Origin of the sequence: Bacteroides sp. 90-K9/2 (genome assembly GCF_047310725.1) — a bacterium.
In the GTDB taxonomy this organism is placed as follows: Bacteria; Bacteroidota; Bacteroidia; order Bacteroidales; family Bacteroidaceae; genus Bacteroides; species Bacteroides vicugnae.
In genome coordinates this window covers 230686-461371 of the sequence record NZ_JBCGVL010000002.1, presented here as the reverse complement: position 1 = coordinate 461371, position 230686 = coordinate 230686, and the positions used below count along the sequence as shown (strand labels likewise).

Sequence of the window (230686 nt, the reverse complement as noted above, 5' to 3'; positions counted from 1 at the left end):
CAGTGGTCCATAACACAAAGCATTACCCTTCGCTTGTCTGTGTACAAAGACAATAGACCGTCCCTCATTGTACAAAGTATAATAGCCAATACTGTCAATCTGGAAAGCAGTGCCGGTTTTGATATTACGAACCACTAAACGATCAAAAGAAGGAACATGATTGATTGTATCTTTCGGAACGTTTGTTACTGAAACCGAATAAGGAGTCCCATTTACCGGTCGAAAAATTTCTTTATACGCCCATTCGGTCTTTACACCTGAAGGCAACTCCATCAAAATTGTTTTCATATTTCCCACAGAGTCCGCCTTCTGATAAGAAAGAGCCTGATCCGAATTATAAAAATCTATGTTTTCCACATCATCCAACAAAATCTCCTTACGGGTACGTGTATCAAACAAATGCAAAGTGTTTGCCTCTTTGTTTTCAGGATTATATTCCATAGGAGAAATCCGATAGGTTACCCATCGTCCTGTCGGAGAAATATCAGGTGATTCGACACGTTTCCACGACATACAGGCTTCAATATCTAGCGGTTTCTTCTGTGCATGAGCATCGACATTCGGAACAAAACCGATTAACAACCCTACCATTAATCCGATTCCCATTTTTGTCCGCTTCATTTTATCTTCTCCTTTCATCTTTTATCATATCTTTATTCAAATCAACATCACAATCCGCCGAATTGTCGTACAACAACAAACGTGCAAAATGACGCCACATTTTATGCTCAAAAAAGCTCTCGGACTCACCGAAGAATCCATGAGTACATTTCGGCAGCACAAACATATCAAAGTCCTTGTCCGCTTTAATCAATGCATCTACCAGACGTAAAGTATTGGCCGGATTCACAGTCTGGTCTATGGCACCGGTAAACAACAGCAATCCATGCTTGTAATTCTTCGCCAGTTCCTGATTCGGACGCACACGTACACTATAATCATACGTTTTGCTTTCTACTCCCAAACTGTCTTTAGTCGTTGTCACCTTCTCATCTACACCATAATGAATCTCCACGAAACCTTTATTGTAAATACGATTGTCATGGTTACCAGCCGATGAGACAGCAGCCGAATAAAAGTCCGGATAAGTGCAAATAGCAGCAGCCGACATAAATCCGCCGCCTGAGTGACCGTAAATACCTACCTTGGTAGCATCTATAAACGGATAGCGGGCAGCCAGTTGCTCAATAGCATATTTATCATCCGCCAGCGGATAATCACGCATATTGTTATATCCGTAGGCGTGATAAGCCTTTCCACGCATCGGAGTACCGCCTCTGTGCCCTACGGTAATTACAATAAATCCCAATTGAGCCAAACGGGTATTATAAACATCATTTATTGTAAAACGAGTCGGCACATACTCGAAGAACGGCCCCGGATAAACATTCGAAATGATAGGGTAAACTTTCGTCGAATCAAAATCGGCGGGCTTCCACATCACACCATAAAGGTCGGTTACTCCGTCGGCTGCTTTTACTTTAAAACGTTCCGGAGCTTTCCAGCCCATTTCATAGACAGGTTGCAAGTCTGGTTTCTCCAATGTCATGATTACCTTCCCATTCCGGTTACGAACCACATTTACCGGCTCCTGCGACACAGTAGAATATGAATCTACCAGATAGCGACAGGACGGAGAGATACTGACTTCGTGTGACGCATTCTCCGGCGTCAACAGACGGAGTGCATTCGGACGATCCAAATGAGCTTCATAAAGAATATAGTAATAAGGGTCAATTCCTTTCTCCCGTCCGTAACCATAGAAATACATCTTGCGTCCGATAGTATCAATCTGCGCAACCGGACCGGCTACCCAAGTGCCGTCTGTCAGTTGATTTTTCAGGTTTCCTGTTGCTGTATCATACAGATAATAATGCCCCCAACCGTTACGTTCGGAACGGAACAGGATTTCTTTTCCGTCATTCAGGAAAGAAACATTACGCATCTGATAATCGAGATACGGCTTATTTTCTTCATGAATCACCACACGCACTTTTCCGGTCTCTACATCCACTTCGCAAATATCCGACTGGTTCCATGTACGGTTATAACGTTGGAAGTACAAGCGTTTTCCGTCTTTTGACGCATACAATACATCAATATACTGATCCGGCCAACGATTGATATCCACCTTCTTAACTTCCCGCTTGTCTATATCTCCCAACAGTAATTCATATTGAGTCACGTTTTTATCGCCGGCCAATTCGGCTTTATAAGGAATCAATTCAGGAGAAGGCTTGGATAAAGAATTAATAACCCACAAGTCACGAACCTTTCGGTTGTCTTCACGGACAGCATAGAAACGGTGGCTTCCCGGAATCCAGTGAGCTGATTCGGCTCCGAAACGACCTTCCATCTTACCTTCGTCTTCACGATTGAATGTATAATCCGGCATACCGTCCGTCGTCAATTGAACCGGGATTGTATCCTGTCCCTTTTTCGGGTTTCCAACGAAATACAAATTATCCTTGCTGGCGTAAAGAAAATACAAGCTATCCGGAGAATATTTCATCCAATACGGGTCGCCAGTCTTATAAGTCGGCTTCTCATCAAGTTGCTTCAATTCTTTCGTATGGATATTGTATGTATAAAGTCCACTGTCAAAATCAATACGAATAGTTTCGTTGTCTTCCATAAATGTGAAAGACAAATGCGGATCTGCTGAAGAATAGGCTTTCTTAGTATATACTGCAATTTTGCTCAATAACTCATCCGTATCAAACAACAAGCATTTCTCCTTTTTCTTCGGATTAACATAATAGTATTTCTTCCCTTCACGTGTTGTAAAGGAGTAATAAAAACAATCCGTATCGTTGATAAACCTCGGCCTGACTTCTGTAGAATACTTAGCTATAGGGTTCTGCTCCAACAAACGGAACTTTTCCGCTAACTGATAATTCGCTTTTTGTTGTGCACCAGTAAGGTTGCATGATACTAAAGCAACTGCCAAGCACAAACATCTAAAGAGATAGTTTTTCATAAAATCTTATCTATTGTCTTATTTACTACGGTTAATATCTCCCCAATAGTCTGCACGGGCATCACCTAGCAAATGTTTGGCAAAGAAACGGTACATTTTCTTCTCAAAATACTTATCGGCAGAACCGTACCCATGACCGGCTCCGGGAATGACAAGCATATCAAAATCCTTACCGGCCTCAATCAAAGCCTGCGCCATACGGTATGTATGTGCAGGATTCACGTTCTTATCCATATCTCCAGTGACAAGCATCAAGTGTCCTTTCAAATTTTTGGCAATCTCAGCATTCGACTTTACGCTAAACTTGTATTCATAATCTTTAGTCTCATTGCCCAAACTGTCTTTCACCACTTTCTCTACTTCTCTTACACCGTTGTAACATTCTCCCCAACCACGATTATAGATACTGTTATCATGGTTCCCAGAGCAAGAGACAGCTGCCGTATAAAAATCAGGATAAGTACAGATAGCAGCTGCAGCCATAAATCCGCCACCGGAATGTCCGTAGATACCAACTTTCTGACCGTCAATAAACGAGTGACGTTGAGCCAACTGCTCAATAGCATATTTGTCATCTGCCAACGGATAATCACGCATATTGCCGTAACCATAACGGTGATATGTCTTTCCCCGCATCGGAGTATCTCCCCTATGTCCTACAGTGATTACAATAAAGCCAAGCTGCGCCATACGAGTACAATAGCTATCATCCAACGTAAAGTTAGTAGGTACAAACCCAAAGTATGGCCCCGGATAAACAACCGAGATAATCGGATATTTCTTTTCCGGATCAAAGTTAGACGGCTTCCACATCACTCCATACAAATCTGTAACATTATCGGCAGCTTTCACCACAAAATTTTCCGGTTTCTTCCAGCCAGCAGCATATACTTGACTTAAATCAGGTTTTGCCAGCTCCATAATCACCTTGCCGGTATTATCCTTCAATAATATCTTCGGCTCCATATCGACTCTTGAGAATGTATCAATAAAGTAGCGCTTAGACTTCAAAAAGATTACCCGATGCTGCCCGTCTTCTTTAGTGAGTAGAGTTGCTCCCTCGCGATCCATATTGGACTTATACAAACGATAGTAAAACGGATTGATCTTCGGGTCATCTCCATATCCATAAAAATAAACCGTACGTTGCAGCGTATCAATAGCGGCAATATGTCCGCTTACCCACGGTCCTGAAGATATCGCATTTTTCAGGTTCCCTTGACCGTCGTAATGATAATAGTGTCCCCATCCAGTACGTTCGGAACGAAATAGAATATCTTTTCCATCATTCAGCACTTCCACACTACGTGCATGCGGATCACGATAAGGCTTATCCACCTCATGAATCAGTTCTTTGACTTCCAAGGTAGAGGTATTGACCGAACACACATCAACCTCATCCCATGTACGTTTGGTACGTTCAAAAAAAACATACTTGCTATCCGACGTTACATTAAAAGGCATCACATACTGGTCATTCCACTTCTGTATCTTCGCTTTTCTCGCAGTCCGTTCTACAATATCAATGATTACAAGTTCATTCTGGGTTACATATTTATCTCCCGGAAATTCATACTTATATTTCTTCAACTCCGGCTTGTCCGAAATCGAGTTAATCACCCAAAAGTCACGCAATTTCCGATTATCATCAAGCACAATATATGCATGCCGGCTATCAGGACACCAACGAGCATTAGAAGGAACTTCACCATTCTCCCCCGCATCATCCTCACGAGCATACGAAAAATCAGGGACTCCGTCCGTCGTCAATTGCACTTCCGTAGTATCTACTCCCAATGCCTTGTTGCCCTTCACATACAAGTTATGGTCTTTCGCATACAGTATGTACTTCTTATCCGGAGAAAAATTCATCCATGAATATATCGGCTCGGCATCTCTGTCATCTGCCTTTTTCTCCTGCACCTCTTTCAATTTGCGGGTAATTCGATTGTAATCATACTTTTTCGACCTGTAACTGAATAGAAATGACTTTTGATCTTTTGCAAACTTTAATTCTGACAGATCCAATCTTACCGAATTCACAACCTCATGAGTTAAGCCGGAAAGCAACATAGCCATTTCTTCGTTATCGAAAAGTAACTCCTTCTTTCCCTCCTTGGGGTTGACATAATAGTAGTGTTTACCTGCCGAAGTCGTAAAATCAAACCAGAAATTATCCGTATCATTGATTTCATGCGGATAAAGGGACATACTATTATTAGACAGTTTTCCCCCTAATGTAAATTCATGAAACTTCTCCGCCAATTCATAATTAGCTTGTACTGTATCATGCCCAGTAGAAGCCTGTCCCCATCCTTGCAATGCAAGAGTAAAAGACAAGCTGCCGGCAATAAAAAGTTGTTTTAATACCATAATGGTTATTTATTATCAAAAAATCGCTTTTAAAGCTCTTCTAGAACGCAAATGACATATAATCCATACCGCGTCCCAGTTTATAAAGGACATCTACTATTTTACCAAATGTCTTGTTTTCTTCCGAAGTAGTTTCATTCGGAAATTGTTGCTTAAGAGAAACTGCCGTACACGTACCATCTTCCAATTTTGTTTCTACAACACCGAATATATAGAAACTTCCGTCTTCCAAAGCAACTCCCAATTGCCCATCATAAGGATACTTCTGCCAATATAAATTATTAGCTATATCTATTCCGGTCAAAGCCTTGACAGCAGCAGGTAACGGTCCACCCAATGGCATCAATTCACCTCTATATTCCACATCTCCATAAGCATCCCAACCATATTGACAATAATAAAGTTGATTTCCATTGGCAATGACCGCATAACGCCTGTTTCCAAAATTAGCCATACCACGATAATCATTGATAACGCCCAAAGAAGTTTCGTAATACCAACCTTCCATACAACCAACGTACCTTCTTTCAGCTTCCAGCCCGAAGTAACGTAATTCATATACTGATGTTGCCTCGTCTTTCAACAAAACTGTCCAAAAAGGTTCAGCCCCTGTTATATCATTTCCAGCATCATACGGAGATGGCAATGCATCCACAACAGTTTTCTCTATATTTGAGAAATGATCTTCGCCACTCGGATCAGTGATATTATACATATTTCCACTTGTATAACTAGAATTTTCAGTAATAACCGTACCTTCAGTAGCATATCCCATATCCAAAATACCCACCAATGAATTATCATCTTTCGTCAATGCAAGCATTACATCTGTTTTATAGGAATTAAACTTATAAGCTTGAAATAAACGACTGAACCGAGTATTATTATTCAATCCTATAGACATATAAGTACCTGCATGAAAATCTGTCACATCTGCCTTTTTTTCCCAATAAATTAATCCATTTTCATCCAATAATGCCTTCGACGAATAAGTCATAGCAGCTTCTACTGGAGAAAATCCAGTTGGAATATCTCCGTGAAATTCTTCATCCGTGTACACCTCACGTTCCAACGTATTACCATTAAGTTCAACCCAGCGGTCTTGCTTCACCACCAATTCGTCATACACGCTAATTCCATACTCACTACTATAATCCATATCACCAATATTATTCATCAACCCTTTCGGATTTGAACCAAGATTGGGAACAATATCACGTTTTACTATATGGTAGACCAATGAATCACGAGTAAACGTCTCTCCACCATACGTTGCCTGATAACGTTGTGTTGTGGGCACAATGAAATGGAGTACAGATCGTCCGCCATCATCCGACAAAATCACCCAGCCACGCTGATAGATAGATCTCACATTAATGGTTGTAGACTTCCCGAACTGAACTCCCGTTTTATTATCTGTTACCGCGAATGTCACTTGATATGTACCACTCTTTTCGGCTTTAAATGTATAAGTGGGACCAGTTTCGCCTGACTGCAACTTCTTATCCACATACCATTCATAGCTGACATCGGGTGTAATACTATCTATTGTAAACTTAAAAGTAGGTGCCAATACCAATTCTTCTCCTTCTATCACGCTATAATCCAAATTAAAGTTCTCAAAATTAAACGCACCACCTTGCATCTCATTTATCTGCTTGTAGTTATAGTTATTATCATCATCCAAGCAACTAACTACAATTCCGGCAAAAAGTACTATTACCACATATATTCCTATTCTTTTCATACTTTGCAATTTTATAATTATCCTGCCACTTCCACTGTAATCACTCTCCCCTTCTCATCTTTCACCCAATCTTCCATATTCTTTCCTTCGTTCATTTGCTTCAAAGTATTCTTCAATTTCAATGAATACTTACGCAATATTTGTTTATTCTTTCCATCAAACACCATATCATCTTTCTTCAACTCGTCCAGAAACATCTGATATTTCTTTTCTGAGTATTCACCTAAATAATACCAATCAACTGAATTCCCGGGATTTTCTGTCGTACCAGCATCGTTCACCAACCACCAATCGGGCTGAAACAAGCGGTCTGTAATAGAAATGAGAGCGCGAGAATACAAATAATCACCTTGTTTCACAGCATTTGCTTCTACGACCTGCAATGCCAATATCTTCGTTTCCGTCCTCAACATCGGATCATTCTTCAACGCTACATAAATAGTATCCGTAAGCAACCCCTTTCTAATCTTACAATCTACAGGCAATACATACAAATTAGCTGGTAAAGTAGTACGTTCGGCATCTGCAATTACATTGAAATGCAAATCTTCATCCTGCATTTGCCCGTAAACAGAAACCTCTATCGGTATTTCCGCATCCTCACCTTCATTATACATTTTAAAAGATACTGTAGTAGTATCCTTAGTCATATCGTTAACGAATTTCAAATAGGCTGTATCGTTACTGCTGACCAACAATCCCTTCTCTTCACACGAAGCGAGCATCAGACATACGCTACAAACCAACACTCCCCATATAGCATATTTTTTCTTCATTTTCTTTCCTCTTAAGTAATTATTCTGAAATAGTTCGTCACACTTAAATATTTGATTCCGAATCGGGTTTGGGTAATATCATATTTTCGTCAGTTGGTAACACGGGATTACTATAATAAGAACTGGCAGGCATCGTCCGATTTAACCGTTTATACATATAGAAAATCTGTCCTTCACCCAAAAACTCACGACGAGCATCATTAACCAGCAAGTTTATAAACTCGGTCCTATTTGTTACATTATCAAACTTCTTTGATATCCCTCTTCCTTTCTTCACCAATTCTAAATACCCCTGTGCTTCTTGGGGATTAGTATCAAAAATCGCTTCAGCGGCAATATAATACACTTCAGACATACGTATCATAGGAATCGTCCGGTTATTTATTATTCCGATAGTAGTACTTTCCGTCTGTTTGTAATATTTCAAAGTACGATAATAATATCCATAATACTTCTCTTCCAATTGATACTTAAATCGCCAGTCACTATCCTTCTCATCTCCATATAACTCTTTTGCCACCTCACTATCAAGACACAAATAACGTTCCTCGTTAGCCCCATCAGAACTATGGTTTATTTCCTGATCCCATTCCACCAATTCCTTGGGAGAATAAAGCCCAAAAATCATATTATCATACATCTTCATATTCCCATTCCTGAAACCATATGAACTAGTAGATGCTTTGAAATAACCTGTTTTATTTTCTTCATCAATAATTTTCTTGGCTTCGGCATAAGCTTCCGCATTCTTTCCTGCATACAAGTAAACACGAGCTAATTCCGCCGTTACCGCATAATAATTCAGACGATAGCCTCGAGACTCCGCAAACAGTGTTTGCGAGACCCCGGCAATGTTAAATCTGTAGTTTGTACCCATACTAGATTCTTTATCGACTTCTTCCAATATACGCTGCGCTTCCTTCAGATCGGCAATAATCTGTCCTAAGCAATAACTAACCGTCTGATGATCGTTAATATAGCTGGGATAAACATTGACATAAGGAATAAAAGTACGGTTATCTTCTCTAAAACCAACAGATGAAGGAGACGGAGCATAAATACGAAGCAAATCAAATTGTACAAATGCACGCAATCCAATAGCTTCTCCCAAAATCATCTGACGTTCACTGTCAAGCCCATAGAAAAGACTGGGGTCAGCTTGAGTCGCTTGCTGAACCAATTCATTACAATTAGCAACCACATTCCAAGCAGCCTTCCACATTGCGTCAGTAACAGGAACCAATTCAGTATTTTTAAATGCAAGGTCGGCTATTTTTTTCATGGGAGTTCCACCAGCTGTACTTGGGGCTTGATCCATATAATAAGACTGCGCCCAAGCATCCAGGATTCCCCAAGTAAGGTTACTTCCATACAAATCGAAAGTAGCCATTTTCCGATAAATACCATTCATCGCTGTACGGAAACCATCACCGGAAGAGAACAAATATTCCTCCTTTATCTCATCGGAAGGATAAAGGTTCAGCCAATCTGAACACGAAGCAAGTGTCAGGGCTGCAAACGCAAAAGAAATAAACGTATTATATATTTTTTGTATCATAATGGTATACTTAGAATTGTGCTTTAATAGAAAAATCGACTGTCCATGACTTCGGATAGCTTAAGCCTCGCTCCTGACGGATAGAATTCCAGTTAATAAAATCGCGTGTACTTGCTTCCAACCGAAGCATGTTCATCCCCAAATGTTTCTTTATCCATTCGCGATTGAAATCATAGCTCAAAGTTAATGCGCTCAAACGCAGATAAGCCTTATCCTGAACGAAGCGTGAAGTCGGCATAGTGACATAATCGGCATCTTTAATATCCTTAAACTGGGCAATATCTCCCGGTTGTTTCCATCTGTCGGTCAACACACGCAAATCTACGTTTTGATATTGTATTCTAGCGTTTTCTACTCGGTCTACCAAAGTCTGGTTATACTCCTGCCCACCCCATTCATATTGGAAAGCAGCAAACAAGCTCCATGCTTTATAGGCAACATTGAATCCGACAGAGCCGTTGAATTTAGGTTCAGTATTACCAACAACCACTTCTTGAGTGGCATTCCAAGTATCGGACACGCTGCCATCACGGTTCAGGAATATTTCTTTACCCGTAGTGGGATCAATACCCAAAGACTTCACTGCCCAAATAGAAGTCAGTGACTGCCCTTCCTCATATTGAGCTATAGGCACCCCGTATTGAGGATCATAGCTACTATACGCTTGTTCATTTATTGCTTTCTGATAAAAATCCTTCACGCGTTGATTATAGGCACGTTGCGAGTCGGAGATTTTCATAATTTTGTTTTTGTTGTGTGCCATATTTCCCCACAAAGCTACTAACCAGTCACGATTACGAAGTACTTCACCACGTACCTGTAACTCGAATCCCTGATTCAGCACTTCACCCATATTATCCTTATAACTAGAGAAACCAGACGTTTGAGACAGGCTGACATCGTTAACTACATCAATTGTTTTATCATGATAATAATCAGCATCCACTGTCAAACGCCGGTTCAGAAATTGCATTTCAATACCCACATTAAACTTATCAGTCTTTTCCCAACTTAGATTATTATTTCCTAAAGCTTTCAATACTGCGCCAAAACCTGTTGCATACCATTCATCAAAAAGCGCCTCATACATGGTTGTAGCAGCATAAGACGGAAAACTAGCTTTACCAGTCCGCCCATACGATGCACGTACCTTCAATTTATTAACTATCTCATTACCTTTCAAGAACTCATAATTATGGATGTTCACCCCCAAACCTCCGGAAAAGAACGGCGCCCAGCGTTGTTTGGAACCGAAATCAGAAGAACCGTCAAAACGAACGGAGAAGTCAGCCAGATAGATGTCGTTCCATGTATAGTTTCCGGTAGCCCACGTACTGACCATACGTGAAGTTCCTTCAGTACGTGACGGCTTTTCATATATCTCGGCCGCATAATTTGGTGAATGGAACTGTCCATTCGGGAATCCACGGTAATGAGCGTTCGTTGCATCTGAAGAACCGGAAGATGCCTCCCAAGCTACAGACAGATTCAAATTATGTTTATTGAATGAACGCGTATAATATAAAGCTGCATTTGCATTCCAACTCAAGTTGTTTCCATTGTCTACATACAGATCACCCAAGTTATGCCCACCATCATTAGGAGAAGCGGTTGTTTTTGAAGATAATGGATCTATGAACCGTTCTCCATTAGAATACTTGCGGTTCACACTGAATTGGCCTCTGACGGTCCAGTAATCAGTCAAATACCAATTCAAGCTCAAATTATTGGATACTTCATCATAAGCACTCCAAGTATAATTACCAAGAGTTGCTTCATATAATGGATTTTTAGCCGTACGTCCGCCACTAACTTGCGAAAATTTTAAATTCTCTTTTAATGTTCCATCATTATTATAGGGGGTATCATACGGCTGCAGAATGGTATAATCACTAAAAGAGCCATAAGGCGACTCTTTAGATTTGGAATGAGTAAACGATACCGTGTTTTTCACTTGCAAAGACTTCATTCGATAATCCAAAGAGAAGCCAACACTGTAACGATCACGACCGGAACCTTTCATCACACCGTTCGCTCCATTATAAGATGCATCTACACCCCAACGCAAATTCTGCGTACCTCCTTCTATAAAGAGACTGTGTTTATGATCGAATGCATTTCGTAGAGGCAATACCATCCAGTCAGTATCCACACCACGTTGAATCTCAGCAAACTTCCGGTTGTAATCATAGATCTCAGTACCAAAATCATTATTATCGAAAAGTCCGGCAAGACGTTCCATTTCCAGTTTCTCCGAAGCGTTCGCCAAACTATAGTCGCGCAAATCGGGCATTTCCAATGTACCGGTGAAATTGTAAGAAACACGAACTTCGCCCGGTTTCGGAACAACCGTAGTGATTACCACCACGCCATTAGCAGCACGCGAACCGTAAATAGCCGTAGCAGCAGCGTCTTTCAATATAGTCATACTTTCTATGCGGCTAGGATCCAAGTCATATACCTTTTCGATGCTAACCTCAAATCCATCCATAATAAATGTAGGAAGATTCGGATTATTTTCCAGATTCGATTTGGACAATTGATTCTTATCCAAATCTCTGACACCTACTCCTGAACGTCCACGAATATACATTTCAGGTAATGCGTTAGGATCGGAACCAAATTGCGTATTAGTCATCAAGCGGAAAGAAGGATCAAACGACTGCATGGCATCAAGCACATTTGTCTGTGACACCCTACGCAATTCATCACCTGTTATTTGCGTAGAACTACCCGTAAAGCTGGATTTACGGATATTACTATATCCTGTAACGACTACATCCTCCAATGTTTTCACATCGTCCATCATAGTAATCTCAATCATCTTCTTGCGTGTAGCATCTACCTGAAGAATCTGCTTTTTCATACCGATAAAAGAGACTTCCAAAGTCACTTTGTCACTTTTCACATCTAGCGTAAACTCACCTTCAATATTAGTAGAAGTACCCGTACGAGTACCTTTCACAATAATGCTGGCTCCTGGTATCGGTTCCTTATTCGAATCAATAACCGTACCATGGATGCGGTTGTCACGCTTCTCGGTCTGCAATTTACGGACAACAACAATACCGTCTTTCACCACATAATCAAATCCTTGAGGATTTAAAATTAACTTCAGAGCGACTTCCCATTTCTCATTTTTTGCATTAATTGATACCGGAGGAACACCTTTAAACATTTGTGAATTATACAACATATTCACTCCTGTTTGTTTCTTCACTGCATCCAAAACAGTCTCGATAGAGACATTATGCAGATTCAAAGTTACCGTCTTATCCTGTGACGGTAGAGCCCATGTGCTAAATGTGCAACACACTGCCACTAAAAAACATAGCAGCCATCGTTTTTCTCTCATAAATTAATGATTAAACTTTACCTAATATTCTATTTACTCTTAATCTTTCATTCTATCGTATATCAATACTTTCCGACCACTGATTTTATAGGTCAAATCACCTGTCAGTTCTAATGCATCCAGGAATGAATTGATCGCTCCGTTACGCTTCAAACTGCCACTGTAAGTTATATCCCGCAAATCCGGTGTTTCATAATAAACTTGTATATCATACCAGCGTTCGAACGTCTCCATAATCTCCCCTAAAGAACGATTTTTAAAGTTGTACACACCGTTTACCCACCCGACATATTCATCCAAGTCGACGGTACGTTTTTCTGTACCATTGGCAGAGACTGCTGCTTGTTCACCCGGCTGAAGAGTTACCGTTCCTACATTCGGTGCAGAGAATTGTACTTTTCCATGTACCAATGTAGTATAACAAACGGAAGCATCGGTATAAGCATTCACATTAAATGCCGTACCAAGCACCATCACTTCACCTAGATGAGTTTGTACCACAAACGGATGAGATTCATCCTGCACAACCTCAAAATAAGCCTCACCCTCCAGAACTACAGTCCTGCGTTTACCCGCAAAGCGTACCGGATAAGTCAGCTTGGAACCAGCATTCAAATAAACTGTCGTTCCATCGGCGAGGATTACAGTATTTTCCCCTCCACGTGGTATGACAAGTTCATTTGACTTGACTGGCTTCTCTTCGACGTTTTTCTCTTCGTGTTGTGTTGTGACGGTTGGCTCATATGACAGCACTCCTTCCTTATATTTTACCTGGACGCCATCTACTATTACGTCAAATTCTTCCTTACGCACATCAATAATGCTACCATCGGGCAAAGTCAATTGTGCCTGTTGCACTCCCGGCAGAATCAATGGTCTACTTTCTTCTTCAGTCGAAACATAATTCGACATATAAAAAGATAAACCGATTACTAAAAAGATAACAGCTGCTGCAACAGACCACCAAATCCGGAACATCCGAGGCTTCTTTACCTCCGGTTTCATTTGTCCGATTTTCTGAAGGAAAGATTCATAGGCTTTCTTTGATGAATAATTTTTATATTCTTCAAACGCAACTCTCAATGTCTCGCCCTTCTGCAATTGCTCATACACTTTTTGTAAGTCCGGGCATTTCGCCAATCGCTTTTCAAGCTCTTGCTGTTCCGATTCATTAGCTTCTCCTAAAAGAGCTTTCTGTATTAAAGCGGCATCTTGATATACATTTTCAAACTTCTTCATCTTATTTTTCCTTTTTAAATCAAACAACTGTTTAATTTGCTTTATTATAGATATACATAACTTGCGGAAAAGGGTGACAAAAAGATGATATTTTTTTGAGATAAGGAGATAAAGAAGAAGATATTAAACAGAAGAAGATAACATTATGTCACAAAACAGAAGTAATTCGTTCGCTTTTAATAAAGAAAACAAATCTTAATCAATTAATAAAAAGATAAATAAGTATCAAAATGACTTTTCTTATTTTTAGAGAAATAAACAAAGAATTATAGAATACATGGAGTCCCCCAGTCTTTCACGAAGGAATTTATAGCTACGTGTCTTTTGAGTTTTAACAGTATTGATACTTATTTCCAAACGTTCGGCTATCTCTTCCCATGTATGTCCTTCGATTCTCATTAAAATGATCCGGCGTTGTTCGGCCGGAAGTTCTTCAATATGGCAATAGAGCTGCCGGATAATTTCTTCTTTTACCGTTAACGCATAGATTACGTCTTCATCCTCCACGTCTTCTTCCTCGGCGAGAGAACTTAAAATAGTATCATGAATCTGATTATTGCGTATATATAATAAAGTATTATTATAGCAGGCGCGATAGAGATAATTTGTGAGCTCTTTGATATCGGAAAAGGTACGTTTACCTTCCCAAACAGAAATGAAAACTTCCTGAACCAGATCTTCCACTGCATCCGGAACAGGCAATATTTTGGCGACATAAGCGCATAGAGCAGCATAAAAACGATCGTAGAAATCGCCCCATATCTTTTCATCCTTCCGGTTGACTCCTGCTACTATGATGTCAATCTTATCGTCCATACTGTCACTCTACCTATCAAAAAACGAAATAGATTTCTCTGAAATCGCTATAAACACTTACTATAGCGGCATTTATAAATGCAAATATATTGTTTTTTTTTCAGAAACGCAGGCCCAACTAACCTACAAAATAGAAAATAAAAGGCTTCTCTCTTCCAATCAAAAAACACAAAGTCCTCTATCACCTATCACCGCACCTCTCCAATCGGCTTATTCATCGTACATTGAAGCATGGTGATAGGTTGAAAATAATCTTTCACCTAACCTATCACCTATCACCACCTATTTCGGTCAATATAAGACGCAGAATACGGCAGTGATCTACTAAAGGAAACGGTAAAAGAAAGCTTTTTAGTCAGTTCAAACGGCCTAAACTTTAGTCTTCTGCCTTCAAACAAGTTGTTCCCCAACCTAAAACTATTTGTTTCAAGGCTTGAAACCATAGTTTCCATGCCGTTGGAACTATGGTTTCTCGGTGTTGAAACTACAGTTTCCCAATGCCGAAACTTTAGTTTCACGATACGAAACCTTTGGTTTCAAACCATGAAACACTTTTTTTAAAGGCATGAAATCAAACTTTCCCAACATGATTGAGAGTAAAGTGGCTCAGTTGGAAATCTTGGGGGATTACCCATTCTTAATTTCTGCTATGCATATACTTTAGCTAATCTAAAGAGGAAGAATCTCATATCTGCGACTCCTCTGAAGGAGGCTCTGAAAGCTTTTATTTTCGCATTAAAAGCTTCAGCTGCCGCATTGGTACTTCTGTTGACAAAGAAGTTTAATATCCTTTCATAATGATTCTCAATAGAGTTTGCTACGGTTGCAAACGTTTCATAGCCATACTCTTCTATTTTACTATACCATAAAGCTAATTTAGCTCTTGCTACATCTTTATCATAGTTTGTGGAAAATATCTTTCCCAAGTGTAAAGAATAATAATACACCTGCTTGATATCATCAAATTGTTTGAATAATATTTCAGCTCTAATCTTCTGGCTTTTAGTCCATTTATCAGGTGCTTTAAATAGTAAATATCTACTTCTTGCTAGTAGCTGCCTAAGCGTGTCTCCATTTTTAAAAGTCTCCGGTTCATAAGCTACTCCTTGTTCCTTTGCAGCTTTTATTGCCTTGTTCTCATCTTTCATTACCTGCCACCGATAAGTAATACGCAACTCCTGTACGGCTTCGTATACGAGTTTCTGGACATGAAATCTATCGATAACCTGCATGGCGCGTGGAAAACAAGTTTTAGCAATCTTCTGCATACTTCCTGCCATATCCAGTGTGATTTCTTTGACCTGATTACGTTGTTCTTTAGGAATCTTCATTAAGATAGCTATAATATCTTCGGCCTTTGTTCCTTGGACTACGGCAATGATTGAACCTTTACGGCCTCGTTTATCCCTGTTGAGTAAGATGGTATAAAGTTCACCTTTACTTAGCGCCGTCTCATCGATACATAGATTATAACCTATATTTTTAGGGTAAAGAATATGGTCTTGGGCATGCTCTTTTTGATTCCAACTCTGATAATCACTCAAATGGTCCTTATATTGATTTTGAAGCTGTTTGCCGTCCATGCAGTAATGCTCGGCCAGACTTTGACAGCTAACGGCATGATTATCTAAGTAATTCTTTTAAAAAAGCACCGAACTCAGCTGTGATGCGAGTACCGGTGGCTACTAAATTCCAGTCACGACTATAAGTCTGACCGGTTGAAGGATCTTCCCAACGACGACGTTTGATACGCAAGTAAACGGCTTTGCCGCGAATAGGAAAATCCTGAACTTCTATCTCAGGAAAAAAGCCTTTCGAATGAAGGGATAAATGGGACAGTTCAGAAGGAATAACCGGGGTTTCTTCTAAAAAGAGAATAAAGCAGGTCTCTTGAGAAAGGCTATCAACAACGGTGAAGTACTCAAGGATACCGGAAGGCAGAAATAGGCTTAAAATATCAGCCGGAAGAAGTGGAGTTTTAGAGTTCGTTTTCATAATGCAAAAATAAGCATTTTAACCAAATCCCCCAAGAATTACAACTGAGCCAGTAAAGTGCTTACGAGATATATTTAAAAGAGGCATAAAAAAAGAGCGAATCATTCCGCTCCACCTTTAAAGAATCCCCATAAATGGGATTCTTCTTTTTTCTTCATTTTCATTTACTCGTTACCTAAAAACGTCTTTTTCCTAATACCTAATCAAAACAATCCTTTTCCTAAAAACTAATCTTAAAATCTAATACCTTAATTTTATAAACTAATACCTTTTAATTATAACCTTTTTTCTAATACCTAAAATATAAGTAGTTTCACAACTACACTGCAAAGGTATAGCTGTTTGCGAAAACAACAAAGTCCATGATACTAAAAAATACATTTGGGCTTGTTTTTTTGACTTATGTCAAGACATGAAGCAAATTTTGAGTGTAAACCTCACATTTATCTGACGATAGCCTCTATTTTGAACAAATTCTCCATTTTGCTTTCTAGTTTCATCCATTATTGAGCAAACAAGCAACTAATAAAAAGACAGCAAAACAAGGCATAAAAGAGCATAATATCACTATTTTTCACAAAAACGCACGATTACAAAATTCGAAGAATAGTCAAATCTCGAACAATCTGCATATTTCTAATCCAAAATTACGGCGTTTTTTTCAGTTAAGCCGGATTCCTCCCCGGATTTTCAGAAGCAAAAACAGCTTGAAGATACAAGTCTCACAACTTTTCTGTAACTTTGCAGCGTTTGATAATAAATAAGATAGGAATGGATTTTAAGTACGACGTAATTGTAATTGGTGCCGGACATGCTGGTTGTGAAGCAGCGGCAGCCGCTGCTAATTTAGGTTCCAAAACTTGTCTCATCACTATGGACATGAACAAGATTGGACAGATGAGTTGCAATCCGGCTGTAGGAGGAATCGCCAAAGGACAAATTGTACGTGAAATAGATGCACTGGGTGGACAGATGGGATTAGTGACAGATGAGACTGCCATTCAATTCCGAATTCTAAATCGCTCGAAAGGTCCAGCCATGTGGAGCCCCCGCGCCCAATGCGACCGGGCTAAGTTCATTTGGTCCTGGCGGGAGAAACTGGAAAATACACCCAACCTTCATATCTGGCAAGATACCGTATGTGAACTGCTCGTTGAAAACGGTGAGGTCACCGGATTAGTCACCGCATGGGGCGTCACCTTCAAAGCGAAATGCATTGTGCTCACCGCAGGGACTTTCCTCAACGGACTGATGCATGTAGGACGTCATAAATTGCCTGGAGGAAGAATGGCCGAGCCGGCTTCTTATCAGCTGACCGAATCCATCGCCCGTCACGGAATCTCTTACGGAAGAATGAAAACCGGTACTCCGGTACGAATCGACGCGCGTAGTGTTCATTTTGACCAGATGGAAACACAAGACGGCGAATCAGACTTCCACAAGTTCTCATTCATGAATACTAGCACGCACCACTTAAAGCAACTTCAATGCTGGACATGCTACACCAATGAAGAAGTACACCGGATTCTGCGCGAAGGTCTGCCGGATTCTCCCCTATTCAACGGACAGATTCAAAGTATCGGACCACGCTATTGTCCAAGCATCGAAACTAAAATTGTCACTTTCCCGGATAAAGATCAGCACCAGTTATTCCTCGAACCGGAAGGAGAAACAACACAAGAGTTATATCTTAACGGATTCTCTTCTTCGCTTCCGATGGAAATACAAATTGCAGCATTAAAACAAATCCCGGCTTTCAAAGATCTGGTTATCTACCGTCCGGGATACGCTATCGAATATGACTATTTTGATCCGACCCAATTAAAACATACGTTGGAATCGAAGATTATCAAAAACTTGTTCTTTGCCGGACAAGTAAACGGAACCACCGGATACGAGGAAGCAGGAGGACAAGGATTGATAGCCGGTATCAATGCACACATCAACTGCCACGGCGGAGAAGCATTTACTTTGGCTCGAGATGAAGCATATATTGGCGTATTAATCGACGATTTGGTTACCAAAGGTGTGGATGAACCTTACCGTATGTTTACCTCGCGTGCGGAATACCGTATTCTGCTTCGTATGGATGATGCCGATATGCGCTTAACAGAAAAAGCATTTAAGCTTGGTTTGGCAAAAGAAGACCGGTATCAGTTAGTAAGAAGCAAAAAAGAAGCCGTGGAACAAATCATTTCTTTCGCACGCAACTATTCGATGAAACCGGCACTAATCAACGATGCTCTCGAAAAGATAGGGACAACTCCCCTACGTCAAGGATGTAAGTTGATAGAGATTCTGAATCGCCCGCAAGTGACAATAGGAAATATAGCAGAATATGTTCCGGCGTTTCAACGGGAGCTGGAAAAAGCAACGGGTTCGGACCAAGACCGGAAAGAAGAAATTCTCGAAGCTGCCGAAATCTTAATCAAGTATCAAGGATACATTGACAGAGAAAGAATGATAGCAGAAAAACTAGCACGATTGGAAAGTATAAAGATTAAAGGAAAATTTGACTATTCTACTATTCAGTCTCTTTCCACCGAGGCCCGACAAAAGCTGGCAAAGATAGATCCGGAAACAATAGCACAAGCGAGCAGAATTCCGGGAGTCTCTCCAAGCGATATCAACGTGTTGCTGGTACTTTCCGGACGATAAGCGACAACGTTTCACGTGAAACAAAACATTTAAAGAAACGATATAATTCAATGATTATGAGCAAAGAAACGCTAATCAAAAGCATTCGGGAAATACCCGATTTTCCGATTCCCGGAATCCTGTTCTACGATGTCACCACTCTATTCAAGGACCCTTGGTGCTTGCAGGAATTATCAAACATTATGTTTGATATGTATAAGGATAAAGGGATTACTAAAGTAGTGGGTATAGAATCAAGAGGATTCATCATGGGACCTATTCTGGCAACCCGCCTGAACGCAGGTTTTATTCCAATCCGCAAGCCGGGCAAACTCCCTGCAGAAACGATTGAAGAAAGCTATGACAAGGAGTACGGCAAAGACACGGTGCAAATCCACAAAGATGCACTGGACGAGAATGACGTAGTTCTATTACATGATGATTTACTGGCAACAGGAGGCACCATGAAAGCAGCTTGTGAACTGGTGAAAAGACTAAGACCTAAAAAGGTATATGTAAACTTCATCATCGAATTGAAAGACCTGAATGGAAAATCATTGTTCGGAGATGACGTAGAAGTAGAATCGGTATTGAGTTTATAAAGAATTTGGTTCTATTTGCAGAAAATATGTCAAAAGTAAGCAACTAACCTTTTGAGACGTGAATGACGTGGATGACACGGACCATAAGAATAGGAATCCATATTATCCGCGTCATTCGTATTTAAATAGCCACCGACTGCGGGTATGCTTCATGTCAGGCACATACTTTTCACCTATTAGCCATCCTAAAACAATTATGAATACAGAACCAGAAAGCAGAGCCAATGAATATTTGAAAGGGATCGTAGCCAACCTTCCCGAGAAACCGGGTATTTACCAATACCTGAACACGGAGGGTACAATTATATACGTTGGAAAGGCCAAAAATCTAAAGAAAAGAGTCTACTCTTACTTCAGCAAAGAACATGAACCGGGAAAGACACGAGTACTGGTCAGCAAAATCGCCGATATTCGTTATATTGTAGTCAACACGGAAGAAGACGCGTTATTGCTGGAGAATAATCTGATAAAGAAATACAAGCCGCGCTACAACGTTCTATTAAAGGATGACAAGACCTACCCTTCTATTTGCGTACAAAACGAGTATTTTCCCAGAGTTTTCAGAACAAGGAAAATTATCAGGAACGGTTCATCTTATTATGGACCGTATAGTCACATACCATCCATGTATGCGGTACTGGATCTGATAAAGCATTTATATCCTTTGCGAACTTGCAGTTTAAACCTAACTCCAGAGAATATACGGGCAGGAAAGTTCAACGTATGCCTGGAATATCATATAAAGAACTGTGCAGGACCATGCATCGGACTGCAATCACAGGAGGATTATCTCAAAAACATCGATGAAATCAAAGAAATCCTGAAAGGAAATACGCAAGAAATCAGCCGTATGCTACTGGAAAAGATGCAGACATTAGCCGGCGAGATGAAGTTTGAAGAAGCACAGAAGGTGAAAGAAAAATTTCTTCTGATAGAAAACTACCGCTCCAAATCGGAGGTAGTAAGCGCTGTATTACACAACATAGATGTATTTTCTATTGAAGAGGACGAGTCCAATTCCGCTTTCATCAACTATCTGCATATTACAAACGGTGCCATCAACCAGGCGTTTACATTCGAATATAAAAAGAAGTTGAATGAATCAAAAGAGGAACTTTTGACACTGGGTATTATCGAAATGCGAGAACGCTATAAGAGCCAATCCAGAGAGATTATAGTGCCTTTTGAGCTTGATTTGGAGCTAAACAACATCGTATTTACCGTTCCACAGCGGGGAGACAAGAAGAAATTGCTGGATCTTTCGATTCTAAACGTAAAGCAATACAAGGCCGACCGACTAAAACAGGCGGAAAAGCTGAATCCGGAGCAAAGAAGTATGCGATTAATGAAAGAGATACAGCAAGAGTTGCATCTGGACAGACCGCCTTTGCAAATTGAATGCTTTGACAACTCAAACATACAGGGTTCTGATGCTGTGGCAGCTTGCGTTGTCTTTAAAAAGGCTAAACCATCAAAGAAAGATTATCGAAAATACAATATAAAAACTGTTGTAGGACCTGACGATTATGCATCCATGAAAGAGGTCGTCAGAAGACGTTATCAGCGCGCTATTGAAGAAAACGCCCCTCTACCCGACCTGATTATCACCGACGGCGGAAAAGGTCAAATGGAGGTCGTTAGAGAGGTGATTGAAGATGAGTTGAACCTAGCGATCCCTATCGCCGGACTGGCAAAGGACAATCGCCATCGCACATCGGAACTGCTTTTTGGATTTCCTCCGCAGACTATCGGTATCAAACAGCAAAGCCCGTTATTCCGTTTGCTGACCCAGATTCAGGATGAGGTGCACCGTTTTGCCATCAGTTTCCATCGTGATAAACGCAGCAAACGACAGGTAGCATCGGCATTAGACAATATCAAAGGGATTGGAGAAAAGACAAAAACAGCGCTTCTGAAAGAATTTAAAAGCGTAAAGCGGATAAAAGAAGCCTCTTTTGAGGAGATTTCCGCTGTGATTGGAGAAGCAAAAGCCAAGACTGTAAAAGCGGGATTGAGCGATGAATCATCAGAAAATTAATAAGAAGTTGGGGAGTAGGCCTGTTATCTTTCTATCACTTTTAGGCACGGATTACACGGATTTCACGGTTGAATTACTAAAAAACCGTGTTATCCGTGTAATCCGTGCCCCAATAATAAATCATTAACGCTTTCGGCAAAGCCTTATAATATTTTCCCACCAACACACCGTTTTCTCTTCTGAATTTTGTAAATTTGCCTTTCCTAATCATGAAATAGAATAAATAACAATGAGAATAGTCATACAACGGGTAAGCCATGCGTCAGTAACCATTGAAGGATACTGTAAGTCGTCCATTGGGAAAGGAATGCTGATATTAGTCGGCATTGAAGAAGCGGATGGACAGGAAGACATCGACTGGCTTTGCAAGAAGATTGTAAATCTACGTATCTTCGATGATGAGAATGGTGTAATGAACAAATCTATTTTAGAAGATGGAGGCGAGATTCTGGTTATCAGCCAGTTCACGTTACACGCTTCTACCAAGAAGGGAAATCGCCCCTCCTATATCAAAGCCGCCAAACCGGATGTCTCTATCCCACTCTACGAACAATTCTGCAAAGATTTAAGTGGCGCATTGGGAAAAGAAATAGGCACAGGCACCTTTGGGGCAGACATGAAAGTTGAACTTTTAAACGACGGCCCCGTTACTATATGCATGGATACAAAAAACAAAGAATAATAACCAACCATCAACAATTATGACTCTGGAAGAAGCACAGAAACAAGTGGACCAATGGGTGAAAACATACGGCGTCCGCTACTTCAGCGAGTTGACCAATATGGCAGTTCTGACGGAAGAAGTAGGAGAACTGGCGCGTGTCATGGCCCGCAAATATGGAGATCAGTCCTTTAAAGAGGGAGAGAAAGACAATATAGATGAAGAAATAGCAGACGTTTTATGGGTTCTTCTCTGCATTGCCAACCAGACAGGTGTAGACATAACCACTGCTTTCCGGAAAAGCATGGAAAAGAAAACGAAACGAGATAATAAAAGACATATCAACAACCCAAAACTGAAAGATCATGGAAGAGAATAACTCACAGCCCAACAAGTACAATGCCGCATTGGCAAAGTATAATACCAATCTGAGCGATGCAGATATTCAAGCTCGCGTAGCTGAATTGATTGAGAAAAAAGTGCCGGAAAACAACACGGAAGACGTTAAGAAGTTCCTGTTCAACTGTATTGACCTGACTACTTTGAATAGCACAGACAGTGACAAAAGTGTGATGCACTTTACCGAAAAAGTCAATCAGTTTGACGACGAATATCCTGATCTGAAAAATGTTGCAGCAATCTGTGTATACCCCAATTTCGCAGCCATCGTTAAGAATACGCTGGAGGTAGACGGAGTCAATATAGCCTGCGTATCAGGAGGTTTCCCCTCTTCACAGACATTCATTGAAGTAAAAGTGGCAGAAACAGCATTAGCAATCGCAGAAGGTGCAGATGAAATAGACATTGTCATTTCCATCGGCAAATTCCTAAGCGGAGACTACGAAGGAATGTGTGAAGAAATACAGGAATTAAAGGAAGTTTGCAAGGAACGTCATCTCAAAGTGATCCTCGAAACAGGTGCACTAAAGAGCGCTTCCAACATCAAGAAAGCTTCTATCCTATCCATGTATTCGGGCGCAGATTTCATCAAGACTTCCACCGGTAAGCAACAGCCTGCCGCTACTCCGGAAGCCGCTTACGTGATGTGTGAAGCCATCAAAGAATACCACCAGAAAACCGGAATCAAGATTGGATTCAAACCGGCAGGTGGCATCAATACCGTTAATGATGCGATTATTTACTACACAATCGTAAAAGAACTATTGGGTGAAGAATGGCTGGATAATCAACTGTTCCGTTTGGGAACCAGCCGTTTAGCCAACCTCCTTCTTTCTGACATCAAAGGAGAAGAAATCAAGTTCTTCTAAGTTAAAGGCTACATTAGCAATCAAATACGCCTTACCGCGCTGTTCCCGTACTCCGGGAACCGACGCGGTATTTTTTATTTAAGAAAATCTAAAGATAGTTACAGGAAAATTCAGAAAAATACTTATCTTTGTAAAAGGTTTAGCGATGAAAATATAGCTAATTAGTTATATTAGAGAACGTTTCATTTATTACCAATTCCTGGAATTCGGCAAAATTCAAAGTTATGAATGGTAATAAGCAAACGGGTCTCACGCACCTTCATGTATATACTTTTGTTATATATCGAATGGAGCGTGGGACTGTTGCTTGTATATTCATAACGGCTTGCCGAAGCCTCAGGAAAATACATGGCAACAGTTCTCACGCTTTTCATGAACCTTATGAAGGTATTAGGATGGACGCATATACGAAAACCTTAAGATTCAATCACAACCCTCTGAACCTCATCCTCGGAACAGAGAAAAAGAAGGGGTTACGCATCGGTTATATGGAAGCCGGACTGCAAGGCTTCTATCTCAACTCTATGGAGACCGGAATCCATCCGCTAAAGCTATCCAAACTGCTGGCAGAAGAGTTTCACTGCACCGACAATGAGTCCGTCACCGGACTATTCCAATTCCTTATCAACGAAGGCGACAGAGTCTCCTACCAGATTATGCTCCCCTATTTACTCTCTACAGAGAACATCAACGAGTTCGAAAACATCATTCAAAAGCGTTTTTTCGGGGTGGAACGTTTCATCCGTCAAGGAAAGAATCTATACAAATTCGTGAAATATACAGAGGAAAGAAGGGACCCGATTATATGGATAAATGACTTGGAAAAAGGCATTATCGGATGGGATATGGGACTGCTTGTGAACTTGGCACGCGCCTCCCAAGCATGTGGTCACATCACCAAAGAGAAAGCCTGGGACTACATAGAACAAGCCGACAAATTATGTTCTTTAGATCTTCATACAGCGGAAGAAATAGACAAGAGTTTCCTTTTAGGAAAAGCGATGAAATCGGAAAAGATAGAAGATTGGGACCGGTTGTTATTATGCTATTCACTCCTGGGAAAGTACAGGAAGTAATTATTTTTCGCGGTCTACTACATAATCCAGATAAGACCGGAGAGCTGCACAGACATCGGAATCCGGCAAAGAAGCCAATAGATTGAAAGCTTTTTGTTTATAGCCATTCATAGTCTGAACCGCATATTCAATTCCTCCGTTTTCTTTAATAAACGAAATCAAATAAGCTATTTCATCGAGAGTAGCCGTCCCCTCCTTTACTTTGATTGCAATTTCTTGCGCTTCCTCGTTTTTCGTCGTATTCAGCACATACAAAGCGGGCAATGTCAGCTTACCTTCAAGCATATCATTACCCGTAGGTTTACCAATCTCCTTATTATCAAAGTAATCGAAAATATCATCCTTTATCTGGAAACAGATACCAATATATTCGCCCAGCAAACGGGCAAGTTCAGCTTCCCCCTCACCCACACCCACCGAGAAAGCGGCAGCCTTTGTGCAGGCAGCAAAAAGAGCAGCAGTTTTCTTGCGGATTACATCAAAATAGACTTCCTCGGAGAAACTGTGATTACTTACATTTGAAAGCTGAAGCAACTCACCGTCAGCAAGATCCTGTCCAAGAGTGGACACCAGCTGAATAATACGATGGCTGTTTGTCAATTCAGCATGTACGAGGCTGGTTGCCAATAAATAGTCACCCGTCAACACGGCCACTTTATTATTAAAGATTGCATTTACCGAGAGCTGTCCACGGCGTTCGGTGCTTTCATCCACTACGTCATCATGTACCAGGCTGGCCGTATGAAGGAGTTCCAGCGAAACAGCCGCGTGAAGAGTGGAAGGACATATAGCGCCATAAAGGCGTGCCACGAGCAAAACAAGAATAGGCCGCATCATCTTACCATTCCTCTGCCGTATGTGAGATACGACGCTATCGAGCAATGCATTTGAACTGGAGAGAGAACTATCAAAAAGTTCTTTGAAGTCGCCCAGTTCCGCTTCAATCGGAGTTCTGATAAGTGAGATGCTGTCCATTTATTACACAATTTGAGCACAAAAGTAATAATAAAACGCTTAATACCGTATTTTTTTGTACTTTTACCATGAAAAATTAATTAAATCTATGGATTCAGGTAATAAATTATTTCTTTTAGACGCTTATGCATTAATATATCGGGCGTATTACGCCTTTATTAAAAACCCAAGAATCAATTCCAAAGGATTCAACACTTCAGCCATACTGGGTTTTGTGAACACCCTCGAAGAAGTGCTGAAAAAAGAGAATCCCACTCATATAGGAGTAGCCTTCGACCCCGCAGGTCCCACCTTCCGCCACGAAGCTTTTGAACAATATAAAGCACAACGCGAAGAAACTCCGGAGGCAATCCGTCTTTCCGTACCTATTATAAAGGATATTATACGCGCCTACCGCATCCCTATTCTGGAAGTGGCAGGCTACGAAGCCGATGATGTGATAGGTACGCTCGCTACCGAAGCCGGTCGTCAGGGTATCACTACCTATATGATGACTCCCGACAAAGATTACGGGCAGCTGGTAAGTGACAAAGTATTTATGTATCGCCCCAAACACACAGGAGGTTTCGAAGTGATGGGCGTTGAGGAAGTGAAAGCCAAGTTTGACATTCAGTCTCCGGCACAGGTGATCGATATGCTCGGACTAATGGGCGACTCTTCGGATAACATCCCCGGATGTCCCGGAGTAGGAGAAAAGACTGCTCAAAAACTGATCTCCGAATTCGGAAGTATCGAGAATCTATTGGAACATACCGACCAACTGAAAGGAGCATTGAAAACAAAAGTGGAAACTAACCGGGAAATGATTACGTTCTCGAAATTTCTCGCCACCATTAAAATCGATGTCCCCATCCAACTTGAGATGGATTCTCTTGTCCGTGAAGAGGCAGACGAAAATTCACTCCGTAGCATTTTCGAGGAATTAGAATTTAGAACGCTCATTGACCGGGTACTCAAAAAAGATATTTCCGGAAACGGAATAACCTCCGCCACCGGAAGCAAAGTTACCACTGGAAAAAGCGCCCCCTCTCCTCTTCCACTTTTTCCCGAAGAAGGAGGCGGAATGCAAGGCGATTTATTTGCGAATTTCACGCCCGATGAACCGGGTGAAGCAAAAAAATCGAACCTAGAGACGTTAGAATCGCTCACTCACAACTACCAACTCATTGATACAGAGGAGAAAAGACAGGAAATTATTCAAAAGTTACTTACATCAAAAATTCTCTCGTTAGATACGGAAACCACCGGAACTGAACCAATGGATGCCGAATTAGTCGGAATGAGCTTTTCGATTGCAGAAAACGAAGCTTTTTATGTTCCCGTACCATCGGACCAAGACGAAGCGTTAAAAATCGTAAATGAATTCCGTCCGGTCTTCGAAAATGAGAATTCGTTGAAAGTCGGACAAAATATCAAGTACGACATGATTGTTCTTCAAAATTATGGTGCAACAGTAAAAGGTCCGCTTTTCGATACGATGATCGCTCATTATGTTCTTCAACCGGAACTTCGTCACGGCATGGATTATCTTGCGGAAATTTACCTGCACTATCAGACTATCCACATTGACGAACTGATAGGTCCCAAAGGAAAGAATCAGAAAAACATGCGTGATCTCGATCCGAAAGATGTATATCTATACGCCTGCGAAGATGCAGACGTAACTCTGAAACTGAAAAACGTATTGGAGAAAGAGCTGAAAGAGAATGACGCAGAGCGTTTGTTCTATGATATAGAAATGCCGCTAGTTCCCGTATTGGTTCATATAGAACGGAACGGGGTATTGCTGGATACGGAGGCCCTGAAACAGTCCTCCGCCCATTTCACCGCCCAGATGGAGCAAATCGAAAAAGAGATTTACGAATTGGCCGGTGAGACTTTCAACATCGCTTCGCCCAAGCAAGTCGGTGAGGTACTGTTTGACAAACTGAAGATCATAGAGAAAGCAAAAAAGACTAAGACCGGCCAGTACGTCACCTCGGAAGAAGTACTCGAAAGCCTCCGGCACAAACATCCGGTAGTAGAAAAGATTCTGGAACATCGCGGACTGAAAAAGCTATTGGGCACGTATATCGACGCACTCCCCCAGCTTATCAATCCACGCACAGGAAGGGTGCACACCTCTTTCAACCAGACTGTAACCGCTACGGGACGTCTTAGTTCAAGCAATCCGAACCTGCAAAATATTCCTATCCGAGACGAGAATGGAAAAGAAATCCGCAAGGCTTTCATCCCCGATGAAGGCTGCCTCTTCTTCTCTGCCGACTATTCGCAAATCGAATTGCGCATCATGGCACACCTTAGCGAGGATAAGAATATGATTGATGCTTTCCTTAGCAATCACGATATTCATGCGGCCACTGCTGCCAAAATTTATAAGATCGACCTGAAAGACGTAGGCTCCGATATGCGCCGTAAAGCCAAGACTGCCAATTTCGGTATCATCTATGGCATATCCGTATTCGGTCTTGCCGAACGAATGAATGTAGACCGCAAAGAAGCCAAAGAGTTAATCGACGGTTATTTTGAAACTTATCCGGGAGTGAAAGCATATATGGATAAAAGTATTCAGGTGGCCCAGGAAAAAGGCTATGTGGAAACAATCTTCCATCGGAAGCGCTTCTTGCCGGACATTAACTCCCGGAATGCCGTTGTACGCGGATATGCGGAACGAAATGCCATCAACGCCCCTATTCAGGGAAGTGCGGCAGATATTATAAAAGTAGCAATGGCACGTATCTATCAACGGTTCCAGGCCGAAGGAATACAAGCTAAAATGATCCTGCAAGTGCATGACGAATTAAATTTCAGCGTTCCTGTCAATGAAAAAGAGCGTGTAGAAGAAATCGTCATCGAAGAAATGGAGAAAGCATACCGCATGCACGTCCCCTTGAAAGCAGATTGCGGATGGGGCAAAAATTGGCTTGAGGCACACTAAACCATCAAGTGAATAAAGGCCACCTCAATCAGGAATTGCTATCTTTTAGACATTAATTACATAGGGAGACTCCATCTTATCCAAAGCCTTCCCTTACAAAATAGAAGCAAGTATGGGTAATAACATTATTTAACTCCATATCCAGAAAGCTAGAAAAAAGATTCCTTTTTCGACGAAGTGATTCATTCTATATCCGGCAAATTGACTGCCGGATATTTTTTTGTCACCAATATTGGCAAAAAGCTAGTTATCATCCACCTCCACTCTTGACATTTTGACAATCTTTTATCTTCAAAAATGCATAAATACCAAATTAATATGTAGATTTGCAGCGTAAAACCAATGTATTTGGTAGACAAATGAAAGTATAACCCAAAAACTTAAATAGCCATGAAAGCAAAAGTATCTTTAAAAATGTTCGTTTTATCTGCAGCTCTTCTTGTTGTATCGCTTGCTACTTCTGCACGTAGCTACGATAATCAATTGATTTATAATCCAATCGAGGAGAATGGTATGACAGTGGGACAAACCGTTTACAAAATGGACGGAAATACACTTGCCAACTACATGAAGTACAACTACAAGTACGATGACAACAAACGTATGATTGAAAGCGAAGCCTTGAAATGGAACAATAGCAAGGACGCATGGGAAAAAGACCTACGCATCAATTATACTTATGAAGGCAAGACCGTTACTACGAATTATTATAAATGGAACGCTAAAAAACAAGCCTACGTACTGGTACCCGAAATGACCGTTACGATGGATAATACAAATATGTAACATAAACTCTCTCTCATTCTAATATTCTAACAAAAGGATACGCCGCTTCTGCTGAAGAAGTGGCGTATTTCATAATATGAGGTCTACATTACAAAACGAAGAAACGCTCTTGCAGTTCTTTTAGATAACTTCGGGAAATAATCAGATCATTCTTATCGTGAAAAGGCGGATAGAGTTGACAGCATTTACCATCAATCATTGCCAGATAATTAACATTTACAATAGCAGATTGGCTAATCTGTACGAAAGCTTGTGAATAACTGATAATATCTTCTGCTTTTGTATTCCGCTTCAAGTTCAGACAAGTTTGATTAAACAAGACCACCTGCCATTGACGTTTGTCTTTCAGATATTCAAAAAAGCCGATTTCCTCCAGTCGCAAAAGCTTGAAACCTGTCACTGTGCTAATCATAAACATGCCTTGCTGGGGCATCAATGCACTAATAGAAGAAGCAAAAGAAGGCAAAAGAGGAAGCGAAGTAGAGGTCATAGCCTTCCGGTAACGGTCTATAATTACTTTCAGGTCTTCCGCTTCAAAAGGCTTCAGCAGGAAGTCGAAAGCCGACTCACGCAACGCCTGAAGCAAGTATTTGTCATAAGAGGTGTAAAATACGACCTTCATATCCCACAAAATATCCTCCCTTATTTCACTTAATAGATTGAGTCCCAACGTATCCGGAAGTTCCACATCAAGAAACAATAAGTCCGGATGCAACTCCATAATCATCTTTTTACCCTTTGCACCATTCCCTGCGATTCCTTTTACTTCAAATTCACGATAGGGCTCCAATTCCCGGCGCAAAGCATCAATCGCTGTACGTTCATCGTCAACGATAACTACCTTATACTTATCTTCTGTATCCATCATAAATCATAAGAAAAATGAAACGGGATATATACCGACACTTCCGTACCGGTTTGTCCATCGCTTCTGTTGGTTATATCAAAACGTATTTTATCACTCTTATTCTTTGTATTCAATAATTGAACGGTCTGATACAACACTTTCAATCCTGTACCAGTACCCCGTGTGGCGGAAACCACCTGCGGGAGATACCCTCGTCCGTTGTCGGTAACCGTTATGCGAATCCCATTTGTTTCACGGGAAACATATACCATTAGCTCCTTTTTTCCGTCCTTTCCCGCCAGCCCATGTTTAATTGCATTCTCCACCGGAATTTGCACAATCATAGATGGAATCATGATGCGGGCTGCCTCTAATTCGTCCTCCACCGTAATTGTTGCGACAAAATCTTCTCCAACACGCCCACGTTCCAGTTCGATATATGTACGCACGAAATCCAGTTCGTCTTGCAAAGACACGCTCAATTTCTCGGTAAGTTCGAGGCTACGACGGAGATATTTCACCAGTTCCATCAGATTATGTTTCACCTCTTCCGAGCCGTTAAACTGGTTGATTTCACGTCCCAGTACATTAAAAGTAAAATGAGGAGAAATCCGGCTTCTCAAATTCTCCATGCGGACACGGTTGATTTGCTGGAAGAAACGCTGGCGAAGAAACTCCCTTTTTTTACGCATATACCAGACAACTACCACTACCCCTGCCACAAGCAACACGCAGACAAGTACCCAGATAGATACGCTCAATTTGAGCACTCTCATCTCTGCCGCCTGCCGCTGAATCTTCATTTCCTTACGAAGCACTATCGTATCCTGCCGGTAACGCATATCCAATTCGGCAACACGCATCTGTATCCGTTCGCTCCGAATGGAATCGTCCAGATGGCGATCGCGTTTCAGGTATTCATAGGCACGACGGTAATCACCGGTATGCTCAAAATAATGTTGCAGATACTGATTGCGTATAGTCAGCATATTGGCGTCAAGATGCCCCACAGGAGCAGTCCGGGCAATCATAGTCTTCGCTTGAGCTATATTTCCTTTCTTTAATGCCAGTTCAATCATCTGGGTTTCAATGTAATGAACGGCCGAATTATGCTGTATATCGGAGAAAAAACGATAACTTTCGTCCAGGCAGATCTGTGCGGAGTCCAGTTTGTCAGTCAACAAATACAATTCTCCCAGGTTTACTTTGATAAAATTCTGTTCAAATACCATCTGCGGATAAGAAGATACGAGTGCATTGGCCTTGCGCATATATTTCAAAGCCTCCTGATAGTCTTTCCGGTAATAATAATGGTTGCCGCGATTGTTGAGATAAGTCCATTGCTCGCTCACATTCATTTCATTGAAAAACTGTCCGGCCAATTCATAGTAATGATTGGATAAATCGAAATCACGCAGTTCCATGTAAGTCTGCCCCAATCCGTAGTAAACAGGAAATTTCGTGTGCTCGGACAAGTTCAAAGAATCGCAGAGAAAGAGGGCGCGCCGGTAATACGAAGCAGTGTGCGCCAAGTCACTGCGATGCAGATAGGCATCAGCGATATTGATACAAATATCCGGAAGCAGATGCAGTTTTTTTCCTTTCAGGCGATATCCGTAGGCTTTCTTATAGTCGATAATTGCAGAATCGGGACGGTTCAGCTGCATCCACACATTGCCTTCGATATTATAGACATCGGACAATACATCATTCCATCGTGGAGATTGGAGAGATTCAGAAGATTGGGAAGCATTGCGGGAAAATTCTTTTACCCGGCGGTTGTAATAGAGTATAGAATCAAAATCGGAAGAGACAAAAAATGTTTTCCCGTAAAGGGCGAGCAGACGATAATAAACCAAGGAATCTTGCGTCTGCGTCAGTGCCTCAAGCAGTTGTGAGCGGGAATAATGCACATTGGAAAACAACGAATCCTGCACACGAACTTCCAAAGAATCAACCAAAACCTGTTCGCACGAAGAGCTATTGTGATGTCTATCAGCGTATCCGCAACTTAACAACACCAACAGTCCCAACAGCGCAAATAGTCTCATAGCAGTCCTCTGATTCATCAGTCCCCTTTATATATGTCATGTTTTGAATGTGACAAAAATACATTATTTATCCTGAATCCCAGCGAATTTTATTATTTTTTTTAATACCTTTGTCCCCATATAAATATGAGCAACTGACCTAATGAGTCCACTGAACTTCACCCACATTTTGACACAGGCAGTCGATGAGCTATCGGAAAGCGAATCTTATAAAGGACTGTTTCATCAGCACAAAGATGGCGAACCACTGCCCTCTGCAAAAGTCTTGTATGAAATTATTGAGCTTTCACGCTCCATTCTTTTCCCCGGATATTACGGAAATTCTACGATTAACAGCCGGACTATCAATTATCACATCGGTGTAAACATTGAAAAATTGTTTGATTTACTTTGTGAGCAAATCCTGGCCGGATTATGTTTTAGTACTTCCATAGAGGGGAAATGTAACGTCTGCTCCGACTCGAAACGGGAAGAAGCTGCGCGTCTTGCCGCTAAATTCATCAGTAAGTTACCTGCCATGAGAAGGATACTGGCAACAGATGTGGAAGCCGCCTACAACGGTGACCCGGCTGCCGAAAGCTACGGAGAGGTCATATTCTGTTATCCGGCCATTAAAGCGATCAGCAATTACCGTATCGCGCATGAATTGCTGGAACTGGGTGTTCCTCTGATTCCCCGTATCATCACGGAGATGGCACATAGCGAAACGGGAATCGATATCCACCCGGCCGCCAAGATTGGCACTCACTTCACCATCGACCATGGAACGGGTGTCGTAATCGGTGCCACGAGTATCATCGGAAATAACGTCAAACTATATCAGGGTGTCACACTGGGAGCCAAGAGTTTCCCGCTGGATGCCGACGGAAAACCAATCAAGGGAATCCCCCGCCATCCGATCTTGGAAGACAATGTGATTGTTTATTCCAATGCCACTATCCTGGGAAGAATCACCATCGGGCGTGATGCAACCGTAGGCGGTAATATCTGGGTAACGGAAAACGTGCCCGCAGGAGCAAGAATCGTACAAACTAAAGCAAAAAAATAAAATCAAAAAAATCTATATGAGCGAACAATTCGAGATGATAGCCAAGACTTTCCAGGGACTGGAAGAGATACTTGCAGAAGAACTGACAGCATTAGGAGCCAACGACATTCAAATAGGACGTCGTATGGTTTCATTCACAGGAGATAAACGTATGATGTACAAGGCAAATTTCTGCCTACGCACCGCCATCCGTATCCTGAAACCCATCAAGAACTTTACGGCCAAAGATGCTGACGAGGTTTACAATCAAATACAGGCTATTCCATGGGAAGAATATCTCGATGTGAACAAGACATTTGCTATCGACGCAGTAGTATTCAGTGAGGAGTTCCGCCATTCGAAATTCGTTTCGTACAAGGTGAAAGATGCGATTGTGGACTACTTCCGCGAGAAAACGGGTAAACGTCCGTCGGTACGCATCAACAATCCGGATGTACTTCTGAACATTCATATTGCACAGACTACCTGTACTTTGTCTTTGGACTCGTCCGGAGAATCACTTCACCGTCGCGGTTATCGCCAAGAAGCGGTAGAAGCTCCGTTGAATGAGGTATTGGCTGCCGGCATGATTTTAATGACCGGATGGCGTGGAGAATGTGATCTGATCGATCCGATGTGTGGTTCGGGCACGATCCCTATAGAAGCCGCACTGATCGCTAAGAATATCGCTCCGGGAGTATTCCGCAAAGGATTTGCTTTCGAAAAATGGGTGGATTTCGATGCGGATATGTTCGATGAGATTTACAATGACGACAGTCAGGAGCGTGAATTTACTCATAAGATTTATGGGTATGACAACAATCCGAAAGCGAATGAAATTGCTACTCACAATATAAAAGCTGCCGGTGTATCGAAAGATATCGTGCTGAAACTGCAACCGTTCCAGCAGTTCGAACAGCCGCAGGAGAAGTCGATTATCATCACCAATCCTCCTTATGGGGAACGTATCTCTACGAATGATTTGCTCGGTCTTTACCAGATGATCGGCGAACGCCTGAAACACGCATTTGTAGGAAACGAAGCATGGGTGCTTTCTTATCGGGAAGAGTGTTTCGACCAGATTGGCTTGAAGGCAAGCCAGAAGGTTCCTTTGTTCAATGGACCGTTAGAGTGTGAATTCCGCAAATATGAGATTTTTGACGGAAAATATAAAGAGTTCAAGAGCCAGGAAGAGGGCGAAGAGAAGAAAGAGGGTGAAGGTGAACAGGCTCCAAGATTCAGAGAAAAAAAAGAGTTTAAGCCACGTCGCGAAGGTGAATTCAAACCACGCCGGGATGGTGAGTCCAGACCTCGCAGAGAGGGAGAATACAAGCCACGCAGAGAAGGTAGCGACTTCAAAGGCGGCGACAGAGATAGAAAGCCACGGGGAGAATTCCGCGGAGGAAGAGATTCGAGAGGGCCAAGAGAATTTAGGGGGAACCGGGAGCCGAGGATTCCGAAGAAGGAAGAGGAATAATTGATTCATAATTAAGAACAATCCACAACACCATATATCTACTAACGCACTGATACTCAATATGATGTTGCAAATTACGACCTCAAGTTTGAACAACAATAATGTTAAGTAATAGGCGTAGATAGTAAACCAAAAAGTTAGACTAGAAAATGAATGAATTAGTCATTATAGAAAATAAGATATATGAAATCAGGGGACAAAAGGTTATGCTTGACTTTGATTTGGCAGAAATGTATGAGATTGAAACAAAGAACCTGAAACGAACAGTAAAAAGGAATATAAATCGTTTTCCTGCGGATTTTATGTTTCAGCTTACAAAATCAGAAGCTAACTTACTGATAAACAATATAAGGTGCCAAAATGGCACCTTAGAAATAAACTGGTTTAGATATCAGCCCTATGCCTTTACCGAACAAGGAGTCGCAATGCTATCAGGTCTTTTAAATAGTGAAAAAGCCATCGAAGTCAACATCAACATCATGCGAGCCTTCGTCCACATGCGCCAATACCTGCTCTCCCATGCACCCAAACAGGAATTGGAAGAATTGAGAAAAAGGATTGAATACTTGGAAGAGGACATATCCTCCGACAGAGAAAGCTACGAGAAGCAATTTGACGACCTATTCACCGCTTTTGCCAAATTGAGTGCTGCCATTCAAATAAAGCAGACTCCTTTGGACAGAGTAAAAATAGAAGGATTTAAAAACAAATAATAAAGAAAAGAGCAATGAGTAAAATTGGAAAAAGAGCCATTCTGTTATTATTGGCACTACCAATCGGATTCAATGTTATGGCACAAGAAACCAAAAAACCGACGCTGGAAGAACTGATTCCGGGCGGCGAGAGTTACCGCTATGCAGAAAACCTGTACGGGTTGCAATGGTGGGGCGACGAATGTATCAAGCCAGGAGTAGATACCCTTTATTCAATTCAACCCAAAACCGGGAAAGAAACAATGGTTATCACTCGCGAGCAAATCAACAAAGTGCTTGAAGAAAACAAGGCAGGGAAGTTATCGCATCTGTATTCCGTCCGTTTCCCATGGGCAGACAAGCCACAAATGCTATTCACGATAGCAGGAAAGTTCATTGTATATGATTTCAAGAGCAATCAGGTTGTCAGCACTTTCAAACCAAAGGACGGGGCGAATAATGAGGACTATTGCGCAGCCAGTGGAAATGTGGCTTACACGATAGATAATAATCTATATGTGAATGAGAAAGCAGTAACCAATGAACCCGAAGGCATCGTTTGCGGACAAACAGTGCACCGCAATGAATTCGGTATCAACAAAGGAACTTTCTGGAGTCCGAAAGGTAACCTGCTCGCTTTCTACCGTATGGATGAAAGCATGGTGACACAATACCCGCTTGTAGACATCACTGCGCGCGTAGGCGAAGTGAACAATGTACGCTATCCGATGGCAGGAATGACGAGCCATCAGGTAAAAGTAGGGATTTACAACCCCGCTACCGGCAAAAGCATTTATCTGAATGCAGGCGATCCGACAGACCGTTATTTCACCAATATCAGCTGGGCACCGGATGAAAAGAGCCTCTACCTGATCGAAGTAAACCGCGATCAGAATCATGCCAAACTCTGCCAGTACAATGCAGAAACAGGAGAACCCATGGGAGTTCTCTATGAAGAAATGCACCCTAAATACGTTGAGCCGCAAAACCCCATCGTATTTCTGCCGTGGGACCCTACCAAGTTCATCTATCAAAGTCAGCGTGACGGCTACAATCATCTTTATCTCTTTGAGGCAGATGCAGCAAACAAGAAAGGTGAAACCTATAATAGCGCCAACGGTGGCAGTTATTTCCAAGCCGGTAAAGTGAAACAGTTGACCAAAGGTAACTGGCTGGTCAGCGAAATCCTGGGATTCAACACAAAGCGTAAAGAGATCATTTTCACTGCCATAGAAGGTTTGAGAAGTGGACATTTTGCAGTAAACGTAAGTAATGGAAAGATAAGCCATCCGTTCGAAAATTGCAAGGAGAGCGAACATAGCGGAGCACTTAGTGCTTCCGGTACATACCTTATCGACCGTTATTCCACCAAAGACCAACCCCGCATCATCAATCTGGTAGACACCAAAAACTTCAAAGAAACAGTCAACCTGCTGACAGCTGAAAATCCTTACGACGGATACCAGATGCCAAGCATCGAAACCGGAACAATCAAAGCCGCAGACGGCACTACCGACCTGCATTACCGCCTGATGAAGCCGGCAAACTTCGATCCGGCTAAGAAATATCCCGTCATCGTATACGTCTACGGAGGTCCTCACGCGCAATGCGTCACCGGAGGATGGCAGAACGGCGCACGCGGATGGGACACCTACATGGCAGGCAAAGGCTATATCATGTTCACCATCGACAATCGCGGTAGCAGCAACCGCGGACTAACATTTGAAAATGCCACCTTCCGCCGTCTCGGTATCGAAGAAGGCAAAGACCAAGTGAAAGGCGTTGAATTCCTGAAATCCCTCCCCTATGTAGACAGCGAACGCATCGGCGTACACGGATGGAGTTTCGGAGGCCACATGACTACCGCCCTGATGCTCCGTTACCCGGAGATATTCAAAGTAGGCGTTGCCGGAGGTCCGGTAATCGACTGGGGGTACTATGAAATAATGTACGGCGAACGCTATATGGACACACCGGAAAGCAATCCGGAAGGCTACAAAGAATGTAACCTGAAGAATCTTGCCGGCCAACTGAAAGGTCACCTGCTGATTATTCACGACGATCATGACGATACCTGCGTGCCACAGCACACCCTGTCGTTTATGAAAGCCTGTGTAGATGCCCGCACTTATCCCGACCTGTTTATCTACCCGTGCCACAAGCACAACGTAGCAGGCCGCGACCGTGTACATCTGCACGAGAAAATCACCCGGTACTTTGAGCAGAATTTATAAAACCTGCAAAGTCCACCGCATCCATACGAATCATATATAACAGTATAACTTATAATAGCACAAAGATGAAGATATTATTACTAGGCTCGGGCGGCCGCGAACATGCACTGGCATGGAAAATTGCCCAAAGTCCGAAAGTTGAAAAACTGTACATTGCTCCGGGAAATGCCGGAACAACTGCCGTAGGCGAGAATGTCAACATCAAAGCAACTGATTTTGAAGCCATCAGCGCTTTCGCTCTGAAAGAGAACATTCAAATGGTAGTAGTAGGCCCCGAAGATCCGTTGGTAAAAGGAATCTACGACTACTTCCAGAACCGTCCGGAGCTAAAGCATATCGCCGTTATCGGCCCTTCGGCTCAAGGAGCAGAACTGGAAGGAAGCAAGGAGTTTGCCAAAGGCTTCATGATGCGCCACGACATCCCGACAGCCCGCTACAAAAGCATCACTTCCGCAAACCTCGAAGAAGGTCTTGCTTTCCTCGAAACGCTGGAAGCTCCCTATGTATTGAAGGCTGATGGTCTTTGTGCCGGAAAAGGAGTTCTCATCCTCCCTACGCTAGACGAAGCGAAGAAGGAATTGAAAGAAATGCTGGGTGGCATGTTCGGCTCTGCATCGGCAACCGTTGTAATCGAAGAGTTCCTAAGCGGTATCGAATGTTCTGTATTCGTACTGACAGACGGAGAACACTATAAAGTCCTCCCCGTAGCCAAAGATTACAAACGCATCGGTGAAGGCGATAAAGGACTGAATACAGGCGGTATGGGTAGCGTAACCCCCGTCCCGTTTGCCGATGAAGTGTATATGGAGAAAGTTCGCACCCGCATCATTGAGCCGACCATCAACGGCCTGAAAGAAGAAAATATCACCTACAAAGGCTTCATCTTCCTCGGTCTCATCAAGGTGAAAGGTGAACCGATGGTGATCGAATACAACGTCCGCATGGGCGACCCGGAAACAGAAAGCGTGATGCTTCGCATTCAAAGCGACTTCGTAGAACTGCTTGAAGGCACTGCCGCAGGCAACCTGAACGAAAAAACACTGGTGATGGACCCGCGTTCGGCAGGCTGTGTCATCCTTGTCAGCGGAGGTTATCCCGAAGCCTACGAAAAAGGATTCCCTATCAGCGGACTGGAACAGGCTGCCGCTACCGACAGCATCATTTTCCATGCCGGAACAGCAATGAAAGACGGACAAGTAGTGACGAACGGAGGACGTGTGATTGCCGTTTGCTCTTACGGTGCAACGAAAGAAGAGGCACTGGCACAGAGCTACAAAGTGGCAGACATGATCGACTTCGACAAGAAGTATTTCCGCCGCGATATCGGATTCGATTTGTAATTCAAGTTTCGCACGCAAGTAGCCTTATTCCGCATAGCGCTGAACATCATTGACTTGTCAAGCATTAATAGTTGAGTTATCAAGTATTAATAGTTTAGACGACAATTGTTAATACTTGAGGAATCAAGTATTAACAGCTGACAGGATGGTTGTCAACATCGAGCATGCAGGATATTAATATCCAGAATATCAACCGAATGTACCTATAGAATCAAGAGATAACAAGTAATAAACTCATGAGAAATAAAAGACTACAAAGTCAAGTGACGGCAGGACGGTGGACCCTGCCTGCCGTTATCTTTATCTGCGCCCTGTGCTGGGTGTTGACTTACTTTTTATTTCCCAATTCCATAGCCTCAACCGTACTCGAAGGCAGCCCTTCTGCCTGGCAACCCACCCGTGATTTTCTGCTTCCGGGATGGGCAGACCGGATTGTCAGCTTCCTGATTTATGCAACCATCGGCTACTTTCTGATAGAGTTGAACAATCAGTTCAGCATTATCCGTATGAGGGCATCCATGCAGACGGCTATCTATTTCCTGCTGGTCACCGTCTGCCCGAAAATGCATTTCCTATATACAGGAGATATTGTTGCCCTGGGCTTTCTCATTTCCATTTATTTTCTGTTTAAAAGCTACCAGCAAACTCAAGCTGCGGGTTATTTATTCTATTCCTTCTTCTTTATCGGAGCAGGAAGTATTCTGTTCCCACAGTTCACCATCCTCTCGGTGCTTTGGTTGCTCGAAGCCTACCGTTTCCAGTCGCTCACTCCGCGTAGTTTCTGCGGTGCGCTGCTCGGATGGATGCTGCCATACTGGATGTTGTTCGGACACGCCTTCTTCTACAACGAGATGGAGTTGTTCTACCACCCTTTCAATCAGCTACTAACTTTCGGGGAATTCTTCAACCTGCAAATCCTCCAGCCTTGGGAACTGGCAATACTCGGCTATCTGTTGGTGATGTTCATCGTCAGTGCCGTCCACTGCATCGCTGCCGGATTTGAGGATAAGATACGTACACGCGCCTATCTCCAATTCTTGATAGACCTGACGATTTTCCTGTTCCTGCTGATTGCCCTGCAACCGATATATTGCAGTGCCCTATTGCCTTTGCTTATCATAAGCAACAGCATCCTGATCGGACATTTCTTTGTACTGACCAATAGTAAAAGTTCGAATGTGTTTTTCATCCTTTCATTGGTCGGTCTCATCCTCTTATTCGCTTTTAATATATGGACGCTTTTATAGATTCAACGATACAACTCCTCATAGAATGGGGACTCCCGGGATTATTCATCTCGGCTTTACTGGCTGGGAGCATCGTGCCTTTCAGTTCCGAACTGGTACTGGTGGCACTGGTGAAACTCGGTCTGCCCCCGATAGCCTGTCTGATCTCCGCCACTTTGGGCAACACAGTAGGCGGAATGACCTGCTACTACATGGGGCGTCTGGGCAAAATCAGCTGGATTGAGAAATATTTCAAGGTAAAGAAAGAGAAAGTAGACAAAATGGTGAAATTCCTGCAAGGAAAAGGAGCATTGATGGCCTTCTTCACCTTTCTTCCCGCCATTGGGGAAGTGATAGCCATTGCACTGGGATTTATGCGAAGCAACACATGGCTCACCATCGTTTCCATGTTTGTCGGCAAACTGATACGCTATATCCTCCTCCTGTATGTGCTCGAAAGTGCCTGGGATGCTATGGCAGGATAAGAAATAAGTATTAGGTAGTAAGTATAAAGTATTAGACGTTAGGCAGTAAGTATTAGAGATTGTATGATGAAAAGGATTATTGAGAAAACCGATGACGGGAGTGCTACCCTGTTTGTTCCGGAATTGAATGAACATTATCATTCAACGAAAGGGGCACGCACGGAGTCTCAACATATTTTCATCGATATGGGACTTAAAGCCTCTTCCGCCACTACTCCGCGTATTCTTGAAATCGGCTTCGGGACAGGACTAAACGCCTGGCTCACCCTGGAAGAAGCAGAAAGAAGCAGACGGAATATACACTATACAGGATTGGAACTCTATCCGCTGGAATGGCAGACGATAGAGCAACTAGGATATATCTCCAATGATGAACAATTAACAACGACCGACCGGCAACAACCGGCCATCGAATTGTTTAAGCAACTTCATACATCACCTTGGGAGAAAGATGTGCAACTCACTCCACACTTCACCCTACGGAAAGTAGAGACAGACGTTAATAAATGGGTTGAAAACAGAGAACAGACAATAAGCAATGTCAATGATAGCGTAACCAACGCTGAATCACCTGCCCTGAATCCTTCATTTAACCTCATTTACTTCGATGCCTTTGCACCGGAAAAGCAGCCGGAAATGTGGTCGCAAGAACTATTCAACCGCCTCTACGTTTTATTAGATAGAGACGGCATCCTGACCACTTACTGCGCCAAAGGTGTCGTCCGCCGGATGTTACAGACAGCCGGATTCACAGTAGAACGCCTGCCCGGACCTCCGGGTGGTAAACGGGAAATATTACGGGCCCGGAAATAAGAATAGGAACAAGATAAGAAAGAAACCCCGAAATAGAAGAAGTCATGAAAAAACAACTAAAAGATATGAGAACCCTTTTCCTCCTTAGTGCCTGCCTCCTAATGGCAGCCTGCACAGGACGCTCTTCCCAAGCAGGCAACGATGACGAAGCAAAACCGGTGATTACCGTCACCCTGGAACCGCAACGTTATTTCACGGAAGCTATTGCCGGAGATAAATTTAAAGTAGTCAGCATGGTCCCCAAAGGTTCCAGCCCGGAAACTTATGATCCTGTCCCCCAACAACTTGTTTCTCTGGGAGACAGCAAAGCTTATTTCCGCATCGGATACATCGGCTTCGAACAGACCTGGATGGATCGTTTAATGAACAATACCCCCCATATCCAAGTGTTCGACACCTCCAAAGGGATCGACCTCATACTCAACAATGATGATCACGACCACACCCACGGACATAACAGCCACGACGGACATATCCACGCCGTAGAGCCGCACGTATGGAATTCCACCGGTAATGCTTTAATCATTGCAGGAAACACTTACAAAGCCCTTAGCCAACTGGATAAGGCAAATGAAGTATACTACAGAAACCGTTACGATTCGCTCTGCCAGCGCATCCAGCACACCGACAGCCTGATTCGCCGTCAACTCTCCGTTCCCGAAGCAGCCAAAGCCTTCATGATTTATCATCCGGCCCTCTCCTACTTCGCCCGCGACTACGGATTGCATCAGATTTCCATCGAAGAAGGAGGCAAAGAACCTTCTCCCGCCCATCTGAAAGCCTTGATAGACCTGTGTCAGGCAGAAGATGTACGCGTTATCTTTGTGCAACCGGAATTTGACAAACGCAATGCGGAAACCATCGCACAGCAAACCGGAACGAAAGTGATCCCTATCAATCCGCTAAGTTACGACTGGGAAGAAGAAATGCTGAATGTAGCCAAAGCCCTTGCGCCACAGGCTGCAACAAAATAAACGTATAAAGAAAGAACCCATCAAGCCATTTCCAACGATGAAACCAATAATCGAAATAAAGAATCTTTCTGCCGGATATGACGGCCGCACTGTTCTTCACGATGTTAATCTAAGCATCTACGAACGGGATTTTCTAGGTATTATAGGTCCGAACGGAGGCGGCAAAACAACGCTTATAAAGTGCATCCTCGGTCTGTTGAAGCCAACGGGAGGGGAAATTATATTCCATACACCTGAAGAGACCCCTGAAGAGACTTCTGCAAAACCATCTGCCAAAAGTTCCCGGCAAAGTTCTTCCGCAAAATCCTCTCCCCTCCTCGGTTATCTGCCTCAATACAGCACCATAGACCGGAAGTTTCCTATTTCCGTGGAAGAAGTGATTCTATCCGGATTGAGCATACAAAAATCGCTCACTTCGCGATTCACTCCCGAACAGAAAGAGAAAGGCAAACAGATTATTTCCCGCATGGGGCTCGAAGGCCTCGAACACCGTTCTATCGGCCAATTAAGCGGCGGACAACTGCAACGTGCCCTGTTGGGACGCGCCATCATCTCCGACCCTGCGGTATTGATTCTCGATGAGCCCAGCACGTATATCGACAAGCGTTTCGAAGCGCGTCTTTATGAGTTATTGGCTGAGATCAATAAAGAGTGTGCCATCATCCTTGTCAGCCATGATATCGGCACTGTGTTGCAGCAGGTGAAATCCATCGCTTGTGTCAACGAAACGCTGGATTACCATCCGGATACAGGCGTCACTACCGAATGGCTGGAAAGGAACTTCAACTGCCCTATCGAGCTATTGGGACACGGTACATTGCCTCACCGGGTTTTAGGAGAGCATCATCACCATCATTAAACATAGACTTTATATAGATATCCGGCTATCTTGTTTTAAAATGTATCTTCCCTCTCTGCTGCCTCCCGGAAGAGTGAAAGAGATAGTAAATCACCCCTTTGTTACTTAATATTTCTTACTTTCTTCCTCATTATCCTTACAAATCACTATCTTTGCGACCTCATAATTTGTTTTTAACGAATAAACTACGATAGTGCTAATGAAACAGTACAGAACCGTAAACAACCTTATGGGTTGGCTTACATTCATCATTGCGGCAACCGTCTACTGCCTGACAATAGAACCAACCGCAAGTTTCTGGGATTGCCCGGAGTTCATAACCACCGGCTATAAACTGGAAGTCGGACACCCGCCCGGCGCACCTTTCTTCATGCTGATGGCGAACCTGTTTACTCAATTTGCTTCCGACGTGACTACCGTTGCTAAAATGGTGAACTACATGAGCGCCCTGATGAGCGGTGCCTGTATCTTGTTCCTTTTCTGGAGCATCACCCATCTGGTACGCAAATTGATTATCACTGACGAAAACAATATCACCAAAGGACAGCTTATCACGATTATGGGTAGCGGACTGGTGGGTGCACTGGTCTATACGTTCAGTGACACATTCTGGTTCTCCGCTGTAGAAGGTGAAGTATATGCCTTCTCCTCCCTGTTTACCGCTGTCGTTTTCTGGTTGATTCTGAAATGGGAAGACGTGGCCGACCAGCCTCATAGCGACCGCTGGATTATCCTCATCGCCTATCTGACGGGATTAAGTATCGGTGTCCACCTGCTGAACCTGCTTTGTCTGCCCGCCATCGTATTGGTATACTACTACAAGAAAACTCCAAACGCTACTGCTAAAGGTTCGTTAATCGCTCTCTGCGGTTCAATGGTGCTCGTTGCAGCTGTGCTATACGGCATCGTACCGGGTATTGTGAAAGTAGGCGGCTGGTTTGAGCTGTTGTTTGTCAACGGACTCGGAATGTCGTTCAATTCAGGTGTAGTGGTTTACATCATCCTGCTTGCAGCCGCTCTAATCTGGGGCGTATACGAAAGCTATACCGAAAAGAGCAAAACACGCATGGCTATCTCCTTTATCCTGACGATTGCTCTACTGGGTATCCCGTTCTACGGACACGGAGCCAGCAGTATCATCATCGGTATTTTGGTGATCGCCGCACTGGGACTTTACCTCGCTCCGGGTGTACAGGCCAAGATCAAAGAGAGATGGCGTATCACCGCCCGCACCATGAACACGGCTTTGCTGTGCACCATGATGATCGTAATCGGATATTCTTCTTATGCACTGATCGTTATCCGTTCTACTGCCAACACTCCGATGGACCAGAACTCACCGGAAGATATATTCACACTGGGCGAATACCTCGGTCGTGAACAATACGGAACCCGCCCGCTTTTCTACGGTCCTGCCTTCTCTTCGAAAGTGGCACTCGATGTAAAAGACGGATATTGCATCCCGCGCCAGTCGGAAGCAGGAAGCAAGTTTGTCCGCAAGGAAAAGACTTCGCCCGACGAAAAAGACTCTTATATCGAACTTCCCGGACGTGTGGAATACGAATATGCACAGAATATGCTTTTCCCGCGTATGTACAGTTCGTCACACGCACCGCTCTACAAACAATGGGTGGACATCAAGGGATATGACGTTCCTTATGACCAGTGTGGAGAAATGGTGATGGTAAACATGCCTACCCAATGGGAAAATATCAAATTCTTCTTCTCCTACCAGTTGAACTTCATGTACTGGCGTTACTTCATGTGGAACTTTGCCGGACGGCAGAATGACATACAGGGTAGCGGAGAAATCGAGCACGGCAACTGGATCACCGGTATTCCGTTTATCGACAACCTGCTGGTAGGTAACCAGGAATTGCTTCCGCAAGATCTCAAAAACAATAAAGGTCATAATGTATTCTACTGTCTGCCGCTGATTCTCGGTTTGATCGGACTCTTCTGGCAGGCTTACCATAGCCAGCGAGGCATCCAGCAGTTCTGGGTGGTATTCTTCCTGTTCTTTATGACAGGTATCGCTATCGTACTCTACCTCAACCAAACTCCTGCGCAACCCCGTGAACGAGACTATGCGTATGCCGGTTCGTTCTACGCCTTTGCTATCTGGGTAGGTATGGGAGTGGCAGGCATCATCCGTATGTTGCGGGATTATGCCAAGATGCAGGAACTTCCGGCAGCCGTTCTGGCTTCTGTGCTCTGTTTGTTCGTCCCCATCCAGATGGCGGGACAGACATGGGATGACCACGACCGCAGCGGACGCTTCGTTGCCCGCGACTTCGGACAGAACTACCTGATGACTTTGCAGGAAGAAGGCAACCCGATTATCTACACCAATGGTGATAACGATACCTTCCCATTGTGGTACAATCAGGAAACGGAAGGTTTCCGCACGGATGCCCGTACCTGTAACTTAAGTTACCTGCAAACCGACTGGTATATCGACCAGATGAAACGTCCGGCCTACGATTCTCCGTCACTCCCTATCACTTGGGACCGTGTGGAATACGTGGAAGGACAAAACGAATATATCTCTATCCGTCCGGAAATGAAGGCTCTCATCGACAGCTATTTCAAACAGGCAAACGAACTGGCTGCACAGGGAGACACTACCATATTGTCACTCGTTCACTCCATCTTCGGTGAGAATCCTTATGAACTGAAGGAAATCATCAACCGCTGGATGCTTGGCAAGAACGACCAATTGAAAGAACTTCTCAAAAAGACAGGAAAAGAAATACAGCTCCCGCTCATCCCTACGGACAGCATCGTCATGAAGATAGATAAGGAAGCCGTACGCCGCTCCGGCATGAAGATTCCGGAAGCTCTGGGCGACTCTATCCCCGAATACATGACAATCACCCTTAGAGACGCCAACGGCAACCCGAAACGCGCCCTCTACAAGAGTGAACTGATGATGCTCGAGATGCTTGCCAATGCCAACTGGGAACGACCTATCTATATGGCAATCACCGTAGGAAGCGAAAACCATCTGGGCATGGGCAACCACTTCACACAGGAGGGTCTCGCCTACCGCTTCACTCCGTTCGATACGGACAAGCTGGACAGCAAGATCGACAGTGAAAAGATGTACGACAACCTGATGAACAAGTTCAAGTTCGGCGGTATCGACAAACCGGGTATCTACATTGACGAGAACGTGATGCGCATGTGCTACACGCACCGCCGTATCTTCACGCAACTTGTAGGTCAGCTCATCAAAGAAGGCAAAAAGGACAAAGCACTCGCCGCGCTCGATTACACTGAAAAGATGATTCCGGCATACAACGTACCGTATGACTGGGCAAACGGCGCCTTCCAAATGGCAGAGTCTTATTATCAACTGGGACAGAACGAGAAAGCCAACAAGATCATCGACGAACTTGCCAACAAGTCGCTCGAATACATGATCTGGTATCTTAGCCTGAACGATAACCAGCTTGCCATCGCCAGCGAAAACTTCGTGTACAACGCCAGCTTGCTTGACGCCGAAGTCCGCTTAATGGAAAAATACAAATCAGAAGAACTCGCAAAACATTACTCAACGCAACTCGATCAACTATACAACGAATACGTAACGAGAATGAAAGGGAAATAAATATCAAGTATTAAGTAATAAGTATTAAAGCTTCCGACATATCTTCCGCACGATATAATACCTAATACTTATTACTTAATACTTATTACTTAATACTTGTTTAACGCAGATTTTCATGTTTATAGAACAACCACCTTGGCTTTTCCGGGCGTTGTATCCACAGGCTATCTTCCGGATGGACCCGAATGAACGGGCAGTCTATCTGACTTTCGATGACGGCCCCATCCCCGAAGTGACTCCCTGGGTACTGGAAATACTGGAAAAGCATCATATTAAAGCTACCTTTTTCATGGTAGGCGACAATATACGCAAACACCCGGATGAATACCGGATGGTGGTAGAGCACGGACACCGCATCGGCAACCATACTTTCAACCACATCCGTGGATTTGAATATTCCAATCCGGATTACTTGGCAAATGCCAGAAAGGTAGATGATATGATTCATTCCGATCTCTTCCGTCCGCCACACGGACACATGGGATTCAGGCAGTATTATACGTTGCGCTATCATTACCGCATTATTATGTGGGATCTCGTGACCCGTGATTACAGTAAACGGATGAGTCCGGAACAAGTGCTGAACAACGTGAAACGCTATGCGCGAAACGGTTCCATCATCACTTTCCACGATTCGCTGAAGTCATGGAACAACGGCAACCTGCAATACGCACTTCCACGCGCTATCGAATTCCTGAAAGAGGAAGGCTATGAATTCAAGGTGTTATAATCTTTGAGAAAACAGAAACTTCGAAAAGAACAGAGCTTCCTGATAAGAAAGGAAGGTTTCTGATGAATAAAAAAAGCTCCCTGACAAGAAGAAAAAATATAAGCCGAGGTATTATACCCCGGCTTTTGTAGTTTAAAGCCCGTTTCGTGCCCAAAATTGAAAGATTCCTCCTCTTTCTTATAAGATGTCAGCGCAACCGCATTTCGCCCGGTAAAGGGCAAAAAGAGGGCAAAACAACCTGCATTCAAAAAGTTTCTGATTCACATTACCCTTTCCAACCGTATTTTTTTATACATTTGCAACGTTCTCTTCCGCAGAAAGCCTTCGGGTGACGGGAGAGAGATGTTTATATTGAGAAGACGTTTACAAGCGTTTGTCATTTGTGTTCAAAACTTCGCAAACTTTGACCTATCGGAATGACGGACAGCAACTAAGACGTCCTCCTGATGTGTATTTATATACATCCGTGCCTCACTTTGACAAACAAAGGGAGGTTACGGGTGTTGTACATATCGGCGTGGGCTTTCTACGTTGTTCGTTCCCGGTAGTTGGCATTGCGAAGGCCTTGAACACGGAACGGACGAAGATGAGATTCCCACGCCTTTTCTATATATTCCTGTCAACATTAGATGAATTTGTCCGCCCAACGGGAGTCTGGGGGGACACACATAAGCAGAATAGGCACATGATTCATGCGGGACAACTTATTGAACGCACGCTTCACGAACAGGGACGCACCGTCACCTGGTTCGCTACCCAACTATGCTGCACACGCCCCAATGTTTACAAGATATTCCGGAAAGAGAATATCGACATCCACCTGCTCTGGCGCATCTCCTGCATCCTCGGACACGATTTCTTCCGCGATTTTTCCGACAGCATCAACACCGGAAACTTCCCGAGTGTATCCAAATAGGATACAATTCCGTTTCTTTCTTGGAACTATGCTTTCTCCCAGTGGTATACTCCTTTCGCATACCTTTGCAGACATATTAACATCTAATCACAAAAGGACATGAAAACGAAAAAACTATTTCTGATTATTGCTCTGGTTGTCGGTTGTGCCGTCGGAGCCCATGCGCAAAAGACGGTCTTCAAGTTTCGTGATGCACAGGCACGTGCAGGCGATGCAGTTACTGAAGTTTGTGTCAAACCCACAGTTGTCGAGGTGAAAATACTGGAAGATAAGGAACGGATCAAGGATGAATGGACACTAAGCAAAGAGGAAGTGGAGATCGCCATGAAAGGAGAACTTGACAACATCCGTGCATGGGGGACGTATCTGTCCACCATCAAATACAACTGCGATGTCATCATGGGAGCCACTTTCAAAGTGGAAGATAATGAAAAAACAGGGGGATACACGGTTACAGTAGTAGGTTATCCCGGCATCTTCGCCAACTGGCATCCTGCCACCCAGGACGATTATGAATGGATACGTCTGCAGAAGCTATCACCCACGGATGGAAGAAGCCAGATAGCACCTGTCGTTAAGAATAAGAATTAATCACTAAAACATAAATAACAATGAAAAAAGTACTATCAATGGTTGCCGCACTCTTATTGTGCGTAGGAACTCAAGCGCAAATCGTATCATCCAGAAGCGCAATCGTCAAAACAGAGAAGCAAGCCAGCAGCACACAATGGTTCTTGCGTGCAGGTTTGAATATCATGAACTTCTCCGGTGACGGAGCCGAAGGAGCTGACTCAAACATCGGATATAACGCAACATTTGGCTACCAGAAGCCTTTAGGCAGCACAGGAGGATACTGGGGAATGGAATTTGGACTCGGCTCCCGTGGTTTCAAAGTGGAAGACACGAAATGCATAGCTCATAATATACAATACTCTCCGTTCACATTCGGATGGAAATTTGCAGCGGCGGACAATGTTCATATCGACCCACATGTAGGAGTCTTTGCCAGCTACGATTACACAAGTAAAATGAAAACAGACGGGGAGAGCATCAGTTGGGGAGATTACGCAGATTACATGGAAGTTGACTACAATCATTTCGATGCCGGTATGAATATCGGTGTAGGAGTCTGGTACAACCGTTTCAACCTGGATCTCACCTATCAACGCGGATTCATAGATACATTCAGCGATGCCGACGGATTCAAGACCAGTAACTTTATGATTCGTCTGGGTATTGCCTTCTAAGGACAACCAAACCTCAATAAACCATATTATTTATTCAGCGTCCACGATCTTTTCTCTTCGCAAAAAGGGCCGTGGATGCTGTTTTCTTAAAAATAACGGAATATGATGACCAAACGACAATTTCTGGCAATCATGTATCTGCTGACGGGAGTTATCCCGCTGATAGCACAGACTTTCACCGAACAGAAAAAGAGCTATCCTGTCAGTGCAGACGGCAATAAATATGTGGTCAGCGGATTTACCCCTTTCAGCAGCATGCAAGACGAGAACATCTACGCTAATGCACTGTTATGGACCGTCAAAAATGTCTGTCCGCAGCTACAGGAAGGGATCACAGAGGTAAACGTACCGGCTAAAAACTTCAGTTGCGATCTGATACTTGCCTCGCAAGCAGATTCAAATCAGAAGAATACTTACTATTGCAAAGCCCTGTTTCAAGTAAAAGACGGCAAGTTGGTCTACTATCTTTCCAATATACGGATAGAATCATCAGCAGTGATAATGAAGAAAATCACTCCCATGGAGAAGTTGCAACCGGACAAGAAAGCATCTCACAAAGAAATCATGGATGACTTCGTACAGGTGGAATCGCAAGTATTAAATAAAATGTTCGACTTCATCGTAATGAAGCAACTTTCACCAATCACTCACTGGAATGAAATCAGCATCAACAAGCCGGTGAAAGGCATGACGGAAGATGAATGTCTGCTGGCTTTCGGCAAACCGCAGACTATTCAAGAATCAAATGGAGAAGTGCAATGGATGTATTCCAGCTCGTTCTACCTGTTCTTCAAGAATGGACATGTGGAAACGATTATCAAATAAACCCATAAAACAAATCATCTCAAAATCAAACAATTAAAACAATTTATTATGAAAACAATCTGGAAAGCAACTGTTTGCATAGTTGCAGTATTACTGTCATTCAGCATTTATTCCTGTGGCGATGACGACGATGACACTGTCGGTTCACGCGATTTACTGTTAGGAACATGGAATGGAGTGTACTATCTTTCACAAGAATGGGAAGATGGTGAAAAAGTAAGTGACTCTAAAGAAGATTTTGTAAATGGAACCAATCGTTACTCCATAGAGTTCAAGGAAGATGGTACTTATGTCGAGAAAGACGTTTATAACTCTTCCGGAAGTACTAATTATTATCATGGTACATGGAGTTACTCCGGCAATAAGCTGACTCTCATCGACACTGAAGAAGATAATTACACAGAAGTGTGGACAGTGACCACAATGACAGAGAATGAATTAGTCTATGAACTTCGTGAAAAAGAGAAAGAAGACGGAACGACATACGAATATTACGAACAACACGCTTTTAAGAGATAGCTCAAAAACATTGTAACACAAAAATTTCTTTCTTCTTTAGAAAGACAAGATTAGGCAAAAGTTTCTTTTTATCAAAGAAACTTTTGCCTAATCTATTGAAAAAGACGCATGATATTCAATAACAAATCACTCACTCCGTGACTAAAAAGAAATTAAAGAAGGTATTTCGACATACCCCGACAATCCTCTTTTTGTGATCGTATAAGCAATTTAGCGCATTAATATGCCACCGCCAGCGGAGTACGCAATTTCTGCGCATATTCAGCCATGTATTTATTCCAGGCATCCGGAGTCTTGATAGCCGCCTTATCCCAGGCAGATCCCCAGTAATAAGTATATTCAGCACCCGGCTCATATTCGCTGATAGCCAGCACATGACCGTCGGCTCCGCCACGATCTTTCTTTTCCTTTTCGGAAAGAAGAACCACTTTCGCCTCTTTTACCTGTGCAGGGAACGCAGCACCGACAAATATCTTACCGTTTGCACCGCTACGGTCAGTTGTAGGATCTACGTAAGTGATATAGCCATTTGCAGCGTCTGCCACCACCGCACCGTCCGGTTCACGCAACACAAGTCCCGTAGTTACCGGCATTGCTTCTTTCAAATTGATATATGAAACAACTGTTTTATTGAGATAAGAACCTGCATCCAAGGAGATGACGCGTGTTTCCACCACGTTAGAATCTCCACGGACCACCAGCGGATTAAACTCCAGCTTCACCGTGAAACGCAGCGGACCATTATCAAGGATTTCCTGTGTGCGATAGCAGTAAGGATAGATAATAGTGTCACCTGCCATCAAAGCGGCAACGCCGGCACCCAATGTGGGTCCTACGGCATAACAATCCATACCGTATCCATGGTCGATATGGTAAGAGATAGCATTCTGCAATTCGGAAGCGGCTTTCGGGTCTGTCTTTTTCAGTTCGGCTATCTTGGCACGCTTTTCAGGATTGAGCTCTTCAGCATACAGAGACTCCAAAATCGGCTCCGTAGTGTTATACTTCGTAAAAAGATCGTAGCCGAAACCACGTTCTCCACGAGCCTGCAAAGCAGGACCATAAGCACGGAATCCGCCAAGATCATTCTCCCAGGCAACGTCGTCCAGACGTTCGGGGTAGTATTTACCGCAAGCAATGACATCAAAAGGTGCAGGTGTGCCCGGTTGAATGGTATAAGTAACCGCACTGTTTGCCCCTACCGTAACGGGGAAGACCACCTTCTCATCATACGTCACCTGATAAGGCACTTGCTGACCGTCGACGTCAAGCACCACAATCTGTGCCGTATCCGCCAGTTTCAATTTAGCGACCACATCGCTCATCGGCACTTCAACCATCTCCCCTGCCCGTTCAAGAGCCAAAGGATTGGTCACTGTGACTGTCATTGACTGCTTGCTGTCGGCACAGGAAGCAAAACCGATCAAGGCTACAGCAAACAGAATTAATATCTTTCTCATAATTAGTCTACATTGAATAAATAACATATACTTTGTAAATTAGAGGCTATTATATCCTGCAAAGGGAATAATAAAAAATAAGGTGACAGATGAAAAGAGGATGCTCTTTGCCATTCTATCACCTTACCGGAATCTCTGCTATTGTCTATTATTTCGGTTGTTTTCCGATATAAGCAAGAATACCACCATCTACGTAGAGAATGTGACCGTTAACAGCGTTAGAAGCTTCAGAAGCAAGGAACACGGCAGGACCTGTCAGTTCTTCCGCTTCCAACCAACGACCGGCAGGAGTCTTAGCGCAGATGAATGAATCGAATGGGTGACGGCTTCCGTCTGCCTGCGGCTCACGAAGAGGAGCAGTTTGCGGAGTAGCGATGTAACCCGGGCCGATACCATTACACTGGATGTTGTATTCACCATATTCAGAACAGATATTGCGAGTCAGCATCTTCAAACCACCCTTAGCGGCAGCGTAAGCAGATACAGTTTCACGACCCAGTTCGGACATCATAGAACAGATGTTGATGATCTTACCTGCACGTTTTTCCATCATAGCCGGCAAAACAGCCTTAGCAACGATGAACGGAGCATTCAAGTCGATGTCGATTACACGACGGAAATCAGCAGCATCCATCTCGTGCATAGGAACACGACGGATAATACCTGCGTTATTTACAAGGATATCAATTGTACCTACTTCTTTCGCAATCGTAGCAACCATCGCCTGAACAGCCGGTTCGTCTGTCACGTCGCATACGTAACCGTGAGCTTTGATACCTTTTTCAGCATAAGCAGCCATACCTTTGTCTACCAACTCTTGATTGATGTCGTTAAAACAAATTTTAGCGCCTTGTTCTGCAAATGCAGAAGCAATAGCAAATCCGATACCATAAGAAGCACCTGTAACGAGAGCTACTTTACCTTCCAAAGAAAAATTCAAAAACTGATTCATAATTCTTTTTGTTATTAAATTAGGAAAATTATTGTAGTTGTTATTTCAAATCCGTAATCAACGAGAAGTCCTGATCGCCGTAGTCGAGGTTCTCGCCACCCATTCCCCAGATAAAGGTATAGTTGTGGGTAGCAGCAGCCGAGTGGATTGACCATTCGGGCGAAAGAACGGCCTGATCGCCTTTCATCCATACGTGACGCGTCTCGCCTACCTCACCCATGAAGTGGCAGATAGCATGATCTTCGGGGATCTCGAAATAGAAGTAGGCTTCCATACGACGGCTGTGTACGTGTGCCGGCATTGTGTTCCACACACTTCCCGGAGCGAGTTCCGTCATACCCATCTGCAACTGGCAGGTAGGCAACACCTGATTCACCAACATCTTATTGATGTTGCGGTGATTGGAACCTTCCAAAGAGCCCATTTCAGCTACCACGGCATCGGCTTTCGTCACCTTACGGTCGGGATAGTTGCGGTGTGCAGTCAGTGAGTTGAAGTAGAATTTAGCAGGATGGGCAGCGTCTTTGCTTTCGAAAGTCACTTCGCGATCGCCCGAACCCAGATAAAGAGCTTCTTTATAGTCCAGTTCGAACTCTGCGTCACCAGCTTTCACAATACCGGGACCGCCGACATTGTAGATACCCATTTCGCGACGGGTGAGGAAGAACGGAGCTTTCAGCGGATCAATCGCTTCGAGCGTCAGCACCTCTCCTACCGGAAGCGCACCACCTACCACCATACGGTCGTACATGGAATATACCATATTTACTTCATTGGGGACAAATATGTTTTCGATTAAGAAATCTCTGCGGATTCTTGTTGTATCATAACTTTTTGCATCTTCCGGATGCGCAGCATAGCGAATTTCATAGTTCGTTTTCATACCTTATTTATTTATAGTTATTGAATAAGTTCTCTTTCTACGTGCACTTCGTTTACGTACACGATGCAAAAATAGCAAAAGAAAACGGGTTTACCTTGCAATTTTGTTCCAATTATCCACCAAAAATGTCCAGAATCTGTGCAATGTACACTTTTTTAACGAACTATAATACGTTTTGGGAGAGATTTCTACTTAATGCAGCCAAAAGCTTCCATTAAAATAAGATCAGCTATTGACTTTCCTCTTTTTATTTTGTATCTTTGAGGAACAGAAAAAGAAAAAGCAATATGAGTTATATAAAAATCAAGACATAATAACACATTATCAAAACATATATTTCCATATATGGAAGAACCGAATGGGAGAAAATCAGCACTGATCTTCTCCCATTTTGTATATATAAATCCCAAACATTCCAATAATTTCCTGAAAATAGTTTTTAATAAACCCAGATACCGTTCTTAATAAACTCCCCCACTATTTATTAAAAACGGTATTCGGATTTATTATAGAACTGTAAATATATTATCGCTAACAATATAGAAGTCTATTCAAATATGAGTAAGGCGAACATCGAAACAGTCAATATTACGTACAAATAAGCTATAATAAATTTCTTACATCCTAATAAAGAGATACTTCTTCAAGGCATTTTTCTCGACTTCGGCAACCAAAATATAGAAATCATCGTGTTGTTGTTCCGTATGTGAACGTTCTAATGACTCAAGAAGTGACTTTGCATCCACAAAAAAAGAAAAAGCCCCGAAAGATATTCTCTTTCAAGGCTTTTCTTCGTTGGACTACCAAGATTCGAACTTGGACAAACAGAACCAAAACCTGTTGTGCTACCATTACACCATAGTCCAAACTTATGTGCTTTCTGTTAAAAAGCGGTGCAAAGATAGAGGTTTGCAAGCAAACCTCCAAATATTTCGTTCACTTTTTTATATTCTATCGAGTGAATCGTGCATTATTACTTTGCAATCAGCAGATAATAGTTCTTTTTACCGCGCTGAACAAGCAGATATTTCTCATCGAGCAGGTCAGCAGTCGTAATTACCTGATCAAAGGCCGCCAGCTTCTCCTTATTCAACGAAACGCCACCGCCCTGAACCAACTTACGCATTTCACCTTTCGACGCAAATACGGCCGCATTATCAACGAATAGATCAACAGCCTTTACTCCTTCTGCCAATGCATCACGGGAAATCTCAAATTGAGGCACTCCTTCGAATACAGCAAGCAACGTATCTTCATCCAGTTTGCGCAAAGCTTCCGAAGTCGCATTACCGAACAAAATGTTCGATGCGTCTACTGCTGCGTTATAGTCATCTTCAGAATGAACCATCACAGTCACTTCCTTAGCCAGACGTTTCTGGAGGAGACGCAAATGCGGAGCTTCCTGATGTTCGGCAATCAATGCTTCAATTTCTTCTTTCTCGATAGAAGTGAAGATTTTAATATAACGTTCGGCATCGGAGTCGCTTACATTCAACCAGAACTGATAGAACTTGTAAGGTGAAGTATAGCGAGGGTCCAGCCAGATATTTCCGGATTCTGTTTTACCAAACTTACCACCATCAGCCTTTGTAATCAGCGGGCAAGTCAACGCGAACACCTCTCCCCCATTGGTACGGCGGATCAATTCGGCACCGGTAGTAATGTTTCCCCACTGGTCGGAACCACCCATCTGGAGCTTACAGCCTTTCGTTTCATACAAATGAAGAAAGTCATATCCTTGAAGCAACTGATAAGTGAACTCGGTAAATGACAATCCATCACGCGCTTCACCATTCAGACGACGTTTCACAGAGTCTTTCGCCATCATATAGTTTACAGTGATGTGCTTTCCTACTTCGCGAACAAAATCAAGGAAAGTGAAGTCTTTCATCCAGTCGTAATTGTTCACCAGCTCGGCACGGTTAGGTACATCCGACTCGAAGTCGAGGAATTTGGCAAGCTGATTCTTGATACATGCCTGATTGTGACGCAATGTCTCTTCGTCCAGCAGGTTACGTTCTGCCGATTTACCGGAAGGGTCACCAATCATACCTGTAGCGCCGCCGATCAGTGCCAACGGCTTATGACCGCAGCGTTGGAAATGACGAAGGATCATCACTCCACAAAGGTGACCAATGTGTAGCGAATCGGCAGTCGGGTCGATACCCAAGTAGGCAGTCACCTGCTCTTTGCTTAACAACTCTTCTGTTCCCGGCATGATGTCCTGCAACATGCCACGCCATCTCAATTCTTCTACAAAATTCATCGTATTACTCTTTAATTATTTGGTTTTTATTGTATTTCAATTCCATGTGCGACAAAAGTACGACTCTTTCTCGGAAGATACAACTCTTACGCCTTAAAAAAGACATTTTGGATATTCCGGCGAATCACCTCACGCAACGCTTCCACTTCTACCCCACGCACCCTGGCTGCCCGACACAGGATATCTTCAATATCAAGCAAACTGTCATCCGTTTCCAAAAACAGGCGTTCATCGGGGACTATCGGCATCGTTTCATCGGGATAATATTCTCCAAAAGAAAGATAAAACCCTTTCTTCAACAACTGTACTGCCTGCTCCGGTTTTCCACGAAAGCCATGCCATATCCAAGGTTGTTGGGGACGAGATTCTTTTTTCACGGCCAGCAGTTCTTCCATTGCTTTCACGCAGTGGATAATCAACGGCAAACCGAGCTTTTCCGACAACTTTACCTGTTCCTTAAACACCGCTAACTGAAGCTCCATCGAAGCTTCCGCCAATTTATCCAGCCCCGCCTCTCCTACAGCTACAAACTGTTTTCCCTGCAACTGCTGTTGAAGAAAGCTCAATTGCTGACTGACATTACTCTCTCTCACCTCCCAAGGATGAATACCGACAGAATAATAAGATCCTCTACCCACAGTCACTTCCACATTCTCTGCCAGAGGCATATACGATGGAGAGTCCGCCAATAACGGATAATTGATGATAGATTTCCCTAGAGAATCAACTTCCTGTTTATGAGTATGGATATCTAAAATATCAGTCACATTCTTTTTCATTTCCTATTTCTCATTTCAGTTGTTTCAAGGCACGGGATCATAACCGGAACCACCCCAGGGATGGCATCGCAGAATACGCCGCACAGCAAGATAAAGCCCCTTTATAGGACCGTGTTTCTTAATTGCCTCGAGCGCATACGCTGAGCAAGTAGGCGTGAACCGACAAGAGGGAGGAGTAAGGGGTGAAATACAAATCCGGTAAAAATAGATGGGAACAAGCAGGAAGAAGGAAAATACCTTTCTCAAAATTCCCGTAACGAATACCCATGCGGTAGATATCCGGGAGTTATGAGGTTTCATGAGAATAGTTTTTCAGAGATGCGCGCAAGCGCTATTTTCATTTTCTCTTCCAGCTCGGCAGTAGCAACAAGCTCGTCCGACAGATAGATAAAGGCAACGGCCAACCGTTGCTCCCGGCGTTGCAGTTCGTCCACCAGAAGAGACTTGTTCTTCCGGTAGGCTTCACGTATCTGGCGTTTCACCCGGTTACGTTTCACCGCCCGTTTAAAACGGCGTTTCGATACACTGATTAATATAGAAGCAGGAGCCTCTCCCTGCTCGACAGGCATATATACAACGCGTATCGGAAAGATGGAAAACGATTTAGAAGCACCGCCTTCAAACATCTTTCCGATCAAAATTTTACTATTCAGCCTTTCGGCTTTACACAAAGTATATATACCCACTCTGTTTATTTATTGTTTTCCTTGATAAACATGTCAAGTGCGGCAGTCATTGACGGAGCCTGCACCGTAGGAGCCTCAAGATCCAGACGGAGACCTGCGTCACGTACAGCCTGTGCGGTAGTAGATCCGAACGTTCCGATCTTAATCTCTTTCTGATTAAAATCCGGGAAGTTTTTCTTCAAAGAAGTCACTCCGGCAGGGCTGAAGAACACTAACATATCGTAATCAAACTCCTCGTCCGGTGTAAAGTCGTTGCTCACCGTGCGATACATCACAGCTTCCGTATGCTGAATGCCGTTCTTGTCGAGCAGGTTTTTCACATCGTCATTATGTACGTCTGACATCGGAACGAGATACTTCTCCGTTTTATGCTTCACGATGGAAGGAATCAGGTCTTCAATCTTTCCGGTAGCCCCAAAGAAGATCTTACGCTTACGATATTGCACATATTTCTGAATATACAATGCAACAGCTTCCGTCACACAGAAATACTTCATTGTCTCGGGAATTGTCACACGCAATTCAGTACACAAAGTGAAAAAATGGTCAATAGCATGGCGCGAAGTGAATATTACGGCAGTGTGGTCGAGAATCGAAATTTTCTGTTGCCGAAATTCTTTCGCCGAAAGACTTTCAACCTTAATGAAGGGTCGGAAATCTATTTTAACGCCATACTTCTCAGCTATGTCGTAATAGGGAGATTTCTCTGACGCAGGCTTAGGCTGCGACACTAGTACTTTTTTAATTTTCAACGTCCTAAAATTTTATTAGCAAAATATTGTTCATTTGAATCATACCCTGATACAGTAAAAGACAAGGTACTATTTCAAGAGCGCAAAAGTACAAAATTAATAGGAAAAGCCCGCTAAATTGATGAAAAAAAAGCTTTATCCACTTATAAAACATCAATATTTTAGTGAAAATTAAAATAATAGACCCGATTATAACCAAATTCGTTAGACTCAAATCAAAATAAACCAAGAAAAGAACGAACGGAAAAAGGGCAAATCCGACATAATATATGAGCGCAGAATACGATTCCAGCCATATATTTGTCTTATTTTTATCAAAAAAAGTCCACCCCAGAAACATATAAAGCAACCATTTCAGTAAGAAATAAGCGAGGCAAAAACCAACGTAAATACCCAGCAAAAGGAGGGAGGATACATGATCCATCAGAGCGGGAGATGTATCATGAAAATAATTAAAAAATGTGATGCCCGACAAGACACAGGTCTGCAATACAAGCACAAGGAGATAACGCACATCGGCCGCCGTAGAGCTATCAAAAATGCTCGTCCGTTCGCGATGCAACACAAAGTCTTTTACCTGTTGGGAGAGAAATTTCTTTCCGCGTGCCAAGGCAATGGAGGAAAGAAAGAAGCAAGCCAGTAATGTCAGTGCAATAGCATCGTCCGTACGGGGAGAGTAGGAGATAGGGGTTCCTTCAAAGCCGAAGTCAACCTCTTGTACAGCATGAAGATCGGCCAACTGCAGGCTATCACTGTCTGCCTTTGCCGGACTAATCTGTTTCTGCTGGAGAAGAGACAAGGTATCCGCGTTCTGGGAACTTAGTGTGTCGCCTATCATATCGCTGCAAATTTACGAATGGAAATATCCCATACAGGAGTCTCATAAAGGAGCTGAACCGCTTCTTCCGGCGTCTGTGCCACTTTCCATATATCACCGTGTTGGCGTCGCATAAAGTTCTCATCGATTGCCTTTTCAAGCATTTCGAGCAATGGATCGAAGAATCCGTTTGTATTGAGGATTATAATCGGATTGAGATACAACCCCAACTGTTTCCAAGTGATAATTTCCAGCAATTCTTCAAGGGTACCGCATCCACCCGGCAAAGCGATGATACCATCACTCAAATTGGCCATCTTCTGTTTGCGTTCGTGCATGGATTCTACCTCGATCAGCTCTGTCAGTCCAGTATGATGCCAGTTTTGTTCCACCATGAAACGGGGAATCACTCCGGTCACTTCACCGCCATTTTTCAACACAGCATCTGCCACAGAACACATCAGACCAATACTCCCGGCTCCGTTTATCAAACGGATACGGTGTTCGGCAAGCAGACGGCCGAGAGTCTCGGCTGCTTGAAAGTAAACAGCATCTATCTTGGTACTGGAAGCGCTATATACGCATACGGAATTTATCTGATTCATCTTCATCACTATCCTTTATTATATCAAGGAGGCAAAATTACGAAAAAATTCCGTTATTCATATTCAACTTAATCAGAGATCATTGTTATCTCCACATTTATATCTTCATAAAAAATCTTGGACTTCTTATTTATAGAAGTCCAAGAGCTTTTCTCACAGAGAATACATCTATCACAGATTTCTCATCTACTAACAGGTGTATCACATTGTTGCTGAATAAACTTTATTATCTGAACTATAAAATCGTTCAAATACCCTACCAGTAGAATCCAGCACACAATTAAAAAGTGATTTTAATTTTACGTTTCAATATACCTTTATGAGCCTTTCACAAGGCTTATTAAGCCCACGAATAAAAGTGAACCGATTCTTTCCCCTTTCGGTCATCTAAATCGTCATTTCAGCAATGCGCCATATATTTCAACAGCGGGGCTTCAACAGTTAATGATTTAGGTATATCATCTTATGTTAGTTGCAAATAATATATATCCAAAGATTTAATCTAATTCAAAATCTCCGATAAAGGCTTCCTTCGGAAGTTGTATCTCCAAAGTATATTTACCTTTTTCCTCACCTGCAAGATCAATATAAACCTTATCTACATTTATATCAGTAGATGTATAAACTACTTCTCCTGTTTCTGCATCTTTGATGGTAACGGTTACAGTAGGAACAGTAGAAAGAAGGTCAATAGACAACAATGAGTTTTCAATACAAGCAGCAGGAATAACAGGAATAGACCGATGTTGTACCTCAGTTTTATTCTTTAATCTGATTATACGTGCAGTTGTCATTTCATTAGCAAAAGAAAACATACTTACTTGGAGTAAGACAGTCAATAGCAAAAGAGGTAAAAATTTAGTCTTCATAATAAATGGGTTTAAAATTTCGCCTCAAAAATACACAGATGAAGCAAAAGAAACGATTTTTATGCGGTAACAATGGTAACAGCCTTTTATTTAGAAGCAAAATTAACCTAAGAAGATCGACATATTTCATTAAATATCAATGCCAAATACACGATCAAAAATTTGAGCATCTATTTTGTTCTTTATACGATTTTTGCGTGTTTTAAGAGCATCTGATGTAGCATCCATCAACTCCATTATGACAGTTTTTGAACAACAAAGCAATGAAAGAACACAATAAAATATATCATCACCAGTTAAAGCCGGATAACGTTCCTTCAAATTCATCATCACATCAACAAACGCACTGGAAATTTCAGAACGTATTTCTTTCCTCAAACTACGCATCACCAATAGTTGTTTATGAGTTGCCCTCTCCAATGCTTCCAATTGGTCGTAGCAATCAGTAGTTTTAAGAACAGATATACATAATTGAATCTGCCGTTCTGTCAACTCCGATCTCTTCTTATTCAAATCTTCTTTATTAGATTCAGAAACCTCTTCTTCTTTTAGCAACATAGTATCTACTCGCTTTTGAGTCAACTCGTGTTGCAAAGCAATATAATGATTCTTTCTCTTTCTGTCATTCCACATAAAATAGAAAACACATACAACCATCAATAAGAAGAATGCAGTAACCAAGCTAAAAATTAATGTTTTAGTATGTTCTGATAATAATCTCTTATGTTCCTCCAGTTGGTGCTTATCCATAAGTCTATTAAGCTCCTCATTATCAGTCATAAATTGAATAGAATCATAAAGAACGTTATATGCATCTATATTCTCTGTTGCGGTTTTCCATTCACCCCTTTTCTTTGCTATTTGATACATTCCATCATAGCAAACAGCCCTTCCATAAATATCAAGTTGATCTATATTCTTCTTAAAAAAATAACTGGCAGAATCAAGCTTATTCAAATTCAACATAATTTGAGCTTTTGATAAACAGACATTAACAGCATCTTGCCCTTGTACCATAATTGCCTTTGACACATATTTATCTGCTTGCATATAATCCTTCTTTTCATTATAAGCCATAGCAAGATCATGATAAAGAGCCCCTATCAAACTAGAGTCTTGCTCTGCCAATGCACAATCAAGAGCTTGATGATAATAAAGCAATGCACTATCCTTCTTGTTTTGCAATAAACACATACGTGCAATACCTCTCAATGGATATGTCTGTTGGCTTCCTCCTTTCAATATCTGATAAGCCTCACGATAGGCGTCAATTGCTATATCAAACAATTCATCTTTTTCATAACATTCTGCAAGATTATCATAAATCATTGCCAAGAATTCATCCCTAACAGGCATCAGTCGAATTGCCGTTAAATACTCGTCTACAGCAAAAGAAGTATATCCTTTCTCTCGATAGGTAGCTCCCCAATAATAATGAGCTTTTGCAGCACGTACACTTTTCTTCTTATCACCATAGTATTCAACAGCTGTTTTTATCAGCGAATCATCCTCTAAAGCAATATAATTTTTATGCCTTGCTTGCGTAAGCAATAACGCATAAAGTGCTCTGTCGGCACGTGGCAATTTCTGTGGGGAGGAAATTGATTCCAAAATAGATAATGCACTATCAGGATATATTTCCATCAATGAGTCAGCAGATAGTAGCAATGGACTCTTCACCGAAGAAGAGCAGGAAGATAGAAAGACAGACATCAGAATGCTACCTACGCTGACAAGTAAACTAAAAAACACCAATAAATAGCGTTTAGAACAACAACATCTTGTTTTCATTAGGCAGTCGTTTATTTATGGGCCAAAAGTAACAAATTCCGGCAAAAGAAGATTAATATCCAAAAGACATTTATTTAAATATAACTTATTTAAAATCAAGAGCCACAACCTCTATTTCCTACCAAAAGGAGTTGAGGTTGTGGCTCTTACTGAACGAGCTAAGCTCGCTTTCAGACTATTTTACAGACCAAAAGCAGCTTTAATTTTATCTACGTAGTCAAGTTTCTCCCATGTAAAGAGTTCTACTTCCACAGTTTTGTCCCCTTCGTAGCGAGAGAAGAATTTCTTCGTTACCACTTGCGGTTCACGTCCCATATGGCCGTAAGCGGCTGTTTCCTGATAAATAGGATTACGAAGTTTCAGACGTTCTTCGATTGCTTTCGGGCGAAGATCGAACAACTGGTCGATAACGCGGGCAATCTCACCATCCGTCATATTGACGTGGGAACGACCATAAGTATCTACAAAGATATTGATCGGACGAGCCACACCGATAGCATAGCTCACCTGTACAAGCATTTCATCTGCTACGCCTGCCGCTACCATATTCTTAGCGATATGGCGTGCTGCATAAGCTGCGCTACGGTCTACCTTGCTAGGATCTTTTCCGGAGAAAGCACCACCACCGTGAGCACCTTTGCCACCATAAGTATCAACGATAATCTTACGACCTGTCAAACCGGTATCTCCGTGAGGACCACCAATTACGAACTTGCCCGTAGGATTCACATGATAAATGATTTTATCATTAAACAGCGCCAACACTTTATCGTGATGGATAGAAGCAATGACACGAGGCATCAGAATCTCGATCACATCACGACGGATGATAGACAGCATTTCCTCGTCAGCTTTCAGCTGGGCAGCTTGAGAATCATCTTCCGGTTGGATAAAGTCATCATGTTGCGTAGAAACAACGATTGTATCAATGCGAACAGGAGTTCCGTTGTCATCATATTCAATAGTAACCTGGCTTTTGGCATCGGGGCGGAGGTAAGTCATCACCTTTCCTTCACGACGAATGTCGGCCAGCACTTGCAGAATGCGGTGTGCCAGATCAAGAGAAAGCGGCATGTAGTTTTCCGTTTCATTGGTAGCGTAACCAAACATCATACCCTGGTCGCCTGCACCCTGTTCCATCGGGTCCTGACGCTCTACACCACGGTTGATATCGGGGCTTTGCTCATGAATAGCGGAAAGTACGCCACAAGAGTTACTTTCGAACATGTACTCTCCTTTGGTATAACCGATTTTCTTAATCACTTCGCGTGCGATGAGCTGGAGGTCAACGTACGCTTTAGTTTTCACTTCACCCGCTAGTACCACTTGTCCGGTAGTCACTAGTGTTTCGCAAGCTACTTTCGAACTGGGGTCGTAAGCCAACAGTTTGTCAAGCACGGCATCCGATATTTGATCGGCTACCTTGTCGGGGTGTCCTTCTGACACCGATTCGGATGTAAATAAGTATCCCATCTTTTTAAATTAAGAATTAAAAATTGAAAATTAAAAAATGAGAGAGAGTAGGAGAGGCGAGTGCTGCAAAGGATAAGCCGAAAGGCGTCAATCAGACGTGTTTTAGCATTTTTTTCCGTGGTTGCAAGCTACTCAAATCTGTCCACACTTTCATTTCGGGTACAAAGATAAAGAGATTTCGGAGATTATGAGTATCTTTGCCCTGTATTTAACACATAAATAGATTTATAATGATTCTAAATAAGAAATTTAAAACGCTTTTGGTGTTGGCACTTTATATAGGCTTCACGATTGCTATCTATGCCATTGTCTGCCATTTCATCGACAAGCCGTTTCAGGAGATTCATTTGCTGTATGCAGCATTGATAGGATGCATTGCCTATTTGCCGGTGTTTATTGCGGAGAAAAAGAAGAAGTAAGTTCCTTCATCGTTTTTCCAAGTACCGGATGCACTAATCCGGGAGCAATTTCTGCCAGCGGCTTCATAACGAAGTCACGTTCTGCCATCAACGGATGGGGGAGGATCAACTTCGCTCCGGAGGGAGAAGTGGTGGAAAGTATCAAATCATCATAAAGCAACAGGTCAATATCAATCAGGCGGTCGCTATATATACCGTTGACGGATTTCTTCGTACGTCCCAATTCCTGTTCAATCGCCTGCGTTCTCTGTAAAACGTCTATGGGAGTCAATCCGGTATCTACACAAACTGCTGCATTCAGGAAACTGTTATCGGAAGAAAATCCCCAAGGGGCAGTTATGTAAAAAGCAGACAGGGAAACTATTTTCCCCACCTGCTCTTCTATTTTTTGCACGGCATCCCGAAGATTTTGTTCTTTATCTCCGAGGTTAGTGCCGAGTCCCAGATAAACTTTTGCCATTATTTGTCCAAAATCAGCATTGCATCTCCATACGTGCCGAAACGGTAACCTTCTTTCAATGCTACATGATAAGCATCCATCACTTGATCATAACCACCGAAAGCAGCTACAATCATCAGTAAGGTAGAAAGCGGCATGTGGAAATTGGAAATCATTGAATTGGCTACGGTAAATTCATATGGAGGGAAGATAAACTTGTTAGTCCATCCTTCAAATTCCTTGAGATGCCCGTCGGTGCTGACTGCGCTTTCAATAGCACGCATCACTGTCGTACCTACCGCACATACATTTCTACCGTTATCTTTGGCACGATTCACAGTTTTCACCGCCATTTCGTTTACAAACATTTGTTCTGAATCCATCTTATGCTTAGTCAAGTCCTCTACGTCGATGTCGCGGAAGTTACCCAGACCGGCGTGCAGAGTGATATATGCAAAGTCCACACCTTTGATTTCCAGACGTTTCATCAACTCACGGCTGAAGTGCAAACTAGCAGTCGGGGCAGTCACCGCACCTTCGTTCTTTGCGAAAATTGACTGGAAGCGTTCAGCATCTTCCGGTTCTACAGGACGGTTGATAATAGAGTGGGGGAGTGGAGTTTCACCCAAAGAATACAGTGCCTTTTTGAACTCGTCATGAGGTCCGTCGTAAAGGAAACGGAGCGTACGCCCGCGAGAAGTGGTGTTATCAATCACTTCAGCCACCATTGAATCGTCCGGACCGAAATACAGCTTGTTACCGATACGTATCTTACGTGCCGGATCAACCAATACGTCCCATAAACGAAGTTCTTCATTCAACTCACGCAACAAGAATACCTCGATACGAGCACCTGTCTTCTCCTTGTTACCATACAAGCGGGCAGGAAACACCTTCGTATCATTGAATATAAACACATCTTTATCATCAAAGTAGTCCAACACATCTTTGAACATCTTGTGCTCAATCTTACCTGTATTACGATGCAATACCATCAAACGCGACTCATCCCTATATTTCATAGGATGTAGAGCGATCTTATCCTCGGGTAACTTAAATTTGAATTGTGATAATTTCATATCTATTCCTTATTACGTTAATTATTTTCTTCCTCATTTTCTATCTCCTGTCCGTCGATCCACTCTTTAAAGTGTTCGGGGTTCAGGCAGTCTTCCAACCGGACATCACCTACGCGGGTGCGGATCAATCCTGTCAGGTGAGCTCCGCTATGGAGTGCTTCACCGATGTCGCGGGCCAGGGCACGGATATAAGTCCCTTTGCTGCATACGACACGGATTTGAATCATCGGTTCCGGATCATCCAGACGACATTCCAGCAATTCAATCTCGTCGATAACAAGCTGTTTTGCTTTTAGTTCGACTTCTTCTCCTTTCCGGGCCAGTTCGTAAGCACGCTTACCGTCTACCATACAGGCAGAGAAAGCAGGAGGTACCTGATCGATGGCACCGATAAAATGCGTCAGCACTTCTTCCACCAGTTCCCTCGTGATATGTTCGGTAGGGTAGATGGCATCTATTTCATGTTCCAAATCGTATGACGGAGTAGTGGCACCCAAACGCAACGTTGCAACATACTCCTTCGTATGATATTGAAACTCTTCTATTCGTTTGGTTGCCTTGCCTGTACATACAATCATCACCCCTGTTGCAAGCGGGTCCAGTGTTCCGGCATGGCCGACTTTTAGTTTTTTCACTCCTATCCGGCGGCAAATATGATAGCGGGCATGCCCTACTACTTTAAATGAAGTCCATCCGAAAGGTTTATTGAAAAACAGTACTTCTCCTTTTTTAAAATTCATCAGCCAATTTCTAAGTTATATCCAAGCAACAGCATTACCAGAATGATTCCGCCAACTATAATTCTGTACCAGCCAAATGCTTTAAAGCCATATTTCGTAACAAAGCTAATAAAGAACTTGATAGCCAGCAAAGCAACGACAAAAGCCACCACATTACCGATAATAAGTGCCGGCATGTTGTTGACAAGAATCTCGGTTCCACCATCCAGGAAGAGTTTCAAGACCTTGTAGCCAGTTGCCGCAAACATAGTTGGCACGGCAAGAAAGAATGAAAACTCAGCAGCATCCTTACGAGTCAGTTTCTGGGCCATACCTCCGACGATGGTAGCCATCGAACGGGATACACCCGGTATCATTGCAATACATTGAAACAAACCGATATTGAATGCCTTTTTTTCTGTCAGCACGGTATCTTTACTTCCCTTCGAAAAAATCTTATCGCAGAACAGCATGAATATACCACCGATTACCAGCATCACTGCTACTATCGCTACACTTTCGAGCATCTCGTCTATCTTATCGCTAAACAGGAAACCCAAAATTGCTGCAGGAATAAAAGCCACCAGCAGCTTCCAGTAAAAATCGAATTTATGCAGAAAACACTTCAAAGCGGAAGCGCCTGCAGGAGCCGGTGTATGGTTCAACCGGAAAAAACGTTTCCAGTAAAGGCAGACTACTGAAAGAATTGCGCCAAACTGAATAATTACAGTAAACGCTTTTACAAATTCCGTACTTTCTACCCCTAGTATGTTTTGTGTAATAATCATGTGTCCTGTAGAAGAAACCGGTAAAAACTCTGTCAACCCTTCTACAATAGCAATAATAATCGTCTCAAATGTTGTTAAATCCCCCATTTTTATTCTTCTGTTTTTTGTGTTTTAGGTTTGCGCAATACTGCATAAATCATAGATATAAAGCCAAACAGGCAAACGACCGGCGCTACCTTGATTCTGCGTACACTGAAAATATCGGGTTCAAAAAGCGTTTCGGACGATGTAGGTCCCGTCATCAATAGAAAGCCGATAATAACAATCGCCATCCCTATTGCGAGCAAGATAAAGTTCACTTTATCAAAGGCAAATTTCTGCTTGTCAGACATAGTTTATTTTTTTTAAATATAGTACAGGCTGTTCGCTTTCATTCTCAAGTATTTATTCATGGAGAAATAGGCGCATAGCCACGTTATTACAATTCCAAACGCCAATACGCTTGCACAGACTATCAACATGACTTCAGGCGTGATGACCTGAAGCAATTCCTGTTCGTATGTCACAGCCCAATAGGCGGTTCCCATCAATATGGAATCGGCAACGATGGCTGCCAATATCCCGCTCCATACATTCTTTCGAAGGAATGGCCCCCGGATAAATCCCCAACTCGCCCCTACCAGTTTCATGGTGTGAATAAGGAAGCGTTTGGAGTAAATAGCCAGTCTTATGGTATTGTTTATCAGGGCAAAAGAAATAAAAGTAAGCACGACCGCCAAGGCAAGCAGTACCAGACTGATATTTCGTATGTTATCATTCACGGCGTCAATCAACTCCTTTCGATAGAGCACATCTTGTATGTTGGTATTCTTTTTAATCATTTTCTCTATCTTCGCAATGCTGTCCGAGTTGGCATAGTCAGAATGGAGTTTGATTTCGATGGAAGCGGTAAAAGGGTTATAGCCCAGAAATTCTTCCGGATCGGTTCCCATTGCTTCCGTCTGTTCTTTCAGTGCTTGTTTTTTAGAGATATATTCGGATTGTTTCACGAAAGGTTCCTGATTCAGCTTCTTCTGAAGTTTCAGTATATCCGCTTCCTTCATGTCGTCGCTGATAAGAACGGAGAAACTGATATTCTCGCGGACATATACGGAAAGATTGTGCGCTGTCAATACAAAAAAGACAACCAGTCCGAGCAACAGCAATACCAGTGTCGTACTGATACTCGACGTGATGAACTGCATGTCGAAAATCGAACCTGACTTATATTTGTTTTGATTTCCCATGCGTTATCTCTTTTTTCGGAATACATAAATCATTGAACTGCTGCGTTCTTTCCTTCCCAAAGCATTGAACCAGGCCAACGTCCCGGCAAACATCCCTTTCAGGAAACTGCATGAACTGCCACGATGTTTCTCGCTCAACATAGATACGTAAAACGCATCGAACGGCATCGGATGACGTGCCGCCATAATAAAACCATGGCGGGAAGCCAACTGTTGTATAGTGCCCGGAGTGAAATGCCAAAGATGGCGGGGAACGTCATAAGCCGCCCAATACTCACCGTAGCGCTTGGCATCATAAGAAGAGCAGTTGGGTACTGCCACAATCAATACTCCTTTTTCTGTCAGCAGTTCGCGAAGCGTCTCCCAAGTCTCATTCAAAGATTCGAGATGCTCCATCACATGCCAGAGAGTGATGACATCAAAACTAGCAGGAGCAAACTCTTTCAGAGCCGATTCGGGCTTTACATCCAGTTCGAAATGTGTTTTTGCAAACTCACGTGCCTGCGGACTTTTCTCCACTGCCTCTACCTTCCATCCCCGACGAACCATTGTATCGGAAAAATAACCGGTTCCCGTACCTATATCGAGCAAACGCCCCGTCTTGCGATGCGCTTCCTTGGCTACCAGACGCGCTTTGCGGCCCAGCATATAAGAACGTACGTAATGGTAGATATTATTCATCGCTCCCTTGCGCGTATCAGTGTGGGAGATGTAGTCGGGAGTCTCATAATACTTGCCTATCTCTGCTTCCACGGGAACTCCTTGTGTGAATGTAAATCCACAGTCTTCACACGAATACAGTTCAAACTGTTCGCCCGAAGCATAAAAATCCGTACAAGTCATGACGCGTTTCAAGTGCGTACCGCCACACACCGGACAAGCATTTATACTGAGTTTCTCCATTAATTTCTAAGCAAAATTAAGAGCCGCCTCGAATGACAAGACAACACTATACCCGAATTTGGTGCAAAGAAACAAATAAAAAGTGATGGATTGGGCTTTCGTTAAGGACTTTTAATAGAAGAGTTGCTCCCGATACAAGATGAGAGTAGTTTTGACAGCTCATATCGGGACAAGATATCTTTTTGAAGAAAGATTAAAAAGTCAGATTAACGGAAAAGCCCATGTTTCTGTAGCTGGGTTGACGGAAGTTGTCTATGCCCTGCCCCCAGGTTCCGGTGCTTGCCGTAGATTCCGGATCAAACGGAGCTTTATTATACAACATAAGCAAGTTACGTCCCACTAATGCCACCCGTACATCCTGTATCCACTTCACCCATCGGTTGACGGGAATATGATAAGCAATCGACATTTCTGCAAGACGAATATTAGTGGCATCGTATGTATACACCGTTCCTGTACGTGCCCAGCCTACCAGCCTATAGTAGTTCTCTGCCGGAATCTTTTCACCACTCACCCAAACACCACCATTGTCACGGGCTATGGCTGTGGCCTGTGATACACCAAATTGATCCATAACTGCTTGAGTCATTGATAGGCCTACGCCGCCGAAGCGGGCGTGAATCACAAAATCAAGTTCAAAACCTTTCCAGGAAAAGCTATTTGCCAGCCCCATCGTATATTTAGGGTCAGCATTACCCGCATATATATATTCGTTTACAGGAACGACATTTTGTGAAGTTTTATCAATAACAACATTTCCCTGCTCATCCCTCTGCAAATCTGTAACATATATATCACCTATCGAGCCACCTTTCTTCAATGGAGTATACCAACCGCTACCTTTGGCCATCTGAATTTCTTCTAAATTAAAATCGGTATCTGTTATAGGATTTTTCTGTGGTTCTAAAAGCTGCTTTACTTCATTCTTATTGATAGAATAAGTGAAACGTCCATCCCACTTAACCTGCCCGATATTCATATTTGCACTCAAGGTTAGCTCGAAACCTTTATTATCAATCCTACACCCATTATACATGAAATAAATATCCCCCTGAGAAGGAATAGGAAGATATCCTCCAAACGGTAAATCGGAAGTAGATGTCTTATACATCGTAAACGCCAAATTGATTTTATCATTAAGAAAACCTGCATTGAGCCCTATTTCGTGAGACTTGGTATGCTCGGGATCCAACATATTATCCTCCGATCTAGGTTTCAAACCTACCCTTTTTTTATTCAAAAAGATATAATCGGTAAAACTATTGCCGGTTTCACTGTAGGTATAATTGAGTCTTAGAAACGAAAGGAATCGGTTGGGATTATCAGGCAACCATCCGGTTGGTACTACAGATGCTCCTATCGAAGGATAGATAACGTCTGTTGAATAACTTGAATTATCATCCCTAAATTTAAGCCATTCCATTCGTCCGCCCAAATCGAGAAATAATCGGTTCTTATAACCCAATTGTGCAAGTATAAACAATGATGTAGCTCGGTCATGATAATTGAAGTCTTGATTTATATAGTGATAGTCCCCATGTTTATCCAGTCCTGATAAATTAAACTGGTTCAGTGCTCCCAGCATACCATCAGCGCAAGAGCTATCAAACTTCGTATCACAAATAGAAGAACCCAAAGTGGCATCAATTGAAAAATCCCCTAGCCTTTTATTGACATTGAACAGGAGATCGGAATAAACCTGCGTATTCTTATCTTCAGACTCATAATACGAGCCCAAAGGACCGGCTTGAAGAGAAGACGCATAAAGTTTTTTGGTTGCGGTTTCTTTATCACGATCGTAATGAATACGCCCCGCCACATTGAGCCAAGAGGTCAAGTCGAATTTCATTCCTATTCCGCCCAGCAAACGCTTCTTTTTTTGATTGTAAAGATTACGGTTAATTATCCAATAAGGATTTTGCATACCCATCCCCATATCTCCTAAAGGCCAATATTGCGCATTAGCTCCAAGCCTCGGATCGTAAACTTCAAAATGATTCTTGTAGTTATAATCGGGATTGATATTAATACGTTCTCGCAATACATCAGGTACCAAATAGACAGGAACCAGCGGATTACCATACATACCTTGCGATAACATATTCTGCTCTGCGGTATGAATATATCTCAAAGTGAAGTCAAGCTTTAGCCTATGATGTAATAAAGAAGATGTATTCCGGAAAGAAAAATTGTAACGATCCACATTGTTTTTGGGAATGATGCCGGTACCATTCATCGTTACAGCCGAAACCCGGGTTTGATTATACTCATTTCCCATAGAAAGGCTAAGGGAGTTATTGATAGTATGTCCGGTACGGAAAAAATCCGTCGGGTCCCACGACTGGGGATGGTTTATCTTGTCTCCCCATTGCGCCCCGTAAGTCTGTTGGAATTCAGGCATAACAAGTGGCGAACTGAAAGTAGTACTATTCCCCAACTCTACTCTTAGTTTTCCGGAATTTGCTTTCTTAGTATTAATCATCACCACACCGCTAGCGGAACGACTACCATACAAAGTAGAAGCTGCTGCGGTACTCAAAACAGAAATACTCTCTATATCGTCAGGAGAGAAAGCTGCTATACCGTCACCAGTCTGCCAGTTAGAGGTGTATGAATTAGAAGGTTGCTCTGACTCCAGTCGTGGCAAAGGTACACCGTCCAAAGTAAAAAGCACATTGTTGGATTTTAATATGGAACGGTAACCACGTAGCACCATCCTTACTGAACCACCCACACCGGAAGCACTGGGATTAATAGTAGCGCCCGCCACTCTTCCTATCAGGGAGTTTACGAAATTGGCGTCTTTCACCTTCATCAGATCGGCCCCATCAATCTGTTGTGAACTGTATGGCAATTTCATCGTATCCTTTAAAACAGTTCCATTATCCGCATAAGTCACAGAAATGGGTAATAAGGCCAAAAAGAAAGCGATACCACTTTTTTTCATCAAAGAAATACAGAAAGATTGTGAGAAACCACAATTAAGCAATGTTTTGAGAGTAAATGCTTTCATAGGCATGAAATATTTAGATTTTGGTTATTGTATATCAAAGTATATAGGAAAACTATATATAATATAAATACAACCATAAGAGGCTTTCTACTAAAAGAGAAATGAAACTTTTTAAGAAAAATCTTAGCTTACATTTTAGATAGTTGTTATTTTCTTTACTAACAAACTTCAAATTACATGTCCTCGCACATTACCACCCAACAATATTATGTAACCCTAAAAGTATTCAATTTAGAGAATACCAAATACCCTGATACAAAAACGCAAACATATTTCAGTTCTTTATTTAGGAGCTTCGCCATAACAATTATTCCCTTTATCTCCTTTAGCGAACAACATCCACAATTCATAAAATGGAATTATTTGATACCAACCTGTGTGTACCTCTATCATGGCACCGCTTTGCTCCTTGTGCCAACATAAACCAAACCGCAGGCAAACCATAACAATAAAAAAAGTGATGTGACTAGGCAAATTTAAGATATTATATTGAGAAAACAACTTTTCATTTCCGCATTTATGTAAAAAATACCCTGACACAGAATAATTTCTAATTCCATATCAGGGTAGCAACCAAATGAGATTACAAAATAGTCAACCTATATCAGGGTAATACAATTTAAAATGTTCGATATTTAACTATCAATCTATTTCTCTACAAATTACCACTTAAAAAATCTACGTATTCTTTCTTCTTTATCATCAACGCCTTCATTATAAATATATCTATTTCTTAATGACAATGAATCCCTTAAATAACTAAAATAATTTCCACCATGAATTATTCTAAAACTTTGTGGTGCTCCATTGATATTTAAGAAACAAAAAGTTGAATCACTGAACAGCTTATACATCGACATCCAAACATTTCGATCAGGCAACTTTCCAAGAAATGAATAAGGTATCTCACTATCATACCGTAAAGAACGATAGCCATGAGGTCCAATCATAACAGGCAATGAATCCCTTAATATTAATTTTAATGTATCCTCTCCATTTACTACTGCATAACACATATTCCTCGTTGGATTATTCATTAATAATATAGAATCTGTTAAATTTCTCACACTAATCTTCCCACTAAATCTTCTTATATAGTATCTCATACTATCCAGTTCTAAATCAAAAAGAGTAGAAATACACGAATCCGGAACAATAATATCATGTGTAAACAAAGCCATTAATGCAGGTTTCCCTTGAGGTGTTTCTCCCGAAAAATAGGACCAAAGTTGCGGATATTCAAAAAGAAAAGCCGATGATAATACCTTTTTTACCAAAGTTGACCCATTTTCATATTTCCGAAGAGCCAATACCCACCCATCGTCCAAATGGAGATTCTCATGAAAATTAGAATCCGCCACAATTCCTTTTTCAAACAATTCAGTTCGCGACATTTCCTGCTCATCTAATTCTATAAAACAAAGATATTTCCCTTTATAGGTCATCACTTTAGAAGGTAACTCTGCACCATCCGAACCTGGAGAATCCGACCCTTTAATACTATAAATAATGCTGGAATCATTTGATAATACTTCATTTATTTCAATATATGGCGTTTGTAGATATCCACTATCTATCAATACTTTAACTTGTTCTGCCACTCGTTGATGTATCTCCACTGGCGAAAAAGAGGGGGAAACACATCCTCCCAATAAAATAAATAAGATAACATAAACCAAGTTCTTCATAAGTATATTGTTAATATTTTACATATCGTACTAAATCTGTATTACCCAATATTCGAATAGATTTTACCCGACTTTGATTTTTAGTACATTCGTACAACATTCCTTTTCTATCTTTCTTTAGTCCATTATCTTTTAGATAAACTGCATTTCTGCGCTGGGATTTAGCCAAATTAAAATCATTACCAGCTCCTCCCTTAGTTCCTCCAATCAAATGAGAATGAATATCTATAATTTTATCTCCTTGTACAGAGAGTTCATTTTTAGCGTTCTCGCCATTAACTCCATATGAATTTCGATCTGTCGTGACAACCGCAGTTCTCGTACCATCATCGTCATACACATCCAATTTCCATTCCACAGATGTATAATCTGCCCCAAATTTAAAAACAGCTACAGCCGTCTCCAAGTCTTGTGTACTTCCATAATAAGAAAACGAATTATTATTTTCTCCTTGCACCTTATACATTTCGCCAAGCAATCCACTGTTAACTGTTACCATTATCGAACGATCTGTAGAAAGAAATAAATTATCTGTTGGGCTTTTACCTCTCATCTTCACAGGAGTAGTATTAAATAATTTTCCCGATTCGTTTATAACATAATCATCCTTTCCATCAACATCAACTCTCAATATTGGACTACTTTTACAAAATGTATATGAGTTCCAGTTATAATACTTCTCGCTTGATATATCAGGTACATGCCATCTTCCTATCATCGCATCATAATACCTCGCCCCATAATCATACCAATCCAATCCACCTTTCCGATCCAACTCTTTGCCATTATACTTATATGGCTGAACGTTATTACATCCATTAGACATTAAACCACCAAAAGGATAATAATCATTCACTTCATCAACATTACCTGCCTCGTCAGTAACAACCCTTACATTACCCTGATGATCTTTCAGATAGAAATGAAACTTATTATCTTGGAAACTATAATATCCCGCCTCATTCAAGAGCATCTTCAACTTCCCGTTCTCATAGATCACATTGCCACAATAAACAGTTATTGTTGTATCATTATTCATAATATGCGTGGTACGGACTTTCCTACCGTCTGCAGCATATTCATATACAATATTTGATTCTCCTGTTTTTCAAAATATCTACCTGTAGAATCAAAGGACTCCGTTAAAAACTACCTGCTTAATAAACAGTAAAGTCTATCAATCAGGTAGTTTTATCTTATTCTAAGAAATTTAGTCTAGTTCTCTTTAAAATAAGACTGCGGAAAAACGGTTGCAATTTGAATCGTTTGAGCATTTCTTTTTAGTAAGAATGTATCCAAGAAACAACCTAATTCACTCATATGATCATTCTGTTCTATTTTATAATTTAGTGGACAATACACCTGATATCTAACATTTCTTTCATATCTTAAAAGACATAATTGAGCATCATCATCCACCAACATAGAATCAGGTAAGTGTTTTTGACATATAGCCTTCATTCCAGAATAAAGGCTATCCACAAAAACGTCATCTATTGGTATTTCATGTCCCACAGAATCATATATATACGTTAAGTAACGTCCATTTTTTAGCATCTCGCACACATCCAGTTCTATTTTTATCCATTTCTTACCACCTAAAAGTACATACAATCCATTTGTCGCCCGCTTAAATGAAATATAATCAGTATTAGATAACAAACACCGCAACAAATCATCATGTCCTGCCGCTATTGCCGTCAAAGAACTCTCATATTCATCAAACGAAGTAAAAGCATTATCATTGATTTCGTTGATCATTTCCCAACAAAAATGCTGTAATTCAACAACAGTAGGATATCGCAAATAAACACGATAAAACAATTTAATGTGATGATATAAATCATACTTAAAATTGTAATCAGATGACACATTGTTCAATTTAACACTCCTACAACTACATAAGACAAACATAAAGCCACACAATATGTATAATATTATCTTTCTCATAACTATTTATTATAAAATAATCGTCTATGTTTATTTATCAACGAACCTGCGCCCATCGCTGAATATTTCAAGCTAACAACATCATGTCCTTTTTATTTACAAACCTTATTAAATAAGCCTTTTCTCCAGATTGCCATCCTCCAAAATCTTTAGGCATATCCCTATTTCCAACCCAATCCTCTAGTTGTGCCTTCATATCTCCACCTAAGACATAATAGATACCACTATCACTTCCTTCATATTCTATACTATATTCATTTCTATGGGTATCTATACCAACAAAACGAGATGATTTAAAATTCATGCCCTCAATAGAGAAATCAGTCATGGGACTTCCTATAGACTCTGTGTCATATTTGCTGCTTCTAGTATTTCTGGGAATAGTTTCAGAAATTATTGCTTCATCTATTTTTTTATATATGATACCAGCCAAAGTTTTTGCATCTTTTTTACTACCAAATAAAGAATAATAAATATTATCTTTTTGATAAGTTTTTCCCAAATATCTTGCTCCTCTGATCGCTTTATCCAATTGTTCTTGAGAATGTATATCCTCATTATAGTAATATTCCCATTCATCATCTTCTTCATCTGTCCCATTATTTTCTCTTTTCCTCTTATACCAGTCCATCCCATCAGGATCTATATATCTTATAGAATTATTACCACAATAATTGTAGGGAGTTAATCCATAATATTTCTCCGCCATCGGATCCACCACGTGCCATCTACCTATTGCCGCATCATAATGTCTAGCTCCATAATCATACCAATCCAATCCGCCTTTCCGATCCAACTCTTTACCATTATACTTATAAGACTGAACGTTATTGCCTGCATTAGACATCAAACCACCAAAAGGATGATAATCATTCACTTCATCGACTTTACCAGCTTCATCAGCAACTACACGAATATTTCCCTGATGATCTTTAATGTAAAAGTGGTACTTATTATCTTGGAAACTATAGTAACCCGCTTCATTCAGCAGCATCTTCAAAGTACCGTTCTCATAGATCGCATTGCCACAATAAACAGTGGACGTAACGTTATTGTTTATTGTATGCGTGGTACGGACTTTCCTACCGTCTGCAGCATATTCATACTCAATACTACTTCCGTCAGCAAAGCTAATGTGACTAGGCAAATTTAAGATATTATATTGAATTCCAGTTATATTTTTGTTTAAATCTTTAGTCAGGTTACCATTCTTGTCATAGGTGTATTCATTGTCCTGCTTCACGGTATCCTTGAATTCGAACCCGTTGTTGTAAGCCGACGCTGTGGCGGCATCATCCACACGTGTCAGCCAGTTGCCATCCAGTGTGAGCGTCAGGTCGTCAATCAGGCCGTAGGAGGAAGCACCTGTGCGTCCGTTACGACGGAGTGAAGTGAGGTTACTCTGCCTGTTATACGTGTAGGAGGTGCTATAGTTGGACGGGGAGTTCCGTTCCACAAGTAACTGGCAGCGGTCAACCGTGACATTCCGCCGTAGCTGAAGCGATATCCATGCATTCCTGTGTCGCCTGCGGCTTTCCAACTCATGGCAGATACGTTTCCTGTACTTCCGCCGTATGAGACGTTGTAATACAGTTTTTGGTTGAAAAAAGAACCATCAACAGCCGTCAGTTGAGAACGGGCATTATAATCGTACCACGATTCAAGGTTACCGCTTTTCCTGCAAAGGCGACTGTTCAAACACCCCAATCCATCGTATACACCATCTCGTACCTTCCATTCAAGCTATGCTTCGTATGGATTGACCTGCCTGTATGGCCATACCTATAGCTGTACTCTTCTGTACAAGGAGATTGTCAGGGAAAAGCATGAAGACATGCTGCGTTTCAAAGAATGGTCAATGGAATCATAAGTAACAATCCTTTTTCATATCAAGAAAGACTAATGGATGTGTAATAAAAAAAGATAAAACTGCCCTGATATAGAAAAATACATTCATGTCAGAGCAGTTGTTAAATATTGGTTACTCTTAACCTACAGATATTGGATTTATATCAGAGGATATCAATCTTCAACTATCAAGTTAGTTGCTGGTGTAAATTCCCATCCGGTTAAACCTGCTGTTTCGATTGCGTTTTTCAATCGTTCACTTACATAAGTGTTGGCGTCAAGTATACTAATGACAAAGAAATCCAGTTCATGATCAAAATCTTTGTTCATAACAATTCTATCGCCCCATATACCCCAAGAAATACCTTTTTCAGTCTCTATCTTTTCTCTTTTCTCCCAAAATTCTGTTTTTGAGTGAATAAAAAAAGAATCAGACTTATATCCGCTAGTTATGTCATATTCCTGAAACGAAGTTCTTTCATAATTGACAAAATCGGAATAATCAGAAACAATATGGAAAAGAAAATAATCTTGTTTAATCTTCCTTTTATATAATCCAAGTGGGTAGAACCGATGAGAACATAAATTATACTGCCCAAGAATTGCTTTGGCTCTAGGACTCATAATACGCAAGCGATTACTAAATCCATTGCTGATGAAATCTGTTAGTTTAGCATAGCCAGCCAACATTACTCCGTCAAGATTAGGAATATAATCGGGAAAAGTAGCTTTGTATTTGTATAAGCTGAATAAAGCATCTGGCGCATCTTCGTCATATCCTTTAATAAATTTATATACTTGCGGAAAATCATTACCTATAATCTTTTCATTTAAAGATTCGTCCATTATAAAATATTTCATAACACTATAAATTAAAATTAAGCATCCCAAGGGTTGATTGCTTTAACTGGTCTTATTAGTTCCACTGGTTTAATGACTTTTATTCCATCCGTTGGCAAAGTTAAACTTTTTAATTCCAAATCATTTACTTTTGTATTAGGATTGTTCTCTATTGCATTTTTTGCATTAGAAACTTGTCCTCTCACAAAATTAGCACTTTGTTCAGGTGAGGCGTTTGGATTCTTTTCTGCAAATTTTTCAAACTCTTTACGTAACTGTTCCGTATATTTAGGATGTTTTCCATGCTGTCCTTCTCCAGTAGCTTTACTGAATTTATCTACAGTCATTTTATTCTCTTTCCCTTCAAGTTTAAACCCGCCTTCTCTTGCAGCTTTTACAACATCATGTTTACCTAGCGATCTTAGAATAATATGGTGTTCCTCTTTAGGCAATGCTTTAACAACCTTATCCGCTGTACCTAACATTGTCATACGGCTACCCGTTGTTACCAAAGGATTAGCAGTCCCTAAAAAGAAAGGAGGGATTTGAACAGCTTTTCCATCCGGATCAATCAGACTTATCGGATTATTCACACAATACGCATATGGACTAATACCATAATACTTCTCCGCCAGCGGATCCACTGCATGCCAACGCCCAATCGCCGCATCATAATACCTTGCCCCATAATCATACCAATCTAATCCGCCTTTCCGATCCAACTCTTTGCCATTGTACTTATAAGACTGCACGTTATTACATACATTAGACATCAAACCACCAAAAGGATAATAATCATTCACTTCATCGACTTTACCGGCTTCATCAGCAACTACACGGATATTTCCCTGATGATCTTTAATGTAGAAATGGAATTTATTATCTTGGAAACTATAGTAACCAGACTCATTCAGCAACATCTTCAAAATCCCGTTCTCATAGATCGCATTGCCACAATAAACGGTGGACGTAACGTTATTGTTTATTGTATGCGTGGTACGGACTTTCCTACCGTCTGCAGCATATTCATATACAATATGACTTCCGTCAGCAAAGCTAATGTGACTAGGCAAATTTAAGATATTATATTGAATTCCAGTTATATTTTTGTTTAAATCTTTAGTCAGATTACCGTTTTTATCATATTCATATTCAACTGATTCATTGGCATTATCCTTAAACTCCATACCGTTACCAAATACAGAGTTGGTGGCATTGTCATAAACGGACTGCAATTGGTTTCCATTGTAGGTCAGATTCAGGTTGTCAATCAGACCGTAAGAATCCACATCGGTTTGACCGTATCTAAGCAGACCCAAGATATTACCCATTTTATCATAGCCGGTTATTTGCTCATTGAAGCGGTTACGGTTTTGTTTTAAGTGAGTACCTTCTCCATAAATAGCATCTTTCAAGCGGGAGAGACCGTCATAAGTGAAACTGTAACCCTTACCTTGCGAATCAGCAACTATGCCACCCTCGCCACTCTGCCAACACATGCGGCTGATATTGCCATTATAACAGGGAGTAGTTCCCTCTAGTGTTTCCTGGTAGTTAAGCGTCTGGTTAAACAATGGACCATTAATGCCTTTTAGCCATGAACGAAGATTATATGTATAGTCAGTTCGTAACTCATATACACCATTACGTTTATCAGTTTTCAAACGACCTATCTCATCTTACTCATTGTCTAATAAAACAATCGTAGTATTATCAGTCAGCTGATAGCTGGTATTCTATAGACGGTTGGCATGGTCATACGTATATCGGTGCAATTCTACGATTGGTTCAGTACCCGGAACTGTATGTATACGTTTTTCTTCCAAGGGATTTCCCGAGAAATTATAAGCCGTATGGACAATCTCCGTACCGCCCAGCTCATTATTACCCCTTTGCTGGATTATCCGGTAACGGTCGTCATAATACATCACTGAATACGTAAAAGTACCCGGGCGGGAAGAGAGGAGGGATGTACAAATTCCTGTCAGCTGTCCCTTACAGCCACCTGCATTACGCTTGCCATAGCCTGTTTCCTCAACGTAAACAGTGGCCATGTCATTGGGGATGCCGTTCTTACCCAAAAACTCATAGTGGTCGTAATAGCTGGCAGACTGAATGATCGGAGAATTTAAGGTTACACCTTCCAATTGGTAGCCTTTCAACTCATTCTCCGCATTTGCCCAATCGGCATACACGACGATAGTATCCAAAGGATTGGAAGCATAATCCAACACATTCGTACAAACTCCGGTCAATACCGCCCGACCGAAAGCATCGGGAATACTGAAACTCCATTCGTTCCGCTCACGCTGTTCCCCGTCTTGAGTAAAGACAGGATGATCGGCAGCGTCATAAACGGTATAAGCAGGATCGCATCCCGGAAGTTTCTTGTAGATACAGCGACCAACAGCATCATAATGATAGATATAGGCATATTGCTGAAGAACGGGAGCCGTTTCAGACCATTCTCCTTCATCGAAAAAACAATCGGCTGCCATCGGAGGCAACACCATGCGCAGGTTGCCATAGTTATCATAAACATGGTACGTATCATAAGATAGTTGATTATCATCAGACTGACGAACGAGAACTATGCGACCGGCCTTGTCTTTAAATTCATAACTCACATGATTGTCTTCATCTATCGTGCGAACCACTTCCAATGCGCCGACATCATACTTACCGGCACAAACCAAACTGTCATTCTTTATGCTATAGCGACACACGATAAAGCAGCTGTCGACCCGATCAACAGCATCTTTACTTCCGATGTTGGTCAACACGTCTGTTTTGACCGGATGGTTTTTCCAGGCGGATCCGGGACTATACTTCTTGACAATCCGGTTCAACGAAGAGCTGTCGTATTCAGGATAGCTGAAGGGAGAGCTGTCTGCCTCATAATAACTTGCCTTGCAAACGGCCTCGCTGACTTCCGCAGATGGAAGAAAGGCGCCGCCGGCAGTCGATTCTGCTACCGGAAGCCAAAGTTTGGACTCGCGGTTGATCCCGTCATACTCCTGCAATGTGAGCAGGTCGGTCCTATAAGGAGTGGCACCGTGAGAAATATGCAGGGAAGGATTGCCGAAATGGTCAAAATATTGTATCTCGCGAAGATAATCACGGGTCTGCAGTCGGGAGAGATCATCTGTGGCGACAGTGGGAGTCAGGGTAATCACACAGGGCTGGCCCTCGGTCGTACACAATGCGTCACTAAAGTTCGGTGCCTCTATTGTCGTAGTGATCCGTCCATTACCGACACTGCCTTCCGAAACAACATAATAGGTGCCTGAAGGAAGTTTCCTGACCTCGATGTAGGCATGTTTCTCATTCTCACACTGCCCTTCTCCCGCATAATTGTCATTGCTATAAAGGAGCTCACCGGATTCATTCAAGATGCTCATATAGGTATCTTCCAGTTCCGAACCGCAATGACTGAACACCACATCCATCTCCTTTTGCAATACCAACTTATAAAATACGTCATTCGTAGGTCTTGCCGGATAAGCATCCGTATAGTCTATAGAGGTATCTCGGGTATCGGAAAAGAAGAGCCCTGCCTTATATGTTCCGGCATTGATAGCAAATGCTTTTGTGTCTCCCGTTTGTGCAAGAAGCCGCCCGTTCACGGATAGGGAAATGTTCCCATTCTCTTCTGTGTCGGTCACAATATAGTAGACGCCCGGAAGCAACACGGGTATATGGATGCGGGCACTTTTGGCATTTGCACAAGTTCCGTTACCATCCGAATCATCATTGGAATACAGTAACTCCTGCGTTTGAGAAAACAATTGCAAATAGGTGTCCGCAACTTCCGAACCGCAATTATCGACGGTTAGTTCCATCGGGTTTTCAATCTCCAACCGATAGAAAACTTCATTGCCGGCTTTCTCCGGAAAGTTGCCGGACATGAGTTCCGAGTTCTGAACATCCGTATATTGAAAGCTGTCCGCTCGGCTGCCTATATCAATAGGACGGGAGAAACTAATACCGGGAGCGTATGTCCGCCCGCTCAGATGCATCTTATAATTCACTCCCCAAATAGGTGCATCAACATAAATATAAATATAATAGGTGCCCGCGCCCAAGTCATACACATTCAGCTCGTAGTCTGTACCAAGCTTTTGCGTGCGGATGGGAACAACAGGATCATGCAAAGCGGAAAGAAGGTGAACACTGTAAGAATCCCCTTCCCTAGGACATTCAGTTCCATTATCATCCAGACAAACTTCCATCGGTTCTGTCAGAGTGAAGCGATAAATTAAATCATGCCGAAAATAATTGTCCCAATAGTTGTCACTGGCATTATAATCACATTGATACGGATCCGTATTTATAAATTCGGTCAACGCGAAATTCTCACCAAATGTCCCTAGCTCAAACGGATTGTAAAAATCCTCGCCTGTCTCACGAGGCGTTGTCTTTACATAAATAGTAACATCTTCCGCATCCACCGGTTTATGACCTTCATAGATGTTAGGTTTAGCAACCAGATAGTACACGCCAGGCAGCAGACCATATCCATAATCTCCCCATGCTTCCTCTACATAAATCGCACGACTTAGAAGAATACCCGAAGAATTGAGCAGGAAAACAGTACCATCATAAGTGATACTGGGTTTTGCACTGGCTCTAATCTTCATAGGCTGCGTCACTGTCAATTTGTAAAAAACATCCTTGGATATCAACACTCCCGTATTATCCATATCAGTCGGAGGTGTGAATCCACAGTTAAAATGGGCTGTATTTTGAGTATCTTCATAAGTAAACGGTTCCGAATACGTACCCATATCGATGGCCGTTGCCATTCGTTCTTCCAAAGACTGCCCCCACGAACCGACAGAGCAGAACAACAAGAAAAATAAACAGATATAAGTTTTCATAAAAAATCAAATTCATTATCAAATTAAACCATTCATTGAATTACTGGTCATTTACCAAAATGATAAATATACTGTTGAAGCATTACCTTACGGGTGTCCGCATCCAGATAATAACGATCTGTCAGCCGGCTATAATTATCATATTCAAATTTCGTTATGACATTATTGGGATCGGTAATGGAAACAACTCCCTGCAAAGGGGCATATTCATAGGTGGTAACCCGCGTATTACCGGGAAGTCTCTCACGAAGAGAGTTTATCTTATCCCATATCTCTTCAGTAGGTACGGCAAGTGAAGCCCAATCACCGAAAACGTCTTCGATATTTCCATCATAACCAAGCGCCACAGCCACTTGTTGCCGGGTGGCATTTTCGATCTTGGCTATGGGATAGCGGTTGCGATACCCCCAAATAAAGAGAACAGGCGTCCCGTCCTTTGCTGCAATTTCGCACACATTGCTATTACTGTCATACGATTTGTATACGACCTCGTCACGAAAGTCCGCCATTCGGTCGGTTTTAAACTGTACCCTCTCCGGAAGGCATGTACCGGACTTGAACAAGGCTCTCTTTTCCGTGCTTTGCTCGTCTTCGACGTGTTTGTGCAAAGAAAGTATGGCAGGATAACCATCCAGATAGGTATAGTGATCCGAAAACTGTATACCGTCACTGTTTGTAAAATCCACCCTACATGGCTTAAGCGAGGAGCCGGGTTTGTAAAGATGCCCGTCGTCATACGTATATTGCTTTTCTGTCGACATCATCTGTCGTCTCCCATTCACCTTGCAGTAGTATTGTGTCGTTTCTTTATCGAGGGCCCAATACGTTTCACAATCCAAATAATAAGTGGTCCTCATATTCGTAGCGGAATGGGTATTGTCATTGTCAACCACAAATACCGGCTTGTCAAGCAGTCCATTCGGTTTTTTCATGTACAAATCAACATCCACCATCAGCTTCCGGACAGGAAGGTCCACAGGAATGTTATACGGACCCGCAATTACTTTCTTATATTTGTATCGGACAGATGACACTAGCTCTTGCCCGTCGAAACGGTCTATGCGCATAAGTGACCCATTTCTCTGGTTGGTCGCAGAATAGCTTGTAACAAAATCATCAGAAGGTTCATAAGGATGTCCGGGAAGCATCCGTCCAAGTCGATTCAAAACGTTTTCCGGTTGATTCAACATAAACTTCCGGACAGAAGCGGATGTATTCTCTCCATCTTCCCAATGCAGAACGTCCTCAAAAGCATGCGCATCCACATGATAGTAATAGACGGTCTTTTGTGAAATGCCTCCTCCCAATATCTCTTCACTGACAACATTGTACATCACCGGACTTCCATTACGAAATGTGATATTAGATACGGGCATTGAATGATAGACAGTCAAGTATTCGTTCCATAAAAATTGTCCGTTGTCCAATACTTGTGTCACTGTGGAGCAATAATCGCGCTCTGTAACTATGTGCTTGACAGCCCCGCCACCCCAAATGGGTTCATACTTTTCATCATTGACAACCGTCAGACCATATCTATAATTCTTACAGATTCTTTTCCTTGTTTCCGGATCGTAGGTTTCTATGCTCTTCACCCGCAAGCCGCCAACCGGATAGAGATAGTCTCTATACTCCGCCCGTTGGTTATTGTCACGAAATGCGCCGTAATTGCCTTCGTAAGAGAAAGAGGTTTCAACACCTTGCGGATCTGTTATCCGGTCAAGAATACCCACAATGTTGCCAGACGCTTCACGGTCTATCCCGACTGTATTCTCAAACAATACAGTGTCTTTTCTTCCCGTGTTATTGGTATCCGGTAAAGGTATTCTTTTTGAAAAGTTCGGCACTGTCAACTTACTACCATTAGCACTCGCTTCCGAACCGTTCATAAACCCCCAATGGTCTACAGCCTTCGTATAGATGGAAGGAACGCTGTTTACACCCACATACCTGAATGAATAAGTTTGCGATTCTGCACCGGGAGCGGAGATACGCACAGAATCAAGTTTGGTCAAAGAGGTTTTTCCATTATAGGGAGTTACATAAAAGGTAATGGTACGCACCACTTCTCCATTCTCATCCGTCACTTGCATTTTATCTAGCACACTTGTATTGTTAGGCACTTCACCTACTGCTTTATAACTGACAGACAACCTGTTTCCCATAAAATTCACCTGTGCCAATCGGGTAGTACTCATTCTACCCTCCGCACAGTAACTACCTGATGGGTAACTCATATTCGCTACATAGCTCGAAACGCTCTCTTTATTGGCATTGGGTAAGGAGGAGGAGGAACCTGACGATCTGCCTGCAGTGATTTGATAATAGTTATTGCCACCGCTTTTTTGTTCCATCAGATACAATTTGGGACTCCCGTCTTTATCCCTTTCATCAAAGACCAGCCTGTCATTCAAATTATAATATGAACCAGGTTCCAATTGATTCTGAAGCGTTTGATACTGAAAACTAACCAATGTAGGGTGCGGATAACGGGCTGAACAAATAGAGGTACACATCCAGCGGGTAATAATATCATTCATCTTCTCGTGTACACCGTTGAACAAATATTTGACGCCATTTCCATCTGTTATATTCATATCACTTTCAGCATACCTTACAACATCGCTGTTATGAGGCACAGTAATAAGGGGGGAAGACCTGTCTGAAAAATATCCGCTTCCACCACCGACCGGCAATTTATAAGTGAACTTATCAGGACGTGTATCCCGTTTATTATCCACCATCTCCCCATAATAAATCAATCTGTCTCTTTCATCACCGGGGACTGTATTTTGAGAGAAATATCGATCAAACCACCCATAATAGTCATTGTCCGCCACCCCAACCACCTGCCGGGCTATAGACGGTTCGAGATTCAATGTCCAGCCTGTTCCCGCATATCCGCTCCCTTCTTTGGGTTTAAGCCCCGAAGCATGATAGGACAAAGTAACAGGTATGGTAACCTCTCCTGCCACAATATCATACAAGGGAATCGTTATGTCAGGTACTCCCGTACAATGATCTACAGGATAAGACTGGTATTTCACCATAGCCGTAGCCGATGGAGAAAGTGGAACAAATCTTGGAACATCCAGATTAATTCCATCTTCACTCTGCCCATTGGCAGACAAAGCCGCAAAAAAGGCTGACAATATAAGGAATAGCCTCTTTAGCATTATTTTTTTATTCGTATATAGATAATTCATAACTCGTTTTTTCAATTATTCATCAATAAAATAGTTCAGTCAATACAAAGTGAATTAGCAGAGTCCTTCCATTTCACAAGATCATGATTCATGGAAGAACTACTACTTAACTCTATGCTTTTACAAATTCATCGCATTAGCGCCCAAAACGCCGGCCAAAGCCGAAGCCACTGCGATAACCACCTTCAGGATCATGTCCCAAACTGATTTCTTCATTGCCATCATTTACCTCCTTTCTGTTCTTTAATGTGTTGTGTTACTCTGTGTTCTTCCGTTTTTTCTGTTTTGATAGCAAACTCCTCAAGTTCCTTGAATTCCTTTGCCACCTCAAAACACGGACACGATTTAATCCACTCTTCCGGTTCTATCTCACCATTCCCATTGAGATCGGGCGAAAGATCCCGGTGTCCGCATACCCGGCAGCCGGGGAATTTCCTTTGCAACTGCTCAACAAGTTGCCGGAGAGTAGCCCGTTGTGCCGGAGTCCGGGTATCTGCCGGGCGTCCCCGGCAGTCCAGACCACCTTCATAGCAGATACCTATTGAATGAGTATTGAAACCTTTTGCGTGTGCTCCGACACGTTCGATTGCTCGGGTGAGATGCGCTGTTCCATCCTTGCGGATATAATAGTGATAGCCTGTTCCGTTGAATCCGCGACGTCGGTGCAACCGGTCCAAATCTTCCGGAGAAAGTGTACAATCCTCCCTCGTGGCGCTGCAATGCACCACAATCAAGTTGATAATCCTCATGTTAGTGGATGATTTCTAGTTTAGTTAAAAGTCAAATGTTTAGTTAAGCCTACGAAGTTTGTCGTTTACATTTTGTGTACTATTCACTGCTGTGACACCATTTATGCAGCCGGATCGGGTGCTTCTCCACCTCCTTCATTACCGCCTCCACCGGGCTTGTCGCTTCCACCGGAGTTACCGCCTTCCGCACTACCCGCATCGGAAACAAGTTTATCATAACGAGCACACTTCGCACCGGTCACCATCGAACGGGTAGCGGTAGTGCGGTCAAGGTTCCTGGTAGTCGCCGGTTGGAATCGGACGGTAAGCGTAGCCTGTGCAGCCGACACTTCGTCAGAGGTTTCCACACCTTTGCCGCGAGCCACCATCACCATACGGAAGGTACCAAGACCGTCCACGCTTACGCTTTCCGAAGATTGTAAGTGTTGCCCCATCACCGTCACAAGGTTGTCGAGTGTGTTTTTTACGTCACCCGGAGAGAGGGAAGAGTAGGCTGCTATTTCTTTCGAAAGTTGTGCGGAATCTACGTTTCCCGAACGTACAACTCGGGGATAGAAGAGTTTTTTACCGCTTTTTTTGTCTTCCAGAGTTGACTGGAAGGGTTTGTACAATACTGGCATAATTGTAATAGTTTTTAGTCGTTAATAATTCTAGTTAGTCTGTGTCTTTAAGCTTATCGACAATGCAAATATAAGACCTTATTTCTGTCTGTGCAAGAGATTTTAAAAGTGTGCGTTAATAAATTCGTTAATATAGAAACCTGTTATTATATTACTAATTTACAACATATTACATAACAAAACAGCATCACAACCCTTATTAATTCAGTCATTCAGGACACTCAACAAATAATGACCGGGCAGTTTGATCTTTCCGGCACTTGCCCGAATGACGCCGAACCCCTTCCAAACCTTACCACCGATTTCTCCGTAATTACTTTTCAGCACGATTGCATACTGTTCGGAGGGAGGAATATGATAAAGACGAAGGTTATCCAACAGTCCGGAAAGGTTGCGCGGGTGTCCGTCAGCAGGAGCTTGCATCCGGTCAATATCCGACTGTGTCAGTTCGTGTTTCTTCTTCGCCGGTTTTCTGTTAGAAAAATCTCCTCCCTCTTCTTCCTCATCCCCTCCTTTGGGCAAAGGAGGGTTAGGGAGGATGTTTTCTTTCCTTTCTTTTTCTTTTCTTTTTATGAGGGTGCTTTTTGTTGCAGTACCCGGGGATTCTGTTACAGTATCGAGGGTTTGCGTTACAATATCCGGGGTTTCTGCAACAGCATCCGGAAGGGTGGAGTGTACGGTTTCCTCATCCGGCAGCAGACAATAGTCCGGAGAAATATGACGGCGGCTGCGACGTTTAGTGATAAAAAGGAACTGCCGCTGAATGTCGGCGGAAGTCAGGATGCCGTAACGTTCGTAGAGAGAGGAATCGAAGAAACCGTACTCCACAAACAGATGAAGCACCCGCCGGACACTATCGTTATCCGTGCTGAAGAGCTGGTCGGAGAGTTCATCATAGAAGTCATCGTCGACATGAATATAATAACCCTCGCCCGAATATAGATAAGACAGGGTATAGAGCAGGATTGTGAAGGCAGAATCGCCTTCACGCTTCATCACACGGCGTACGACACGGTCGTGCATAAAATCGGTATTCAAAGGGAAATAGTCAAGCCCTTGTTTTATTCGTCCCATGATATAAATTGTTTTTATAAATCAGTCTGCCAATTCTTATTTTAATCCTGATTTTGATTCTAATTCCAATTCAAAGACTGATCCGGATTGGGATTCAGAACCTGATTCGGGTTCAAACTCCGATTCACGGACTTTCCGCCTTTTCCGTTCAATGCTGGCAGCTACGGTTTCAAGGGCATGCAGAATAAGTTCCCGTCGCAACGCGGGATCTTCCGTAGAGGTAATTACCGGATAACTGCTTTCCCTGTTGCATGCCAGGGAGCATTTCTCGTTCTTCCGGTGGTTCCGGCTGACAGTTTTACGACATTCTTTACAGTAGTTGCCGGGAAGACCGGTTTTCTTATTGATATAAAAGGCACTTGCCGGAAGAGAGCGTTTGCAACATCCGCAAACGCACAGTGTTTGTACTTTTGAGCTTTTCATTTTGTTATCCAATTATAAATTATAAATACTAGTTTCTATCAGTCAGGTCTGTAATCATTCAAATACGAAGTATTCGTATACAATATGTTATCCTTTTGTTATCCTATTGCCAGGTATTAACATCTGGCGTCTCAGATATTAATGGTTAGAGAAATAGCTATTAACACTTGAGGAAATAGCTGTTAACAGGTATCAGCAAGCTTTCCGCAGGCGGCGGATGAGAAATTTTCAAGGTTTCGGTGTTTTTCTTGAAGTTTTGCATGGCATATCCGTTTTTAATTTATATTTTTGAAACGTTTTCTATTAATCAATGGGACAAAGATAGAATATTTTTTCATAAATAAAACAGCGATTTTCATTTTTAATCTTAACTATTTTACAAGTCATTGATTATAAACATATAGTAAACACATTTTTTTAGTCAGCCATTTTATAGCTGCCATTTATAAATCCGGGATTAGTCTTTTAAATAAAAAAACAGAATGGATACAAATTTGGATGTATTAGGTATCATCAAGCGTGCCAAACAGGCATTGAACTTAAAGAGAGACAGTGAACTAGCTGAATATCTGAAAGTTTCGAGAGCAACAGTAACCAATTGGGGTGCACGGAACAGCATTGATTTCCGTCTGCTGCTCGATAAATTCGGGGACAAGGTGGACTACAATTGGTTATTATTGGGAAAAGGGAATCCGAAACACCAACCGAGATTTTGTGAAAGCGAACTGGTGCAGGGAGAAGTCGAAATCATACACAATCCGAAAACACCAGAACCGATAGACGACCGTAGCGTGACATTATACGACATTACGGCAGCTGCGAACCTGAAAACATTGTTCACCAACAAAAAGCAGTATGCACTGGGAAAGATATTGATTCCGAATATTTCCGTCTGCGACGGAGCAGTCTACGTCAACGGAGACAGCATGTATCCTATATTGAAATCGGGAGATATTATCGGATACAAGGAAATTAGCAGTTTCGACAACGTGATTTACGGGGAAATATACCTGGTGTCGTTTATGATTGACGGAGACGAGTATCTGGCGGTGAAGTACGTGAATCGTTCGGAAAAAGAAGGGTATTTAAAGCTCGTGAGCTATAATACTCATCATGAGCCGATGGATATTCCATTCGTGTCCATCAATGCGATGGCAATTGTGAAGTTCTCCATCAGGAGACACATGATGATGTAAGGTCCACCACAGAGGACACGGAGGACACAGAGGTCTTTTTCTTCCTTGAAACTCTGTGTCCTCCGTGTCCTCTGTGGTAAAATCAGATTTCTTCCCCCTTCAGCGTAGCCGAACTGGCTTCCGTGACACGCACGTTGACGAAATCACCGACACGGTGCGTACCTCTGTCGAACACCACCACACGGTTCTGCTCCGTACGGCCGAACAGCTGGTCGCGCGAACGCTTGGAAACTCCTTCTACAAGCACTTCATACGTTTTACCGATGCAACGCTGGTTGGATTCGGCAGACAGACGGTTCTGCAAAGCGATAATTTCGTTCAGGCGGCGCACTTTCACCTCTTCGGACACATTATCTTCGAGATGCTTCGATGCATACGTTCCCGGACGTTCGGAGTATTTAAACATGAAAGCAGCATCGTATCCACATTCTTCCATCAGCGAAAGTGACAAGGCATGATCCTCTTCCGTTTCAGAATGAAAACCGGAGAAAATATCGGTAGTCAATCCGCAATCGGGAATGATACGTTTGATAGCTGCCACCCGGTCCAGATACCACTCACGGGTATATTTACGGTTCATCAGTTTCAGAATACGCGAACTGCCGCTCTGCACAGGCAGATGGATGTGTTTACACACATTGGGGACTTGCGCAATTACTTCCAGCGTCTCATCGCTCATGTCTTTCGGATGGGAAGTTGTGAAACGAATGCGCACTCCCGGAGCAGCTTCAGCCACCGTTCGGAGCAACATCGGGAAAGTAACCACTTCGCCTGTCGGTCTTTCAAAACGGTAAGAGTTGACATTCTGCCCCAACAGGGTGACTTCCTTATAGCCTTTCGCCACGAGGTCTGCCACTTCATTCAGGATGCTTTCTACGTCACGGCTACGCTCGCGTCCACGAGTATAGGGCACGATGCAATAGGTGCAGAAGTTATTGCAGCCACGCATGATGGATACAAAACCCGAAATATGATTGCCGCAGATACGCGACGGAATCACATCCCGATAAGTCTCGGTAGTAGAAAGTTCCACATTGATTGCTTTTTCACCGGTTTCTACGGCGGCAATCAGGTCGGGCAACGTCAGGTAAGCATCCGGCCCCACAACGAGGTCGACATGATGATTCGTTATCAGATCATCCTTTACCCGTTCGGCCATACAACCCAATACACCTACAATCAGGTGCTTTTTCTTTTTCTTCAGCGAGTGGAAAAACTCCAGGCGATTCAGAATCTTCTGCTCCGCATTGTCGCGGATGGAACAGGTATTCATAAACACGGCATCGGCTTCCTCCAGCGTTTCGGCTACGGAATAACCCGCCATTTGCATCACCGAGGCAATCACCTCACTGTCGGCTACGTTCATCTGGCAGCCATAGGTTTCGATAAACAACTTTTTGTTGTCATCATTCATTTCAGTTGCGGATTTAAAGTCCGCTCCCGTTAATTCATTCATACTCAAATCTTAGTTTAAAAATTCGGATGCAAAGATACGGCTTCGCTTTCAATAAGTAGTGAATTGATATCAAAATAACGCAAAAACTTATGATTTGGCAAGCAAATTTGTAATTAATGTTAAGGGAATAAACATTTTTAGGCGATATGCTTGGCAAATTTAAATTTATTTTTCACATTTGTGCAATGAAAGAAACATTAGATTTTTTCATAGTTAAGGTTTAGGTTAAAAAAATTAAGGGGAGCTGTGAAGCTGCCCTTTTTTCATACTAAAAAGTTAGCCTGAACCAGATAAAATACGTAACTTTGGCAGATAACTAATTAGCAGTGAAACACAATGGAAGATTTTTTGAAATTTCTCTTGATAGCAGGTGTCATTCTTGTGGGAATATTCAAAGAGGTGAATAAGAATAGTAAATCGAAAAAAGCTAAGAATAAACGCCCCGTTTCCCCGATGCCATCCCCCGTTGAAGTAGCTCCGGATGCAGTTCCTATGCCCGAGGCATGGGGCGGCCCCAAGTCGCTGGAAGAATTGTTCCAGCCTAAACCTATCGAACCGCCAACCCGGAAAAAGCATTCACAACAGACGCCACCCGGAAAAGTTCCGAAGCAGAAAAAGAAAAGAGAAGAAGTTTCCGTTGCCGCATCCCTGGCAAACAGTGCCGCGCAAGATCAATTGAACAACAGGCAAGGTTCTCATTACGACGCTCTCAACAAATCATCCGATAACAACGAAGACTTCACAATTCATTCGGCAGAAGAAGCCCGCCGAGCCATTATCTGGGGGGAGATACTTCAACGGAAATACTGACGGAAATTATAAAGACATATATTTCAGGCACGGATTACACGGATTACGCTATTGCTTTATGCAATCCCTAACTTTCCGAAAACCGTGAAATCCGTGTAATCCGTGCCTGAAATTTTAATAAGAAATCGAATTATTAACCGATAAAATATCAACTGTATTTTAACACGAAATTTACTATTTATGTCATTCAATCGTATTTCGGCAGCGGAAGCTGCAAGCCTGATCAAACATGGCTATAACATCGGCCTAAGCGGATTTACTCCCGCCGGAACGGCCAAGGCTGTAACAGCCGAACTCGCAAAAATTGCTGAAGCAGAACATGCGAAAGGAAACCCGTTTCAAGTAGGAATTTTCACAGGCGCATCAACAGGGGAATCCTGTGACGGTGTACTGTCACGCGCCAAAGCCATCCGCTACCGCGCTCCTTATACTACCAACGCCGACTTCCGCAAAGCTGTGAACAACGGAGAGATTGCCTACAACGACATACATCTCTCACAAATGGCACAGGAAGTGCGCTACGGGTTCATGGGTAAAGTGAACGTAGCCATTATCGAAGCCTGCGAAGTGACTCCCGACGGAAAGATTTATCTGACTGCCGCCGGTGGTATTTCGCCGACTATCTGCCGTCTTGCCGACCAGATTATCGTGGAGTTGAACAGCGCACACAGCAAATCCGGTATGGGTATGCACGACGTATACGAACCGCTCGACCCGCCTTACCGCCGCGAAATACCGATCTACAAACCGAGTGACCGTATCGGACTGCCTTACGTTCAGGTAGACCCGAAAAAGATTATAGGCGTAGTAGAAACCAACTGGCCGGACGAAGCGCGTTCTTTCGCTGCTGCTGATCCGTTGACCGACAAAATCGGACAGAATGTTGCCGACTTCCTTGCTGCCGACATGAAACGCGGTATTATCCCGCCTAGTTTCTTGCCTTTGCAATCGGGTGTAGGAAACATCGCCAACGCCGTACTCGGTGCATTGGGACGTGACAAAACGATTCCTGCATTTGAGATGTACACAGAGGTAATCCAGAATTCCGTGATCGGATTGATTCGCGAAGGACGTATCAAATTCGGTAGTGCCTGCTCACTGACTGTTACAAACGACTGTCTGGAAGGTATTTACAACGATATGGATTTCTTCCGCGATAAATTGGTTCTCCGTCCGTCGGAAATCTCAAACAGCCCGGAAATAGTACGCCGTCTCGGTGTCATTTCCATCAATACAGCCATCGAAGTTGACCTGTACGGCAATGTAAACTCTACCCATATCGGCGGAACAAAAATGATGAACGGCATCGGTGGTTCGGGAGACTTTACCCGCAACGCTTACATTTCTATCTTCACTTGTCCGTCTGTGGCCAAAGAAGGTAAAATCAGTGCGATCGTACCGATGGTATCCCACCACGACCACACAGAGCACGATGTCAACATCGTTATCACCGAGCAAGGTGTTGCCGATCTTCGTGGCAAGAGCCCGAAAGAACGCGCACAAGCCATCATCGAAAACTGTGCACATCCTGACTATAAAGAGCTTCTTTGGGATTACCTCAAGCTGGCCGGTAACAGAGCACAGACTCCGCACGCTATTCAGGCTGCACTGGGCATGCACGCAGAGTTGGCTAAAAGTGGCGATATGAAGAATACCAATTGGACTGAATACGCAAAGTAAATAGAATATAGAATTTACAGTATTCGATTCAAAACAAGTATAATTGTATTCTCTGGTAAACAAAATCCAACTATTTTTGTTTATTAGAGAATACAATTATATCTTTGTAGAAGAATCAATAAGTTACTCCTATGAAACAGTTATTCACCACATTCTATCAACTTAAAGAACGGGTCTCTCTGGATTTCATCAGATACCTGTATCATGAAATTCGTTGGAACAATCGACTGATAGCTATAACAGGTGCACGCGGAACAGGAAAAACTACCCTGATGCTTCAATACATAAAAGAGCATTACCCCGGCTATGGCAATGAAGCACTCTACGTTTCATTAGACAATATATGGTTCACCACTCATTCATTATTTGAACTGGCTGACGAGTTTCAGAAAATGGGAGGAAAAGCTTTGTTTTTGGACGAAGTACACAAATACCCCACCTGGTCAAGAGAAATAAAAAACATCTATGACAGTTATCCGGACATAAAAATAGTATTCACAGGATCTTCTTTATTGGAAATACACAAAGGCGAAGCAGACCTCTCAAGAAGGGCTGTTACCTATCATCTTCATGGCCTTTCTTTCCGTGAATTCTTACTATTCGAATATGGATATAAAATGGAAGCACTTACACTTTCTGATATTCTGAACCGACATATCGAAATGGCCATGAACGTAAACAAACAGTTGAAGCCGCTTGTAGCGTTCAACGAATACTTAGCTTACGGCTATTTCCCTTTTTATAAAGAAGATAAAATATTGTATCATGAGAAACTATTAGCCACCCTGAATACAATTCTGGATGTAGATCTACCTTCTACTGAAAAAATAGATTATTACTCCATTGGTAAAATAAAAAAACTATTTGCCATACTCGCCGGACTTGTACCCTATATTCCCAATATATCAATGCTTAGTAAGGAGATAGAAGTCAGTCGTATCAGTCTGTTGAATTATCTATCCTATCTCCAAAAAGCCCAAGCCATCCTACTACTTGACAAAGAAGCTTCCGGCATCAAACAACTGGCAAAACCGGAAAAAATTTATTTAGGTAATACAAATTATGCATACGCATTGGGAGGAGAAAAAACAGATATAGGAAATGTCCGGGAAACATTCTTCTTTAATCAAACAGTCGTAAAACATAAGGTTACCTATTCCTCCCAAATAGATTTCACATTGAATGAAACATATAATTTCGAAATAGGTGGTAAAAACAAAACTCAAAAACAATTAGCGGGAGTGGAGAATGGATACCTAGCCCTTGATAACATAGAAATCGGATTCAACAACGAGATTCCACTTTGGTTGTTCGGGCTAATGTATTAACATAGCCTATTTCCCGATAATCACCTCACACACCTTATCCTGAAACGCTCTCGCTTTAGCAGCCGAAAGCACATTCTGGTTCATAATGGCAAATGCCACTTCATGCCCGTTCTTCATCTTCAGATAGCCTGCAAGCGCATTTATTGCCGTAAACGAGCCTGTTTTGGCATGAACATTCCGGAAAGCAGGAGTACCTTTCATCCGGAATTTTAAAGTTCCGTCCACCCCGCCAACGGGAAGTGATTTATACAACATCTGAAACACTTCTGTTTGCGAGTACGCATATTTTAGAAAGTCGACCAGCAGAGCAGGGGAGAGGTAATTATAATTAGACAATCCGCAACCGTCGGCAATCTTATAGTCTTTCGGATCATGCCCCAGGCGGCGGATCAGCTTCATTATTTCGACAATGCCATCTTCGGCAGCTACTTGCTTCTTTCCCGTAGCCTGCGCTCCCAGGCGACAGAGAAATGCTTCCGCATTGAGGTTATCACTCTCTTTCATCAACTGGTTCAGCACTTTCTGCACGGAAGTGTTCCAGCAAGCCATACGCTCTACTCTCACACTGTCGCGAGGCAATTCGGCAAAGCCATACGATTGGGGAGTGGTGATTCCTTTCCCACGAAGGCGTTCCAGAAAAGTGTGCATAAAGAAACGGGGGGAATCGTAGATGTTGACATCATCTTTCCGGATCGAAGTGACATTGCCCGAAACAAGGAGATTGTTTCCATTCGTCAGCCAATCTCTCGTGAAAGAGAATTTCCCGGCAGAAGAAGTGCGTGTCTTTGTCTGATTCGTCACTGTATAATAAGAAGATACAGGTTGGCAGGAAACACTTGCCGCATCGCCCTGCACGGTGGAGGGAACTACGGAGACCTGTACAGTCCCTTTGCAAAACATCAATGGAGAGAGATAAGGCTGATAACCCGCAGGCGTATCGTCCCAGGCCCATCCGCTGCCCCAATAAAGGGAGTCTTTCATTGAGACGTCACCATATACCTGACCGTTAATGACCGAAAAAGGAAAAGTGATTACCTCTTCTATCAATGAATCCATCGACTGGCTGTCAAATTCCGGATCAAATCCGCCTACCACATACAGGTTGCCTTGCAAGGTGTCATGTTCTATCACGCCATCATGCCATACTTCCGTGCGGAAAGGCTCGTTGGCTTCGGGGCGGGAGAGTGCGGTAATGGCCGTCAGCAGCTTCATGGTAGAGGCAGGACGGGAAAGTTTCTCCGCACGATAGTTATAAAGCGATTTCTTAGCCGTCAGGTCGTAGACGGATATGCCGACTTCGGATGCTTCGGGGAGCATCTTCTTGATAAGCGAATCTATCCGGGAGAAGTTCTGTTGCCCCCAAAGTGGCAACAAACAAACAGAAAGGGCGACTAACAAAAAACTTTTTTTCATACAACACTGTTTATGACATCAACAAATGATAGTATCTTACATCTATCTATTTCAAGTTTTTCTCTACCTGTCCAAGAAGCGAACCGGAGCCATAGCCGGACCATACATCCTGGATTTTTCCATCAGGGGCAATCAATACATAATGAGGGATTCCCCGTACCTGATAGTTCAGGGCAAGACCGGTACGTCCTTTACGAAGTTCGTTCCACTGGTTACCGCCCATTCCTTTCGTCTTGATATACTCTTTCCAACGTGCTTTCGGGTCCTCACTAATACTAATCACAGTCATTTTATCCTTATACAGATCCATCACCTTCTCCATTTCGGGTATCGACTCCACACAAGGACTACACCCGCTACTCCAGAAGTCGAGCAAGATGAACTTCCCCTTGAACTCTGAAATATGACGGAGAGAACCATTCACATCATACAAGTCCCCATCCACCATCATATCTCCAATTCCCACCGTAGAGGGAGGAAAAACATAGGCTGTAATCTCCTGTCCGTCATCCGTTTGCTTATCGGCTTCCGACATCCGGGCATAGAGTTTTTTCACCTCTTCTTTATAAGGCATGATGGTTTCATATTTCATCATGGAAGCAAATAGCAATAACCTGTCCATCCATACCGGGGAGACGGGCGCTTCTTCCATGTATTCCATTTCCTTTTTCCAGATTTCCTGCTGCAACGGCATTGACAGTTTCCGGATAGAATCTATCTTGGCCCAGGCCTGACTTTCAAACTCCCGGTCGCCCGGATGATCTATGAACATCATCCGTTGCCAGTCATATTCTGCCGCCATGTGCTGCATCAGTTCTTTCTGTTGGGCCATCGCGCAAGCCGTAAAGCGGTTTTCTTCCTGCTGTTCCGGCACATCGCTTACTACTTCCCATGTTTTCACTAGTTTGTCCTGCCCTTTGATTTCGATGTATTCTCCCGGTGCGATCCACACTTCCAGCCATGTACCCGGGAAGCCCCGGTTATCAGACATAATCAGCATTTTCCGCGTGGTAGAAACCGTGTCGCGGAAAGAGAACTGCCCATTCATAAGCGTATCTCTCCATACACAGTTGAGAATACTTCCGTCTTCCTCATACAGACCAATCACAATGCTGTCGGGAAGATTAGCCAGTTCGCCCTGAATCAAATATTCATTTGCAGCAACTGACGCTTTACGGTTGAATGTACAATGACACATCACCATACAAGCTATTGTCAATAAGACCGGAGTGATTATATATTTTTTCATCATCTATTCGATTTTATAAGTGAGATATCCTAGTCCATGAATCAGATAAGTATCTTAATCAATGCACAATGTCAGATATCAGAATCCGTTTATAAAGCCTCGCGGAAGATTTCTCCTACCGTGGGATGCGGGAAAACAATCTTTTTCCATTGCGCTGCTGTCAGTCCGAGTTCAATGGCAGTCCCCGCAAGAGTGATAATCTCCGAAGCGGGATTTCCCAATACATGAGCGCCAATCACCCGTTGCTGTTCATCCAGCAGTACTTTGCAAACTCCGTTCACACCTTCATTCTCCGCCACAAAACGGCCGGAGTAAGCCATCGGAAGTTTGATAACCTGATAATTGATTCCTTTCGTTGAGGCCGATTCCTCCGTTTCACCCACTCCGGCAATCTCCGGATTGGTATAGACTACGCCCGGAATAGCCCGGTAGCTCATGGTGTCTTCTTTCCCCAAAATGGAATGTACGGCAACTTCTGCCTCACGAACGGCCGTATGGGCGAGCAAAGAGAATCCCGTCAGGTCACCACACACATACACACCCGATACAGAAGTCTGCATCTTTTCATTGACTCTGATAGTGCCACGCTCTGTTTTCTCCAGATTCAGGTTTTCGAGTCCGAAACCTTTCGTCACAGGACGGCGACCGACGCTCATCAACAGCTTTTCTGCAACGACACTACCGTTTCCCTCTGCATTTTCATAGGAGACAACAGCTCCTTCTTCCGTTTGCGACAAGCCGACAATTTTCGTACCAAGCAGGAATTTAATACCTCGTTTGGCATATTCCGCACGGAGCAAGACGGAAAGCTCTTTATCCATTCCACCCAGAATTTCGTCCATCATCTCAACCACCGTCACCTGTACTCCCAAACTGTTGAAGAACGATGCAAACTCCATCCCGATCACTCCGCCACCGACAATGGCGAGAGAAGCCGGCAATTCCTTACTATCCAAAGCATCCCTGTGCGTCCAGTAGTTCACTGCATCCACTCCGGGAATAGGGGGAATAAAGGTTTCCGAGCCTGTACAAAGTATCAGGTTCTCCCCTTCGTAAGTCTCTTCTCCGCAACGAACTGTATTTTTATCAATGATCTGTGCTTCTCCCGATACGATCGTCACATTGTTGGCAGTCAGCTTTGCTTTCACTCCCAGCACCAGTTTACGCACTACCTTACTTTTACGTGCTATAATCTTAGGCAAATCGAAAGAGACTTCCGGGATATTGACTGCATACTTTGACGCATGTTTTGCACTGTCATAAGTCTTTGCCGAATACAGCAACGTTTTCGTAGGAATACAGCCTTCATTCAGACAGACACCTCCCAGACTATTCTTTTCGATAAGCAATACGCTCAAACCGCCTTTACCGGCAGCTTCGGCAGCCGTATATCCCGCAGGACCGCCACCGATGATAATTACTTGATATTTCATAGTATATAATCAGTTAATCTTTTCATTATTATCAAAACACGCTATGGTTCATCCTCTTGAGAATCTACAGAGTCTATTGTCTCCAGCCCTTTTATCTTCTTTGCGAACATTCTCTTTTCGAGCAGTTCCGCAAATTCCCGTTCCTTGACAGGCATCACCGAAACAAACTTCCCTTTTCCATATTCTATCAAGATATAATCCGTCACCGAAAAACTACCGAACTTCATGGAATGGTATTTCCTTACTGTGGTGATTTCGGAAAGCGGAATTACCTTCTTACGAATAAAACGGCCGCGTGAAACCTCCAGATTACCGTCTGTAGTCAATGTATAAGCAGTGTGTATAATCTGCTCGATTACTACAATCAGCATAAGCATGAACAGTACGGCTACCAAGATATATTTACACCACAATGCGCCGACGGCATTCACAGTAAGCACTACCAACAGGAAATATTGGTACCAGGCGATGCGGGCATGGAAAATTCGATTCATTTTGTCAGATTTTTGCCTGCAAGGTAGCAATTTTATGAATTAGTGACAACGAAAAGTACAACGAAGTAACTTATTTTGTAGCTTTGCGGTGAGAAATAACAAGATTATGGTAAGAAAATTCGATTTCCTCGTTATCGGTTCCGGAATTGCCGGTATGAGTTTTGCGCTGAAAGTGGCGCACAAAGGTAAAGTTGCTCTTATCTGTAAAAGCGGGCTGGAGGAGGCCAACACGTACTTCGCCCAAGGAGGGGTAGCCTCCGTCACCAACCTTCTGGTGGATAATTTCGACAAGCACATCGAAGATACGATGATTGCAGGCGACTGGATCAGCAACCGTGCCGCAGTAGAAAAGGTAGTGCGCGAAGCTCCCGCACAAATTGAAGAACTGATTAAATGGGGAGTGGACTTTGACAAAAACGAGAAAGGCGAATTTGACTTGCACCGCGAAGGAGGACACTCGGAGTTCCGTATTCTTCACCATAAAGACAATACAGGAGCAGAGATTCAGGACAGTCTGATTAAAGCCGTGCAACGGCATCCGAATATCACGGTCATCGAAAACCAGTTTGCCATTGAAATCCTGACACAGCATCATCTGGGGGTTACCGTAACCCGTCAGACACCGGATATTAAATGCTACGGCGCTTATATCCTCGATCCGAAAACGGGAAAAGTAGATACGTATCTTGCGAAAGTGACATTGATGGCTACCGGTGGAGTAGGAGCCGTTTATAAAACGACCACTAACCCGCTAGTCGCTACCGGAGACGGTATCGCTATGGTGTATCGTGCCAAAGGTACGGTGAAGGATATGGAGTTTGTACAGTTCCATCCTACCGCCCTGTATCACCCGGGAGATCGCCCTTCTTTCCTGATAACGGAAGCGATGCGCGGCTACGGAGGCGTACTGCGCACCATGGATGGCAAAGAGTTCATGCAGAAATACGACCCCCGTCTTTCCCTGGCTCCCCGTGACATCGTGGCACGTGCCATCGACAACGAGATGAAGAATCGTGGAGACGACCATGTATATCTGGATGTTACCCACAAAGATCCCGAAGAAACAAAGAAACATTTCCCTAATATTTACGAGAAATGTCTTAGCCTGGGCATCGACATCACTAAAGATTATATTCCGGTAGCCCCGGCCGCTCACTATCTCTGCGGAGGTATCCTTGTCGACCTGGACGGACAATCTTCCATCGAACGTCTTTATGCCGTGGGAGAATGTTCCTGCACGGGATTACACGGAGGTAACCGCCTGGCTTCAAACTCATTGATTGAAGCAGTGGTATATGCCGACGCTGCTGCCAAACACAGTCTGCAAGCGGTCGATCAATATTCTTATAATGAAGATATTCCCGAATGGAATGATGAGGGAACCCGCTCACCGGAAGAAATGGTGCTCATTACGCAGAGCATGAAGGAAGTGAACCAGATTATGAGTACTTATGTAGGTATTGTCCGCAGCGACCTCCGTCTGAAACGGGCGTGGGACAGACTGGATATTATCTACGAGGAAACTGAAAGCTTGTTCAAGCGCAGCGTAGCGTCCAGAGAAATCTGCGAATTGCGTAATATGGTGAACGTGGGTTATCTGATTATGCGTCAGGCAATGGAGCGTAAGGAGAGTCGCGGATTGCATTATACGATTGATTATCCGCATGCAAAGAAATAGAATTTACAGTATTATTCTTATTAAAAATAAAGAAACAAGAGGCTTTCTCAAATTATATTTTTGAGTTTAGCCTCTTGTCTTTTTATCTTGATACGTTTCTTTTCACTCCTCAAAGAAACTATACTATACATTTATGAGAATATAATACACTTCAGAACGCCACTTATCAAACTGTAAAACAAGCATTTACGCAACAATAGCATGTAAGTACGAATATCTCTGTCTATTCTAAAATTGTCCCTGAATATCACTCTCTTAAAAACATGTTCTTGAGCATGTGTACACTTCTTTGAGAATATAGTAAACGCTTTCCTGTCTCTCATCCCATACTTTTGCTCACAGAAATAATCACTAATCGAAATATTATGGATATAGCTAAAAGATGTGAGCAGAACCCCCTACTGGCTCCAAAAGATTTAAAAGCGGGAATCAACGGAATGGAAATTACATGTTTGTTAAATCCCGGAGTTTTCAAATATCAAGGCAAAATTTGGTTACTTTTACGCGTCGCAGAAAGACCTATACAGAAAGAAGGAATTATCAGTTTTCCTATATATAATGAAAAAGGAAAAATAGAAGTGGTTTCGTTTTTAAAGAATGATCCCGATTTGGATGCTTCAGACCCACGCGTTATCGGTTACAAAGGAAAGAATTACCTGACCACGATGTCTTACTTACGTCTGGTTTCAAGTACCGACGGTATTCACTTCAAAGATGAACCGGAATTTCCACCTATTTTCGGAAAAGGAGAGCTGGAAGCATTCGGCATTGAGGATTGTCGTGTTGCAACAACCGAAGATGGCTTTTACCTTACTTTCACAGAAGTATCATCGGTAGCTGTAGGGGTTGGACTGATTCACACCAATGATTGGAAAAACTATACACGGCATGGGATGATATTCCCACCGCATAATAAAGATTGTGCATTGTTTGAACAGAAGATAGGTGACAAGTATTTTGCTCTTCATCGCCCCAGTAGTCCTGAACTTGGTGGCAATTACATATGGTTGGCAGAATCGCCCGACCGCTTGCACTGGGGAAACCACAAATGTGTAGCAACCACTCGTGACGGAATGTGGGATTGTGCACGTATAGGGGCAGGAGCTGCTCCAATAAAGACAGAAGAAGGCTGGCTGGAGATTTATCATGGAGCCGATTTTAATCACCGTTATTGCTTGGGAGCTTTATTACTCGATTTAAATGATCCGTCGCAAGTGATTGCAAGAAGTGAAGAACCTATCATGGAACCTATCGCAGCTTATGAGCAAACAGGTTTCTTCGGAAATGTTGTTTTCACTAATGGTCATTTCGTGGACGGCGATACGATAACCATGTATTATGGAGCAAGCGATGAAGTGATTTGCAAAGCAGAGCTTTCTATTTCAGAGATATTAAATGTATTAAAACAGACACAAGAGAAGTAATGAATAAACTGAAAAAAGAATATCTGTTCTTTAAGCAACAGGAACCTAACATGAGAACACTGTTGGTTACCAATATGCTTTATGCATTGGTACTACCGATAGTAGAAATCTTTGTGGGAGCCTATATCATGAGGAACACGAGCGATCCGGTAATGGTTGCTTTTTATCAGCTGGCAATGTATATAGGTATCATTACGACCTCTTTTGTTAATGGTTATCTACTAAAAAAATACAGTGTGAAGACGCTTTATTCTGTAGGAATCTTAGTAAGTGGCATTTCCATGTTTGGTATGATGGCTATTAATTCACTTGGTTTCATAGAACTTGGTCTGGCCGGTTTTTTAATGGGAGCAGCTTCAGGTTTCTTCTGGACCAACCGATACTTACTGGCTCTCTATAATACCAACGATAATAGCCGTAACTATTTCTTCGGACTAGAGTCTTTCTTCTTTTCTATTAGCTCCATCGGTGTTCCTTTAATTATTGGTGCATTTATCAGCCAGATAGATGGAAAAGAAGTTTTTGGATTCCTCTTCAACATCAATACTTCTTACTGTGTGGTTACTATGGCAGCAGTAGTTGTTACTGTTATCGCCTGTATGACACTGTGGAAAGGTAAATTTGAGAACCCCAAAGAAACGAACTTCCTCTATTTCCGCTTCAACATTCTTTGGAAAAAGATGCTTTGGCTAGCCGCATTGAAAGGAATGGTACAAGGTTTTTTAGTAACGGCTCCAGCTATATTAGTGTTGAAGCTGGTAGGAAATGAAGGAGCTTTGGGATTGATACAGGGAGTTAGCGGAGCATTGACTGCTGTCTTGGTGTATGTATTAGGACGTATGGCCCGCCCGGAAGACCGTTTGAAAATTTTTGTAGGAGGATTAATCATATTCTTTGTCGGTACACTATTTAACGGCGTTCTCTTCTCTGCTACAGGAGTGATCCTTTTTGTGCTTTGCAAAGTGATATTCCAACCTTTGTTCGACTTGGCTTATTTTCCCATTATGATGAGAACAATTGATGCAGTTGCAAAGATTGAGAATAGAAACGAGTATGCATATATCCTGAGTCACGAGTTCGGTCTTTTCCTTGGAAGAGCTTTCGGCTTACTACTGTTTATCTTCCTTGCTTATTGTGTATCGCAAGATTTTGCATTGAAATATGCGCTGGTGATTGTTGCCGGATTACAATTAGCGGCATATCCTTTAGCTAAGAATATTACTAATCAAACAGATATTATTGAACATGAGAAGTAAAGGTCTTTTTTTACTTATCGCCGTTTGTTTTCTGGCATCTTGCTCAAGCAACGGAAATAACTTTGGAGAAAAGGTAGAACAGGTTTCCATCCATAGGGTAGACTCTATGCCTGATATGCCTGAAACTTATAAAATGCTGGACTGGAAGCAAAAAGCAAAAATGTATGACCAGTTTATTTTTGACTGGAATAATAAAAGCGAAGTCGGACCATTAATTTGGTTAGATGATGCCCGCAGAAATATTGACCAGACTACATTTGGTTTATATACCGCCATTAAAGATATTCGTCAGGGAAAGGATGTCAATTACGGAGAGTTCCATGAAAGTCTGAATTCATTGGCGGCTATTCTTGGTGCTGGTCTTGTAGGGATTGATAAGACTAATCAAGACGGATATAACTACGTAAAAATGGTGCAGAATTATTTCAATTCTGATAACGGATGGAATATAGTAATGAACAATACGACTCCGTCAGTAGCCCTTTTAGGAGGAGGCTATGGTCGTGACTGGTGGTATGATGTATTACCCAATGCTTTATATTATGCTATATGTGATGTTTTCCCCGATGTAGACGGGGCAGAGAAGATACAAAAAAGCATTGCGGAACAATTTGTTAAAGCAGATTCGGTATTGAATGGAAATTACGATTACTCTTATTTTGATTATGCACAAATGAAGGGAATGGTCAATAATATTCCATTGCAACAAGACGCCGCCGGTGGTCATGCTTATGTATTGTTATGCGCTTATCATAAGTTTGGTGACCCACGTTATCTACAACATAGTAAGAGTGCCATCGAAGCCCTCCTTGCCCAAAAAGAAAGTCGTTTTTACGAGGCTCTTTTACCACTTGGAGTTTATACGGCAGCCTATTTGAATGCGGTAGAGGGAGCCAACTATGATGTATCCAAACTTCTTGATTGGGTATTTGACGGATGTAAAAGCCCTGCGGGAAGAACCGGTTGGGGAATTATTGTAGGAAAATGGGGTGAATATGATGTAAGTGGTCTGCAAGGAAGCATCACAGACAGCGGAGGATATGCATTCCTCATGAACAGTATCAAACCCGCCTGGCCCTTCATTCCGATGGTGAAATATCAACCTCAATATGCAAAGGCTATCGGCAAGTGGATGCTGAACAATGCAAGTGCGTGTCGTTTATTCTATCCGGGGGAAATAGATGAAAAACATCAATGGGCTCCAGAATTGAAGGACATTACGTATGACAATGTTTCTTATGAAGGTTTACGAAAGACGGATGACTATGGGAAAGAGTCATTAAAAGGGGTTAGCCCGGTTGCAATTGGCGATGGTCCCAAATGGATAAAAGGTAATCCGACGGAAAGTATGTTTAGCGTTTATAGCTCTTCTCCTGTCGGCATTTTGGGCGCAATTGTTTGTCAAACAAATGTGGAAGGTATTCTCCAGCTGGATTGCAATGTCACAGACTTCTATGTAGAGAAACCTTATCCGGTCTATCTCTATTATAATCCTCATAAAGAGGCCAAAACCATTACTTATCAGGCTACCCAGCCATGTGACTTGTTTGATATTGTTGCCAAAGAATATATAGCAAAAAATATAAAGGCAAATGGTTCTGTTGAGATTCCGGCCAATGACGCAAGAGTTATTGTGGAACTTCCCGCCGGAACAGAATTAGAACTGAAAGATGGTAAGATTATTGCGAATAAACAAAATATCATTTCATATAATTAAATCTAAGTGTATAAACTATGAGTAAGCATTTATTATTACTAATTCTTATTCTTGCTGTTTGCACAAATGTCTTTGCACAGCAAACCAAGAGTATTTCAGGTGTGGTATACGACAGTAATACCGGAGAGGCTTTAATTGGAGTTTCTGTTCTTGAAGTGGGAACGACCAATGGTACTATCACAGATTTTGACGGCAGATATACATTGAAAGTATCGTCAAATAAGGTTTCATTCTCATACGTAGGTTTTAAAACTGAAATTGTAAATGTAACAAATAGCGGAACGTACAATGTAAATCTATTGTCCGATAATAAATTGGATGAGGTTGTAGTTATTGGTTACGGTACTCAAAGAAAGAGTGACCTTACCGGTGCCTTGGCTTCTATAAGTAGTAAGGATATTAAGAACTATGCAGTATCTAATGCCTCTGAACTACTTACAGGTAAGGCAGCCGGAGTATTTGTTGCCGCCAGTTCCGGCCAACCGGGATCGGATGCAGTTATTCGCGTGAGAGGTTTAGGTACTGTAAATGATAACAATCCATTGTACGTAGTTGATGGTCAGTTCATGGATAACATTAGCAGTTTGAATCCCTCTGATATTGAACGTATGGAAGTATTAAAAGATGCTTCAGCTTGCGCTATTTACGGTTCAAGAGGCTCCAATGGGGTTATTCTCATTACTACGAAGGGAGGGGTGAAAGGTGAAACAACTGTAACATTGGATGCTTATGTAGGTGTGAAAAACAGTTATAAAGCATTGAACATGATGAACAGCGACCAATATTATAACTTCATAATGAAAGCATATGAAAAAGATGAAAGCTTTCAAAATTCAATGAAGGATAAGTTTACCAATCAGTATCAGAAGGGTTATAATACCAACTGGTGGAATGAAGTAACTCGTACAGCTTTTAACCAGAACTATAATCTGAGTATTCGTAAAGGAACAGATAATTCAAGATCTTCTTTTAGTTTAGGATATGTAGATGATCAAGGTGCGATCATTACTACTGAATTCAAGAGACTTTCACTTAAGGCGAATCTTGAATATGATATCAACAAATTTATCACGGTTGGCACCAATGTCAATCTGGCAAAGATAAGAAAGCGTGATGCAGGAGCAATTCCTTCATTCGATTTCATTCAAAAAGCCGATCCTTTTACTCCTGTTATCAGCCCGTTGGTAGATCCTTCTTCTGAAAATTACGAATATAACAAATATGCTCCTACCGAGTGGTCTTATGACCCTAATCCGGTAGCCATGCTCGAACTTCCTAACAGATACAATGACATATTCAATGTATTTGGTAATGTGTTTGCCCAAATCAAATTGTATAAAGGATTGAGCTATCGGGTACAGTATAGCTTCGAAAGATACCATGATACTTTCAAGGACTTCCGACCTGTCTATTCATCTACTTTTTCGGAGGACAATTTAGCGAATCAGGAAAGTAAATATAATACAGAAACTCAATTGAATAATAATAGCGCTGTAACTTCTAATTATCTGGTGGAACAACGCCTTAACTACAACACTACAATAGGCAGACATAAACTGGATGCAATGGTTGCCATGACCTATGAGAAGAACAGCAGCGAAGGTATTAATGCATTTAAGAGAAAGGCTTTAGGTAACGATGAAATCTATCAGATACTTGATGCACAAACTGCTGGAGATAACACCTCGGGAGGTAAAGAAACATCTTCTATGCTGTCGTACTTAGGACGTATTAATTATGTATATGATGATAGATATCTTGCTACAGTCAATTTTCGTGCCGACGGTTCTTCAAGATTTGCCAAACGTAACCGTTGGGGCTATTTCCCATCTGTTTCATTAGGTTGGAGAGTGAGCAATGAAGAATTCTTTAAGAACCTGAACATTGAAAATACAATTTCCAATTTAAAACTGCGTGTAGGTTGGGGACAAAATGGTAATCAACGAATTGACAGAGACGCACCTCTTACGTTGATTGGCACCAATAATGAAAATCAGTGGTACTTTGGAAACGGATACTCACAAGGTTACGTTCCAACCTATGTAGGAAATGCAGATATAAAATGGGAAACCAGTCAGCAAACCAATGTTGGTTTAGATATGTCCTTCTTTAGAAACAGTCTTGATGTAAGCATGGACTTTTATGTAAAGAAGACAAGTGACATGTTGCTGAATATGCCTATTCCTTCTTTTGGTGCCTTCCCTAACAGCCCCTTCTTTAATGCGGGAGACTTGAAGAATACCGGTTTTGAAATAGTAGTCAACTACCGTAACCAGATAGGAAAAGACTTTAATTACAACGTAGGACTGAACATGTCTACTTATAAAACAGAGGTAACCAAACTTACATCGGAATATTTGAGTGGGAATACTAGCCGTACTTATGTAGGAGGTCCTATCGGACGTTTCTGGGGGTACAAGCAAATAGGAATATTCCAGAATCAGGAAGAAATAGACAATTATGTGGATAAGAACGGTACCAAGATTCAACCTAATGCACAACCGGGTGATTTTAAATTTGCCAAATTAGGAGAATCAGGCGAATTGAATGATGATGATGACCGTACTTTTATCGGTGATCCTAATCCGGACCTCATTTATGGTTTCAACTTAGGATTTAGTTATAAGAACTTTGATGTAAGTATGGCATTCCAGGGAACTATTGGGAATGACATCTGGAATGTTGCTAAAGGAAGCCTTGCTTCAGCAGGACGTCAGAACGCTTTGGCTGATGCTTACACAAAAGCATGGACAAAAGACGGAGATTTGGATGCTGTATATCCACGCATAACCAACTCTGATTCTAACAATAATATGAGAGGTTCTTCTTTCTATGTGGAAAATGGTTCTTACCTACGTTTGCAAAATCTGCAAATAGGTTATACACTGCCGAGTCACATTTGCCAGAAGAGTAAACTGTTTTCAAGTTGTAGATTCTATGTGAGCGGTCAGAATATATTTACTTTAACCGGTTATTCCGGGCTTGATCCGGAACTGGGTATCAATAACCCATTGGATATGGGAGTGGATACTACACGTTATCCGTCTTCACGTACATTCACTTTTGGAGTTAATTTGCAATTTTAAATCTAGCTAAAAAGACATTACATTATGAGAAAAATATTATATATAATATGCTGGGCTCTTGCCGGAGTGGGGTTATATAGCTGCTCTCTCGACGAACCAAGTTATGGTAAAACCACAAGCGATAATTATTATCAGAAGGAAAGCGATATTGAACAAGCCTTGACAGGAGCTTATCTTCAATTACGTACAACTTGGAATGAATATGCATTAAATCATTATTTTGTAGGTGATTGTAGCACTGATGATGCCCTAAAAGGAGGAGGTAATGACGGTGACCGTGCCGAAGTACGCGACTTGTCCGACTTTACTGTCTACACAACTAATGGCGAAGTAGGGCGTCGTTGGGAGATACTGTACAGATTGATTAATCGCTGTAACGATGTGATTTATTATGCCCCTAATGCAATAGGAAATGAAGAACTATTGACGCGTTATGCAAACGAGGCAAAAGCATTGAGAGCATTCGGTTATTATTGCCTGGTCAGTACATTCGGAGAAGTTCCTTTAATCACTACGCCAATGCAACCCGCTGAAATACTGCAAATACCCCGTTCCCCATTGGAGAAGGTATATGAATGTATTGTGAGTGATTTAACCGATGCCTCCGCACTTCCCGCAAAAGGAGATTACTCTGATGATGATGCTTATCGTGTAACACGTGGCTTTGCAAAAACAATGCTTGCTAAAACATATATGTTCAAAGGTGATTTTGCCTCTGCCGAAACTGTACTTCATGATATTATTGAAGTAGACAAAGACTATACATTGTTGAGCGATTACGGCATGAACTGGCGTACTGAATATGAAAACAGCTCGGAATCTGTATTTGAGATTGCCAACAAAGTATATGATAAAAACATTGCCACAGGTACCAATGTTCCCCACTTCTTTACAAGCAGACGCATCTCCGGTTATCAGGGATATGGATTTCACGTACCGACTCAAGATCTCTATAATGCCTTTGACGCAGATGACCCACGTATTACCTACGTATTCACACAAACTGGTGACAGATATAAAGGTGATACTGAAGCGCAAGACAACGCTGAATCTCCAAGCGGTTATCATGATTACAAAATGACTGTACCAGCAATAGAAAAAACAGGTTTCGACGTCTGGATGATTAGTTACAACATTCGTTTGATCCGTTACTCCGATGTCCTCTTAATGTATGCCGAAGTATTAAACGAAAATGGAAAACCAGGGCTTGCACTTCCTTTCCTGAATGATGTAAGAGAAAGAGCCCGCAAAACTAATCCGATAGATCCGAGAAGAGATCAACAGACGTATGTTCCTGCTACAACAACTAATACACTGCCCGACATAACAGAAACCGATCAAGAGCGTCTAAAAGAAATCATCTGGAAGGAACGCCGCTGTGAATTAGCAATGGAAGGCTGGAGACGGGATGACCTAATGAGACAAAAACGTTTCGGAACCGTTATGCGTGCTTATGCAACAAAATATAATACATCGAAAGGTGCCAATTTTAGGGACGACAGAGATTATCTGTTTCCTATACCACAAGGTGAAAGGGATAAGAGTAACAATATTCTTTCCCAAAATCCGGGTTATTAATATGAATAAAATGAGGGGGCGGGTTATAAAATCCGCCCTCTTTTAACAACCAACTGACCATGAAAAAGACATTATTATTTCTCATAACAGGTTTTTTCTTTCTCAACAACCTGTCAGCACAAAAGCCGATAGAGCAAAAAGATATCCATTTAGTACAGTATATGCCTAACATACCTTTCCCTTATAAAATGAAAAATTGGAAAGATATAACAACGAAGCAGGATAAACTATTTTACGATTTCAACGCCAAAGGACAGAACTTACCTCTTATCTGGTGGGACGACTCTCAAATAAACTTTCCATTCCGCACTTTCGGACTTCCAAGCTACGTAGATAAAAGACGTTTGGGAGGAAACTCTTATGAGTCTCTTCCCACTATGGGATCACTCATTAGTGCAAGTCTGATAGGAGTAGACAAAAGCAATGATGACGGAAAAGATTATGTATCGATGATACGCCAATTCTTCAACAAAAAGAATGGAACAAATCTTATATTGAACGGACTCGACAGAAAAGCCGGAGAAAGTTTCTGGTATGAGATATGGCCGGCAATGGCTTATTCTATGCTGGTAGATTTATATCCTCAAAAAACAGAGATGCAGGAGCCGATGAAGATCACTGTTGACAACTGGTATTCTGCTATCCAAGACTTGAGTGAAGGCAGGGAATATCCGGACTTCAACTTCACCGCCTTCAACTTTAAGAACCGCAAAGGGTATCATAATAAAGTATGGCGCGAACCAGATGCAGCCGCAGGACTTGCTTGGTTGCAATACATCTCCTGGATTAAATACGGAGATAAAAAATATCTGAATGCTACACGTCAATGCATGGCATTCTTGCAGAACCGTCCCTCAAAAGAAGGCACTTTCTATGAGATAATGATGCCCTACGGAGCTTACCTGGCAGTACGTATGAATGCGGAACTTGGAACCACTTATGATGAACTGAAAATGCTTAACTGGTGCTTTGACGGTAATAACTCTGACCGTGACGGATGGGGAGTGATGTGCGAGCGTTGGAACAAATACGACGTACACGGATTGGTAGGACAAAAAAAGGATGAACAATATGCTTTTGCCATGAACACCTTTTCACAAGCTGCCGCACTTGTTCCAATTGTAAAATACAACCCAGCTTATGCTTCCACAATAGGTAAATGGATGCTGAACCTGGCAAACGCCTGTCGCTTATTTTATGCAGACGAGCACCCCCGCAACCGCCAGTCAAGTTCCATTTGGGAAGGCGATCCTCAACATGTCATTTGCTATGAAGGATTGAGGAAGGACTTGTATCATGGCAACCATTTTGAACCGTTCCAGGGATTATTGTCCGATGAGGGCCCCTATGCTATTGGGGATCAAGTAAAAACCATGTCTTCGGCTACGGATATTTGCTTGTATGGTTCGGCTTGGGTAGGCATGTTAGCTTCTATTGTAGATACTACTAATGTAAAATGTATTCTCCAACTGGATTGCAATGTCACAGACTTTTATTCCACAAGAAAATATCCTACTTATCTTTTATTCAATCCTTATTTTGAGGCCAAAGAAGTAACCTTGAATCAACACTTTACTGAACCTACGGACTTATATGATCTGGTATCCAAGCAATACATAAAGAAGAATTGTATGGGTGAAACAAGCATTATCCTAGACCCTGATAATGCCGTCACTATTGTTTGTATTCCTTCTTCGGCAAAGAAAATAAAGAAGCATGGAAAATTGGTTGTTGACGGTGAAATCATAGATTATCGTTTGTAGTTCAGGTGGATTATTCCATAATTTTATAAATCCTCTGTTACCGATAAAAATATGCGTGGAATAAAATAAATTCCTTATATTTGCTATCATCCTAACCGTATAAATAACATTCATTTACATGAGAAACATCTTATACGTACAAATAATTTTTATTCTGATTATTGCATTTGTTACTCCCATAAAGTCTTATGCATTTAATGTAGCAAAACACATATCAAATGTTAACGGACTGACAAATAACTCGGTAAACTGTATTTTGGAAGATGAGGAACACACGATCTGGATTGGGACATGGGATGGACTAAATGCGTATAATGGAAGAGAAATTACAACATTCAGATATAGCAAAAACAATCCGAATTCTATAAGTAATAACGTTATCCGACAGATTATTGAATGTAAGGGTAGTTTATGGATAGCAACAGATAATGGAGTTAATCGGTTAGATAAACGAACTCGTCAGATAACAAGGTATTATTTGAGAACAGACAATAAAGTACCTAATCAGGAAAAGTCTTTTATTTTAGGAAAGAGTGCGGCAGGAGATATCATCTGTCTTATAAAAGGGCTTGGTTTCTTTGTTTATAATGATTCTGAAGATGAGTTTAATCCGATTAACACAGACTTTGCAAGTCATGTAAAGGATTATTCTGTGAGTGATTCTGATCATGTGCTTTTTCTTTTAAATAATGGAAGCTCTGTATATTTGAGTTATAATCTACTTGTGAACGGAGGAAAGCAGGATGATTTACGCACAGTCGGCATACATACTCCTGTGGATAAAATATTTCTGTCGAAAGGCAGATTTATCTTGAATAAAGACAACAGGATTTTCCTTTTGAATCCCGACTTTACAGTTTCCCAAGACATTGAACTGGATAGTAACAAACCTGTATCGCAAGCTATTTTAGCAGAGGATAATATGTTCGTCAGCTTTATAGAAGGTGGCTGTATTAATTATGATTTAAGAAAGAATACTTTTACCTATCTGAACGAACTTTCCAACCAGTTGTCAGTTTTCACTCTTTATTCCGGCAGCCAGAATATATTGTGGATAGGTACGGACGGACAAGGACTAATTCAGCTTTATCATTATGATTCTTTGTTTGAAACCATTCACACTAACCACCCTGTGAGATGTTTTTGTGAGGATGAAGATGGTAATATTCTGATAGGCACAAAAGGAAGCGGAATAAAGCTGTTGAATCCTGAAACTAAAGAGTTGGCAGATTATCTGAATGAGAGTAAAGGATTGATATCCAATTCCGTCTATGCATTGAAAAGAAATAAAGCCAATGATATTTTTATCGGAACGGAAGGAACCGGAATTAATATATTGAATGCAGCTACAGGACGATTGGAAAAACTAGAGATACCTGATAAATACCCGCCCTTCAAGGCTGTATACAACATTTATTTTACGAATAATGATTCTCTTTTATGGATCGGTACATCAGGGTATGGCTTAATCAAAATAAATATTTCCAGAGAACAAGGTCGCTACCACGTTAAAGGATTCCGGCAATATAACTCGTCAGATAAGAATATCTCATTGAATAACGATGTTGTTTATGCCATTACATCCGACCCGAAAGACAATATGTTATGGTTTGGCACACGTGGCGGAGGCTTAAACTGTATTAATATCAAAAATAACGGCATAAAATCATTGGAGGATATAGACAGTCGGATTTTACTCACCAATAATGATGTATTGTGTTTACTGCGCGATGATACCGGTATATGGATAGGGACAAGTTATGGACTGAACGAATTGAAAAAGGAGGAGAATGATTTTCATCTGATACAATATGCCGACGAGAAATTGAATAATAAAACGATTCACGGAATATTAAAAGATCATGAAGGAAATATATGGATCAGTACCAACCAGGGGTTGTCCAGCTTGAATATAAGAAGCAATAAAATAGATAATTATACTTTGAATGATGGATTGCAGAATGATGAATTCTCTGATGGAGCTTTCTTCAAGGATAAACGTAATTTCTTATATTTTGGAGGAGTAAGCGGGTTTAGTTATTTCAATCCTCAAAATATACATTTGCGCAAGTTTAATCCTCCACTTATATTAAGTAGTTTGAAGATATATAATACGGTGCAGGATATTAATGAACGAATCAAAAAAGGAGTGTTGAAACTTAGCTACGAAGAAAGATTCATGACTTTCAATTTCATAGCCAAAGACTTTATTAACAATGAAAACTGTGAATATGCTTACCGCTTGAAGAACCATTCGGTTGATTGGGTGGAAATGGGTAATAATCCGAATATTATTTTTACCCAACTTCCTCCGGGTGAATATCAATTTGAAGTGAAGAGCACGAATGGAGACAAAGTATGGGGAGATAACATTTATCACTTAACCATAAAAGTAGGTTATCCGTGGTGGCTTAGTGTCCCGGCATTGATTATTTATACCATATTATGCGTTATTATCTTCTATATTACAAAGTCTGTTATCAAAAACCGTATACGGTTAAGCCGTCAGATTCTTATAGCCCAGATAGAGAAACGGCATGAACAGAAGATATATGAATCCCGGCTAAACTTTTTCACTAATGTGGCACATGAGTTCTTTACTCCACTGACTTTGATTTATACACCTGCACAACACTTATTGGAACAGAATGGGCTAGATAATAACACAAAGAAGTATCTTCAAATAATAAAGAATAATGCCGAAAGGATGCAGAAGCTGATTAGTGAGTTAATGGAGTTCCGTAAAACTAAATCGGGCAATATGAATTTGCATCCTGAAAGTGTGAACGTGAAAACATTAATGGAATATGCTTCCAATAATTATGTGGATATACTAAAAGAGAATAAAATAGACTTCAAGGTAGAGACGCATGATACGTCAGAGATATATTCCGACCGCAATGCTTTGGAGAAAATTATATTCAATCTGCTATCGAATGCTTTCAAATATACTCCTCGTTATGGATATATTCACGTTGAAATATCACAGAATGAACCTGATAAAACCTTATATCTGATTGTAAGAAATTCAGGTAAGGGGTTAACAGAGCAACAGATGGCAGAGATATTTGATAAGTATAAGATATTTGATACTCCTAAATTGGGTAACTCTGTAAGTAATGGCATAGGTTTAAATCTAACAAAGAGCCTGGTTGAATTATTAGGTGGGCAGATAAGCGTAAACAGTGAGCTAGGAAAAAATGTAGAATTTTCAGTTGTAATTCCTCCTTTACCATCCGATCATTCACTTGTTGTAACAGATGAAAAGGATTCGTTGCAGAAAGAAAAAAACGAGCAGGACGACTTATCTCCTCGCAAAGACACTGTCATACTGATAGTGGAAGATGAAAAGAACATCAGGGACCTACTGAAAGATGTCCTCTCCAATTATGTGATACATGAAGCAAAAGACGGGATGGAGGCTTTGAAAGAGATAGAACACAATCATCCTGATATTATTATAAGTGATATTGTCATGCCCAATATGGACGGTTTAAGTCTAATTCATAAGTTGAAATCCGATTTGAAAACAAGCTATATTCCAATTATAGGAATATCGGCAAAAGCTTCCGTAGAAGACCAAATTAATGCCTTTAATCATGGTGCAGATGCTTATATCGTCAAACCATTTCACCCAAGGCAGGTTATATCCGCAATAGAGAATTTGCTGTCGAGGCAGATGCTTTTAAAGGACTACTTCAATTCCAGCATGTCTTCTGTGAAAGTAAAAGACGGGATTGTGCTTCATCCAGAAGACGAAGAGTTAATACAGAATGTAACAGATTTCATAAAAAAGAATATAGATGATGAGTTATTAAGCCCTTCTTCTATTGCCGAGTTCGTAGGAGTGAGTAAAGCTACTTTATATCGGAAGTTCAAAGAAATAATAGATAAAACTCCGAGTGAGTTTGTACGAGGCATCAGACTGGAATATGCAGCCAAACTACTAAGGACAACTAAATTGACTGTATCCGAGATTATGTTCAGATGTGGATTCTCTAATAAATCTTATTTCTATCGAGAATTTTTAAAGCAATACGGTGTATCTCCAAAGGATTACCGGAATCAATAGATAATATAAAAAAGGCTATCCGAAAAATAAATAAATCCTATCAATCTGTCATTAACTTTGTTCAAAGCATGGTCAAAATATTGTGAAGCATCTCTTCTTTAATATAAAGCGCGAATTCTTCCACAAACAGGATGACAGAGCAAAATGATAGCAAATAGTACTTTTTTCGGAAAGCCTTTTTATTTAATCAATCCGCAGATTAATAGTTTTCCTTCTTCACCTCGAAATAAGCCTGCGGATGCAGACATGCCGGGCAAACTTCAGGAGCTTCCTTACCTACAGTAATATAACCGCAGTTACGGCATTGCCATACCACTTCGCCTTCTTTAGCGAATACAGTCATATTTTCGATGTTGTTCACGAAAGCAAGGTATCTTTCTTCGTGACCTTTTTCAGCGATGGAGATATTGCGGTACATAGCAGCAATCATCGGGAAACCTTCCTGTTCTGCCACATCAGCAAAGTGAGGATAATCCAGTGACCATTCTTCATGTTCACCCGCTGCTGCAGCGCGAAGATTCTCAAGCGTATTACCGATTACACCAGCCGGATAGCTGGCAGTGATTTCTACCATACCGCCTTCGAGGAACTTGAACATACGTTTTGCATGCTCTTTTTCCTGATCAGCTGTTTCTGTGAAAATGGCAGCGATTTGTTCGTAACCTTCTTTCTTTGCCACACTTGCAAAATAAGTGTAACGCATTCTTGCCTGTGATTCTCCAGCGAATGAAGTCAACAGATTCTTCTCTGTTTGAGTTCCTTTAATACTCTTAGCCATAATTCTAATCTATTTTAAATTGGTTGATTACCATACGTAACTTGTCGTACCATTTATAACACAAATATACGCGATTTGTTCATAACAAACCACCTTTTCTTCAATTAATAATAACTATCAGCTCATCGATAAAACCTATCAACAAATAAATAGTATGTTGAAAAACACACTTCTTTCGATTATTTTATATAATTTTGCAACCTCTACTTTACAAAAGGGCTGAATATATACATAACAACTAATAATAATGAAGCTATTTGAATTTAAACCCAAACTGGTTTCTTGTTTAAAGAATTACTCAAAAGAAACGTTCATGGCCGACTTGATGGCAGGTATCATCGTAGGGATCGTTGCGTTGCCATTAGCCATTGCCTTCGGTATTGCTTCGGGGGTATCGCCCGAAAAAGGTATTATTACCGCTATCATTGCCGGATTTATCATTTCCCTGTTGGGAGGAAGCAAAGTCCAGATCGGTGGCCCGACAGGAGCATTTATCGTCATTATCTACGGCATCATCCAGCAATACGGCGAAGCCGGACTGATTGTAGCCACACTCATGGCAGGTGTACTCCTTATTTTATTAGGAGTGTTCAAGCTCGGAGCGGTTATCAAGTTCATCCCTTATCCTATCATCGTCGGTTTTACCAGCGGTATTGCTGTCACTATTTTCACGACCCAGATCGCCGATATTTTCGGTCTGTCTTTCGGAGACGAGAAAGTGCCGGGGGACTTCGTCGGGAAGTGGATGATCTATTTCCGTCATTTCGATACTATCAACTGGTGGAATACCATCGTAAGTTTTGCCAGCATTATCATCATCGCCATCACTCCGAAATTCTCAAAGAAAATTCCCGGCTCACTGATTGCCATCATCGTTGTCACAGTAGCCGTTTATCTGATGAAAACTTTCGGTGGAATCGACTGCATCCAGACCATCGGCGACCGTTTCACCATCAAATCGGAATTGCCTGATGCCACTGTGCCTGCACTGAATTGGGAAGCTATCAGAGAATTGTTTCCGGTAGCCATCACCATCGCCGTACTGGGAGCCATCGAATCCCTGCTGTCCGCCACTGTAGCCGACGGTGTGATAGGCGACCGCCACGATTCCAATACAGAACTGATCGCCCAGGGAGCAGCCAATATCATAGCCCCCCTGTTCGGAGGTATTCCCGCTACCGGAGCCATTGCCCGTACCATGACGAATATCAACAACGGAGGTAAAACACCGATAGCCGGAATTATCCATGCAGTGATACTGCTTCTGATTCTGCTCTTCCTGATGCCCCTCGCACAATATATCCCGATGGCGTGCCTTGCCGGGGTACTGGTCATCGTATCTTATAACATGAGCGGATGGCGTGTGTTCAGAGCTTTATTGAAGAACCCGAAATCAGATGTCACCGTATTGCTGATTACTTTCTTCCTGACCGTAATCTTCGACTTGACTGTCGCTATCGAGGTAGGATTGGTGATTGCCTGCGTCCTCTTCATGAAGCGTGTCATGGAGACTACCGAAATCTCGGTGATTACCGACGAGATTGACCCTAATAAAGAATCGGATATTACCGTACACGAAGAAAACCTGATGATTCCCAAAGGCATAGAGGTATACGAAATCAATGGTCCTTACTTCTTCGGTATCGCTACCAAATTTGAAGAAACCATGGCTCAACTGGGAGACCGTCCGAAAGTACGTATTATCCGTATGCGTAAGGTTCCGTTCATCGACTCCACAGGTATTCATAATCTGACCACCCTCTGCGAGATGTCACAGAAGGAAAAAACCACCGTTATCCTTTCCGGAGTAAACGAGAACGTGCATAACGTACTGGAAAAAGCCGGATTCTACGAACTGCTTGGAAAAGAGAATATCTGTCCGAATATCAATGTAGCGTTGGAGAGGGCGAAGAGCCTTGTAAAATAAATGAGCTACTGAAAGCGTAAAAGACGTATTACACAAAAACAATTTACAACAAAACGGGCTGCTATAGAATCACTTCTCCGGCAGCCCTTCTTTCTTTAAATTAAAAACAGAAAGAGTATGATGTCATTTATTTAAGTCTCACAAGTAGTAAACAAACCTTTGCTCATGGCAAAGATACCATCGTTTATATGAAGATGAGCATTCAATAAATCGTATGCAGGAGACAGACGGAATCAATATGAAGAAACGCATATTTTATCTATTCTGTGCCTCATAATTCGAGCTCCTCTCTTCTGAATCAGAAAAAACGCCTGCAATTTAAAACAGCACAATTCACAAGCGGCACCAAACACCTATTATTGCTAGACAAATTGCAGTAAAGCAGACCTTTCAAAAGTATAAAAAGTCACTATATCGTCAGACACATATCAGATTGCTATTTACAAACCAACAGAAAAGAAAGACCAACCAGCTCTAATTCTGCTCTCCCAAAACCCAGTTTCGCTTCCTTTAAAAGGAACCGACGGTTTGTTTATACCAAAGAGAGCGTTTGTTTTAAACAAACCGAAGCTTTGATTACACCAAACCGATGGTTTAGTGACACCATATATTGCATATTTCAAGGAAATAAATGCAATATAAAAAGAAAAAGCGCATATTCTTGCAACTGAATATGCACTTTTTCTTCTATTAGGTCCTTTTATCTTATTCCGGTTTTCTTCTGAATCTTAAAAATGGAACAGAGATGGAAAACTCTATTTCCTCATACAGCCCCATAAGCCTAACGATTCTCGGTATCTTTCATACACCGTACAGAGAATGCATGAGAACGACCGGAAGAGTGAGTCCACGTCTTATCGGAAACTTTATAATACAAGGAAGTAGCTCCCTGATCCTTATCATTTCCATAACTACTTGCCGATGAGTTGGACCAATAGCAAGCAGCACCCTTGCTAGCATCCAGCCCTGTATTATTACCATTATTTCCACCATTAGATCCCCACTTACAACCTGCTAACGGCCAATAAGCATAGTTTGTACCATCATAGCAATATTTAAATACCGCAGTTGCGCTCTGTTTCACAAATTCACCTTTCTGCTCTATCTCATCCAATACACGGGGAGACACTACCCGATACCCTTTCGGACAAGGATCATAAATAGATTTATGACCGTCAGAAGGATTGAGATAAGTGCTCGATTCGTTCGGATTACCCCAGAAGTCATCCTTACGGTCGGTACGTGCACCGGTCCATGCACCCAGATACCAGTCGGATTTTGTATTCTCCACTTCATTGGTATAAAGCAATGCACGAGGATTTTCGATAGAGAAGCGGACATTGGTGGCTTGAGTAGGTATGTTAGTACCCACGGTTCCCGGCCAGCCCACCGGCGTAGGACGTCCCCACTGGAAGTAAACACCGTTTTGCTTCCAGTTGTCTCCTTCGCATGTCATGTAAGTACCCAAATTACGATCCAACACTACATATCCTGTATTACCATAAGGGTGTTCTGCCGGAGTAGGGGTCATCCAGATAATAAAACTCCAGATAACAGTAGTCTGATCCTCTCCATAGATAGCCACCTGACCGCAACCGCCGTCATAACCTCCACTTACCTTATAGGTATTGATCGTAATATTGTAATCACCGCCAACGGGAGTGATGTCCGTAGTAGAACCATTCACAGCAATCATCTTATGATTAACATTCAAATCGCACCCGAGAATAGTCTTTGCATACTTAGGTTCTTCCACTTCCATGAAGTTACCACGTGCCTTCACACTAATCGTATTGCTCACACCACTGGCCGAAATATTCGTCATCAGACAGTTGGATTCGCCATAAGCCCATCCGCCTGCCAGCAGACGTGTCTCTACAGGCTCATACCATTCACAGGAATTATCCGAAAGTTTCAAGTTATTAATAGCAATCGTATTGACTGCATTGGCTTTCAGCTGCTTTCCTTCCTTTAGAATAGGAATCGTAACCGTCTGCCGGTCATTCTCCAGAGTGACCACAATATACACCTCTTTGCCGCTTAAATCAGCAGGATACGTAGTCAGATATAGATCCTGTGCGGAAGCCAGCAACTCGGGAGTAGCCAGTGAAACAGTGGCATACGGCTTGACATCCGTACCGTATGTCAACTCGTCCGTATCCAGATTCGCGGTAAACGTACCGGAAAGAGGCGTTTTCGTCTCCTTGTCGTACAGGGAAACACTCTTTAGCCTGTACGTAGAAAGTTCCTGCGACGAGATGCTGAACTTCACATAAGCCATCGCATGACTCAACGTAAATTTGGCAAGCATATCCGGACCGCTGACTGTTGCCTTGGCAAATGCAAACCCATACTTCCCAATATGATGACTATCACCCGGACGACTTTGCTCCTGCTCTACAGACAAGGAAGAAGTAATCTTGTTCCCGTCTTCGGCCAGTTCCGTACTTGCCCGGTAAGGGTAATAGATAAGAAGTTCTGTAGCTCCTGCTTCCGCCATCTTCACATCGTCTGAAGTAAAGACACCGGAATTCTGCCCGATCGATTCATCACTTAATAAAGACTGCACATTGTGAATATCAGTCCCTGCCGTACGGGAGAAAACTCCCAAGGCATCCCCCTCACTCCAAAGCACCGGATAAACATCGCCTGTTTTATCACCGATAGAAACACGCGTCTGCGGAGACGAGAGTCCGACCAGCGTCAGACATGAACCTTCCGTTACCGGTTCCCGGCCGTTATCGGACGAAATAAGCTCGTCCTGTGTGCAACTTGTCATCATCAGAATCGTTACACCTATTGCATATAATTTATTTTTCATACCATTCATTCTTTTAGGTTACATCCTCGTTTACCATTCATTCTCTTCCAGATCACCGGCAGAACCGCCATCACTCCATGCGCCTTCTGTTCCTGCCGCTTTCCAAGTCTGAAAAGCGGAACACACAGCACGCCCCTCGGCATTATAGGCAATGATAGCACTGATATAATTCACTCCCGGACGCAATCCTTCGGTGACTTTACGGGTATAGGGCAGAGATACCGGTTCTCCGTTTTCTTCTACGAATTTCACCAGCTTCACTTCAATGTTATAGTCAAAGCCGATGTCGGCCACCGGATAGAAATCAATGACTTTCGCTCCGAATGTAGTACCTGTTTGCTGTTCGGAAGTAATCAGAGCCGTATTGTCTGCAATCTCCGAAACTGTCAGGTTCATGGTGGGGATGATACGTGGAGCCGAATCATCCTTGTCCGAACAGGAGGCAGTTATCAGCAGTAATACGAAGATAAATGCCATGCTTATATGTAAGTTCTTCATAATCATATTGTATTAGTTTTATTTTTGTAGATTCTTATACCGTAGCAATGCTTCTAAAAAGTAATAATCGGCATACGTCAGGGGGACATCTACTTCGCTTTTATCTGGAAGTGCGCCTACGCTATGCTTCAGGAGGAAGTTCCCGTTCGTATCCGGTTCGGCCAGATACTCTTTCGAGGCAAGCGTGCGGAGTTGCTTTTCCGCCATGGCAAGATAAGATTCCTTGGCTTCCGTTCCGGGGATATAGCGGCTTAGCTCGATAAAAGCAGAGGCCATGATAGCGGCAGCAGAAGCATCCCGATAGGAGTGTTCTTCCACCGGAGCGTCAAAGTCCCAGTAAGGAATACCGTCGGCAGGCAGACGGCGGAGCAGCATATCGGCAATATGTCCGGCTTGCAACAGATAATTCTGATAACCCGTCAGGCGGAACATCATCGTATAGCTATACAAGGCCCATGCCTGTCCGCGGCTCCAAGAAGAATTGTCCGAGAAACCCTGCACAGTCTGCTTGCCGCGCACTTCTCCGGTTTCAGGATCGTAATCTACCAAATGATACGTAGAGTAATCATCGCGGAAATGATTCAGGATAGTGGTGTTGGCATGTGTGCAGGCTATGTTCTGCAAAGAATCATCGGCATAGGCTTTCGACATGGATAACAGCAATTCAAGATTCATCATATTGTCAATAATCACCGGAAACTTCCAGTCACAACCTTTGCGCACAAAGTCCCAGCTACGGATTACACCGGCAGTAGGTTGGAAGCGGGTTGACAGGGATTTGGCTCCCTGATAGAGCACCTGTTTATAAGCCTCATTGCCCGTCAGCCGGAAAGCATTCCCATAACTGCAGTTCAACTGGAAACCTACATCGTGATCTCTGGTCACGTACTGTATAGAGTCGAGTTTCAGCGTATTCTTCTCGGCCAGCGCCTTCACGGCATCGTTCCGGGTATATTCATAGATATACCAGAGGGAGCCGGGATAGAACCCGCTGCACCACCAATAGATATTCGAAGGGACAAACTCACCCTCGGCAGAGAGCGTGCGGGGAAGTGTCTTTTCCGTCAGGCGGGTATCCATATTCGTGTATTGTTGCTCTGCAACGGTAAACACACGGTCAATCAGCGCCTCCATCGGCTCCTGCCTGGAGCAGGATGCCAATGTTAGAAGTCCTAGTATAGATAATAATAAGATTCTCATACGTTCAATTCATTTTATTTGGGGGACAGGGTTGTAGTAAATGTGGCAGTCTGGTTGGCTGTGACCGTTGCTTCAAAGCCGACCATATAAGTACCCGGATTAGCCTGGTCATAAGAGTTTTCACTGGTAGTACTCCATGTTTTGTAGGTAGGCTTCACGGTTCCGCTGGCTGTGAGATACATCACTTTGCTTCCGTTAGTCAACACGATGCGGTTACTTTCCACCGTCGGGACGGCAGGGGTCACCATACACCAGCGCACTTTGGCGGATTTATCCGTTCTTGCCCTTATCTCATCCATGACTACTAAATCTTTATCGTTCACGATTTTCACGGTACGGGTAGCGGATGCAGCCTGATCGGACACTACTTCTGTCAGATCGAAAGTGGCTCCCAATTCCGTAGCAGTGTTGATGGTAGTGGTCAGGGTAGCCGCACCGTCCACCCGGTGACGGGCATCATTGATTGAGATCGTGCTATGATTGAGATTATTCAGGCGGAATACATCCCAACGCATCGAATTCTGTCCCATATCCCAAAGATTACCACCCAAACCGGCCAGTACCGACTCAAGAGTTGTATAACTTTGCAGACCGAAATCCATCGACCAACGCACTCCATACGCATCGTATACAAATGAACCGGCATCCATGTGTCCATGACTAGAACCGGCCTTGCCGCCTTTGATACCGAGGTATTTATCCGTATCCGTGTATGTCCAGTCGGTATGCACCATCACGACGGGTGTTTCCCCTTTTCCACTCCATAGCTTATTGGAAGGGGCGGAGATCGCATCCAGATTCAGATTATTGGCGAAAGCCATAATCATTGGCAGTAAGCGGTTTTCGGCACAGGAAGCATATTCACCGTTCTTCAGCATTTTCAGTTCATTATAGAGCAATGACGGGTTACTGTATTTATCGGCAAACCACCACGAAGCAAGTGCTGCGGTAGAAGAGGGAGCACAGTCCGAATAATTAAAGAACTTGCTGTTCAGCCCTGTCATATACAACATATATTCTGCCGTTTTGGAGAATCCCGGTGTATCGGAAAGTCCGTTATCCGTGCCAAGCGTACTGTTGAGGGCGGCAAGCATCAACACCTGATAAAGTGTGCCATAACACCAGTAACCGCTGCCCTCCGGATAGTTGCCGTCGGGAGAGTACATCACTTCCAATGCAGGTTTATTGGATTCTAAAGCCTTTTCAATCATGTCCTTTGCTTCGGAAGGATTGTTTTCATAAGAAGCCAGTGCCGCACAGACCAGTCCGCCATTACAAACCTGGTTCCAGTTGTTGGTAGCTTCATAGAAGTTCAGGTTCCAGTTCTTGTTCTGTGCCTGTTGGAAAGCAAACTTCAGCAATGCGTTGGCTGCTTTCGTACGGGTGGAGGCGCTTAGTTCGTTATAGAGCCAGTCGTAGCCGAAAGCAACGGCCGTAGCCATTTCGCCCACATCGAGAAAATGACGTTTCGAGTTCCAGTCGGGAAAGTTGCATACAGCATTGATATCGGTTTCCGCTTTAGTCAGGTATTTGGCATCGCCAGTCATCCGGTAGGCATAAGCACAGGTGAAAATACGCAATAGAGCATCACGGGAAACGTCGAGAATACGTTTGTTGCTAGCATCCAGTTTATAAGTCAGTGCCGTTGCATTCATCCCTTTGCTGTTGCACACTCCCATAATGGTGTTATGCAGCAAGGTCAGATTGGCACTCGTATTTGCATCCACTTTGGCTTTCAATGCAGTGAAAGCCTCGGCGTTCATCAACAGACGAGGATGGTTATCCGCAGTCAGTCTGGAATAATCCAGTCCACCCTCCGGCTCCGTAGGATTCGGTTTCTCATGGGTAGATCCCGGACGGAATCTGTTCTCATCCTCATCAGAACAACTTACGGCTGTTCCTACGAAGAAAGCTATGATGATTGTTTTAAAAAGAATCGTTTTCATGGTTCAATGAATTTATTTGTATTACTTCAAAGGAATAAGTCGTACTTTCAGTTGCGAGGCACGATTGGCAGGAATCACCGTTTCAAAGCCAACGCGGATGGTTCCCGGATTGCGGAAATCATACTCATGCGGGGGCACGTTGGACCAGATTTTCATTTCTACTTCCGTACCGGTATCTGCTGTCAGGAGCATCCGTTGTCCGTCTTTAGTCAATTCTATGCGGTTCTTGCCCGTAATCTTGGCTTCTGCCGGGGTGACCATCATCCAGGATACAGTAGCTTCCTTATCGCCCGTCTCCAACCGGTCTATTACCTCCAGATGGTCTTTCCTGTCCAATATCACGGTGCGGACAGCTTTCTTCACACTGTTGGCAAACACACTCGACAGGTCTACTTCCGCCCCTTTCTGTTTCTTCGACTCGAAAGTACGGGTAATCGGGGCATTGCTCTCTACCAAATGGCGTTCTCCGTTAATCGTTAACGTATTGTGAGCGATATTGCTTAGCCGGAATACTTCCCAGCGTTGTCCGTTCTGCGACATATTCCACAGGTCCACTCCCTTACTTTCGAGTGTGATATAACTCTGCATCCCCAAGTCCATCGCCCAACGCACTCCGTCTCTCTCGAAGATAAACGACCCGGCATCCATGTGTGCATGAGAGGTAGAGGGCGAACCTCCTTTCACTCCCAGATAGGTGTCTTTCTTACTGTCCCATCCGCCACGGTAGATAAACACAGGCGTATCTCCGCGGTTAAACCAGAAGTTTTTCTTCGGCTTTCCGATCCGGTTCAGGTCGAGCTGTGAACAGAACACCATCAGGCTGGGTAGTAAACGGTCTTCGGCAAACTGCATATCCGGGCGGTCGAGATACTGACGTTCAATCCACAACAGGGAAAGGTCTTTCTCCTTGCCTGCAAACCAGAACATCATCATGTTACATTCCGCCTCCACCGGAGAATCCGAGAAACAGAAGCAGTCTCCACTCGGAGCCGTCATATACTGCATGAAACGGGCAGACTCCTTAAATCCGGGGGCTTGGGAGAGCCCATTGTCTGTGCCGAAAGCACTTTCGAGCGCAGCAATGAGCATTACCTGAAAACTCGTCCCGTACCCCCAATATCCGAATCCTTCGGGATAACCTCCATCAGGACCATAGCCTACCATCGCTTTCGGATTTGTCTCCATGCATTTCTCGATAATACCTTTCGAGATCTCCGGAATCTCTTCGAAAAGAGCCAGTGCACCATACGCCAATCCACTATTACATACGGAATTCCAGTTATTCTTGGCAGTGTAGAACCAGGCATGACGGGTATTCTTTGCCGCATCAAATCCTTTTTCGATGATTGCCTCACGCACCACCCGGCGGGTGTCGGGCTGCAAAGAATCATAGAGCCAGTCGTAACCGATAGCCAATGCCATTACCATCTCGCCTACATCCAGGAAATGAGTAGGGTTCCAGTCCGTGAAACGGCTGACAGCGAGCATCTCCTGTTCCGCACGGTGAGCGTATTTCTTATCTCCCGTCATACGGTAAGCGTATGAGAGGTAATAGATACGCTTCAATGCGATGCGCGAAATCGCCAACAGGCGTTTGCCCTCCTTGATACGTTCCACAGGTGGTTCCGTAAGTGTCCGGTCGCAAAGTTCCATAATCCGTTGGTGAACTGCTGCCAACGGGGGATACTCCGCAATAGCTTTCTTAATAGCTTCTTCTCCGCCCTCCGGCAATAACAGACGGGGATGAGGCGCTATCTTGCCATAATCAAACTGTTGTGCAAACGCACCTGTACAACCGAATACAAAAATGAGTAATAGTAAAAGTATTTTCTTCATCCTTATTCAAATCTTTATGATTAATACGCCCAACCGCTTCGTTTAGTCAGGTTCGGGTTCTTCTGCGTTTCAGAGATAGGAGCAGTCCACGGCCACATAGATTCGGTGTAATACCAGTTATACTCTACCATATCGCCCCACCAGGACTTGCCGCCATTCACGTCTTTCCCCTGGAATTTGGTTTCTTTATAGGTTCCCCAACGTACTTCGTCGAAGAAGTTGATTCCTTCCAGACAGAATTCCACGCGACGTTCATAGCGCACTCTTTCGAGCATGTCTTCTTTTCCGTTCACTGCGCACGGACCGCTTCCGCCCTCTGTCAACACAGGCATGTGGGCGCGGGTACGTACTTTATTCACCAAGCGGATGGCTTCTCCTATCTGGTCGGTCTGTGCCAATGCTTCCGCATACTGTAACAATACATCGGTATAGCGAATCAACGGCCAGTCGGTATGACAACGGCTCCGGCTAATCAAGCGGCCTTTCTCAAACTCATTGTATTTACGATAGCAGTAGAAAGCGGAAGTACGTTTATCGAGCCAGAAGTCTCCGCCATTCGTGCCTTGTTCCTTCAACGGCCAGCGGAGTTGTTTACCGATTTGGTTGGCATCTCCGGCATAGTTAGGCTTGTAGCAATCTACCGGGATATAAGGGGTAACGACTGTCTGTTGCAAACGTGGATCGCGGTTGTCATACGCCTTTTTAATGCGGGCTTCGTTACCACTGTTCAGGTAATATTTCTGATAAATATCTTCACCTACGCGTTTGATAAGGGCATTCTTTTGTGAGGACATGGATTCCAACCCGTCACGGCAGAAGAAGATTTCACGTTGTTGCGGAGTCAATAAGTCCCAATCTTCCAAACCGTCTACTTCCGAATATTTGAAGTCCGATCCGTCGGCATTCTTATAATAGTCTACAAAGTCTGCGGAAGGTTTTATTTCCGTCCATCCGTCATACGTATCACGCGCACCGGTCATTTGCTGAATGTTGTCACAGTAACCGGTTTCTTCGCTAAACTGGAGCGAGAAAATCATTTCTTTGTCTTTCTCGTTTTCATATTTGAAGAAGTCGGCATATTCGCCTGTCCACAAGCCGTAGCCGCAGGTTTCCACTTCTTTGAAATCGTTGCCTGCTTCCTTGTATTGCTTCTTCCACATATACACCATGCCACGAAGCGCATAAGCAGCTCCCTTGGAGGGGCGTCCGTAGTTTTCGTTCAGCGTGTTATGGGGGAAATCGGGATTATTGATACAATACGTCAAATCGTCCAGAATCACTTGCCAGACTTCATCTACCGAAGATTGACCACGCGTACAGTCTTCATTATTGATGGGTTCCAGATAAACGGGAACACCCTGATAAAGCATATTCAGCCGATTGTAAGCCCACGCACGGAGGAAACGGGCTTCGCATTGATAACGCGCCAGTTTGCCGGCAGCCATATCCGCTTTATGCAGATTGGCAATCGCATCGTTACACGCATGGATGATGGTGTAACAGAACTTCCATTCATACCACACCTGAAAGTCATTGGCAGGTTTGGTAGCCAGCGAAAGCAGTTCCACCGGATAGTTGTTGGAATAATAATCGGTGGCGAAGCTCATGGCTTCGATTCCCTGGCGGTTCAAACCGTCGGCACGCCGGAGCTGGGTAGACGAGAGTTGTGTGGCATAGAACGGATAGTAGAGTCCTGCCATTCCCTTGTCGGCAAGCTCCTCCGTAGTCCACATGTTTTCACTTGCGATCTGGTCTTCCGGGGCTACATCGAGAATATCCATGCAGGAGGTAGCAGCCAGAGCCATCGTTAAAATCATTAATATCTTTTTCATATCAGATTCTGTTTTTTAGTTCTACATCATTAAAAGGTAATCTGTCCGCCAAAAGAGATCTGACGCATCAATGGGTAGCCGATTTCAGTTCCTATTTCCGGATCAAGTCCCGGGTAACTGGTAATCGTCAGGATGTTATCCATCGACACGAAAGCACGGAGCTTGCTTACAAAGAACTTACTGGAAATCCTCTGCGGCAATGTATAGCCTATCTGGATATTCTTCAACTTGAAATAGTCGGCCTTATATTCATTCCAATCACTCTGGATTCTGTTATTATACGTAGTTCCATACGTCAGACGGGGGTATTTGCCCGACTGGTTGGTGCGCGAATCGTCCGGATTGGAAGGATCGAAGAAATAATGATTGTCGGCAATATGTTCGATAATGCCATATCCGTGACTCACGAGCGTGGAGTTGTAGTAATCCGTATTCCAGTTGAGGTAATGTCCGAAAGCTCCCGACCACAACATGGAGAAATCAATATTCTTGTAAGAGAAAGCACAGTTGAAGCCCAGGTTGAATTTCGGCACACTGGTATGACCGGAGAAATCCCTGTCGTTCGTATCACCATAGTTCATATCCCCATTGCTGTCGGCATAGAGAATGTCACCATACCAAAGCTGGTCTTTGGCAATCGTCTTCATTCCTCCGAATGAATAACCGGAGTCAATCATGGCCTGTACCCATACCATGTCTTCCTTTGTACGTATCATTCCGTCCTTCGGTCCGGCATGGACGTCCACCGCACCTCCGGTATAGCCTTCACCGGAACCTCTGTACACCTTATACATATAGGTTTCACCCAGTTGGCGACCTTCACAGATGTATCCTCCGAATCCGGATTCGGACACATCACTGAAGTTGTTGACATAGCTGACTTTGTTTCCCTGTGCATCATACGTCCAGTATTTCCGGAGATCGCCCTTGAATTTCATTACCTTATTGGCATTGAAAGAGAAGTTCATGCCTACCCGGTATTCAAAGTCTTTTCCGATACGGTCGTTCCAGTTCAGGGTAAATTCTACACCGCGGTTGCGCACTTCACCCAGATTTTCGGGAGCAGAGCCAACAACACCCATCGAGAGATAGAGTTCGGGATGGTAGAGAATGTCTGAAGTATATTTATTGTAGTAGTCTATTTCACCCGTCAGGCGGTTGTTGAAGAAACCGAAGTCCAGTCCGATGTCGGTTGTTGCGGTACTTTCCCAATGCAGTTTGTCGTTGCTTAGTTTTTTACGTACCAGTCCTTTGGTTCCTTCACCGTCGATTACGACATTGCCTGTGGCATAGTTTGCCTGCCAGTCGTAGTTGCCCGTAGAGTTGTTACCTGTCTTTCCCCACGAAACACGCAGTTTCAGGTTAGAGAGATAGTCGGATGCTCCCTGCATGAACGATTCTTCCGAGATACGCCATCCACCGGAGAACGAGGGGAAATATCCCCAACGCTGGTTCACACCGAAACGGGAAGAGGCATCGGCACGGAGGTTGGCTTCGAAGAGGTAGCGTCCTTTATATCCGTAGTTGACACGGCCGAAATAGGAGAGCAGTCCCCATTTGGCAGGTGCCGAGCTGGAAGAGCTGACGAGCGTTTCATAGGTGCTCAATTCGTTCAGTGTCCAGTCAGTAGCTCCTTTACGGGAAACGGCAAAGCTCTTGCTGTAATATTCCTGTGCGGAATATCCGAGTAATGCACCCAGATCGTGGTCTTTCTTGATGGTGGTATGATAGCGTACCAGTATTTCGGCACTCTGACGCCAGGTGCGCGCGCTTGTATTGGTAATGGAAGCGTTCTCCAGTGCGCTTTCGCTGACACGTTGGTCGGTCACGTAGTCCCAATAACCATTCTGGCGGCTATAGGAAGACTTGTCGGTAAATGTTGGCGAATAGTTGAATGTACCTTCGATGTTGAGGCCTTTATAAGGAGTGATAATTCCGTAGACTGAAGCGTTGAGACGCCATACGGTATTGAAACCGGTAGCTCCCGCCATCTGCCCGAAGATATTATTGGCATTGGAAGATTCTTCACTTGCCAGTGCGGGACGTCCCCAGTAGTTCGGTTCGCCCGGATATACACCCGGAGTAGTCTGGTAGAGATACTTGAATCCATTGCTGATGTTTGCCATCCCGTAATCTTGCTTTTGTCCGTAAAGGCGGGTACCAACGGTCATCCATTTCACAATCTTGGCTTCCAGATTGGTACGGAAATTGATTTTCTGCGTACTTGAATCGAGGTTCCAGCGGTTCATGACTCCCTGATTGTCGAGATAGCCCAAAGAGAGCATATACTTCACTTTCTCCGAGCTGCCGGAGACAGAGAGGTTGTGTTCCTGCGAATATCCGGTGTCGAATACTTCGTCGAACCAGTCTGTGTTCGGATAGGCCACGTAATTGGGCACTCCGTATTCGTTCAGTCCGTTCGGATCGGCAGAAGCCGCCCTCCAGCGATCAATGCTTTCCTGCGAGAAAATGCCTTTGGTATTCACATTTTCGCAAGCCTCGTTGACCAGTCCCATATAGCGGGCGTAGTCGCTTACGAAAGAGAGGTTGTTGTAAGGCATCTGCACGACTCCCGAATAAGAATAGGAGATTTGCGGTTTACCTTTTCCGCTTTTGGTGGTGATGAGGATCACTCCGTTAGCGGCACGCGTACCGTAAATAGCTGTTGAGGCAGCGTCTTTCAGTACGGAGATGCTTTCAATGTCGTTGGGGTTCACGTTGTCCATGCTCCATTCAATACCGTCTACCAGTACCAATGGGGAGTTGGTATTAAACGTACCGTTACCACGCACGCGGATGGTGGCGCCGTCCGATCCGGGTTGTCCCGAAGCCTGCGTCACGTTCATACCGGCAGCGAGTCCCGAAAGGGCAGAAGAAACGCTCATGATGGGACGTCCCTCCGTCTGGTCGGCAAAGTTGATGGAAGTCACGGAACCGGTCAGGTTCACTTTCTTCTGCACACCGTAACCCACTACCACTACTTCATCCAGTACTTTCGTTTCCACCTTCATCCGGACGTCGAGTTTCGTGCGTCCGTTCAGGGGAAGCGTGGTGGTTTGATAACCAATGTAACTGAAAGAAACAGAAGGTTTGGCAGAAGTTGTTTTTAAGGTGTAGTGCCCGTTCAAATCTGTCAAGACACCGTTCGTTGTACCTACTTCGACGACGGAAACACCCGGCAGGGTTTCTCCATTCTCATCGATCACTACTCCACTTACTGTAGCAGATGTCTGTGCCCACACCACATCTGTCAGTAAAAAGAGCGAAGCCAATAAAAATAATAGATAATGCTTCTTTTCCATTTGATTAGATTTAATGAAACAATTAGGTTGTTAAATACTCACAGTGCAAAGAAATGGGATATTTAACCAACCTAATAATACTGTTTAGGCGATTGATGCCACTAATTAAGAAAATTCGGCCGAGAATGAAAAGGAAAAACCAGCTTTTAAGATTTCGACTAGCTTTTATCAGAAAATGACCAGCTATTCTTATTCCATATTTAAAAATAGATTGTATTTTTGCCCGATACCTAATAACTATTCGTCGAATATCTAATAAAAAACAGTATGAAAAAACAATTTCTACTTCTGATTTTATCACTTTTATTCCTACCGCTTGCACAAGGCAAAGTAAAACTCCCCGCAATGATGGGAGATCACATGGTGCTTCAACAGAACAGCTCCGTTAAATTATGGGGTTGGGCAGACGGCAAAAAAGTAACCGTCACTACTTCATGGAACAACCGGACTTATCAGGCATCTACCGACAAAGACGGGGCCTGGCTGGTGAAAGTAGATACTCCCAAAGGAGGATATACACCTTATTCTATTACAATCAGCGACGGAACTCCGGTCACTCTCTCGGATATACTGATAGGGGAGGTGTGGATCTGCTCCGGACAGTCGAATATGGAAATGCGCATGATGGGAAATGCCGCACAGCCCATTGACAACTCGCTTGAAACGCTTCTGAACACAAGCAATTACCGCGACAGAATCCGTTTTATCACTGTCCCGAGAACAAAAGACGAGAAACAGCGGGCAGACTTCGAAGACAGGAAATGGGAAGTTCCCGCTCCTGAAACAACCATTGATTGCAGTGCCGCAGGTTATTTCTTCGCCCGCCAACTGACTGAAAGCCTTCATATCCCCGTAGGACTGGTTATCAACAGCTGGGGCGGTTCACGAATCGAAGCATGGATGGACGAGAAAACATTGGCTTCCGTTGAAGGTATGAACGTGAAAGCAGCCGGCAATCCTAAATTAAGTATGTCACAGCGGTTATCGGGACTGTACGACACCATGCTATGGCCTGTAAAGAACTTCACGGCACGCGGCTTCCTCTGGTATCAGGGAGAATCGAATATATCCAACTACCAGTTCTATGCCCCGATGATGACTGCTATGGTGCAGCTATGGAGAAATGTATGGGAAGCTCCTGATATGCCTTTCTATTACGTACAGATTGCCCCTCACCAATATAAAGACAGCCGTGACACAGGTGCCGCCTTATTGCGGGAGGCACAAATGGAAGCCTTGAAAACAATTCCCAACTCCGGCATCATACCGACCACCGATATCGGTGACGAATTCTGCATCCACCCATCCCAGAAAGAAGTAGTGGGCCTCCGCCTGGCTACACTTGCACTAACCAAAACTTACGGTGTGCGCAGGCTGCCATCTACCGGTCCGGTGATGACCAAAGTAGACTATTCCGGCAACAAGGCCATAGTGACATTCAATAACGCTCCTGCCGGACTGTTCCCCACTTTCTCTGAACTGGAGGGATTCGAGATAGCGGGAGCCGACAAGAAGTTCTATCCGGCAAAGGCAAAGATTATAGGACGCACCAACACGGTAGAAGTGTGGAGTGAAGAAGTTGCCCAACCGGTTGCCGTGCGCTATGCCTTCCGTAATTATGTAGGAAATATCACCCTGCGTAATACTTTCGGATTGAGTGCTTTCCCATTCCGTACAGATACGTGGGACGACGTGAAGTAGAGACCTCTACAGAGGGGATAGTTACCCTGTTTACTGGATCTATATCTCCTGTAAACAGCATATAAATGAACCGAACCTGATAACAAAGAAAGGAAATTATGAAACGGTCCGTCTTATCCATATGCATACTGCTGGCATCGGTCTCTCTGGTCTTCGCCAATATCTACAAGAAATATGACGTTAGATCGGGGCTATCGGGCAATTGTGTCCGGAGCATCCTTCAGGATAGCATCGGATATATGTGGTTTGCCACACAGGACGGACTGAATCGTTTCAACGGCATCGAGTTTACCAACTACGGACATTCGTCAGAAAACGGCGGAAACAGTTATATGAATATAGTAACCATCTGCCGACATCCGGATAACAATCTGATTTGGGTGGCAAGCACGGAAAAACTGTATTTATTCGACTCGCGGGAAGAGAAATTTTCCGTATTCGACCGCCGGACAGAAGATGGAGTGACAGTCAACAGTGTCTTCGGGATGGCTTATGACAACTCCGGACAGCTATGGATCGGAACAGCCAGCGGATTGTTTGTCTACAACGAGAAAAGGGGAACATTGAAGCAGTATCTACATTCTCTCTCCGACCCCCACTCATTGCCGGACAACCATGTGTGGGTGGTCTGCAATGATTCGTTCGGGACAATCTGGATAGGCACGCGGAATGGCCTTGCGAAATACAACCAGCGCACGGACAACTTCACAGGGTATATATCCGAAGAGACTTCTTTCGGACGTCCTGCCTGCAACGAAATTATTTCTTTGATGGAAAGTTCGCAGGGAGTGCTATGGGCGGGTACATGGTACGGAGGACTGGCACGTTTCAATAAGGAGACAGGGCAATTCCGCTATTACTTCGGAGAAGGGGACACACTCACCATCCCACGCATCCGCACCCTGTTTCAACGGACAGCCAACTCTTTCTATCTCGGCTCCGATGACGGACTTTACACATTCAACACCACCACAGGAGAGTGTCTGCCGACCGACGATGAACAAAGCAAAGAAAGTATCTATGCCTGTTATCAGGACAGGGAAGGGGGAATCTGGATCGGGACATATTTCAGTGGAGTAAGTTACCTGTCTCCCAAGCATAAGGATATCGAGTGGTATTATCCCAACGGTACGGAGAATTCTCTTTCGGGAAATGTTATCAGCCAGTTTTGCGAAGATCCCGACGGCAACATCTGGATTGCTACCGAAGACGGCGGATTGAATCTCTTTGATCCCCGCACGAAGAAGTTTAAGAATCATCTATTGAGAAGCAATAATCCCAATATCGGTTATCACAATATCCATGCGCTGCTCTACAACGAAGGAAAGCTGTGGATCGGCAGTTTCTCACGGGGGTTATATATCCTGGATATCCAAACGGGAAAAACAAAGAACTATCGCCACAACCGTACTAACCCGCATTCCATTCCTAACGATCATATCTACTCCATTTATCAAACGAAAGATGGCAGTATTTATCTGGGCACTCTGTCCGGATTCTGCCGATATGATGCGGACAGTGATTCGTTCCGGACACTGGAGCCTTTAAGTCATATCTTTATCTACGATATGGTGGAAGACCAGTATGGGGACTTATGGCTGGCAAGTAAAAGGGACGGCATCTGGCGTTATAATCGCCAGACCGGTAAGCTGCACAACTACCGTAACGATCCGGCTGACCCTGCTTCTCCCTGTAGCAACTGGGTTATCCGTGTGTATATCGACCATAAACAGAATCTATGGTTTTGTACCGAGGGAGGCGGCATCTGCCGTTATCACTATCAGGAGGACCATTTTGAAAATTTCTCTACCAAAGAGAATCTGCCGAACAATATCATTTACGGCATACTGGACGATCAATCGGGTAACTATTGGCTTTCTTCCAACAGGGGACTGATCCGTTATGAGCCGCAAAACAAGCGGGCACAACTTTATACCATTGAGGACGGATTGCAAAGCAACCAGTTCAACTTCCGTTCTTCCATGCAAGCCCGTGACGGGAAATTTTATTTCGGTGGGGTGAACGGATTCAACAGTTTCTATCCGTTCAAATTATCGATCAATAAGGTAAAGCCCACGGCATCTATTTCGGCAGTGTATATGCACAGTCCCGATGATAAGGTGAGCCTTAGCAAACGCATTCCTGCCCTTAGCGGACAGGTTACCATTCCTTATCAGGTAGTTTCGTTCGACATCACATTTGAAAGTCTAAGTTATGTGGCTCCCAGCAAGAATTTATATGCCTACAAACTGGACGGCATCCACAAGGAATGGATATACACGGATAAACATAATGTATCCTTTCTCAACCTGCCTCCGGGTGAATATACGTTCCGTGTGAAATCCAGCAACAACGATGAATATTGGAGCAATGACGACTGCTGTCTGCATATTGAAGTTCTTCCTCCACCCTGGAAGACGATCTACGCCAAGATTTTCTATTTACTAATTGCATGTGGCTTCACTTATTTTCTGGTAAGGCTTTATCTGCGTAAGCAACAAGCCGTGAAATTAAGGAAGATGAAAGAGATGGAACAAATCAAGAATCAGGAATTGTTCCAGTCAAAGATAACGTTCTTTACACAGGTTGCGCATGAAATCAAGACTCCGGTAAGCCTTATCAAAGCTCCGCTGGAAGCTATTTTGGAAACACATGAATGGAACAGTGAAGTAGAAAGTAACCTGTCGGTGATACGGAAAAACACCAACCGCCTGATGGAACTTATCAAACAATTGCTCGACTTCCGCAAAGTGGATAAGGAAGGATATGCGCTTTCATTCAATGAGGTAAATATCAACCGGATGACCGAGGAAATCATCGACCGCTTCCGGGCCATCTCGCTGACCGGAATATCCTTCAGTGTCTCTCTTCCGAAAGAACATCTGCAATATAATGTAGATCAGGAAGCACTGACGAAAGTCGTCAGTAACCTGTTGACGAATGCCATGAAATATGCCCGCAGCCGTATTATGGTGATTCTGGACGAGCATTTGTCCGCCGAAGGACGTACTCTTTCCATCTGTGTACGCGATGACGGGCCGGGAATTCCGCAAGATGAATGCAGCAAGGTGTTCGAACCCTTTTATCAGGTGGGAAATGCCGGCAATAACGGATCGGGAGTAGGTATCGGGCTAAGCCTTGTCAAACTATTAGTCGAAAAACATAACGGGAAAGTTTTTATTAACCCTAATTATGCCGAAGGTTGCGAAGTGTGTGTGGAAATCCCTTATTTAGAGAAAAGTATTCCGGCAACCCACGCCGTCACTTCTATGCCCGATGAAGGTCCCGCTCCGGAAGAAGAAGCCGAATCCGGCAGTTACTCTCTGCTCGTTGTGGAAGATACGACGGATATGCTGGAATTTCTGGCTAAGAATCTGGGAAATGCCTATACCATCCACACAGCGACCAATGGCAAGGAAGCATTGGAATGTCTGGAAACAACGACAGTAGACCTTATTATCAGTGATATCGTCATGCCGCATATGGACGGATTCGAATTATTAAAAGCCATCCGTTCCGACAATATGCTTTGCCATATCCCGTTTATCTTACTTTCGGCACTCGACAGCATCGATTCGAAAATTGCAGGTCTCGACTATGGAGCAGATGCTTACATAGAAAAACCTTTCTCCCTAAGTCATATGAAAGCCACTATCAATAATCTGCTGGAAAACAGGCGTATGCTGTTCAATCACTTCACAACCGTGCCGAATATGTCATACGACCAGACATTAATGAATAAAACGGATGTGAAATGGCTTACCACGATTAATGAAATTATTACCCGGAATTTCACCAATGAAGAATTTACCATCGACAAGATGGCGGAAGAAATGGCAATCAGCCGTTCTAATCTGCAACGCAAGTTGAAAGGATTGACCGGAATGCCACCTAATGATTATATCCGGTTGATACGGCTCAAAACGGCCGGAGAACTTCTGCGTGAAGGAGAATACCGGATTAATGAGGTTTGTTTCATTGTCGGATTCAATAATCCTTCGTATTTTGCCCGTTGCTTCCAAAAGCAATTCGGGATACTGCCGAAAGATTATGTGAAGAAAGGAGGATAAGATTCTTCTATTATACTTATATTTATGTATTTGTGCCGCCTCAACAAAAAGAGGCGGCATTTTATGAAAAAACTAATAAGAAGCTGTTGCCGAAATCCCTTCTTTCTCCAGTAAAGCTACAATACGGTCTAATTCTTCATGCGTAGCTTTCTGTAAGTCATGGTCGGGTGTTTCCCGGTCAATCGTATAAATCATCACTTGACGGGGAGCGATTTCCTTCACTGCTTCTATCCAGGGAAGCACATATTTATCAGATGTATTATCCATGTCCTTTCCCTGATAACCTCCTTTCAGAAACATCGTTTGCACAATGCAGTTTCCTTTGAACTCTTTCATCTTTCCGATGATCTTCTTAACGGAATATTTTCCATTAGGACGATCTAATAAATGAATATATTCTTCATCCACTGTATCCAGTTTCAATATATTATTATCTATCTTGTTCAGTGCTTCGAATACAGCAGAACGGTCTATAAACGTAGAGTTGCTCAATACACTTACTTTCGCTTTCGGGAAATACTGATCGCGAAGCGCAAGCGTATCTTCTATAATTTCCGGGAAATAGGGATGAGCAGTCGGTTCACCGTTTCCGGCAAACGTCAGCACATCAGGGGCAGGACCGTTCGCCTGCATATCTTTCAGTTTTTCTTCAAGAGCCGCACGGACTTCTTCACGGGTTGGGAGAGGCTTCTTTGCACGATGATCGGCATTGAAACCACATTCACAGTAGATGCAGTCGAATGAACAGACCTTACCGTCACCCGGTAATAAGTTAATTCCCAAAGAAACACCCAGACGGCGGGAATGTATAGGACCGAAGATGGGTGAAGGAAAAATAATAGTCATCTTTTTTTATCATTTACTTCATAAATCTTTGCAAAGATAACCCAAAACTTACAGGTTATCCTACCTGTACCACCATTTTTTCATCACCCCCAATAAATCATCATTATTCAATGATACTCAAGAAACCACATGGAAATATTGGCTCATTCTTTCCACAAGCAAAATATACATATCACGCACTTCCACCTGGGGATGTGTTGTACTAAGCTTCTCCAACCTACCACACAGATGATACAATTCATCCTTTAAACGTTTCGCCATACCATTATGTTTAGCGTCTTCCTGTATCATATCCAGCCATGTTTCCAGACATATCAGCTGCATATCCATCTGTTCATAAGTAACGGCAGACGACGGATCAAAACCATTGAACAACCCTTCATAAAGATCCTGGAAAAAATCAATATCATCATAGGCTTTCCTGTCACTTCGCAATGCCTGCAATCGAAGAGCCGAAATTGTCTTAACACTCAACAATTGCTTAAACAATTTCACCAATTCCGGATATAGGATATGGTTCCTCACTTCCAACAAATTCTCTTTTACATAAGCACATTCCATCTTTTTAGCAGGATGAAATAAATATGTATCCAGATCAAGCATTGCCTGATGCTGTATCTCCGCCGGCTGAGAGCTGCCTACCGCTTTCGCTATTTCCACCAGATAACTTCCATACAAACGAATAGCCTTTCTATATATATCATTGAGTGAACTTCCCCTATCTCCTTTTTTTCCTTTATATACAATCTTATCCAACCGGCTTACTACGGTCTGCAAATCCGATATTCTTATTGCATAATCCTTTGAAAACCCAGTATCAAGCTTCTCTTCTTCTGATGATCGGAACAAACGAATACGATCCGGCAAATGATGATCTATCCATTGGCGAAGCTGCTCTCGTTCATCATAGCAGTTCTCACATCCTTTGAAAGGATGATAACCAAAGTAAACGGCCAGACAATCATCATCCCCAACTTTTAAAGTCGTCCCACATGAACTTTCCGACAAACTTCCGCGCAAACCCAAAAGATGCCCGATCTCTTCCGTTATTTCATTTTGCAGTAACTCTTTTTCCACTTCTTTAGAATAACGGTCAGCCAGAATACGCGGATCCGAGGCACCGCAACTTAGCAGATAATCATCTAATCGCCCTTTCAGAAATCCATGTCCGATATTCAGACGACATGAAAGTATCTCTCCCGTACGAGGATGATGTGTAAGGTCACTTTTTATCCCCGGCATTTTCAAGTCATAAGATATAAAAGCACGTTGTTCCGCCGGAATGATCTTCTTGTTTGCATACTTCACTTGCAAGGCATCATGGATGCCTGCCTTGCGGAATGCGGTATTCCATGCCGACACCCCTTCTTTCACCGCCTGAAAATATTCCTTCGGAAAAAGAGTATCTACATAGAAAGTGAGTGTCTTTGACATATCCCAACGAAGAATCAACGAATCTTCTGCCATACAGTAAGGATCTTGGGAATAATCTTTAAAACGTAATGTTTGATAAGGTATCCTGTAATCTGCCAGACGAATTCGATCCCTTTTCCGGGGAAGTAAGCGTATTACACAGGTAACCTCCAAAGGCATACTGCCGTCAGGCAATATGACAGTAGAACTGGAAAACATATATCTTTCCGATTCAGCTCCGTGATAGCGCCTGATTGTCAACGATACGCCTTCTTCGAAGGGATGTATTTTCGTTACTTCCGACAATTCCGGAACCAGAGAACGGATAAAACCATAATTATTATAACTGAACCAATCATCACCGTCCATCAGGTGCTCTGTTATCCGGATAACAGCTCCCCGCTCTTTTGAATAGGTTACCACCGGATAACTTTTACCGGCAGGTTGCACGTTTGACAAAGAGAAAGATGACTGATATGCGCTCGTTTCATCCAGAATACGTTCTGCATAAAAAGGTTTCTGAAAACAGATTGTAGCCTTATCAGGGGATACAATACGCACTACTCCCAGTCCGTCGACCGGACGATTCAGTAAATCAAACCCTCTATCTATCTGACCATTCACTTCGATTTCCCGACCGATATATTTTTCCGGTATTTCCAGATAGACTTCTTTCTCCGCCACATATACCGGAAATACACCGTCAAACTTATTCATCCCGGTAACCCAAAACTCATCGAATGGCTTGACGGAATTCTGCGCCTGAAGCAAAGCTGCAACACACAACAATATAAAAATTACATATTTTCTCTCCTTCATGAGTTTCTTTATTTGCTTTTCATCATTAAAATTAAATACTATCTACGAGAAACATTGCCCGTTTTTTAGCAACCGGATCCGTAATTCTATGACTATAATCAAGACCTTCTTCCTTCATTCTATTCAAAGTCTGCATAATGGAAACCAATAACCTCGACGAAGTTACCTTTTCTGATCTATCCAATAATTTAGAAAGTTTATTCACATAAAGTAGCTGCACTTTATATCGGGCATCACTTACAAAAACGTTATCATCCCATTCGGTAAATAATCCGTTATGTATGCTTTCCAGAAAATCATCTACAGACAACATATCCTCGCAGGCATTCTCCGTCTCCCCCACTTTCTGAAGAGAGCGGATTATTTCTGACATAAGCTCTTCATAAAAGCGGTCGAACTCACGACTACCATCTATTTCCAGATTGGTGGTCAATGTTTTATCAAACATCCACACAGGAGGCTGTAATACATAAGTCTGTATAAAGTTCATAACCTTTTGATTGTAAGCGGCTTTTTCTGGTATGTAAATATTCTCATCCTCCGTTTCAGCAAGACGTTTCCCACCCAAATGAGACAAAACATGCCGCACCCACTGTTTATAATGATTTAATACCGCTTCATAACGTCCCTGCAATACGCGCAAAGACGTTTTATCCGTCACCTTCCAGGCATCAGGATGTTCACACAAATATTTCAGATTCTCTATCCCCTGTGCATTAACCACAACATGGTCATTACCTAAATCTTCCGCCTGCGCCCGTACATCCACTCCACCCGAGAAATGTAATGAAGAATCTTTCTGCTTTTCCTGATTCCACAAATCCCTGTTCTTCTCTCTTTCGGCAACATTCTTACCCGGGAATATGCGGTATCCCCATTCAATGGCCCATTTGTCATATTCACCGACACGTACCCACCTGTTTGTCAAATCAACCTTATCTTGAGGACGCAAAGCGTAATTACACCGCACATAGTCCATAATGGAACTTCCTATGCTATACCGGCTCAAAAAATCATTATCACGTAACTGGTCTATGGAATAATGGGAACTACCCAGAAAATTATGTTTCAACCCCAATGTGTGGCCGACTTCATGCGTCAGCACTTTTTTTATCTGTTCGTATTGCAAAGAGTCCGGCAACTCTATATTCCATGCCTGCGGATCATTCGCTCCACATTGAGCAAAATACCATTTCTGCTCCAGATTCAAGACACTGCTGAAAATTCCGATATGACACGCAATAATTTCACCGGACCGAGGTTCGCAAGGCGTTGGCCCATAGGCGTTATTTTGCCCTGATATTTTCCATGAAATAAACGGATAACTGCTATCATAAATACTAAAATCAGAATCTTCTTCAACGGTAGGAACCAGTCGCGCATCAATGGCGTTCTTAAAACCGGCTTTCTCAAAGGCCGGACGCCAGTCGCGCACTGCTTCAATGATACAGCCGATGTACTTTTCCGGTGTATTACGATCTATATAAAAGATAATAGGTTGTATGGGTTCCACCAATTCTCCCTTCATGTATTTTTCTTCATCTTCCGGCCTTATCTCCAGCCTCCATCGTTTGATAACAGCCTTCCGGTCGGCAGGCTGATCGCCCTGAAAGTAATTTTTGTCGATTACAAAATACGCTTCGGTATTAGCAAAAACGGGATCCAGCGGTTCTTTTGATAATAATTTTATGCAGATACCTGTATCCCAGTCTCCTATATAAGGAGGGGCAACAGGCTTACCGCGCATTCCCATTGATGAACTTTGATAAGTTCGTGTCGCATGTATCAACAGACGGTTATCAAATCCTTTGATTTCCTTGATACAGTCTTTTTCCCTTAAACGTGTACCTATCAACAAATCAAAAGACACAATATCAAGAGTAAACAAAGGAAAATCTTTTAATACTTCACCAATCTCTACCAGGTTACTTTCCGGATTCTTTGCTTTGACCGGCAATATTTTATAAAGTCTTTCATTTCCACGTCGGGCGGCGATCTTTGCATACACTCCTTCGGGATCTTCTATCACCCTTTCATGTTGTGGATCCAGCATCCACAATTCGTTCCCGTGTTTCCGGAAACTGAAGAATACCGGACCGATCATATCACCCGAATATCCGAATTTCTTTTCCATATCCCGATCCGGACGGGCAGGAGCAGCCAGAATAGTAGTCGTAACGACAAACTCGCGTCCAATCAATGAATCCGGAACTTCCCAATAGATACGACCGTTACTGCGATAAGTGGTAAACATACCGGGAATCACTTCTACAGATGCCTCTTCTTTAAAAAAAGCAGCAATGTCCGGCTGCTGACCGTACAGACAAGTACAGACAACAGCCAGAAATATTGCACCGATAATTCCTTTCAACATAAAAAACGATTTATACTATTCATAATTATAGGTAATATCTACAATCTTGCCAATGGGATGATCGGTGTCTTCGTACATACAAATACTATTCTCTTCACGCGAAACATCACCCGCCACCGTCAGTTGCAACTCTACAACTACACCTTTACCAGCAGTATTAATACCTAGTCCGATAGACATACCTATTTTCTCCTTATATTTGCCTGTCTCCTCATCATCATCTTCCGCTCTCACACTTTCAGGATCCTTAAATTTCAAACTGGCTATCTGTGCTGACGGATCTGCCCCGTAAGCATAAAGTTCAACCACCCTTCCACGATCAAGGTCAATGCGGTACAATCTATTACCTGACGTCATAAATATAAGATTTGCCGTATAAGCATAAGAAGCGGCGAATTTTGCTGTTTCTACATCCACTTCAGACGGCAGAGAAATTATATATCGGGCAGCACAAACAGGATCTTCATCCTGCGCACTGAATTTAAATACAGTCAATTCTTTCCCGTTTCGTGGAGCGGCAACTGCATAAGCGAAATTTCCCCAGTTTCCCCCTGTAACAATATCACGTACTTCTAAAGACGGATCAATCACATCCGGATCAAACACATTAGCTTCATCTGACATTGAATATGTGGAGACAGGTTTCTGGTCACTCCATTTAGTTCCATAATTACGTATATTTTGAGTGGCTGAATTCATCATATAATCACTGACACCTGGAATAAATGATCTAAGAAAGCAATGATTTTCAGGATCAAAAAATAGCATACCACCACTATACGAACCATAAGCGGAAATAGCAGGAAAGTCGCTCCCCTTTTTCACAGAGAATGGTACGCAAAATCCATCCATAGGAGCACAATATGCCCTTTCGCTATTTACAAACAACTCACCATAAGCAGTCATCTTATAATATTCGATATTCAACGGTTCACCTTTTTCCACCGGTTCAAAAAGTATTTTATTTGAAGGATATTTCGTCATTAGTGTACTTGGAGTCAACAATGCCAAATCCTGATCCGTCACTAACATTAACGCTGGACTTACTTTAAAACCCATAAAAGACAGCATACCACTTAAAAGCGAATTCCCATACTCTTTTCTTGCACTTACCGCCAAAGGTTTCCCATCTAACGGAAAAGATTGATTCGATTCTGACTTAAATACATCCGGATAAACATAATATCCTTCCGGAGTACCTTCTATTGCTCCTAATACACCTTTTCCTTCTTTTTCCTGCAATACAAACCAGCAAGGATTCAAAGGACGGATAATTACAACCTCACCTGTCTGATACCAAGTTGTTCCGTTTATTTTATCCGTAATGACCAACATCAAACCTATATTTTCCGACTCATAAGCCTCGATTGTTACTTTACACTCTTTACCTATGGAATAATCTTTATAATCACTAAGTCTGTCCGAACCTGCTTTCTTCCCTTTTATCGTTTTCTTCCATTGAAACACTAGATTCTCCTCATTTTGCTCCAAAGTTTGAGAAATCTCGGGTATAATTGAAATTTCCACCGCTTCCTCCTTTGGCATACGCACTTTTGTTTCAGGTATTACGATGTCCATTGTATTCACATCATGATAATCGTAATCTCCCTTATCATCATAACAGCTTGTCTGTAACAAAGCTGCTCCAATAAAACTTACTATACAGATGATATATTTTCTCATAACGTTTCCTTTAATCTTATTCATATTCAATTTCATCACCATCGTCACCCAAAATGGGAGGATTTCCAGCCTCTATATACTCTTTATAAGCCTGCTGGATTTTTACCACGTCATCATCTTCCAAATCATCCCACACACGCTGGCACACATCCATAATAAACATATATTTATTATCACTATAACTGCCGAATCCTACATAATCACTCCATTCGGCCGGTTTAAGTTCCCATCTGACATTCAGCACCACCTGATTCTTCTCCACCAGTCCTTTATCAAACTGATGAAGAGGATTATCCAGATCAAATTCCAGATAACAACCATATACGTTTCTACCTGACTCTACTTTCGGACGATTGATCTTATAATAAAATACCTGATAAACAGTGTCCAGTTTGGTGTATGTATACTTATCTTCCAATATTACATCCACCGGATTTCGATAATCACTATTTGGAGTTACTTTCACACAGAAATCGCGATTTTCTTTTAAAAGGTCTCCTTGTATACTTACCGTAAAACTATCTATAGCATAAGGTTCTGTCTTCACATAATCTGTATCAACCAAAGTACGAATATATGTACTTCCATAAAAATTAATACGGGATGTCTGGCTATATAAGTCTATCTCACTCTCACTGCATCCTGCATAGATGCCGCAAACAAGAATAGCTAAAACAAAGTATATAATACGTTTCATAAGACTTCATCATTTAGAGTTGTTACCAAAAATATACTCATCATCCGGTAATGTCATCTGATAATGAGCTTCAGTCATTGCTTCCAGCCCACAACCATAATAAGTGCTATAATTATGTGCTTTCAAAAAATAAAAAAGCTGGCCTTCCGCAAAATATTCTTTTCTATATTCTTTCATGATTTCATTGATACGCTTAGTCTGGTCTTTATTTTCTTCCGAAATAATATCAAGATCATCATATCCGGTAGTCAGAATCTCATCACTGTAAGAGATACCACGTGCAAAACGCACAGTATTTAATGCGTCGGCACTTTCCGATGCAGAAGATGCACATTCTGCTACAATGTAATACATTTCGGGCAAACGGATCAAAGGAACAGCATCAGCACCGGAATAGGTATATCCGGCATTGAGGGGTTTTTGATTATATTTTCTGCAGAAAACGTTTGTGCTGCTTGCCCCATTAATGACCTGAAACATTTCCGTATTTTTTCTCCAGTCAGTATTCCCTACATCAGCTGTTTCATAGAAGAGACTGAATTTATCTCCATCCAGATAAAAATGTTGCTGAGTATTCGTATTTTCCATATCCATATAGTTTTCAATAAGCAGATTAGAAAATTCATTTACAGTGATTCCGAATATCTGCTCTGCGTAACGTATGGAATTATAATTAGAAGCAGTTTGTGATTTGTACAACGTAAAATACTTAGAAGCAGCAATCACTTGTTTTGCATATTCTGTAGCCAATCCACGGCTTTCAACATCACCTTTGTAACAATATACACGAGCTAGCATCGCTTTTACTGCATACAGATTCATACGAAACTCACGATTAACAAGGAAATGGTTTTTCTCTCCATATTCCTCATCCGTTTGGTTTGTGAAGAAATCAAGCGGATCACTTTCCTTCAGCAATTCTTCAGCCTCATTCAAATCTTTAAGAATAGCGATAACCACTTCGCCGGCTGATAAAACAGGGGTGGCATCTTTATTAAAAGCAGTTCGATAGGGGATAGCCTTTGATGCAGGGTGTTCCTTATAAACAGGACCGAACATGCGCAACAAATCAAAATGAAGAAAAGCACGAAGCCCCAGTGCTTCTCCTTTCATTGTTCCGTAATACCGTTCGGTAACTAGAACATCTTTATTCCTGTCTACGTACTCCAGAAAATTATTAATGTTAGCAATGATATTATACATAGTCGAGTAAATTGCATTTTTCTTACTCAAGAACATATTTTCATAATCGAATACGATACTCTGTTCAAAAACAGCATTGGTATTATATCCGGGATAATCGGAGTATAATCCGGCCAATTCATCCAAGTAAGCATAAGTCAAATCTCCGGCGTATAAGGTAGTAGTTCCCAGCTTCAAATAAATACCTGTAAGAGCATCCTTGAATCCTGATTCCGATTCAAATTGTTTCTCGGTAGGGATAGAAGTCTTCGGAGATACATCCAACCAGTCGCTGCAAGACGTAAGCCCCAGCATTGTTGTTGTCAATAGTATATATATTATCTGTTTCATACAAATATGTTTTTAATTAGAAAGCAACATTCAAAGCAAATGTAAACTGACGGGAATACGGATAGTATAAACCTCTTTCGCGTTTCACTGTAGACCAATAGAAAAAGTCCTCCATATTAAACGTTACCTTAGCAGAACTCAATCCCCAATGAGTGATAAACTTCGTATTAGTACGGTCCATACGATAATAAACAGACAATGAACTTCCCTGAAATATATTTTCATCCATAATGAACCGTGAAGTAGCTTTCGTCTCCCATCCGCCAGGGTTAAGCCCACGGAATTGTGCCTTGTCACCCGGCTTCATCCAACGCAGTTGGGTCACCCGCCGGTCTACATTGTATTTCAAATTGGCATTTTCCACTTTGTCAAGCAGTGTCTGATTGTATACCTGACCACCAAATTGATACCTGAAACTGACATCTGCTCCCCATCCTCTGTACGTAAAAGAAGAATTAATATATCCCTGCCATTTAGGTTCTGTATTTCCAACAGGTACTACATCATTGGCATTCCAGTTAGTGGCATTTGTCATTTCTCCATTACTTTTCAGTAATATTTCATCTCCTGAAGCCGGGTCAATACCCAATGAACGCACTACCCAAATGCGAGAAAGAGATTCACCTTCTTCGTAGCGTGGCAGTGGTGTATCCTTTAGTTTTAATGCATTCTGATCGTTCACATATTTCATCGCTTCCGATATTTTGAGTAATTTGTCTGTATTATGAGAACCGTTTACCATAATTGTCCAATAAGCCTGTTTAGCAACGTTCTTATAAGGAATAGCAGAAAAAGAAAGTTCCCAACCCTTATTTTCAATCTTTCCCAGATTTTCCGGATAACTGCTAAAACCAAGAGAAGGAGCAAGACTTATATCTGTAATCATATTGTCTGTCACTTTCCGGTAGTATTCCACACGTGCGGTAAAACGCTGATCAAAAAGTCCTAATTCCAATGCAAGATTCGTGCTTTTTGTAGTCTGCCACTTTAAGCCTTCATTGTGCATGGCCAAAATTTCCGATCCTGTCGCATCGGATGAATAATAAGGAAGCAATAAATTGGAATAGGTGTAATAGCCATGTGCCTGATAAGGGTTGAAACCTTGTGAACCGGTCGTACCATACGTGCCTCTTAAAATCAAGTCAGAGATGAAAGAAACATCTTTCAGGAAATTCTCTTTTTTCAAATCCCAACGTAATCCCGTCGACCAGAAAGGTGCCCACCGATTGTCTTTTCCAAACTGGGAGGAACCGTCCAGACGCACATTAAAATCAAATGAATACTTATATTTATAAGAATAACCTCCGGCAACAACCCAACCAATGGAACGTGTTGTACTTTCCAACCCATCTACTTTCTCATTATACTTCTTACCAAATAACAAGTTGTCCATATTATCATTCGGAAAACCCGTCACATAGTTTCCATACGTCTCCGAATTATTTTCCAATACACTCATACGGGCATTAGCGGTCAGATAATGATCTTTCAACTGTTTGTTCCAGCTTCCTGTCAAATCTATTCCCCACTTGACAGATTCACTCTGGCTTTTGCGATAATCACCTCTTAACGTAGGATCAGTCACATTATCAAAAAAAGTATGTTGCGCAGGACGGAACATATCGCGATGTCCCACACTTTTGGACAAAGAGAATGCACCTTCAAACCGCAATTCTTCAGTAGGATTATATTCTAACTTGAAAAGTTCGCGCACTGTAAAATTCTTACTCTGGTCTTTACTGTTGAACGTTGTATTATACATGGGGTTCAAATAACTCGATTCACCACCTAGTCCTTCAAAATTATCAAGACGTTTCTGTATCTCTCCATTTTCTCCATAAGGACGCAAATAAGGATTCAAGCGGGTGTATTCGCTAAAACTTCCCCATGGAGATTCATCAGCCACTGAATTATCCAATGTAATGCTATTCTTTAACAATACTTTTTTCAGACGATACTGAAAATCAAGCGAACCAGTCAATACATCACGATTACTGCCCTTCATCACACCCGGAGAACTGTTATATCCGACATACATACGATAACGCAAAGCTTCGTCACCTCCTTCCAGTGTAACTGTATGACGTTGTTGAAAAGAAGTCTGCAAAGGTTTATCCAACCAGTAGGTATTTACTCCCGCCAAAACTTCACGCAACTTTGATTGATAAAGTCTCCATTTTTCAACTGTTTCACCACCGTATGTATAAAGCCCGCTCTGTAATTCCGCATCTATCTTTTCTCTTGAATTCATCAGGTTATATCCAGTCATATCCGGAGCTTCAATACGAAGTTCACCGCCATAAGTTACCCAGATACGCCCCGGTTTAGGCGTCTTACTTTCGATGACAATTACCCCATTTGCCGCACGCGATCCATAAATAGCTGTAGCCGCCGCATCTTTTAGCAAAACGATGGAAGAAACCCGGTCGGGGTCCATATCGGCAAGCGCCTGTATACTGATTTCAAATCCGTCCATGATAAGCAATGGTTGATTGGCATAAGTCTCATATTCCCCTTGGACCGCCAATACGTCATTACTGGCTGAATTAAAGTCTACCGTAGCTTGTGCATTCAAATCCATATTTGCACTACCACGCATACGCATATCAGGTAGATTATTCGGATTTGACCCCATATTAATATTATCTACGATACGAAGCCCGGGAGCAACAGCCGCAATTGCTTTAGCTACATTATTCGTACTATATTTTTTCAGATCTTCGCCCTTTATAGTAACAGCAGAGCCGGTAAATCCTTCTTTTTTCCTATTAAACATACCTGTTACCACCACTTCATCCAGTGCTTTTGTATCAGACTTCATCACTACTGACATAAATGTTGAAGGATTCAACAACTGAGTTTCCAAACCTACATAAGAAATCCTCACCTGACTATCTTCCGGAACATCAGAAAGCTGGAAATTACCATTATTATCTGTGATGGTACGGATATTGGCATCTTCCACTATAATAGTGGCACCGATAACCGGAAACCCGTCTTCTTCGGAAAGCACTTTTCCTTTTACTTGTGAAATATTCTTTTTAGGATTCTTTTTAGTGATATTGATAAATTGTCCGTCAATGTGATATTTCAATGGATTTTTCCCGATAATCACCTTTAAAGCTTCACCAATAGTAGCTTTCTCAACTTTCCCGGTAGAAGTATAAGAACTAATCTCATCGTAGATAAAAAGAACTTTATATCCCGATACTTTCTCCAAATGTTTAAAAATAGAAGGTAATCCTTCATTTTTAAACTCCATCGTTATTTGCTTTTCTTTACCTGTTTGTGCTTCAATGCGCCACGAATACGCAAAAAGGAAAAGCAAGAACAAAACAATGAACTTTTGTGCCTGATTTTTTTTCATAAGCCTGAATAGTTAAATAGTATTTCATTCTTTTAATTGTATACGAAGTTTAAAAAAGAATGGTTACCCTTAAAAGAATTTATTTTCAGAAATATGTATTCCTATTCAGATTTATGACGTTTTGCTCGTTTTTTATTCAATAATAAGTTTTCCTGTTTCAAAATAGGCATGAACTCTCTCCATTCGATTCAATAATTCAATCAAATTAAAAATGTCTTGATGACGATTTGCAAAGAAATGCATACGGAGATCCATAATTTTACTGTTGCGGAATTCTATATCTATATTGTACCAACGCCCTATCTCTTTCATCATGTCAGCCAGAGGGATATCATCAAAATAGAAAAATCCTTCCTTCCAATACAAAAATGATTCTATATTAACTTCACTCACAGCAAATGTTCCGTCAGTAGAAAGTTGTGCACTTTGTCCCGGCTCCATTTCAACGTTATGAGTTCCGCAGGTATCGCTGACAGCTACTTTTCCTGTAATTAATGTGATACGGACATCGGCAGGAGAGTATCCACGTACATTAAACTCTGTTCCTAAGACACGAACCTGCACATTTCCGGTTTTTACAATAAAAGGATGTTCGACATCTTTACTTACTTTAAAATAAGCTTCCCCTTCCAACGAAACGATCCTCTCTTTTCCCTTAAAAACGGTAGGATAAACCAACCGGCTGTCCGAATTCAAAAAGACTTCAGTTCCTTCGGATAAAACAACTTTGAATGTTTCTCCCCTGGGAATACTTAATCTATGTATTTGTACTTTCTGTTTTCCGACCTCTTTATTTTCTGTCTGAATAGTACGATGATAGTCAATTTTTTGATCTTTCAAAGGTCTTATTTCCTTTTCGTCATCAATTTGCAAAGTAGCTTGTGCGATGGCATGGTTTGCTTCAAAAATTTTAATACTTTCCAGTTTTGGTTCCGGTGAAATCATCATTGTACGTAAAATCAGGATTACAATGACAGTTGCCGCTACTCCTGCAATAGCAGTCCACAGAATACGCGTATTCTTCTTTTTGTTATTATTCAAACGTTTATTATGAAAGTCTACCAATTCTTTCTGAACATTAATTGCCAGTGTATTTTGCTTTTGCCGCATCTCCATCACAACCTCTGCAATATCAACACATGCCTGGAAACATTCTTCATCTTTCTCCAAGCCATGTAATTGGTCAGAAGTTATATGGGAAACATTCTCCATAATTTTCAAAGCTTCTTCTTCCGACTTATTTATATTTATATTCTTCTCATCCATAAATAATTCATTCAATATATAATATTTACGTTTTAAAGTCCATCCCGGTTACCTTTCCGGCCTAATTCTTCACGAAGAATACGCAAAGCCTTCACTATATTCTTATGGATAGCCGCAACACTCACATTTAATTCTTCAGCTACCTCCTTGTACTTTTTATTATGAATATAACAAGCTTCCAGAATATGGCAGTTGTAAGGAGTCAACTTTTCCATCGCCTTGCGTATCTGAGAAATACGTGTATCTGTCTGCTGCGAACCAGACTCTATGATTTTATTGGTTAATCGTGAAGCAAATTCCACATATTCTTCATGAATATTTTGTTTACGGAGATAGTCGATACAACGCGTGCGGATAATTGTATAAAGATAAGTTTTTGCCGTAGCTTCTTCTATTTTATCATAATTACGCCACAAATATTCAAAAGCATCACTTACAATATCTTTGCATACTTCAACATCGCTTATAAAATAGTATGCAAAATACACGAATTGTGCATACCATTCATTAAACATTCTGTCAAAAGTAGTCCGGTCTTTCATTCAATATCGTATTCTTCTGTTATTTTTTGGCAGACAAATATACATTAAAACTTGATACGCAGTTGCATTTGTACATCTGCTTTTTTATTTCCACAGATCAAATCATTGCCGGAACCGATTTCGTTACGGTCCAAATAGACAGTTTCACCGAACTTGGTTATCAACAGGAAATGTTTGTTCAGTTCATATCTTAAACGAACGGCACATCGGAAGCCACGCCCTTGAAATGACGGAGTGTAAAACGTATAAAGCAGTCCGCTTTCCGAAACATATACACGCGAATCATAATCATCTGTAAAAAAATAACTGCCTTGAACGTCAGCAAACAGCCTGGCCCAAGGCAGTTGGGAGGATATCATTTGTGTAACCTGATATCCTTTATTAGCAGCTCTGTCCTGAGAATGAAAATGATTATAATCTAAAGTTGTACGACTGCTTAACACATCTCCCAAAGAATAGTTCAAACGATAGCGAAGCTGATGATGAAAAATAGGAAGCGTTAGCGTTCCTTTACTACCTGTCCAATCACGTTCTTTTTGTTTATAGCGATACTTTAGATACATGGATAGATTACTAAGTGGAGTGAAAGTAGCTTGAACCAGACCATCTGTTCCACGGGAGGGTTTATTTATTCTGTATTTTTTCCATGGGAAGGAAAACAAATCGAATGATGCAAAGAACTTCCAATAGGCAAAAGGAGAAGTCTCCAATCCGATATAATATCCCTGTTCGTTTTGAGTCGTACTTCCCTCACCGAATGAATGGGTGAACATAGCCCAATAATTATAGGAATAGAACCGATGTATCAACATGATTTGGGTGTTTTGAACCGGTGAATACTGCAAACGGTTCAAAGAGGCCCAACCTTGTTTTCCTATCGCTGTCTCTCCCTGAAAAGAGAAACGATGCCAACGATAAGCATACTCTATTCCTAAATTGTAGAAGTTATTGCCGTGGAGATTGTATTTGGAATAGCCTGTTAATTCCGGTTCATAAGATCGGTTGAAAAGGTAGTAAATAGCGGTGATACCCAGTCTGATACGGTTGTGTTGATAACTCACATTTCCACCTGTTAATTGCATAGTGAACAGATGCTTTTTATCTGCTTCTTTCCGGCTCCGGTGTAATCCGGTTTTATAGATAGAGGTAATTTCTCCATCTGTTATCACGCCATCCAATGAACGATGCGAATAAAAACCGGAAATGTCCCAATCCTTAGATAAAGCAACTGTGGCAGCCACTCCTCTGAAATAATTGTATTCATCACTGGAAGAGTGTTTCTTTATCCTGCTGCTACGATTGTTGAAAGAAGAGGCATAGACTGTTTTTCCCATCAGATAATCAGTGCTAATCACCAATCCTTGTCCAAAACTAAGCCGATAGTTACCAACAGCTAATGCTTTTAATCGCCCACAATCTTTTAATAACAGATAAAAGGAATAATAATCGTAGCCATAGCGATTGTGTAAAGCTCCCAAAGGTTCTCCGGCATCTTTTTCTGCAACGACTCCTGCATAGAGTCGGTCACTATATCGGAAACTGTATTTCACAGAGTTATAAACAGAAGGTCCTAAATAAGTATGTTCATAACCTTTTCGTTTATAAAGTGGTATATCAAAGCGAGTTAACAGTTCATTTTTTCCATACTTCGCTGCGCTTTTCAACATAGTTTTCCACCGAAAAGAAGATTCATTGTTAATAGCTTTTATACAGACGAATGGTAGTAAATACTGGATTGTCTGCTTATCCATATCTTCCACTAGTTGAAGTTCATAGATAGTTTTCATCTGTCCGTGTATATAGATGTAAGCCAGCAGATGTTCAATCTGAATATCACTAAGGAAAGGAAACTGTTCGAGTTGTTCACGGGTAGCAACATTCAAATTAATAGGTTCTTGCAGACGATTGGAAAGTTCTTCCAATTCATTCTCCCAATTCAAGGTATTAACAGAGTTATTAATATCGTTATTAACAGATAAATCTTCAAGAACATCCTCTAAAAGACTTTCAGAAAGGTTTTGAGCACTACAAGCAGGAATTATGAACAGGCTGTTTATAATACTTATCAACCGGATTAGTTGAGTAGTTTTCATCAATAAAATGTGTATTATCTTCTCGCTTTTTTACATACAAGGGGGCAAGGATACTTTAAATAGGTTAACGTCTGAAAGATATGTCTGAATAATAAAATTTTAATTCTATTTTTGTATCGTGAAAAGAAGGCTTAACATAGTAGTAATGACACTGTTTGCCACTGTTTGCTGCTCACTACATTTGCAGGCACAGGAAAAACAAAGCATCAATGGATATTTGGTTCCGATGTGTATCTACAATGGAGATACAATCCCAAGTATCCAGCTACCGACTGTGTATATCTTCAAACCACTTAAGTTCAAAAATGAAAAGGAACGTCAGGAGTACTATCGATTGATTCGGAACGTGAAAAAGGTATATCCTATTTCCAAAGAAATTAATCAGGCTATCATCGAAACTTATGAATATCTTCAGACTCTACCCAATGAGAAAGCCCGCCAAAAACATATCAAACGGGTTGAAAAAGGATTGAAAGATCAATATACTGCCCGAATGAAGAAACTCTCTTTTGCACAGGGAAAATTGTTGATAAAGCTTGTGGACCGTCAAAGTAATCAGACTAGTTATGAACTGGTAAAAGCGTTTATGGGACCTTTCAAGGCAGGGTTCTATCAAGCATTTGCCGCACTGTTCGGGGCCAGTTTAAAGAAAGAATATGATCCGCAAGGTGAGGACAAACTAACGGAACGCGTGGTATTGATGGTGGAGAACGGACAAATCTGATACCACAAGTCCTTACCGGTGCAAAAGCAAGCTTTATCTACGTTTTTTTTGTTTATCTATATATCTTTTCAATTTGCTGGTCCAATCAGATACTCTCCCGTCGGACACATCTTTCAAAAACCATTTTTGTTGATATACCAAAGACTCTCCGGGTGACAGTTCTGTATATCTTCCGTGATTTTCAAGTTCCAGATACCGCCCCTTCGGTGCTACGAAAATCTCTGCTTCACCTTGTCCGGGAGGAACTTCACCGGGTCCAATGTCCGGGAAACATTTTATAAACAGAAGCTCCTTATAATAATGAGCGATCCAACCTTCATAAGCAGTCGAGTATAATTTCTGACCTCTCTCATTGGTACCATCCGGACATGGAACCCACATTATACCCTTATCCTCATATGCTCCCGTGACATCAGACTTATTCATCTGATCTGCCTCTCCTACAGGGAAAAAGCTCAAACCTCCATGCACTCTCACCACATCCCAGGGGGCAAATCTCTTTAGCTGGCAAGATACATTCCGAACAGAATAATTAATCAATATAGATGAATCTCTTTCTGATACAGAAAACTCCTTAATGATAGAGATACCGCTTAAAGAATCCGGCGAACTCACCAGTCGAAGAATTTGTCCGTCTATCTCTGCCTTATAAGGAAGCTCATCGACACACCGATATTGTGGCCAATAGTTTGACTGTGGAGATAACCAGAACGTTGCTCCGTAATACTTACTATGTACCAAATCAGAAGTCAGCAGTTCCTTATCTCTGCATTTAAAAGAAATAATCCGTCCCCCCTTTTTTGCCGATACGCTGAAAGAGAGGTCAGCAAAAGACAAAACATACACATCATTTTGCTTATTTATCCGGCTTTTTTGGGGCAAAGAAGACTTGCAACCAAAACACAAGCAAGATATAAACAGATATAACAGGAGCTTCAGACTTCTCATTATTCACTTAGAATTTCAGATAAAGACGGAGGTAAAACCGAATCCCCAAAGTTACCCGGAACCGAACCCATCGTAAATTCCAAGATTCCTCCATCCACTATATCGGTATGTGTAATAAAAAGCTTATTATAAACCTCACCATTAAGTTTCACCGATTGCACATATATGTTCTCATCATTCCACCCTGCTGTTTTCACTTTAAAGAGCTTGTTTCCAATGGTAATTTCAACATTTTCTACCATCGGTTTACCCAGAATATATATTCCTTCCGCGGGATTCACAGGATAGAATCCCATCGCGCTGAAGACATACCAAGCCGACATTTGCCCGCAATCCTCATTACCACATAATCCGTCCGGCCGATCAGTATACAAAGTAGACATGATTTCATGCAACCGTTGTTGAGCTTTATGAGGCTGGCCCGCATAATTATAAAGATAAGCTACATGATGGCTAGGCTCATTGCCATGTGCATACTGGCCGATAAGTCCGGTTATATCTATCGGCACATCATGGCCTGACATACCCATAGGCATGGAAAATAAGGTATCGAGAGCATTGACAAATTCCTCACTGCCCCCATATAGATTTATCAACCCTTGCACATCGTGAGGAACAAAGAAAGAGTATTGCCATGAATTTCCTTCCACCCAATCACATTCCCCATAAGATGAAAAGAAAGGATCAAACGGACGGCGGAAACTGCCTTTGCTCGAAAAACCGTTCATTAGTTTATATTCTTTGTCAAAATATGTTTTATAACCGGAAGACCGGCTTATAAAATAGTTATAATCATCCATCTTACCCAAGTCCTTGGCCATTTGAGCTATACACCAATCGTCATAGCAATATTCCAAAGCCGCAGAAACCGATTTATTGTAAATGTCATAAGGAATATAACCGTATTGTTTCAGCTCTTTCACACCAAAGTTATCCTGCATAGCCGATGTCCTCATGGCTTGATACGCCTTTTCCACATCATAATTTCTTATACCTTTGAAGTATGCGTCTACAATAACCGGAATGGCATGATAGCCAATCATACAATTTGTTTCACTCGACCATAATGGCCACACCGGCAGTAATCCATACTGATCATACTGCGCAAGCATAGATTGTACCAGATCGTTCGTTTTATCTGGAGCAATCAACGTTAATAACGGATTCTCAGCACGAAAAGTATCCCACAGCGACAACACTGTATAGTTATTGAACCCTTCGGCTGTATGTATCTGTTTATCAAGGCCCAAGTACTCTTTATTCACATCATTATACAAATAAGGGGCCAATAAAGAATGATACAGCGCTGTGTAAAAAATTATTTTATTCTTATCAGAAGCTTCTACCTTAATCTTTGATAATTCTTTTTCCCATATCGACTGTGTCTCGCTAAGCGTTTTGTTAAAATCCCAATGCGGTATCTCTTCCGAAAGATTTTGAAGTGCATTTTCTGCACTTATAGCAGATATTCCCACTTTTACTAACACCATCTCATTAGAGGAAGTTTCAAAATTAAGAATAGCTTTTATATTTTTGCCGGAAGCTTGTTTTTCCTGAATAAACAGATCATCCACAGCAACAGACAAGTCAAATGCCTTAGATACTTTCAAAGCAAAAAACAATTGTTGTTCACTCCAGTATTTTTCTCCGGGCTCACCCCAGCCTTTTGTCCTCCTTTCACCTATTATTGTACAACTGTCTATCCTATTCATGGAAGTAAAAAGAACAGAATCAGTTGCGAAATGATGAGATAAATCCAATATAATATGAGAAGATTTACTTTCAGGAAAGGTATAACGATGAAAACCGCATCGAGGAGATACGGTCAATTCAGCCATAATATCATAATCTTTCAACCTTACTTTATAATATCCCGGAGATGCAGACTCCTCATCATGTGAAAAACGGGAGCGATATCCTTCATCCGGTTTATCTTTCGATCCCGGATTCAATTTCAAATTTCCCGTCGCAGGCATCAACATCACATCCATCAGATCGGAACGTCCTGTACCCGAAAGATGCGTATGAGAAAAACCAATGATGGAACTATCGGAATAATGATAGCCGGAACACCAATCCCATCCTTCAAGTCCTGTGTCAGGACTTAATTGTACCATTCCGAAAGGGTATGCTGCCCCCGGAAACGTATGTCCATGTCCACCTGTACCTATTAATGGGTCGACAAAGTCCAACAAACTATCTGCACTGATAGTACTATTTTCGTATCTGCACCCGGACAGGGCACATAACGCCATGATGGTCCATATTATTTTTCTCATCTTTTTCTTTAGATTATTATGAAGCAAATTTATCCCAAAATCTCCATATATATGTCTACAAAAAGCTAAGAAAGAAGAGAAAAAGGAAAAACAAAACGCGAACAAAACATAAACAAAGTACGATAATGACCACGTACATAAGCGATTGCTCCCAACCTTACCTCTATTTGATTTATAGCATCCCCAAAAAGAAACAAATTTCCGGTACAGTCATCCAATAATAGAATATATTTGTCTTGAACAAAGACGAGAGAAACCCTCTATTATCCGCCAAACCCTTGGCCAAAGCACTTTTGTTTGTATTTTGTTCATGTTTTGTTTTTACTTTATTGCTTTTTTCATTCGGTCACATTGATCTAAATGCAATACTTTTACAGCAAAATTCGTTTTGTATAACTTTAAAATTTAAAACAATGAAAAAGTACTTAAAAATTAAGCTTCTGATATTGATATTCCTGACGGGAATACAATATACGAACGCACAGGGTACAGCAGTCGTCAATGGAGCTGTTATTTCCGATCAGAATGATCCTCTGATAGGTGTTACAGTGACCGAGACGGGAACTACAAACGGGGTAATAACCGATATAGATGGTAAATTCTCGATTAAGCTGAAAAATGCTACCGGGAAACTGACTTTCAGCTATGTAGGATACATTACACAAACAATCGCTGTAAACAACCAAAGTAAAAATCTGAAAGTTGTATTAACAGAAGACTCTAAGCAGCTGGAAGAAGTCATCGTCGTAGGTTATGGTGTACAAAAGAAAGCGAATGTATCCGGATCTATTACATCTTTGGGCACACGAGACCTACATACGATGGCCACCAATGATGCCTCTCAAGCCCTACAAGGAAAAGCACCCGTCTATGTATCAAGGAAAAGCGGATTACCCGGTGAGGGTTCCTCTGTATATATGCGCGGTGTAGGAACACTAAATAATGCCGCTCCACTCTGGATTATCGATGGAGTGCCTGGAATGCCACTGGATAATTTTAATGAAGTGGAGTCTATCCAATTATTAAAAGATGCCGCATCCGCCGCCATCTATGGAATTGAAGCAGCCAATGGAGTCGTATTGGTGACAACCAAGAAAGGTGCTAAAGGAAGAATAGCCGTGAACTACAACGGATACGTAAAGATAAACCATGCCCTCGGACTTCCTGAAATGCTGGGAACCCAAGGTTACATTGATATGTACAAGGCCAGATGGATGTCCAACAATCCGGATAAGGGCGAACCTACAACTAATGATATTAAATCGTTCTATTTCCTGACTCCAAATGAAGTATCGCAATTACCTAATACTGATTGGGTAGACGTTATGTTTGGCACCGGAATAGAACATTCTCATAGCATTGACATCTCCGGAGCTTCCGATAGATCATCTTATTTCCTTTCTGCCATGTACGAGAATGACGAGGGTACCTATGTGAATACAAACTACGAGAAATGGGCCATTAAAACCCGATTCGAACAAACTCCATTGAAATGGCTAAAATTCAGTCAGACAGTAAATTTCAGTCACTCAAAAAGAAAACATAATGCATTGAACTGGCAACACGTCCTTCGCGCTAATCCAGCCATGAATGTATACGATGACACCAACCCGATGGGTACAGGATATGGATACTTCACTGATGAATTTGCAGGAACAATCGACTGGCAGGGAGGAAACCCATTGGAAAGCGCTGACTTGAAAGATCATTGGGAGAAATGGAACGTTGCATGGGGAAATTTGCAAGTAATCATCACCCCGATAAAAGGACTGGTATGGACTACCAACCTGACAGGAACTCTTAGCAATCATGCGACTTCAAGCTTCTTATATAATACATTTGGAGGCATATCAACCAACTCTATTGACTTTGTGGAAGGAAAAAACATCCAAGGACACCAATTGGATTATTCTCACAATCAAAGTACTTCCTACTTGTTGAATACATACGTAAACTATAATAAATTGATTGGTAAACACGATCTTGGAGCAATGGTCGGTTTCGAAGTAAGAGAATCACGTAATGATGACGCATCAGGATATGCTGAATGGGGTATACCGGCTCAAGACTTAAGAAGTACTGCTCTTACCGATCACAGAGACGGTACCAACTCTTGGGCTACAGGAAGTAGCTACTCCATATTCGGACGTGTTACCTATGCTTATGACAACCGCTATCTGCTAACAGCGAACTTTAGAAATGATGCCACTGATATATTTGCTCCGGGCAAAAGAAGCGCTTTCTTCCCATCTGTGTCTGTTGGTTGGAACATAGCCAATGAGAAGTTCTTTAAAGTAGAAAAGATTAATGACTTGAAACTAAGGTTTGGTATCGGAGAAATTGGCAACAACAGTATAGACAAAAACTGGTGGAGACAAGAATATAAATTACAAACGAATGGTACTTGGTTGGCCCAGAAAACTCCGAATAAAGACGTAACATGGGAAAAAACAAGAATAACTAACATCGGAATAGATCTTGGAGCATGGAATAATGCTTTTACAGCTACTATCGACCTATACAACAAGAAAACACGCGATGCATTGATTGAACAAAAAATGCCTTCACATATCGGTGTTGGTAGTAGTACTTATAAGTTGAACAAAGGAGAAATCAGCAACAAAGGTATTGAAGTGGCTTTGTCATACAGAGGATCAATCAATCATTTCAACTACCTCGTAAGTGGAAATATCTCGTACAACAAAAATAAAGTACTAAACATCGGTAATGCCAGCTATTTGTCCGGAGGAAGCTTCAATCGCACACTCGTAGACGGACCGGTAGCAGCATTTTGGGGATACGTAGCAGACGGATTGTATCAAACACAGGCAGAAATAGATGCCTTGAATGCGATATCAATGGAAAAATGGGGCGTAGCATACGATGCAGGAAATATAGGCCCGGGAGATATTAAATTTAAAGACCTGAATGGAGACGGACGTATCAATGATGAAGACATGACTTCAATAGGTAACCCTTGGCCAACATATGTATATGGATTCAATGTGAACTTGGAATACAAAGGTTTTGAGTTCAACATGAACTGGCAGGGGGTAGCTGACAGAGATATATACAACAATACCAAACAATGTCTTGAAAATATGAATGCTGACTGGAACTCAACTCCGGATGTGTGGAATGCATGGACACCCAACAATACCCAAACCAGCCAACCTCGTCTGGGTAATGCTACCCACAACTATCAATTGCCTAACTCATATATGGTTGAGGATGGTTCATACTTGAGATTAAAAAACATTCAGCTAGGATATAACTTTAAGAAATCGGTAGTATCTAAAATGAAATTATCAAAACTGAAAATTTATGTAGGAGTAGAAAATGCACTGACATTCACTAAATTCAAAGGATTTGATCCTGAATTTATAGGTAATAACAATGCCGAACAGGGAGTATATAGCTTAACTCAATATCCTCAGTCCCGTTCTATTTCATTTGGTCTTAATGTTGGTTTTTAATCAGATAAAAATATAAATATGAAAATTAAATATATGTTCATAGCAGGATGTCTGCTTCTGACATCAGCATGCAGTGATTTTCTGGATCATCCTCTAACAACGTCTGTATCAGACGATAATATTGGAGAAATCATACAAAAAAACCCCGCAAAGTTAGGCGAATTTTTGGGAAGCGCTTACAGGTCTCTAGGTTCTATCATGCTTTATGGAAGACAGACGGAATATATGTCAACCATGTCGCACGAAATGGATATTGATTGGCTGGGCGAAGAACAACGTAATCAATGGGCCATCAATGGGCTCACTTCCAGCAACAAGAATGTAGAAGAGGCCTACATAAAATACTATAAAGCCTTGGCTTCTGCCAATCTCATGCTAGACTTGATCGACCATGTAGACTTGGAAGCGCTGGATGAAGAGAAAAAAACAATGGTAATGAACTTCCAGGGTGAAAGTTTATTTTTAAGAGCATTCATACATTTCGATCTATTACGCCTGTTCGGAGAACAAGGACCTTCTTTCGGGGGAATGTATCCAAACAACAAGGATGCGAAAGGAATCATTCTGATGGAAGGTATTGCAGACGCTAGTAATGCAATTACAGCCAGATCAACTATTGAAGAATGTTATCAATTGATAATCAAGGATCTGAAAAAAGCCGAAACCTGCATTGGAGACAACCAGATCCCGGTCAATACTGCAGTACCCGGTCCCGGCTATACAGACACTGATTATACAAAAGACCAGGGATGGGCCCAAAAACCGGCTGTACATGCATTACTCGGAAAAGTGTATCTGTATATGAGCGACTATGCCAATGCCAAGACAGAATTTGAGAAAGTGATAGGCGACAGCCGCTTCAAATTGGACAAACCGGTCAACTTTACAGATTACATTCAGCATACGGACAACAATCCCGAATGTATCTTCTCCCTGCAATATTACCTCTCGTCAGGAAGTGCCTATGATGATGCCCCCCAACATCACCTGGTTCGTATCTTCGGAGGAGCTCCGGGTGCCTGGAACAACTTTTTCGTCGATCAACGTACTGCTGCACGATTCGGAGACGATCCACGTCTGTATGAAGCTACATTATACGATTATACATGGCAAGCTTGGAGTACAGCCACTACCGGCATTACATTTATAAAGGCGGATACGGATGTGCCCGATTACAGATATTACGCACGTAAGTATACCGACTTCTATAACGTGTCTTCACCTGTATTCTCAACCAAGAATGTAGATATCATCCGCTTGGCGGATATTTATCTGATGTATGCCGAAGTAATGCTCAAACTGAACTCTGTAGATGTGGCCACCGAATATGTGAACAAAGTCCGTCGCCGGGCATGGGGAGAAAGTAACTACGACGTACCCGGTACAAAAGGAGAAGATTTTTCGACTGTCACCATGGAAATCCTTCAGGAAGAACGTTACAAAGAGCTATTCTTTGAAAATATCCGTTGGTATGATATTTGCCGTTGGGGAATATTGGAACAGGAATTGGCCAAATATCCTTCAACAAAGGCAGGAACTGTACATTACGATCCACAAGACTATTATCTTCCGATACCTGAAAGTGAATTGAGAACGAATCCATTAATGAAACAAAGTAAAGGATATTAAGTATGAAAAAGCTGTTGATTTTACTGGCATTTGCTTTTCTGTTTCTCTCTCTCACCTCTGCGTCTTCTTTTGACGAGCGGAAAAAATATCTCCTTGATTATTACTCCAAAGCCCGTCCAAACGACCAATATTGGGGAGATAACGACATCAAGACAGCAATGGGATTTGTTTTAGCTCGCCTGGAAACAAAGAAAGATGTCAAGTATGCTCTGGATATGCTGAACCGGATGCAGGAAGATGCACCCTTCGACATGTTCGATTGTCATCAGAATATCGACGCGTATCTACGCTTTCAGTCTGTATACCCGAAAGAGCTGAAAGAGAAGGTACGGAAACGTATGACAAGCGAGGATTATTTGGCAGATGGAAGTACCGAAAATCATAGACTGATGTTTAAAACAGCTGGATATCTTACCGCACTGGCTTTCCCCGACTGGGGGAAAGCCGACACGGTAATGGCACATTGCCGTTCAGTACTTATGGATGTAATGGATAAGACGGTACGTTATGGTATCAAAGAGTTTGATTCTCCTACGTACGGCACATTCTATATCACTTGCCTTCTTTCTTTGTATGACCACAGCAAGGATGCTGAATTTAAGAAACAGGTACAAATGACTCTTGAATGGCATTTACTCAACATGGCACCCGAATGGTTGAATGGTTATTTCATATCTTCCTCTCTACGGGAATATTATTTTGCTTGTTCTCCTCATATGATGAGTCCTTATCCACTTTTAGGCTGGTTGTTTTTTGGTGGCGGTCCCAATCCGGTATTAGAGCAAAAGTATGAAAACGGAGAGTTGATTGTGAACAATGAAGGCTTTTACTCTGTACTGGCGGCCGTTTCTTCCTATCGTGTACCAGAGATTATACAGCATATAGCATCGGATAGAAAAAATGCATACGTACATAAAGAATCGCATGATATGACTCCATTTGCACAACTCAACTATCCATGGGGATTCAAGAAATATACATATATCAACAAAACGTATGGATTAGCCAGTCAATGGGATGGAATCAGTCTGGGATGGAGCGCGCAGATGCGCCGGTGGAAACTAGTATGGGAATCGGATGCACCCGCAAGTACTTTCTTCCTGACTCATATCAGTCATTATGGTAGATCAGCCGAAAGCCTTTTCGGAGCTACTTGCCGCGAACAAGTGCTACAACATAACGGCACGTTGCTGGCCATGTATAAAATAGAATCGGAAGAACCCCATCCGTATGTGACAGGAGTAGTGCCTATTGATGCAATAAAACAAATGAAAGAAGACAAATCCGGCTGGATATTCTTTGACGGAGGAAGTGTTCTGTTTGCCGTAAAATTCTGTCATCCATACACATGGGACGAAGACCGGATGTTCCGCGGGGTAAAACATAAGATGTTACGCTGTGACCAACGTGGCACTGCCGCAGTCATAGAAACCTGTTTGCCGGATAAATATCAGCCTACAGGAACGCAAACAGCTTTGGACCTGTTTGCAGAAGATATACTAAAAACAACGAAACTGGAATACATCGTTACTAATCCGGAATACCGACAGACCATTTATCACTCACTTAACGGTGATACACTAAAAATTATCTATAACTACGGACGTTTCATCAACGGAGAAAAGGTGGATTATGAAAATTGGCCTTTGTATTCAAACCCATGGATGGAACAAGCGGTGAACGGACGTTTCCTGAATGTTTCGCATGGAAAAGAATCACGCGTGTATGACTTCAGAAATTGGAACGTGACAGATAGTAAAGAGGATTAATAATATGACGAAATCTATCTTATTCAGCCTGCCACTGGTATTCGTCACAATTGCTTGTTTTGCCCAAGACTATTATGGGAACAACCGTAAGCAGTGGCTACAAAAAGCAGAGCAATATAAACCGAAACTTATAATCACAGAGAAAAAGCCACTGAAAGTAGTGGATATTGTACCCGACGCACAATCGTTTCAGAAATACAAAGCAGTAGATGTCAGTCCTATCGACTCCTTGTACTCTATGCCTTTCAGACTGAAAAAAGAAATTACGATTGACTTCGGAGAGCATCTGACCGGATATTTTAGTTTCTCTGTAAGGAGTACCGGGCTTGCAGCCGACGGTCCGTTAAGGTTTAAATTGACTTTCGGAGAAGTTCCTTCGGAAGTAGCTGTCCCTTTTGATTCTTATAAAGAAGGCTTAAGCAGGGCATGGCTGCAGGACGAAGTTGTTTCTGTAATGTATGTGCCGCAAACAGTCAATCTTTCACGCAGGCTGGCTTTCCGCTATGTGAAAATAGAGTTGCTGGGCAGTTCCCCTTATTATGATTTCAACATACATGATATAAAATGTATGGCTCAAACTTCTGCCAGAAACATACCTGAAGAGCTTCCGCAGACAGTTGATCCCATGATAAGGAAAATAGATCGTGTCGGACTCAATACACTGAAAGAATGTATGCAAACCGTTTACGAGGATGGTCCGAAGAGAGATCAGCGTCTTTGGATCGGTGATTTATATCTGGAAGCTCTTGGCAACAATTATTCTTACAAGCAGCACGACCTTACAAAACGGTGTTTGTATTTATTGGCCGGATTGAGCGATCTGAACGGATATCTGTTGGCTACTGTAATTGAAAATCCTGTGCCAAGAGCCCAGGACAAACAGTTTCTTTATGAATATGCGCTATTATATAATGTAACATTGAAAGACTACCTGGAAGCAACAGGCGATATGGAAACTGTCAAAGACTTGTGGCCTGTGGCTAAAAAGCAGCTGGATATTGTCCGTACCAATGTCAAGACGGACGGATTGATGGATTTTGAGAAAGTAAAGAAAGACTGGTGGGTATTTTTCGATTGGAAAGAGGATTTGTATAAAGAGGTTCCCTTACAAGGAGTATCCATATTCGCACTAAAGGAATCCTACAAGCTGGCTCAACTGCTCGGAAAAGAAAAAGAAGTTGCCGACTTGCCTCAATTAACTGATAAAATGATAAAGGCTGCCCGCAAAAACTTATACAACCGGAAAACCGGCTTTTTCGTCGGAACAGGCGACAAGCAGATTTCCTATGCTTCACAAATATGGATGATCTTAAGCGGAGTTGCCAGTAAAGCTGAAGGCAAAAAAGCTTTATCAGCATTGACTACAACACAGGATGTTTGTTATCCCGGCACTCCTTATATGTATCATTATTATATTCAGTCGCTGATAGATTGCGGAATGAACCTCGAAGCAAAAGAGGCTTTAGTCAATTACTGGGGAGGAATGATTGCCAAAGGAGCCGATACATTTTGGGAGGCATACGATCCTACAAACGACTTTATTTCTCCATACGATTTTTATCCTATCAACAGCTATTGCCACGCTTGGAGCTGTACGCCTGTTTATTTTATCAGGAAATACCCTGAAATATTTCAGAAGTAAGGTGTTCAATACAAACCACTAAGAATACTTTTAATTCTGTATATCGCAAAAATTTGGAAACGCTCTTTTTATGTTGTATATTTGTAGAACAAGAATATAGATCATCAATCAAAAAAGACGAATAAAGTATGGATTTAAAAACAAATAAATTGAAACAAATAAACTAAGTAATTATATAAAAATACAGTGGACAGAAATCCTGTCAATAGCTAAGGCTGCGAAATTCTATGAATTCTGCAGCCTTTCTTGTTACATAAATTCAATATAAATGCCGATAAAATCTTCCATATAGTTTTTAATAAACTCAAACAACGTTTCTAATAAACTCTTCAAAAATCTATTAGAAACGATAAAGCTGTTTATGCATAAACAATAAAGATATTTCAATAAAATAAATATCGTAAGAAACAAACAACCGTGTACTATATATATAAACGATAAATTTATGATACATACACACTATTCCATTTATTATACAAATACACTTTCAGGACCGTGTACAGTTGGCCATTTTCATCACTGAATTCTAAATGACCAATGCTACACCTTATTCTGACGAGAGGATTGAAAGTTCCTGAAAAAAGAAATCACCTTTGCTACGATATGCTGTAGCAAAGGTGATTCATTAGATCAAGACTTTTCGGACGACCCTTTTATAAATTTAAAAGCTTACTGGACAGCCTTTTGATTAAGAACCGGATAAATACAAAAGCTAAAAGACACAGGTTCTGCAAAAAGTACATATTGTTCGAGTGGGGGAGGTCCGCAACTCCTATTACCAATCGGATATGTTTTATAATCGATATTCCACGTGACGTTGTCAGTACGCTTTAATTGGCTCTCATCTATAGCTTCAGACAGGTTTTCAAGGGAGTAATGCATTACGCTGGATTCAATAAATGGCATACCTTCAACAATAAGTCCAATTCCCTCATTGTCGGTCAATGAAACCCATGAACAATGATATTTGTTTCCATTCTCTTGAGGATACGCATGATGCGTAAACTGTTCATCTACAGTTCCTGAGAATTTACCCAAACGAGCTCCCGAATGTCTGTCGTTATATGTGTCATACGGTCCGTAGCCATACCATGAAAAAGTATCATTGCCAGACTTTACAGTCATAGTATAGCCTATACGGGGGAAGCTGATTATATTGCCAAATGGCTTCAGATCAGTATCTATCTGTACTTTTCCGGAAGAATCAACAATATATTTAGTGATATATTCCACATACGACTTATTTCCCGTTTTTTGTGCAATAAATGTTGTTGCCACACTGACTGTACCATTCTTTTCTTCAGTCAGCTTAAACGATTTCAATTTATGTTGCAAACTATCCAGTCCGGCTTCTACCCATTGACGAGAAATTTCATTCTCTGTTTTAGGACGGTAACCGCCATCATTATGGGTCGGAGCCCGCCACAGATTGATTCGAGGACCTCTCTCCAAAAATTCCTTACTACCTACGATCCAACTTTGAATGAGCCCCGTTTTCTTGTTGAACACAATATTTATACGATCATTATAAATACCTATTTCATTCGCTTTCTTCTGTACAGTCAGCTTTCCGCCATTTCCTGTGTTTCCTTCCACCGTAGGATTTACCTTTCCTTCTTGCAAGGTGAATTGCTCCCATGCGATTTCAAATCCCTTAGGTGCCCAAATAGTACCCTTCTTTAAATAAGCACTGATTTCGAGTATGACTTCCCCTTTCTGTCCGGAATCAGGATATCCGGTATCTATTTTCACTCTGGCAGAAGTGCCCGGAAAAGCCTCAATATCGGTCAATTCGCCATTTTTTATCAATTCACCGTTTAGCATTAATTTCCATGAAAAACGAAATGTGGAAAGCGGCAGATAATTATACTCGTTTCTGATGGTCAGTTCCCCGTTAGAATAATCAAAACGGATATGCTGATAGATTTTCTTACATTCATTAATAGCCGGCTTTATTTTCCGATCGGCAAAAACAAGCCCATTAGTGCCGTTAAGGGAAGAGAAATATTCTTTTCCTGTTACACTGTCTTTTCTAATTACACTCTGATCCACCCAATCCCAGATATAACCACCTATCAGACGTGGGTATTTTTTCACTGCATTCCAGTATTCCTGATGATTACCCAATGCATTACCCTTCGCGTGAGCATATTCGCACATCAATACCGGACGTGTTTCACCTTCTTGAGTAGCAAGCTTTATAATTCCTTCTACAGACGGATACATAGTACTGACAACATCTACAGCCGGAGGTTCGGGAGGATTCACTGCCGGACGGTTGGTCTTCATAAAATCAATGCCATAACCATATTGTCTTGAACCTCCATTGTGCATATAGGCCTCAAAATGTACAAGGCGGGTAGGATCGTAATCTTTAACCCATGAGGCCCGTGCAGCATTGTTTGCTCCGACACCCGATTCGTTCCCCAACGACCAGAAAATAATAGACGGGTGGTTCTTATCTCTTTTTACCATCCCGGCAACACGTTCCATTTGAGCAAAAAGCCACCACTCATTATTTGAAAGTTCAGCATCAGCTCCACAGGTTTCCACATTTGCTTCGTCCATGACATAAATGCCATATTCATCGCACAAATCATAAAATGCCGGATCTGCAGGATAATGGGAGGTCCTTACGGAATTAAAACCGAACTGCTTCATTAAAGTCACATCCTGTACCATTCTTTCATAAGGAACGGTTTTTCCTTCCCATGCGTCATGATCGTGCCTGTTTACTCCATAGATGTATTCGCGTTTTCCATTCACGCACAGTTCATGGTTGTTCTTGAATTCAACTTTGCGAAAACCGATACGGGAACTTCTTGCTTCTACTACGTTACCTTTATGATCCTTTAATGTCAGGACTATGATATACAAGTTAGGCGTTTCGGATGACCATAACAAAGGTGCCTTTACATTCGTTTCCAGATATTTTGCCAATGAAAAATTCTGTTGATACTTTTCGGTCGTAATCGTCTTGACCGGCATTGACATATCCACTCCGAGGGCAGGAGTACCCTCTTTGGTGTATAATCTGGCTTCAAGCATCCAGTCGGAAACATCTACCGTTTTCTTGCTGGATATGACAGGCCGTATACGCAGTTTTGCGTCTTTATAATCTTTGTCCAAATCTGTAATTACAGCAAAGTCCTGTATGAAAACATCAGGGCGTGATTCAATATAAACATCCCGGGTGATGCCATGAAAGCGCCAATGGTCCTGATCTTCAAGATACGAGCCATCACTCCATCTCAACACCTGGACAGCCAATTGGTTCTTTCCTTTTTTTAGAAAAGGAGTCATATCAAATACTGCAGGCAGAGTACCGCCATCTTCATTATAACCGACTTTTTTTCCGTTGACATACAAATAGAAAGCCCCTCTGACTCCGGCAAAATGAATCAATACATTCTGTCCCTCCCATGATGCAGGTACTTCAAACGTCTTCCGGTATAATGCTATATGATTATCTTTACGTGGCACAAACGGAGGATTGACAGGACGAAATTCATAACCTTGTCCACAATAAACCTGATCGCCATATCCTTTCATTTCCCAGGTAGACGGAACAGGTATATTGTCCCAGGAATCATCATTTGTCTCTACTTTCATAAAATCAGACGGAAGATTGTCCCAATCTGTAATAAACTTGAATTTCCATGTTCCATTCAATGACTGATACCGGGAGGACGAAGAGCGTTTTACTTGCAACGCTTCTGTTTCAGTAGGAAATGAAATAGATGTTGCACCGTATGGTTCCCTGTTAATACTGTTGATTAAAGGGTTTTCAAATTCACTTTGCCCGAATCCTATGGGTGGCGTAGCATAGCTATCACTGCCATCAAAAGGTATTTGTGAAATCCCTTTAGCAGCCAGACATAATAGAAATATGATTATTAGTTGTTTTTTCATTTTCATTCTATCACTTTCAATAATTATCATTCCGATATCCTTTATTTCTCTACTCCAAACTCAACCTCGTTTGCCCAATGCTCTTTCCAGTCCGGATGGAATGCTCTGGAGTTTTTCTTCGAAACACTTCGTCCGCGTGCTATTTCCATACAAGCAGCCCCGGCGCCATCATCATTGATTCGGGCAGAGAATTTAATTTTATCGCCTTTATCAATGGCTTTTTTCACATCCGGTATTTCGGACCATGGAATGGCACATTCATAATACAATGTATTACCTTCACGTGTGGTAATCAATTTTCCATCTTTTACAGCCCCGTCAAATGGAGATTTGGGTTGGCGAGGATAGAAGTGTTTTCGCGGCATACCCGGAACAAGCATTCTCCATATTTCAAAACCACCGCCATATTCGGGAGCAACAGTATTCAAGGCGTATTCATAATCTGTACATTTATAACCGATGTAACGCGGCATGGTGCCTTTCGTTTCAGCTTCCATACCATCTTCGCCGATTGGAATTACATTGAAAGCAATAAGTATATTATCCGTTGCTATCCCATTGGTGCCATCCGGTAATGTCGGTCTTTTACGGTAAGTGAAACGACGTACCTGTTCCGGCCATACCAAAGGAACCAAATCATCTTGAGAAACAACATTGCAAGTAACATCTTGAGGCAAAGAAGAATCTGCACCAATCAAATAATATCCTAATTTCCCGTATTTACCAATCCAGTTTCCGACAGTATCAAAATCACGGTTTACAAGTTTTGCTGAAGCACCGGTATTACCCGAGTTAACAACATTGTCTGATGAATCAAAAAAGATACCTGATAATTTTGTTGTGTACCACCAACCATAAGATGAACAACGTATGCGCACATTACCACATAAATCCAATGTCAGATAAGTACCATTCCATAGCTTGTCTATCTTGGTAGAAAGTAATTCTTTGCCACTTTCTTTGTCATAAACAGTAACAGATAGCCCATTCTGATTTATACTTGGGAAATAAAGAGAAGTGCGGACATATTTATCTTTTGGCAAATGAATATCCATACCCATCGACAGAGTAGTAGATGTATTTTCCATATAATTCATCATGCGCCCTTTTGCCGAAGGCAATTGCAATGCTTTTGGATCGGATTCTGCCGCAGGCTGTGTCACTATGGTAGAATGCATGGCATATATGGTCTGCATATAAGCTGTGTCAGGATAGAAATAATCATCATCATTGCGAGTCTCAAATCTCAATGTTCCCTTATTGGGAGTTTTGTCCGCAACTTTTGCTGCAAAATAAAAATAGTCATCATCGTAAGCCAGGTAGGTATGTGCCAATCCTTCCGCATTACTATCAAACTTTTGATATGGATACCATGCAGCTTCCGTCAAAGAAATGCTGGCCTTGGAAGAACCTTCTATCGTTTGTGAGATCATATTTTGCCAGTCATTCAGATTACCATCTATCTTCATTGTTTTTTTTGCAATGTAATTGACATGCATATTTTCCCAATGTACGGCGAATCCATCTTTTCCGGCATCGAAATGAACTTCAAGCGGATAGTTATTGTCTACACTGGCAGTCCCATTTGCCACTTTCACTCTGATTATTTTTGTCTCATTAGGCTTAAACGATACATTCTGCGGATAAGATATATCCAGATTACCAATAGAAACAGACAATACACCTTTCACCGGACGATTGAGGATATTGGTCAGTTGAAGTTCCATTTCCGGTTTGCTGGCAATGGGAGCTGTAAAGTCTTTCGCAATTATTTCTATAGGTTCATACCCCACGATGTCTGCCTTACTAATGGCAGAAACAAGTTTGTCAAAAGCTCCCTTCTCACCATTTACACGCATATAATATCCCTGATAATTAAGAGGGATTTCGTAGATTCCATTTTTAGGAGCAATGACATTTCCATAGAAATCATAAAGCAGGAAGGAGGGATTGGCTTTCAATATCATTTTCCCGTCAGTAATGGGATAGTAGGTATTCAGTTCATTTTCTATCTTTTTACGTTCAGCACTATTTGCAGGTAATGTTTTCAATTTATGATGCAAGTCGATTTTTTTTCTCGCTTCGCTTAGGCTACGCACATTTCTGAAAAGGATATTCTCTGCACCGAATGCTTCACCCAAATCTCCGGTAATCACAATTGTTCCGTCGTCTTTCTTATTTTCATACCCATCAAAGATCATTACCCAAGGCAACCCATTTTTAAAAAGAAGCCTGTCAAACTCTCTTTCTCCGATCATACTTTGTGCTGCTCCCACAGCAGCTGCCGCAGACCATGTATTGTGGAGTTTAGGCATTGTCTCCTTTCCTTTTTCGGTACGAACCTCCATACTACGCACTGACCGGTTCGGATCCCCGGAATACATATAACCTCCAAATATACCCATCGATCTGTCATATCCGGCGGAACGGTTGGCTGCAATAACAAGCCCCACACGGTCGTCGGTATTTCCTACCCAACTTTCGGTATCCCATATTTTCACACGCCCCTTGTTATCCTTACGCTTATTCCACTCGGGATATAATACCGGTGCCTCCATACCTTGATAGTGAATGGAGAGAAAATCAAAGATTGGCAACATATCCATTGTTCCATCAGCAAAAAACTTATCCAACGCATTCGAATTAGAGTCGCCTCCTCCCACAAGAACATCTATGTTTTTCTTCCGGGCTTCAAGCACCGCTTCAGCCATTTTCGTATATATCTCTTTATATCTTATCATATCAGCCTGCCAACCGGATATGGAAGTTCCTTCCCACGGTTCGTTCCACAAACAGACAGCCGTTACCGGTCCTTTGGGCCAGCCAAAATCAAGACATAATTCTTTTACGAATTTCTTAAAGTCTTCATCCAATTCGGGAAGCCATACCAAATCCTGCTTCGTATGAAGAAATTTTCCATTCTCATCCAAATGCGGCCTGGTAGTACCCAAAGGCATGGACTGTGCCATACGTCCCTCACCAAACATCAGCATAACAGTGATATTGTTATCCATGAAATCTTTCATCAATCTCTTCAACTCTTGTCGGAATCCTTGATAATCCGAACTATTAGTCGATACGAAAGGAATACCGTAGCGAATGGACTGAACACCTACTCTATTCAAAAAATCTACTCCCAAATAATCCAAAGATTGTTTGGGATATTGCATTTTCACTAATGACGGCTTCATGCTATAGACAAAACTTGTACCCAATCGACGCCCGTACTTTCCAAGATCAAACACAACGGCATATCCTCCAAAATCCTTAATATCGTCTACCGATACAGACGTATTGACATAGCCATTCGGCGAGATTGATAGGTGAACAGGAATCACTTTCTCATAATCAAGCTTAATCATCTGGGGCAACCAAATATCATTAGGGATTCCTTTCGTTCCATAGCGAAAGATATGTACTTTCGCATCTATATCTATTGATTGTGATGTGTTATTAATCAACTGAAACTTGAGCCGGATATCATCCTCCGGCCAAAAAACATTAGCAGGAGCAGACGATTCTATCAGATTTACATCGAAATCATAAAATCTTAGTCCATTTTTTACACCCATTATTTCTTCGTAGCCTACCCAGTCTTGGGGGTCTTTCATCTGTGCTGCCAATGTCGAGACAAGCATGAAAGACAAAGCCATTAGTACAAGTATCTTTTTCATAATATTATATTTGGATATCTATTTTTTTACATCAGTTATTTGGCGTATTCATCCATCATTCGCTGGACTTCTATACCTGCAAATATGACGGCAAACGATCCATGTGTATCATCATCGAAAAATGGACGGTTCATATAATAGTTTACATCTTCAGTACACATGGTTCCTATACAGATTTTATGTACCGTTCCATCGTCTTCGATCTCGGATGCCACTGCATCCCATCCTTTCAATGCAATTGGTATGAATTTTTTCTTATCCAGCCAGCCATACCTGATACCGCGTGCTATACCCATTGTAAATATGGCCGTACCCGAAACTTCCTTGGGAGAATCGCTACGATCGATTACATTATGCCAGAATCCGTCAGGACTCTGATATTTTATCAGAGAATAGACAAAAGTCTGATATTGCTTGAGTATTGCTTTGTATTTGGGATGACTCTTAGGCAATGCCATCAATACGTCAGACATAGCCCAAATAGCCCATCCATTGGCACGTGACCAATGAGGTAGTTTAATGCCGGGGCGTGATGTATAATTAGCATGCATATAAAGACGAGTGTCTTTGTTCCATACATGTTTCGTAAAATCTATAATCTGATTGGCTGCATCATCGAAGAATATCTTTCGCAACTCCGGTGAATTGCTATACAATCCAGCTTGTATCAAGAAAGGAATACCCATAAACATATCATCTACCCACACTGTATATTTTTCCGGTGTATCACGGGTATAATTGGTCATTCCTTCACTTCTGATTTGCCCGAAACGTGCATAGTTTGTCATTTTATCGATGTATGCCTGATAAATGTCTCTATTCTTAAAATCCTTATCTGTACGCAAACGGTATAGAATGGGAAGTGAGGGAGCTAATGTAAAATCAAGTAATGTGGAATTAATTACCATCGCATTGGCTGAATTATATGCCCGCAAATTGTTGACTTGATAGTCAACAAATGGCATGCCTTCCATTTGATAGTCGCAGAAGTCAGTTGCCCATTTGGTATATTTATCTGCTCCGGTCAGTTCACCAAGTTGCTGCATGGCCCAGGCAACACCTCCATTATGGTAATTCCATTGGTAAGTAGTTCCCCAAACTTCGGGATCTATCATCTCTCCGAGTACCTCTATTTTAGGAATTGTCCAAGTCACCGGACAATGAAGTCCTTTATACATATATCCAAACTTGAATTCCTGTTCCGGTTCATGCACTACGTCAATGCCACCCCGAAAAGGTCCGATAATGAGCCAGTTGGTAAGGTTGGATACTTGTTTATCAACATTATTCAAATTGGTTAAACCTATTTGAGGATAACTTCGGACAATGGATAAAACGGCATCATTATCACTTGGTGGTTGTAAGAACACACACCATTCTTTGCCGAAAGTGGCCGACTTTATTAACACATTGTTATTACCACTTTTCAACGGAAGCAAGAATGAAGAAGTCATCTGCATACTTCGTTCTCCGCGGTTTATCTTAATATCCCGCTTCCCTTTATTTTCATAAACCAGTTGTCCGTTACACCAGATTTTACAGGCATCGTTATGCTCTGTTTCTACACGTATGGTGGTATCTCGGGGAAACGATAGCTGTGTATAGGCATAGGCCACAGCTTCTTGTCCCAAACCGAAGGTACGCCCGAAATCCACAAAGTTTAACGTGTTGAAAGAAGTACTACGAGAAGCAAGTCCCAGCTTGTAAGCAAAGGGAGTTTCTCTAATCAATTTATCACCAATCTTCTTTACTTTTTCTACAGGTGATTCTTTGCTCTGTTGAGGAAAAGCAGTGCCTACCCCCAACAATGCAGATAATAACAAGCATATCCATTTCTTCTTTTTCATCGGATCATTTCAGATTATATAGATTTAGTTAACGCGCCCAACAGGACAATGATAACAATTGCAAATCTATCCCAAATCATCCGCAACCATGCAAACAAAAGGCTAAGAAAAGAGAGAAAAAGGTAAAACAAAACAGGAACAAAATATGAACAAAACAAGACAACCACCTATGTATAAGATGGTTGTAAGAAAAGAGAGTACTATTTTCTTTTATCTGAATCGAAGTTTTCTTCATATACAACCTTACCATCAAGATTGTAGACTTTCACATAATCTACAGCTCCGCATCCCTTAAATCTTAACGTAAGTTCATTGGCATATCCCAAAGGTTCATTATAATCCATACCTAACACTTCTTCTCCATCTACGTAGAAGGTAGTTTTCTTATTCACTACTTTAATAGTCATGACATGCCATTCGGAAGAGTTAAAATTAAACCGGCTTAAGTTGTACTCATCTCCCTTAATTGTATTTTCTCCACTGATGAATTTTATATAAGCATATCCGTTTTCATTCATAGCAAAGCCATGCATAGCTGTATCCGAATGTATATACATGATAATATCCGAGCAAGGAACAGCATTCTCCTGTTTTGAATTGCGAACGCGTGCCTCGTATATGAAATTATCTCCGTCTATCAACTTTTCTTTATAAAACACATAACTGACAAACATGTGGTTAGTATGCGCTTCTTGTGGGACATTTTCTATTGGTAAACTTACATATCCCGAATCATTGTAAGCCTGCTCCATCGGAAAAACTCGAAATATTTTCTTTCTTTCCTCACGGACGAAAACCGACCACCCCGTCTTGCGGCACTCCACCGGAATGGTCTTTATAATTCTATCTTTATACTTCAGATGACAGAATGCTTCACCTTCATATATATAGGTGGCATTTATCTTATCTATATTTTCATTTAGTTTTCTTTCGGATACATCCCCATTAGCTTCTTCATATACAACAGTGATATCTTCAAATAATGAAGCTGGTATATGATAGGAGAATGTGACTGTAAGCGGGCATATTCCTTTTACTTGTGAAGTGGTAAATTCTATTTTTGAAATCAGATATTCCACATACATATCCTTTAATTTATATGTATACAACATATATCCGACTATTGCCAATAATAGTATAGCAGTAAAATTTACATACCATTTATTTTTCTTATAGATACGATTCGATACCTCTTCCGGATCTTTTGTCACTTTATTCGACGTGTTATCCAGCTGGGAACTATTTACATTTTTTTCTGTGTCATCTGTATGCTCCTTTGTTTCTTCAACAACGTCTTCCGTCTGGATACTGATAGCCTCTTCTTTCTTCGTTTTCTTCATTACAAAGTCGGTATACCCCGAATAACCTAAGAAACGACATAAAGCATCTTTTGTCGCCAACTGTGGATTGCCTGTCTTCTGCTGAAAAAATCGTTTAAGTGTATTAGCATTTACATCGATCTTCGTTGTTTCGAAGATCATATTTTCCAGTGTTTTAAATTGATTTAAGTCCCAGGACTCCGAAGAACCCCACGACTCTAATAAAATATTATATTCTTTTATTATTTCCTTTATGTACCTTTTATCCTTATATTCGTCCATCATTTATATTAAAATTAAACACGAACTAATTATTTAGAAATAAAAATCCGCTGTGAAAATACAAATAAAATCTAGTAATTGTCAAGCATAAAGTGGTTTATTTGCGTTTTGTCTGGATTTTGTTCTCATTTTATTCTCTTTTTTATTTAACTTCACCAAGCATATCCAATACTTTTGCAGGAAAGAATTTATTTTGTACTAATTTCAAATACAATGAAAAAATACTTCTCTACATTATTAATCATACTACTTTCGAGCTTTACAACTGCTCCCCGTATAGTATGGTTAGATGAATTAGATCTCTCTAACGTCGATCAATCTGCAGGTAAAGCAATAGCCAATCAATCAATGTGGAAAACACCACTTTCTATTGCCGGAGAAAAATTTGACCGGGGTGTAGGTACACATGCCGCAAGCGTATTCCGCATAAAACTTGACGGCAAAACAATCTCCTTCAAGGCATCTGCAGGAATAGATGACTCGGCACCCGAACACGAATTAAAACAAGCCAGTGCTGAATTTATAATTTTAGGAGATGGTAAAATCATCTGGCGAAGTGGAATCATGCATGCAGGAGAAAAAGCAAAACAAATAGATATTTCTACTAAGGGTATAAAATCTCTAATCCTACATGTCGATCATGCAGGAGATGGAATAGCCGGAGATCGTACCAACTGGGTAAATGCCAGATTTGAAGTTAAAGGTGTCGATCCTGTTTCGGTAAAAAAAGAACGTGAACAGGAATACATCCTCACCCCTGCTGTTGCAAAACAACCTATGATTAATGCTCCTTATATATATGGTGCCCGCCCGGGAAATCCATTTCTGTTTACAGTACCTATTTCAGGAGAAAGGCCACTGAAAATAACTGCAACCAATTTACCCGAAGGATTATCCATCGACAGCAATACTGGCATTATTACAGGAAAAGCAATAAATCCGGGAACCTATACTGTTCATATCTCCGCTAAAAATCAATATGGAGAAACTAGTAAAGACTTGACTCTTGAAATTGGTGAAAAGATAAGTCTGACTCCTCCTATGGGCTGGAATAGCTGGAATGTTTTCGGAGCAGACATTGATGACAAGAAAATAAGAAGAATGGCCGACCGGATGGTAGAATTAGGACTCGTCAATTATGGATATGCTTATATAAATATTGATGATGGATGGCAAGGTGCACGTGGAGGAAAATACAATGCAATAATGCCGAACGATAAATTTCCGGATATGAAAGACCTTGTTGATTATGTGCATAGTAAAGGACTCAAAATAGGAATATATTCTTCTCCGTGGGTACAAACTTTTGCAGGGTACATTGGCAGCAGTGCTGATACACGTGATGGTAAAGTTATCAATTCAAGCCGCAGATATGGAGAATTTTCATTTGCCAAACAAGATGTAAAGCAGTGGGCAGAATGGGGATTCGATTATATTAAGTATGATTGGGTAACTAATGATATAGCCCATACAGCAGAACTATCATATCTTTTACGTCAATCGGGAAGAGATATTCTGTATAGCATCTCCAATGCTGCCCCATTTGAACTGGCAGAAGACTGGAGCAATTTAACAAATGCCTGGCGGACAACAGGAGATATTTATGATTCCTGGTGTAGTATGACTACCATAGGTTTCCTTCAGGATAAGTGGCAACCATTTGCCAAACCAGGCAGTTGGAATGACCCGGATATGCTCATTGTAGGAAAGGTTGGCTGGGGAAAAAATATACATCCTACACATTTATCTCCTGATGAACAATATACGCATATCACTTTATGGAGTATTCTGGCAGCGCCTTTACTGATAGGATGCGATCTGGAACAGATGGATGATTTTACAATGAATCTATTAAGTAACAGAGAAGCAATAGCCATCAACCAGGATATTGCCGGTATACAAGGTAGCAGAGTATATGCTGATAATAATAAAGAAATTGAAATATGGAGTAAACCGCTAAAAGATGGTTCCATAGCAGTCGGATTATTCAATCTATCCGATAATAAACAGAACATATCTATTTCCTGGGATCAACTGAATATTCAAGGTAAACAGAAAATACGTAATCTTTGGGAACAAAAAGACAAAGGCATTTACATCAATAAATATCAATCTGATGTACCTTCACACGGAGTACTTTTTATAAAAATAGCACCTGTAAAATGAAACGACTTGATATAATTTGCAGGTAAAGACAAACTAACAGATCTGAATTACACATTCGATACTTATCAACCGACTCTATTAACTATGGTTAATAGAGTCTGGTTATAACCTTTCTTATTCTGGACTTACCAATATTTATCTTGCTTTTACAAAACGTATATAAGCAATATGCAAGAGCTATAGATGCTACTCGCAGGAACTATATGTCCAACGTGCAGCGCATATATGTCCAATACGCAGGATATATATCCCCTGTAAACAGCATCTATATATCCTGCAAAGAGTATAATCACATCACTTGGATTCTATACTTATGAACAATCAAAGACCTATTGATTATTAGTATATTAACTATGATATAAACCAGTTATAAACTACTTATTAACAAATGAAGTTTTAAGCCATTAACGTAGCTTTTTGAACAAATCCCAAATTACAATACCGGTAGTTACAGAAACATTCAACGAGTGCTTCGTACCATATTGAGGAATCTCTATACAGCCATCTGAATGGTTAATAACCTCCTGCTGCACTCCCTTAACCTCATTTCCCATCACGATAGCATACTTCTTGGTTTTATCTAACTGAAGTTCATCCAACATGATACTTCCTTCTGCCTGCTCTACGGAATAAACGATATATCCCTCTTTTCGGAGGTTATCAACAGCTTCAACAGCGTTATTAACATACTTCCAGTCAACAGTGAACTCTGCTCCTAAAGCTGTCTTATGCATTTCAGGATGTGGAGGAGTGGCTGTTATACCACAGAGATAGATGCACTCAATGCGGAAAGCATCCGAAGTGCGGAACACAGAACCTATATTGTGCAAACTACGAATATCGTCCAGCACTACTACCAGAGGCAGTTTTTCAACCTGTTTGAACTCTTCGGCACTAATACGGTTCAGCTCTGTTATTTTCAGTTTACGCATACGTCTTTTCTTTTATTACGTTCTTGCTACAAAGGTAATTCTTTTCTGTTAACAGAGGTGTTGATAACGGTTTAAAACCTGTCAAAACTATCGGCAAAGATTTTGAAAAATAATTCTTGCATTATTCAAAAGAAGATATATGAGGTACTCGTTATGAACATTCCAAAAAATAAAATCAAAACTTTCCATGCAGACATAAACATATTTTTCAGCACTTATCTATCTGTTTATATCCATAAAGTTTTTAACTTTGCACTTTATCAACAGGGAGTTAATAGCAAACTGTCTATTGCCGGTACTCTCATTGATAATGAAGTGAATAGATAGGATATCTTCTTCTTTTTTCCCGTTCATAACGGACTCATAAAGCAGAAGCATGGACTAATAACTTATCCGGCAAGAAAAAACGGATTTATTTGCTAACACTATTAACAGGCTATCATTACTAACAAAGGATTTTTTTTAAAAGGAAAGAAATAAGAATATTATTATGAATGAACTCATAAAGACTATTAACGAGCTGAAGAAAGAAAAGAATGCAATCATTCTGGGGCATTACTACCAGAAGGGTGAGATACAGGACATCGCTGATTACGTCGGCGACAGTTTGGCATTGGCTCAATGGGCGGCCAAGACGGAAGCGGACATTATTGTGATGTGCGGTGTTCACTTTATGGGTGAAACGGCGAAAGTGCTTTGTCCGAACAAGAAAGTGCTGGTGCCTGACATGAATGCAGGTTGTTCGTTGGCGGACAGTTGTCCGGCAGATAAATTTGCGCAGTTTGTCAAAGAGCACCCCGGATACACGGTTATTTCGTACGTCAATACGACGGCTGCCGTGAAAGCGGTAACAGATGTAGTGGTGACTTCCACTAATGCAAAGCAGATTGTGGAAAGCTTCCCCAAAGATGAGAAAATAATCTTTGGCCCGGATCGGAATCTAGGGAATTATATTAACTCGGTTACGAACCGGAATATGTTGCTTTGGGACGGAGCCTGTCATGTGCACGAACAGTTCTCGGTTGAAAAGATTGTGGAACTGAAAGCACAGCATCCCGAAGCATTGGTGTTGGCACATCCCGAATGTAAGAGTACGGTCTTGAAACTGGCTGATGTAGTAGGTTCTACGGCCGCTTTATTGAAGTACGCCGTGAATCATCCTGAAAATACATATATTGTGGCTACCGAATCGGGTATCTTGCATGAGATGCAGAAGAAGTGTCCGCAGACTACGTTTATTCCTGCTCCGCCGAACGATAGTACGTGTGGATGTAACGAGTGTAGCTTCATGCGATTGAATACGCTGGAGAAGCTGTATGAGTGTCTGAAGAATGAGTCACCCGAAATCATAGTAGATCCGGAAGTGGCGAAGAAGGCTGTGAAGCCGATTCAACGGATGCTGGAGATTTCGGCTAAATTAGGATTGTAATTTGTTTTAAAACAGTTCTAGTAATTGGATTGAAAGTATTCGGTTAATAACTATATAGAGAATTGTTAATTGTATCAATATGGGTATAATAAAAATCGAGCATCTCATGTTAATTCTGAAATGCTCGATTTTTATATCTAATAAGATTCATTTATTTAGCCTCTTCCGAAGTCTGCAACATCTGAAATAACTTATCCAGCTTCGGAGCCATGATAATCTCCGTACGGCGGTTTTTGCTTCTGCCTTCTGCTGTTTCATTATCGGCAACAGGCATATATTCACCACGGCCGCTGGGTTGTATCTGCAGAGGATTCACATGATAGTTCTTAATCAGGATACGAACAACAGAAGTAGCACGAATCACACTCAAATCCCAGTTGTCTTTAAACTGCACCGTGTTGATCGGTTTGTTGTCGGTATGTCCCTCGATAAATACATCAATGTCTGTCTGCTTGTTCAACACTTCGGCTAGTTTGCCAAGAGCTTCTTCACCGCGCTTATCCAGGCGGGCACTTCCTGATTCGAACAGTAATTTATCCGACATGGCTACATACACTTTCCCATCTTTCTCACGAATGGTCAGTTCGTCGGTGCTAAAGCCCAGCAATGCATCTTTCACGCTGCTCAATAGTTTCTGCACTTTATCATTTTGAGCATTAATCATATCCTGCAGCTCGTTGATAGTGCGTTCTCTTTCGCTAAGCTCATTTTTCTTCTGGCTTAACAGGGCGTTCAGTTTTTCCTGTTCAGTCATGTTCACATTCAACATACTTTGATACTGACGGATACTGTTTCCCATTTGAGTTGTATCACGCAACAGGCTCTTGATTTGTGCTGACATCTGGTCGCCTGTGTTACGGCAGTCGGTCAATAGTCTTTGTAAACTATCTTTGCTTGTGGTAGCTGCCATTTCTGCGAGCATAAACTTCTTTTTCGTTACACATGAAGTACATAATAGTAACGTCAGTAGAGTAAATAATGTAACTTTCTTCATTGCGTTTTATTTTTCTGCAAAGTAATAATTTTCTTTGGAAGTAATCAATATTTCTTTTATGAAACTCTGTATCATATAGTTAAGAAATACACAAAACTCGAATCGACTGTTGATGGATTCAATGATGTCAGAGTAATAAATTGGACGAAACGATAGTCAGAATAATCAGCGTTGCAGAAACTCGCAAAGTTTCTCTACAGCTAATGCCCGGTGACTGATTTTATTTTTAATATCGTTTCCCAGTTCTGCGAAAGTTTTATCATAACCATTCGGTCTGAATACAGGATCGTAACCGAATCCGGAATCACCCCGTTTTTCTTTGATTATTTCGCCTTTTATCACTCCTTCGAAGAGATACTCCTTTCCATCCAGAATGAGAGAAATGGCAGTGCGGAATTGTGCTCTGCGATTCTCTTTTCCTTCCAGCTCGTGAAGCAGTTTGAGCATATTGGCTTGTGCGTCGTGTCCTTCTCCTCCTGCATAGCGGGCGGAATAGACACCGGGAGCTCCGTTCAGCGCTTCTACTTCCAGGCCGGTGTCGTCGGCAAAACAATCCAGGTGATAATTGTTATAGATAAAAGAAGATTTCAACAGGGCATTGCCCTCCAGTGTATCGGCTGTTTCGGGAATGTCGGTCTGGCAACCGATATCATTGAGACTTAGCAATTCTACTTTGTCTCCCAGTATAGCAGCAACTTCTTCCAGTTTATGAGCATTATTGGTAGCAAATACAAGTTTGCGTTTCATCATTTTATTTTTTGTTTTAACAGAGTTGTTCAATACTTATCAACCGGTTATTTTACTTTGAGTTTATCAAATCCTTCACCATACACACCGATTACGGAGCTTTGCGAAATGAATGCGTTCGGATCAATACGTTTTACCAAACGGAAGATTTCGAGTGACTGACGCTTTTTGGCAAGCACTACCAGCACCTTCACGTTGTTTTTACTGTACCATCCCGTACCGTCGAGTATGGTTACTCCGCGGTTGGTATCTCTAATAATATGGTCGGCTATTTCGTCATATTTCTTGGAGAAGATGAAAAATTGAACCGATTGACGGGCACTGTTGATAATCCAGTCGAGTACGACACCGATAATGAACAGGGTGACGAAGCCGAAGATAACCCGGCGCCAATCATGGAATATAAAATAACAGGAACCGATAATGAATACATCACAGATCATAATCATTCGTCCGAGTGATACATCTCTGTATTTATTAACAACAGCAGCGATAATATCTGTTCCACCCGTACTTCCGTTGTAGTTGAAAGTGATGCCCAAACCTACACCACACATGGCCGCACCGATAATACAAGCCATGAAGTCTTGTCCTGCACCGAGCAGCAACGGTTTGCCGTCAGGCGTCATATCCGGAGCTACAACGTAGTTATTTACTATTAACTGAAAAAGCCAAAGCAAAAAGGTCAACACAAAAATAGCATAGGTAGTCTTTATGCTGAATCGCGGGCCCAATATCCGGATGGCAAATGTCATCAGCACTGCATTTATGATGAAGTATGACCATTGGATTGGAAATCCTGTTGCATAATATATAATAGCCCCGATACCGGTAGTTCCTCCGGTAGTTATCTGATAAGGTAACAGGAATGCAGCCCATCCCAAAGAATAGCTTATCAATCCGAGAGTGATGTAGATATAATCTTTCACTTCTCTCATTACTTCCGCTTTTGTTAGTTTATGCATAGGATTTATAATTATGTTAGGCACGGATTACGCGGATAACACGGTTTAGAATTTAGAGTCAATCAGAACCGTGTATCCGTGCCTAATTTGTTTTTAAACAACAACGTTTACAATCTTTTTCGGAACGACTATGACTTTCTTCGGAGTCTTGCCATCCATCCACTTCTGTGAACGTTCATCGGCTAATACTGCCGCCTGGATAGCGTCCGAAGCTTCATCTGCTGCAAATTCCATATTGAAACGTGCCTTTCCGTTGAAAGAGATGGTATAGTTGATGGTATCTTCTTTCAGATATTCTTCGTTGTATGCAGGCCATTGGGCGTCACATACGGAAGTTTCGTGTCCCAGTACATCCCACAACTCTTCGCTAACATGCGGAGCGAAAGGTGCAAGAGTGATAATGAGCTGTTCCAGAATCTCTTTTTTGCTGCATTTCAGGTTGAAGAGTTCGTTTACACAAATCATGAATGCGCTGATAGATGTATTGTAAGAGAACTGTTCAATATCACCTGTCACCTTCTTAATCAATTTATGAAGGCTCTTCAATTCTTCTTTCGTTGCAGGTTCGTCCGTTACCAGATATTCGTCTGTACGGCTGTAGAACAGCGACCAGAATTTGCGGATAAAACGGTGTACACCGTCAATTCCGTTGGTATCCCACGGTTTGGATTGTTCTACCGGGCCGAGGAACATTTCGTACATACGAAGTGTATCTGCACCGTATTTTTCAACAATCATATCCGGATTGACAACATTGAACATGGATTTACTCATCTTTTCAACTGCCCATCCGCAAACGTATTTTCCGTCTTCGAGGATAAACTCGGCCGTTTTGTATTCAGGACGCCATGCCTTGAATGCTTCCAGATCCAAAATATCATTAGATACGATATTTACGTCTACGTGAATAGGAGTAACTTCGTACTGATCTTTCAGGTTCAGCGAAACGAAAGTATTGGTGTCTTTGATACGATATACAAAGTTACTGCGACCTTGAATCATTCCCTGGTTTACTAACTTCTGGAATGGTTCTTCCATGATAGATACACCTACATCGTGCAGGAATTTATTCCAGAAACGAGAGTAGATCAAGTGTCCGGTAGCATGTTCGGTACCACCTACATAAAGGTCTACATTCTTCCAGTACTGATCGATTTTCGGATCAACCAATGCTTTATGATTACGTGGGTCCATGTAACGGAGATAATATGCCGAAGAACCGGCGAATCCCGGCATGGTGTTCAGTTCCAGCGGGAAGACGGTTACATTGTCAATCTTCTCATTTTCTACTACACATTTGTTTACTGTGTCCCAAGCCCATTTGGTAGCGTGTCCCAATGGAGGTTCACCTGTTTCGGTAGGCAGGAATTTAGCTACTTCCGGAAGTTCCAGTGGCAGACAGCTTTCGTCGATCATGTAAGGCATTCCGTCTTTGTAGTAAACAGGGAACGGTTCGCCCCAGTAACGCTGGCGGGAGAAGATAGCGTCGCGCAGACGGTAGTTCACTTTCACACGGCCCAGATTATGTTCTTTTACATATTTCTTGGTTGTTTCTATTGCTTCTTTGATCGTCAGTCCGTTCAGCGAAAGATCGCAATAAGGAGTGACATCAGGACGCGGAGAGTTGCAAACGATCCCTTCTTTGGCATCGAAACTTTCTTCGCTTACATCACAACCTTCTACCAACGGACGGATTTCCAGCCCGAAATGTTTGGCGAATGCATAGTCGCGGCTATCATGAGCAGGTACAGCCATAATAGCACCTGTTCCGTATCCGGCCAATACGTAATCGCTGATCCAGACGGGCACTGCTTCACCTGTGAACGGGTTGATGGCATATGAGCCGCTGAATACACCGGTAACACTGCGGTCGGCGATACGTTCGCGTTCCGTACGTTTTTTGGTACGGTCGAGGTAAGCATCTACTTCTGCTTTTTGTTCAGGAGTCGTTAATTGTGCTACCAGTTCGCTTTCCGGAGCCAATACCATGAAGGTGACACCGAACATGGTATCTGCGCGAGTGGTGAAAATGGTGAATTCGAGATCACTGTCTTTTACTTTGAATTGCACTTCAGCACCTTCCGAGCGTCCAATCCAGTTTCTTTGAGTTTCTTTCAGAGAATCTGTCCAGTCGATTGTATCTAATCCGTCGAGCAGGCGTTGTGCGTAAGCAGATACACGCAGACACCATTGACGCATTTTCTTTTGTATAACGGGGTAACCACCACGTTCGCTCACTCCGTCCACTACTTCGTCGTTCGCCAATACAGTTCCTAATTCAGCACACCAGTTTACCATGGTTTCACCCAGATAAGCGATACGATAGTTCATCAGGATTTCCTGCTGTTCTTTTTCGCTTTTGGCATTCCACTCTTCGGCAGTAAAGCTGATTTCTTCACTGCAAGCAGCGTTTAATCCTTCGTTTCCGTAGATTGCAAAAGCCTTTTCCAATTCTTCGATAGGACGGGCTTCCTGTTCATCGTTGCAATAGTAGCTATTGAACATTTTTTGGAAGGCCCATTGTGTCCAGTGATAATATTCCGGGTCGCAAGTACGGATTTCACGGTTCCAGTCGAAAGAGAACCCTATCTTATCCAACTGCTCGCGGTAACGGTCGATATTTTTGACGGTAGTGATTGCAGGATGCTGTCCGGTTTGGATGGCATACTGTTCTGCAGGCAGACCGTATGCGTCATATCCCATCGGATTGAGTACATTGAAGCCTTGCAGTCGTTTGTAACGGGCATAAATATCGGAAGCAATATATCCCAGCGGGTGTCCTACGTGTAGGCCGGCTCCTGATGGATAAGGGAACATGTTTAGTACATAAAATTTTTGCTTCGAATCCTCTTCCGTAACTTGGTAGGTTTTCTCTTCCACCCACCTTTTCTGCCACTTCTTTTCAATTTCTCTGAAATTGTACTCCATAGTGATAAAGTTTTTATTTATAGTGATTTATACTGTTATTTCTAATTCGAGGCACAAATTTACGTGTTTATTTTCAGATAACCACGCTTTCCCTATTGACTTTCTTATTTTTATTTCGTATATTTGGGGAAATTAAAAATAGAAAACGAATGATGAAAGATATAAATATTGTGACATAAGTTCAATAGGTGGATGTGCGAAATGCATAACATAGGATAACGAATGGGCAAGAAACTGTGAAGGTTCTTGCCCATTTTTGTTGCAATAATTCTATTTCAGGTATTAAAAGCGTCAAAAAAGAGTTTATAATAAACTTGGATACCATTTATAATAAACCCCTTCGTTATTTATTAAAAACTTGAATAGAGTTTATTCGATTTCGAGGTTTTCGTGTAAAGAAGAAAGAATGACTGCAATGAATAACCGTCATCTTCTTTTCTTATTTGATAAATAATTGATACAATAGAACTAGCGAATGCGTTGATTATATTATTTTACAATATGTCGTTGTTTTGCCCGATAATCGATTCTCCAACGTAAAAAGCTTCAGATTGAACAGAAACCATTGTTGAGTCAAAAAAAATGTAGAAATCGTCTGTCATATCATATAATTCTGTAATTTTGTTGTGCAAGTCCCATAAAACAGCACTTCTAAGTTAATCTTTTAATACTAAAAAATACATATAAGTATGAAAATGAATTTCCATTGTTTTGCGAATCTTGTTCCGGTAATGATTTTCGCGCTTTTCTCGAATAGCGGACTGATAAACGCAACTGAAGTCGGAAAACGTACTCACGCATTGGAAGCGTCGGCCTGGAACGAATCCAAATGGATTTCAGCAGTAGACGCTCCTGTAGTGAAAGGACATAACAACGGTCGCGCAGCCGATGGTGCCAGTTGGTTCGTGTCCACCGTGAAAAATGAACAGAAAGTCATCTCTGCCAAGTGGATGACCGCCGGACTGGGAGTTTACGAGTTGTATGTGAATGGGAAACCCGTAGGCGGAGAATTCCTGAAACCGGGCTTCACACACTATGCCAAGACCAAACGTTCTTTCACCTATGATATCACAGACGTCATCCGTACCAAGCCAAACGCCGACAACATGCTCTCCGTACAGGTGACACCGGGATGGTGGGCTGACAAAATCATAACCCCCGGAGGATATGACGGCATGATAGGCAAAAAGTGTGCCTTCCGCGGTGTATTGGAACTGACTTTTTCTGACGGAACTAAGAAGTGCTACGGTACCGACCTCGAAAACTGGAAAGCCGGAATTGCCGGTCCGGTGAAACATGCCGGCATCTTTGACGGAGAAGAGTATGATGCACGCGAACCGATGGGCTACGAATGTGTGGACAAACTCTCCACACCCGAAGAGAATACCGAATTTTCTGGTGACATTCTGCCTTCGGACGGAGCGGAGGTCTATCTGCGCACCGATCTCGCCCTCGCTCCTGTCAGAGCATACATTTGGAAGAAGATAGAAAGAGCGAAAGAAAACGAGTTCGGTAAAGTGATTATCGCCCGTGAGTTCGCATCGGGCACGGAGATGACCATAAGTCCGGGAGAGACATTAGTGGTGGATTTCGGGCAAAACTGTGCCGGCATACCCTCTTTCGTATTCAAAGCCGCCGAGGGAACAGTGCTGACTTGCTTTCCCGCAGAGTTGCTCAATGACGGCAACGGTGCCAGGATTCGTGGCATGGACGGTCCGGAAGGAAGCTGCCACCGCGAAAACCTGCGTATTCCCCACACCGGCATCCGCCTGAACTACACCTTTGCTGCCGGAGATAATTATGTGGCCTACTATCCTCACTGCACCTTTTTCGGCTACCGCTACGTCTCCATAACTGCCACCGGAAATGTCGCCATCAAGTCGTTGAAATCCATTCCCGTCACTTCCATCACAAAGGAACTGGAGACCGGCACTATCACCACAGGCAACGACCTTGTGAACAAGCTCATCTCCAACACTTATTGGGGACAGCTATCCAACTACCTGTCCATACCCACCGACTGTCCGCAGCGCGACGAGCGTCTGGGCTGGACAGCAGATACACAAGTGTTTGCAGAAACCGGTACGTTCTTTGCTAACACCATGAAGTTCTTTCACAAGTGGATGCGTGACATGCGCGACACCCAGAACAGTTTGGGCGGATTCCCCGGAGTGGCTCCCTTAGCACAATACGGTGATGAGAAAATGCGTTTGGGATGGGCCGATGCCGGAATCATTGTGCCTTGGACGGTGTGGAAACAATTCGGAGATACGCAAATCATTGAGGAGAACTGGAATGCCATGGACCTGTTTATGAACCACATCAACGACACCAAGTATAACCACGAGACGCTCTGCAGCGAGAATGGCAACTACCAATGGGCTGACTGGTTGAGCTACGAACCGCTGGAAAGCTGTAGCGGACTGGCTTTCTCTCCCCAAGGTCCGCTTCCTGATGCCATTAGCTACTGGAACTATCTAAGTGCTTCCTACTGGGTGATAGATGCTTTCATGATGCGCGACATGGCTACCGCTACCGGTCGCAATTCCACCAAATACCAGCAAATGGGCGACTTGGCAAAAGCATACATCAAAGAGAACTTCCTCAACGAAGACGGCACTTTCAAAACCGCCATCCTCAACACCATGCAAACTCCTGCTCTGTTCGCCCTGAAAAACCAGCTTGTGGAAGGCGAAGCCAAAGCGAAGATGATAGACCGCCTGCGCGAAAACTTCGCACAACACGACCTTTGCTTGCAGACCGGATTCCTGGGCACATCTATCCTTATGGCCACCCTCACGGAGAATGGCATGGAAGACATTGCCTATGAACTACTCTTCCAACGTAAGAACCCAAGTTGGCTGTATTCTGTGGACAATGGAGCTACCACTATTTGGGAAAGGTGGAACAGCTATATGATAGATAAGGGAATGGGACCACGTGGTATGAACAGCTTCAATCATTATGCCTACGGATGCGTATGTGAATGGATTTGGGAAACTGTTGCCGGCATTGCAGCCGATCCTGCCACCCCAGGCTTCAAGCATATCATTATGAAACCCATTCCAGACAAGCGATTGGGACACGTAACTGCCGAATACCGTTCCGCCGCCGGACTCATCAAGAGCGCCTGGAAATACGAGGGTGACACTTGGATTTGGGAATTCACCATTCCTAAGGGTGTTACCGCTACCGTAACCCTTCCCGGAGAGATGAAGTCAAAAGACTATGGAAGTGGAACTTACAAGGTGACCAAATAGTTTTTCATGTAGGAATTTGATAGTAAGGAGGTGTATCGAAACTCTCTTTTAACGTGATTGAGGGTCATAATGAATAATAAAACGCAGATTAACGCAAATTATCGCAGAAATAATTTTATAAGTCATTGATTAATATATCAATATAATTGAAATAATCTGCGATAATTTGCGTTAATCTGCGTTTTGACACACTTTCAATTCTTTATTTAAAGGTTTTGACATACCTTCTTTTCTCTTGTTTTGGCAAAATGTATGTCATGTATTTACTATTTAAAAAGGGAGATATCTGGAAAACAAATTGTACAAGAATGGGGAACTGTAAAGGTTATCGTACTATATTTACGATATACGGTTTATATCTTTTCTTTCTCTTCTTTTTCTATCATCTCATCGTAATATACTATGCGTGCGGCACATTCCCGAATAGTCACTTCGCGCAGCACCTCTGTTCGTGCCAGCATATACTCGTATTGCTCTTTGCTAACGGTGAATAGCCGGTTGTATCGCGCTTCGATATATGCCCTGCATAATTTATCAAACGCTTTATAATCTTCGAAAGTATTGGTTGGAAACACATTTGCGAATTCTCGTGAACGGCTTCTGGCCATCGCCCCTAGCACTTTTAACTCATGAGATTTAGGGCGAATGCCGCTGTACACAAGCGTAAATGTTTTGTAGAAGCGTTCGCAGGCTTGATGTAACAAGAAAGAACCTAATTTATAGTCTCTATCTTCATAGGCTAGTTTGCCATGTCTTAAGAATCCTTCTGCTAAGGGAAAGCATTCTTCATATTCTTCTTCCGCATATTGCTTAATCTCCCGATACGGCAACTTCTCCGGTTTGCCAATCTGAAACGTACCGTCGTCATACAACAGAATGCCGTCTTTTATAATCTCATAGAAGAAATAATGCTTCCTTCTTATAGCTCGATTAATGGTCGTCGGGGTTTCTACAATAATACTAGGAGGTGCCGGATGCCGTTTCCTTTCCATTCGTGTATCATATTTGGGGACGATAACCTCGCGCGCATGTCTTTCTGCTTTAGTAGCATCTCCCGTATCACATATCACCAGAATATCCAAATCACTTTGGTAGTAAGTACCTCCTCCGCACCCGTCGTATGTTACATCCCAGATGACATATTTTCCCCGCGCATAACTTCCATACAGGATAATCATACGCACGTTCGAAAGATTCGACAATATCAGTTCTTGCAGCACCGCCAACTCTTCTTGCGTGCGTTTGGGCAAACGTTTTATTGATTTTTTCATATTGTTAGCCTATCTGTTTTTTGCATGATGCGCTTGTAATGCGAGTTCCTTTTTTGTATTAAACCTCTTCGCATATCGGCATATCCATTCCTTTGTATACAACTACGATTTTATGAAGCTGTGTTGTGCCGACTGCTCTCTTCACCGTATCGGTGTCAGCATAGCGATTGGCTTGAGCAATAGCTTCCAGTCGCAGTTCTTCTATGCGGCTTTCGGGGTCTTTATACTTGGCATATTTCAGTTCCACAATGTAACTGTGCTTCATGTCGGAATAGATATCCAGTAGCGGACAAAGGAAAATATCGACATAACCTGCCTGTGTGTCCTGTTCAGAGATGGGGCGGTAGAAACGGTTTTGTGCTGTCATGGCAAGTGTGAAGCCATGGACAAAAAATTCGCCTTTCTGCTTGTCGCGCTGGGAAGTGTAGCGTTTCAGACAGTCGGCAATATAGCCGAAGTAAGCTTTCCAAGAGCCATCGTAGGCAAGGGCACTGGCAAGTTCGTTTTTCTCGTAACTGCTGAAATTGAGCTCGGCTTCGTTGTAGGTACTTAGCAGATAGGTGTAGATTTGTTCGCGGACTACCTGATTGGGGATGGTGAGTTTGGTTTTTCCTTTATACGTGCCGCTAATGGTGAGCATACCGAAATAGTAGAGTAGACTCACAAAGTTGTCAGGGTTGGTGATATTGATGGCAGGAAAACCTTTTTTCAGTTCTCCGGTGACGTAGCCTTCGCTCACCAATGTTTGTATGATGGAGGCATCGTGTGCAAACTCTTTGTCCTTCCGGATGAGCATACGTAATTTTTCGTAGTCGATACGGATATTGTCTTCTACCATATCCCGGGGGGCTTTGCCTCGTTGAATATAATTCTTGACGAAGTAGAGTACCATGTTGGAGTTGTACATAGTGGTTTCACCGTAACATTCTTCTGCAAAGCAGTAGTTGTCATACCAGGGTTTCATTATTTCTATCAGTTCGTCTACACTGTGATTGAATGGACTGGTGGTGGAATAATAGGTAAGCATTTGGCGGACTTCTTCTTCTGTGAAACCTATCATCTCGTTAAATTCCGGTGTGAGCGAGTAGTTGGTTCCGATGTTGAAACCGCTTGTGAGGTCGTCCATTGTCACGGGACTTACGCCGGTAATGAAACAGCGTTCAATACTGGAATAGGTTCCGGCTTTAATTTTATTGAAGAAGGCACGCAGATAATCTTCGCCATGCGTTTCGTCCGTATAACGGTGCAGGCTTTCTATATCAGAGAGAATGGCGTTGGTGAAATGATCGTATTCGTCAATAAAGAGGTAAATACGTTGGTTGGTCTTATTACATTCTGTGAACAGGTATTCAAATTGTTCGACAGCCCCTTCTTTTTTGTTGAGTTCTTCTTTGATGCCTTTGGGGAGATAGTCGGCGTAAATATCGCAGAAGTAGTCGAACATTGTTTGGCAATGCGCGTCCAGTCCCTTGCGATAGTTGTGCAGTTCGCCTACTATTCCGGAGAAGTTGAGGTATAGTACCAGATAGCTGTTCCGGTCGCGCGTAGGATGCTTTCCGATGTAAAGGTCGCCAAACAGCGCTTCGAATTTATCCTTGGCAAGTATATCATAATAGTGCTGCAACATATTTACTGTGAGACTTTTGCCGAAACGGCGCGGGCGAATAAAGAAGAAAAACTTGTCCGCCTCTTCTATCATGGGTATAAACCGGGTTTTGTCTACATAATAACAGTCGTCGCGGCGGATTACTGCAAAGTTCATCATGCCATAGGGGATACGTTTTCTGTCCGGTGCTGTATATTTTTCCATAACTTATTCCTTATTTTAGGAGCTTTCTTTGAACATAAACAAAGGTACGGGCTTTTTGTTACTTCTCCAAACAAACATTCCATAACTTCTCGCTATCTTTGCACTCTATTAAAAAACATCACCATCACTATGGAATTGAAGCATGGATATTACCATCTGATTGCGATACTTGTAGTTGCTATCTGGGGACTGACCTTTATATCAACCAAAGTACTGATTAATCACGGACTGACCCCTCAAGAGATATTCTTTTATCGTTTTCTCATTGCTTATCTGGGCATTTGGGTGATTTCTCCCAAACGTCTGTTTGCGGGTAATTGGAAAGACGAACTTTGGTTGATGGCAGGAGGTCTTTTCGGTGGCTCACTCTATTTCTTTACCGAGAATACAGCTTTGGGAATCACGCAAGCATCTAATGTAGCTTTCATCATTTGCACAGCTCCTTTGCTTACCACCATTCTTTCCCTTCTCTTTTATAAGAGTGAAAAAGCCACCAAAGGTTTGGTTTATGGTTCCATATTAGCTTTAATCGGAGTGGGACTGGTGGTCTTCAACGGTAGTTTTGTACTTAAATTATCTCCGGTAGGGGATTTGCTTACTTTACTTGCTGCCCTGTCGTGGGCATTTTATAGTTTGGTGATAAAGAAAATGACGGGGCGTTACCCCACTGTATTTATCACTCGCAAGATATTCTTTTATGGAGTATTGACCATACTTCCCGCCTTTCTTCTTCATCCGCTACAACCGGATCTTGACATACTTTTAAAACCGATTGTATTATCCAATCTTTTGTTTCTGGCTGTTCTGGCTTCCTTGATATGTTATGTCCTCTGGAATGTGGTCTTAAAACAGTTGGGAACTGTTAGAGCTTCCAATTATATCTATCTCAATCCGTTGGTGACAATGGTGGCATCCGTAATCATTCTTCACGAACAAATCACGTGGATTACATTATTGGGAGCAGGTTGCATTATATTTGGAGTCTATCAGGCAGAAAGAAAGGCTCGGTAAAATAAAGAGGATTTGACTGCAATTTATGGGGAAGTGAAACGTACGGACATAAAAAAAGGAGCAACGCCTTGCTCCAACCTTTGTTAACCTTAAATCTAATACTATGAAAAACACATTGCAAAGATACGGACTATTGGGAAATTAGCAAATTATCCAAGAAAAATAGTATGTTTTATAACACGTTTTAATATTTTTCTCCTACTTGTTAAGAAATAAACCCTCTTTTTTTGATGGTATGCAACACTAATTGTGAAAATTGAATTGGAGAATGCCATTGATTCTCTGCCGAAAAACCGTTATCTTTGCAAAGATATTGCAATTGTTTACCCTAAATAAAAAAGAAAAGGAGAGAACCGTGAACGAAGAAGAAATCGTCCTCACCCCGATGATGAAACAGTTTCTGGATTTGAAGGCAAAACATCCGGATGCAGTGATGCTGTTTCGTTGCGGTGACTTTTATGAAACATATTCTACGGATGCCATCGTTGCATCGGAAATATTAGGAATCACATTGACGAAACGTGCTAACGGAAAAGGAAAGACTGTTGAGATGGCGGGATTCCCACATCACGCTCTCGATACTTATCTTCCGAAATTGGTTCGCGCCGGAAAGCGTGTCGCTATCTGTGACCAGTTGGAAGATCCGAAAATGACGAAAAAATTGGTGAAACGTGGCATTACCGAACTGGTGACTCCCGGTGTTTCTATCAATGATAATGTCTTGAATTATAAAGAAAATAACTTCCTGGCTGCCGTTCATTTCGGGAAAGCTTCCTGTGGGGTTGCCTTTCTTGATATTTCTACCGGTGAATTCCTAACTGCAGAAGGACCTTTTGATTATATTGATAAACTGTTGAACAACTTCGCCCCGAAGGAAATTCTTTTTGAACGTGGCAAACGCCTGATGTTTGAGGGGAATTTCGGCAGCAAGTTCTTTACCTTCGAGCTTGATGACTGGGTATTTACGGAGACTACTGCCCGTGAGAAGTTGCTGAAGCATTTTGAGACGAAGAACCTGAAAGGTTTCGGCGTGGAACACTTGAAGAATGGTATCATTGCTTCCGGCGCTATCCTGCAATACCTCACGATGACGCAGCATACACAGATTGGACATATCACTTCTTTGGCCCGTATTGAGGAAGACAAATACGTTCGTCTGGATAAGTTTACGGTGCGCAGCCTTGAGTTGATTGGCAATATGAATGATGGCGGAAGCAGTTTGCTGAATGTCATCGACCGGACAATCAGCCCGATGGGAGCACGTTTGCTGAAGCGCTGGATGGTCTTTCCTTTGAAGGATAAGAAGCCGATTGACGAACGGTTGAATGTGGTAGAGTATTTCTTCCGTCAACCGGACTTTAAGGAACTGATTGAAGAGCAGCTGCATCTGATAGGCGATTTGGAGCGTATCATTTCCAAAGTTGCTGTAGGGCGTGTATCACCTCGTGAGGTGGTTCAGTTGAAGGTGGCTTTGCAGGCTATCGAGCCGATAAAGTTGGCATGTATCCAGGCCGATAACGCAAGTCTGAACTGGATAGGGGAGCAGTTGAACCTTTGTGTCACTATTCGCGACCGGATTGCCAAAGAGATTAAGAATGACCCGCCGTTGGCTGTTAATAAGGGGGGAGTGATTCAAGACGGGGTGAATGCGGATTTGGACGAACTACGCCGGATTTCGTATTCAGGAAAGGATTATCTGCTTCAGATACAGCAGCGCGAAAGCGAACGGACGGGTATTCCGAGTTTGAAAGTGGCTTACAATAATGTGTTCGGTTATTATATTGAAGTCCGTAATGTACATAAGGATAAAGTTCCGCCCGAATGGATTCGTAAACAGACGTTGGTCAACGCAGAGCGTTATATCACGCAGGAATTGAAAGAATATGAAGAGAAGATTTTAGGGGCGGAAGATAAGATTCTGGTGCTGGAAACGCAGCTATATACGGATTTGGTACAGGCATTGACGGAGTTTATTCCCCAGATACAGATTAATGCGAATCAGATTGCCCGCCTGGATTGTCTGTTGTCATTCGCCAATGTGGCTCGTGAGAATCGTTATATCCGTCCGATTATTGAAGATAATGATGTATTGGATATCCGCCAGGGGCGTCACCCGGTGATTGAGAAACAGCTTCCTATCGGTGAGAAGTATATTGCCAATGATGTGATGCTGGACAATACTACGCAGCAGATTATTATTATTACAGGTCCGAACATGGCCGGTAAGTCTGCGCTTTTACGTCAGACGGCATTAATTACGTTATTGGCTCAAATCGGTTCGTTTGTTCCTGCGGAGAGTGCGCACATCGGTTTGGTAGACAAGATATTCACTCGTGTAGGAGCGAGTGATAATATATCGGTCGGAGAATCAACATTCATGGTAGAGATGAATGAAGCGGCAGATATTCTAAACAATGTTTCTTCCCGAAGTCTGGTGTTGTTTGATGAGTTGGGTCGTGGTACGTCTACTTATGACGGTATTTCCATTGCTTGGGCAATCGTAGAGCATATCCATGAGCATCCGAAAGCTAAAGCACGTACCTTATTTGCTACGCATTATCATGAGTTGAATGAGATGGAGAAATCCTTCAAACGTATCAAGAATTATAATGTATCGGTGAAAGAAGTTGATAATAAGGTAATCTTCCTTCGTAAGCTGGAGCGGGGTGGTAGTGAGCACTCTTTCGGTATTCACGTGGCAAAGATGGCCGGTATGCCGAAAAGTATTGTGAAACGTGCCAATGAGATACTGAAGCAGCTTGAATCTGACAATCGCCAACAAGGAATTTCCGGTAAACCGTTGACGGAAGTGAGCGAGAACCGTGGAGGGATGCAGTTAAGTTTCTTCCAACTGGATGATCCGATTCTCTGCCAGATTCGTGATGAGATTCTGAATTTGGATGTGAATAATCTCACTCCGATTGAAGCATTGAATAAGCTGAATGATATCAAGAAGATAGTCAGGGGGAAATAATTATTTCCCCTTAATTTAAAATCTGTAATATGAAGCAATGGGGGAGAATGCTAATCCTTGTTTGTGCTTTATTTTAGTAACTCTTCTACTTTCCTGTAAAACAATGAAAGATGGTGCCCGTCTATAAATCCATGATGAATGGTCATAGCGATAGGCATTACTAATTTGCCTTCTTTGGTGATTGCTTTTCCTGTCCGCTCCCCAAGTTTCTATATCTATGATATGTTTCATTTCTTTTCTACTTTCTTCCGATCATAGAAGAACATGAAATAAACGCCTATGATGATAAATGGAACGCTTAACCATTGGCCCATATTGAACATCATGTGGTCTTCAAATGCTTCTTGGTTCTCTTTCAGGAACTCGATGAAGAAGCGGAAGACAAAGATGTAAGTCAAACAAAGTCCGAAGAAGAAGCCGCGGTGCAGTTTCTTACTGTAATTCTTGTACAGATAAATCATGATGAAGAATAGGATAAGATAGGCGATAGCCTCGTAAAGTTGTCCCGGATGACGGGGCTGCATATCTACACGCTCGAATATAAACGCCCAGGGTACATCAGTCGGCTTGCCGATGATTTCGGAGTTCATCAGGTTGGCAAGGCGGATGAAACAGGCTGTGATTGGAGTGGCTACGGCAATCATATCCAATACATCCATATAATGGAGCTTTGTCTTGCGGCAATACAGCCAAAGTGCGACTATCAATCCTAGTGTGCCACCATGGCTGGCCAATCCCTCGTATCCGGTAAACTTCCAGTTTCCATCCGGCATAAACTTGATGGGAAGAATCATTTCCCAGAAATGTGACAGATAGTATCCCGGATCATAGAATAAACAGTGTCCCAGACGGGCGCCGATCAGAATACCAAAGAAACAGTAAAAGAAAAGCGGATCAAACTTCTTTTCTTCTATCTTTTTATCCCGGAACTGGTAGTGAACAATAACATAAGCAAAGAATATTCCTACTGCCCACAATAATCCGTAATAACGGATAGAAATACCGAACAGGTTGAATAGTTCGGGATTCGGGTTCCAGTTGATGTTGAGAAGTGAATACATAGGCTTGGTAGTATTATTTATTTAATAGGTTTCATTCTTTCTCTAGTGGCTATTCTTTGAATTTTTCTGCAACCATCCGGTAGGTCGGTATGTCAATCCCTTGTTCTTCGGCTGCTGCAATCATATCGAAAAGCAGTCCCTGTATCTCGGATTCGTGTCCGCGTGCCAGATCTTTCTGCATGGAAGCAGTGCTTTCGGGATCCAGTTTATCGATGATTTTCAGATTGTAAGTGACAGGGTCTTCCGGAAATTCCACACTTAGCTTCTTTCCTAAAGCAGCGCTCTCTGTAGTGAGTCCGATGAATGTATTCCGTATCTTTCCCGGTTTTTGAACTTCACCCATCGGAACATCGTAGTATGCCCCTGTTAAAGCCATTGCAGAAATAAACGACCATTTGATAAATGTATCCCGGTTGATATCCGGTGAAAGGTCTACTTTGATACCTGCTTCCTGCAAATCCTGTTGGATGGCTTCCAGTAATCCGGTTTTAACGATAGTGCCACGATGAGCGCCATACACTAACCGGAATATTTTCCCCATCTGGGTGATTTCTCCTGTGCCGGATACAAAACCCACAATATAGATGCAACCATCCAGAACGGTAACTCCCGGAACAAGTTTCTGTATCCGCGGTCCTGTTCCATACACATTCAGTATGGGGATGACAACCGTGTCTTTGTGAGCGGCTCTTTGAATGAGTTCTACAATAGAATCGACCGAGTAACCTTTTACGCATACAAATATCACATCCGCTTTTCCATTGAATTCTTCAGCGGTAGTTGCCGTAATCCGGAGCGTATGTTCGCCTTTTAAATCCGACTTCAGTTTTAAACCATCCGTTTGTATTGCTTGCAAATGAGCACCACGGGCAATACAGGTTACATCTTTGCCTGCCAGCGACAAAAATCCTGCGATACTGCCGCCTACACCTCCAGTTCCTGCGATGAGATACTTCATGTTATTAGCGAATTAATAATTAATGAGTCGTTGGTGATTATTGATAATCACACATTGAAACGGAAATGCATGATGTCTCCGTCCTGCACTATATATTCTTTTCCTTCCACACCCAGCTTTCCGGCTTCTTTCACAGCTGCTTCCGATCCGTATTGAATATAGTCCTCGTATTTGATAACTTCGGCACGGATAAAACCTTTTTCAAAGTCAGTATGGATAACACCAGCACATTGAGGAGCTTTCCATCCCTTTTCGTAAGTCCAGGCGCGTACTTCCTGCACGCCGGCTGTGAAATAGGTTTCAAGATTCAATAGTTTATAAGCTGATTTGATAAGGCGTGCTACACCTGATTCTTCCAAGCCTACTTCGGCAAGGAACATCTGGCGGTCTTCGTACGTTTCCAGTTCGGCAATGTCCGCTTCTGTCTTGGCTGCAACAATCAGGATTTGAGCATCCTCGTCTTTTACAGCTTCACGCACCATATCTACGTATTTGTTGCCACCCACTGCGCTTGCTTCATCAACGTTGCAAACGTACATCACCGGTTTGCTGGTCAATAAGAACAGTTCGTGAGCAATCTTTTGTTCGTCTTTCGTTTCGAAAGTCACTGTACGTGCAGATTTACCCTGTTCCAGAGCATTTTTGTATTGGACAAGTACATCATAAGCTAACTTTGCAGCTTTGTCTCCACCTGTCTGCGCCTGTTTCTGTACTTTCTGGATACGGCTTTCAATCGTTTCCAAGTCCTTCAATTGAAGTTCGTAGTCGATGATTTCTTTGTCACGGACGGGGTTTACGCTACCGTCTACATGTGTCACGTTGTCGTCATCGAAACAACGGAGCACGTGGATGATTGCATCTGTTTCACGGATATTGGCTAGGAACTTGTTTCCCAGTCCTTCACCTTTGCTTGCGCCTTTCACCAGTCCGGCGATATCTACGATTTCTACAGTTGTAGGAACAATTCGTTGGGGATGTACCAATTCAGCCAGTGCGTTCAGACGTTCGTCAGGAACGGTAATTACACCTACATTCGGTTCAATTGTACAGAAAGGGAAGTTTGCCGCTTGTGCCTTTGCGTTCGACAAACAGTTGAAAAGAGTCGACTTACCCACGTTCGGTAGTCCGACAATACCACATTGCAATGCCATTTATCTATTTCGTTTTATTTAGTTATCGATAATCTGACTGCAAAGATAGGTATTTTGATAGAGTTTTAGTATTTTGCCTGGTATTTCTTATAAAAAATCAAGAACAAAGTGAATCCGATCAAGGCAAACGGTACACCTGTCAGGGCAGGATAACGGTATCCGCCACTAACAGCCAGTCCGCCTACATAGGCACCGATGGCGTTTCCGAGATTGAACGCAACCTGTACGCAGGCTGCTCCCAACATTTCTCCTCCTTTTGCTACACGGATAATCAATATCTGTTCCGGACTGGATACAGCAAACAGTCCAGCCGTACAAAGGCACATTAACAGGGCAGCTGCCCATTTGTATGGAGAAAGGAAGAAAATAAGCAATAACATCATGCAGATGAGTGCTTGTGCGGCAGTTCCCACCTTTCCGGGAGTGTAACGGTCGGAGAGACGGCCACTAATCAGGTTTCCCATCACCATACCGAAACCGGCAAGGATCATTAAAGGCGTAATGCTTTCTGTGGAGAAGCCGGACACATGGGTAAGCAGCGGATTGATGTAGCTATACCAACAGAATACACCGCCGTTTCCTAAGGCTGTAGCACCGAGAATCAACCACGGAGCCGGAGTTTTAAGAAAACGGAACTGCCCTTTAAAGCCGGTGTCCTGCAAACCTTCTACATGGGGAACCCATCGCCAGATATAGTACATGATAACAATTCCCCAAATGCCGACTAAGAGGAAGGTGGCACGCCAGGAAAGCATGGTACTTAAAGAAGTTCCCAGAGGTACACCGAATAGGTTGGCAATGGTCATTCCCGCAATCATGATGGAGACGGCTTCCGAGCCTTTACCTTTATCGGCCAGTTTCTCGGCAACAATAGAGCCTACTCCGAAGTATGCGCCATGAGGTAAGCCGGAGATGAAACGGGCAACGAGTAGCACCCAGTAATTGGGAGCCATAGCCGCACAGATGTTACCTATCATAATCAAGGTAACTAATACCAACAGAATATGTTTTAATGGATATTTGCGGGCCAATGTCAGTACAGGGGCACCGACACAGACTCCTAATGCATAAGCAGATATGAAATGCCCTGCGGTAGGAATACTAATACCTAAATCTTTTGCCACATCGGGCAAAATTCCCATCATCACAAATTCGGCAATACCCAATCCCAGTGTACCGAACGCCAATGCAATAAGACTCTTCTTCATACCAAACTTTACCTAATACCTGTTGCTTTTTACCTTTTTACCTGCCGCTTTTTTTATTTCGGCTGCAAAGGTAAAACAAAATCTTTCAAGGTGAGTTCAGACCGGACGATTTTGATTTAAATCAATTTATACAATGCTAGTGTGTAGCAAGATGATTGCCGGGAGGTTGGAAGATGGATAAAGCGACTATTTCGTTTGCTTTAGAATCCATTCCGCGATATCTTTTAAAACTTCCGGGCTGATGGTTTCCTCCAGTTGCCCGTATTCTGCCAGTGTTCCTTTTTCGCAAGTCTGAAACAGATGGTTTAAGTAGGGATAGGCTTTGATAGTTACATTTGTATTTCCATTTCCAGTGATTTTTTCTTGGATGGCGGTCAGGTTCATGGCGGCATCCATTTGAATGTCTTTTTCTCCGTTTAGTGCCAGAACCGGACATTTTAGTTCCTTCAAGTCTTCGGCCGGATCATATCGCATAAAATGCAGATACCACGGAGAAGTCATCGAACTGATTTGTGCAGATATCTGCTGGATGGTATTTAAATCTTTCAATTGTTCGGGAGACATTGTTTGGGTAATGTCTGCATATAATTCTTTCTGTAACTCTTCGGGAGTCTTATCCGTTTGTTGCAGTATGGCGTACCTGTTTCGTATAGACGGTTTCATCCCCTGCCAGACTGCATCCGGCATTCCCTGGGAGTTAGATATTAACTCTACCTGCTTCAACATCAGACTGTCACCTTTCACACCGGCCCCTGCCAATGAAACGACAAATGCGATCGACGGATCTTTTTTTGCAACGATGAATGCAATGATTCCGCCCGCACTATGTCCGATGATACCGATTTTCTTCGCATTAATTTCTTTTCTGCTGCGCAGATAATTGATAGCAGCCTCCGTATCTCTGGCAAAATCCTCATTGGTAGCTGTTGCGTGATTACCTTGTGAAGCGGCAGTTCCCCTATCATCACATCTAAGTACGGCAATTCCGTTCCGGGTCAGATAATCGGCGATGACGAGGAAAGGTTTGTGTCCCATGATTTCTTCATCCCGGTTCTGTGCACCGCTCCCTGTCACCATAACCACTGCCGGAAACTTAGTTCCCTTTTGGGGAAGAGCCAATGTTCCGGCAAGGTTGATGTCATCCTGCTCATTCTTCACAATGACCTCTTCGCTTTTGTAAGGGAAAGGCGGTTGAGGCTCCTGCGGGCGCTTGGGGCGACCGGCTTCTCCCTTTTCCAAATTCAATGGAATAGGCATTCCCTGTGTAAACGTCCCACTGATTGTTTGATTACTATCCAATTTTCCTTTGTAAGAGGCATGGATAATGGGTATCTGGATCGTCAATATAGAATCATTGAAAGAAGTAGTCTGCGTCTTTATGCCGTTAGCTCCCTGGTCGGGGCTGTCCAATGTCGTCACATAAGTTCCCTGTTCTGTTTGACTGATATGGAATACAATAGTCAATGAACCGGTGGGAATGGAAAGTTTTCCATGCCAGGTTCCCGAAATATCCTGGGCAGAAACAGGGGATGAAAAGAACACTCCGGCTACTACTAGTCCGGTAATGAGGGTAACGATGCGGGCGGCTTTAATTATTTTCATAAGAGGAAAAATTAGATTTGATCTTATTGCAAATATAAGATATAACAAAGGTAACAATTTTCCTCATTATAAAAATAAGACATTACCCAATCTTGTCAGAATCTGGTAATATCTTATTCAGAAACATCTTAATCTATTCCGATGTCGTGTAATATTTATAATATACCTATTGAATTATTCTAAACTATATAACAATCGCCTTCTGTCCGTGCTGGATGGCTTCAGATATTTTTGGCAGATCTCCTCCCAACCCGATTTATTGTCATAGAAAGAAGCACGGTGCAATATCCAACAACTTGTTTGCAACTCTTTTTCCCAATCCCTGCTTTGCTGGTATGGAAACTCACTTTGTGGCTTGCCGATAAAAGAAGCCATATACTTCAATGCTTTCGCGATGCAACGCCCGTCTTTGGAAGTGCTGTTGTAGACATCTATACCTAATGTATGGCCGATTGCACACATATCCATTATAAGAGCCAGATTGTAGTTTGTGTAACTAAGTCCGTTGGTGCGCTCCAGTTCTCTAAGTTGCCTGCCGTCGGGTTCGATTTGTGGGAACAATCGTAACTTTGCAAACTCACTGATTGTCTTCCGTGCCAGGACGGAATCTCCGGTGAAGAGCGCATACACCGTTTGTTGCACGTCGAAAGATACCCCATGATTATTTTCAGATGTCCGTGCCTCGTCGGCTACAGGACTGGTGCGAATCCATTCCAGATAATCGGTAAACCAATCTTTCAGACCGGAACGGTCTGCTGTTGTAAAGGCGGTGGAAGTATTCATCATCTCTACTGCATCCAGTAAATTGATAAACGAATAAACATCAATCATGCCGAACCCTCTGCCCTTGTTCCCATTATGACCCGGAATCATTTGTGCATAATTCATGTTGGGATTCATGCGAGTTTCAGGGTTCAGAAACCAGATGCGGGTGAGTTCAGCAGCTTTGGCTGCATATTTCTCATTGCCGGAGAAATAGTAGGCGATTCCTAAAGTCGATATATCATTAATTGTCTTTCCGATGTTCGTACAGTCACTCGTTGCATTAGGGTTGCGTACTCCGTCTTTGCGGATATAAGGCAGACCGTCGGGTTTCGTCGGATCGGGCCACCAGTAAGGTCCCATACTAATGTAGTCGTGTTTGTCCCCGCTACCCGCAACCATCGTTTTATCCATCACGGAGACAGGTTTACTTTTCAGGGCTTTGTCCGCCTCATTCATCAATTTAGTGATGGCAGATGCATATTCTTTTGACTCCATACGGGCTTTTACCTTAGCCAGTTTCTCTCCGTCGTATATTCTGGTAGATGGAATTTGAGCAGTTACCCTTCCTGCTCCGGTGAATAGGAAGAGAATGACCATCCATAATTTAGTAGATTTCTTCATGGTTTTATCCGTTAGTTTAAACAATTAAATATTCCGTTTTCTTACCGACATGATTTAATATTAAAACAGTTTACCCGTTTTTTCTAATTTGTTTTTACGCATCAACGCTTCTATGAAATAATAGTCGGCATAGACAATAGGTACGTCCACTTCCGTATTAGTCGGTTTGGTACCCGTGCTGTGCAATAACAGGAAACCGTTGTCTTTCTTTAGCGTAGCGCGATAATGCTTCGTCAGGTTCTCTATGATCTTATCTGCATTGCTCCTGTAGCGTTCCCCCTTTTCAGGATCATACAGGCTAAGTTCATAAAGTGCCGAAGCGATGACCGTAGCCGCTGAAACATCACGCGGCTCGTCGGGTATACCGGGCGCATCGAAATCCCAGTAAGGAATAAGATCCTCCGGCATATTGGGATGAGTAAAGAGGTACTTCTCTATGTTTTGTGCCTGCTCCAAAAACTCCGGTAACTGGGTTTCGCGATAACACATCGTATATCCGTAGAGCGCCCATGCCTGTCCGCGTGACCAGGCAGATTCATCGGCAAAGCCCTGATGAGTATTCTTTTTTAATACCTGCCCTGTAATTGTATCATAATCTATCACATGATAACTGCTGAAATCAGGCCGGAAATGATGCTTCATCGTAGTTCTTGCATGATCGACCGCTATCCGGTAAAACGTAGAGTCTTTGCTCTCCTTAGTAGCCCAGAACAGCAGTTCAAGGTTCATCATATTATCAATAATCACCGGACATAGCCATTTGGCCGTACTATGATCCCACGACCGGATAATCCCTGCCGCCGGTTTGAAGCGTGTAGCGAGCGTGCGTGCTGATTGCAGCAATACCTCCTTGTAGTGTTCATCTTGCGTCAGACGGTATCCGTTGCCAAAGCTGCAATAGACTTTAAAACCCATGTCGTGAGTACTTCCGTTCATCTTTTCTTTTTCTAATATATCAGTATGTTGCTGGGCTTTCTTTTTCCAGAAATTGTTTTGGGTATATTCGTAAAGGAACCAAAGTTCTCCCGGAAAGAATCCGCTTGTCCAGTCTTTGGACGGCACCAAGTTCAGTGTCCCGTCCGGTTCCGAATTGCGGGGGTTGGTCAATTCTCCCCAACCGTTCTTTTCCCGTTTTGCGCGGCTTTCGGGTGACTCATTGACGATGGCATAATCTATCTCATCAAAAGCAAACCGGAGTTGTTGCTGTGCAAACTCCATGTTATCTTCAATGAGGTTGGTTGCCGGTTGGGGAGTGCAGCCGGCGAAACCTGCTCCCAGTGCCAGAATCGCTATTTGTTCTTTCAGTCTCATATCTTTTATTAATGGTTTAAGTAATAGGTATTTCCTTTTTGGGTGGCAAATCTGATGCGGTTCTTACTTTCCCGGATAGTTTTCACTTTCTTTCCTTTGGCGTCTTTGATTGTAAAATTGGCAATATCCTTGTATTGAATGACGCATTCGCCACCCGCTCTGGATAAGACATCCATTTGAGTCATGAGTCCCTGTTTCCAGAAAACGGAAACTACAAAGTTTCCCCGGGCTACCAAACCTTCATAACTTCCGTCTCTCCATGCAGCCGGCAGGGCGGGGAGAGGGTTGATATACCCTTCATGACTTTGAATCAACATTTCTGCTACTCCGGCAGTCCCTCCCAGGTTTCCGTCAATCTGGAAAGGCGGGTGCATATTCCACAGGTTTTCGAGGATGTATTTCTTCAATAACAGCTGGTATCGTTGGTATGCCATATCCCCGTCTTTTACCCGTGCCCATAAGTTTAAACGATGGGCGACACCCCATCCTGTCGATTTATCTCCCCGGTTGTTTAAAGTTACGGTAGCCGCCTTCAACCATTCGGGAGTCTCCGCATTAATCAGCGTACCCGGATAGAGTGCGCATAAATGCGAAATATGGCGATGGCGCGGATCTCCGATGTCACTATACTTTTTTTCTTCACGATATTCCTTTATCTGCCCCGATTCTCCAATTTGGATGGCATCCAGTTTGCCAATCTGCTCTTTTATCGTCCGGAGGAAAGGCGACTCCTCTTTCAGGATATCCGCTGCTTTCAATACATCATGAAAACTCTCCCAAATCATTCCCTGATCGAATGCACAACCTTTCGTCTGGTAAGTCGTACCGTTATGATATTGTTCAGGCGAAGAAGACGGATCAGCCAGCAAATATCCTTCCTCTGTCGGTTTCAGAGTTTTCGAAAGAAATTTGGCCATACCCAGCATGGCGGGATAAGAGTGTTTCTTCAGTATATCCTCATCCCTGGTGAAATCATAATAATCCCAGAATAATTTGGTGGTGAATCCTCCCGTTCCAGGTCCCGAATGTCCGCCGGGGCTATCTATTGAGAAAGCGTTTGCCCCTGTTCCGATGGTCCATCCGTTTTCTTCGGGGATGGCCGATAAGGCGTCAGGGTTATTCTTTTTGATATAACCTGTCGCTTTCTCGTTGGCCGATTGACGGAAAGCCTCATTGTATTCCACATAAGGAATAAATACTTCCGCCAGATTCGTGTTAAAGGCAGCCCAGTAATTCATTTGTATATTGATGTTATGCCAGTAGCCTCCGGACCAGGGCGCATATTCATACTGGCTCCATGCTCCCTGAAGGTGGGGTGGTAACGAACCCTTTCTCGACGAAGCGATTAATAAATAACGTCCGTACTGGAACAATAATTCATCCATATATAAACTTTCTTTTCCTCTCTGATAGTCGTGCAACAGGCTGTCAGTCGGTATACCGAGAGTCTCATCACAAAGACGCAAGTCCACCCGGCTGAAGAGAGACTGATAATCGGCTATATGCTCTTTGCACAATGCCTCATATCCTTTGTCGGCCGCTTTTTGTATGCATTGGCTGACAGCACGGTGCGGATGCTCGTTTCCGGTAAACTTGTTTTCCGGAGATGCTGTGAATACCGAACTTTTCAGTTGATAAGCAGTTTGTGCATTAATCAGTAACACTACGCTGTCAGCCTGTTGTATGCGGATGGTTCCGTTGTTTCCCGATTCGTCGTTCATCGCTTTTAGCTGTCCCCCACTGGGAATTACTTTAATCTGCGCTTCATACGGCAGCCGGAAAAACTGTATATCTCCGGTCAGGGTAATCAAGTCATTCTGTGCTGATACCTTGCCTGTACGTCCGGTTCCTTCGTCGTTATATTCGTGCAGGTAAGGAAGCACGGGACGAAGAGTGAACGAAATCTTTCCGGGTTGGTCCGCTTTGAGCTTTACGACGATTACATTGCTTGGGTAGTTGGCGAAATATTCCCTTGTATAGTTCACACCCTCGTATTGGTAGTTTACCGTAGAGATGGCATCGTTGAGGCGCAGTGAACGTTTGTAGTTCAATGGCTGGTCATGGTGAATACCCTCTATATATATTTCCGCAAAGTTGCCGATGCCCCCTTTCTTGTACGGTCCTTTGACGCCGAATGTTTTTTCTGTCAACTGAATACGCTCCGTATCCGTGCGTCCGAATATGCAAGCCCCCATATATCCGTTCCCTATGGGTAAAGACCATCTCTCCCAATATTTGTCATAAGGGAATCCGCGACTCTTTACAATGTTTTCAGCTCCTTCATTAGGTGCAGGCTGACTGTACCACAACGAATATTCTTTCTGTTGTGCTGATGCCGACGGCAGAATAAACAGACACATAATAAGTAAGAGGAATAGTCTGGTTTTCATATATCTTATTTTTTAATTTGAGGTAATTTGATTTCTGTAATGCCCACTCTGTCACTGCCTAACACGATACGCAGGTCGCTGGCAGTAGTTCCTTTAAAAGGAAAGTTCAACAGCTTATGATACTCTTTCACTGTGCCGGAGTACACCGTCAGGAACTGTCCGCCACCACTGGAAAGCTGTATTTCAAAATCGGTTTCCAGTCCGTTATCGCGATGAAAGGCAATGGAAATGCCATCCACTTTCGCTTCGTTCTGTAAGGCAAAGGTGATGTAATCCCCTTTGTTTCCCTCCCAGAAAGTGGTAAGGTCGTTATCCACCACGTTATTCACCGTTTCCTGATTCGTACTTGCACTTATCGGAGCTTCGTTTTCCTTGCTTTGCGGAGTAGAGTCGTTTATGCAGTCAACCACCGTTAACGTGCCGTTCAGACGAATATCCGTAGAAGAAGCCCCTACCATCAGTGTGAAATCACCGGGCTCTACTACCCAATGCATATCCGCGTTCAGCAATTCCAATGCCTTCCGGTCAATGGGAAAAGAAACTTCCTTTGTTTCGCCCGGCTTCAGATGGATTCGTTCAAATCCGGCCAGGTTCTTCTCGTACGTAGTGACGCTGCTCAACACATCGCGCACATAGAGCTGTACTACTTCATCTCCTGCCCGTTTGCCTGTATTCGTCACTTTGCAGGTGACATACGTCTTTTGATTAGGAGTGATAACTGCCGGAGTTATTTTCAGGTCGGAATATTCGAAAGAGGTATAACTCAAGCCATATCCGAAAGCATACAATGCACCGTTGGCACGTGACATATTGCCATCCATTCCCGGATTCTTCCCCCCATCAATTTGAGAAGACGGTTTGCACGGGAAATTGAAAGGAATTTGTCCCACTGTTTTCGGGAAAGTGACAGTTAGTTTACCGCCCGGATTATAATCTCCGAAAAGCACGTCGGCTACCGCTTTTCCACCTTTCGCTCCCGGATACCACGCTTCGAGAATGGCGGGAACAAACTTGTCAGCCCAGTTAATAGACAAAGGTCTTCCGTTGATAAGCACCAGTACGACAGGTTTGCCCGTAGCCACTACTGCTTTCAACAGGTCAAGTTGCCTCCCCGGCAGATCGAGACTACTGCGGGATTTGTTCTCTCCGCACGTACGCTGTCCGCCTCCCAATACAACTACCGCTACATCCGCCTCTTTTGCCTGACTGACAGCTTTGTCTATTTCCTTTTGCTCTTCTTCCGTCAGCGGAAAATCAATCAATTCCGATTCCGGCCAGTTCGCATCTACCAGTTCGCATCCTTTGCTATAAAGCACTTCCGCTTTCCCGTCCGTCTTCTCTTGAATACCTTTCAGTACGGAAGTCACCTCTACCGCCAACGGCCCATAATGTCCCAATGCATAAGAACATTCATCCGCATTCGGTCCGCAAACCGCTATCTTCTTGATACCTGAAATATCCAGCGGCAACACGTCTTGATCGTTTTTCAGCAGTACGATCGATTCCCGGGAAGCCTGCAGGGCGACTTCCTCGTTTTCTGCTTTCTCCACTTTTTCATCCGCCCCTTTCAAATCTGTCTGATACGGATGATCGAACAGTCCGACTAAAAACTTGACACGCAGAATATCCCGTACCCGGTCATTGATGACCTCCTCACTCAATCCTCCCTCTTTCACTAATTCCCTCAACGGCAATACATAAGAATCGGGAGAGCGGAACGTGCAACGGACATTTAATCCGGCTTCTACGCTTTGCCTTACCGCCTCTTTCATATCCTTGGCAGTATTATGTTTGGTATAAAGATACTCCACAGCATCACTGTCGGAAACAACATACCCACGAAATCCCATCTCTCCGCGCAGGCGGGTAGTCAGCCAGTAATAGCTGCTTTGGATAGGAAACCCGTCATAATCATTGTAAGAACTCATCACTCCCAGCAATCCCGCTTCACGGATCACCCGCTTGAAAGGATAAACATGAACCATCTCAACCTCGCGCGGAGACATCTGCGGATCGACGCGGGACATACCTTCACGCCCGCCTTTGTTGTTACTGTAAGCGATGAAATGCTTTCCCGTGGCAGCCACCTGATAATCCTGCTGCATCCCCCGTACCATTTCAATGCCCAGTTCAGCTACCAGATAAGGAGACTCCCCGTACACTTCTTCATAACGTCCCCACCGCTGGTCGCGCCCCACATCGAGTATGGGCGCGTAAACATTGGTATACCCCAGCATACGGGCTTCCCGTCCGGTGATGACACCGACCTGGCGGATGAGTTCCCGATTCCAGGTATGTCCTAATCCGAGTTGAGTAGGAAAGTTCGTTGCTTTGTAACTTTCTACCCCACGAATCCCTTCGTTGGTGAAATCGGTAGGAATACCCAACCGGGTTTCTTCTATAAAGAACCGCTGCACCTCATTCAACGCCCACGCATGACGGGAAGCAGGCCAGACATATTCATTGTCCGATGGAGGAAGTCCCCATTGTTGAAATCCGTTCAGGTGCTCGTCAATGGCTCCGATACCATCTTTCCACAACTGGTTCTTCCATTCGGGAGTGGGCAGATCATCCTTTAATACCCTCTTATATCCATACAGAGTGACCATCTGACAGGTCTTTTCTTCCAGCGTCATCTGCTTGAGCAAATCCTCGATGCGTGCATCGACAGGTGCTGAAGGATCTTCATAGATGTCCTTCACCCCGTTCTTGTTAAAGTCTATCCATCCCTTTTTATACATCTCGGTACGGACAGGTTTATATATGGCAGGTGTTTTAACTGTTTTCTGTGCAGCAAGAAATCCGCAACTTCCTGACAAAAGGACTGTAATTAATAGCTGTTTCATGGTTTTTCTGTTGGGGGTATAATGTTTCTCAAAACGGGGAGATAAGACTATTCTGCTGCGTTACTCCAATAAGAGTTTTGTTTCAGAAGTAAGTTCACTCCCAATTCTTTCATCGGAATAGGCAGGAACTGATGCCTTTCTTCCGTATTGGCTGCATATTCTTTAGCTGCTTTATAATACCCGCTGGTAGTCCACCGTTTGTCGTTCGTGGCTTCAGTCAGTTTGTTATGAGCGGCATCATAATAGATTCCCCAGCGGATAAGGTCGTACTTGCGCAGACTCTCGAAACAGAGTTCGCGGGCTCTTTCATCGCGCACTTCCTGTTGGAATTCCGCGTATGACAGGTTCTCCACTTTATCGATTCCGGCACGTTCGCGTACCTCATTGATTGCATCGTAGGCCAGGTCAGTAGGAGCTTTACCGGCTTCGTTCTCGGCTTCGGCCAGCATGAGCAGCACATCGGCATAACGCAGCACCGGATAGTTGATCTGGTCGTTGTTCTTCTCTTTAGGGGAAGTAGTGGTCCATTCCCTGCGGTATTTGCCGCAACGGCGTGTCACGATTTCCGTATCTTTCCAGTATACCGCGGCGTCGCTGGCGTCGAGCTTGTAAGTAGCCATTGATAAGTCGCGACGTAAGTCACCGGGGTTTTTCTCGAACAAATCCCATAAGATCAGTGAACCGCAATAGAACCCGTAGGCATATCCCTTACCGGTGGAAGAGGTGTTTTCCTGCCAGTTTCCGATAGTGTTTCCTATGCGTGAGTAGGTAAACTTGCCGTCTACGCGGGTACCGATGAATTCCACTTCCCACATACTTTCATTGTATTCCGTATCATACTTGTCGGAAGCGATGTTTTTCCAGATCGCATAGATGTCTCCCTGATACAGTTTGTGCTTATGCGAGTCATACACAGCCTTGGCATACTTGGCCGCTTTTTCATAAAACTCCTTGCCGCCATTGGAGGGCGATCCGGCACGCCATAAGCAGACGCGTGCCAATATGCCTTGAACAGTCGTCTTTTTGACGTGTGATGGAGACAGGTCGTATTTGGAGTCATCCACCAGGTCGATGCAGTCTTCCATCTCCTTGATAATCCAGTCAATGGCTTCTGCATGCGGAGTTGCCGCAAGGGAGCTGTTATTGATGTCGGTCACGGTTTCCGTGCGGATGGGTACTTCATACCAGCTCTGTACAAGCAGAAAGTGGTAGTAGGCACGCAGGAATTTGGCTTCTCCCTTAATGCGGTTCTTCACGGCTGCATCCGGAATGTTGGCTGCATCGATATTGTCCAATAATACGTTGGCGTTGTTGATACCGGAATAGAGCTGCGTCCACGTCTGGTAAATATCATTATTACTTGAATTGTGTGAGTTGGTATAAACCTGACCGCTTTGGTTCAGGCGGGCATAGTAACTCAAGTCGTCGGTATTGGATAGGATATTCGAGTACCTCTCACCGTATACATGGTCGGTAGCCAGTGTCCAATAAACTCCGGCCAGTGCCATCATACAGTCACTTTCATTTTTGTAGAAGATTTCGGGAGAGACGAAATCATGCGGGTTTTTATCCAGGAAGTCTGAACAGGATGACAGTAATAAGGACATACATCCTAATGCCAGTACAGCGGTCTTTAAATTGCGATATATCTTTTTCATGTTGAATACTCTTTAAAATGTTATGTTTACGCCAAATGATGCATTGAATGAACGCGGGCAGGAAGACCAGTCGAATCCGGGAGTCAATACGCTGTTGCGGACGGAAACTTCCGGGTCTGAACCGGAATATCCCGAGAGGGTGGCTATATTTTCAGCGGAGAAGTACACTCTGGCTGCCTGAATACCCAGTTTGTAGAGTGCTTTTCTTCCTAAGTTGTATCCTAAAGAGATGGTCTTTAACTTTAGGAAAGAGCCGTCTTCCACGTACAGAGAACTGTAATGTTTGGCGTCCAGAGCTTGCGCTCTCGGCATGTCACTGGTAGGATTGGCTGCGCTCCAGCGGTTGTTGTAAGAGGCGAACATATTCGTATTGGTCCGGTTGCTCGGATTTTCGAAAACCATTCTGTTTGCATTCAGAATATCGTTTCCATAGCTCCATTGCAGGAAGATATTCAAGTCCCAGTTCTTATAGACAAAGTTGTTGGTGAATCCTCCCGTGTGTTTCGGTTGTCCGTTGCCGATAATGGTACGGTCGTCGTCGGTGATTTTGTTGGTTCCGTCGTTGGACAGTTTTTTGTATCTGGGGTCACCCGGTTGTACACTGTCGGAGATTCTGGGGATTCCGTCTTTCAGTTTGTATGATATGGAGCCGTCCGAATTAGTGGTCTGGTTAAAATCGTCGTACTTGTAAGTACCCTCGTAGATGTAACCATACAGTTTTCCGGCAGATTCACCTACGCGGCTGATATAAGCAGGCATATTGTTGTAGGCATTATCCCATCTGACGTAGCTAAGCATTTCTTTCTGTCCGGAGTTGAGGGCGATAATTTCATTATTGTTGAATGCAATGTTGAAGTTAGAGCTCCATGTGAAGTCTTTCGTTGTGATATTGGTACTTTCCAGGGTGATTTCAAAACCTTTGTTACGCAGCTTACCGATATTCAGTGTTGCTGTGGCATAACCCGAACTTGCCGGAACTTCCGCGTTCAATAACAGGTCTTTGGTCGTTTTGATATAGTAGTCCAGTGTCAGGTTGATGCGGCCTTTGAGGAAGCCCAGATCGATACCGAGGTCGAACTGTTCGGTCGTCTCCCATTTCAGGCTGGGGTTGGCCATGGAACTCAGTACATAACCGGTAGTGAAAGAGCTGTCCCACGGATATTTATAGTAGTCGCTGTGTGTAATCAGCTGCGCCATATAATCATAATTTCCGATGCGGTTGTTACCCGTCAGACCCCAGCTTGCGCGTAATTTACCGTTTGACAGCCAGGGAAGATTCCCGCTTACAAAACTCTCACGTGAAAAAGTCCATGCCAGCGAACCGGACGGGAAGTATCCCCAGCGATTGTCCTTGGCAAACTTGGAAGAGCCGTCGGCACGTATGGTAAAGTTTGCGTAATATTTTGATTTATAATTGTAATTGAAACGGGTAAAGTAAGACATCATAGCGTTGTCGCCCAGCGATGCAGTGGTCGTCGGAGTAGCTTCACTCTTACCGATACCTGCCATGCCGAAAGATTCGTTCGTGATGTAATCCTGCGTGATACTGGTCGTATAATCGGAGTATTTCTGGAAAGTCAGACCGGCCAGTGCGTTGAAGCTGTGTTTGTTCTTGTTGAACTGATAAGTCAACGTATTCTCATTCAGGTAATTTCTGGTTTCCTGTTGAGTCAGCTTGGCATTGATACCCTTGCTTTGTGTATTCTTAGGATGCGAGTTACCTGTACGGGTCTGACTGCCGTTGAACTCTTCTCTTTTGATGTCCCGTCCCGTATATCCGGCGGTAGTCTTGAATTTCAGGTTTTTGATGATTTCCCATTCCACTCCTAAGTTGGCTTGCAGGTGATTAGTCGTGTTGCGGCGGTATTCATTCCGTGCGGAAAGTACCGGATTGAAACGATAGTCATCGCTCATCGACACATCTTCATCGTACATGGCCGCCAACAGGTCGGAACCCGACGGAGAAACCGGACGGTATCCCCAAACACTGTATAATAAGGAATGAGACATCGACGAAGCCTGTGCCGACGGACTGACTCCGTTCTGCACGTTACTGGCGAAATTCGCATTCGCATTTACCTTTATCTTCTTATTGATTTGCTGGCTGAAATTGAAACGTCCCTGATAACGGCTCAAATCCGTATTGATAACAATACCCTGCTGGTTGCTGTAAGAGAGCGAAGCCGAATATTTCATTTTGTCGCTACCGCCGTTCAATCCCACATAGTGATTGTGGCTGACGGCTGTACGGTAGATTTCATCCTGCCAGTCATAATCTCTAAAAGTTTTGTAATCTTCCAGAGTGACGCCATTCTTCAGATAATAATTGGAGAAGTCGTCTGCCGACATGATTTCCTGTTGTAACAAAGCGAAATCATAACCGCTCATCATATCCATCGTTTTGTTGACTTTGCTTATGCTGACGCTTCCGTTATAAGTCACTTTCGCCTTGCTGGCCTGTCCCTGTTTGGTGGTGATGATGACGACACCATTGGCACCGCGCGAACCGTAAATAGCTGTGGCGGACGCATCTTTCAAGATGTCGATAGATGCGATGTCATTCGGATTGAGGGCGCTCATGCTGGAATTTTCCTGCGGGAATCCATCTATTACATAGAGAGGAGCCGTGCTTTGCGTCAGCGAACCCGCTCCGCGGATGACGATATTGAAGTTATCCCCCAAAGCTCCGTCGGTAGAAGTCACCTGTACACCGGCAATACGGCCACCCAGACTCTCCGCGATATTGTTTACCGGGGTTTTCGTCATATCACTTATATTGGCCTTGCCGATAGAACCGGTCAGGTCCCGTCTTCTGACGTCACCGTAACCCACAGCCACTACAGTTACCTCTTCCAATGTCTGGGCATCTTCTTCCATTACAATATCGAATCTTTTCTTATTGCCCACTTTCACTTCCTGGGTTTTATAACCTACAAAAGAGAATTTCAGAACGTCGCCGGATTTTACATTTCCTAATTTAAATTCGCCGTCCATGTTTGTAGTCACTCCATTTGTTGTTCCTTTTACCACCACACTGACTCCTGCGAGTTCTCCGGAGGCATCGACAACTTTACCTGTAATTTGGCTTCCCGTCTGTGCTTGAATAGCAGATGTACACCAGAACGAAATAACCAATAGCATGAAAGCTACTTTCTGTTTCATAAATATTAGTTTAATAAATTGTTAAATAAAAGATTTCTGTTCTATTTCTGATAACTACTTCGATCGCAGAGACAAAACTCCGACGATGTTTTTCTGACTCAAAAATAGGACGTTCCGACGAGAGTCGATTACACAGGCTATTCTAATGCTTGTAAAAACGGACACTCCCTGAAAAATACGTCATTTTACAAACGTATGGTGGAATATTACAAACTAACGTGCGGAAATGCAATCCATCCGTTCCGCCGATGAGGCAATATTTCCAGTCTCCCTCTTGCTTTTTACTGTTTAATTTTGTATCTTTAGAGTTTCTCATCCTTCTAAAGACAGGTAGTCATATTATAAAGTGACTAATGTCATCTTATAAGGTGATATTTATCATTCTATAAGGTGACTATTGTCACCTTACAACGGGACGACTACCCGACTGCATAAAAGTTCACTAATTCCTGCACTGAAAATCCTTAATCTCTGCACTGAAAAACCTTAGATACAACGATGAAATAATAATCTGTTACGGTGCAACAATCAAACATTTAATTGTATTGAAGGATAACAGTAGGTGTTATTTCCCCTCCGCTTTGTTCTTGAACTCGGTTGGTGAAACGCCGTACAATGCCTTGAAGCAATTGGAGAAATAGGCCAGACTGTTATAACCCACCGCACAATATACTTCTGTAATTGTCATATCTGTCTCTTTCAGCATCTTGGCAGCAGTTTCCAACCGGAAGTTACGGATAAACTCATTCGGCGAATATCCGGTGATCTGTTTTATTTTCCGGTAGAGGTTCGATTTACTTAAACCGAGTTCTCTGCAGAAAGCATCCAGGTTCAGATCGGAATTGGCAATGTTCTGCTGCAAAGTGGCATATAGATTCTGCATAAATTTCTCGTCCACAGATGTCATATCCACTCCCAGGGATTCGAGAGAGAAGTTTTTGCTGTACAGGTCTTTCAGCCTTTCCCGGCTTTGGATGATGTTGTCCACTCTGACTTTCAATATCGAAGCGTCGAAAGGTTTGGTGATGTACTCGTCCGCTCCGGCGGCGTATCCCTCTTTAATATCGTTCGTACCCGTCTTGGCAGTGACCATGATGATAGGGATATGGCTGGTATTCATGTCTTTCTTCAGTTGCCGGATCAGTTCGATACCGTTCATTTTCGGCATCATCAGGTCGGTGATAATCAGGTTTGGCAACAGGTTGATGGCCTTGGCGAGCGCTTCTTCACCATTAGTCACTCCTATTACGTTGTATTTATCCGCCAGACAGGAACAGATATAGTTGTTCAGGTCGCGATTGTCTTCTACTATCAGAATCGTGGCCTGCTTCTTGCCCGAATGCTCGGCTTCGAAAGCAGTGTCCGGAAGTTCCACATTAAATAATACGGTTTCATTGGCGGATGATTCTACCATCGTTTCCGGGTCGAAACCGTTTTTGTCGATAGGCAGGACAAATTGGAAGACTGCGCCGGAGTCGGGAGCGTTGTCTGCCCATATCACTCCGTGGTGCATTTCTATAATGGCTTTGCTTAGGCTTAGTCCGATGCCCGTTCCCGATTTGGAATGTTCGTTTTGTGCTACCTGATAGAAAGGACGGAAGATTTTCTCCAGTTCGTCGGGATCAATGCCGACACCGTTGTCCTGAATGGATACGGTGAGGTATTTTATTTCCGGGTCCTTATACTTGTTCAGTCTGGCAGGCACGAAGATAGCAAGTTCGGAGAGTGATTTCACATTCAGTTCCACTCGTATGGAACCTCCGTCCGGTACGTTCTTGAAAGCATTGGAGAGAAAGTTGAAATAAACTTTTTCCAGCAGGTTCCAGTCGAACCACACCGGTTGCTCGTCTACGGCATGTTTGAACCTTAAATGGATGTTCCGGTACAGTGCCAGATCCTGAAAAGAGCTTACCGCTTCGTGTGTGAACTTGACGATGTCATGCTCGGAAACTTGTAGTTTCATGGTTCCGCTTTCATTCTTTTGCAGATCCATCAGGTTGTTGACGATACGGAGCAGGCGCTGCGCGTTGCGCAGCATTAGCTGGGATTTGTAGTGGACATCATCCACCAGATCCGTTCGCTTTACGAATTCCTCCAATGGAGCCATGATTAAGGTCAACGGCGTACGCAGTTCGTGTGAGAAGTTGGTGAAGAGGCGGTTTCGTTCCTGATAAAACTCTTCGTGCACTTCCGCTTCCATTTGTTTGAGCCTGATGTTGTTTTGCAGGCGTTTCTTCTCCGTAAAATAGCGGATAATGAAAGCGATCAGGGCAATGGCGACGACACTGTATATCAAGTAAGCCCACCAGGTCTTCCACAGGGGAGGCAAGACAACGATTTCCAGTGTGGCTCCCTGTTCATTCCAGATTCCGTCGTTGTTAGAGCCTTTCACGATGAAGCGGTAAGTTCCGGCCGGAATATTGGTATAGTAGGCAGTACGTCGGTTGCCGACCTTGTTCCAGTCAGAGTCGAATCCCTCCAGTTTGTAGGAATATTCGTTCTTGCTGTTGAAGATATAGTTCAGCGCACAGTATTCAATGGTTATATTGGTCTGATTATGATTGAGTACGATCTTCTTTTGGGTGGAGATGTTCTCCTGCAGTACATTCTCTTCGTCGTTGGGGCATACCAGTTTGTTGTTGATATATAGTTTGTCCAATATAATGGGAGGGACGTTGGGGTTGGTGACGATATCATTGGGGTTGAACAGGGTAAAACCGTTGTTGCCGGCAAAGAAAATCCGGTTGTCGGACAGGCGGAATCCTGCACAGGGAGAAAACTCCTGTATCTGTATTCCGCTTTCTTTGTTGTAATTGGTGATGCTCCGGGTACGGAGGTCCAATCTCGAAATGCCGTTTAGCGTGCTGATCCATAAACTGTTGTCGGCTCCCTCCACCACTTTGCAAACCTGATTGCTTTGCAAGCCGCTTTTCTCATTGTAGGTGATGAATTGCTCGGTCGTGATGTTGAATTCACTTAGTCCGCCATCCATGCTGCTGATCCATATCCTGCCGGAACGGTCCTTTAGAATACTGCTGATATGTTTGGCAGTTAGTCCGTTGGTGTGGTTGTAGGAAAGCAGGGAGTGATTGATCTTGTCATAAAAGAATAAACCTTTCTCTTTGGTGCCGATTAGAAACACATCGTTACTGATTTCGCATACACAGATGACACTGGCAAAACGGAAAGTGCCCTCGCCTTTTACGGCAAATTCGGTCTGCACATGGAGCGATGGGGTATCTGAAATAAACATCAGTCCCTCTTTCGGACTTGTAGAACCTACAACCAGTTCTCCGGAAATGCTTTTACTGATGTGGTAAATCGGATTCCGGTCATTATTCTGAAAGATCAGTGAGAAATGGTGATTGTGCAGGTTGAATTCATAGATTTCCCCGATGCTCGTTCCGCATAAAATCCGGTTCTTGTCGTAATAGACGGTTTTAATGACGCTTTGCATCGACTCACCGGGATTGTGCGGGAGTATGTATTGCTGGAAAGTCTGCTGTTCGAGGTCGAAAGTAATCAATCCTCCTCCTTCGGCTCCGATGTATAAAGTCCCTTCGTGTTCGATGGCAGGGCCTAAGATACCCAGAGTTTTGTTTAGGGATGAGCTGGGATTGTAAAAGTCGAAGAGATGTCCGTAAGGGTTATAGTAGCTGATACCTCCTGCATACGTTCCGATCCAGATGGTTTGCATCCGGTCGAACAGAATGCTGTAGATGGAATGATGACTCAATGTGCCCTGTGTGCCGTAGCGATAGGTTTGTATCCGGTTGGTCACCGGATTGAGGATGTTCAGACCGTCGAAAGTGCCTATCCATATTTCACCCGAGGGAGACTCGTTGATGCAACGGACGTTATTGTTGGATAGTCCGTTCCGGGTATTGTAACACACCACTTCCTCCGGATCGTGTTTGATGACATAGACGCCGTGTGTGTCGTTTCCCAGCCATATATTTCCTTTTCTGTCGATGTGCACTTTTCTGATCCGGTTTGACGGGATAGGCAGTGATTCGGAATTCTGTTGAAAGGAACGGACTACTGCCTGCTGCTGTAAATCGTAGATAAGCAGTCCTCTGTTGTAGGAGGCGATGTAGAGTTTGTGGTCTCTTTCAATAATGTCATTTACCCAGTTCCCTTTCAGCTCTTTGGTGGAGATGTTTTTCAGGGAATCTCCCTGGGGAGTGTAGGCAAACAGTCCTTCAGAGGCGGCTCCTACCCATAAGGTACCCTGCTGGTCAAGACAAAGTGAGGTAATCTTGTTCTTGTCCTTGTTTTCCTGCTGGTTGATATGATACCGCTTAAACTCGTTCTTGTTCTTGTCGAGCCTGTTCAGACCGTTTTCTGTGCCTATCCACAGGTTGCCTTCTGCATCTTCCGCCATGCAATTAATGATATTGCTACTGATACTGTGCGGATCGTCGGCATGGTTCCAGTAAACCTCGAAGGAATTTCCGTTGAATTTATTGAGTCCGTTGCGTGTACCAAACCATATATATCCTAATTTGTCCTGATAGATACAGGTGACGTTCAGTTGGGATAATCCATCTTTGACAGACAAATGAGAGAAATGATAAGGCTGATTGGCAAAAAGAAACTGTACGGAAATAGCAAACAGCAATGTACAAAAAAGTCTTTTCATAAGTGGATGATTTTAAGGAAAGAGTGTTTTTACTTGCAACAAAAATAGCAAAAAACAGTAAAATACCTCCCAAAGATTCCCATTATTTTGTACCCTTTTCCCCATCAAATAGATAGTTGAACGATTCTTATAAGGTTTCGACGGAAAATTATAAGTGCGAAAAGGAATCTGCAATTCTTTGGTGCATATTAGAAAATAGATTGGAAAGGAAGTGTCTATTTTTACCATCGTAGAATTTGTTGAATTGAAAAACATATTATTATGAAAAAAAGCATTCTTTTTAATCGGACACTGCATCTGGTGTCTTATGTATTACTGTCTCTTACGTCCTGCCTGTTTGTATCCTGCGACAAGGACGATGACTGGGACAAGAACTTGGGAAATAACCTGCTGGAGGGAATTTGGATACGCGAAAGCACATCACAGAAGTTTGTAGCGACCTTCAATGCCGATCACACTTCGTACATCTGTACCTATAATATAGAGACGGAGGCACTCGAACATGTGGATTTGCAGGGCAAATATCGTGTGGTGGATGAATCGGTATTGATTTATCAGAGCGGAGACAAGCACCGGTTCAAACTAAGTGAGGACGGCAATACGGTAGAGATTACTTACGGATATGATACGGGCAGTCCGGAAACGGAGAAAACATATACCTATCAGCGGTTTGTTGAAGTGCAGGAACCGGAGCCGGAACCCGAAGAAAAGGAACTTGAGCTTGCAGACGTGAATGCTGCAAAAGCCGCTCTGGGTAGTTTGAAAGCCGGTGCTTCGGTAACGGTGGGAATGAGTAACTGGGAAGAGGTGGTGGTAACGAAAGTCAGCCTGCGTAAGCAGCTTACTATCGAAGATACTCCGATGACCAACAGTAGTCTGGCAAGTGGAAATCTGACTTTCACCGTTCCGGAGAATATGCCGGTAGGCTCTTATTCTTTGATAGTGGCTTACACGATGAATGGCAAAGCGAAAGAGGTGATGTTTGATGCGGTGACTTGCACGGTGAAAGAAGAAGTGACGCCTCCCGAACCCGGAGCCAAAGTGCTGGTGTTCAAAAATCAAATGATGGGAAGTGCGCAGAATCGTGATTTTGGCTGTCTGTTGACAGTGACCGATGCCGGCCAGTTGGATATACAGACTGCCTGCTACATGAACGACGATCCTACATTAAATGCCGACGAGAACAAGAAACGCCGTTCGGAGATAGATTTGATTGCAAACACTTATTCCGGTCCTGCTTTTGCTTTGGGTAATTTCGATAAGATTGCTCATAATCTTAGGAACTTCAGATGTAACGGGACGAATCTTTTCACAACGTCCAAAGATGATGCCAAGGATAAAGAGACTGCTGTCACGATGTTCCCGGGATATGCCGATATTCAGACTAAATTTCTCGTGCTTCAGGAAAGCATCGAAAAGGAGAAGAACATTATAGATTTAGTCAGAAACGATCAGTTGGCGGAAATTTCGGAAACGGCGACTCCGGCTTTGTTCGATGGAACTTCGAAGATAGACCGTATCACTGTGCAGAGCATCAAGCCTGGTGAGTCTGTGGGAAGAGACCGGTTCGATCTGAATGGCGTAGTTGTTTTCAAGAGTTCGAAGAACGGTAAGATAGGTATTATGCTGATTCGTCAGATCAATGAACTGGATGGCTCCAATGATGCTGCCGACGCTACCATCGTTTTCGACCTTTATTATCAGAAATAAGTGTTTTATCCAAACTAAATAAAATATCGAATGATGAAGAAAGTATGTTTATTGGTAATCATGGTTGCTGTTGCTCTGATGGGGCATGCACAATCCTTGAGGAATAATTTGTTGAAAGGGTATAAACCCGGGGATCAGTTGGAAAAGGGAGTTTATACGAGCGATCAGGATACACCGCGTTTCAATGCCTGGTATGGTGCGTTCAATGCGAAAGCGGTGGAAGTGGAAGAGGGACCTGTTATCGGTGAGCCGCTTTCTTATAAAGGTTACAATGAGGGCGGACCGTCGATTAATCTGGCGGGCGAAGGGCAGTTGAACCGGGTGAGTGTTTATCCGTTGACGAAGAGCAATAAGGAGTATGCCCGTGGTGCGTATTATCTGGCTTTTCTGGTCAATTTCGAGAAACTGGGTTCCACTAAGTTTTATGATTTTGCAGGCTTGGATATTAATCCGCTTAGCAGGGCCGTGCGCGGCAAAGTGTTTGTGGCCGGTGAAGGGAAAGACAAGATTAAATTCGGTGTGGCGGTACGTACGGATTGTACCGAGGGTACTGAAACTTACGATTATAATCAGACGCATTTATTGGTACTGAAAGTGGATTATGACAAGAAGCAGGCTGTTTTGTATGTCAATCCGGATTTGAGTCAGGGCGAACCGGCAAATGGGCTGGTTGCAAATGCCGAAGGAGATGAACTGAAAAACGGGCTGAAGTCAATCTATTACAGGTATCGCAAGAACTATAAAGGAAACATCGGTAACTTCCGTTTTGCAACGACTTGGGATGCGGTAATCGGTAAATAGACATCTCACAGGTTGAAACTCCTCTAAAGAAAATCCCCTTATTTCTCCCTTTTAATTGATAAGACAGGGTTGAAATAAGGGGATTGTTGTATGTAATTGACAGGTAATGCGTCAACTTCTTTTGCGCAACTTCTTTAATGATAAAGTCTTCCCGTCCGCTTGCGTAATTCCAGCTGTGCTTCGAAAAGAGAGGCAGGTGATACGGTGGCATTGGCTTTTACCCAAATACCGTCCGGACGAACCGGATTCTTAAAGTCTCCTGCATGTTTGGTTCCTTTAGTTCCTATACTATAATTCTTCGCTGATACCCAGGGATTCTGAACACATACTTCTTTGGCGGTGCAGTTCCAAAGTACCTGATTGGCTCCGGCCCAACCGTGTCCTGTTCCCCAGTTACTGCGATCCTGTATATTGATCGGACCGTCGCTGTTGATGTTGTCATAGAGCGTGCCTACATTCCAACGCTGGTGAGGGCCTGTGTCTCCATGTGCATTCCGTATGTTGACTCTGACAAATGCGTTAGGACCGACTCCCTTGCTGCCCGTAACACAGTCATGGCGTCCCTCGGTGGCTTCACAGTCTATCACTAAGCACTGCTGTGCCTGATTCATATTGTAAGAATAGCGTCTTCCACCGGTAATGATGGATTTTGCATCCAGGCATTTGCAGTCTTTCACTGTTACATACCGGGTTCCGGAGTTCAAACTAACCAGTCCGTTGCCGAAATACCTGGAAGTGATATTACGCACCCAGCTCTGCTCCATCTTATTGAATTCTATGGCAACCCATCCGTGGTCTTCATCGGTATCAGACGTATATTCGCTTTCTATCAGCATATTCTCAACTCCGCACCGGTTGATTCTTCCTTTGAAGCTCGATTTGAATACGGCACCTTTATTATATGGGGTTTCCATAGCCATCATGATGGGATTGTCGAAGTGCAGCGCATCGTCTATAATATGAGTGATGGTGCGTTCGTAACTTAGGTTGTAGCTTTCGGGAGTCCATTGCACAATAGGGTCTCCGGTGGTTCTTTCCGGAATCTGATTCATTTTCAGATCACTGATCCACTGGGCGGTTCCGGGACGATAGATGGTCACTTCATCCCCTACCTGAAAAGAGGACGGATTTAAAACCCTCACCCAGAACTGTCCTACCGGAACGTAATCATCCTTTATATTGAATAGAGAAGGACTACTGGGAGAAGAAGAACCCGTACCCTCGAATTTAATGAGAGTTCTTTGTCCTTTTCCTGCGGCAATCAATACGGTTCCCGTTTTAGAATCTTCTCCTTCACCACGAAGTACGATTCCCGATGATTGGATGTTCAACGTTCCTGAAATGCTGTAACGTCCTTTTTTCAGGAGGATGGCTCCTTTGAAACCATTGGTTGCGGAAGTGATTTGAGCTACCTTGTCGATCGCATTCTGGATTAACCGGGTGGCATCTGCCCCGTTTGCGGGCGCTTCGATGGTTTCTACCACTTTTACATCGGGAATCTCCTGCTCGCTACCCATATAGCCGATATTACTGAAATCAGGCAGAATATTCCCCTGTTCATCGGTTAATGAAGAAAGAGGCAGATCTGAATCCACTTGCGGATAAGTGGGGGTGGTGGAGGATGAGGCTGCCCTTTGATAGATTTCCACTCTTTTTTCTGTGGAGCCGGAAGAGATGATTAACCGGGTCAGGCGTTCTTTCCCGGTTTGATTGGCGTCTGTGGATACGGACAGGACAGAGGGTGCATTTTCTTTCATCTTGTAATGACACCATTCTCCCCCTTTGGCCACTGTGACGGTCCATTCCCCTGAAGATTCTATCTGCAGTTCCTGCGTCTCTCCCGTACCGTTAAAGTAGAGCACATCCGCATTGACTTGAATGGATGCGGTTCCTTCATCGGAACAGGCCTGTAAGTTTCCCGCTAAAAAGAGTAATAGCCCCAAGAGTTTTACTTTTATACTTTGTAGTGCCAAAGTATGAATGAGTTTTTTCATGATAGTGTGTTTTTTGAGTAAATAGTATGATGATAATTCTTCTTTTCCGGACGGTGATTCGTAGGAGTTTTTGATAGAAACAAAGGTAGATAATCTTATAGAGACTGTTTTTTGATATTGAACCAAATAGTTGCAATAATATCCCAAAGAAGAACTGACACCCTCTTTTGGGTATTTTCATGAGGTAAAAGATGTATTTTTCGGGGGAATAAGTATAGGATGGACATGACTCCCCATTATTAAACATTTGTTCTATATAAATAGATAAGCGGTGGCTAAATTTGCATCGTTATTAACTGCATAATATGATGAAAAAATTAATCTATCTTGTTCCTACATTGTCTTTGGTAGGTTGTACCTCGCAGCAAGTAGAAGAGAAACCGAATGTGATTGTGATTCTTGCCGATGATCTGGGATTTGGCGATGTCAGCGCTTATGGATCGACTACCATTCATACCCCGAATATCGATAGTCTGGCTCATGGAGGAGTCTGCTTCACGAATGGATATGCCACTTCGGCGACGTCTACTCCCAGTCGTTATGCCTTGATGACCGGAATGTATCCGTGGAAAAATAAGGATGCAAAAATCCTGCCCGGCGATGCTCCTCTTATCATCAATGAGCATCAGTTCACTTTGCCGAAGATGATGCAGCAATGTGGTTATGTGACCGGAGCTATCGGAAAATGGCATTTGGGTATGGGCGACGGAAATGTCAACTGGAATGAAACCGTCAAACCGGGTGCCAGGGAAATCGGTTTCGATTACTCTTGCCTGATTGCGGCAACCAATGACCGTGTGCCGACCGTTTACGTGGAAAACGGCGATGTCGTGGGACTCGATCCGGCTGATCCCATCGAAGTGAGTTACGAGAAGAATTTTGAAGGAGAACCGACTGCCATCTCTCACCCGGAGATGTTGAAGATGCAGTGGGCACACGGACACAATAACTCCATAGTAAACGGAATACCCCGTATCGGTTATATGAAAGGCGGCCAGAAAGCCCGTTGGAAAGACGAGGACATGGCCGACTATTTTGTAGATAAGGTGAAGAATTTTGTAACCGAACACAAGGATGCTCCCTTCTTCTTGTACTACGGCCTGCACGAACCTCATGTACCCCGCGCTCCCCACCAGCGTTTTGTGGGCAAAACAACCATGGGGCCTCGTGGTGACGCTATCGTTGAGGCGGACTGGTGTGTCGGTGAATTGCTTGCTCACCTGGAGAAAGAAGGATTGTTGGAAAACACACTGATTATCTTCTCCAGCGATAACGGTCCTGTATTGAATGACGGCTACAAAGACGGTGCTCTGGAGTTGGCAGGCAATCATCTTCCTGCAGGAGGACTTCGCGGAGGCAAGTACAGTCTGTTTGATGGCGGTACGCATATTCCTTTGTTTGTTTATTGGAAAGGAAAGATTCAGCCGGTTGTATCCGATGCGCTGGTTTGCCAGGTGGATATCCTTGCTTCTTTGGGTTCAATGGTACATGCCGATTTGCCGGAAGGGCTGGATAGCCGGAATTACCTCGATGCTTTCTTCGGAAAAGCTTCAACTGCCCGCAAAGATGTAGTATTGGAAGCGCAGGGACGTATGGCTTACCGTTCGGGCGACTGGATCATGATGCCTCCTTATAAAGGTTCCGAACGCAACCTGACCGGAAATGAATTAGGCAACCTGGGTGAATACGGATTGTTCAATGTAAAAGCCGACCGGACTCAACATCAGAACGAGGCGGCCCAACACCCCG

General features: G+C 42.6%; 153 protein-coding genes, 1 tRNA gene and 1 pseudogene (2 of these 155 running past the window's edge). 55 read left to right on the top strand and 100 right to left on the bottom strand.

All coding sequences use genetic code 11. The annotated features are described in order from the left end of the window. From AAHJ11_RS09185 to AAHJ11_RS09135, 11 genes are all read right to left on the bottom strand, one after another. Positions 1 to 639: the start of a prolyl oligopeptidase family serine peptidase gene (locus AAHJ11_RS09185; RefSeq protein WP_320979408.1), read on the bottom strand. 2079 nt of this gene lie to the left of the window's left edge; 639 of the gene's 2718 nt are visible here — the first part of the coding sequence; it begins with the start codon at positions 637 to 639; its stop codon lies off the left edge, out of view. After that, positions 623 to 2980, bottom strand: coding sequence for a S9 family peptidase (locus AAHJ11_RS09180; protein ID WP_298044723.1), 2358 nt, complete (start codon positions 2978 to 2980; stop codon positions 623 to 625). Before AAHJ11_RS09180 ends, AAHJ11_RS09185 begins: the two co-directional genes overlap by 17 nt. 18 nt (positions 2981 to 2998) lie before the next feature. Further along, entirely contained in the window at positions 2999 to 5353 is a 2355-nt protein-coding gene (locus AAHJ11_RS09175; protein WP_195649669.1) for a S9 family peptidase, read from the bottom strand. Between the two features lie 40 nt (positions 5354 to 5393). Then, the gene (locus AAHJ11_RS09170) at positions 5394 to 7100 is read right to left on the bottom strand and encodes a PKD-like family lipoprotein (RefSeq protein WP_258978935.1); all 1707 of its coding nucleotides are present in this window, start codon (positions 7098 to 7100) and stop codon (positions 5394 to 5396) included. 17 nt (positions 7101 to 7117) lie between these two features. After that, a complete protein-coding gene (locus AAHJ11_RS09165) occupies positions 7118 to 7876 on the bottom strand; it encodes a DUF4843 domain-containing protein (protein ID WP_258978934.1) in 759 nt (252 codons plus the stop codon). Positions 7877 to 7919: 43 nt separating this feature from the next. Continuing rightward, positions 7920 to 9434, bottom strand: a complete 1515-nt coding sequence (locus tag AAHJ11_RS09160; protein WP_258978932.1) for a RagB/SusD family nutrient uptake outer membrane protein — start codon at positions 9432 to 9434, stop codon at positions 7920 to 7922. A gap of 10 nt (positions 9435 to 9444) precedes the next feature. Beyond that, positions 9445 to 12789 (bottom strand): SusC/RagA family TonB-linked outer membrane protein, encoded by a 3345-nt coding sequence (locus tag AAHJ11_RS09155; RefSeq protein ID WP_258978931.1) that lies wholly within the window; start codon positions 12787 to 12789, stop codon positions 9445 to 9447. A 39-nt stretch (positions 12790 to 12828) separates the two neighbouring features. Next, a complete protein-coding gene (locus tag AAHJ11_RS09150; protein WP_258978930.1) occupies positions 12829 to 14028 on the bottom strand; it encodes a FecR domain-containing protein in 1200 nt (399 codons plus the stop codon). A 246-nt stretch (positions 14029 to 14274) separates the two neighbouring features. Next, positions 14275 to 14844, bottom strand: coding sequence for an RNA polymerase sigma-70 factor (locus AAHJ11_RS09145; RefSeq protein ID WP_164727186.1), 570 nt, complete (start codon positions 14842 to 14844; stop codon positions 14275 to 14277). Positions 14845 to 15491: 647 nt separating this feature from the next. After that, entirely contained in the window at positions 15492 to 16427 is a 936-nt protein-coding gene (locus AAHJ11_RS09140; protein WP_259021648.1) for a transposase, read from the bottom strand. 40 nt (positions 16428 to 16467) lie between these two features. Then, positions 16468 to 16839 (bottom strand): transposase, encoded by a 372-nt coding sequence (locus AAHJ11_RS09135; RefSeq protein ID WP_259021647.1) that lies wholly within the window; start codon positions 16837 to 16839, stop codon positions 16468 to 16470. Positions 16840 to 17610: 771 nt separating this feature from the next. Between AAHJ11_RS09135 and mnmG the strand changes: the two genes are divergently transcribed. The 7 genes from mnmG (at position 17611) to AAHJ11_RS09100 (ending at position 25121) form a co-directional block, all read left to right on the top strand. Next, positions 17611 to 19497 carry a tRNA uridine-5-carboxymethylaminomethyl(34) synthesis enzyme MnmG gene (mnmG, locus tag AAHJ11_RS09130; RefSeq protein WP_148367835.1) on the top strand — a complete coding sequence of 629 codons (1887 nt, stop codon included), beginning with the start codon at positions 17611 to 17613 and terminating at the stop codon, positions 19495 to 19497. A gap of 50 nt (positions 19498 to 19547) precedes the next feature. Then, positions 19548 to 20078 (top strand): adenine phosphoribosyltransferase, encoded by a 531-nt coding sequence (locus tag AAHJ11_RS09125; protein ID WP_413579405.1) that lies wholly within the window; start codon positions 19548 to 19550, stop codon positions 20076 to 20078. A gap of 196 nt (positions 20079 to 20274) precedes the next feature. Further along, complete coding sequence (gene uvrC, locus AAHJ11_RS09120; RefSeq protein ID WP_413579403.1) at positions 20275 to 22116, top strand: excinuclease ABC subunit UvrC; 1842 nt, start codon at positions 20275 to 20277, stop codon at positions 22114 to 22116. A 229-nt stretch (positions 22117 to 22345) separates the two neighbouring features. After that, the gene (gene dtd, locus AAHJ11_RS09115; protein ID WP_148367832.1) at positions 22346 to 22798 is read left to right on the top strand and encodes a D-aminoacyl-tRNA deacylase; all 453 of its coding nucleotides are present in this window, start codon (positions 22346 to 22348) and stop codon (positions 22796 to 22798) included. 19 nt (positions 22799 to 22817) lie between these two features. After that, positions 22818 to 23156, top strand: a complete 339-nt coding sequence (locus AAHJ11_RS09110) for a nucleotide pyrophosphohydrolase (RefSeq protein ID WP_117610926.1) — start codon at positions 22818 to 22820, stop codon at positions 23154 to 23156. Beyond that, on the top strand, positions 23143 to 24045 hold the full coding sequence (gene deoC / locus AAHJ11_RS09105) for a deoxyribose-phosphate aldolase (RefSeq protein ID WP_004296713.1): 903 nt from the start codon (positions 23143 to 23145) through the stop codon (positions 24043 to 24045). Before AAHJ11_RS09110 ends, deoC begins: the two co-directional genes overlap by 14 nt. Before the next feature lie 395 nt (positions 24046 to 24440). Further along, positions 24441 to 25121 (top strand): DUF1266 domain-containing protein, encoded by a 681-nt coding sequence (locus AAHJ11_RS09100; protein ID WP_148367831.1) that lies wholly within the window; start codon positions 24441 to 24443, stop codon positions 25119 to 25121. Here the strand turns inward: AAHJ11_RS09100 and AAHJ11_RS09095 are convergent, their stop codons facing one another. After that, positions 25122 to 26096: a polyprenyl synthetase family protein gene (locus AAHJ11_RS09095; protein WP_195649664.1), complete on the bottom strand. Its 975-nt coding sequence runs from the start codon at positions 26094 to 26096 to the stop codon at positions 25122 to 25124. A gap of 88 nt (positions 26097 to 26184) precedes the next feature. On the opposite strand from AAHJ11_RS09095, the gene polA reads away from it, so the two are divergent. Both polA and AAHJ11_RS09085 read left to right on the top strand, forming a co-directional pair. Continuing rightward, on the top strand, positions 26185 to 29034 hold the full coding sequence (polA, locus tag AAHJ11_RS09090; RefSeq protein ID WP_148367829.1) for a DNA polymerase I: 2850 nt from the start codon (positions 26185 to 26187) through the stop codon (positions 29032 to 29034). A gap of 390 nt (positions 29035 to 29424) precedes the next feature. After that, positions 29425 to 29820: a DUF3836 domain-containing protein gene (locus tag AAHJ11_RS09085; RefSeq protein WP_004296707.1), complete on the top strand. Its 396-nt coding sequence runs from the start codon at positions 29425 to 29427 to the stop codon at positions 29818 to 29820. 88 nt (positions 29821 to 29908) lie between these two features. Here AAHJ11_RS09085 and AAHJ11_RS09080 read toward each other — a convergent pair whose 3' ends face one another. Next, a complete protein-coding gene (locus tag AAHJ11_RS09080) occupies positions 29909 to 30688 on the bottom strand; it encodes a LytR/AlgR family response regulator transcription factor (protein WP_148367827.1) in 780 nt (259 codons plus the stop codon). Next, positions 30685 to 32736 (bottom strand): histidine kinase, encoded by a 2052-nt coding sequence (locus AAHJ11_RS09075; RefSeq protein WP_148367826.1) that lies wholly within the window; start codon positions 32734 to 32736, stop codon positions 30685 to 30687. Before AAHJ11_RS09075 ends, AAHJ11_RS09080 begins: the two co-directional genes overlap by 4 nt. 124 nt (positions 32737 to 32860) lie before the next feature. Between AAHJ11_RS09075 and AAHJ11_RS09070 the strand changes: the two genes are divergently transcribed. The 17 genes from AAHJ11_RS09070 to AAHJ11_RS08990 all read left to right on the top strand — a co-directional run bounded on the left by AAHJ11_RS09070 (position 32861) and on the right by AAHJ11_RS08990 (position 51695). Then, positions 32861 to 33766 carry a serine O-acetyltransferase gene (locus AAHJ11_RS09070; protein ID WP_004296704.1) on the top strand — a complete coding sequence of 302 codons (906 nt, stop codon included), beginning with the start codon at positions 32861 to 32863 and terminating at the stop codon, positions 33764 to 33766. A gap of 16 nt (positions 33767 to 33782) precedes the next feature. Next, positions 33783 to 35222: a THUMP domain-containing class I SAM-dependent RNA methyltransferase gene (locus tag AAHJ11_RS09065; RefSeq protein ID WP_234131742.1), complete on the top strand. Its 1440-nt coding sequence runs from the start codon at positions 33783 to 33785 to the stop codon at positions 35220 to 35222. Between the two features lie 149 nt (positions 35223 to 35371). Then, on the top strand, positions 35372 to 35935 hold the full coding sequence (locus AAHJ11_RS09060; protein WP_148367824.1) for an ORF6N domain-containing protein: 564 nt from the start codon (positions 35372 to 35374) through the stop codon (positions 35933 to 35935). A 14-nt stretch (positions 35936 to 35949) separates the two neighbouring features. Continuing rightward, entirely contained in the window at positions 35950 to 38148 is a 2199-nt protein-coding gene (locus AAHJ11_RS09055) for a DPP IV N-terminal domain-containing protein (protein WP_413579400.1), read from the top strand. A 65-nt stretch (positions 38149 to 38213) separates the two neighbouring features. After that, entirely contained in the window at positions 38214 to 39488 is a 1275-nt protein-coding gene (purD, locus tag AAHJ11_RS09050) for a phosphoribosylamine--glycine ligase (RefSeq protein WP_195649660.1), read from the top strand. Between the two features lie 236 nt (positions 39489 to 39724). Continuing rightward, positions 39725 to 40735 carry a hypothetical protein gene (locus tag AAHJ11_RS09045; protein WP_413579398.1) on the top strand — a complete coding sequence of 337 codons (1011 nt, stop codon included), beginning with the start codon at positions 39725 to 39727 and terminating at the stop codon, positions 40733 to 40735. After that, complete coding sequence (locus AAHJ11_RS09040; protein ID WP_117610918.1) at positions 40720 to 41199, top strand: YqaA family protein; 480 nt, start codon at positions 40720 to 40722, stop codon at positions 41197 to 41199. Before AAHJ11_RS09045 ends, AAHJ11_RS09040 begins: the two co-directional genes overlap by 16 nt. Positions 41200 to 41265: 66 nt before the next feature. Continuing rightward, entirely contained in the window at positions 41266 to 42012 is a 747-nt protein-coding gene (gene mnmD, locus AAHJ11_RS09035) for a tRNA (5-methylaminomethyl-2-thiouridine)(34)-methyltransferase MnmD (RefSeq protein ID WP_320975049.1), read from the top strand. 44 nt (positions 42013 to 42056) lie between these two features. Then, positions 42057 to 42986, top strand: a complete 930-nt coding sequence (locus tag AAHJ11_RS09030; RefSeq protein ID WP_074559799.1) for a metal ABC transporter solute-binding protein, Zn/Mn family — start codon at positions 42057 to 42059, stop codon at positions 42984 to 42986. Positions 42987 to 43023: 37 nt separating this feature from the next. Then, positions 43024 to 43845, top strand: coding sequence for a metal ABC transporter ATP-binding protein (locus AAHJ11_RS09025; protein WP_413579396.1), 822 nt, complete (start codon positions 43024 to 43026; stop codon positions 43843 to 43845). A gap of 199 nt (positions 43846 to 44044) precedes the next feature. After that, entirely contained in the window at positions 44045 to 47458 is a 3414-nt protein-coding gene (locus tag AAHJ11_RS09020; RefSeq protein WP_413579395.1) for a DUF2723 domain-containing protein, read from the top strand. A 115-nt stretch (positions 47459 to 47573) separates the two neighbouring features. After that, positions 47574 to 48188 carry a polysaccharide deacetylase family protein gene (locus AAHJ11_RS09015; RefSeq protein WP_148367818.1) on the top strand — a complete coding sequence of 205 codons (615 nt, stop codon included), beginning with the start codon at positions 47574 to 47576 and terminating at the stop codon, positions 48186 to 48188. A 685-nt stretch (positions 48189 to 48873) separates the two neighbouring features. Next, complete coding sequence (locus AAHJ11_RS09010) at positions 48874 to 49104, top strand: hypothetical protein (RefSeq protein WP_148367870.1); 231 nt, start codon at positions 48874 to 48876, stop codon at positions 49102 to 49104. Positions 49105 to 49203: 99 nt separating this feature from the next. Next, positions 49204 to 49695: a hypothetical protein gene (locus AAHJ11_RS09005; RefSeq protein WP_413579394.1), complete on the top strand. Its 492-nt coding sequence runs from the start codon at positions 49204 to 49206 to the stop codon at positions 49693 to 49695. Positions 49696 to 49715: 20 nt separating this feature from the next. Beyond that, complete coding sequence (locus tag AAHJ11_RS09000) at positions 49716 to 50351, top strand: outer membrane beta-barrel protein (RefSeq protein ID WP_413579393.1); 636 nt, start codon at positions 49716 to 49718, stop codon at positions 50349 to 50351. A gap of 105 nt (positions 50352 to 50456) precedes the next feature. Then, a complete protein-coding gene (locus AAHJ11_RS08995) occupies positions 50457 to 51176 on the top strand; it encodes a hypothetical protein (protein WP_413579420.1) in 720 nt (239 codons plus the stop codon). Positions 51177 to 51224: 48 nt separating this feature from the next. Then, positions 51225 to 51695 carry a lipocalin family protein gene (locus AAHJ11_RS08990; RefSeq protein ID WP_009001382.1) on the top strand — a complete coding sequence of 157 codons (471 nt, stop codon included), beginning with the start codon at positions 51225 to 51227 and terminating at the stop codon, positions 51693 to 51695. A gap of 218 nt (positions 51696 to 51913) precedes the next feature. On the opposite strand, the gene AAHJ11_RS08985 is transcribed toward AAHJ11_RS08990, so the two are convergent. The 14 genes from AAHJ11_RS08985 to metK all read right to left on the bottom strand — a co-directional run bounded on the left by AAHJ11_RS08985 (position 51914) and on the right by metK (position 65028). Beyond that, entirely contained in the window at positions 51914 to 53155 is a 1242-nt protein-coding gene (locus AAHJ11_RS08985) for a DUF4861 domain-containing protein (RefSeq protein ID WP_320979413.1), read from the bottom strand. Between the two features lie 148 nt (positions 53156 to 53303). After that, positions 53304 to 54107: a gluconate 5-dehydrogenase gene (locus AAHJ11_RS08980; RefSeq protein WP_195649652.1), complete on the bottom strand. Its 804-nt coding sequence runs from the start codon at positions 54105 to 54107 to the stop codon at positions 53304 to 53306. Positions 54108 to 54147: 40 nt separating this feature from the next. Further along, positions 54148 to 54990: a 5-dehydro-4-deoxy-D-glucuronate isomerase gene (gene kduI, locus AAHJ11_RS08975; RefSeq protein ID WP_074559737.1), complete on the bottom strand. Its 843-nt coding sequence runs from the start codon at positions 54988 to 54990 to the stop codon at positions 54148 to 54150. A 795-nt stretch (positions 54991 to 55785) separates the two neighbouring features. Further along, positions 55786 to 55856 (bottom strand) — tRNA-Gln (locus AAHJ11_RS08970). A 107-nt stretch (positions 55857 to 55963) separates the two neighbouring features. Further along, on the bottom strand, positions 55964 to 57256 hold the full coding sequence (tyrS, locus tag AAHJ11_RS08965; RefSeq protein ID WP_195649651.1) for a tyrosine--tRNA ligase: 1293 nt from the start codon (positions 57254 to 57256) through the stop codon (positions 55964 to 55966). Between the two features lie 86 nt (positions 57257 to 57342). Then, a complete protein-coding gene (locus AAHJ11_RS08960) occupies positions 57343 to 58035 on the bottom strand; it encodes a TatD family hydrolase (RefSeq protein ID WP_413579391.1) in 693 nt (230 codons plus the stop codon). Positions 58036 to 58059: 24 nt separating this feature from the next. Further along, positions 58060 to 58335, bottom strand: a complete 276-nt coding sequence (gene yidD / locus AAHJ11_RS08955) for a membrane protein insertion efficiency factor YidD (RefSeq protein WP_004298909.1) — start codon at positions 58333 to 58335, stop codon at positions 58060 to 58062. Beyond that, a complete protein-coding gene (rnpA, locus tag AAHJ11_RS08950) occupies positions 58332 to 58721 on the bottom strand; it encodes a ribonuclease P protein component (RefSeq protein WP_081352769.1) in 390 nt (129 codons plus the stop codon). Before rnpA ends, yidD begins: the two co-directional genes overlap by 4 nt. A 5-nt stretch (positions 58722 to 58726) precedes the next feature. Continuing rightward, positions 58727 to 59473, bottom strand: a complete 747-nt coding sequence (locus AAHJ11_RS08945) for a uroporphyrinogen-III synthase (RefSeq protein ID WP_074559743.1) — start codon at positions 59471 to 59473, stop codon at positions 58727 to 58729. A 4-nt stretch (positions 59474 to 59477) separates the two neighbouring features. Beyond that, a complete protein-coding gene (locus AAHJ11_RS08940; protein ID WP_298048185.1) occupies positions 59478 to 60311 on the bottom strand; it encodes a DUF4271 domain-containing protein in 834 nt (277 codons plus the stop codon). Then, entirely contained in the window at positions 60308 to 60895 is a 588-nt protein-coding gene (locus AAHJ11_RS08935; protein WP_074559771.1) for a TIGR00730 family Rossman fold protein, read from the bottom strand. The genes AAHJ11_RS08940 and AAHJ11_RS08935 overlap by 4 nt, the downstream gene beginning before the upstream one ends. Before the next feature lie 497 nt (positions 60896 to 61392). After that, positions 61393 to 61764: a DUF3244 domain-containing protein gene (locus AAHJ11_RS08930; protein ID WP_234131751.1), complete on the bottom strand. Its 372-nt coding sequence runs from the start codon at positions 61762 to 61764 to the stop codon at positions 61393 to 61395. 129 nt (positions 61765 to 61893) lie between these two features. After that, positions 61894 to 63555, bottom strand: coding sequence for a tetratricopeptide repeat protein (locus tag AAHJ11_RS08925; RefSeq protein WP_234131752.1), 1662 nt, complete (start codon positions 63553 to 63555; stop codon positions 61894 to 61896). A 180-nt stretch (positions 63556 to 63735) separates the two neighbouring features. Further along, positions 63736 to 65028: a methionine adenosyltransferase gene (gene metK / locus AAHJ11_RS08920; protein WP_148367809.1), complete on the bottom strand. Its 1293-nt coding sequence runs from the start codon at positions 65026 to 65028 to the stop codon at positions 63736 to 63738. Positions 65029 to 65258: 230 nt separating this feature from the next. Between metK and AAHJ11_RS08915 the strand changes: the two genes are divergently transcribed. After that, complete coding sequence (locus AAHJ11_RS08915; protein ID WP_413579387.1) at positions 65259 to 65447, top strand: hypothetical protein; 189 nt, start codon at positions 65259 to 65261, stop codon at positions 65445 to 65447. Here AAHJ11_RS08915 and folK read toward each other — a convergent pair. The 22 genes from folK to AAHJ11_RS08805 all read right to left on the bottom strand — a co-directional run bounded on the left by folK (position 65422) and on the right by AAHJ11_RS08805 (position 90892). Next, complete coding sequence (folK, locus tag AAHJ11_RS08910; protein ID WP_148367808.1) at positions 65422 to 65907, bottom strand: 2-amino-4-hydroxy-6-hydroxymethyldihydropteridine diphosphokinase; 486 nt, start codon at positions 65905 to 65907, stop codon at positions 65422 to 65424. The two genes, AAHJ11_RS08915 and folK, sit on opposite strands and share 26 nt — an antisense overlap. Then, positions 65907 to 66965 (bottom strand): tRNA preQ1(34) S-adenosylmethionine ribosyltransferase-isomerase QueA, encoded by a 1059-nt coding sequence (gene queA, locus AAHJ11_RS08905; protein WP_004298889.1) that lies wholly within the window; start codon positions 66963 to 66965, stop codon positions 65907 to 65909. The genes folK and queA overlap by 1 nt, the downstream gene beginning before the upstream one ends. A gap of 17 nt (positions 66966 to 66982) precedes the next feature. After that, positions 66983 to 67705 carry a tRNA pseudouridine(55) synthase TruB gene (truB, locus tag AAHJ11_RS08900; protein ID WP_148367807.1) on the bottom strand — a complete coding sequence of 241 codons (723 nt, stop codon included), beginning with the start codon at positions 67703 to 67705 and terminating at the stop codon, positions 66983 to 66985. Beyond that, positions 67705 to 68559 carry an undecaprenyl-diphosphate phosphatase gene (locus AAHJ11_RS08895; RefSeq protein ID WP_148367806.1) on the bottom strand — a complete coding sequence of 285 codons (855 nt, stop codon included), beginning with the start codon at positions 68557 to 68559 and terminating at the stop codon, positions 67705 to 67707. The genes truB and AAHJ11_RS08895 overlap by 1 nt, the downstream gene beginning before the upstream one ends. A gap of 2 nt (positions 68560 to 68561) precedes the next feature. Further along, the gene (locus AAHJ11_RS08890) at positions 68562 to 68804 is read right to left on the bottom strand and encodes a DUF3098 domain-containing protein (RefSeq protein ID WP_009001366.1); all 243 of its coding nucleotides are present in this window, start codon (positions 68802 to 68804) and stop codon (positions 68562 to 68564) included. 12 nt (positions 68805 to 68816) lie between these two features. Beyond that, positions 68817 to 69698, bottom strand: a complete 882-nt coding sequence (locus AAHJ11_RS08885) for a cell division protein FtsX (RefSeq protein WP_117513332.1) — start codon at positions 69696 to 69698, stop codon at positions 68817 to 68819. Between the two features lie 3 nt (positions 69699 to 69701). Further along, on the bottom strand, positions 69702 to 70601 hold the full coding sequence (locus AAHJ11_RS08880; RefSeq protein ID WP_008641564.1) for a methyltransferase domain-containing protein: 900 nt from the start codon (positions 70599 to 70601) through the stop codon (positions 69702 to 69704). Between the two features lie 193 nt (positions 70602 to 70794). Beyond that, positions 70795 to 73614: a TonB-dependent receptor domain-containing protein gene (locus AAHJ11_RS08875; protein WP_413579384.1), complete on the bottom strand. Its 2820-nt coding sequence runs from the start codon at positions 73612 to 73614 to the stop codon at positions 70795 to 70797. A gap of 662 nt (positions 73615 to 74276) precedes the next feature. Next, complete coding sequence (locus AAHJ11_RS08870; RefSeq protein ID WP_195650718.1) at positions 74277 to 75302, bottom strand: Imm65 family immunity protein; 1026 nt, start codon at positions 75300 to 75302, stop codon at positions 74277 to 74279. 10 nt (positions 75303 to 75312) lie between these two features. Beyond that, positions 75313 to 76341 carry a JAB-like toxin 1 domain-containing protein gene (locus tag AAHJ11_RS08865; RefSeq protein ID WP_413579383.1) on the bottom strand — a complete coding sequence of 343 codons (1029 nt, stop codon included), beginning with the start codon at positions 76339 to 76341 and terminating at the stop codon, positions 75313 to 75315. Positions 76342 to 76517: 176 nt separating this feature from the next. Then, complete coding sequence (locus tag AAHJ11_RS08860; RefSeq protein WP_148367803.1) at positions 76518 to 77252, bottom strand: hypothetical protein; 735 nt, start codon at positions 77250 to 77252, stop codon at positions 76518 to 76520. A gap of 67 nt (positions 77253 to 77319) precedes the next feature. After that, complete coding sequence (locus AAHJ11_RS08855; RefSeq protein ID WP_413579381.1) at positions 77320 to 78708, bottom strand: RHS repeat domain-containing protein; 1389 nt, start codon at positions 78706 to 78708, stop codon at positions 77320 to 77322. Then, the gene (locus tag AAHJ11_RS08850; RefSeq protein ID WP_254883892.1) at positions 78597 to 78950 is read right to left on the bottom strand and encodes a hypothetical protein; all 354 of its coding nucleotides are present in this window, start codon (positions 78948 to 78950) and stop codon (positions 78597 to 78599) included. Before AAHJ11_RS08850 ends, AAHJ11_RS08855 begins: the two co-directional genes overlap by 112 nt. 324 nt (positions 78951 to 79274) lie before the next feature. Then, a complete protein-coding gene (locus AAHJ11_RS08845) occupies positions 79275 to 79946 on the bottom strand; it encodes an imm11 family protein (protein WP_217723760.1) in 672 nt (223 codons plus the stop codon). 32 nt (positions 79947 to 79978) lie between these two features. After that, positions 79979 to 81604, bottom strand: a complete 1626-nt coding sequence (locus tag AAHJ11_RS08840; protein ID WP_413579379.1) for an RHS repeat domain-containing protein — start codon at positions 81602 to 81604, stop codon at positions 79979 to 79981. Positions 81605 to 81676: 72 nt separating this feature from the next. Continuing rightward, positions 81677 to 84820, bottom strand: coding sequence for a DUF6443 domain-containing protein (locus tag AAHJ11_RS08835; RefSeq protein WP_413579377.1), 3144 nt, complete (start codon positions 84818 to 84820; stop codon positions 81677 to 81679). A 47-nt stretch (positions 84821 to 84867) separates the two neighbouring features. Beyond that, positions 84868 to 87996, bottom strand: a complete 3129-nt coding sequence (locus AAHJ11_RS08830) for a hypothetical protein (protein ID WP_413579376.1) — start codon at positions 87994 to 87996, stop codon at positions 84868 to 84870. A gap of 150 nt (positions 87997 to 88146) precedes the next feature. Next, on the bottom strand, positions 88147 to 88242 hold the full coding sequence (locus AAHJ11_RS08825; RefSeq protein WP_005681936.1) for a smalltalk protein: 96 nt from the start codon (positions 88240 to 88242) through the stop codon (positions 88147 to 88149). A gap of 5 nt (positions 88243 to 88247) precedes the next feature. Then, the gene (locus AAHJ11_RS08820; protein WP_195650721.1) at positions 88248 to 88775 is read right to left on the bottom strand and encodes an N-acetylmuramoyl-L-alanine amidase; all 528 of its coding nucleotides are present in this window, start codon (positions 88773 to 88775) and stop codon (positions 88248 to 88250) included. A 101-nt stretch (positions 88776 to 88876) separates the two neighbouring features. Continuing rightward, positions 88877 to 89395 (bottom strand): HU family DNA-binding protein, encoded by a 519-nt coding sequence (locus AAHJ11_RS08815; RefSeq protein ID WP_120079432.1) that lies wholly within the window; start codon positions 89393 to 89395, stop codon positions 88877 to 88879. 204 nt (positions 89396 to 89599) lie between these two features. Beyond that, on the bottom strand, positions 89600 to 90469 hold the full coding sequence (locus AAHJ11_RS08810) for a DUF4373 domain-containing protein (protein WP_413579374.1): 870 nt from the start codon (positions 90467 to 90469) through the stop codon (positions 89600 to 89602). A gap of 36 nt (positions 90470 to 90505) precedes the next feature. Then, positions 90506 to 90892, bottom strand: coding sequence for a hypothetical protein (locus tag AAHJ11_RS08805; RefSeq protein WP_320983222.1), 387 nt, complete (start codon positions 90890 to 90892; stop codon positions 90506 to 90508). Positions 90893 to 91374: 482 nt separating this feature from the next. On the opposite strand from AAHJ11_RS08805, the gene AAHJ11_RS08800 reads away from it, so the two are divergent. Further along, positions 91375 to 92088, top strand: coding sequence for a LexA family transcriptional regulator (locus tag AAHJ11_RS08800; protein WP_413579373.1), 714 nt, complete (start codon positions 91375 to 91377; stop codon positions 92086 to 92088). An 82-nt stretch (positions 92089 to 92170) separates the two neighbouring features. Here AAHJ11_RS08800 and miaB read toward each other — a convergent pair whose 3' ends face one another. After that, positions 92171 to 93544, bottom strand: a complete 1374-nt coding sequence (miaB, locus tag AAHJ11_RS08795; RefSeq protein ID WP_148367735.1) for a tRNA (N6-isopentenyl adenosine(37)-C2)-methylthiotransferase MiaB — start codon at positions 93542 to 93544, stop codon at positions 92171 to 92173. A gap of 336 nt (positions 93545 to 93880) precedes the next feature. Between miaB and AAHJ11_RS08790 the strand changes: the two genes are divergently transcribed. The 3 genes from AAHJ11_RS08790 to AAHJ11_RS08780 all read left to right on the top strand — a co-directional run bounded on the left by AAHJ11_RS08790 (position 93881) and on the right by AAHJ11_RS08780 (position 97362). After that, positions 93881 to 94354 carry a ferrichrome ABC transporter substrate-binding protein gene (locus AAHJ11_RS08790; protein ID WP_148367734.1) on the top strand — a complete coding sequence of 158 codons (474 nt, stop codon included), beginning with the start codon at positions 93881 to 93883 and terminating at the stop codon, positions 94352 to 94354. A 180-nt stretch (positions 94355 to 94534) separates the two neighbouring features. Further along, on the top strand, positions 94535 to 96034 hold the full coding sequence (locus AAHJ11_RS08785) for an acetyl-CoA hydrolase/transferase family protein (RefSeq protein ID WP_148367733.1): 1500 nt from the start codon (positions 94535 to 94537) through the stop codon (positions 96032 to 96034). 131 nt (positions 96035 to 96165) lie between these two features. Further along, positions 96166 to 97362 carry an ATP-binding protein gene (locus AAHJ11_RS08780; RefSeq protein ID WP_148367732.1) on the top strand — a complete coding sequence of 399 codons (1197 nt, stop codon included), beginning with the start codon at positions 96166 to 96168 and terminating at the stop codon, positions 97360 to 97362. Between the two features lie 6 nt (positions 97363 to 97368). Here AAHJ11_RS08780 and dacB read toward each other — a convergent pair whose 3' ends face one another. The 4 genes from dacB to AAHJ11_RS08760 all read right to left on the bottom strand — a co-directional run bounded on the left by dacB (position 97369) and on the right by AAHJ11_RS08760 (position 101951). Beyond that, complete coding sequence (gene dacB, locus AAHJ11_RS08775) at positions 97369 to 98775, bottom strand: D-alanyl-D-alanine carboxypeptidase/D-alanyl-D-alanine-endopeptidase (protein WP_217723040.1); 1407 nt, start codon at positions 98773 to 98775, stop codon at positions 97369 to 97371. 46 nt (positions 98776 to 98821) lie between these two features. Continuing rightward, positions 98822 to 100024, bottom strand: a complete 1203-nt coding sequence (locus tag AAHJ11_RS08770; protein ID WP_148367744.1) for a TlpA family protein disulfide reductase — start codon at positions 100022 to 100024, stop codon at positions 98822 to 98824. An 89-nt stretch (positions 100025 to 100113) separates the two neighbouring features. Continuing rightward, positions 100114 to 101457: a dihydrolipoyl dehydrogenase gene (gene lpdA / locus AAHJ11_RS08765; RefSeq protein ID WP_413579371.1), complete on the bottom strand. Its 1344-nt coding sequence runs from the start codon at positions 101455 to 101457 to the stop codon at positions 100114 to 100116. Positions 101458 to 101498: 41 nt separating this feature from the next. Beyond that, a complete protein-coding gene (locus tag AAHJ11_RS08760; RefSeq protein ID WP_148367729.1) occupies positions 101499 to 101951 on the bottom strand; it encodes a PH domain-containing protein in 453 nt (150 codons plus the stop codon). 106 nt (positions 101952 to 102057) lie between these two features. On the opposite strand from AAHJ11_RS08760, the gene nadB reads away from it, so the two are divergent. The 8 genes from nadB to AAHJ11_RS08720 all read left to right on the top strand — a co-directional run bounded on the left by nadB (position 102058) and on the right by AAHJ11_RS08720 (position 118525). Next, complete coding sequence (nadB, locus tag AAHJ11_RS08755; RefSeq protein ID WP_148367728.1) at positions 102058 to 103629, top strand: L-aspartate oxidase; 1572 nt, start codon at positions 102058 to 102060, stop codon at positions 103627 to 103629. A gap of 365 nt (positions 103630 to 103994) precedes the next feature. Continuing rightward, the gene (locus AAHJ11_RS08750; RefSeq protein ID WP_148367727.1) at positions 103995 to 105053 is read left to right on the top strand and encodes a glycoside hydrolase family 130 protein; all 1059 of its coding nucleotides are present in this window, start codon (positions 103995 to 103997) and stop codon (positions 105051 to 105053) included. After that, positions 105053 to 106309 (top strand): MFS transporter, encoded by a 1257-nt coding sequence (locus tag AAHJ11_RS08745; RefSeq protein ID WP_413579369.1) that lies wholly within the window; start codon positions 105053 to 105055, stop codon positions 106307 to 106309. Before AAHJ11_RS08750 ends, AAHJ11_RS08745 begins: the two co-directional genes overlap by 1 nt. Then, positions 106299 to 108026 (top strand): hypothetical protein, encoded by a 1728-nt coding sequence (locus AAHJ11_RS08740; RefSeq protein WP_413579367.1) that lies wholly within the window; start codon positions 106299 to 106301, stop codon positions 108024 to 108026. The genes AAHJ11_RS08745 and AAHJ11_RS08740 overlap by 11 nt, the downstream gene beginning before the upstream one ends. A gap of 17 nt (positions 108027 to 108043) precedes the next feature. After that, on the top strand, positions 108044 to 111112 hold the full coding sequence (locus AAHJ11_RS08735; protein WP_258978904.1) for a SusC/RagA family TonB-linked outer membrane protein: 3069 nt from the start codon (positions 108044 to 108046) through the stop codon (positions 111110 to 111112). 24 nt (positions 111113 to 111136) lie between these two features. After that, positions 111137 to 112690, top strand: coding sequence for a RagB/SusD family nutrient uptake outer membrane protein (locus AAHJ11_RS08730; protein WP_413579365.1), 1554 nt, complete (start codon positions 111137 to 111139; stop codon positions 112688 to 112690). 59 nt (positions 112691 to 112749) lie between these two features. Then, positions 112750 to 114453 (top strand): hypothetical protein, encoded by a 1704-nt coding sequence (locus AAHJ11_RS08725; RefSeq protein ID WP_195648674.1) that lies wholly within the window; start codon positions 112750 to 112752, stop codon positions 114451 to 114453. Between the two features lie 118 nt (positions 114454 to 114571). Next, the gene (locus tag AAHJ11_RS08720) at positions 114572 to 118525 is read left to right on the top strand and encodes a two-component regulator propeller domain-containing protein (RefSeq protein WP_413579363.1); all 3954 of its coding nucleotides are present in this window, start codon (positions 114572 to 114574) and stop codon (positions 118523 to 118525) included. Positions 118526 to 118724: 199 nt separating this feature from the next. Here AAHJ11_RS08720 and rbr read toward each other — a convergent pair whose 3' ends face one another. Beyond that, on the bottom strand, positions 118725 to 119303 hold the full coding sequence (gene rbr / locus AAHJ11_RS08715) for a rubrerythrin (protein WP_148367721.1): 579 nt from the start codon (positions 119301 to 119303) through the stop codon (positions 118725 to 118727). Between the two features lie 247 nt (positions 119304 to 119550). Here rbr and AAHJ11_RS08710 point away from each other — a divergent pair, with 247 nt between their 5' ends. After that, positions 119551 to 121230 (top strand): SulP family inorganic anion transporter, encoded by a 1680-nt coding sequence (locus tag AAHJ11_RS08710; RefSeq protein WP_148367720.1) that lies wholly within the window; start codon positions 119551 to 119553, stop codon positions 121228 to 121230. A gap of 781 nt (positions 121231 to 122011) precedes the next feature. Here the strand turns inward: AAHJ11_RS08710 and AAHJ11_RS08705 are convergent. From AAHJ11_RS08705 to AAHJ11_RS08675, 7 genes are read right to left on the bottom strand one after another with little or no spacing between them, the layout of a single operon-like run. Further along, complete coding sequence (locus tag AAHJ11_RS08705; RefSeq protein WP_413579361.1) at positions 122012 to 124051, bottom strand: hypothetical protein; 2040 nt, start codon at positions 124049 to 124051, stop codon at positions 122012 to 122014. A 30-nt stretch (positions 124052 to 124081) separates the two neighbouring features. Continuing rightward, a complete protein-coding gene (locus AAHJ11_RS08700) occupies positions 124082 to 124555 on the bottom strand; it encodes a hypothetical protein (protein ID WP_258978899.1) in 474 nt (157 codons plus the stop codon). A 12-nt stretch (positions 124556 to 124567) separates the two neighbouring features. Further along, positions 124568 to 125749, bottom strand: coding sequence for a glycoside hydrolase family 88 protein (locus AAHJ11_RS08695; RefSeq protein ID WP_117933363.1), 1182 nt, complete (start codon positions 125747 to 125749; stop codon positions 124568 to 124570). 14 nt (positions 125750 to 125763) lie between these two features. Further along, positions 125764 to 127695 (bottom strand): heparinase II/III family protein, encoded by a 1932-nt coding sequence (locus AAHJ11_RS08690; RefSeq protein WP_217723031.1) that lies wholly within the window; start codon positions 127693 to 127695, stop codon positions 125764 to 125766. Between the two features lie 21 nt (positions 127696 to 127716). Then, positions 127717 to 129531, bottom strand: coding sequence for a heparinase II/III family protein (locus AAHJ11_RS08685; RefSeq protein WP_148367716.1), 1815 nt, complete (start codon positions 129529 to 129531; stop codon positions 127717 to 127719). 20 nt (positions 129532 to 129551) lie between these two features. Next, positions 129552 to 131363, bottom strand: coding sequence for a RagB/SusD family nutrient uptake outer membrane protein (locus tag AAHJ11_RS08680; RefSeq protein WP_413579357.1), 1812 nt, complete (start codon positions 131361 to 131363; stop codon positions 129552 to 129554). Between the two features lie 29 nt (positions 131364 to 131392). Next, the gene (locus AAHJ11_RS08675; RefSeq protein WP_413579355.1) at positions 131393 to 134665 is read right to left on the bottom strand and encodes a SusC/RagA family TonB-linked outer membrane protein; all 3273 of its coding nucleotides are present in this window, start codon (positions 134663 to 134665) and stop codon (positions 131393 to 131395) included. A gap of 267 nt (positions 134666 to 134932) precedes the next feature. On the opposite strand from AAHJ11_RS08675, the gene AAHJ11_RS08670 reads away from it, so the two are divergent. Next, complete coding sequence (locus AAHJ11_RS08670; protein ID WP_148367713.1) at positions 134933 to 136366, top strand: sialate O-acetylesterase; 1434 nt, start codon at positions 134933 to 134935, stop codon at positions 136364 to 136366. 98 nt (positions 136367 to 136464) lie between these two features. Next, positions 136465 to 140436 (top strand): two-component regulator propeller domain-containing protein, encoded by a 3972-nt coding sequence (locus tag AAHJ11_RS08665; RefSeq protein ID WP_320996137.1) that lies wholly within the window; start codon positions 136465 to 136467, stop codon positions 140434 to 140436. 72 nt (positions 140437 to 140508) lie between these two features. On the opposite strand, the gene AAHJ11_RS08660 is transcribed toward AAHJ11_RS08665, so the two are convergent. The 10 genes from AAHJ11_RS08660 to AAHJ11_RS08615 all read right to left on the bottom strand — a co-directional run bounded on the left by AAHJ11_RS08660 (position 140509) and on the right by AAHJ11_RS08615 (position 157069). Beyond that, positions 140509 to 141282, bottom strand: a complete 774-nt coding sequence (locus AAHJ11_RS08660) for a radical SAM protein (RefSeq protein WP_217723023.1) — start codon at positions 141280 to 141282, stop codon at positions 140509 to 140511. Between the two features lie 117 nt (positions 141283 to 141399). Next, positions 141400 to 143514: a DUF5117 domain-containing protein gene (locus tag AAHJ11_RS08655; RefSeq protein WP_148367710.1), complete on the bottom strand. Its 2115-nt coding sequence runs from the start codon at positions 143512 to 143514 to the stop codon at positions 141400 to 141402. Between the two features lie 31 nt (positions 143515 to 143545). Next, on the bottom strand, positions 143546 to 145888 hold the full coding sequence (locus tag AAHJ11_RS08650; protein ID WP_148367709.1) for a zinc-dependent metalloprotease: 2343 nt from the start codon (positions 145886 to 145888) through the stop codon (positions 143546 to 143548). 15 nt (positions 145889 to 145903) lie between these two features. Then, on the bottom strand, positions 145904 to 147571 hold the full coding sequence (locus tag AAHJ11_RS08645) for a PKD-like family lipoprotein (protein WP_195648683.1): 1668 nt from the start codon (positions 147569 to 147571) through the stop codon (positions 145904 to 145906). A gap of 16 nt (positions 147572 to 147587) precedes the next feature. Then, complete coding sequence (locus tag AAHJ11_RS08640) at positions 147588 to 148268, bottom strand: DUF4843 domain-containing protein (protein ID WP_148367707.1); 681 nt, start codon at positions 148266 to 148268, stop codon at positions 147588 to 147590. A gap of 9 nt (positions 148269 to 148277) precedes the next feature. Next, entirely contained in the window at positions 148278 to 149801 is a 1524-nt protein-coding gene (locus AAHJ11_RS08635; RefSeq protein WP_217723018.1) for a RagB/SusD family nutrient uptake outer membrane protein, read from the bottom strand. A 16-nt stretch (positions 149802 to 149817) separates the two neighbouring features. Next, positions 149818 to 153168 carry a SusC/RagA family TonB-linked outer membrane protein gene (locus AAHJ11_RS08630; protein ID WP_217723016.1) on the bottom strand — a complete coding sequence of 1117 codons (3351 nt, stop codon included), beginning with the start codon at positions 153166 to 153168 and terminating at the stop codon, positions 149818 to 149820. Between the two features lie 132 nt (positions 153169 to 153300). Next, a complete protein-coding gene (locus AAHJ11_RS08625) occupies positions 153301 to 154434 on the bottom strand; it encodes a FecR family protein (protein ID WP_234131774.1) in 1134 nt (377 codons plus the stop codon). A gap of 32 nt (positions 154435 to 154466) precedes the next feature. Continuing rightward, positions 154467 to 154976: a sigma-70 family RNA polymerase sigma factor gene (locus AAHJ11_RS08620; RefSeq protein WP_148367703.1), complete on the bottom strand. Its 510-nt coding sequence runs from the start codon at positions 154974 to 154976 to the stop codon at positions 154467 to 154469. A 44-nt stretch (positions 154977 to 155020) separates the two neighbouring features. Beyond that, positions 155021 to 157069 (bottom strand): helix-hairpin-helix domain-containing protein, encoded by a 2049-nt coding sequence (locus AAHJ11_RS08615; protein ID WP_320974705.1) that lies wholly within the window; start codon positions 157067 to 157069, stop codon positions 155021 to 155023. A 145-nt stretch (positions 157070 to 157214) separates the two neighbouring features. On the opposite strand from AAHJ11_RS08615, the gene AAHJ11_RS08610 reads away from it, so the two are divergent. Beyond that, entirely contained in the window at positions 157215 to 157793 is a 579-nt protein-coding gene (locus AAHJ11_RS08610; RefSeq protein WP_148367701.1) for a DUF4294 domain-containing protein, read from the top strand. 33 nt (positions 157794 to 157826) lie between these two features. Here AAHJ11_RS08610 and AAHJ11_RS08605 read toward each other — a convergent pair whose 3' ends face one another. Continuing rightward, entirely contained in the window at positions 157827 to 158741 is a 915-nt protein-coding gene (locus AAHJ11_RS08605; protein ID WP_297284863.1) for a DUF4380 domain-containing protein, read from the bottom strand. Next, positions 158741 to 161020: a GH92 family glycosyl hydrolase gene (locus AAHJ11_RS08600; RefSeq protein ID WP_195648687.1), complete on the bottom strand. Its 2280-nt coding sequence runs from the start codon at positions 161018 to 161020 to the stop codon at positions 158741 to 158743. Before AAHJ11_RS08600 ends, AAHJ11_RS08605 begins: the two co-directional genes overlap by 1 nt. A 413-nt stretch (positions 161021 to 161433) precedes the next feature. Between AAHJ11_RS08600 and AAHJ11_RS08595 the strand changes: the two genes are divergently transcribed. The 4 genes from AAHJ11_RS08595 to AAHJ11_RS08580 are packed head-to-tail and all read left to right on the top strand — an operon-like array spanning position 161434 to position 169536. After that, on the top strand, positions 161434 to 164496 hold the full coding sequence (locus AAHJ11_RS08595; RefSeq protein ID WP_195648688.1) for a SusC/RagA family TonB-linked outer membrane protein: 3063 nt from the start codon (positions 161434 to 161436) through the stop codon (positions 164494 to 164496). An 18-nt stretch (positions 164497 to 164514) separates the two neighbouring features. Beyond that, complete coding sequence (locus AAHJ11_RS08590; protein WP_148367697.1) at positions 164515 to 166125, top strand: RagB/SusD family nutrient uptake outer membrane protein; 1611 nt, start codon at positions 164515 to 164517, stop codon at positions 166123 to 166125. 2 nt (positions 166126 to 166127) lie between these two features. Then, entirely contained in the window at positions 166128 to 167894 is a 1767-nt protein-coding gene (locus tag AAHJ11_RS08585; RefSeq protein ID WP_320974706.1) for a hypothetical protein, read from the top strand. A 4-nt stretch (positions 167895 to 167898) separates the two neighbouring features. Beyond that, a complete protein-coding gene (locus AAHJ11_RS08580) occupies positions 167899 to 169536 on the top strand; it encodes a glycoside hydrolase (protein WP_320974707.1) in 1638 nt (545 codons plus the stop codon). A 669-nt stretch (positions 169537 to 170205) separates the two neighbouring features. Here the strand turns inward: AAHJ11_RS08580 and AAHJ11_RS08575 are convergent. The 4 genes from AAHJ11_RS08575 to AAHJ11_RS08560 form a co-directional block, all read right to left on the bottom strand. Continuing rightward, positions 170206 to 173448, bottom strand: coding sequence for a glycoside hydrolase family 2 TIM barrel-domain containing protein (locus AAHJ11_RS08575; RefSeq protein WP_320974708.1), 3243 nt, complete (start codon positions 173446 to 173448; stop codon positions 170206 to 170208). Between the two features lie 41 nt (positions 173449 to 173489). Next, the gene (locus AAHJ11_RS08570) at positions 173490 to 177122 is read right to left on the bottom strand and encodes a hypothetical protein (RefSeq protein WP_320974709.1); all 3633 of its coding nucleotides are present in this window, start codon (positions 177120 to 177122) and stop codon (positions 173490 to 173492) included. 35 nt (positions 177123 to 177157) lie between these two features. After that, positions 177158 to 178969, bottom strand: coding sequence for a glycoside hydrolase family 105 protein (locus AAHJ11_RS08565; protein ID WP_320974710.1), 1812 nt, complete (start codon positions 178967 to 178969; stop codon positions 177158 to 177160). 200 nt (positions 178970 to 179169) lie between these two features. Next, positions 179170 to 180450, bottom strand: a complete 1281-nt coding sequence (locus AAHJ11_RS08560) for a hypothetical protein (RefSeq protein ID WP_234131782.1) — start codon at positions 180448 to 180450, stop codon at positions 179170 to 179172. Between the two features lie 333 nt (positions 180451 to 180783). Between AAHJ11_RS08560 and AAHJ11_RS08555 the strand changes: the two genes are divergently transcribed. Continuing rightward, positions 180784 to 182736 carry an NPCBM/NEW2 domain-containing protein gene (locus AAHJ11_RS08555; protein WP_320974711.1) on the top strand — a complete coding sequence of 651 codons (1953 nt, stop codon included), beginning with the start codon at positions 180784 to 180786 and terminating at the stop codon, positions 182734 to 182736. Positions 182737 to 183140: 404 nt separating this feature from the next. Here the strand turns inward: AAHJ11_RS08555 and AAHJ11_RS08550 are convergent, their stop codons facing one another. Next, positions 183141 to 183668 carry an RNA methyltransferase gene (locus AAHJ11_RS08550; protein WP_148367689.1) on the bottom strand — a complete coding sequence of 176 codons (528 nt, stop codon included), beginning with the start codon at positions 183666 to 183668 and terminating at the stop codon, positions 183141 to 183143. A gap of 490 nt (positions 183669 to 184158) precedes the next feature. Here AAHJ11_RS08550 and nadA point away from each other — a divergent pair, with 490 nt between their 5' ends. After that, positions 184159 to 185097 (top strand): quinolinate synthase NadA, encoded by a 939-nt coding sequence (nadA, locus tag AAHJ11_RS08545; RefSeq protein ID WP_320974712.1) that lies wholly within the window; start codon positions 184159 to 184161, stop codon positions 185095 to 185097. Positions 185098 to 185248: 151 nt separating this feature from the next. Here the strand turns inward: nadA and AAHJ11_RS08540 are convergent, their stop codons facing one another. The 4 genes from AAHJ11_RS08540 to leuS form a co-directional block, all read right to left on the bottom strand. Then, positions 185249 to 186091 carry a flagellar motor protein MotB gene (locus AAHJ11_RS08540; protein WP_217723008.1) on the bottom strand — a complete coding sequence of 281 codons (843 nt, stop codon included), beginning with the start codon at positions 186089 to 186091 and terminating at the stop codon, positions 185249 to 185251. A gap of 165 nt (positions 186092 to 186256) precedes the next feature. Beyond that, on the bottom strand, positions 186257 to 186838 hold the full coding sequence (locus AAHJ11_RS08535; RefSeq protein ID WP_320974737.1) for a non-canonical purine NTP diphosphatase: 582 nt from the start codon (positions 186836 to 186838) through the stop codon (positions 186257 to 186259). Positions 186839 to 186885: 47 nt separating this feature from the next. Further along, the gene (locus tag AAHJ11_RS08530) at positions 186886 to 187803 is read right to left on the bottom strand and encodes a YitT family protein (protein ID WP_148367686.1); all 918 of its coding nucleotides are present in this window, start codon (positions 187801 to 187803) and stop codon (positions 186886 to 186888) included. Positions 187804 to 187896: 93 nt separating this feature from the next. Then, positions 187897 to 190731: a leucine--tRNA ligase gene (leuS, locus tag AAHJ11_RS08525; RefSeq protein WP_148367685.1), complete on the bottom strand. Its 2835-nt coding sequence runs from the start codon at positions 190729 to 190731 to the stop codon at positions 187897 to 187899. A 689-nt stretch (positions 190732 to 191420) separates the two neighbouring features. On the opposite strand from leuS, the gene AAHJ11_RS08520 reads away from it, so the two are divergent. Next, entirely contained in the window at positions 191421 to 193991 is a 2571-nt protein-coding gene (locus tag AAHJ11_RS08520) for a family 78 glycoside hydrolase catalytic domain (protein ID WP_148367684.1), read from the top strand. Positions 193992 to 194344: 353 nt separating this feature from the next. Here the strand turns inward: AAHJ11_RS08520 and AAHJ11_RS08515 are convergent, their stop codons facing one another. Both AAHJ11_RS08515 and AAHJ11_RS08510 read right to left on the bottom strand, forming a co-directional pair. Beyond that, on the bottom strand, positions 194345 to 195262 hold the full coding sequence (locus AAHJ11_RS08515) for a HEPN domain-containing protein (RefSeq protein ID WP_320974713.1): 918 nt from the start codon (positions 195260 to 195262) through the stop codon (positions 194345 to 194347). A gap of 58 nt (positions 195263 to 195320) precedes the next feature. Continuing rightward, positions 195321 to 197072 (bottom strand): AAA family ATPase, encoded by a 1752-nt coding sequence (locus AAHJ11_RS08510; RefSeq protein WP_413579346.1) that lies wholly within the window; start codon positions 197070 to 197072, stop codon positions 195321 to 195323. A 129-nt stretch (positions 197073 to 197201) separates the two neighbouring features. Between AAHJ11_RS08510 and AAHJ11_RS08505 the strand changes: the two genes are divergently transcribed. Both AAHJ11_RS08505 and mutS read left to right on the top strand, forming a co-directional pair. Further along, complete coding sequence (locus AAHJ11_RS08505) at positions 197202 to 198083, top strand: DMT family transporter (protein ID WP_148367681.1); 882 nt, start codon at positions 197202 to 197204, stop codon at positions 198081 to 198083. Between the two features lie 385 nt (positions 198084 to 198468). Continuing rightward, positions 198469 to 201057, top strand: a complete 2589-nt coding sequence (mutS, locus tag AAHJ11_RS08500; protein WP_195648810.1) for a DNA mismatch repair protein MutS — start codon at positions 198469 to 198471, stop codon at positions 201055 to 201057. 68 nt (positions 201058 to 201125) lie between these two features. Here mutS and AAHJ11_RS08495 read toward each other — a convergent pair. The 13 genes and pseudogenes from AAHJ11_RS08495 to AAHJ11_RS08435 form a co-directional block, all read right to left on the bottom strand. Next, positions 201126 to 201227: pseudogene (locus tag AAHJ11_RS08495) on the bottom strand (chloramphenicol acetyltransferase); the annotation flags it as partial. 57 nt (positions 201228 to 201284) lie between these two features. Beyond that, positions 201285 to 202118 (bottom strand): prolipoprotein diacylglyceryl transferase, encoded by an 834-nt coding sequence (lgt, locus tag AAHJ11_RS08490; protein WP_148367680.1) that lies wholly within the window; start codon positions 202116 to 202118, stop codon positions 201285 to 201287. 49 nt (positions 202119 to 202167) lie between these two features. Further along, positions 202168 to 203076: a ketopantoate reductase family protein gene (locus AAHJ11_RS08485; protein WP_413579345.1), complete on the bottom strand. Its 909-nt coding sequence runs from the start codon at positions 203074 to 203076 to the stop codon at positions 202168 to 202170. A gap of 47 nt (positions 203077 to 203123) precedes the next feature. Then, the gene (gene ychF, locus AAHJ11_RS08480; protein WP_195648712.1) at positions 203124 to 204227 is read right to left on the bottom strand and encodes a redox-regulated ATPase YchF; all 1104 of its coding nucleotides are present in this window, start codon (positions 204225 to 204227) and stop codon (positions 203124 to 203126) included. 65 nt (positions 204228 to 204292) lie between these two features. Next, on the bottom strand, positions 204293 to 205435 hold the full coding sequence (gene araJ, locus AAHJ11_RS08475) for an MFS transporter AraJ (RefSeq protein WP_148367677.1): 1143 nt from the start codon (positions 205433 to 205435) through the stop codon (positions 204293 to 204295). Positions 205436 to 205621: 186 nt separating this feature from the next. Then, entirely contained in the window at positions 205622 to 207037 is a 1416-nt protein-coding gene (locus AAHJ11_RS08470; RefSeq protein WP_413579344.1) for an alpha/beta fold hydrolase, read from the bottom strand. 174 nt (positions 207038 to 207211) lie between these two features. Continuing rightward, on the bottom strand, positions 207212 to 208423 hold the full coding sequence (locus AAHJ11_RS08465; protein WP_148367675.1) for an alginate lyase family protein: 1212 nt from the start codon (positions 208421 to 208423) through the stop codon (positions 207212 to 207214). Positions 208424 to 208483: 60 nt separating this feature from the next. Next, on the bottom strand, positions 208484 to 209734 hold the full coding sequence (locus AAHJ11_RS08460) for a glycoside hydrolase family 88 protein (RefSeq protein WP_320978180.1): 1251 nt from the start codon (positions 209732 to 209734) through the stop codon (positions 208484 to 208486). An 8-nt stretch (positions 209735 to 209742) separates the two neighbouring features. After that, positions 209743 to 212124, bottom strand: a complete 2382-nt coding sequence (locus AAHJ11_RS08455) for a glycoside hydrolase family 95 protein (RefSeq protein WP_320978181.1) — start codon at positions 212122 to 212124, stop codon at positions 209743 to 209745. Positions 212125 to 212129: 5 nt separating this feature from the next. Further along, on the bottom strand, positions 212130 to 214970 hold the full coding sequence (locus AAHJ11_RS08450; protein WP_413579342.1) for a glycoside hydrolase family 3 N-terminal domain-containing protein: 2841 nt from the start codon (positions 214968 to 214970) through the stop codon (positions 212130 to 212132). Between the two features lie 47 nt (positions 214971 to 215017). Continuing rightward, positions 215018 to 216628 (bottom strand): RagB/SusD family nutrient uptake outer membrane protein, encoded by a 1611-nt coding sequence (locus AAHJ11_RS08445; RefSeq protein ID WP_148367671.1) that lies wholly within the window; start codon positions 216626 to 216628, stop codon positions 215018 to 215020. Positions 216629 to 216640: 12 nt separating this feature from the next. Next, the gene (locus tag AAHJ11_RS08440) at positions 216641 to 219790 is read right to left on the bottom strand and encodes a SusC/RagA family TonB-linked outer membrane protein (RefSeq protein ID WP_148367670.1); all 3150 of its coding nucleotides are present in this window, start codon (positions 219788 to 219790) and stop codon (positions 216641 to 216643) included. Between the two features lie 565 nt (positions 219791 to 220355). After that, positions 220356 to 224432, bottom strand: a complete 4077-nt coding sequence (locus tag AAHJ11_RS08435) for a two-component regulator propeller domain-containing protein (RefSeq protein ID WP_413579340.1) — start codon at positions 224430 to 224432, stop codon at positions 220356 to 220358. A gap of 261 nt (positions 224433 to 224693) precedes the next feature. Here AAHJ11_RS08435 and AAHJ11_RS08430 point away from each other — a divergent pair, with 261 nt between their 5' ends. Together AAHJ11_RS08430 and AAHJ11_RS08425 are read left to right on the top strand one after the other, a co-directional pair. Beyond that, positions 224694 to 226142: a hypothetical protein gene (locus tag AAHJ11_RS08430; protein WP_413579337.1), complete on the top strand. Its 1449-nt coding sequence runs from the start codon at positions 224694 to 224696 to the stop codon at positions 226140 to 226142. A gap of 30 nt (positions 226143 to 226172) precedes the next feature. Beyond that, on the top strand, positions 226173 to 226943 hold the full coding sequence (locus AAHJ11_RS08425; RefSeq protein WP_320978185.1) for a hypothetical protein: 771 nt from the start codon (positions 226173 to 226175) through the stop codon (positions 226941 to 226943). Between the two features lie 134 nt (positions 226944 to 227077). On the opposite strand, the gene AAHJ11_RS08420 is transcribed toward AAHJ11_RS08425, so the two are convergent. Beyond that, complete coding sequence (locus AAHJ11_RS08420; protein ID WP_413579335.1) at positions 227078 to 228937, bottom strand: BACON domain-containing protein; 1860 nt, start codon at positions 228935 to 228937, stop codon at positions 227078 to 227080. A gap of 308 nt (positions 228938 to 229245) precedes the next feature. Here AAHJ11_RS08420 and AAHJ11_RS08415 point away from each other — a divergent pair, with 308 nt between their 5' ends. Further along, positions 229246 to 230686: the 5' portion of a sulfatase-like hydrolase/transferase gene (locus AAHJ11_RS08415; RefSeq protein WP_298044097.1), read on the top strand. The gene runs 86 nt beyond the window's last position; only the first 1441 of its 1527 coding nucleotides appear in the window; it begins with the start codon at positions 229246 to 229248; its stop codon lies beyond the right edge, outside the window.

Bases quoted from the DNA above. Each gene is read 5' to 3' on its own strand.
- AAHJ11_RS09180 (WP_298044723.1), bottom strand. From the start codon at position 2,980: ATGAAAAACTATCTCTTTAGATGTTTGTGCTTGGCAGTTGCTTTAGTA.
- AAHJ11_RS09175 (WP_195649669.1), bottom strand. From the start codon at position 5,353: ATGGTATTAAAACAACTTTTTATTGCCGGCAGCTTGTCTTTTACTCTT.
- AAHJ11_RS09170 (WP_258978935.1), bottom strand. From the start codon at position 7,100: ATGAAAAGAATAGGAATATATGTGGTAATAGTACTTTTTGCCGGAATT.
- AAHJ11_RS09165 (WP_258978934.1), bottom strand. From the start codon at position 7,876: ATGAAGAAAAAATATGCTATATGGGGAGTGTTGGTTTGTAGCGTATGT.
- AAHJ11_RS09160 (WP_258978932.1), bottom strand. From the start codon at position 9,434: ATGATACAAAAAATATATAATACGTTTATTTCTTTTGCGTTTGCAGCC.
- AAHJ11_RS09155 (WP_258978931.1), bottom strand. From the start codon at position 12,789: ATGAGAGAAAAACGATGGCTGCTATGTTTTTTAGTGGCAGTGTGTTGC.
- AAHJ11_RS09150 (WP_258978930.1), bottom strand. From the start codon at position 14,028: ATGAAGAAGTTTGAAAATGTATATCAAGATGCCGCTTTAATACAGAAA.
- AAHJ11_RS09145 (WP_164727186.1), bottom strand. From the start codon at position 14,844: ATGGACGATAAGATTGACATCATAGTAGCAGGAGTCAACCGGAAGGAT.
- AAHJ11_RS09140 (WP_259021648.1), bottom strand. From the start codon at position 16,427: ATGGACGGCAAACAGCTTCAAAATCAATATAAGGACCATTTGAGTGAT.
- AAHJ11_RS09135 (WP_259021647.1), bottom strand. From the start codon at position 16,839: ATGAAAACGAACTCTAAAACTCCACTTCTTCCGGCTGATATTTTAAGC.
- mnmG (WP_148367835.1), top strand. From the start codon at position 17,611: ATGGATTTTAAGTACGACGTAATTGTAATTGGTGCCGGACATGCTGGT.
- AAHJ11_RS09125 (WP_413579405.1), top strand. From the start codon at position 19,548: ATGATTATGAGCAAAGAAACGCTAATCAAAAGCATTCGGGAAATACCC.
- uvrC (WP_413579403.1), top strand. From the start codon at position 20,275: ATGAATACAGAACCAGAAAGCAGAGCCAATGAATATTTGAAAGGGATC.
- dtd (WP_148367832.1), top strand. From the start codon at position 22,346: ATGAGAATAGTCATACAACGGGTAAGCCATGCGTCAGTAACCATTGAA.
- AAHJ11_RS09110 (WP_117610926.1), top strand. From the start codon at position 22,818: ATGACTCTGGAAGAAGCACAGAAACAAGTGGACCAATGGGTGAAAACA.
- deoC (WP_004296713.1), top strand. From the start codon at position 23,143: ATGGAAGAGAATAACTCACAGCCCAACAAGTACAATGCCGCATTGGCA.
- AAHJ11_RS09100 (WP_148367831.1), top strand. From the start codon at position 24,441: ATGGACGCATATACGAAAACCTTAAGATTCAATCACAACCCTCTGAAC.
- AAHJ11_RS09095 (WP_195649664.1), bottom strand. From the start codon at position 26,096: ATGGACAGCATCTCACTTATCAGAACTCCGATTGAAGCGGAACTGGGC.
- polA (WP_148367829.1), top strand. From the start codon at position 26,185: ATGGATTCAGGTAATAAATTATTTCTTTTAGACGCTTATGCATTAATA.
- AAHJ11_RS09085 (WP_004296707.1), top strand. From the start codon at position 29,425: ATGAAAGCAAAAGTATCTTTAAAAATGTTCGTTTTATCTGCAGCTCTT.
- AAHJ11_RS09080 (WP_148367827.1), bottom strand. From the start codon at position 30,688: ATGATGGATACAGAAGATAAGTATAAGGTAGTTATCGTTGACGATGAA.
- AAHJ11_RS09075 (WP_148367826.1), bottom strand. From the start codon at position 32,736: ATGAATCAGAGGACTGCTATGAGACTATTTGCGCTGTTGGGACTGTTG.
- AAHJ11_RS09070 (WP_004296704.1), top strand. From the start codon at position 32,861: ATGAGTCCACTGAACTTCACCCACATTTTGACACAGGCAGTCGATGAG.
- AAHJ11_RS09065 (WP_234131742.1), top strand. From the start codon at position 33,783: ATGAGCGAACAATTCGAGATGATAGCCAAGACTTTCCAGGGACTGGAA.
- AAHJ11_RS09060 (WP_148367824.1), top strand. From the start codon at position 35,372: ATGAATGAATTAGTCATTATAGAAAATAAGATATATGAAATCAGGGGA.
- AAHJ11_RS09055 (WP_413579400.1), top strand. From the start codon at position 35,950: ATGAGTAAAATTGGAAAAAGAGCCATTCTGTTATTATTGGCACTACCA.
- purD (WP_195649660.1), top strand. From the start codon at position 38,214: ATGAAGATATTATTACTAGGCTCGGGCGGCCGCGAACATGCACTGGCA.
- AAHJ11_RS09045 (WP_413579398.1), top strand. From the start codon at position 39,725: ATGAGAAATAAAAGACTACAAAGTCAAGTGACGGCAGGACGGTGGACC.
- AAHJ11_RS09040 (WP_117610918.1), top strand. From the start codon at position 40,720: ATGGACGCTTTTATAGATTCAACGATACAACTCCTCATAGAATGGGGA.
- mnmD (WP_320975049.1), top strand. From the start codon at position 41,266: ATGAAAAGGATTATTGAGAAAACCGATGACGGGAGTGCTACCCTGTTT.
- AAHJ11_RS09030 (WP_074559799.1), top strand. From the start codon at position 42,057: ATGAAAAAACAACTAAAAGATATGAGAACCCTTTTCCTCCTTAGTGCC.
- AAHJ11_RS09025 (WP_413579396.1), top strand. From the start codon at position 43,024: ATGAAACCAATAATCGAAATAAAGAATCTTTCTGCCGGATATGACGGC.
- AAHJ11_RS09020 (WP_413579395.1), top strand. From the start codon at position 44,045: ATGAAACAGTACAGAACCGTAAACAACCTTATGGGTTGGCTTACATTC.
- AAHJ11_RS09015 (WP_148367818.1), top strand. From the start codon at position 47,574: ATGTTTATAGAACAACCACCTTGGCTTTTCCGGGCGTTGTATCCACAG.
- AAHJ11_RS09010 (WP_148367870.1), top strand. From the start codon at position 48,874: ATGATTCATGCGGGACAACTTATTGAACGCACGCTTCACGAACAGGGA.
- AAHJ11_RS09005 (WP_413579394.1), top strand. From the start codon at position 49,204: ATGAAAACGAAAAAACTATTTCTGATTATTGCTCTGGTTGTCGGTTGT.
- AAHJ11_RS09000 (WP_413579393.1), top strand. From the start codon at position 49,716: ATGAAAAAAGTACTATCAATGGTTGCCGCACTCTTATTGTGCGTAGGA.
- AAHJ11_RS08995 (WP_413579420.1), top strand. From the start codon at position 50,457: ATGACCAAACGACAATTTCTGGCAATCATGTATCTGCTGACGGGAGTT.
- AAHJ11_RS08990 (WP_009001382.1), top strand. From the start codon at position 51,225: ATGAAAACAATCTGGAAAGCAACTGTTTGCATAGTTGCAGTATTACTG.
- AAHJ11_RS08985 (WP_320979413.1), bottom strand. From the start codon at position 53,155: ATGAGAAAGATATTAATTCTGTTTGCTGTAGCCTTGATCGGTTTTGCT.
- AAHJ11_RS08980 (WP_195649652.1), bottom strand. From the start codon at position 54,107: ATGAATCAGTTTTTGAATTTTTCTTTGGAAGGTAAAGTAGCTCTCGTT.
- kduI (WP_074559737.1), bottom strand. From the start codon at position 54,990: ATGAAAACGAACTATGAAATTCGCTATGCTGCGCATCCGGAAGATGCA.
- tyrS (WP_195649651.1), bottom strand. From the start codon at position 57,256: ATGAATTTTGTAGAAGAATTGAGATGGCGTGGCATGTTGCAGGACATC.
- AAHJ11_RS08960 (WP_413579391.1), bottom strand. From the start codon at position 58,035: ATGAAAAAGAATGTGACTGATATTTTAGATATCCATACTCATAAACAG.
- yidD (WP_004298909.1), bottom strand. From the start codon at position 58,335: ATGAAACCTCATAACTCCCGGATATCTACCGCATGGGTATTCGTTACG.
- AAHJ11_RS08940 (WP_298048185.1), bottom strand. From the start codon at position 60,311: ATGATAGGCGACACACTAAGTTCCCAGAACGCGGATACCTTGTCTCTT.
- AAHJ11_RS08935 (WP_074559771.1), bottom strand. From the start codon at position 60,895: ATGAATCAGATAAATTCCGTATGCGTATATAGCGCTTCCAGTACCAAG.
- AAHJ11_RS08930 (WP_234131751.1), bottom strand. From the start codon at position 61,764: ATGAAGACTAAATTTTTACCTCTTTTGCTATTGACTGTCTTACTCCAA.
- AAHJ11_RS08925 (WP_234131752.1), bottom strand. From the start codon at position 63,555: ATGAAAACAAGATGTTGTTGTTCTAAACGCTATTTATTGGTGTTTTTT.
- metK (WP_148367809.1), bottom strand. From the start codon at position 65,028: ATGGGATACTTATTTACATCCGAATCGGTGTCAGAAGGACACCCCGAC.
- AAHJ11_RS08915 (WP_413579387.1), top strand. From the start codon at position 65,259: ATGATTCTAAATAAGAAATTTAAAACGCTTTTGGTGTTGGCACTTTAT.
- folK (WP_148367808.1), bottom strand. From the start codon at position 65,907: ATGGCAAAAGTTTATCTGGGACTCGGCACTAACCTCGGAGATAAAGAA.
- queA (WP_004298889.1), bottom strand. From the start codon at position 66,965: ATGAAATTATCACAATTCAAATTTAAGTTACCCGAGGATAAGATCGCT.
- truB (WP_148367807.1), bottom strand. From the start codon at position 67,705: ATGAATTTTAAAAAAGGAGAAGTACTGTTTTTCAATAAACCTTTCGGA.
- AAHJ11_RS08895 (WP_148367806.1), bottom strand. From the start codon at position 68,559: ATGGGGGATTTAACAACATTTGAGACGATTATTATTGCTATTGTAGAA.
- AAHJ11_RS08890 (WP_009001366.1), bottom strand. From the start codon at position 68,804: ATGTCTGACAAGCAGAAATTTGCCTTTGATAAAGTGAACTTTATCTTG.
- AAHJ11_RS08885 (WP_117513332.1), bottom strand. From the start codon at position 69,698: ATGGGAAATCAAAACAAATATAAGTCAGGTTCGATTTTCGACATGCAG.
- AAHJ11_RS08880 (WP_008641564.1), bottom strand. From the start codon at position 70,601: ATGGAGAAACTCAGTATAAATGCTTGTCCGGTGTGTGGCGGTACGCAC.
- AAHJ11_RS08875 (WP_413579384.1), bottom strand. From the start codon at position 73,614: ATGAAAGCATTTACTCTCAAAACATTGCTTAATTGTGGTTTCTCACAA.
- AAHJ11_RS08870 (WP_195650718.1), bottom strand. From the start codon at position 75,302: ATGAAGAACTTGGTTTATGTTATCTTATTTATTTTATTGGGAGGATGT.
- AAHJ11_RS08865 (WP_413579383.1), bottom strand. From the start codon at position 76,341: ATGAATAATGATACAACAATAACTGTTTATTGTGGCAATGTGATCTAT.
- AAHJ11_RS08860 (WP_148367803.1), bottom strand. From the start codon at position 77,252: ATGAGAAAGATAATATTATACATATTGTGTGGCTTTATGTTTGTCTTA.
- AAHJ11_RS08845 (WP_217723760.1), bottom strand. From the start codon at position 79,946: ATGGACGAATCTTTAAATGAAAAGATTATAGGTAATGATTTTCCGCAA.
- AAHJ11_RS08835 (WP_413579377.1), bottom strand. From the start codon at position 84,820: ATGAAAACTTATATCTGTTTATTTTTCTTGTTGTTCTGCTCTGTCGGT.
- AAHJ11_RS08830 (WP_413579376.1), bottom strand. From the start codon at position 87,996: ATGCTAAAGAGGCTATTCCTTATATTGTCAGCCTTTTTTGCGGCTTTG.
- AAHJ11_RS08825 (WP_005681936.1), bottom strand. From the start codon at position 88,242: ATGAAGAAATCAGTTTGGGACATGATCCTGAAGGTGGTTATCGCAGTG.
- AAHJ11_RS08820 (WP_195650721.1), bottom strand. From the start codon at position 88,775: ATGAGGATTATCAACTTGATTGTGGTGCATTGCAGCGCCACGAGGGAG.
- AAHJ11_RS08815 (WP_120079432.1), bottom strand. From the start codon at position 89,395: ATGCCAGTATTGTACAAACCCTTCCAGTCAACTCTGGAAGACAAAAAA.
- AAHJ11_RS08810 (WP_413579374.1), bottom strand. From the start codon at position 90,469: ATGGGACGAATAAAACAAGGGCTTGACTATTTCCCTTTGAATACCGAT.
- AAHJ11_RS08805 (WP_320983222.1), bottom strand. From the start codon at position 90,892: ATGAAAAGCTCAAAAGTACAAACACTGTGCGTTTGCGGATGTTGCAAA.
- AAHJ11_RS08800 (WP_413579373.1), top strand. From the start codon at position 91,375: ATGGATACAAATTTGGATGTATTAGGTATCATCAAGCGTGCCAAACAG.
- miaB (WP_148367735.1), bottom strand. From the start codon at position 93,544: ATGAATGAATTAACGGGAGCGGACTTTAAATCCGCAACTGAAATGAAT.
- AAHJ11_RS08790 (WP_148367734.1), top strand. From the start codon at position 93,881: ATGGAAGATTTTTTGAAATTTCTCTTGATAGCAGGTGTCATTCTTGTG.
- AAHJ11_RS08785 (WP_148367733.1), top strand. From the start codon at position 94,535: ATGTCATTCAATCGTATTTCGGCAGCGGAAGCTGCAAGCCTGATCAAA.
- AAHJ11_RS08780 (WP_148367732.1), top strand. From the start codon at position 96,166: ATGAAACAGTTATTCACCACATTCTATCAACTTAAAGAACGGGTCTCT.
- dacB (WP_217723040.1), bottom strand. From the start codon at position 98,775: ATGAAAAAAAGTTTTTTGTTAGTCGCCCTTTCTGTTTGTTTGTTGCCA.
- AAHJ11_RS08770 (WP_148367744.1), bottom strand. From the start codon at position 100,024: ATGAAAAAATATATAATCACTCCGGTCTTATTGACAATAGCTTGTATG.
- lpdA (WP_413579371.1), bottom strand. From the start codon at position 101,457: ATGAAATATCAAGTAATTATCATCGGTGGCGGTCCTGCGGGATATACG.
- AAHJ11_RS08760 (WP_148367729.1), bottom strand. From the start codon at position 101,951: ATGAATCGAATTTTCCATGCCCGCATCGCCTGGTACCAATATTTCCTG.
- nadB (WP_148367728.1), top strand. From the start codon at position 102,058: ATGGTAAGAAAATTCGATTTCCTCGTTATCGGTTCCGGAATTGCCGGT.
- AAHJ11_RS08750 (WP_148367727.1), top strand. From the start codon at position 103,995: ATGGATATAGCTAAAAGATGTGAGCAGAACCCCCTACTGGCTCCAAAA.
- AAHJ11_RS08745 (WP_413579369.1), top strand. From the start codon at position 105,053: ATGAATAAACTGAAAAAAGAATATCTGTTCTTTAAGCAACAGGAACCT.
- AAHJ11_RS08740 (WP_413579367.1), top strand. From the start codon at position 106,299: ATGAGAAGTAAAGGTCTTTTTTTACTTATCGCCGTTTGTTTTCTGGCA.
- AAHJ11_RS08735 (WP_258978904.1), top strand. From the start codon at position 108,044: ATGAGTAAGCATTTATTATTACTAATTCTTATTCTTGCTGTTTGCACA.
- AAHJ11_RS08730 (WP_413579365.1), top strand. From the start codon at position 111,137: ATGAGAAAAATATTATATATAATATGCTGGGCTCTTGCCGGAGTGGGG.
- AAHJ11_RS08725 (WP_195648674.1), top strand. From the start codon at position 112,750: ATGAAAAAGACATTATTATTTCTCATAACAGGTTTTTTCTTTCTCAAC.
- AAHJ11_RS08720 (WP_413579363.1), top strand. From the start codon at position 114,572: ATGAGAAACATCTTATACGTACAAATAATTTTTATTCTGATTATTGCA.
- rbr (WP_148367721.1), bottom strand. From the start codon at position 119,303: ATGGCTAAGAGTATTAAAGGAACTCAAACAGAGAAGAATCTGTTGACT.
- AAHJ11_RS08710 (WP_148367720.1), top strand. From the start codon at position 119,551: ATGAAGCTATTTGAATTTAAACCCAAACTGGTTTCTTGTTTAAAGAAT.
- AAHJ11_RS08705 (WP_413579361.1), bottom strand. From the start codon at position 124,051: ATGAAAAATAAATTATATGCAATAGGTGTAACGATTCTGATGATGACA.
- AAHJ11_RS08700 (WP_258978899.1), bottom strand. From the start codon at position 124,555: ATGATTATGAAGAACTTACATATAAGCATGGCATTTATCTTCGTATTA.
- AAHJ11_RS08695 (WP_117933363.1), bottom strand. From the start codon at position 125,749: ATGAGAATCTTATTATTATCTATACTAGGACTTCTAACATTGGCATCC.
- AAHJ11_RS08690 (WP_217723031.1), bottom strand. From the start codon at position 127,695: ATGAAAACGATTCTTTTTAAAACAATCATCATAGCTTTCTTCGTAGGA.
- AAHJ11_RS08685 (WP_148367716.1), bottom strand. From the start codon at position 129,531: ATGAAGAAAATACTTTTACTATTACTCATTTTTGTATTCGGTTGTACA.
- AAHJ11_RS08680 (WP_413579357.1), bottom strand. From the start codon at position 131,363: ATGAAAAAGATATTAATGATTTTAACGATGGCTCTGGCTGCTACCTCC.
- AAHJ11_RS08675 (WP_413579355.1), bottom strand. From the start codon at position 134,665: ATGGAAAAGAAGCATTATCTATTATTTTTATTGGCTTCGCTCTTTTTA.
- AAHJ11_RS08670 (WP_148367713.1), top strand. From the start codon at position 134,933: ATGAAAAAACAATTTCTACTTCTGATTTTATCACTTTTATTCCTACCG.
- AAHJ11_RS08665 (WP_320996137.1), top strand. From the start codon at position 136,465: ATGAAACGGTCCGTCTTATCCATATGCATACTGCTGGCATCGGTCTCT.
- AAHJ11_RS08660 (WP_217723023.1), bottom strand. From the start codon at position 141,282: ATGACTATTATTTTTCCTTCACCCATCTTCGGTCCTATACATTCCCGC.
- AAHJ11_RS08655 (WP_148367710.1), bottom strand. From the start codon at position 143,514: ATGAAGGAGAGAAAATATGTAATTTTTATATTGTTGTGTGTTGCAGCT.
- AAHJ11_RS08650 (WP_148367709.1), bottom strand. From the start codon at position 145,888: ATGTTGAAAGGAATTATCGGTGCAATATTTCTGGCTGTTGTCTGTACT.
- AAHJ11_RS08645 (WP_195648683.1), bottom strand. From the start codon at position 147,571: ATGAGAAAATATATCATCTGTATAGTAAGTTTTATTGGAGCAGCTTTG.
- AAHJ11_RS08640 (WP_148367707.1), bottom strand. From the start codon at position 148,268: ATGAAACGTATTATATACTTTGTTTTAGCTATTCTTGTTTGCGGCATC.
- AAHJ11_RS08635 (WP_217723018.1), bottom strand. From the start codon at position 149,801: ATGAAACAGATAATATATATACTATTGACAACAACAATGCTGGGGCTT.
- AAHJ11_RS08630 (WP_217723016.1), bottom strand. From the start codon at position 153,168: ATGAAAAAAAATCAGGCACAAAAGTTCATTGTTTTGTTCTTGCTTTTC.
- AAHJ11_RS08625 (WP_234131774.1), bottom strand. From the start codon at position 154,434: ATGGATGAGAAGAATATAAATATAAATAAGTCGGAAGAAGAAGCTTTG.
- AAHJ11_RS08620 (WP_148367703.1), bottom strand. From the start codon at position 154,976: ATGAAAGACCGGACTACTTTTGACAGAATGTTTAATGAATGGTATGCA.
- AAHJ11_RS08615 (WP_320974705.1), bottom strand. From the start codon at position 157,069: ATGAAAACTACTCAACTAATCCGGTTGATAAGTATTATAAACAGCCTG.
- AAHJ11_RS08610 (WP_148367701.1), top strand. From the start codon at position 157,215: ATGACACTGTTTGCCACTGTTTGCTGCTCACTACATTTGCAGGCACAG.
- AAHJ11_RS08605 (WP_297284863.1), bottom strand. From the start codon at position 158,741: ATGAGAAGTCTGAAGCTCCTGTTATATCTGTTTATATCTTGCTTGTGT.
- AAHJ11_RS08600 (WP_195648687.1), bottom strand. From the start codon at position 161,020: ATGAGAAAAATAATATGGACCATCATGGCGTTATGTGCCCTGTCCGGG.
- AAHJ11_RS08595 (WP_195648688.1), top strand. From the start codon at position 161,434: ATGAAAAAGTACTTAAAAATTAAGCTTCTGATATTGATATTCCTGACG.
- AAHJ11_RS08590 (WP_148367697.1), top strand. From the start codon at position 164,515: ATGAAAATTAAATATATGTTCATAGCAGGATGTCTGCTTCTGACATCA.
- AAHJ11_RS08585 (WP_320974706.1), top strand. From the start codon at position 166,128: ATGAAAAAGCTGTTGATTTTACTGGCATTTGCTTTTCTGTTTCTCTCT.
- AAHJ11_RS08580 (WP_320974707.1), top strand. From the start codon at position 167,899: ATGACGAAATCTATCTTATTCAGCCTGCCACTGGTATTCGTCACAATT.
- AAHJ11_RS08575 (WP_320974708.1), bottom strand. From the start codon at position 173,448: ATGAAAAAACAACTAATAATCATATTTCTATTATGTCTGGCTGCTAAA.
- AAHJ11_RS08570 (WP_320974709.1), bottom strand. From the start codon at position 177,122: ATGAAAAAGATACTTGTACTAATGGCTTTGTCTTTCATGCTTGTCTCG.
- AAHJ11_RS08565 (WP_320974710.1), bottom strand. From the start codon at position 178,969: ATGAAAAAGAAGAAATGGATATGCTTGTTATTATCTGCATTGTTGGGG.
- AAHJ11_RS08560 (WP_234131782.1), bottom strand. From the start codon at position 180,450: ATGATCTTCGAAACAACGAAGATCGATGTAAATGCTAATACACTTAAA.
- AAHJ11_RS08555 (WP_320974711.1), top strand. From the start codon at position 180,784: ATGAAAAAATACTTCTCTACATTATTAATCATACTACTTTCGAGCTTT.
- AAHJ11_RS08550 (WP_148367689.1), bottom strand. From the start codon at position 183,668: ATGCGTAAACTGAAAATAACAGAGCTGAACCGTATTAGTGCCGAAGAG.
- nadA (WP_320974712.1), top strand. From the start codon at position 184,159: ATGAATGAACTCATAAAGACTATTAACGAGCTGAAGAAAGAAAAGAAT.
- AAHJ11_RS08540 (WP_217723008.1), bottom strand. From the start codon at position 186,091: ATGAAGAAAGTTACATTATTTACTCTACTGACGTTACTATTATGTACT.
- AAHJ11_RS08535 (WP_320974737.1), bottom strand. From the start codon at position 186,838: ATGAAACGCAAACTTGTATTTGCTACCAATAATGCTCATAAACTGGAA.
- AAHJ11_RS08530 (WP_148367686.1), bottom strand. From the start codon at position 187,803: ATGCATAAACTAACAAAAGCGGAAGTAATGAGAGAAGTGAAAGATTAT.
- leuS (WP_148367685.1), bottom strand. From the start codon at position 190,731: ATGGAGTACAATTTCAGAGAAATTGAAAAGAAGTGGCAGAAAAGGTGG.
- AAHJ11_RS08520 (WP_148367684.1), top strand. From the start codon at position 191,421: ATGAAAATGAATTTCCATTGTTTTGCGAATCTTGTTCCGGTAATGATT.
- AAHJ11_RS08515 (WP_320974713.1), bottom strand. From the start codon at position 195,262: ATGAAAAAATCAATAAAACGTTTGCCCAAACGCACGCAAGAAGAGTTG.
- AAHJ11_RS08510 (WP_413579346.1), bottom strand. From the start codon at position 197,072: ATGGAAAAATATACAGCACCGGACAGAAAACGTATCCCCTATGGCATG.
- AAHJ11_RS08505 (WP_148367681.1), top strand. From the start codon at position 197,202: ATGGAATTGAAGCATGGATATTACCATCTGATTGCGATACTTGTAGTT.
- mutS (WP_195648810.1), top strand. From the start codon at position 198,469: ATGATGAAACAGTTTCTGGATTTGAAGGCAAAACATCCGGATGCAGTG.
- lgt (WP_148367680.1), bottom strand. From the start codon at position 202,118: ATGTATTCACTTCTCAACATCAACTGGAACCCGAATCCCGAACTATTC.
- AAHJ11_RS08485 (WP_413579345.1), bottom strand. From the start codon at position 203,076: ATGAAGTATCTCATCGCAGGAACTGGAGGTGTAGGCGGCAGTATCGCA.
- ychF (WP_195648712.1), bottom strand. From the start codon at position 204,227: ATGGCATTGCAATGTGGTATTGTCGGACTACCGAACGTGGGTAAGTCG.
- araJ (WP_148367677.1), bottom strand. From the start codon at position 205,435: ATGAAGAAGAGTCTTATTGCATTGGCGTTCGGTACACTGGGATTGGGT.
- AAHJ11_RS08470 (WP_413579344.1), bottom strand. From the start codon at position 207,037: ATGAAAATAATTAAAGCCGCCCGCATCGTTACCCTCATTACCGGACTA.
- AAHJ11_RS08465 (WP_148367675.1), bottom strand. From the start codon at position 208,423: ATGAAGAAATCTACTAAATTATGGATGGTCATTCTCTTCCTATTCACC.
- AAHJ11_RS08460 (WP_320978180.1), bottom strand. From the start codon at position 209,734: ATGAGACTGAAAGAACAAATAGCGATTCTGGCACTGGGAGCAGGTTTC.
- AAHJ11_RS08455 (WP_320978181.1), bottom strand. From the start codon at position 212,124: ATGAAAACCAGACTATTCCTCTTACTTATTATGTGTCTGTTTATTCTG.
- AAHJ11_RS08450 (WP_413579342.1), bottom strand. From the start codon at position 214,970: ATGAAACAGCTATTAATTACAGTCCTTTTGTCAGGAAGTTGCGGATTT.
- AAHJ11_RS08445 (WP_148367671.1), bottom strand. From the start codon at position 216,628: ATGAAAAAGATATATCGCAATTTAAAGACCGCTGTACTGGCATTAGGA.
- AAHJ11_RS08440 (WP_148367670.1), bottom strand. From the start codon at position 219,790: ATGAAACAGAAAGTAGCTTTCATGCTATTGGTTATTTCGTTCTGGTGT.
- AAHJ11_RS08435 (WP_413579340.1), bottom strand. From the start codon at position 224,432: ATGAAAAGACTTTTTTGTACATTGCTGTTTGCTATTTCCGTACAGTTT.
- AAHJ11_RS08430 (WP_413579337.1), top strand. From the start codon at position 224,694: ATGAAAAAAAGCATTCTTTTTAATCGGACACTGCATCTGGTGTCTTAT.
- AAHJ11_RS08425 (WP_320978185.1), top strand. From the start codon at position 226,173: ATGATGAAGAAAGTATGTTTATTGGTAATCATGGTTGCTGTTGCTCTG.
- AAHJ11_RS08420 (WP_413579335.1), bottom strand. From the start codon at position 228,937: ATGAAAAAACTCATTCATACTTTGGCACTACAAAGTATAAAAGTAAAA.